Source organism: Methylomonas methanica, assembly GCF_001644035.1.
GTDB classification, from domain to species: Bacteria; Pseudomonadota; Gammaproteobacteria; order Methylococcales; family Methylomonadaceae; genus Methylomonas; species Methylomonas methanica_A.
In genome coordinates this window covers 57672-241230 of sequence record NZ_LUUG01000082.1, presented here as the reverse complement: position 1 = coordinate 241230, position 183559 = coordinate 57672, and the positions used below count along the sequence as shown (strand labels likewise).

The following is a 183559-nucleotide window of genomic DNA, read 5'->3' as shown; positions in this document are numbered from 1 at the left end:
GTCACGGATTCAGGTATTAGACAAACAATTTTTTCATGGAATAGTGAATCTGCGTAAGCTGGTAACTAAGTTCTCGAATTGTAGAGCGCTGTATCAGCGAGCCAAAAATATAGTTTTTATTTGCATTAAATTATATTTAACATTAATTCTAAAAATGCAGGGAGTAATTCATGAAAACATCGAATGTTATTTACCGCTTAATCCGAGTCTCGATCGCCATTGGCTCAATAGCTTTACTTTTTAATCCATTGACAGTTCAAGCGTCCGATCACGAGTCGGAATGCTTTAACTCGGTTCAAGGCAAAATCCCTTGGAACGACGATAAGAATATGAATTGGGAGCCAAAAAACGTTAAACAGCTCTGTGCCGGAACGACCAAGCCTGCCGAACCTGGTGCTTGCTTTCTAAGCGTACTCGACGGCCGGGTAAACTGGGGTAAGGGTATTACTTGGGATTGGCAGAATATCATTAACCTGTGTGCCGGTAGCAATAACGCCAAAAACACAGTCGGTTGCTTTGAGCAAGCGGTGGGAAAAGGTTTGGATTGGCGGGACGCGATATTGTTTTGTCAGCGTGCCGATAAGTAGTTAGCTCGTAGGGCGCAATAACCAACGGGCATTGCGCCGTCTGTGGATTCATTCGGCGCATTACGCTATCGCTAATGCGCCCTGCGACTACGGCCTGGATTAAGCAATTCATTTTGTTTAACGGCAAGCAATTAGACATGATGGAATCTAGGTTTAGTAGGGCAACTACTTTCATTTGCTGATATGGGATGGTGGTCGGTAAGCTGGCGTTCTCGATTCCGCTGATGCTGCATCGAGGCTAGGCGGGCTGCACGGCTCCCGGTGCTACGTCCACGTTTTCCACCAAAACCAGTTTTATTCCCCGTGTTCTCGTCAAGCCAATGCCCATTCGCCCGAGTTCACACAAATTCAGCCAGCCCTGCGATAATGATCGGCCTGTCAGTAATCCAGTTGTTTTCGTGTCCCCCAAACTCAACCCCCAACAACAAGCCGCCGTAAAAATCATCGATAGACCCTTACTGGTGCTGGCTGGCGCCGGTAGCGGCAAGACGCGGGTGATTACCGAGAAGATTGCGTATTTGGTGCAACAAGGCACCCCGGCGCGGCATATTGCGGCGGTGACCTTTACCAATAAGGCGGCGCGGGAAATGAAGAGCCGGGTCGGCCGTTTGCTGGATGACAAGCAGGGGCGTGGGCTGAGAGTCTCGACCTTTCATTCCCTTGGTTTGGATATTTTGCGCGCCGAACATAAAGCTCTGGGTTATAAGGCTGCGATTACCTTGTTCGACGAACAGGACCGGTTGACATTGTTGCGGAATCTGATCAGTCACGGCGTGGGCGGTTGCGACATCGATAATGTCGAGCAGTACAACTGGCAAATCGGCCAGTGGAAAAACGCATTTATTACGCCGCTGCAAGCTTTGAGCCAATCCGATGCCAACAGTCTGCCGGCTGCGCTGCTTTATGAAGCCTTCACCCGCAGCTTGAAGGCCTATAACGCCACCGATTTCGACGATTTGATTTTGCTGCCGGTGCTGCTGTTCCAACAACATCCCGAGGTGTTGGAGAAATGGCAGAACAAGATTCGCTATCTGCTGGTCGACGAGTACCAGGACACCAATATCACCCAGTATCAATTGGTCAAACTATTGGCCGGGAATCTAGGTCGTTTTACCGTGGTGGGCGATGACGATCAGTCGATTTACGCTTGGCGCGGCGCGCAGCCTGAAAATCTCGGCCAGTTGCAAAAAGATTACAGCCGCTTGCAGGTCATCAAGCTGGAACAAAATTACCGTTCCGCCGGGCGGATTTTGAAGGTGGCCAACCAGTTGATTGCCAACAATCCGCATGCCTTCGAGAAAAAGCTCTGGAGCGAACTGGGCTATGGCGACCCGCTGCGGGTGCTGAGCCATAAGAACGATATTGCCGAGGCCAAGCAAGTCACCGCCGAAATCGTGCATCACCGCTTCAAGACCGGCGGCAGTTACGGCGATTACGCAATTTTGTATCGCGGCAACCATCAGTCGCGGCTGTTCGAGAAAGAATTGCGCGAGAACAACGTGCCCTATTTCATTAGCGGCAGCGCCTCGTTTTTTTCCTATGCGGAGATTAAGGACGTATTGGCTTATTTGCGTCTGCTGGTTAATCGCGACGATGATGCGGCCTTCTTGCGGGTGATCAACACCCCGCGCCGGGAGATCGGCCCGACCACGCTGGAAAAACTCGGTGCCTACGCCAACGAACGGCATATCAGTTTGTTTGCGGCCTGTTCCGAATTTGGCTTACAGCAGCGGCTACCGGAAAAGTCGATGCAACGATTGAGTAAATTTTGCGATTGGCTGCAAGAGACAGCCGTCAAGACCGAGCGCGAGGATACTTTTGTCGTCATTAATAAGATGATCGACGAAATCAACTATTCAGCCTGGTTACAGGAAAACAGCAAAACCCCGGCCTCGGCGGAACGCAAACTGAAAAACGTTTACGAGTTGATCGAGTGGCTGCAACGCCTTGCTACCAAGGAGCAAGGCAGCGAACAATCATTGGCGGATGTAATCGCCAAGGTGATGTTGCTGGATATATTGGATCGCAATCAGGAAGATGAGGCCGGCGATCAGGTGAGCTTGATGACGCTACATGCCGCCAAGGGCCTGGAATTTCCGCATGTGTTTTTGATCGGCATGGAGGAAAATCTGTTGCCGCATCAAAACAGTATCGAGACCGATAATATCGAAGAAGAACGGCGGCTAGCTTATGTCGGTATCACCCGCGCCCAACAGACGTTAACCTTTAGTTATTGCACACACCGCAAGCGCTTCGGCGACATGACCGAGTGCGAACCCAGCCGGTTTTTAAACGAGTTGCCGGAAGAAGATTTGGAATGGGCCAACAAAAAGCAATTGCCGCCGGAAGAAATTAAACAGCGCGGCAAGGCTAGTCTGGCCGCGCTGAAAACCATGTTGAATTAGGCTTATTGCAGCACCACGAAGAACGCTTCGCCGCCGCGTTGCAGATTGACCAGCAAGGGCGCATTCGGGTTGACCACTTGCTTGATCTCATCCAGATTTCTGACCCGGTAGCGGTTGGCGGTGACGATGACGTCGCCCGGCCGTAAGCCGGTTTTCCAGGCTTTGGAGTTTTGCTCGACTTTTTCTATCATCACGCCTTCCACCTGATCTTTGGGTGTAACGCCGAGCACGGCACCGCTTAAAGTCGGATGCAGTTTATTACCGTCCAGCTCCGGCCGTTTCGGCTTGCCGATGGTGGCTTGCAGCGATTTGCGTTCCTCGCCGCGCATGACTTCCAGGTTGGCGGTGTCGCCGATTTGCAGCAAACCCACCGCATTACGAATTTGCGCGCTACCGCCTTTCACGTCCTGACCATTGATGGCCAGAATAATATCGCCCGGTTCCAGGCCGGCCTTTTCGGCAGGCGATCCGGCTTCTACCCGGCTAACGACCGCGCCGTGCTGGCTTTTCAAGGCAAAGGCTTTCACCAAATCCGGCGTCAAATCCTGCGTGGTCACGCCCAACAAACCGCGGCGCACTTCGCCATGCTGAACCAACGATTCCATCAGCCGAGTCGCCATATTCGAGGGAATCGCGAAGCCGATGCCGACGTTGCCGCCGGTAGGCGCCAGAATCGCGGTGTTCATGCCGACAAATTCGCCGCGTAAATTCACCAAGGCACCGCCGGAGTTGCCGGGGTTGATCGAGGCATCGGTCTGAATAAAGTCTTCATACCCTTCAATACCCAAATTGGAACGACCCAGTGCACTGACAATACCGGAGGTGACAGTTTGGCCCAAGCCGAACGGGTTACCGATGGCGACCACGAAGTCACCGACCTTCAATTGGCTGGAGTCGGCGATTTTCAGGGCGGTCAAATTGTCGGCCGGAATTTGAATTACCGCCACATCGGCTTCCGGATCGGTGCCCAGCAGTTTGGCGTTAAGCTGGCGGCCGTCGCTGAGCGTCACGGTAATCTTGTCGGCTTTGTCGATCACATGATTATTGGTCAACACATAGCCTTGATCCTTATCGATAATCACGCCGGAACCCAGGCTGTTTTTTTGCTGTTGCCGCTGGTTTTTGGGGATATTGAAAAAACGCCGAAGCGCCGGATCGATCATCAACGGATTTTCCTGCACCCGCACGTTGGTCGAGGTGGAAATGTTAACGACGGCGGGCATGCTTTGCTCAAGCATTGGCGCCAGAGAGGGCAATGGCAACCCTTCGACTTGTCCGGGTAGCACTGCGCCGGCCCGCCAACTGCTCAGGCCAAACAATATAATCAGGAATAGTTTGTTCATGTTCGTCATGGTTTTTGCATTCCAGGCAGTTAAGTTGCCAGCATGGACACGCTGGGTGGCAAAATGTTTCACTGAGAGTTTACTTAATAATCGACTATCATAGATTAAGTTTTCTTGTTGGTTTCCCTTCACTTTTTATTCGCGACGAGTACGTGGCTGTCGACATCCATTCCGCTGAAGGCCGTGTCATTCGGCAATTAATTCCGCTATCCACCTTGCCCTTCAGTAAATTTGAGGCGCTGTGCGCACAAATCAAGATAGAGGATGCGGAAGAAGGGCAATTTTTGTTCAAATGCGGTGACGAACGTAACGATCTGGTTTACTTGATCGACGGTAGCGTGACCTTGCAGACCGATCTGTTAAAGATCGAAACGATCAAGTCGGATAGCCCTTCGGCGCGCTTCGCCCTAGCGCATCAAATCCCCAGAAAAGTGCATGCGGTTGCGAGTTCCCGAATTCGTTTTTTGCGATTGAATGCTGATATGATGAAATCGGTTCAAGATGTCCCGTATGAAGAAGCAGAGAGTTTTATGGTAGTTGAAGAGGTGGAGGACAATGACGACTGGATGACGACTTTGTTGAAGTCGCCGGTATTTCGGGCGTTGCCTCCGGCTAATTTGCAAAAAATTTTGATGGGCATGCAGGAAGTGCGCGTGGATGCCGGCACTGTAATTGTCAATCAAGGTGAGCCGGGCGATTTTTACTACATTATCAAAAGAGGCCAGTGCCTGGTCAGCAGGAGGCCGGCACCCAACGCCAAAGAGATTAAGCTGGCGCAACTCAGCGATCAGGATACTTTTGGCGAGGATGCGCTGATTTCAGGTGAGCCCCGTAATGTTTCAGTCAGCGCGTTGACCGATGTCTGCCTGTTGCGTTTGGGTAAGGAACAGTTTCTGACCTTGATCAAGCAGCCGACGCTTAAATACATCAGCTACAAAGATGCCCAGGATTTAGTGGCCAAGGGTGCCGATCTGATTGATGTGCGCGAGCCCGACGAATACAAGCCCAAGCATCTGCCGTTCAGCATCAATCTGCCGTTTTTTTCCTTGCGCATGCAGCTAAAAACCTTGAACCGGCAGCATCCCATCGTAGTGGTTTGCCAGAACGGTAAGATTAGCGAAACGGCGGCTTTCATCTTGATGCGACATAAATTCAATGCGCTGATTTTAAGCGGCGGTATCGACAGCATTAACCCGGATGAGCTGAAAGCGCCCTCGTCATTTCCGATCGACGACGGTATTGAGACTAGTAATTTTAGAGGGACTGGCGGGGAGAGCGAGACGAATCACTCGTTCACCGAGCAATCCTCAATACAAGACGATATGGAACGTTTACGGCGTTTTCTGCAACAACTTAAAACCAAATACAATATTTTGGAAGCTGAGAAAAAGGCTTTGGAGATGAAATATTTGGCGCTTGCCAAGTTTACGGAATCGTTAAAAGCCGAACTGGAAGCGATCAAGAAAGCCGGTGGCGGTGGCTAGTCGGACAAAACCTTGGCTAGCCCGCCAACGCCTAAAAGCGGATCAATAAAACGCTGATTATTTGATTTTGGCTTCTTTGTACATCACATGCTTACGAACGACGGGATCAAATTTTTTGATCTCCATTTTTTCAGGCATGGTTTTTTTGTTTTTGGTGGTTGTATAGAAATGGCCGGTGCCTTCGCTAGATACCAATTTGATTTTGTCGCGCATGTTCAGTCTCCTTAAAATTGTTCGCCGCGTTTACGCATATCGGCCAAAACAGCATCAATGCCGTTTTTGTCGATGATACGCATACCTTTGGAAGATACTCTCAAACGAACCCAACGGTTTTCGCTCTCAACCCAGAATCTGTGGTGGTGCAGATTAGGTGTAAAACGTCTTTTGGTTCTGTTCATCGCGTGTGAAACGTTGTGCCCGCTTACTGGGCGTTTACCTGTTACTTGGCATACTCTGGACATGACTACCTCAATGCGAGCTTTTAATTCAAAATAGCCGCGCTTTATATCAAAAAAACTTTTGTTGGTAAACAACAGCCTGCAAAATAAATTTGATAAAATCGTTTTTATTTCCACTTGCTTCGGATAACACAGGACTTTAATGGCTATTAAACTCGGCATGGTCATGGACCCCATCGGCCAAATCAATATCAAAAAAGACACCAGTTTCGCGATGCTGCTGGAAGCCCAGTCGCGCGGTTGGGAGCTGCATTACATGGAGTTGTCCGACTTGTACATGCGCAACGGCGACGCTTATGCCCGTTCCCGCGTGCTGGAAGTAGAACGCGACGAAAAACAATGGCATCGGTTTCTCGGCGAACAGCAGATCGCGCTGTCCGAGTTGGACGCGATCATCATGCGCAAGGATCCCCCCTTCAACCAGGAATATATTTACGCCACCTACATGCTGGAACAGGCTGAGCGCCAAGGCGTTTATGTGGTCAACAAGCCGCAATCGCTACGCGACGCCAACGAAAAAATGTTCACCGCCTGGTTTCCGCAATGCTGCACCGACACCCTGGTGGCCAGAGACCCGCAAAAAATTCGCGATTTTCTGCTAGAGCATAAGGAAATCATCCTGAAGCCCTTGGACGGGATGGGCGGTGCGTCCATCTTTTATGTGCGGGAAAATGACCCTAATCTGAGTGTGATTCTGGAAACCATGACCCAGCACGGCAGCAGTTATATCATGGCGCAAAAATATCTACCGGCGGTGAAAGACGGCGACAAGCGCATCTTGGTGGTCAATGGCGAACCGGTCCCCTATTGTCTGGCGCGGATTCCGGCCAGCGGCGAGAGTCGTGGCAATCTGGCTGCCGGAGGCCGTGGCGAAGGCCGGCCTTTGAGTGCGCGCGACCGCTGGATTGCCGAACAGGTCGGGCCGACCTTACGCGAAAAAGGCCTGATATTTGTCGGCTTGGATGTCATCGGCGACTATCTGACTGAAGTGAATGTCACCAGCCCGACCTGCGTGCAGGAATTGGATAAGCAGTTCGGCATCAATATTAGCGCGCAATTAATGGATCACATCGCCGCCAAATGCCAGGCCTGATATGCACGCGCCGGAATTGACTCCCACGCCGCTGTCGCAAGGCGATTCGCTACTGACGGCTTTGTTTGTGGCGGCGGTGCTGCACGTAATCGTGTTGTTGGGGGTTAATTTCACCGCACCGCAACCGCCCAAGATCAACCGCTCGATTGAAATCACCGTCGCTCATGCGCCGGTGAAAAAAGCGCCCAAGGATGCCAAACACCTGGCAGCCGAACATCAAATCGGCGCCGGCGAGGAAACGCGGAAACCGGAGCCGCCGCAGCAAAAAATTGCGACTCAGGAACAAACGCTCAGCCCGCCGGTAAAGAAAGTCATTCCGCATCCTGTAGTTCCGCAAGTCAAGCCGGTCGCCGAGAAACTGCTTACCCAAGCTAAAGCTCCGGTTAAGGTGGTGACCGAACCCGAGCAACCGGTGGAATTACCGGAAGCAGTTGAAGTTCAGGAATCCGCCCCCAAATTATCGCCTGAAGCGCTTCAGCAACAAATCACCCAACTCGGTGAACGCATCAGAAACACCCAGCAAAGCGCGCAAGATACTAAAATTAAATTCGTCAACTCGATTAGCACGCATAAGTATCTGGCGGCGCAATATGTCAAGGATTGGGAGGACAAGGTTGAGCGCACCGGTAATCTGAATTATCCTGAGGCCGCGCGCAAAAAAGGCGTTTCGCAATCCTTGACCATGGATGTTGGGATCAATGCCGACGGCAGTATTTACAGCATGCGAATTGTCCGGTCTTCCGGCAATTCCGCACTGGATGACGCCGCGAAACGTATTGTGAAAATGAGCGCGCCCTTTGCCGCTTTACCCGATGATTTGTTAAGAGAAGTGAACGTTTTGGTGATTACCAGGGTCTGGAAATTCTCAGACGAAACCGGCATGACTGCCCGCTAGCCCATACAGCACTCCAATGACAGACGTTACTTATTTAAATAACCAGTTTTTGATTGCGATGCCCGGCCTGGCCGACCCGCATTTTTTTCACACGGTGACTTACCTGTGCCAGCACAATGAAGAAGGCGCGCTCGGCATAGTCATCAACCGACCGACCGGCATGAAGTTACGCGATATTTTCGAGCAAATGGGGATTAAGACCGAGCTGGAAAATGTGCTGGAAACCCCGGTGTTTGCTGGCGGTCCGGTACAGCAGGAACGCGGCTTCGTCATTCACGATGCCTGCGAACAGCGCTGGGATTCCAGCATCAGCACCGCCGAGAATATCACCCTGACCAGTTCCCGCGACATTCTCGAAGCGATCGCCGAAGGCAAAGGCCCCAGCCATTATTTGATCGCGCTGGGCTATGCCGGTTGGGGTAGCGGTCAACTGGAGAAGGAAATGGTCGAAAATGCCTGGCTGAATACGCCTTGCGGTGAAGCGATACTCTACGAAACCCCGATCAGTCAACGCTGGAATGCGGCGGCCGGACAATTAGGTATCGATATTAACCGCCTGACCACGCCAGCAGGCCATGGTTAAGATTGATCCGCTGGCGGCAAAATTCAGCAGCGACGCGTATTTAGGGTTTGATTTCGGCAATAAAAAAATCGGCGTTGCGGTGGGACATGCCGGCACCGGTATTGCCAGTCCGCTGCAAACCATACCGTCGCTTAATCAGGTTCCGGACTGGCATAAAATCGGTCAGCTGATTGCCGAATGGCGGCCCTTAGGCTTGGTGGTCGGCATTTCCCGGCAACAAGACGGCTCGGATAACGTGATTACCCCGCGCATGCAAAAGTTCTGCCGCCAGCTCAATGGTCGTTACAATTTGCCCGTGCATCAAATCGATGAAACGCTAACCACGTTTGCCGCCAAGCAGATGCTGTTCGACGACCTGAAAGTCAGTGCTGCTAAACTGTGGGCAGTGCAAGATCAGCTGGCCGCCCAGATAATTCTGCAAAGCTGGTTTGATAAGTAAAAAGACGAAAACGGTTTTACAGTCACACAGCCTGTTTATCCTGTTGCTTTCGCCTTTTTTTCCTAACTTTATAACAATAACAAGATTCCCTCTGTAGCCGTCATGCCAATCGCCACTCTCAACATCGATATCCTGCTCGACACTCTGGAAGCCGCGATTCGCCGGCAAATTAGCGAGCGTAAACTGAATAACCCCTTGCTGATCGGCATCCATAGCGGCGGAGCATGGATCGCGCGACATATGCATCAGCGCTTGGGTATGAGTGAACCCTTGGGCATGCTGGACATTACTTTTTATCGTGACGATTTTTCGCAGATCGGCATGCATCCCAAGGTCAAGACCAGTCAATTGCCACCGCATCTGGAAGGCCGCGACATCATCTTGATCGACGATGTGTTTTACACCGGCCGCACCATCCGCGCTGCCTTGAACGAAATTTTCGATTACGGCCGCCCCAACCAAGTGGTGCTGGCGGTATTGATCGAACGCAACGGCCGGCAGATTCCGCTACAACCGGATTGTCATGGCATCCGTATCGACCTGGCCGGCGATCAACGTATCAAACTGACCGGCCCCGATCCATTGGGCATTGAGATTCAATCCCCACAAGTGGTGGCGGCATGACCCGACATATTCAGCTTACCGAACAGGGTAAGCTCAAGCACTTTCTGACTATTGAAGGCCTGGATAAAGAGCTGCTGACCGAGATTCTGGATACCGCCGAATCGTTTGCCGGTATGTCCGAACATCAGGTCAAAAAGGTGCCCTTGCTGCGCGGCAAGACCATCGTCAACCTGTTTTTCGAAAACAGCACCCGCACCCGCACCACCTTCGAACTGGCGGCCACCCGACTGTCGGCGGACGTTCTAAGCATGAATATCGCCACCTCCGCGACCTCCAAGGGCGAGAGTTTGCTGGATACCATCCATAACCTGGAAGCGATGCATGTGGATATGTTTGTGGTTCGCCATGCCCTCAGTGGCGCCGCGCATTTCATCGCCCAACACACCGCGCCGCACATCAGCGTGATCAATGCCGGCGACGGTCAGCATGCCCATCCCACCCAGGCGATGCTGGATATGTTCACGATCCGGCAACATAAGAAGCAATTCGAGGGCCTGAAAGTCGCCATCGTTGGCGACATTTTGCATTCGCGGGTGGCGCGCTCGCAGATTCTGGCCTTAAACACCCTGGGCGTCGCCGAAGTGCGGGTGATTGCGCCAAAGACCTTGCTGCCGGCGCAAGTCAAAACCATGGGCGTGATACCCATGCACGACATGGACGAAGGCCTGAACGATGTGGATGTGGTCATCATGTTGCGTTTGCAAAAAGAACGCATGAACTCGGCCTTTCTGCCCAGCGAAAGTGAATTTTTCCGCTGCTTCGGCTTGACCGAAGCCAAGTTGAAGCGCGCCAAAGCCGATGCGATTGTGATGCATCCAGGCCCAATCAACCGGGGGGTGGAAATTGCGTCCAGCGTCGCCGACGGCCCGCAATCGGTGATCCTGCAACAAGTCAGCAATGGAGTCGCGGTCAGGATGGCAATTATGTCGATGGCCATGCATAGTCAGGGAGGTGCGGCATGACCAAAATACTGATTAAAAACGGCCATATCATCGATCCGGCCAACAATATCGACGCCAACGGTATTGTCTGCATCGCCGACGGCAATATTGTCTCGGTGCTGGAGCAAGCCGCCGATTTCACGGCCGAGCAGATTATCGATGCCAGCGGTCAAATCGTTTGCCCCGGTTTCGTCGATCTCAGCGTGCGCTTGCGCGAACCCGGTCAGACTCAAAAAGGCAATATTCTCAGCGAAACTCGTGCAGCGCTGAGCGCCGGCGTCACCTCCTTGTGTTTGCCCCCCGATACCAAGCCCTGTATCGATAGCCCGGCGGTGGTCGAATTCATCAAGGACAAAGCCGAAAAGGCCGACTACCCGCAAATCCACAGCATCGGTGCGTTGACACAGCGCCTGGCCGGCAGTGAACTGAGCGCGATGTTCGCGTTGAAGCAGGCCGGTTGTATCGCCGTCAGCAATGCCAGCGAGCCGCTCGGCAATCTGTTGATATTGCGGCGGGCGATGGAATATTCCAGCAGTCACGATTTGTTACTGATGTTCCGCGCCAATGAAGCGGCTTTGTCCGGTAAGGGCTGCGCTCATGAAGGCGCGGTGGCCAGCCGTTATGGTTTGCCGGGTATCCCGGAAGCCGCCGAGTCCATCGCGCTGGCCCAATGTCTGGAGTTGGCGGAGTTGACCGGTTGCCGCGTGCATATCAGTCAAATCAGTTGCAAACAATCGGTGATCAAATTGCAGCAGGCCAAGAAATACGGCTTGAATGTCACGGCCGACGTGGCGATTCACCAGTTGCATTTAACCGAAGACAACATTACCCCATTCGACAGCAATTACCACGTGCTGCCGCCGCTGCGCAGTGCTATAGACCGCCAATATTTACGCGAAGCGCTGGTTAACGGCACCATAGACGCGATTTGTTCGGATCACCAACCGCACGATCTGGATGCCAAACTCGGCGCATTTCCGGAAACCGAAGCGGGCGTGGCGGCACTGGAAACCCTGTTGCCGTTGACGCTGGCCTTGACCCAGCAACATCGCATCGGCTTGTCGCAAGCCATAGCCAGCCTGACCTGCAAGCCGGCACAAATTTTGGGTCTGGCAACCGGTGCATTAACGCCGGGTTATGCGGCCGATGTCTGTATTTTTGATCCGCAAGCCAGCTGGCAGGTTAACCGCGATAACTGGCACAGCGCCGGTTGCAATACGCCGTATTGGCAGCAAACTTTGACCGGGCGCGTGACGCACACGCTATTGGCCGGAAAAACGGTTTATCGTTTGGCGGAGTTGTCGTGAGTCAGTTTGGCTTCGCCGTTTCATCCCTATGCAAGGAGCACCGTGTGCTCGATAAGGAATAAATCATGAGTTGCATCAAAAACCGCCGTGCCGACGGCTCGATGTCGTCCAGCATCATCGACGACTTGAAAGGCGATCAATCCTGGCGGATTTTTCGCATCATCAGCGAATTTACCGAAGGCTTCGACGAGCTGTCCGGTTTGTGCGACGCGATTTCGATTTTCGGTTCCGCCCGTTTACCCCCCGAGCATTTTTATTATCAAAAAACCGTGGAACTGGCGGAAATGCTCAGCAAGGAAGGTTTTGCAGTGATCAGCGGCGGCGGCCCCGGTGTGATGGAAGCGGCCAACAAAGGTGCCATCCTGCACGATCAACCGTCTATCGGTTTGAACATCGAATTGCCGATGGAGCAAAAGCCCAACCCCTACCAAAATATTTCGCTGAATTTTCGCTATTTTTTCGTGCGCAAGGTGATGTTTGTACGCTACTCGATCGGCTACGTCTGCATGCCGGGCGGTTTCGGCACGCTGGACGAGTTCTTCGAAGCCTTGACCTTGATGCAAACCCACAAGATCTATCCTATCCCGCTGGTGTTGTTCGGCACCGACTTCTGGAGCGGCCTGATGGATTGGATGAAAGCCAAAATGATGGAATACGGCACCATTTCCGAGGAAGATTTGGCTCTGATCACCGTCACCGACGATCCGCAAAAAGTGGTGGATATCATGGTTGCGCATCGCGAGTGGAAAGATTTGCAGCGCAAAAATTAAGCGCGGCGCAACTTTCAGGACTCAACTCGGTCACATTTTTGTTAAACATAAGGATTTTTTATACACATGACTGCGACAAGTCTCAGCCCCAGCCAAGCCGCCTTACAGAATCTGAAAACCCACATCAATACCCAGATCATCGGCCAGGAAGTGCTGGTCGAGAGGATGCTGATCGCGCTGCTGGCCGATGGGCATTTGTTGGTGGAAGGTGCCCCGGGTCTGGCGAAAACTCGCGCCATTAACGTCCTTAGCCAAGGCATAGAAGCCGATTTTCACCGGGTGCAATTTACCCCGGATCTGTTGCCGGCCGACTTGACCGGCACCGAAATTTACCGGCCGCAGCAGGGTAGTTTCGAGTTTCAGAAAGGTCCGCTGTTTCATAACCTAATTTTGGCCGACGAAATCAACCGGGCGCCGGCCAAAGTCCAGGCCGCTTTGCTGGAAGCGATGGCGGAACGACAGATCACGGTCGGCAAAGCCACGTATCCATTGCCGCCCTTGTTCATGGTGATGGCTACGCAAAACCCTATCGAACAGGAAGGCACTTACCCCTTGCCGGAAGCGCAACTGGATAGATTTTTGCTGCATGTGAAAATTGATTATCCCAATGCCGAACACGAGCAGGCCATCCTGCATCTGGCCCGCGCAGAGGCTAAGGGCGCTTTGCAAAATCAGGGCAACGCGCAGCCTAAAGTGAGTCAGCAAGCTTTGTTCGCGGCGCGCGGTGAGGTGCTGGATTTATATCTGGCCGAAAGCTTGGAGCAATATCTGCTGCAAATCGTGCTGGCTACCCGAAATCCCGGCGTTTACGGTCAGGATTTGGCCGGCTGGATTCAATACGGCGCCAGTCCGCGCGCCAGCATCGCGCTGGACCGCTGTGCGCGGGCCAAGGCCTGGTTGCAACAGCGTGATTTCGTCGATCCGGGCGATATTCAGGATATGGCTTACGATGTGTTGCGCCACCGCCTGATTCTGTCTTACGAGGCGGAAGCCGAAGGCATTACCAGCGATTATGTGATCAAAGAACTGATAGCCAGAATTGCCGTACCCTGATGAATACGTCGCCAGCGGCCGATAATCCCAGGGTTACGGTCACTCTTAAAGCCTTGGTAGACCTGGCCAAACCGGCCGGCATGCTCAGTCTGGGCCATGCCAACATCCGCGCGGCGCAAAGCGGTAATTATCTGTCGCATCTGAAGGGGCGCGGCATGGCTTTCGACGAAACGCGGCTCTATCAACCGGGCGATGATGTGCGGCGTATCGATTGGCGCGTCACGGCCCGCACCGACAAACCGCACAGCAAGATTTTCAAGGAAGAACGGGAAAGGCCGATGTTCATCGCGGTGGATTACCGGGCCACCATGGCGTTTGCCACGCGCGGTGTGTTCAAATCCGTGCAGGCCGCCCGTTTGGCCGGTTTGTTGGCTTGGGCGGCGCTGAAGCAAGGCGACCGGATCGGCGGGCAGATTTTTAGCGACGCCGGTTGCCAGGAACTAAAACCGCAAACCGGTAAGCCGGCTTTGTTACGGTTTTTGAACGCCCTGGTTAATCCGGACTACAACGGCGCGGCCGTGGTCAATCTGGCGCAACCTTTGGCCAGGCTGCTGCATCATGCCCGACCCGGCAGCCGGGTGTATATTCTCAGCGATTTTCGCGGCATGAATAGCGCGGCCGAAAATCATCTGGCCAACCTGGCCCGGCATTGCGAAGTGGTATTGGTGCATATCGCCGATCCGCTGGAAAGCAGTTTACCGACTCAAGGCCGTTACCGTTTTACCGACGGCTGGCGCGAGGTATTGATCGACAGCGGCGATAAACAGCGGCTGCAAGCCTATCGGCAGCGCTTCCAGGACAGGCGGGAGTACTTGCAAAAGCTCGGCAATAAACTGCGTCTGACCTTGATACCCTGCACCACCCAGCAAGCACCTTTGGATGCGTTGAACGGCACCCGCGCGCGTCCGGCTGCCTAACCGGTTCCCGATCAATCCATGCAAACCCCCAATTCACCCAATTCTGTAGATTTGTCGTCACCGGAGCCGGAGGCGCAAAAAATCACGCCTGTCAGACCTATGGTATTGCTACTAAATATCGGTGCACTGAGCCTGCTGATGTTTGCCGGCGGCTGGGTGGGCGTCAAAATGATGATTCCGCCCGGCTATGCCAGTCCGCTATGGCCGCCGGCGGGAATTGCGCTGGCGGCACTGTTCCTGGGTGGGCGGTATCTATGGCCGGGCATATGGTTAGGCGCCACGCTGAGTAATTTTCTGGTCAATATCGATTTTTCCGGCCAATTGACGACCGAGACAGTGGTTTCCTCTTTGGTCATTGGTACCGGCAGCACCTTGCAAGCCTTGGTTGCCATCGCCCTTGTCAAAAACCATGTACAGCCGGGTTTGCCCAAGCTGGACAGCCCGGGCACTATCCTCAAGTTTTTTGGGCTGGTGGGTCCGGTTGCCTGTTTGATAGCGCCCAGTGTCGGTATTGGAGTGCTGTATTTATTGGAGCTGATGACCTCGTCGCAGCTATGGTTGTCCTGGCGCAACTGGTGGATTGGCGATAGCTTGGGCGTAATGATTATTACGCCGCTGTTATTTTGTTATTTCGGACGGCCCCGTGCGCTTTGGCAGGCACGGCGGCTGAGTGTGGCGCTACCCCTACTGGGTACGCTGTTGGCATTGATACTGGTGTTCCTGCAAGTATTCCAAGCCGAACGTGCCCGCATTCAGCAGGCTTTCGATAGTCGAGCCGGCGAAATAGACCGTCTGCTGGTGGAATATGCGGTTGATGTGATCGACAGCGCTTTGGCTTTAAGAGACGTATTTTTGGCATCCAGCGATGTGGATAGAGCCGAATTTAGCGTGTTTTCGCAGGGCATCCTGCAACGCCACCCGGAAATTCAGGCCCTGGAATGGCTGCCTCGTATCGCTCAAGCCGATTTGCCGGCCTTTGAGCAGGCTATTCGTGCCGAAGGATTTCCTAATTTCCAGGTTACCGAACGCGATAGCGCCGGCCAAGTGGTTAAGGCAACAGCCAGGCCCGAATATTTTCCTATCATGTTTGTGGAGCCGATGGCCGGCAACGAAAAAGCCTTCGGCTTCGACTCCCTGTCAAACCCGCTTAGCCGCCAAGCAAAAAACTTGGCGCGTGCCAGCGGTAAACCCACTGCCTCGCAAAAGCTGACACTCATGCAACGTAGCGATACGGATCCCGGCATTTTGGTTTCGATTCCGGTTAACCGGCAGGGCGCTGATGGTGACGCATTGGATATTGCCGGATTTGTATCTGCCATCATTTTGCCTGCCAGAATGGTGGAGATTGTCACCAGGGGCCTGAACATCGATGACCTGGGCATCGCCATCGATGATCTAGGCGCACCCGCAGGGCAAACCGGCTTGTTTGCAAAACCGGTACGCAACCCGGTGTCGTTGAATTATGAATTACGAAAATGGCAGCGCAGTTTTACATTTGTCGATCGCACCTGGCAAATCACCATTTCTCCCGATAGCCAATTTATCGGCGAACAGGGTTCATCACTGCCCCTGATTACCCTGATCGGAGGTCTTTGTTTTACCAGCCTGTTGAGCATTTTACTTCTTATCATCAGCGGTAGAACCGCCTCCGTGCAAGCCTTGGTGGAAGAACGTACTCGGGCGTTAGCCAATGCCATTGCTGAGTTGGAAATCTCGGCAAATATCGCCAGGGAATCGGAATTGAAATTGCGCACCGTCGTCGAATCGGAACCGGAGTGCGTGAAATTGCTGGCTCACGATGGCAGCTTGTTGCATATGAATCGCGCTGGTCTGGATATGATAGAGGCCGATACGCTGGAACAAGCTCAAAAAGGACGCCTGGTGGATTTGGTGTTGCCCAAGTATCGTGAGGCATTTTTAAAGCTGGCCCGGCGAGTCTTTGCTGGTGCATCCGGAACCCTGGAATTCGAAATCGTCGGTCTGAAAGGTCGGCAGCGCTGGTTCGATACCCATGCGGTGCCAATGCGTGATGCCGAAGGCAAGATCACCGCCCTATTGGGTTTAACCCGCGATATTACCGAACGCAAGCAAGCCGAAGAGCACCTGAAACTGGCCGCGCGGGTGTTCAGCGAGGCGCACGAAGGCATTCTGATTACCGACGCCGTCGGGATTATCATTGACGTGAATCCAACCTTTTGCGAGATTACCGGCTACAGCCGCGCGGAAGTCATCGGCCAAAACCCCAGCATGTTGCAGTCCGGCAAATACGGTGCGGATTTTTACCGGGATATGTGGCAAGCCTTACATGAAGCGCAGCACTGGCAAGGCGAATTATGGAATCGCAAAAAAAACGGCGAATTGTATGCGGAATGGCTGACGGTCTCGGCCTTGTGCGATGCCGACGGTAAGATCACTCACTATGTCGGGCTATTTTCCGATGTCACGCAGGCCAAGCAGCAGCAACAGCTGTTGGAATTATTTGCCCATTACGATCCGCTCACCCGCCTGCCGAATCGGATTTTATTCGCCGATCGCTTGAATCAGGCCATCGCCCACAGCAAGCGGGAAAACACCTTGTTGGCGATTTGTTTTCTGGACCTGGACGGGTTCAAGCCGGTCAACGACCAATTCGGCCACGATATTGGCGACCGGGTGCTGGTTGAAGTGGCGGAAAGAATCAAAAACGCGATTCGCGCGGAAGACAGCGTGTCCCGGCACGGCGGCGACGAATTTGCGCTGTTGTTGGGCAATGTAGACTCGATTGCGCAATGCGAACAAGCCATCATGCGGATTCATCGGGCGATTGCCCTGCCGTATGTCATCGACGATCAGCCGATTTCGGTTGGCGCCAGTAGCGGTTTTACCGTGTATCCTCTGGATGATGCCGGCGCCGACGCCTTATTGCGGCATGCCGACTATGCCATGTACCAGGCCAAATTGGCCGGCAAAAACCGTTGTCAGTTGTTCGATGCCAGCCACGACCAACAAGTCATGCATCGGCACCAACAATTGCGCGACATCGAAGCGGCGTTTTTAAACAACGAATTGTGCATGTATTACCAGCCCAAGGTCGACATTAAAACCGGCCAGGTTAAAGGCGTGGAAGCCTTGATCCGTTGGCAGCATCCGCAGCGCGGTATGGTGCCGCCGTTGGAGTTTCTGCCGGTGATTGCCTCCACCGATCTGGAAATCCGCATCGGCAATTGGGTAATCGCTCAAGCCTGCGAGCAGTTGGCGGGCTGGCATGCACGCGGCTTGCATTTGGAGGTTAGCGTCAATATCTCCTCCTATCATTTGCTGTGGTCCGGCATTGGCGCTTATATCGAAGAGACCTTGCGCCTTCATCCGGAAATGGATGCCCGCTATCTGCAATTGGAAATTCTGGAAAGCACCGCATTGGATGATTTGTCGGCGGTGAATCGGATTATCAAAAGCTGCCGGGAACAACTGGGCATCAGTGTGGCCTTGGACGATTTCGGTACCGGCTATTCGTCATTGACGCATTTGCGGCATTTGTCGGTGGATACCGTGAAAATCGATCAGACCTTTGTCCGCGACATGCTCGACGATCCCGACGACTACGCCATCATCGAGAGCGTCATTGCGCTCAGTCAGGCTTTTAACCGGGAAGTCGTGGCGGAAGGCGTGGAAAGTCAGGAGCAAGGTATCGTGCTGTTGTTGTTGGGTTGCCATCTGCTGCAAGGTTACGCGATTGCCCGTCCCATGCCCGCTGCGGCGATTGCCGACTGGGTGATTGCTTACCGGCCGTTCAGCGACTGGCAGATTTATGCGAATGCCGAGCTGTCGGCGGAACAGATCGAAATTGCGATTCGCCGCTTCGACACCCGGCAGTGGTTGCAGCGGGTGCACACCGGTCTGTTCGCAGAACCGCGCGACACTTTAAAAAGCTGGCCGATTATGGAGCAACGCCGTACCCATCTGGGACGCTGGTTAAAGCAAATACAACACGACAGACAGTATGCCCAGGATTGGTTGGAGCATATCGAACAATTACAACGGCAATTGCACGTGCTGGCCGAGAGTTTGCTCAGACGCTGCGAGGCCGGCCAGCGCGACGCCGCGCAGGCCGGTTTTAAGGAGCTGCGGGCTATTCAGCAGCAAATCGACGATCTGCTGATTTTGTATACCCCACTCCCCAATTTGGACGAGATGTAGATATTCAACATGGAACCATTGCCTTTAAAAGATATACATTTGCCCGATTCGGTGGCTTTTTGGCCGCCGGCGCCGGGCTGGTGGTTGTTGGCGGTGTTGCTGCCGTTACTGATTTTTTTGTGCCGTTATTTTTATAAGCGCATCCGCCGCCAGACAGCGGCCAAAACTGCCGCCAAATTGTTGTCCGCCATTCGCCGGGATAGCGGCGCCGATGCCAGGCAGACCTTGGCGGCTTTGTCTGCCTTGTTGCGGCGTGTAGCCATCAGTACCGCGCCGCGCAGCGATGTTGCCAGCTTGCGTGGCGAGGCTTGGTTAAGCTATCTGGACCAATTCCTGCCGGATGCGCCTTTTAGTCAAGGTCCCGGCCGCTGTCTGGCCGACGGTCATTACCGGCAAACGCCGCCGGCCGATGCTGAGCTGGAGGCGCTGTTCGAGCTGTGCGAACGCTGGTTGAAACAGCAGGCGAAAAAACCATGATCGAATTGCACTGGCCCTGGTTGTTATGGTTGTTGCCGCTACCGCTATTATTGCGTTGGCTGTTACCGGCGCGTGCCGTCGCTCAACAAGCGGCATTGAAAGTCCCGTTTCTGGACGATTTCGGTCCCAGCGCCAGCCGGGTGGTCAGCAGCGAGCGGCGCTGGCCTTTATGGCTGGCGGCTCTGGCCTGGTTGTGTTTGCTGATAGCGGCCGCTCGCCCGCAATGGCTGGGCGAACCCATCGAGCAAGCTGTCAGCGGCCGCGATTTGATGCTGGCGGTGGACGTGTCCGGCAGTATGCAGGAAGAAGATTTTATCCTCGGCAAGCAGCGCGTAGATCGGTTAACCGCCATCAAACAAGTGGCCGGCGAGTTTATTCAACGCCGGGTCGGCGACCGCCTGGGTTTGATCCTGTTCGGCACACAAGCTTACTTGCATGTGCCGTTAACCTTTGACCGCAAGACTGTGCAAACCTTGTTGCACGAGGCTTTTATCGGCATTACCGAGGACGACCCGAAAACCTCGATCGGCGACGCTATTGGTTTGGCTGTCAAACGTCTGCAACAGCAGCAAGATGCCAGCCGGGTGTTGATTTTGTTGACCGATGGCGCTAACACCGCCGGCGAATTGATGCCGTTAAAAGCCGCCGAACTGGCCGCCGACCATCACCTGAAAATTTATACGATAGGCATAGGCGCCGACGAAGTGTTGGTGCGCAGCCTGTTCGGCACCCGCCGGGTCAACCCGTCTGCCGATCTCGATGAAAAAACCCTGACCGCGATTGCCAATGCTACCGGCGGCCATTATTTCCGCGCCCGCAACACCGAAGAGCTGGAAAAAATCTACCGTATGCTGGATCAACTGGAACCGGTTGAAAAGGACAAACAATACTTCCGGCCGCGCAGCGAGCTGTTTTATTGGCCGCTGGGCCTGGCCTTGTTATTAACGGGCTGGTTAACTTTGGCTCGATTGAGGTGGTCGTGAATTTTGCCGATTTTCATTTCTTGCGGCCCTGGTGGTTGCTGGCTGTATTGCCGGCCGCACTGTTTTTGATCTTGCTGGTGCGGCATCGGCAAGGACGGGGTAATTGGAGCGAGGTGTGCGATGCCGAGTTGCTACCCTTTATTTTGCAAGACAAGCCATTGCAACAAGCGCGCGGCAATTTATTGGGTGCCGGTTTTGCCGTGTTGCTGACCATCATCGCGCTGGCCGGTCCGACCTGGCAGCGCTTGCCCGGCCCGGCTTTTAGAAACGATGCCGCGCTGGTGATTGCCTTGGATTTGTCCAAATCCATGGATGCCGCCGATATTAAACCCAGCCGCATCGGCAAGGCTCGCTACAAAATCGCCGATTTATTGAAGCAACGCAAGGACGGCCAAACCGCGCTACTGGTCTACGGCGGCGATGCCTTTACCGTCACACCGTTGACCAATGATACCGCTACCATCGACAGCCAATTGACCGCGCTGACCACCGACATCATGCCCAGTCCCGGCAGTAATACCGGCGTGGCGCTGAATGCCGCGGTGGCTTTGTTGCGCCAGGCCGGCCTAGTCAAGGGACATATCCTGCTGGTCACCGACGGCGTCGATGCCGATGTGGCCGAGCAGGCAGAACATTGGCTGGGCGATTACCGGCTCTCGGTGTTGGCGGTGGGGACGCCGGAAGGCGCGCCTATCCAGTTACAGGGTGCCGGGTTCTTAAAGGATAGTAACGGTGCCATCGTGGTTGCCAAGCTGGACGAAGCCGCGTTGAGCACATTGGCCCAGCATGGTCGCGGCATTTATCAGCCTGTAACCGCAAACGACGCGGATGTCGAAAATCTGGGGCGTTTGTTCAATAGCGCCGATACCGACAGCAAAAATCTGGATAGCAATTTGTTGTTGCAGCAATGGGATGAAAAAGGCCCTTGGCTGTTGCTGTTGGTCATACCCTGGGCGGCTTTGCAATTTAGAAAGGGCTTGTTATTGGCACTGCTGTGTTTATTGCCGTTGCCCAAAAATAGCTACGCGCTGGATTGGCAAAGCCTGTGGCAAACGCCCGATCAACGCGCCAAGCAGGCTTTCGAGCAGCAGCAATATCAACAAGCTGCCGAGCAGTTTGCCAATCCGGACTGGCGCGCTGCCGCTCAATACAAGGCCGGTCAATTCCAAGAAGCTGCCGAGACCTTGAAAAACACTCAAAGCGCGGAAGGCCATTACAATCGCGGCAATGCCTTGGCCCAGGCCGGCCAGTTGCAGGAAGCCGTGCAAGCCTATCAACAGGCGCTGCAACTCGATCCTAACCATCAGGATGCGAAATACAATAAGGAACTGGTCGAGAAGAAGCTGAAAGAACAGGAACAACAAAAGCAGCAGGACCATAACCAGCAGAACGATCAAAAGCAGGACAAACAGGATTCGTCCGATCAACAGCAGAAACAGCAGCAGGATAGCGAATCCGATCAAGCCGACAAAGATTCGCAGCAGGAGCAAAAGCCGCAGGACAAACAGCAATCTGAAACCAAGCAGGATGCCGAGCAGAACCAGGCGAAGGAAGACCAACAACAGTCCGAAGCCGAGGCCAAACAGTCAGAGCCGCCGCCCAAGCAAGAACCCTCCGACGCGGAAAAAGCCGCGCAAGCCACGGAAAAAAATGAAACTGAGCGCGCCAACGAGCAATTATTGAAGCGCATACCGGATGAGCCGACCGGCTTGTTGAAGCGTAAATTCAAATATCAATACGGACAGCGCAACCGAGCTAACCAGTCCGGTCCGGCATGGTAAATCCGCAGGCATGATGCACAAACCGAAATCCTAAGTGCGGCTTTGGCCCCGTGCAAACGCGGCACTCTTTTAACTTTCGATGCGATGAAATAATGGATATTGGCCTAATACTGATTTTGATCCTGATCAACGGCGTGTTTGCGATGTCGGAAATGTCTTTGGTTTCTTCCGGTCTGGCGCGCTTGCAGAAACTGGTCGGCGAAAAACGCGCGGGTGCGCGTACCGCATTGAAGTTGCACAAAGACCCGTCGCGGTTTTTGTCCACCGTGCAGGTCGGCATCACGTCTGTCGGTATTCTCAGTGGCGCGTTGGGTGAGGAGGCTTTGACCGAGCCCTTGCATAGTCAACTGCTGAACATTCCCCTGCTGGCGCCCTATGCGCAGAGCATTGCACTGATCGCAACGGTATTTCTGATTACTTATTGTTCGGTAGTGATCGGCGAACTGGTGCCCAAGCGTCTGGCCTTGCTGCATCCGGAGCGGATTGCGGTGTTTATCGCCCGGCCTATGCATACGCTGTCGCTGGTTGCCAGTCCGGTCGTCTGGCTGCTGTCGTCGTCCAGTACGCTGATCCTGCGGATATTCGGCGCGCATCGGCCGCCGCAGACCAGTGTTACCAACGAGGAAATCAAACTGCTGATGGAAATCGGCGCGGAAACCGGGGTGTTTCACGCCAGCGAAAGCCATTTGGTCGGCAACGTTTTGCAACTGGACGAACAAATGCTCGGCGCGGCCATGACGCCGAGACAGCAAATATATGCCATCGATTTGAGCGACGCCGAAGCGGAGATACGCGAGAAAATCGCCGACTGTCCGTATGCCCGGGCGGTCATTTGCCGGGACGGTCTGGAAAATGTGGTAGGAATATTGCAAAGAAGCGATCTGCTGAAGCTGGCGATGGCCGGCGCAGCCTTGGATATAGTGCCGCTACTGCATATGCCGCTGTACGTGCCGGAAGCGATGACCCTGAGCCAGTTGCTGGCGTTCTTTCAGGAAAAGCGGGCCGATCTGGCGTTGGTCGTCGACGAATATGGCGACATCGAGGGTTTGGTGACGCTTAGCGACGTGCTGAAAGCCATCGTCGGCCATCTACCCAGTCGCACCAATCTGGACGTCGATGTGGTGCAACGTAGCGATGGTTCGTGGTTGGTGGATGGCGGCTTATCGATTCAGCGCTTGAAATCGGTGATTGGTATGGACGGCAATTTACCCGGCGAGACCGACAATGCCTATCACACCGTCGGCGGCTTCATTCTGTTTTACCTGGAAAAAATTCCCCAAGTAACGGATAACTTTGAGTTTCGGCAATGGCGTTTCGAGATCGTCGATATCGACGGCACCCGCATCGACAAGGTGTTGGTCAGTCAAAAGCCGCCCGAGGCTGCAATTTAGCGGTTCGTTAAGCTGCGTTTGTGGGCCTAAAGCGCAATAGGCGCCAACCAAACTATCCGCTAACGTGGCTTGCATCGGGCATAGTCCGTTATTAGTTAATTGTTTGAAAAAGATTATTTTGCTTAAAGGAAAGACCATGACACCCACGCTCCAGACTCCATTTCGCTATTCGCCGTTTATGGCAGCGCTGTTTTTGCTGAGTTTTGCCTTACCCGCCCTTGGCGCCGATTTGAAACCGGTCCTGGAAGCCTCCCCCGCCTTATTAAAGCTGCTGAGCATCGCCGAGGTTAAACCCGGCGAAGTCGGCGAATCGCTGAATCTTTCGGCCAGGGTGGAATTGGATCAGCATAGGGTCGCGCGGATAGGCGCCTCGGTTACCGGGCGGATTACCGAAATCGATGCCATGCTCGGCCAAGCCGTGAAAAAGGGCGAACGCCTGGCGCTATTGAACAGCACCGAGCTGGGTAAAGCGCAGTCGGACTATTTAAAAGCCGCGTCGCAAGTCAATTTACGCCGGATTACCGTCAAGCGCGCCGAGCGCTTGCTGGAAAGCGGCGTGATCGCGGAGGCCGAGTTTCAGGAGCGGCAGAGCGTGTTGACCGAAGCGGATGTGGATTTACGCGCCGCCAGCGATCAGTTGCGGGTGATGGGCATGAGCGAAGCCGATTTAAAGCGCCTGGACAAACAACGCAGCATTCATTCTTTCTCGCCGGTCACAGCCAGCATCGATGGGGTAGTGATCGAGCGCAACGTCGCCATCGGCCAGGTGGTGCAGCCGGCGGACAGCTTGTATACCGTTGCGGACTTGTCGCAGCTGTGGCTGGTGGCGGAAATTCCCGAGCAACAAGCGCATTGGGCGCGGCAAGGCGATCAAGCTTTCGCCGAGGTGCCGGCGCTGCCGGGGCAGGAAGTTAGCGGCAAGCTGATTTATGTTGCCGATATGGTCGATTCAGACACCCGCACGGTGACGGTGCGGATGGCCTTGGCCAATCCGCATCGCCTGTTCAAGCCGCAAATGCTGGCCACCTTGAAAATCAGCAAGCCCGGTTCGCAGACCTTGATCGTGCCCAGTCAGGCAGTGGTTAGGGAAAATGATAGGGATTTTGTGTTTGTCGACACCGGGTCAGCACGTTTTGAATTGCGTCCGGTGCGGCTGGGTCGCGAAGAAGCCCAGAAACGGCCGTTGCTGGAAGGTTTGAAAGCCGGTGAAAAAATTGTCGTGGGCGGCGCGTTTCATTTGAATAACGAACGCCTGCGCAGCACCTTGGAGTAGAGCATGATTAATAGCCTTATAGCCGCCGCTCTGCATCAGCGCGTTCTGGTGGCAGTGCTGGCGGTGGCGGTCACGCTCTTTGGTGTGCGTGCCGTACAGCAGTTGTCGGTGGATGCCTTCCCGGATGTCACCAATATCCAGGTACAAATCGCCACCGAAGCCACCGGCCGCTCGCCGGACGAAGTCGAACGTCTGGTCACCGTGCCCTTGGAAATAGCGATGGCCGGCCTGCCCGGCCTGGAAGAAATGCGCTCCATGAACAAAAACGGCCTGTCCTTGATTACCTTGATTTTCACCGACAGCACCGAAGTGTATTTTGCCCGGCAATTGGTGATGGAACGGCTGATCGAGGTGAAACAGCAGATGCCGGAAGGCGTCAATCCGGTATTGGGGCCGGTCTCCACCGGCTTGGGTGAGGTCTATCAATACACCTTGGAACGCGACGACGACGGCCAGCGGGCCTTGACCCAGGAAGAATTGCAGCAACGCCGCGAAGCGCAGGATTGGGTAGTGCGGCCGCTGCTGCGCGGGATTCCCGGCGTTGCGGAAATCAATTCCCAGGGCGGCTATGTCAAGCAATACCAGGTGTTGGTCAATCCCAACCGCTTGCATCATTATCGGATTTCCTTGAATGAGGTATTCGAAGCCCTGGCCAGAAATAACGCCAACAGCGGCGGCGGCGTGCTGCCGCATTATGCCGAGCAGTATCTGATTCGCGGCGTTGGCTTGATTAACGACGTCAAAGACATCGGCAATATCGTCTTGAAGGAAGAAAACGCCGTGCCGGTGCATATGCACGATGTTGCCGAAGTCAAAATCGGCCATGAAGTTCGGGCGGGTGCAGTGCTGAAGAACGGCTATACCGAGGCGGTCGGGGGTATTGTGATGATGCTGCGCGGCGGTAATGCCAAGGAAGTGGTGGGCCGCATCAAGGCACGAGTGGCGGAAATCAACGCGAAAGGCATGCTGCCGCATGGCCTGAAAATTATCTCCTATTACGACCGTAGCGACCTGGTCGATGCGGCCTTGCATACCGTGACCAAGGTTCTGCTGGAAGGCATCGTATTGGTGGTGATCGTCTTGTTTCTGTTTCTGGGCGATGTGCGCTCCAGCTTGATCGTGGTCAGTACCTTGATCGTGACGCCCTTGGTGACGTTTATCGCAATGAATCAGCTCGGTCTTTCCGCCAATTTGATGTCACTGGGCGGCTTGGCGATTGCGATTGGTTTAATGGTGGACGGCTCGGTGGTGGTAGTGGAAAACGCGTTTCGACTGCTCGGCGAACGCAAGGGCCGCGCCACCAGCCGGGTGAAAGTAGTGATGACTGCCGCCCAGGAAGTGGCGACGCCGGTGTTGTTTGGCGTCGGCATTATCGTGCTGGTGTTTTTACCGCTGATGACTCTGCAAGGCATGGAAGGCAAGATGTTCGCACCGCTGGCGTATACCATCGCGATTGCCTTATTGGTTTCGCTGGTGCTGTCGCTGACTTTGTCGCCGGTATTGTGCGCCTTTTTACTGGAGGGACACGACGGCGAACACGACACTAAGCTGATTGCCTTCATTAAACGGATTTATCTACGTATGCTGGATTGGGCGATGGCCAATCGGCTGAAGGTGGTGGGTGGCGCGGTCGGCGTGTTCGCAGCGACACTAGCCTTGTTGCCTTTGCTGGGCACGTCGTTCATTCCGGAAATGAAGGAAGGTTCTATCGTGCCGGGCATCAACCGGATGCCGAACATTTCGCTTGAGGAAAGTATCAATGTGGAAATGCAGGCGATGAAAATGGTGATGGAAATTCCCGGCGTGAAAACCGTGGTCAGCGGCGTGGGTCGCGGCGAAAGTCCGGCCGATCCGCAAGCGCAAAACGAATCGACCCCCATCGTTACGTTGAAGCCGCGGGAAGAATGGCCGAAAGGCTGGAATCAAGACGACATCGCCGATGCGATGAGCGCGAAACTCACCGAAAACCTGCCCGGCATGCAGGTGGTGATGGCCCAGCCGATTTCCGACCGGGTGGACGAAATGGTAACCGGTGTGCGCTCCGACGTAGCGGTGAAAGTCTTCGGTGACGATTTGGCTGAACTGAAACGGCTGGCGGACGATATTGCCGGCGTTGCCAACAGCGTAAACGGTGCCCGCGATATTCGGGTCGAGCGCCTGACCGGTCAGCAATATTTGAATATCACCGTCGATAGGCAAGCCATCGCCCGCCACGGTTTGAATGCAGCGGACATTCACGATGTCATAGAAACCGCGATAGCCGGCAAGGTAGCGACCGAGATTTATCAGGGCGAACGGCGCTTTTCGGCGGCGGTGCGTTTGCCCGAGCAATTTCGGAACAATATCGGCGCCATCGATGCGTTGATGCTGACGTCCGCGAACGGCGCGCGCGTGCCGCTGGGCGATGTCAGCAACATCACCTTAAACGACGGTCCGGCCTTGATCAGCAGGGAAATGGGTAAACGCCGCATCGTGGTGGGTATTAATGTTCGCGACCGGGATTTGGGCGGTTTCGTGGCCGAATTGCAAAAAGCCGTGGCAGACAAGGTGCAATTGCCGGAAGGCTATTATTTGCAATGGGGCGGCCAATTCCAGAATATGGAACGGGCTTTGGGGCATTTGCAGATGATCATCCCGGTTACTATTGCGGCGATTTTCTTTTTGCTGTTTATGTTGTTTAAATCGCTACGCTTCGCCGCGTTGATTATTCTGGTACTGCCGTTTGCGTCCATTGGCGGCATCATCACGCTGTTTCTCAGCGGCGAATACCTGTCGGTACCGGCTTCGGTGGGATTCATCGCCTTGTGGGGCATAGCGGTGCTGAATGGCGTGGTGTTGGTATCGTATATCCGTTCCCAGCGGGAAAGCGGCCTGAGCCTGGAATATGCGATTCGGCGTGGCTGCGAACAGCGCTTCCGGCCGGTGATGATGACCGCCACGGTGGCCTTGCTGGGTCTGGTGCCGTTCTTATTTGCTATCGGTCCCGGTTCCGAAGTGCAAAAGCCCCTGGCTATCGTGGTGATAGGCGGCTTGATCAGTTCCACGCTGCTGACGCTGGTGGTATTGCCGGTGTTATACGGTTGGTTCGACGATCGCCGCGATATACATAAACCTTTCTCGATGAAGTAAATGAGCAATTGTATGCATAGACATTATTGCGCGTGGCTGTTGTATGGCCTGTTAATGCTGTTGAGCACCGCGATACAGGCGGCGGAGATTCAAGTGGCGGTTGATCGCAATCCGGTCGGCCTTAACGAATCGTTTCAGATTACCTTCACGGCCAGTGAAGATCCGGATGGCAACCCCGATTTCGCGCCCTTGCAGGAGAATTTCGAAATTCTCAGTCAGCAGCGCAGCAGCAACTCCTCGTGGGTGAACGGCAAAAGCAGCCGCAGCGAACAATGGATAGTCCGGGCAATGGCCAAACAAGCCGGAGAGTTGTTCATTCCGCCGATTGCCTTCGGTGCCGATAGCAGTAAGCCCTTGAAACTGGTCGTGAATGAAAATACCGCCGCTCCGCAAGGCAACGACGACATATTTCTGGAAGTGGCTGCCACGCCTGAGCAACCATACGTGCAGTCGCAGGTGCTGTACACGCTGAAGTTGTTCCGCAAGGTACAGATTACTCAGGCCAGTCTTAGCGAGCCGGAGATCAAGGATGCGCTGGTCGAAAAGCTGGGCGAGGACAGTACTTACGCCACCCAGATCAAGGGCGTGGATTATTGGGTGACCGAACGCAAATATGCGATTTTTCCGCAGCAAAGCGGCGTGTTTACCATTGCGCCGTTGATCTTGAACGCCGAATACATGAGCAATCAACGCCAGCCGCGTTTTAACGGTTTTTTCAACCGGCCCGATACAGAAACCCGCCGGGTGGCCTCCAAAGCCATCACCTTAAACGTGCAAGCGGTGCCGGCCAGCTTTAAAGGCCCGAACTGGTTGAGTGCTGAATCTGTAACGCTCAGCGAAACCTGGTCCGATGCGGGCTTGCAGACCAAAGTCGGCGAGCCTTTGACGCGCACCCTCACGCTGAGCGCAAAAGGTGCTACGGTTGGCCAGTTGCCGGAACTGCTCGATAAAACCGCTATCGACGGCATCAAAACCTATCCCGACCAACCGGTGCTGAAGGAAGATAAGGAAAGCGACGGCTTAACCGCACTACGCGAGGAAAAAATCGCCTTCATTCCCTCCAAGCCCGGCGAATACACCTTGCCGGCGCTGGATATTGCCTGGTTCAACACCAAAACGCAGAAAATGGAAACCGCCCACCTGCCCAGCGTCAAGCTAAAAGCTTTGGCCAGCGCTGAAGATGTGCACGCGTCCGCGCCCCCCGCTGCGGCGACCGTGCCGCAAGAGCCGGCAACCAGCCAAGTGCCCACATCGCCGATTACTGTTACCAGCAGCAGCGACACCCGCTTTTGGCAAGCTGTATCGGCGACTTTGGCACTGTGCTGGTTGCTGACTATCGTCGTCTGGTATCGCCGCCCGTCCGCCAAAGTGTCAACGGGCAAGCGCGTTGAGCAGGTGCCGGAAACCGCCATGGAAAAGACGCTGAAACGCGCTTGTTGGGAAAATAACCCGCAGGCCGCCAAGCAGGCCTTGCTGCAATGGGGTAAGGCCGAGTTCGGCGCGGAGAGTTTGGGCGCAATTGCAGCCTATTGTGCCGAGGCGCTCCGCGAAGAGATTTTGGCATTGAATCGCTTGTTATATTCCGGGCAGAATCGGGATTGGCAGGGGCAAAATCTGTGGCAGGCGTTTTCCGCTAAACCAACAGCGGTCAGCAGCGATGGGAAAAACGGCGATGGTTTGGAGCCCTTGTTCAAGATCTAAGGTTAGAAGCTGAGACAGACTCAGTCGCGGCCGTTCAGATGCGCCAAGGCCATATATAACGCGGCAATCGAGCGGGCTTCACTGCATTCGCCGCTGGCTAACAAGGTATCGATACTATTCAGCGGCCAAGGCACCACTTGCAGCTCTTCCGGTTCGTCGCCGACCAGTTTTTCCGGATACAGTTCTTCGGCGAGAATAATATCTATCGTGTGTTCCAAATAGGCCGGCGCCAGGGATACGCGGTGCAAATGGCGTAATTTGGCGGCGCCGTAACCGATTTCTTCTTTCAATTCCCGATTGGCGGCGTCCAGCATGTCCTCGCCGGCATCCAGCTTGCCTTTGGGTAAGCCCAGTTCGTAACGATGGATGCCGGCGGCGTATTCCCGAACCAGCAGCACGGTGTCGGGGTCCAGCATCGGCACAATCAGCACCGCGCCATGCGAGGCGCTGCGGGCCAGGCGCTCGTATTGGCGGCGCTCGCCGTTACTAAATTCCAGGTCCAGGGCTTCGATGCAGAATTGCCGGGTTTGGGCGATGACGGTTTGTTTCAGGATTTTCGGTCTGTTGGGCATCGGCTCAGGTTCTACAACTTGGTTGCTGATTGGTTGCTGAAGTGGATTTGCTTTCAATGCCAAGATCGGCGCGAAAGCAATTCTAACTGTTGGCTAACTTGAAAAATCCAACCACGTTTTGCAGTTGTTCGGCTTGCCCGTTCAATTCTTCGGCGGTTGCCGCCATTTCTTCCGAGGCGGCCGCGTTTTGTTGGGTTACTCTGTCCAGCTGACGCATGGCCTCGCTGATTTGTTTGATACCGCTGGCTTGTTCTGCTGACGCTGCATTGATCTCTTGCACCAGGTCTGCGGTTTTAACGATATCCGGCAACACATGGCCGATCAATACGCCGGCTTTTTCCGCAATCGATACGCTGTTGGACGCCAGTTCGTTGATTTCCGCCGCCGTGGTGCGGCTGCTTTCCGCCAGTTTACGGACTTCCGCCGCCACTACGGCAAAGCCTTTACCGTGTTCGCCGGCGGAAGCGGCTTCGATTGCCGCGTTTAAAGACAGCAAATTGGTTTTGTAGGCGATGTCTTCGATCAGCCCGATTTTTTTGGCGATGTGTTTCATAGCATTGACGGTTTCGATCACCGCTTCCCCGCCTTGTTTGGCCTCGCTGGCGGATTTGCCGGCCATCTGTTCGGTAACGTGAGCGTTTTCGGTATTTTGTTGCACCGAAGCGCTGAGTTGTTCGATGGAGCTGGTGGTTTCTTCGACACTGGCCGCTTGCTCGGTGGTGGCCTGACTGATCGATTGCGCGGTAGCGCTGACTTCCTTGGACGCCGAGCTTAATACGTCGGCGTTGCCGAGAACTTGCTGAACGACGTTACTGAGCTGGTCGCGCATGCTTTTTAAATCGTACAGCAAACTGCTGCTGTCGCCTTCCCGCAGTTCTATCGCCACGGAAAGGTCGCCGGCGGCCATGGTATTGACCGCTTCGGCGGCATAGCTGGGTTCTCCGCCAAGCTGCGTCATTAAGCTTTTAGTGATCAGATAGCCGGCAACGCCTCCAATCACCACGGAAATTAGCGCCAGTGCGGTAATCAAGTTCACGCTTTGGTTAACCGTTTCCTTGGCTTCTACTCCGGATTGTTTCATTAGCTTGGTTTGAAACTCGATTAGTAAATTGACCGCATCGATATAACTAGTTTGCAATTTTCTAACTTGGGACAGCAGGAAATCCGCAGCTTCCGCCTGCTTGCCTGCGCCGGCGAGTTTGATGAACTGATCCTGGGCAGCAATGTAAGGTGTACGGGCATCCAGCACTTTTTTGAGTACGGATTTACCTTCCGCGCTGGTAATGCTCTCGTCGAGTTTATCCAGGTTTTCCTTAATAGCTCGACGCGCGTCTTGGATACGGCTAAGTTCCTTGTCGATGGTGGCTTGGTCTTTGACAATCAGGGTGTTGCGCATCGAGCGCGCGATAATATTGATATTGTCGATGACATTATTGGCCCAGACCGTTTTCGGAAATTTATCGTTGACCATATTGTCGATGTTGGACAGCAGGTCGTTCATACCGTTGATGCTGATGCCGGCAATCATGGCCAATAACAGTAGGACACCACTGAATCCCAATCCTAAACGGGTTCGCACTTTCATTGTACTCATGAATTTAACTCCTTTCGACGGCTGAAGCCGGAACAAAACAGATATAAAAGCTTTTAATCCTTTTTCTTATAGACATCAAGCCTAGCTGAACTTGGCGATTTTCCGGTTAGAATAAAAAACTAATTTAGGCTGTGTTCGGGAACGACAAGAGCTATTGAATGATAAGGATAAATTGAAATGCTCGACTGGAAACAAATCGATACCGTACTGTTGGATATGGACGGCACTTTGCTGGATTTGAATTTCGATAATCATTTTTGGCAGGAGTTTGTACCCTTGCGCTTTGCCGAACTGCACAGCCTATCGCTTGAGGACGCCAAACAGCAGTTGGCGCCGCGTTTCAAGGCGATGGAAGGCAAACTGGAATGGTATTGCCTGGATTATTGGACTCAGGAATTAGCCTTGAATATCGCCGGGCTGAAGCAGGAGTTGGCAGGCTTGATTGCCGTGCATCCACATGTCACCGAGTTTTTGGATGCGGTGCGAGCCAGTGGCAAGCGTTTATTGCTGGTGACGAACGCGCACCGCGACAGCTTGAATCTGAAAATGGAAAAAACCTGTCTGCATGGGTTTTTCGACGAAATCGTTTCGTCGCACGATTTTGGTTTTGCCAAGGAGCAGCAAGGTTTTTGGCAAATCCTGCAAGACAAACATCTGTTTGAAAAGGACAGAACGCTGCTGGTAGACGATAGTGTTGCGGTGCTGACGTCCGCCCGGACTTTCGGCATTGCTCATCTGGTGTCGATCAGCAAGCCGGATAGTCGACGCCCGGTTAAGCAGGTTGCTGAGTTTGCGGCGGTGGAGGATTTTCGGGCGTTGATGCCTGGTTTGTAGCAGTTGCGGGGCGCGGTGGCCGGTGCTCCCTGGGTTTGTGCTCTGAACGCGGCGGGCGTTTGTCGCGCTGCATCATGACCCGTTCGCGCGGTTCGCGGCGTTCGGGTTTGATCACGTCTTCTACCATCAATTCCGGCGTAATGGTTTGCACCGGCACTTTCTCGCCGATGTAATCCTCGATGTCCGGCATCGAATACGCGTATTCTTCGCAAATAAAACTGATAGCCTCGCCGCTGGCACCGAATCGCGCGGTACGGCCAATCCGGTGCACGTAATCTTCAACGTCCTGCGGCAAGTCGTAATTGAACACATGCGAGACATCGGGAATATGCAGGCCGCGCGCCGCGACGTCGGTAGCAATCAACAGCGTCACCCGATTTTCCTGGAAGTCGTTGAGCAGACGCTGGCGCTTTTCCTGCGGCACGTCGCCGCTGAGCATCGCGGTTTTGTGGCCGTTGGCTTGCAGATAATCGTCCAGCTGTTCGGCGCAACGTTTGGTATTGACGAAGACAATGCTGCGCTGCGGTTGATGCTGTTTTAGCAAGCCCAGCAATAGCGGGATTTTTTGTTCGTTGGCCGGACAGTAAGCCACCTGGTTGATGGCTTTGGATGTCACTTCCTCGGATTCGATGCGAATCAGCACCGGGTTGTTCATGTGCTCGTAAGCTAGTTCGGTCACTTTATAAGACAGTGTGGCCGAGAACAGCATATTCAGGCGCTTTTCCGCCGGCGGCATGCGGCGCAGCAAGAAGCGGATGTCCTTGATAAAGCCCAGATCGAACATGCGGTCGGCTTCGTCCATCACGGTGACTTGAATGTTATCCAGCGTGAAGGCGCCCTGCCGGTAAAAATCGATAATCCGGCCCGGTGTGCCGATAATGATGTCGACATTGCCTTTGATTTTATCCAGCTGCTTTTGGTAGTCCGTGCCGCCGTAGATCAAGGCAAACTTCAGGTTCAGATACTTGCTCAAGGCCAGTGCATCTTTATGAATCTGAATCGCCAGCTCTCGAGTTGGTGCCAGAATCAGCGCGCGCGGGTTTTTGATTTTTTCGCTTTCGTCGTTGATCAGATGCTGAAAGGTCGCTAGTAGGAACGTGGCGGTTTTGCCGGTGCCGGTTTGGGCTTGGCCGGCAATGTCTTTGCCCCGCAATGACAAGGGCAAGGACTTATCCTGAATGGGCGTGCAGTTGATGAATCCTGCTTCTTTCAGACCTTTAATGATGGAGTCGGACAGCTCCAAATTGCTAAAACGCGTTTCCGTTAAATGTGTTTTCTTCATAGCCCGATAGAATAAACTAAAAAGCCGCGCGGTTGAAATCGATTGACAATTAAAGCGCCGCGAAACTATAGTCTTGACTTTGTAAACTAATGGAGAATGGCGTGAGCGACCTAGTCCTTCATGTATCAGACGCTGATTTTAATGAAACTGTGTTGAAAGCCGGTACGCCGGTATTGGTCGATTATTGGGCAGAATGGTGTGGTCCGTGCAAAATGATTGCCCCGGTTTTGGATGAAATTGCATCCGAGTATCAAGGCAAACTCACTGTTGCCAAGCTGAATATCGACGAAAACCCCAAAACGCCTCAGCACTACGGTGTGCGTGGCATTCCGACTTTGATGCTTTTCAAGGGCGGCGAAGTGGAAGCGACTAAAGTTGGCGCCTTAACCAAATCCCAATTGGCTGCGTTTATCGATAGCAACATCTAAATCAAGCCGAATCACCGGATTTATTAAAAATGTTTTTGATAAGTCCGGTTATTGCGCTAGAATTTTCTCCGCTTGCTTCTTCGCATCTGAACGTCCTTAATTAATCCAACAACTACCTTCCGCTGTAAACAGCACTCTGCTGTTTTGCATTTCTTTCATTTCCCTTAATCAACATGAATCTTACCGAGTTAAAACTTAAACAAGTCACTGAAATCATTGCAATTGCCGAGTCTTTGGGCCTGGAAAATATCGACAGAGCCCGAAAGCAGGAATTGATTTTTGCGATTTTGAAGAAACAGGCGAAGAGCGGTGAAGATATTTTTGGCGATGGGGTTTTGGAGATACTGGCGGACGGATTCGGTTTTTTAAGAACCCCCGGTTGTTCTTATTTGGCGGGACCGGACGACATTTATGTATCGCCCAGTCAGATCAGACGCTTTGGATTACGCACCGGCGACACAGTCAGCGGCAAAATCCGCCCACCCAAGGAAGGCGAACGTTATTTCGCGATGTTGAAGGTGGAAAGCATCAACTTCGAATCCCCCGAGCAATCCAAAAACAAGATTTCCTTTTCCAACCTGACGCCGCTGTTTGCCAACAAACGTTTTCGTTTGGAACAAGGCAACGGTACCAGCGAAGATTTAACCGCCCGCATCATCGATTTGATTGCCCCTATAGGTAAGGGCCAGCGCGGCCTGATCGTTTCGCCGCCGAAAGCCGGTAAAACCATGATCATGCAAAGCATCGCCCACGCAATTGCAGAGAATAATCCCGAATGTTATCTGATCGTGTTGCTGATCGACGAGCGTCCGGAAGAGGTGACCGAGATGGAGCGTTGCGTGCGCGGCGAAGTGGTTTCCAGTACCTTCGACGAACCGGCCACCCGCCACGTGCAAGTAGCCGATATGGTGATCGAAAAAGCCCGCAGAATGGTGGAGCACAAGCACGACGTGGTTATCCTGTTAGACTCGATTACCCGTCTGGCCCGCGCGTACAACATGGTAGTGCCGTCTTCCGGCAAATTGTTGTCCGGCGGTGTTGACGCCAATGCGCTGGAAAAACCCAAACGCTTTTTCGGTGCGGCGCGGAATATCGAAGAAGGCGGCAGTTTGACCATCATCGCCACCGCACTGGTGGAAACCGGCTCACGGATGGACGAGGTGATCTTCGAAGAGTTCAAAGGTACCGGTAACATGGAACTGCATCTGGAGCGGAAAATCGCTGAAAAACGGATCTATCCGGCCATTAATATCAATCGCTCCGGCACCCGCCGCGAAGAATATCTGGTTGATCCTGACGAACTGCAAAAAACCTGGATTTTGCGCAAAATCCTGCAACCGATGGACGAATTGGCCGCATCCGAGTTTTTGTTAGGCAAACTCAAAGACTTTAAAACCAACGCCGCGTTCTTCGAGTCTATGAAACGATAAGTACCAAACTCCGGCCGACGAGCGATACGCATCGCTCGTCGCAAGTTAGCCAAACAATCTCCAATCCTGTTTTACTTCCCCAGTTTTATCCATAAAACACAAAAGCCTATCCTCAGTCTGAGGCGCAGGTAGCCGCGCAGCAACACATTTGATGGTTATCGATGCGATTAATTTTGTTATATTGCGCGACGACCTTAAACGAGGAGTACGGCCTTGCGAACAACCAGCAAATTTTTTATGCAATTCGTCCGATTGGCGGGCCCTTTCTGGTGCTCCGAAAATAAGACTACCATCCGCACCTTATCGGCGTTTTTGGTCGCGTTGACAGTGGCGCAAATTGCGGTCTCGGTGATTATTACCGAGTGGAGCGCGGATTTATTCGATGCCCTGGAACAGCGCTCGATGTCGAGGCTGTTTACCCAAGTTGGATTGATCGTCTTGATTTTTATCGCGAATATGGCGATTACGGCCACCCATTTGGTCGTCAAACGTCGTTTGCAATTGAGCTGGCGGGGCTGGCTAACCGACAAATTGATCGGTCAATGGATGCGTGACGGCCGGCATTATCTGGTGACGCACTTGCCGGGCCAGCATGATAATCCCGATGGTCGGATCGCTGAAGATGTTCGTATTTCCACTGAATATGCAATAGATCTGTTGCACACTTTCTTCTACTGCGTACTGTTGCTGACCAGTTTTACCGAGATACTCTGGACCTTGTCGGGGACAGTAACGGTAAATCTGGGTTTGGTCGAAATTCCCATCCAAGGGCATTTGGTGTGGTTGGCGCTGATTTACGCCGCTAGCGCATCCACGCTGGGTTGGTGGATCGGTAAGCCGCTCACCATGGCTACCGATAATAGACAGACCGTCGAAGCCAATTTCCGCTTCGCGTTGGTCAAAGCCCGCGAGAATGCGCAAGCCATTGCCTTGATCCACGGCGAGCGCCATGAGAATCCGCATTTTCACCGCTTATTCGGAAATATTGTCGATGCCTGGAATCAGCAAACCCATGCCTGGCAGCGTATCACCATGTTCAGCTCTGGTTATTCCATATTGTCTATGGCATTCCCTATTCTGGTGTCCGCACCGCGCTTCATCCTGGGTACTATCAGTCTGGGTGCGTTGATGCAATCCGCGCAGGCTTTCCAACAAATGGTCGCGGCTTTATCATGGCCGGTGGACAACATGGGCAAGGTTGCGGAATGGCGCGCTTCAGTTGAGCGGGTATTAGGATTGAGCAAGGCTTTAGAACAATTGGAGCGGGAAATCGCCAAACCCGATCCCTATCGGATTCGGTTGGTTAAAAGTGACAAATCCGTATTGGCGTTTCGCGATTTATGCATTTCGCGTTTGGACCGAATCGTTTGCGTGTCCACCCTCAACGAAGAAATCAGGGCCGGAGAGCGGGTGTTGATTGCCGGTAATGCGTTTTCCGGTAATAAGCTGTTCAAGGCGATTGCCGGGCTCTGGCCATGGGGCGAGGGTTCTGTAGAATTGCCGGACGATGAAACCATGTTCTTTATGCCGCCGCGTCCGTATCTACCGACCGGCACTCTGCGCGCGTCAATTTGCTACCCTTCCGACGCATCCGTTTTCGATCAGCAGGTCTTGGAAAATACTCTCGAGCTGGCTGGGGTTAAAGAGTTGAAAGAGCAGCTCGATCAGGTCGCCGATTGGGAAAAGAATCTCGAGCGCGAACAGAAACAACGCTTGGGCCTAGTTAGACTGTTGTTGCACAAACCTAAATGGATATTGATGCAGGAAGCCTTCGATTCGCTCGACCCTGAAGGTGAAGTGGATATGGTTAATCTGATTCATAAAAGGCTCTCAGATTCAGCTGTGCTGACCATCACCAAACAGCCCAATATACAGGCCTTGTACAAACGGCGGATTACCCTCTGTTAACGGGTAACGTGCTCTAGGGCGTCGTTGTCGGGAGTTGTCATGATGTCTGCTAACAAGCTGCGCGGGGTCAATTTGGGCGGTTGGTTGGTTTTAGAAAAATGGATGACTCCCAGTTTGTTTGCCGGGCTGAATGCCAGGGACGAAACCAGTTGGTGCGTCGAATTGGGCCGCGACGCCGAAACGCGTTTGCAGCAGCATTGGCAAACATTCATCACCCGCGCCGACTTTGCCTGGTTGGCGCAAGTCGGGATCAACGCGGTGCGCATCCCGGTTGGCTACTGGCTGTTCGCGGCCGATTACCCTTATCATCATAGTTTCGGCACGGTGCGGCACCCCTTTGTCGATGGCGGCGTTGAGGTGCTTGATCGTGCGTTCGATTGGGCCGAAGAGTTTGGTTTAAAGGTAGTTGTCGACCTGCATGCCGCGCCCGGCTGTCAGAACGGTTTCGATAATGGCGGCATCCAGGATGTCTGCGAGTGGCATACCCAAGACACCTATATCGACTATTCCCTGGAAACTCTGGAGCGATTGGCGCGGCGCTACGGCGAGCGCCGGGCCTTGCATGGGATTGAGGTCTTAAACGAGCCGCGCTGGGATGTGGATACGGAATTGTTGAAACGTTACACCAGCGCCGCGTATTGGCGTATACGCCGCCATTGTCCGGCCGAACGGGTGGCGGTAGTATTTCATGATGGCTTCCGGTCATTTCGCGAATACGCGGGCTTTTTACAGTCGCCCGAGCATGGCAATGTGATCTTCGATATACACCGGTATCAATGTTTTGTGCAGGACGATATCGACAGGGATATTTATCGGCATCTGCAAAAAGTTGTTTGCGACTGGAAGACCGAAGCCGATGAGATCATCGGCGGCCTGGGTTTGCCGACCTACGTCGGCGAATGGAGCTTGGGTTTGGATGCAAAACTGGCGACGCTTTGGGCCGACGGGCCTTTCGATCACGTCCAGAAGCAGATGGACGACTTTCAATTCGATATCGTTTGTCGCGGCTACGCGGCCGCCCAGTTGACCGTGTTCGAAAAGTATTTGGGCTGGTTTTTCTGGAGCTATAAAACTGAGAATATGCCGCAATGGAATTTTCGGGAATGTGTCGAGCGTGGCTGGTTGCCGGGCAAGTTTGCTTGACGCTTGGAGCGCTTGCGAAAATATTTAGTATTTTAAGTGGGGGATTTGCGTTCTGGAACGTCTTACTATTAACAGCATCATAGCAATCATGCCGGATGGGTATGTTTTAGCCGAGAATGATGATTAGGTGTAATATGAAAACAAGACGATCTCGAACCAAATTGGACAAAATGTCGCCGGAAGCCTTGGATGCCTGCTTCCCGTCGGCCCGCTATTTTCAAGTTCACTTCGAATATCTGCATGAAACCATAAGTGAATTGAAACAGCAGGTTACTCAAGCCAATCAGCAAATTGCCGAACTGCAACAGCAGCTGCAAGCCCATTCATTGGGTGAAATGCCGACGGTAAATTATGCTGCGGACACAAATTCCACCGGTAATTTGCGCCAGTCTTAACAGCATCACGGTTTCTTTAGATAGCCGTTACTGTTTTTTTCCACCCAGCGGATTTGCCCGGATTCCAAGGTTTCCCGTTTCCAAAACGGCGCCTGACTTTTCAAGTTTTCCATAATGAAGCGGCTGGCGTCGAAAGCGTCGCCGCGATGCGCGGACCACACCGCCACCAGCACTAGCGTATCGTTGGGCGATATCTGACCGATGCGATGGATCAGCAACACGTCTAACAACTGCCAACGGCCTTGCGCTTGTTCGACAATGCGCTGCAATTGCTTTTCGGTCATACCCGGATAATGTTCCAGGTACATGCCGCGCACCTCGTCGCCTTGATTAAAGTCGCGCATGGTGCCGACAAAGATGCCGGTGGCCCCGTATTTGCCTGCCATGTCGGCAGCTTGGGCTTGAAAATCGGCCAGCTCCTGCCAGGGGTCGAAAATCTCGGCGCAGAGTTTGATGGTCATAATTTCAACCTCCGGTGACCGGTGGGAAAAACGCTACGTCGTCGCCGTCGTTAACTTCGGCCTCCAGCCCGACATACTCCATATTGACCGCCGCCAACAGCGTATCGGGTATGTTCATGTTTGGATTGACCCGTTGCCAAACCTCGAGTACCGACAGCGGGGCCTCTATATTTAGTTCGTCGCCGCTACGGCCAACGCGGTCCTTCAAGCTTGCAAAGTAAAGCACTTTAATCGACATCTTTATTCACCCGGTAATACAATGCTTGGCTGATTCTACTTGCCTAGTATGCCATGTCCAATTCGCCGCTCACTCATTTTAATGCCGCCGGAGAAGCCCATATGGTGGATGTCGGGGATAAGGCCATCACCCAACGTCAGGCGGTTTGCGAGGGGTACATCGAGATGCAGCCGGAAACCTTGGCGCTGATTGCGGCCGGCAGCCACAAGAAGGGCGACGTGCTGGGAATTGCCCGCATAGCCGGTATCATGGCCAGTAAAAAAACCGCCGAGTTGATTCCCTTATGCCACCCTTTGCCGATCAGTCATGTCGAGCTTAGCCTGCAAGCCCAAACCGACTTGAGTCGTGTCTATTGTCAAACGACCGTGAAGACCACCGGCCAAACCGGCGTGGAAATGGAAGCCCTCACCGCGACCCAGATTGCCTTGCTGACTATTTATGACATGTGCAAGGCGGTTGATCGCGGCATGACGATTCAAGGGGTGCGCTTGCTGGAAAAAAGCGGCGGTAAGTCCGGGCATTGGCAACGGGACGAGGCTTAATTTGGTCCTTCCCGCTTAATCGTCGGCTTTCTTGTCAGGCTCGCGGTTGATGATTTTTTCGTCTATGGCTTTGTGCAGCAGTCGTATCAGCTCTGCCGAGCCATCTTCTCCAAACTCCAAGTCGTCCGATTTTGTCAGGCTGGCGTTGACGGTTAAGCCGCGGCGCTCTTCTTTCAGCTTGATTGTGTACTCGGCTTCGTCGTAATTATTATTGAATAAAGAGCGTAACAAGCCGACATCCTTGCCGCTGGTGTCGGGGTCATAACGCACCTGAAAGCGTTGATCTTCCTGGCTTTTATCCAGTACTTCGATATTGCTGATTTTCAGTGCAGTGGCGACCATTTCCCAAGCCCGGTCGGGGCGGGTTTTCAAGGTAAGCACGGGCTTGCCGCCGTCGTCGGTAAACGCCATCAAATCGGCCAGAGCCGATTTGGGTTTCAAATCGTCGACGGCTACCGCAGGCTGCGGATTGGTGTGTTCTATCGGCAAAACCGGCGGCAGTTCCAGGTGATGGGTGTCGCGGTATTTGTCCGGTGCATCCGCGCAAGCCGTCAGCAACAGGCAAGGCAGGCCGTAAGTCAGCGTTCTCAACAGCATAAGGCTCACTCGCAAAAAAAGCGTCTATGTTCCAGCACCGGGAAAGACAGGCGGGTTTTTTCCAGGCGGCTTTTATCGATTTCGGCGCTGACGAAGCCAGGGCCGGTTTTATAACAATCCAGCACCACGCCCCAAGGATCGATCACCATGCTGTGGCCGTAGGTTTGCCGGCCGTTCATATGAAAGCCGCCTTGATTGGGTGCAATGACGTAGCAGAGGTTTTCGATCGCGCGGGCTCGCAATAACACTTCCCAGTGCGCGGCGCCGGTTTTGGCGGTAAATGCGGAAGGAATGACCAATATATCCAGGCCTTGCCGGGTCATCGGCCGGAAAAATTCCGGGAAACGCAAATCGTAGCAAACCGCTACGCCGAGACGGCCGAATGGGGTATCGATCACGCAAGACGCGTCGCCGGCTTCCACCGAGTCGGATTCGCGGTATTCCTCGGCGGTATCCGGCACGCTGACGTCGAATAAATGCACCTTGTCGTAGCGGGCGACCCGGTCGCCTTGCTCGTTGTAAATCAAACAGGCCGCGCGGACTTTGTTGGGGGCGGTGGCCTGCATCGGCATCGTGCCGCCTATCACCCAGACGCCGTATTTTTTCGCGGTGGCGGCCAGAAAATCCTGGATGGGGCCGGTGCCATCCTGTTCGCTGACTTTAACTTTGTCGTATTCGTTCATGCCCATGATGGCGAAATTTTCCGGTAACGCCACCAGTTTCGCGCCGGCTTTCACGGCTTCGGCGATCTGCTTCTCGGCTTCTAGCAAATTGGCGCTGACTTGCGGTCCGGAGGCCATCTGGATGGCGGCACATATGGTCATGAGGTGTCCCTGATTTTAATTGTTTTCGATAGTTTTAACTGCTGGGGGAAGTTCGCTCGGCAGAGCCGCTCATTTGCTCAGTGACTCCAGCCAGCCGCCGGTTAAGCCGCGCCAGGCTTTTTGCACCAAGCCGTCTTGATCGTGTAGCGGCGTCACTTCGACATTGCCCCAAGGCCCGGCAAGTTTGTATTGCGAGCCGAAAAAATAACCTTCTTTGTAATCGTCCGTCACCACTTGGGTAATGACGGCAGCGATACCGCCAACGATTGTACCAGCAATCGGTACAGCCCCGGAACTCTTGGGCACGACCGCAACGCGGTGATCCATGGTCTTTTTCACGAGGTCTGCGGTGCCGGCTATGCTGAGTTTCGCCGATACTGCGTCGATCAATAAATTGTCGGTATAGGCCAAGCCGTTGCTGATTTTGAAGTCGCCGGTAATCTGATCAAAGGCTAGGCCCTGTCGGTAGACGTCGGTAAAGTCCAGACTCAAGCGTTTGGCCCATTGTTCCATGGCGATCAAGCCCAGCAAGCGGCCGAAGCCCGGCTCGATGCTGGAAATGCGGCCGTCGCTGAATTTGAGCTGCATTTGCCCGGTCAGGTTGGCTGTTGCGAACTGTTGCGGGGCGCCGCGCCAACCGCCGTTGAAATTGATTTCGGCATGCGTGCCTCTTAAATCGTCGGTAAAACCCAGCTGCGACAAGAATAAGCCGAAACCGTTCATGTTCAGCTTGCCGGTCAATTGTGTGGAGCTGCCGCCGACCAGTTTGATCCAGTCCGCGCTGAAATCGATGGTGCCGGCAACGCTGGCCAGTTGCACATGTTTGAAGTGAATGCCGTTGATCAGCCGCTCGGTATTCAGTTTTAAGCTGCCCAAATCCACGCCGCGCCATAGCAGCTGTTTGCTGTCGATGTCGATTAAGGGCAAGTCGGTGACCACTTCTTCCGCGGCGTCGAAATTCAGGCCGTCCATCGCCGATAAATTCAGGTAATCCATTTGTAGCTTGATAATATTGGCGCCGCCGCGTTGATCGGGCAAGGTCAACTTGCCGCGTGCCATCGGGCTGTCCAACGTGGCTTGCCAAGCCTGATTCAGATGCTGGAGCCGGCATTTCAGCGCGCCGATGTTCTGGCCCTGCCAAATCAATTGCTCGGTATCCAGAATAACTTCTTTTAACGCCGGCAAGCGTTGCTGAGTTTCGGTATCGGAGAATGCGGCGAGCGCATCGGATAATTTGAACTGCGGCTGCCGAATTTGCAATTTCAAACCCGCCGGTTCGAAAAACTCGGCCTGTTCCTGACCGAAGACGATATGCCCGGAATGCAGCTGATCTTGTTTGCCGTCGATCAACAATGCAGCGTTCAGCTCTTTGCCGTAAGCAACTTTTAATGGCAAATATGCGCTGCTGTTTTCGAGGGTAAATTGCAGATTCAACGCCTGTTCTTGATCGGCCGATTTGGCCAGTGCGTCTTGCGTGTTGATCGTTACGCCCTGCAAATTGCTGTTTATGCTCAGGGTAGACGGCAGGCCTGCGTCGTAAGGCAGCGTCAATACGGTTTGATAGTTGAAGCTACCGTCGGCAACCTGGTTTTTCAGGAAGCTGAATTGCTTTTCCAGGCGCTTGATGTCGGTCGTGCCGTCTATCAGGATTTGCGTGGCACTGGTATCGCTTTGTAGCACTGCGTGTATCGGATAACCCAGGGTACTGCCTTCCAGGCGGGTGCTGCTGACCCTGTCTTCAGTAAAGCGCAGTACGCCGCTGATGTCGTTAACGGCAAGATCGACCGGCTTGACCAGCACTCGGGCCTTATCCAAATGGGCGTCAACTTTGACGGTAGTCGGCAGCGTTTCGTAGTAAGCGATTTTCAGATCAAGATCGACCTGGGTATTGCCATCCGGGGCCAACACTTTGGCTAGCGGATCGATTTTGGCGCGTAACGGGGTTTTTTGCAGATACTGCAAACTGTGCGGTAGCTTGCTTTGCACCTGGCCCAGCACGTAAACATAATCGCTATTGGCCAGATCCGGAATCGAAACAACGGCTTGATTGATATCGACGTTTTCGCTGTGGCCACCATTGATGGCCACTTTCAGATCCGCGCCGAGGAATTGTACGTCGGCATGCACCGCGCGCAAATGCGGCCATAAGGCGTTGAACTGGATTTCGCCGTCGTCTATCGCAAATACCACTTCAAACCGGCCGGGACCGTTGCTGAACGGAAAGTCCGCCAATTTGCCGTTCAACAGCATTTCGCCCTTGTCGATATGCCCGCCGATAAAGGCATCGTCCAGCCAGGCGACCGCATCCTTACCCATGATTTTGGCCGGCAGGTATTGCGGCACTTTACTGATGTCTTTGAAATTGCCGAAGCGGGTGCGCATATCGATAACCGCACTGTCGTTATTCTTTGGGATGCTGAGTTGCAGCTTGGTTTGTGTCTGGAAGGCCACGCTGTCCAGTTGCAGATTTTCGCTGGAGATTTGCCAGTCGGTGTCGGTTTGCCGCCAGTCGACTCGGCCTTGTAAGCGCGGGACGTCCAGGCTACTCCTAAACATTTGCGGCGCGTTGAACTTGGCGTTTGCGCTATCGAATATCAATTGCCCGCCCTGGTCGCCGGCAATAATAGAGCCGCTCAGTTCCTGTATTTGCGGCAGGTCGCCTTGGGCATCGTTACCAAGCTGGCTGAAATGTCCATTAAGCGCATAGCGTTGCCTGTTGCCGTCAGCGTAAAACGACAGGTCTCGCAAATTGCCGCGCGGATTGAGTTGCAGCCATTTACCCAAATCAGCTTGCTCGGCTGGCAGAAACGGCGGTATCACATGCATCAAGGCTTGCAAATTCAATTGCTTGATCACGCCGCTCAGATTGCCTTGCGCGTCCTGCTGTAGATAGACCTCACCATCCCGCCAGCGCTGATGATTTGCGAAGACATTGACGTCGTAAGCGCTCCAACGTTGCCGGCCATCGTGCTCGGTCCAACCCAGATTGCCTTCGAAGGTGTCCAATTGCAGGGTTTTACCTTGCTGTCTGGCGAGTTTAATCTGTTGGCCTTGCAGATAACCGCTGACTTGGTAAGGCATGGAGTCGCGCCATTGGCTCCAGATCCGCATATCGCCGGAGCCGGATTCCAAATGCAAGCCCAGCGGTAAATCCTCGATCAGCCAAGCCGGCCCTTGCAGATTGCTGCCTTCCACGTAAATTTGGCCGTTAATCGCGTTGGCCTGAAAGATGTTGCCGTTAAGCCGTGCGGAAATGCGCAAGCTATCGCCATATTGCTCCGGCAAGCTGCTGAGCAGATGGATCTCGTGGCTTTGATCCAGATAGTGGTTTTTGATCAGCAAATCGAAGTGTTCGACCGTCACCGGCGGGCGATGCCGCTTCAGATCCTGCCACGTCACCTGGCTTTGCAGAATCTCGTATTTGCCGCCCTGTAACAGCCATAGCGGTTGCTCGTCGCTGCTTTGCAGGCCTTTGATGCTGAGGCTGCCGTCCTCGTTACGCAGAATGTCCAGTTTGGCGCCCACCAGAGTCACCCAACTGGCGGCCATGGGGTCCTGGGTTAATAACCATTCCAGTAAATCGATGCCGATCCGCACTTCTTGCAGGCGGATAGCCGGCTTCGCTCCGGCTTCGGTGCCTTCGATAGCGATTTCCCGCAGTAATAATTCCGGGCTGAAGCCGCGCATATTCGCGCCCAGTTTGCCGATATGCAGCGGAATGCCGGTGGTCTCGCGGACTTTTTGTTCCAGTGCTATGCGGTAATCGGCAATATCGATCAAAAAAACCCGTACCGCGCTCAAGACGAGGGCTATCGCGATCAGCGACCAGAACAGCAGGTGTCGGGTGGCCCGGGTGACGTGGTGAATAACCAAAATAGCCGCCTATAACAACACCACGTCGTAGTGCTCCTGATTGTATTCGGCTTCGGCGCGGATTTTGATGCCGACTTTCAAGAACATTTCCAGCTCCGCCAACATATCGGCTTCTTCGTCGAGCAGCATTTCCACGACTTGCTCGGACGCCAATACCAAGATTTGTTGGACATTGTATTGCCTGACCACCCGAATAATTTCCCGAAAAACTTCCAGACAAATCGATTCCGGGGTTTTCAGGACGCCACGTCCGCCGCAGGTCGAGCAAGGTTCGCAGAGGATGTGTTCCAGACTTTCCCGCGTGCGTTTGCGGGTCATTTCCACCAGGCCCAGCGCGGATACTTCGGTAATTTTGGTTTTGGCGTGGTCTTTATCCAAGTTGCGCTGCAAGGCGGTCAGCACTTGTTTTTTGTGATCCTCGCTTTGCATATCGATGAAATCGATAATGATGATGCCGCCCAGATTCCGCAGCCGCAGCTGGCGGGAAATGGTCTGCGCCGCTTCCAGATTGGTCTTGAAGATGGTTTCTTCCAGATTGCGGCCGCCGACGTAACCGCCGGTGTTGACGTCCACCGTGGTCATCGATTCGGTCTGGTCGAACACCAGATGGCCGCCGGATTTGAGTTTGACCTTGCGGTCCAGCGCCTTGCTGATCTCGTCCTCGACGTTGTAAATGTCGAACACTGGCCGCTCGCCGGAGTAATGCTCGATCACCGAGACGATTTCCGGGACGAAGGTTTCGGCAAATTCAACCAGTTTCAGGAATGTTTCTTTGGAATCGACGCGGATTTTTTCAATGCCGTCTTTGTACAAATCCCGTAAGGTACGGATGCTGAGCGGCAGGTCTTCATGGATCAAGGTTTTGACCTTGGTTTTACTGCTTTTTTCCAGGATGGATTCCCAGAGTTTGTGCAGAAAAGTCATGTCGGAATACAGAATCACGTCTTCCACGCACTCAGCTGCGGTGCGGGCAATGAAGCCGCCCGGTACTTGGTGTTTTTGCTGATAAGCTTCGATGCAGGCCCGCAAGCGGGTGCGCTCGGATTCGCATTCGATGCGTTGCGACACGCCGGAGTTGCCGGCATAAGGCATATAAACCTGATAGCGGGAGGGAATGGAAATGTCGGTGGTCAGTCGCGCGCCCTTGTTGCCGAGCGGATCTTTGGTGACTTGTACCACCAGTTTTTGGCCTTCCTTTAGATAGTGCTCGATATTTTCCGAGGCTTTTTCGGCCAGCTCCTTGCTGCTGAAATCGGATAAATGTAAAAACGCCGCTTTTTCCAAACCAATATCGACAAAGGCCGCCTGCATGCCCGGCAACACCCGGCACACCTCGCCTTTGTAAATGTTGCCGACCAAGCCTTTTTGCCGCACCCGCTCGATAATCAGTTCTTGCAGTACGCCGTTTTCGATCACCGCTACTCTCGTTTCCGGCGGCGTGACGTTGATTAATATTTCTTCGCTCATGGGATGATGTCTATGCCTGCTAGGCTTAATAATTGCGCGGTTTCGAATAGCGGTAAGCCCATCACGCCGGAAAAGCTGCCGGTGATCGATTCGATAAACACGCTGGCCAAGCCTTGAATTGCATAGGCTCCAGCCTTGTCGTGAGGTTCCCCGGTTTGCCAATAAGCGACGATTTCCTGATGGCTCAAGGGCCGGAAGCGCACTTCGCTGACGCTAAGCGCCTGCCAGTGTTGCTCACCACGTAAGGATACCGCGCTATACACTTGATGCTTGCGTCCCGACAAATGACTGAGCATTTCAATCGCATGCTGCAAATCGTCGGGTTTACCCAGGATGCGGCCGTCGCAAATCACGCTGGTATCTGCGGCCAGTACCGGTAAATCGGTAGCGGTCGATGCCAGACAGAGCGCGGATTTTTCCGCAGCTACCCGCTCGACGTAAGCGGCGGGTGCTTCGCCCGGCCACGGTGTTTCGTCGATATCGACCGCCATGATACTGTGACGGATGCCGATTTGCTTGAGCAATTCGCTGCGGCGCGGCGAGGCGGATGCCAGGATTAGTTGTGGGTGCATGCGCTTAACGATGATAAGGGTGGTTATTCAGCAGACTCCAAGCCCGGTAGATTTGTTCAGCGACAATCACTCGAACCAAGGGATGCGGAAAAGTCAGCGGCGATAAACTCCAGGATTCCTGGGCCAGGTCGCGTACTTGCTGGGATAAGCCTTCCGGCCCGCCTATCATCAACGCGACCGGCTGACCGTTGCCTAGCCAACGTTGCAGCGCTTGCGCCAGATTCGGCGTGGTCCAGGGCTTGCCGGGAATGTCCAGCGTCACCACGTGCGCCCGGCTGGGCAATGCCGCTATCATGCGTTCTCCTTCGTCCTTGGTTATCCGGGCAATGTCGCCGCTACGGCGCTTGTCCGGGGCGATTTCCTTTAACAGCAATTCGCATTCACGCGGCAGCCGCTTGGTGTATTCATTATAACCTTGCTGTACCCAGTCCGGCATTTTGTTGCCAACGGCGATCATGTGTATTTGCATGGTGTTTACAGGAAACGCGCTCTAGGCAAGCCCAAATGAAAGCCCTGGACATAATCGACGCCCATCGCCCTTAGGCGGGTCAGGATTTCTTCCGATTCGACAAATTCCGCCAGGGTCTTCATGCCCAATTGCTGACAGAGCCGATTCAGATTTTCGATCAGCACGCTATCGACCTCGGATTCGACTATGTTGGCAATAAACGCGCCGTCGATCTTGACGTATTCGAAATGTAGGTCGCGCAGATAATGGAAGGAATTGTAACCGCTGCCGAAATCGTCCAGCGCAAAGGCAAAGCCCTTCTCCCGCAAATTGCTTAAAAATTTGCGCATATTGGATAAATCGCCGATGGCTTCGCGCTCGGTGACTTCGAATACCAGTTTTTTCGGCGGGATGTGGTATTGCCGGCAGAGGTCTTCGGCATATTGCAAAATGTCGCGGCGCTGAATTTCCTGCGGCGTCAGATTAACGAATACGGTGGGCATTTGGCCGGTGGCGGCACGCTGCTCGGCCATGAACGCGGTGACCTTGCGCAGCATCACATGATCCAGATTCAAGCTGATACCGTATTTGTCGGCGGCATCGATAAACACCCCGGCCGGGATAATCTCGCCGTCTTCGGTAGTCAGCCGCGCCAGCGCTTCGTAAGCGTGCAATTCGCCGCTAGCGCACGCCATGATTGGCTGGAAATACGGTACGATGCGCTCCTCCTTTAAGGCCTTTTTCAACACTTCCGACAGGCCCAGTAACTTTTTGTTTTGGGCAATTCCGGTTTCCAGGCTGTGTAAGGGGCAAACGAAATTTTTGCCGGCGGCTTTGGCTTGATACAAGGCCAAGTCCACACCCGCCAGCAAATCGGCAATGACCGGCGCGTCTCTCGGAAAGGTAGCCACGCCGACCGACATTGTCAGGCTGATATGTTCCTGATAAGGTCCATCGACCTGGTATTCGAAATCATGCACTGCCTGCCTTAACGATTCGGCAATGATCAGCGCACTGTGGCCGTCGGTACCGGGCAGCAAGGCGGCAAATTCATCTCCGCCCAAACGTACTAATACATCGCCCTTACGAAGCTGTTTTTTCAACAGTTGCCCCAGGTGCACCAGCACCTGATCGCCGATCATGTGTCCGAAGCCGTCGTTGACACCTTTAAAGTTGTCCAAATCCATGGATAACAGCGCGAATTGATCGTTATGGCGGGCGGCGCGACCGAATTCGTATTCGAGGATTTCATTAAAATAGCGGCGATTGTGCAGACCGGTAAGCGGATCGTGTTCGGCGTAATACGCCAGTTCCTGTAGCGTGCGCGACAAGGTCTTGCTGGAGCCGACCACCATCACCATTACCGCCAGCAACGAGCGGATGATGCTTTGTTCTTGAGCCGTCAAGCGTAGCCCGGAGGCGTAACTGACGCCGAGGATACCGCCGACGCCAATTTTTTCGTCCGGTACGCCGACTGTGATCGTTTCGATTTCCTCGAAGTCGCGTTGCTGTTTAATGCCGGTGATGAAAAACTCTTCCAGCTCAATCAGGGTGTCGGCTGGAATTTTCAGTTCGGCCAGCAGATTGTCTGCCAGGCGTTTACGAACGAAATTCTTGGTTTCTTCGCTGTATTGGCCCAGGTAATACAAATAAATGCTGATCCCGGATTCGTTGGTGAAAGCGATAGAGAAAAAGTTAAACGGGAAAAAGCCGTGAAATTCCAGCAAGATATCTTGGATGAACTCTTTCCACTGCGTGACTTTTTCGTGGGAGAGGATGATGTTCTCCAATACCGCGGATTGCCGTTCGAACAGGCTTTTGTCGATCAGCGTCAGCTCCATCCTCTGCAACAGCTCGTGGGTTTCGGTGATCAGCGAGGAAATCATCCGGCAGTTTCGCTGCGCGTCTTTGTCCTGCTGCTGGTTAAGCAGCGTCAGGCTGGCGGCAATGGTCTTGCAGCGCTGGGCGTGCCCGGCTACCTCTGCTTTCGCAGCTTCGTTGTCGGCCAGCACCGGCAGGCGCGCCGCCAACTTGCCGACCTCGCGTATCGCCAGATCGATGATGCCGTGCTCGAAGGTTTGCGTACGGTTTTGCGCTTCCAGTAATTCGGTCAGGGTGCGGATGCTATGAATATGCAGCGATTTGAGCTGCGAAGGTTTTTTGTGCGGATAGTCCATTTATTCGAGATCCAACAAATCGCTGCCGCACTGTAAATCGTACAACCAGTTTAGAAAGTCGGTCTTGGCTTGGCCGCGATAGATCGGGCCATGTTGCGGTGCAATGAGCTCCACGTCCAGTTTGCGCACCTGCTGCACCCAATAGCGCAAGGCGCGGTTGGAGGCCATGTAGCGTTTATGAAAGCCCTCGGCAAACGGCAAGTGTTTTTGGAAATCGTCAACGAAAATATCGCAATTATTGTTCGGCACCATTGACGCGCCGACGTCGCCGGAAAACAGAATTTTCGAAATCGGGTCGTAAACATTGATCTGGCCGGGCGAGTGCAGGAAATGCGCCGGGACAAATTGCAATTGCAGGCCGGAGTGTAAGCTTACCGTTTCGCCCTGATCGGCCACGCCGACAAAACGGCGCATGCCGGAAATGCCGTAATGCGGCAGGAAACGCAGCCAAATGCGGGAGGCGTATATGCGTGCCGGCGTCAGTTTCATCCAGCTGCTCAGGCCGCCGACGATATCCGGATCCTGATGAGAGAGCGCAATGGCTTCGATGTCGTCGGGATTCAGGTATTGCAGCATTTCGTTGAGCACTTGCGGCATCACGCCGAAGCCGCCCGGATCCATTAATGTGCCCTTACCGTTATGCACTATCAGATATTGGTTGGAGGGGATGCCGTCTTCTTCGCCCGGCTCGCTTTCGTTTAATAAAACGTAGCGGTGATTACTGCTATTGAATAGTGTGACATTGTTGCGCATGGTAAGGATTCCCCCTAAATCCCGTTGCTTTTTGGTTGGCGTAGGGTACACGAAGCCCGTGGGTTTGCGAAATCGGTTCCGTCGCCTAAGTTATGAGCCGTTGGATACGGCGTGGTTTATTTCAACCGATTTTTTGTCGGATTGGCTTTTTTCAACCAAATGTCGTTAGAATGTTTGCTGTATTGGACTTTGACGACAACGATGGTGATGCTAAGCGCGCTGTTATGGACCCCGGCGCTGGGGGCAATATTGCTGGTACTGGTCTCCGGCCGGAACAGTCGATTGATCAGAATTGTAGCTAATCTATTCAGTTTGGCGGCTTTGTTGCTGGCCTGTTTGCTATTGGTCCAGTTCGATGCCAACGACACCGCACTGCAATTTAGCGAGTTCTATCCCCTCAACCCCAAGCTGGGTAGTGCATACGCACTGGGTGTGGACGGCCTTTCGATGCCGATGCTGGTACTGGCTACTCTTTTGACTTGTATTTCTCTGCTGGCTTCATTCTCCTTGTCCGATAGCATTAAGGGCTATCACATCTCCGTTTTGTTGTTGGAATTCGGCATGCTCGGCGTCTTCATGGCGCAAGACTGGGCGCTGTTTTACATCTTCTGGGAAGTAACCTTGATCCCGCTGTTTTTCCTGATCGACCGTTGGGGCGGCAAACGCCGGCATGCCGCCAGTTTGAATTTTGTGTTGTACACGATGGGCGGCTCGGTGTTCATGTTGCTGAGTCTGCTGGCGATTAGTCAATACGATTTGGAAAACCAGGGTTCCTTGATGGCCTCGATGGGCCAAGCCGCGCAAAACATGCCGGAGGTCGAACAAGTGCTGGTGCTGCTGGGGTTTCTGATTGGGTTCGGTGTGAAAATGCCGATCTTTCCCTTGCATGGCTGGCTGCCGCTGGCTCACGTCGAAGCGCCCAGTCCCATTAGTATCCTGCTATCCGGCATTCTTTTGAAAATGGGTGCCTACGGCTTGTTGCGCTGCGTGGTGATGCTGCCGGTCGCCGCCAAATTGATTCAACCATTGTTGGTGTTTCTGGCCCTGTTCGGCATGATCTACGGCGGCTTGCTGGCCTGGCGGCAGCGCGATCTGAAAGCCATGGTGGCTTACTCGTCCTTGAGTCATATGGGCGTGGTGTTGCTGGGTATCGCCTCGCTGAATGAAACCGGCTTTACCGGCGCGATACTACAAATGACTGCGCACGGGCTGATCGCCGGCGCTTTGTTCCTGTTGGTGGGCCTGCTCTACGAGCGCACCCATACCCGCAATATCCAGGATTACAGTTCGCTGGTGCAGGTTATGCCGCGCTTCGCCACTTTGACCACCTTGACCTTGCTGGCAGCCATGGGCCTACCCGGTTCCGTGGGTTTTATCGCCGAACTGCACACTTTGATCGGCGGCTTTCAGCAATGGGGCGGTCTGATGGTGTTTTTTAGTTTAAGCATTTTGATCAGCGCGGCTTATGCGATGCGCACCATCGGTTTGCTGTTCACCGGGCCGGTCAAACCGCAGATGCGTGACATCGCCGATTTGAAATCGCTGGAATTGATGGCATCCGGAGTGTTGGTGGGCGGGATTGTGTTGTTTGGTTTATTGCCGGCGCCTTTGATTGAGTTGTCTACGGCGACGGTGGGGAAGATGTTACTGGTGATGGGGGAGAGGAGGTTGCCGTGAATACAACCCTTGCCGCTGGAAGGGCTTCGTTCCCGTATGCCGCGCCGAGCACCGAAGCTTTTGCCGAGAACAGCCCGTTAGGGGAGCGGCAGGGATGCCGCTCGTTTTCGGAGGGGCTGGGAAGCCCCTTCCGAAAACCCTCGGCAAAAGCTTTGGCGCGCAGGAGTCAAGCGGCATTCGGGTCGCCTTTTCTTTGGATACTTTCTTTTGGCGATGCAAAAGAAAGTATCTCGGCTGTCGGTCCCAGAACCGACATTAAAACAGCCGTCGCGCTAGCGACACCGTTCAAAGGCTGAAAGTATTATGGCATCCGCTACAAACGCTCTATCCCCCCGGCAAATCATCATAGACGCAATCCACCACCTGGATCATGTCCTGCCGGGACAGGGGCCGATTAACGATTTCGTGCATCACAATACCTTGCATGGCTTTCAGCATTTGCCGTTCGAGCAAGCGCTGGCGGAATTTACCCAGTTAACCGGTATCCGTTGTTATTTGTCTGCCGCACAGTTCCGAGAATTTTACGCGCAGGGCCGGATCGATGACGGCGATATTGATGCTGCTTTGGCGCAGCAGTATGGGGCGGCGTTGGAAGCCGCGGTTTGCAGCGTCAATGGTAAGACCATCACTCGCCATATGCTTTACCGACTGAGCCTGTTAAACGATTTGCAGGCCCTGACGCCGGCACAATTTGACTGGCAGGTGCGAGAACTGGGTGTGTTGGATAAACCCTCCGCCACGGGCGAAACCACTCGAGCTTTGTGGCATGGCTTACTGGGCAAATTGGGATTGCAGATGCTTGATTTGCATCCGGAAGACTTACTCGATCTGTCCGCTGAGCAAATCCAGCAATGGCTGCCGGATTCGACGGATGCCGGGGCTGAACAGCAAATGCGCCGCAACGAACTGGAAAACCTAAACAAGCTGTTTTCGGACGTGGGCGATAGCTTGACTTTACGCGGCTTGTTGCTGGCTTTGACCGGCAAGGATCTTCTCGACACGGTACGCCCGCAATTGATTCGTTTGTGCGCGTCCTTGCTGGACGAAGGGCTCGCGGCCTGGCGTTTACCCAAGCGGGAAGAGCTGGGTTTGTACGAAGCCTGGCGCGAGAGTTTGATCTACGATGCGCAGCCGGTGTTTCAGGAACTGAATGATTGGCAAGGGGTTACATCGGCATTGCCCGCTGACGCTATCGACGCCATTGCCCAACAGCTGGCGGCTCTGGCTATCCCCGAACCACACTGGGCCGGGTATTTGCAAAGACTGGCCTTGGAACTGCCGGGTTGGTCGGGTTTGATCAACTGGCGAGAAACTCATCCGAATTATCAAGCGGATGACGAAACCAAGCCCTTATTGGCCGATTATCTGGCGATACGCTTAACCCTGGATCGGCTTTACGCGCAGCAAGTATGTTGGCAACAGTGGCATTGCGAGGCGCAACTGGACAAACTGCGCGGCTATTTTTCGAAAAACCTGGCGGAGTTTTCGGTCAGGCAGGCCTTGTTTCAGGGCCATTTGCCGGAGTATCTGGCCCTAGCCGCGCAAGCTTTATTAGACAACGTGCCGCGAGACAAGCAGGCCTGGCAGACCTTAGCGGAGCGAGTTTGGACTTGGCAACTGAGCCCGTTGGCTGCCTCGGCCCTAAGTGTTTATAACCAGGGGTGGCGGCTGTATCGCGTCTGCCAACTGCTGGATTTCAGAGCCAGCGATATGCAGAATTTACCCAAAGCGCAGCTATTGGCCTGTTTGGACACTATCGATGCCTTAAGCGATCACGAGCGCAACACGATTTGGCTGACCGCCTACGAACGTCATTATCAACAAGCGCTGCTGCAAGCGCTGCACGCCAACCATGGCCGAGGACGCTGGGCCAAACGTGACAGCCGGCCCGCGGCGCAAGTTTTTTTCTGTATGGATGAGCGCGAGGAGAGCTTTCGCCGGCATTTGGAAGAACTCAACCCCCACATCGAGACCCTCGGTGCCGCTGGATTTTTTGGTGTGGCGATGAATTACAAAGCGCTGGATGATCACCACGTCACGCCTTTATGCCCAGTGGTTGTCACGCCGGTGCATCAAGTCGATGAAGTCGCGATTCCCGGCCATGAACAGCAGTTGATCGGACATAAGCGCGGCCTGAGGTTGGCTAACCAATTGTCTTATTTGCTCTACCAAGGCATGCGCGTCAGTCTGCTGAGAGCATATCCGCTGACTTATATTTTAGCGCCAGTGAAATTATGGCGTTTGCTGGCCAAAAGCTTGTTGCCGAGTTGGCAGCGCCGATTGGAGCATGGCTGGCAAGCCCTAATGGTGCCGGCGGTGCCGACACATTTACATTTTACTGCGACAGATAATGAACACGCCGCGTCTGCCGGACTGACGCTAGGCTTCACAGACCAGGAGCAGGCCGATCGGGTGGCGCAGTTCCTGAGAACCACCGGTTTGACTTACGGCTTTGCCCGAGTCGTGGCGATTCTAGGGCACGGCTCCACCAGCCAGAATAATCCTCACGAAGCCGCTCATGATTGCGGCGCATGCGGTGGACGCCGCGGAGGTCCGAATGCGCGGGTGTTTGCGGCGATGGCGAATCGCCGGGAAGTGCGCGATCTGTTAAGAGCCGCCGGCATCGAAATTCCCGAAGACACCTGGTTTATCGGTGCGCAGCACGATACCTGCAGCGATTTGATCAGCTGGTACGATCTGGATCAAGTGCCGGAGCACATGCAGTCGTCTTTACAGCAGGTTCAGAATGCCTTAGCCGAGGCTGACCGCAGCGCTGCTGCCGAACGGTGTCGCCGCTTTGCTTCGTCCGGTTATCCGCGCACAGCGCAGGCGGCCTTATTGCATGTGGAAAATCGCGCCGTCGATTTGAGCCAAGTACGACCCGAATTCGGCCATGCTACCAATGCCGCTGCCTTTATCGGTCGGCGCTCCGCGACTCAGGGCGTGTTTTTCGATCGGCGCTTGTTCCTGATTTCCTACGATCCGACCCAAGACGCCGATGGCACCATTTTGGAAAATATTCTGCTTACTGCCGGTCCGGTCGGTGCCGGGATTAACCTGGAATATTATTTTTCCACAGTGAATAACGATCGGCTCGGTTGCGGCACTAAAATTCCGCACAACGTGACCGGCTTGTTTGGGGTAATGGAAGGCGCGGGTAGCGACTTGCGCACAGGTTTGCCTTTGCAGATGGTGGAGATTCACGAAGCAATGCGCTTACAAATCATCGTCGAGGCCAAAACCGCGGTGCTGGAGCAAATTTATGGCCGGCAGGAAAGCCTGCGAGAACTGATAGGCGGCGGCTGGGTGCATCTCAGCGCCAAAGATCCTGACAGCGGCGAGATATTTGTATTTCAGCGCGGCGTCGGCTTTGTGCGTTGGCAGCCCGGCGACATCGAGCTGCCGCTAAGGGACAACTCCCCGGATTGTTACCGCGACGAAACCCAGCCGGTGGCGCCGATGCTGATTAAGCAGCCTGAATTAATGGGAGTTGCGTGATTATGGCAGCCTACGCAACTTTGATTCCCTTGTTTCCGTTATTGGCCGCGCTGCTGATAGGTGGCCTGCATTTTTGCAGGATTATCGACGGCGAGGCCGGCGAGAAAACCACCGCCCGGCTGGCCTTGACCGCCATCGGCCTGTCAGTGCTGACGGCCTTAGGTTTATTGATAGCCGATTTATCCGGCCTGCTTCCCGACTCTGTGTCTTACGGTGCCTGGCTGCGCAGCGGCACGCTGACCGTAGACTACACACTAGCCACCGGAGGCTTCAATCTGGTTTTGGCGAGTTTGTTTTCCTTGCTGCTGCTGGTGGCGATACGTTTCTCGGTGAATTACCTGCACCGCGAGGCCGGTTTCCACCGCTTCTTTTTCATCCTGAATCTATTTGCGGCGGCGATGCTGCTGTTGGTGTTATCCGGCAATGCGGTGTTTACCTTTATTGCCTGGGAGATCGCCGGGGTTTGTTCTTACTGGCTGATTGCCTATGCCTACGACCGCCCCATTGCCGCGCATAATGCCACGCGGGTGTTTGTGACCAATCGCATCGGCGACGGCGGTTTTATTCTGGCCATTTGCTTGGCTTTGGCCTGGCTGGAAAATGCCGACTGGCAGACTATTAACCTTAGCGCGGCGGATCTGGAGCCTGGCGACGCCACTTTGCTGGCCTTGAGTTTTGCCGTAGCGGCATTTGCCAAGTCCGCGCAAATTCCGTTCACGCCCTGGCTGGCGCGGGCGATGGAAGGGCCGACGCCGTCCAGCGCCATTTTCTACGGCGGGGCCATGATCCATGCCGGCGTGTTTTTGATTATCCAGTTAGAGCCCCTGTTTATGCAGGCACCGCTGGCGATGTCTTTGTTGACTGTGATCGGCGCGTTGACGGCGATTTATAGCTATTGGGTAGGCTTGAGCCAGACCGATATTAAAAGCTCGCAAATCTTTGCCACCTCCGCGCAACTGGGTTTGATGTTTGCTGAATGCGGCTTGGGCTTTTGGACTTTGGCGGCTTGGCATCTGTGCGCGCATGCCGTGGTGCGTTGCTATTTGCTACTAACCGCCCCGTCTATTCTGCACAATACCCACGGTCAACCGATCCAACCAGTGGCACCGGCGCTGGCGAATTGCCGTTGGGCATTTATTGCTTCCTTGCAGCGCGGCTGGCTGGAGCCGGCCATGGATTGGCTGTTGGTGAAACCGGTTCTGCGCTTGGCCAAGGATGTAAGGTATATCGACGAACACATAGTCGATAAGGCCTTGGGCGCGCCGGCACCGGCGATCAGGGCAGTGTCGTCCTTAGCGCAATGGGAAGAACAAAAAATGGGCGCCAACCTCGACAGCCAGGAAGACAGTTTCGCGCAAGGCAGCGGTCTGGCCGGCAAACTGGCGCAGTGGACGGCAGCCCTACTTAATTGGTTTGAATATCACTTTATTCTGCGCGGCATCGGCCGCGATTCGATTCGATTCGGCCGGCGTCTGGGCCAGGCTGCCAACCGTTTCGAGCAATTATTGTTACAGCCGCGCTATCTGGCGTTGTTTGTGTTGATCACCTTGATGGTAGCGCTGGGATACCGATGAATACCCCTATTGTTTTCTGGCACGTAGTGGCGGCGGTGCCGCTATTGACGGTGTTGACCCTGGTGCCGCTGTTGGCCATGTTGGCGGTGGTGTTCGCTAAGCCCATTTACAGTGTGCGGTTGGCCTTCGGCGGCGCGCTGCTGAACGTGGTGCTCAGCATTTATTTATTGCTGATATTCGATGCGGAAACGCCCGGCATCCACCTTGCCGAACATTTCCAGCTGTTTGGGATGAATTATCGGGTCGGGGTGGACGGTACCAATATTCTGTTTATTCCCTTAACGGCGATTTTAGGCTTGCTGGCCTTGGTCTACACCATGATCACCCGGCATCGCCAAGACCGTTTGTTCATTGCCTGCCTGTTGGCCTATCAAGGCATTTTAATCGGCGCGTTTGCCGCGCTAAACACCCTGCAATTCTGGTTCTGGTGTTTGCTGGAGCTGGTGCCGGTGGTGTTATTGACGGTATTTGCCGGTACCGGTAAGCAGCGTAACCAGGTGGTGAAATCGGTATTGCAATACTGGCTGTCCGGTCTGGCGATGAGCCTGGCCGGTTTTGTGTTGTTGAGCTTTGGACTGGCGCAAAACGGCATGGATCTGAGTTTCGATTGGCTGACCTTGAAGCACCACAATCTGGCAATTCCTAACGAAACCCTGATATTTATCCTGCTGTTTTTCGGCTTTGCGGTACGCATGCCCTTGTTTCCGTTTCATGCCTGGCTGCCCTTGCTGGCCGAACACGGCACCGCCGCCAGCGCGGCGATTTTTTTGACCGGCTTGAAGCTGGGCATTTACGCCTTGATTCGTTTCATCTTGCCGTTGGTGCCGGGCGCCGCCGAGCAATGGGTGCATTTTGTCGTCGATTTGGGCTTGATCGGCATTTTTTACGGTGCCCTGCTGGCGTTGATGCAAATCAATATGCGGCGATTGCTGGCGTTTGCGGTGATTAGTCATACCGGCATGTTGGCGATAGGTGTGTTCTCCTTCAACGATTTTGCCCTGGAAGGCAGCATTCTGCTGTCGATAGCGTATGGTCTGGCGACGGCCGGCATGCTGTTCAGTATCGGTTTGATTTACGAGCGCACCCGCACCGCCTTCCTGCCGCGCTTGGGCGGTTTGTTCGAAACCAATTCGACTATCGCCTTACTGTTTTTGATTTCCGCGCTCAGCACCATGGTCATGCCCGGCACACCGGGTTTCGACGCGGCGCATTTGCTGATCGAAGGTACCATCGAGGAACACGGCTGGTATATTGCAATCGCGATTTTGCTGGGCAACGTGCTGGGCGCGGCTTTTCTGCTTTGGGCGTTTCAGAGACTATTCATCGCCCACCCCAAGCGCTTCGTCGAGCCTTACGGCAGCATTCACCATCCGGTGGTTAAGGAGCGCATTATCGCCGTGACCATCTGCGGCCTGCTGATAGGCACCGGTTTTTACACCACGCCCTGGCTGAAGTATATCGATCAGGAAGCCAAGGAAATCGGCGAACATTATCCGGAACACCATAGCCACCACATGAACGGCCCGCACCATGACTGATAGTTTGCCATTGCTGTCCTTGTGTCTGGCCTGGCCGTTATTGGGGGCGTTGTCGCTGGCGTTTATCCAGGATAGCGAATTAGCTAAGCGCGGGGCATTGCTGGTTGCCGCCGTGGAATTGCTGTTTACCGTTGCCGCGGCTTGGGTTTTCGATACCGCGCGCGACGATTTTCAGTTACTGGAAGACTATCCCTGGATACCCGGACTTAATATCCATTATCAACTCGGCGTAGACGGTATTTCGATATTGTTTTTACCGATGACAGCCCTGCTGACCCTGATGGCTCTGCTGGCAAGCTGGAATAGCGTGCGGCATTTAAACCGCTTTCAGTTGGCGCTGATGCTGGCCCTGGAAAGCGTGACTATCGGCGTGTTCACCGCGTTGGATTTGGCCTTGTTTTTCCTGTTTTGGGAGCTGACCTTGCCGCCGATTTTCTTTTTGATCGGCTTATGGGGCATCGGTGCCGAACGGCGGTACGCGGCGATGAAATATACCTTGTATATGTTATTCGGCGGTGTGCCCATATTGTTCGGGATCATTTTGCTGGCGATTAATCACGCGCACTATACCGGGGGAGCAATTCCGCAGGATTTGGCTTTCAGTTTGCCGGTTTTACTCAATACGCCGATACCCGACTCAGCGCAGGGCCTGATCTTTCTGTTACTCTTTTTGGGGTTTGCCGTAAAAGCGCCGTTGCTACCGTTTCACACCTGGCTGCCGACTACGGCCATTGAGGCGCCGGCGTTTCTAAGCGCCTTGCTGGTTGGTTTGAAGCTGGGTGTTTACGGGATTATCCGTTTTGCGATACCGCTGGCGCCGCAAGCGGCCTTGGAGCATCGCTGGCTGTTGGCGATACTGGGTGCGGTGACACTGATTTACGGGGCTTTGATTGCGTTGCAGCAAACCAATCTGCGCCGCTTGCTGGCCTATTCCAGCATCAGCCATGTCGGTCTGGTCATTGTCGGCATCGCCGCTTTTAATCTGCAAGGTTTGCAAGGCGCGGTGATGCAGTTGCTGAATTTCGGCATCGTCGCCGGTAGCTTGATGCTGCTCGCCGGTATGATCCAGCAACGCTTGGGTAGTACCGACCTGGTTCATCTCGGCGGCTTGGCCAAACCCATGCCGCGCCTGACCGTATTATTTTTTGTATTTGTGCTGTCCAGCATCGGCGTACCCGGCACCAATGGCTTCCCGGCGGAATTACTGATGATTCTCGGCGCTTTGCAGGCTTATCCGGCACTGGCGATGGTGGCATTATTCGGCGCGGTATTGGGTGCGGCGTATCTGTTGGGTTTTGTCAGACGAGCATTCTTCGGTCCGGTTGTGCACGACAGCGTAGCCAAAGCCCAGGATCTGCGTCCCCGCGAGTTGGCGCTGCTGGTCGTGCCGGTGCTGCTGGTATTGATGATAGGCCTTTATCCGCAATGGCTGTTGTCCTGGCAAGAAACCAGTTTGCAGTCCTGGTGGCAGCGATTAAGCATGGCGGTTCCTCAGGTGACAACGGAATCGAAACACACGCAGAAAACCGCAATTTTAGGTGTACCGAGCGATGGGTCGATATAACTTTCGCTTTAGCCTAGATTTAGATCGCAAAGCAATTGCTATATAGTTTCGATTCGATATAGTATTGCCGGTAAAGACATACTTTTTTGAACAATCAATTCCGGACACGCCCTAGAACGCATAGTTATAAAAAATAAGGACACCCATTATGATTACACCTACGAAATTACTGCTCGAGAACAAAGCCTGGTCGGAAGAGATCAGTAGAAAAGACCCGGAGTTTTTTATCCAGCTGGCCAAAGAGCAAAAGCCCGATTTTTTATGGATAGGCTGCTCGGATAGCCGAGTGCCGGCGGAGACAGTTGTCAACGCCAAACCCGGCGAAATTTTTGTACATCGCAATATTGCCAATCAGGTTATTACCACCGATTTCAATTGCCTGAGCGTCGTGCAATATGCCATCTCGGTCTTAAAAGTTAAGCACGTTATCGTTTGCGGCCATTACGGCTGCGGCGGTGTGAAAGCGGCCTTGCAGCCGCAAAAGTCCGATCTGGTTATCACCAATAAATGGTTGCTGCACATTAAAGATGTATACCGTTTTCATCAGGAAGAGCTTGAGTCTATTCCTCCGGAGAAAAAAACTGATCGTCTGATCGAGCTGAATATCGTCGAGCAAGTTTATCGCCTAGCTCATACCTCGATCATTCAGTCCGCCTGGAAACATGGGCACAAACCCACCCTTCATGGCTGGGTATACGGTCTGAACGACGGCTTGATTAGCGAATTGATCAAACTCGACCACAACACGCAAATCAATCCGATTTACCGCTATGCCGACTAGCATCCGGATTTTCGTAACGACTGGGTAAACCAATGACATCTCAATTGAATTCTTACATGAAACATCTGCACCAGGACTTACCGGCCGGCATCGTGGTCTTTCTGGTGGCTTTACCGTTATGCCTAGGGGTTGCGTTAGCGTCCGGCGCGCCGTTGTTTTCAGGGATTATTGCCGGCTTGGTTGGCGGTATTCTGGTTTCCTGGGCCAGCGGCTCGCAATTAAGCGTTTCGGGACCGGCGGCCGGATTGACGGTTATTGTCTTTGAAGCCATCGAAACCTTGGGTGGCTTCGGCGGTTTTTTGCTGAGTGTAGTGCTGGCCGGCGGCTTGCAAATAGTGCTGGGCTTTTTGAAAGCCGGCGTGATTGGCGCATTTTTTCCGGCTTCGGTGATTAAAGGCATGCTGGCAGCGATTGGCTTGATTTTGATTATCAAGCAAACGCCGCACGCCACTGGTTACGATACTAGTTTCGAAGGCGATGAAAGTTATATGCAAGAGAGCGCCGAATCGAGCTTCTTTGAATTGTCGGAGGCCTTGGAAGCATTTACCCCCGGCGTTACCATTGTCAGCGCCGTGGCACTATTGATCTTGATCGTCTGGGACTCCGGATTTATCAAGCAATTCAAACTTTTAAAGCTGATTCCCGGTCCGTTGCTGGCCGTTATTTGGGGTGTCAGTTTCAACGCCCTGGCACTGCATTTTGCGCCCGATATGATCATTGGCGAAAAGCACTTGGTATCGCTTCCCGAGTTGGGGAGTACCGCCAACTTTATCAATCAATTGCGTCTGCCGGATTTCAGTTATTTCAGCAATCCGAAAATTTACAGCGTGGCGGTGACCATTGCGATTATCGCCAGTCTGGAAACGCTGCTGAGTATAGAGGCGGTCGATAAATTGGACCCGCACAAACGCGTTGCGCCGACCAATCGGGAACTAAAGGCTCAGGGCCTGGGCAATATGGTCAGCGGATTGATGGGCGGCCTACCGATTACCGCAGTGATCGTGCGTAGTTCCGCCAATATCAATGCCGGCGGCCAAACCAGAATCGCGTCGTTTTTCCACGGTGTCTTGCTGTTGGTCAGCGTGCTGTTTTTCGCGAAATACTTGAATATGATTCCGCTGGCCTGTTTGGCGGCGATTCTGCTGCAAACGGGCTACAAACTAGCCAAGCCGGCATTGTTCGTGGAGTTTTATCGGAAGGGCTGGAATCAGTTCGCGCCGTTTGCGATTACCGTTGTGGCGATTTTATTCACTGACTTGTTGCTGGGTATTGCCATTGGGATGGCTTGCGGTTTCTTCTTTGTATTGAAAGCCAATTTCCATGCAGCAATCACTTTGACCCAGCACGGTCCGCATTACCTGTTGCGTTTGCATAAGGACGTTTCGTTTTTGAACAAGGCTTTGCTGCGTAAGTATCTGGATCAAGTACCCGATGACAGCGACTTATTGATCGACGGTACCAAAGCGCAATTTATCGATCTGGATATTATGGAAACCATAGCCGATTTCTTGCAGGCTGCGACGGATCGTAATGTCGCGGTAGAAATTCAGGGCTTTAGCGTTTCCTGTCCGACATCCTCTTCCGGACATTAAGTCTCTTTGTCGGGCCAGGCAGCGAGCGTTGCCTGACGGTCATCTTCGGCTTGTTCTGGAACACGGAGTAAGCCGGGGAGGAATGAGACAGTACACTATTCGGTAGGCGAAGCCTGAGCGCGTATCACAATTTCCTTGGCGGAACACTTTTCATCGCATTTCAATCCCTTGCTGGTTCGCACCGATTGGTAGGCGGAATTTAGCCGGCCGGTGACCTCACGATAAGTCCAATAGCAACAATAATTTCTTAACGCAACAGCCAGGGTTTTGCCGGAAGGTGATAGCCCAGATTAATCTTTTCCCGTTGCCAGCCCTTGTCGTTCCTCTTCGCAAAGCAGCGGAGATCCTTTTTCAGTCGCCGAATCTTCGATTGCCTGAGCGTCGAGTTGTTGCTTGGCTTTGGCGTCGCTGGGTTTTAGTAACTGCTAAACTTCTTAAAATGACGAAGATGATTGAGGTGGTGAATATGCGCGAACTCATTGGCAAACAAGATTTTATCGCTTCTCGTGAGGAGGATAGCCGGGTAATAGAATACCGTTTATGAAAACCAAGTATGAGGATATAGTCGGCTTACGTAACCATTTGCTGAATGCAATCCTGTTGGTTGCTGCAACATTAGGTATTCCAAGTTTGGGAATATCCTTATCGCGAGCGATGTTCATGGGCTGGCAACCGGTCATGACCGTCCAGATCTTGATTTTGATAGCGCTTTGGTTGCTATGGTTAGGCCGCAAACGGATTTCCTACATCGCCCGGGCAATTTCCTTGATGGTTATATTCTGGGTGGTTACCTACGGTGGACTGTTGCAATTCGGTCTGATTGCCGGCAGTAAACTATTCGCACCGCTGTACACTTTATTGTGCGTGTTTCTATTCGATTTTCCGCTTGCCGGCTGGCTGATGGTTATCAATATTCTGAGTATGGCTTTGCTCGGTTTTGCGGCTACTCAACATTGGGTCAAATTCGATGTCGATTACCAAGTGTATGCCTATCATCCGTTGCCCTGGCTGAACGTTATTTGGAATCTTTTCGCCTTCAATAGCATCATTGCTTTTTTGAGCTGGCGAATGCTTGAGAGATTGCGAAACAACGAAGAACAGGCCCGCGCTAACGCCGATTATCTGCAAAAGATTACCGCCAATGTACCTGGAGTGATTTACCAATATTTGCTGCGCGCCGATGGTAGTTCTTGTTTGCCTTATGCCAGCAGTAAACTCCTCGATTTGCTGGGGGTGGCGCCGGATCAGGTGGTGGACGATGCCGAGCCGTTATTTGCCATTACGCATAGCGACGATTTGCCGACCATCAAACATCTGATTGCCAAATCGGCGCGCCAATGCGAGGCGTTCAGGGCTGAGTTTCGCGTGCTGCATCCCGAACACGGTAGCCGGTGGATAAGCTGCCACGCCACGCCGGAACGCGTTGACAACGGCGCTACCCTCTGGCACGGTTTTTTTACCGACATTTCCCGGCAAAAAGCCAACGAAGCCGAGCTGGAAGAAAACAAGGTTTTGTTCCAGCGTTTGTTCGAACGGCTACCCATGCCGTTGGGTGTGGTGAATCGGCATGGGCGTATCGTCGAGCTCAATAGCCGTTTCATCCAAACTTTTGGTTACACCAATGCAGAAGTGGTTACCCTCGACGATTGGTGGCCATTGGCTTTTCCGGAACCGCTGTATCGGCAACATGCTATGGCTATTTGGGAGGATGCCTTACGCGATGCCCAGGAAAATGGCAGCGACATTCAGGGCTTGGAATATCGGATAACTGACAAGCGCGGCAAAATTCGCACGATGGTCGTCTCCGGCATCACCCTTGACGACGGGTTTTTAGCCACTTTCTTCGATGTTACCGAACGTAAGGAAGCCGAACAAACGCTACAGGCCAGCGAAAGTCGCTTCCGGCAATTGGTGGAAAATTCGCCGGTCGCTTATTTGGCTTTGGATATTAGCGGTTATATTCTGGATGCCAACGATAAGCTCTGCCAAATGCTCGGCTACCGCTACGAGGATTTATTGGATAGGCATTTTAACGAACTCAGCGACCCGAATTATCCTATCGACTTTATCGATCATTTTATCGATTTACAACAGATGGGATCATTACCCACGGGGCAGGAGTTACACCTGCGGCATCACGACGGCGGCACGCTCATCGCCTTGTTGGAATGGGGCATTCAGTTGGACGTCGATGGCCAGTTCGTGCAATGCCACTGTGTATTGCATGACATCAGCGAACGCAAGCGGATGGAGAACGCATTACTGGAAGCCAAAATGGCAGCCGAAAGCGCCAATTCGGCGAAATCGATGTTTCTGACCAGTATGAGTCACGAATTGCGTACCCCGTTGAATGTGATCATCGGCTTTGCGGAGCGGCTAAATATTGGCGAACCCGAACCTTTGCTGGCGCTACAGAAAGAGCCGGTGGCCTATATCTTGAAGGCCGGTCGGCAATTATTGACGCTGGTGGACGATGTGCTGGATTTGGCGCGTATCGAGTCGGGTAACTTGGAGTTGCTTATCGAGCCTGTGCGCTTACAAGTTGTCCTGGACGATGTCATGACATATTTTAAAGGGTTGGCCGCGCAGCGGCATATCGAGTTGCTGATTGTGGATGGCGCCCAGCTCTCGGTAAGGGCCGACGCATCCCGGCTGCGACAAATCATCCAAAACTTGGTGTCCAATGCCATTAAGTACAATCGTGAAAACGGCCGAGTGACGATTTTATGCCAAAAAACGGACGGCAAAGTGCGGATATGCGTCGAGGACACGGGCTTGGGTATCCCCGAAAATTTGCAATCCGAGCTGTTTCAACCGTTCCAGCGTTTGGGTGCGGAAACTACTCATATCGAAGGCACCGGTATCGGTCTGGTGCTTTGCCGATATTTGCTGGAAGCCATGCACGGCAGCATCGGCTTTAACAGCGAGCCGGGCGTCGGTAGTCAATTTTGGCTGGAGTTACCCAGCGCCGAGGCGGCGGAGGCTTTTCCTGCATCAGCCGATACGTATTTCATTTAAGTCTTCTTAAATAATATTGCTGAGGTTCTAAGCGATGTGGGCGATGACGTGCATCAATTCGGTTTCTTGCCGCGCGATGCTCTCGCATAAGGCAAATTGCTCGATAGCGCGTTGTAGATTCTCTCGCGGCTGATTGACCTTGAAGTAGCGGTCACCTTGCAGATAATCGCTAAAAAAGCGCAGCCCGAGCTCGAACGGAATCACCAGGATGGCCGCATACAGATAGTTGTAATCGGCCGGTTCGAAAAACTGCCCGGCCTCGGCCAAATAGCTGGTCAAAATGGTTTTGCAGCGGGCGATGTCGAATTGGTTGCTGGGCCGAATATGACAACAGGAGCGCAGGCAGTCGCCGATGTCGTAATGCACCAAGCCCGGTTTGACGGTATCCAGATCGATCAGACTGACGATCCGGTCGCTGCCCGGCTCGAATAAAAAGTTGTTCAATTTCGGATCGCCGTGTATCACGCGCTCCCGCAATTCACCCCGCTGTTTGGCTTGTTCCAGCACTGCGATTCGGTCTTGAAAGCGCTCGATAAACAGCTGGCATTGCCGAAACTCGGCATCTATAGCCACCGGCAGCGGTCGGTCCAGAATAGCCAAATAATTTTGATAATAAGCGGGGGCGATGTGGAAGCCGGGTAGCGTGTCATGCAGCGATTCCGGCGCTAGTGTGCCGCAGAGGCGGTGAAAATGCGCCAGCGCAAAGCCGACTTGGCTGGCTTCCGCCTGATTGCCAAGTTGCTCGCGGCTCTCGGCCGGACTGATCAGCTCTAAAGCCCGCCAAGTTTGGCCGTCGTCATCACGGTAAAACGCCTCTCCATCGTTGGCTGGCAGTAGCGCCGGAATCCGTAGCTGCACGTTCGCCGGGTCTTGCTGCGCGATATGGCGGTTTAGCTGTTGCAGGTTGGCGATGACTCGTTCCGGCTGCGGAAACACCCGGCTATTGATGCCTTGCAGCACAAATTGGGCGTCGCCGGAATTCACCAGGAAAGTGTCGTTGATTAAGCCGTTGCCGAGCGGGCTGATGTTGCCAACGTCATGCCCGCCGGCAAAATGTCCGGCGATTCCTTGCAGTCTGTTCACAAGCCGGCGAGTTGCTGGCTAAGCGCCCGCAGGGCCTGACCTCTGTGACTGAGGGCGTTTTTTATCTCCGGCGCCAGTTGCGCGGAAGAGCATTGATATTGTTCCACCCAAAACACCGGATCGTAGCCAAAGCCATTTTCACCGACTGCTTCCCGCAGAATCCGGCCTTCCCAGACACCTTGGGCGACGATGGGGGTGGGGTCCAAAGCATGACGCAGATAGACCATCACGCAAATAAAGCGCGCCGAGCGTTGCGCATCCGGCACCTCGCGCATGTCAGCCAGCAACTTGTCCAGATTGGCTTGATCCGAAGCGCCGACGCCGGCATAACGGGCGGAAATTACGCCGGGTGCGCCGCCCAACGCATCCACCGCCAAGCCGGAGTCGTCGGCAATGGCCGGCAAGTTGCAATGCGCCGCAGCGTTGCGGGCCTTAATGATGGCGTTTTCGATAAAAGTCGCGCCGGTTTCTTCCGGCTCGACCACGTTAAATTGCGATTGCGGCAGGATATTATCGTTTTGCAGGATGGCTTGAATCTCGCGGATTTTGCCGGGATTGCCGCTGGCTAAAACTATCGAACTCATTCCAGCTTACAGTACGACTCTGAGCGGGGCAGGCTTTTTGGCGTCTCTCAACGCGGCCTGTTGTTTCTCCAGCAGCTGATTGATACCGAACTCGGCCAGTTCCAGCATGGCGTTCAATTCGTCTTTTCTAAACGCATGGCCTTCGGCGGTGCCTTGCACTTCGATGAAGTGACCGGCTTCATTCATAACCACGTTCATGTCGGTTTCGGCTTGATGATCTTCGGCATAGTCCAGATCCAGCACCGGCACACCGTTATAAATCCCCACCGATACCGAAGCGACTTGGCCATGCAGCGGGTTTTTTTTGATTTTGTGAGTTTTTAACAAATGTTCGATGGCAATCGACAGAGCCACAAAGCCGCCGGTGATAGACGCTGTGCGGGTGCCGCCGTCAGCTTGAATCACGTCACAATCGATGGTGATGGTGTTTTCGCCCAAGGCTTTCAAATCGATGGCAGCACGCAAAGAGCGACCAATCAAGCGTTGAATTTCCAAAGTGCGGCCGCCTTGTTTGCCCCGGCCAGCTTCACGGTCCATCCGGCTATGAGTAGAACGCGGCAGCATGCCGTATTCCGCGGTAATCCAGCCTTCACCTTTACCTTTTAAAAAGCGCGGGACGCTGTTATCGACGCTGGCGGTGCATAAAACCCGGGTATCGCCAAACTCGACTAACACCGATCCTTCGGCGTGTTTGGTGTAATTACAGGTAAAGCGTATTTCTCGTAATTGATCGGGGTTGCGTCCGCTTGGTCTCATATTCATCTCTTTGGTATATAAATTGCCGGCATTATACTGGCTTTACCTGGCGGATTTTTAACTATTGCCGGTGTTTAGGGCTTGCTGCAACTCCGCGACACTTTGCGGTCTATTCTCCGGAAAAACCGCCATGGCCCAGTCGATGGCTTTTAATAAATATTCCGGAAAATGCCGTTTATGCGCCTTCACAGCTGGGGCTAAATCGTCCTGTTTGATGCGGTCCGGCGAGGGCTGAGGGATTTTATAATCCAGGCAGGCACGCATGCTGGCGCCCACCGCATAAATGTCCGACCACGGCCCGAGATTGCCGTTATTGTCGTATTGCTCTATCGGCGAATAACCGTTGGTCAGCACTTTGGCGCGATTGCGTTGTGGGTCCAGGGTGATTTTGCGGATGGCGCCGAAATCCAGCAGCAAGGGGTCGTTTTCGCTGCGGATCAGAATATTGGCAGGCTTGATGTCCAGATGCACCAAGCCTTTTTGATGCACCGCTTCAACGCCGGTCAGCAACAGCTTGAATACGGTCAGCAAGAAGGCTTCGTTAATCGGCAGGCTGCGTTTGTGCAGGATTTTGTCCAGGGTGATGCCGTAGTCGTAAGTCATCACCATGTAAACGGTGTCGTTTGCTTGGAAGAAATTGATGACATCGACGATGTTATGGTGCTTCAGCATCGCCAACACTTTGGCTTCTTCAAAAAATAAAGAGCGGCCGCGCATGAACAAAACCTTGGCCTCCTCGTTGTTGGGGACCACCAGATTATTCCAGGTACGGTGCGCCAACTTGCGGGGTAGATATTCCTTAATCGCCACCTGAACCTGATCGGCCAGCTGTCTGGCCAGATATACAGAACTAAAGCCGCCGTGCGCCAATTCCCGCTCGATCATGTACTGATCTATAATGGTTCCCGATTGAAGGTAATTCCATTCCTTGGGATAAGTTTCTGGATCGTAGTATTCGGCCATGTGCAAAGCTGGGCGGGTTAAGCGTAACGATTATAGGTGAAAAATGATAAGAAGCATGACCGCTTTCGCGGACGGCGAAATAAGCGCCGACAATCTGACCATCCTTTGCGAGTTACGTTCGGTCAACCATCGTTACAGCGATCTTAGCGTCAAGTTGCCCGAGCGACTGCGCTTTGTCGAAGCCGACGCCCGACGCCTGATTGCCGACAAATTGAAGCGAGGCAAAATTGAATGCGCCTTGAGTTACAAAAAACAAGCCAGCGATAACAGTTTCAATATCAATCAGGAAATAGTCGAAAAATTGTTGACGGCTACCTCGGGTATCGAAGCGTTGATGAGCAATCCGCAGCCGTTTTCCGCATTAGAGGTGCTGGCGTTTCCGGGGGTGCAGCAAGAAACCGAAACCGACAAGGAGGCGCTACGCGAAAAAATCGTCCAGTTGCTGGACTTAACGCTGGATAAAATGCTGGAAACCCGCGCCCGTGAAGGCGCGCAACTGGCGCAATTATTAGAAGACCGCTGTCATAAGATCAATTTGCTGGTCGAAGCGGCCCACAAACGCATGCCGGATGTGTTGCACAACCTGCGGAGCAAGCTAACCAGCCGGGTGCTGGAGATGGTCGCCGAACCTAATTTTGATCGTTTGGAACAGGAGTTGGTGTTGTTGGCGCAAAAACTTGATGTGGCCGAAGAACTGGATCGCTTGGAAACCCACGTCGCTGAAGTGTTACGCACCTTGAAACAACCGGAACCCACCGGACGTCGTCTGGACTTTTTAATGCAGGAAATGAACCGCGAAGCCAATACCCTAGGCTCCAAATCCGCCGACCGGGAAATGACGCAAATTTCCATCGATCTGAAAGTATTGATCGAACAGATGCGTGAGCAGATCCAGAACATTGAATGATGTTTCAGGCTGTCCCGGTCAATCCCGCGAATTAAACGAAGCCCAGTAATTCTGGGCTTTTTTATGCCTTAACCTTCCCAAATAATCCCATAGCAGCGCATAATATGTGGGCACCAAGCCGGGCACCAAGTGCCAGAAAACAAGAATTTTGTTGGTGCCCAACTACTGGAGGCCAAAATGAGCGAATTAACTGATATTCAGATCAAAGCTTGGATAAGAAATGATGAGCGTTTTGAACAACGGGGCGACGGTGGCGGCTTGTTTTTGAGTTATAGAAAGGAGTTTTCAACGCCGATTTGGCGCTTCAGGTATCGGTTCGCCGGACAGCGAAAAGTTATGTTGCTGGGCAGTTACAGTGATCTATCCCTTGCCGAAGCCCGCAGACAGGCTAAAGAGTTTCGCGCTAGGGTGGCGCTAGGTTATGACGTGGCCGCCGAAAAGCAGGAGCGCAAAGCCGAAGCCCTGGAAAAGATCGAGGCCGCTAAAAATGCCTACACTGTTGGTCAGTTGGCGGATGAATACTTCACCAAAACCATTTTAGGCCGCTGGAAGCACCCAAACATCGTTAGATCAAGGATCGAAAAAGACATTAAGCCAAATATCGGCAAGATACCGGTCGAGAATGTAAAGCCGATGGACATTTCCAGAATGTTGGAAGCCATCGTCGAGCGAGGCGCACCTACCATAGCTAACGACGTGTTGCGCTGGACTAAACGCATGTTCGATTTTGCTATTAAGCGCCACATCATCCAGTTCAACCCGGCATCAGCGTTTGATTTGTCCGACGCCGGCGGCAAGGAAGAAGCCAGGGATCGGGCGCTGTCCCGTGATGAACTGGTAACGCTGTTTGAGGCCATGCGCAAAACCAAGGGCTTTTCATCCTTGAATGAATACGCATTTAAGCTGTTGTTGATGCTGTGCGTAAGAAAAGGCGAGCTGGTGACGGCCAAGGTTGAGCAATTCGACCTGGATAACGCCACTTGGCGACTAACCACCAGCGACACGAAAACCAGAGCCGAAATCATCATCCCATTACCCAAGCAGGCAGTTGAGTTGCTGCGGGATATTATCCGGCTGTCCGATGGTGAATATCTGTTCCCGGCCCGTAAATATCAGGAGCAGCGTTTACCGTACATTCACGAAAATACTTTGAATGTGGCGCTGTCCAAAGTGAAAGCCAACATGCCCGGCGTCGAACCTTTCACGATCCATGACTTTAGACGCACTGCCCGTACCCACCTGGCCGCACTTGGCGTCGATTCTCATATTGCCGAGCGTTGCCTTAACCATAAAATCAAAGGCGTGGAGGGTATCTACAACCGCCATGATTACTTTGACGAACGCAAGGCGGCATTGCAAAAGCTGGCGAATTTTTTGGAGGCTTGCGACAAAGGCAAAAACTGGAACGTAACGCCACTGAGAAAAGCGGCGGTATAAAAGAATTTAACCGGATAGCCCGGCCAGGCAACAAGCGGGATTCGTCCCCCGCTTCCGGTTAACCCTTTTGGATGAATCAACACTTTGACGAGGTGTTATGCAAGACACGTTTCCCAGAGCAAGATTAGAGTTCGCCAAAGACACCAAGGCACGCTTAGAGCGGCTGGCACTTGAAGCAATAAACAAAACGAAACCACAGATAAAAAACCCAGGTCTCACTAAAGACGACATAAATGATTTCGTAGAGGCGTTTGTTGGAACTTTAGAGGCATTTGCCGACGGAATACCAGGCATGCTAGAACTTTACCCCCCCAAACAGCAAAAACGGCGCGAGACTGTAAGGTCTTTGGGAACTGCCTTACAAAGGTCTATAGATGCTTATCTCGAACTTGATTCTGGAGTTAAACGATATGTATTTTCCAAAGCTATGGATGACCTATCTAAAACTCATGGCGCTGAAAACCCTTTCCCCAACAACTACCAGACAGGCCGGGAGCTTTATGAAAACGAAGCTGGATTTATTTTTGACCTTCAAATAATCGCAAAATCTATTCAATCATCAGCCGATGAAATGCCAAACAGAAAAGATGAGCCAATTGAGTCAATGATAGCGCGTGCGCTGGAAGGGCTTTTTTTTGACTACGGCATTCCTTTCACAACTAGCGAAACCAGCTTTACCGCCGAGTGTATGCGAGCCGTTCTGGCGTTAGGGGGAATAGAAAAAGATCGTGTTGATTATTGGCTAACCCAAGCTAAAAAACACCCTGATTCAATAACAGGCTTGGTAAACAAATACCGAAAATCGAACGATAAAACCAGTTAGTTTTTCGGAATTCAACCCACTGCAAAATACATAAAGTTCCCAGCCAATCCGCAGCAATCCGCAGCGGTCTCTAGCCTTACGAGGATAGTTAATGGCTAAAACCAATATTTTACCCACCCTAAACCCCATGCTTCGCCGCCCTGTCGTTGAACAGGCTATCGGTGAAAAACGATCAACCATCTACCGCAAAATAAAACTAGGCCTGTTTCCGAAACCGGTGCAAATCGGCGGCGAGCGTGTCGCCTGGCCAGCCAACGAAGTGCAAGCCATTATCGATGCCCGCATTGCCGGCGAATCCGACGACAATATCAAAGCGTTGGTTTCCCGACTTCACGCGGCGCGTACTCAGAAACAAGGTTCTGTTTGTGTAATCTGCCAGGAGCCAACACCGGCGGATAAATTGGAAACGCGAGGCCTGTGTCCAACCTGTGCCGCTTACAATTACGCCGGCCAAGGCGACAAGCATCTACTGTCTTTGAATGGCTCTACTGATAGCAGAACCAGCGGCAAAGGCGGCTTGTAATGAGCTGGCAAAACATCGAAGACGCCGCCCGAGCCGCGCTGGCTGAGCTGGGTTTGTTGGCACCTAAGTTTTTCAAGCGTGACACATTCCAAGTGGTTGACGCGGAGGACGGCAGGCGCGGCAATGGCGCTGGTCGTGTAAAGATATTTGCCGATGGTAAAGGCGGGATAGTGCAAAACTGGAAAACAGGCGCTAAAGGTTCGTTTTTCTTGAATGCTGAAGGCCAAACCGCTGCCCTGTCGGATGCCGAGCGCCTGCGGATCGAGCGTGAACGTAAGCGCCGGCAAGCCGAGGAGGCCGCGAGAATGGATCGAGCCGCCAAGCGGGCCTTGGCCACCTGGCAGGCAGCCGAGCCAGCACCAGCAAATCATCCCTACTTGTTGGTAAAGCAAATCAAGCCACATGCCGCCCGCGTCGGCACCTGGAAGCGCACCGTTACCGATGCCGCCGGCACTAAGCAAACGGTATCTATCGAGAATAGCTTGCTGATACCGTTATTCGACCGCACCGGCGCACTCCGCAGTCTGCAAGCGATTTTTCCCGATAAACATCCGATGTTCACACGAAATAAAGACTTTTTGCCAGGCGGCGGCCTGGCTGGCCTGTTCTGGTGGATCGGGGCGAAAACTGACGTTGTGCTGATTTGCGAAGGCTTCGCCACCGCTGCCACGTTGTATGAGAAAACCCGCATCAAGACCTATATGGCGTTCACGGCCAACAATCTGTTGGCGGTCGGTCGTATCGTGCGAGAGAAATTGCCGGATGCCAAGATTGTGTTTGCCGCAGATAACGATTCAGAAACAGCCCAAAATCCAGGGTTGACCAAAGCCACCGAGGCCGCCGCAGCGGTGGGCGGTTCGGTGATTGTGCCGCCGAGACCGGATAGCGATTTCAATGATTATCAGATTTTTTTGAACGGTGGCGGCTATGTCGGATAAGCCCAAAACCCCGCCGATTCTGGAAGTTGTTAAGGGCGCTAAGAAACCGCCACCCGCCAAAAAAGCCAGCACACAAAATCCCCCCGGTAACGGTGGCGGCGGCAGTAGTGGCGGATCGAATGAACCTCTGCGTTTCGGAGATTATTTGATTAAATCCGGCTCGATTCACCAGGTCCGCGCTGTTAAGGCTGGGCCGGATGGTTCTGGCCTTGTGGAGTTTCCGCTGTGCGATTTTGTGTGCTCGATCAAGGAAGAAGTCACGGCGGAAGACGGGCTGAATGACGCATCATTCCTGCGGATCGAAGGGCGCCGGGCTGATGGTTTGCCGCTGCCGGCGGTTGATGTGCCTGCTAAGTCGTTCTATTCCTCGCAAGCTTGCTGGCCTAACGAGGCTTGGGGTTCTCGGGTGTTTGTTTATCCCGGCACGGCTAAGCGCGACAACCTACGCGCGGCTGTCCATCAATACAGCCGCTTGTCGGGTGATATACCGCGCCGCGTGGTCTACCGTTTTACGGGGTGGAAAAAGATCGATGGCTCGTGGCACTACTTGACCGGCTCGGGGGCTATCACTGAAGAAGGTCTGATCGATGGCGTTCAAGTGGATCTAGGGCCGGGCAATATGGGCCGCTATGCGCTGCCGGCACCGTTGGCGGGCGATGACTTGAAACAGGCGGTGGCCGATGCCTTGCTGTTGTTAGACGTGGCGCCAAGTAGACCGCATATCGGCGCGGCCTTGTTGGCAGCGGTGGCGAGGGCGCCGCTGGGCGAGTGCCAGCAAACCGACTTTGCTATCTGGTTGCATGGTCTGACCGGTTCCCGTAAGTCAGCCTTGGCCGCTATTGCCCAGGCTTTTTATGGCGACTTCACCGCCCGCAGCTTTCCGGCAAACTGGTCGGATTCCGCCAACGACGCGGAAGCCAAAGCCCACCAGGCCAAAGATGGCGTGTACACGATTGACGACTTTAAGCCGAGCGTTAACCGTGTCGAGGCTGAGAAACAGCACGCTATGGCTGAGAGGATTATTCGCGGCACGGGCAACGGGGCCGGACGTGGCCGCCGCACCGCCAATATGCAGGCACAAGCCGCGCCGTTCAATCGCTCCATGCTACTGGTCACCGCCGAAGATTTGCCACGGGGTGTGTCGTTGCTGGGCCGTCTGCTGGTGCTGGAATTAGGCCGCGCCGACGTTGATAACGCCACGCTCAGCAAACTACAGCATGCCGCACAGGCCGGACGGTTTGCCGGCCTTATGTCTGCTTATACACAGTGGTTATCGGCGCGCATGGATCGGTTAAAGGCGGAATTTCCCAAGGCGGTTGAACAGCTTCGCAATGCCGCCATTCGCGACGGCTTCGCCAGCAGTCACCCGCGCGCACCGGAGATTTATAGCAACCTGCTGGCCGGCGCTGAAACCTTTCTCGAGTTCCTGGAGGACGCCGAAACGCTAACCAGCGAACAGGCCAACATCGTGTTGGCCGAGCTTGAGAGCTGCTTAAAGCAGGCATTCAGTGAACAAGGCGGGTACCTTTCAGAACAAGACGAAGTAGAGAAATTTTTGCAACTGTTGCGGGCTGCGTTCAGCTCTGGCAATGGTCACATTGCCACCGTTATCAAGCAAGGGCCACCCATCACCCGGCCATTCAGTTGGGGCTGGCGCAGCTCCGGTAAAGATTTGAACGGCGAGGATATGTATAAACCGATGGGCGATTGTTGCGGCTGGTATGCCGAGCCTAGAGACGGACAGCCCGCCGAGGTATGGCTAGAGCCCAACACCGCCTTCAAGATCATCCAAGAATTTGCCCGCCATCAAGGTGATAGTTTTCTGATTTCTGCCGGCTCTCTATGGCGCCGAATGGCTGAGCGGGGCTTGTTGTTGAAGGTTGAGCAGGATGGCAAAAACGGCAAGCCGCGTACAACGGTTAAGCGCATAGTTGCGGGCCGGTCTGTGCGGGTGCTGGTTCTGGATGCTGGCCTTGTTGAATCCGGTTAAGCCCCTTCCCGCAAACGATGAAGGTTTAGCCAAATTTTAAAATTGATATTCGCCGATGATTTCGGCATTAACCGTGAAGGAGAATTCACATGAAGACAGTAAGACTCACTGGAGATTTGGAGAAATACAAAGCTGAATGGACCTTGGACGTTAAAACCGTAGCCGAGGCCTTGCGGGCGATAGCTGTGCAACGCGATGGCTTCCTGGCCGAGTGCGACGCCGGGCATTACGCTGCGGTGCTGGTGGATCCGGAAAACCATGATATGTGCCGGTGCGTATCCAAAGACACCGCCCTTGACCCGTGGGCGGATGAGATTTTATTTATCGTGCCTACGGCTGGCGGCGAGGTTCCGGCATTAATTATTGCGCCGTTGATGGCGCTGGGTGTTAGTGCAACCGCAGCCATGGTTATATCGACTTTCGTTATGCAGATAGCGTTTTCCATGGCGTTCTCAGCTGTGGCCAACCTAATGACTAGCAAAAAACCCAACACAACGGCGCCACAGCAAGAACACCCGGAAAACAAACCTTCATTCATCGCGGATGGCGTGGTCAATCTCACCGCTGCCGGTCATCCGCACCCGATTCTAGTGGGCGAAGTGCCGGATTGCGGCTGCATTATTCTGTCGTCGGATTATTGGGTTGAGGATGTACCCGTATAAGTAAGCCGCCCTTTCATATGTTCCCCGCTCCCCATTATTGGTTCGCCATAGGGTAGCGGGTGCGAAGTCGGCTGATTATTTAGCCGCTGCCGCTGCTGAACAAAATATAAGGGTATGTATAAAAAATCTGGGGAATCTGGGGAGATAAGCCTGTAAGCCTTGATACATAAGGCTTTCAAGCTCCCCAGGTGCTTTTTACTGAGCGTGGAGTTCCACAAATTATCCGGGGATGGAATTAACCGCGATCAAAATAATGCACCAATCTAAATGGGTCTATTAGCGGCTTGTTTACCCGGATTTTGCTTGTTCTACGTGGGGAGATCCCCGTTTTATTAAATGGCGTGGGGAGCCTGAAAGCCTCGCGGCACATGGTCTTGAGGGGTATCTACCCAGATTCCCCAGATTTTTTGCATAGGGTATAGAGAGAAATATTTTTAGTACCCACTGTCGTTGGCTACATGGTCGGGTGGAAGCCGCCCAATTTATCCGCAGTCATGCCCCCCAGGGGCGGGTCAAAAGTCTAGGGGTTGCCCCGTCCTTTGCGTCGCCCTAGCTAAATTTTCGCTGGGCGAATTTTACAAATAGAAAAAGCCACTGTGGATAAAGCAGGCCATGACCTTGGACTTACTCACACCACTACCAAACACCCCGCCAAAGACCGCCGCCGCCCCTATGGCGTATGGACTCGGGGCTAGGGGGAGAGAAAGCCTTAGTTCTTGCCTGATTTAGCCGCGGCCACCCGCATGGCGGCACGATTACGGGCACGGGGGAAGGATAAAGCATTGACACCGCCGACGAATCCGGATCAGAATGTAGTCGTCAGTCCGCAGACTGGCCGGGCGTAGGAACCCGTTTTGCAATGGCGATAAATCGCCACTTTAGCCAGTGGCTTTTTTATGCCTGTTATTCGGCGCGGCTTGTTGTCGTGCCTGTCATTATGGCGGGTTTGTTTGGGCAGCTTTCGGGCTGGCCGCCTACCATTGCGCGGTATTCCTACCCCATCCAAGCCCGTCGCCCATGCTGTAGGAAGCTGGGCGGCGGTTTTACTCTAAGCAATGGAGAAACCACCATGAACACGCAAACCAACCCGAACGAAATTCAACCCGAACTTTCTCATCGCATCCCTTACACGCTTTCAACTGGTGGACCCCTTGGCGGCATTGAGGATACCGTTGGACCGTCGATCAAACGCGCCGGTGCTATTGCGGATTTACTCGAAATTGCAGCGGAAGTAGATGACGGTGCGTGTCTTCATGGCGAATTGTTACGCATGATCGGTCAAGCCATACGACTGGAGTTGGAAGACGCTACAGACCTGCTGAGTTGCTATGTCAAACGAGAATTCCAAGAGAACCGGAGCAAACAGTCATGAGCAACCAAGAAGCCAACGACACTAACAACGCTATCGATTTTTCCCACCGTATCAATAGCGACTTTTACGAAAGTCTGCGGGATGTATTGAACCGCATTGCCGGCCTTGCCGATGTTGTCGAGGTGGCAAGCCGTTTGGACGATGGTGGATTGTCGCCGGAAAGCTTACCCGCCGCCGCCCAAGCGATTCAGATGGAAGCAAGCGACGCTAAAAAGATGCTGGAAGCTTGGCAAAATGGGCGATTCGAATAAGAAACGGGTGCGCTACTGACAATAAAAAAGCCGGCTGCCCGATAGGCTTGCCGGCTTTTTTGTGTCCTGATCGGTCAAAAATTCAGGCTGCAATCAGCTTGTAAAGCGTTGGCCGGCTGATACCGTATTCTTTAGCCAGTTTGCTTTTATCGTCGCCCTGTTCAACCCGCGCTTTGATTTCGGCGGTTTGTGCCGCTGTCAATTTGGCCGGTGCGCCTAGTTTTTTGCCTTGGGCCTTGGCTGCCTCAATGCCTTCCCTTTGGCGTTCCTTAATCAAAGTCCGTTCGAACTCGGCGAACGCGCCAAGCATTTGCAGCATAAGGGTTTGCATGGGCGATGTATTGGCCGCTTCGAAGGTCAAATGCTCTTTGTAGAATTTAACCGTGACGCCATTTTTGGTTAGGTTCTCGATGATGGTTTGCAGGTCTTTCAGGTTCCGCGCCAGGCGGTCGATAGAATGGACGTGTAACACGTCGCCTTCTCTCAAATGCTCCAGGCAGTTGGACAACTCCGGGCGGTTGGCATCTTTGCCGCTGGCCTTGTCGGTAAAGACTCGATCAAGCGCCACGTCTGCCAACTGGCGTTCGGTGTTTTGCGATGTTGAACTAACTCTGATGTATCCGACGTTTTGACCTTTCATGACCGCCACCCTTGTGTAAATTAATCTCTTAGAGTCAGATTAACATGTGTAAATAAAATGTCAAATTGACTTTAATTTACATGGTGGAATGCGGGTTTGCGGGCATGGTTGGAAGTGTAAAAAAATGTATACTTTATTTACTCAATTGATAAAGGTTGTTCGAATTTGTCGTCTAATTAAAATGAACCGATAGCGCTGGCACAGATGCAAGTCGCGGTAAATCCCATTTAAGCCCGCAAAAAGCGGGCACCAATACGGGCACCAGAAAGGAAAATAATTTAAAATAATGCATATAAAACAATTACTTATTTATCTTATATGGGGTCAGATCCAGAACATTGAATGATGTTCTGGCTGTTCCGGACAGTCCAGCAACCCGTCGCAGGCCACGTAAATCGCGGCTTTTTTGTGTCTGGCATATCTAGCAATGCTGAAAGATAGGCAATCAGACCACTTATCCATCGATCAATAGGCTGATTTACTTGTGCAGCGTGTGTTGTCGCGTTTACGCGTACAAATATCTGAAAATTAAATATACATATGCAATTTAATCATTAATAAGGTGGGCGACTGCGCTGGCATAATGAGTTCACTTATCGAATATTATGAAGTTTGAGGTGATTGTCTATGAATTTAATGTATACGGCTTCCGGATTTGTCGTGGGTATGCTGGTGGGCGTTACCGGTGTTGGCGGCGGTTCGTTGATGACGCCGCTTCTGGTTTTTTTGTTTGGCTTTAAACCCGCAGTCGCGGTAGGCACCGATTTACTCTATGCGTCGATTACGAAAACCGCCGGGGTGTTTGTTCATCACGGTAAGCACGGTTCGGTGGACTGGAAAATCGTCGGTTGGTTGGCGCTGGGTAGTTTGCCTTTCGCCGGTATAACCTTGTATGTATTGAAAAATCTGATGGCCGTTGGCAAGGAAGTGACCGGCGCAATTACCTTTACTTTGGGCGTGGCGTTGTTACTGACGGCTTTGGCCTTGCTGGTACGCAGTATTCTGTTGCGTAAAGCGGCCAAGACTGCGGCAATCGACGACGAGCATAGTAATCAGGAAAACAGCGGCCGTTTTTCGCCGCGCTGGGAAAAAGTTGCTACGGTGTTTACCGGTGCGGTGCTGGGAGTGTTAGTCACATTATCCTCGGTGGGTGCTGGGGCTTTAGGGACTGTGGCTTTGTTATTTCTATATCCGCGAATGACCACGTTGAAAATTGTCGGTACCGACTTGGCGCATGCGATTCCTTTGACCGCAGTGGCCGGTTTGGGGCATTTGAGTCTGGGAAATTTCGATCTGGATTTGTTGATCAGCTTGTTGCTGGGGTCGGTGCCGGGGATCTGGATCGGCAGTCATTTGAGCGCCAAGATTCCGGAATATTTTTTACGTCCGGTGTTGGCAACCTTGCTGCTGGTGATAGGCGTTAAGTTTGTATTGCAGTAGAACCGTATTTAGCTGCTTGGCTTGAAGAAACCGTTCTCGGCAATGACGAGAACGGTTTTTTTAGTTTGACTATTTCGGCGCGCGTTTGCGTTCGTTTTCAGTCAATAAGATTTTACGTAGACGAATTGATTTCGGTGTCACTTCGACCAGTTCATCATCGCTGATAAACTCCAAAGCTTGTTCCAAGGTCATTTTTTGAATTTTGGCACAGGTCAAGCTGTCGTCGGTACCCGCAGCACGAATGTTGGTTAAAGGTTTTGGTTTGGTTGGGTTAACCACTAAATCGCTGCTGCGTGAATGGATGCCGACTAATTGCCCTTCGTAGATTTCATCACCATTAACCACCAGTAACTCACCACGAGCTTGCAGCGGATACAGCGAATAATCGACCGCTTTACCTTTAGCCATGGAAATCAACACGCCACGCACGCGACTACCAACCGCGCCTTCTTTCACGGGGCCATAATGGTCGAAGACGTGATAAAACAAGCCTGATCCGGAGGTTGCGGTCAGGAACTCGGTCTGGAAGCCCAATAAGCCGCGCGAAGGCACCACATATTCCAAGCGAATGCGACCTTTACCATCGGGCACCATGTCTTTCAGGTCGCCTTTACGCTCGCCCAATTTTTCCATGATGGTGCCTTGGTGTTGTTCTTCTACTTCAATCGTGACGTTTTCAAACGGTTCCGATTTGACGCCATCAATTTCTCTGATGATAACTTGCGGGCGCGATACGCCCAACTCGAAGCCTTCGCGGCGCATGTTTTCGATCAACACCGATAAATGCAATTCGCCACGTCCGGACACTTTAAATTTGTCCGGATCATCAGTGGTTTCAACACGTAGGGCGACGTTGTGCTGCAACTCTTTTTGTAAACGATCGTAAATTTGGCGGGTGGTAATGAATTTACCCTCTCTGCCGGCAAAGGGTGAGTTATTGACCTGGAAGGTCATGCTCACGGTCGGCTCATCGACCGATAGCGGCGGTAGTGCCACTACGTTATTCGGGTCGCATAAGGTTTCCGAGATTTTCAGATTTTCAATGCCACAGAAAGCAATGATGTCGCCCGCTTGCGCGCTTTCCACTTCGACGCGTTCCAAGCCATGGAAACCATACAATTTCAGCATCCGACCGCTACGATTTTTTCCTTCGTTGTCCACGATGGTTAACGGCATATTGCGCGTCACTTTGCCATGCTGAATACGACCGATGCCGATAACACCGACATAAGAGTTGTAATCCAGGCTGATGACCTGCATTTGGAAAGGTGCATCGACCTCAACCGGCGGCGGCGCTACTTTATCAACGATGGTTTGAAACAGCGGTGTCATATCGCCGCCCGATACATCGGCTTCCAAACCGGCAAAACCATTTAATGCCGACGCATACACAATAGGAAAATCCAATTGCTCATCGGTTGCGCCTAGGTTATCGAACAAATCAAAGGTTTGATCAACCACCCAATCCGGACGGGCGCCGGGGCGATCCACTTTGTTAATCACGACGATGGGTTTTAAACCCAAGGCAAACGCTTTTTTGGTGACGAAACGGGTTTGCGGCATTGGGCCGTCGACGGCGTCTACTAACAATAAAACCGAATCCACCATCGATAGAACCCGTTCGACCTCGCCGCCGAAGTCGGCGTGGCCAGGGGTGTCGACGATGTTGATGTGATAGCCGTTCCAGTCAATCGCAGTGTTTTTCGCCAAGATGGTAATGCCGCGTTCTTTTTCCAGCGCGTTGGAGTCCATCACCCGTTCGTCGACTTTGGTGTGCGCGTCGAAGGTGCCGGATTGCTGTAAAAGTTGGTCAACTAACGTGGTTTTGCCGTGGTCGACGTGGGCGATGATCGCGATGTTTCTGAGTTTTTCTATCACAATAATTTACTAGATGATTTTTAAGGAACAGATAGGCCGAACGGACAAGCCGCCCAGCGGGATTTAGTTTTGGTTTCCGCGCTGGCGCGGACCGATTGGCTGAGGGATTAACTTTGTTGCCAAGGCAAGCCGTGAAAACGCCAGCCGCCAGTATTGCCGCGGTGCTTGTTTTCATCCAGGGGGCCTTCGAAGCCTTCCAGAATGTTGATCAGATGCTCGTAGCCCGCCGCTTCCAGGGCTTTGGCAGCGTCTACAGAACGTTGTCCGCTGCGGCACAGCAGCAGAATCGGCGCGGCTTTATCCTGGGCATGCTGCTGCACTTGGTCTACGAAACCCGTGTTCAATTGCATGCCGGGAAATTCTTTCCAGGCCACATGAATCGCTTGCGGCGGGTGGCCGACAAAGCTGTGCTCGATGGCTGTTCTGACATCGATCAGTACCGCTGCCGGATTAGTTTGTAATACAGCCCAGGATTGTTTGGGGTCGAGATTTTCTATCATTAATTTACCGCTTCATTTTTGCCCGATAAAACAGGCTTCGTTTCTATTGCCGAATCGCAAATCGCCGAGTTTTGCGTATTCCTGGTAAAAAATCACGCTTAAGGGACTGAATAGCCGCAATAATTCGTTGTTTGCCAGTAAATACTCGGGATTGCTGGGGCCTTGTTGGTCAAGTTTGTTGCGGGTAAATGTTTGATAAAACAGCAGGCCGCCCGGTTTCAAGGCTGCCATTATCGCATTACACAGGGTTCGGTCAAGAAAACGACAGATGACAATCACATCGTAAGTCTGCTTTGTTAGTGTTTCGGCGCTGATATTGCATTGCCGAGTGGCGATTGATAGGCCTTTTTCGGCAGCCTGTTGTTGCAATAGTTGTAAAGCGACCGAGGATATATCCCAGGCATCGACAGTCAGTCTTGATTCGGCTAGCAACATCGCATTGCCGCCCAGGCCGCAGGCCAAATCCAGCGCGTTGCCGTGCTTGGGTAGCAGGTATTGGTGCAGGCTTAGCACCTCGGCAGGCGATGCAGGAGCGGAAGTGTTTCGATACACAGCATCCCACTTGTCTTGCAGATCGCTCATGGATTCATGCCGATTCGATGCGGTAGCCAAGCTTGAATAAACTCCAAAAACGACCGGACTTTGGCCGACAAATATTTGCGGTGTGGGTACACGGCATAAATTTCCAGCGGCGAGATACCGTACTGCTCCATGACCACTTGCAGCCGGCCTTGCTCGATGTCACGGCCGACGATGTAACGCGGCAACATGATCAGGCCCAAGCCGTTCACCGCGGCGTTGCGGATCGGATCGGCCATATTGGCCTGCATCCTGCCCGTGACGGTGACGGTGCGTTCCCCTAGTATGCCCTTGAAGCGCCATTTGTTACGCGGCGGGATCGCCCAATTGATCAGGCAGCTGTGATCTTCCAAGTCTTCCGGGTCTTGCGGAGTGCCATGCGCCTTGAGATATTCCGGGGAGGCGCACACAACCAGTGATGAGCTGGCCAATTTTCGGGCCACCAAGCTGGTATCGTTCAACTGGCCTAAGTAAATAGCCAAGTCGACACCTTCATCGATTAAATCGACTTGTCCGCCTTTCAGCACCATCTCTACTGAAAGATCCGGGTAGTTTTTTAAGTATTCGGTCAAGCCCGGCGAAATATGGCTGGCGCCGATGACTGGCGGCGCCAGAATTTTCAGGGTGCCACGCGGCTCTGTTTGCAAATGCGTGATCGCCGATTCCATCTCCGCCACGTCTAGTAGAACTTGCTGACAGCGTTCCAGGTAGGCTTCGCCAGCCTCGGTTAGGCTTAAGCTTCGGGTTGTGCGATTGAACAAGCGTGTGTTCAGTTCGCTTTCCAATTGCATGATGTGTTTGGTAGCCATTGCCCTGGAAATATCGAGATCTTTGGCGGCTCCGGCAAAGCTACCGGCTTTGGCGACGCGGACAAAGACATTCATGCTGGTTAGTTTATCCATGGTATCTCCTGGAAAGTAAAAAATTCACCAAAAAGCGTTGACATTTTTATTGTTTCGAAATTGTATACAATTTATTTAGTAAAAGCCTAATTGTAAACTTTTTTCTATCCTGTATAGTGCGCTGCAACTGAAAAGCAAACGCATGAAGTCTTGTCAAGCACAAGATTTAAAAACAGAGAATTTGAGCACAATGAACGAATTTAAAAAAGACATCTTAATCGGCGCCCTCTTTATTGCCGGTATTTGGAACTTTATTTCAGGTTTGTTCGTAATCTCCACTGTGTTGTTCGCTGCCACGTCCATGTTTAGCAATATGTCGACCAAGGCGCAGCTGAATAGCTGATCCAAGAATTTGTAACTACCTCCTGGTGTTGTAATAACGAGCGGAACCTCCTTCTAAGCACTCCGCTGGTTTTTTTGCCTTCCTCTGCGCAAGCATAGGGAGGCTTTTTTTTGCCGATAGATTTTTTTGGGCTGTTTCGGCAACGTGCTATGATTTTGCAGTTCCCAATCCACACAAAACTAATGAGCGAAGTTTTACAGCAATTGGCCCTGGTTCTTGAGCAGCGTAAGCTGCAAACCGCCGATCAGTCCTACGTGGCCAGTTTATACGCCAAGGGCTTGGATCATATTCTGAAAAAAATCGGCGAGGAGGCCACTGAAACGGTGATTGCCGCCAAAGACGGCGACAAGGATAAAATAGTGTATGAAACCGCCGATCTATGGTTTCACTGCATGGTTATGTTGGCGCATCAGGAACTCGGACCGGAACATGTGATCAATGAGTTGCAAAGGCGCTTTGGATTGTCCGGTTTACAGGAAAAAGCGCAGCGCGATGTTTCCTGATGGTTAAATTAAGGAGTAAAAAATGGGCTTAAGCATTCCTCATCTATTAGTAGTGTTAGTTATCGTGATCCTGGTGTTTGGCACCAAGCGCCTGAAAAATATCGGCTCCGATCTCGGCGAGGCGATCAGGGGATTTCGCTCAGCTGTTAAGGAAGGCAGCGAAGATAAAACGATTGCTCGCAAGGAAGAGGAGCCTTTGGAAGGCGAAGTCACTAATAAAGAAAAAGATCGGGCTTAGTCTGCGCTATGTTTGATGTCGGCTTTTCAGAGTTGTTGATGGTTGGGTTGGTGGCGCTATTAGTGCTTGGCCCGGAAAAATTGCCGAAAGCGGCCCGCTTAGCTGGATTTTGGGTAGGAAAAGCCCGTACTGTACTGGCCACCGCGAAGGCGGAAATTAAACAGGAATTGCATGCTGAGGAAATGCGCCAGTTAATCCAGCAACAGTCCATAGCCGGCGAATTGCAGAAAGTGGTGCAGGATACTCAGTCGGCCCTTGACGATATTAACTTCAATGCCCAGGCAGCGACCGAGATCAATCAGGACGATGACAAGCCAAGCACCGCAGGATAACGAGCAGTCTTTTTTTAGCCATTTAGTCGAACTGCGCGACCGCCTGTTAAAGGTGGTGCTATGTGTGTTACTGGTGTTTGTCGGTACCGCAAGCTACGCGAACGAGATTTACGCCTATCTGGCAGAGCCGCTGTTGCAGCACATGCCGAAAAACAGCACGATGATAGCCATCGATGTCGCATCGCCGTTTTTCACCCCGTTCAAACTCGCATTCGTAGTCGCGGTGTTTGTTTCCATTCCCTTCATTCTTTACCAGTTCTGGGGCTTTGTGGCGCCTGGCTTATACCGTCATGAAAAGCTGATGGTGGCCCCGTTGCTATTGGCTAGCACCTTGTTGTTTTACAGTGGCGCAGCCTTCGCCTATTTTCTGGTATTTCCGCTGGTGTTCGGCTATCTCACTTCGGCGGCGCCTGCCGGCGTGGCGGTGATGACCGATATAGCCACTTATCTGGATTTTGTGTTGGCGATGTTTTTTGCCTTCGGTTTGTCGTTCGAAATTCCGATTTTCACTATTGTATTGGTCTGGACCGGGATCATTACGCCGGAAACGCTGTCCGAAAAAAGGCCGTATGTCATCGTCGGGGTGTTCGTCATCGCTATGTTTTTGACGCCGCCCGACGCCCTTTCGCAAACCCTGTTGGCAGTGCCGATGTGGTTGTTGTTTGAATCCGGATTGCTGTTTTCGCGCTTATTTGTCAAAAAAGAATCGGCGGCTGAGGATCGTGAATAGTATCGCCCAGCGTTTCGCCAAGGTACGCAAGCAACTCCGTCAGGCCGAAATTGATTCACAACGCCCGCTGGGCAGTGTGCAGCTATTGGCCGTCAGTAAGACCAAGCCTGCTGCCGATATTGCCGCAGCCTACCGTTTCGGTCAGCGCCATTTCGGCGAAAACTATTTGCAGGAAGCGCTAAAAAAACAGCAAGAATTGGCGGCGTTCAATATCAGCTGGCATTTCATCGGACCGATTCAGTCCAATAAGACCAAGCCTATCGCTCAGCAATTTGCCTGGGTACACAGTGTTGATCGCTTGAAAATTGCCGAGCGCCTCAGCGAGCAACGTCCCGACTATTTGCCGCCTCTGAATGTTTGTTTGCAAGTCAACATCAGCGACGAAGCCAGCAAGTCCGGCATTCAGTTGGCTGATTTGCCGGCGCTGATCGAGCAAGTTAGCAAATTGCCGAATTTGCGTTTGCGCGGCGTGATGGCGATTCCGGAGCCTCAACAGGATTATCAGGCGCAATGCCTGCCCTATCGGCGACTTTATCAAGCGGTGCGGCAACTTGAGCGTAACGATCTTGATACCTTTTCGTTCGGGATGAGCGGCGATTTGCAGGCGGCGGTCGCCGAAGGCTCGACGCTGGTGCGGATAGGCACGGCGCTGTTCGGCGAGCGTCCTAGCCAATAATTTGTTTTTAATGGATAATGGCGGCTATTTTCCGATAAATCCCCATTTTTCAACGCGATGAAACAAAAGCTGGAAGCCCTTTTACAACAAGCCGTTACAGCCCTTAAAACTCAAGGTATTCTCGAAAACGATTTTATTGCGCAAATCAATTTAGAGCGCACCCGCGATGCGCAACACGGCGATTTCGCCACCAATCTGGCAATGTTGCTGGCTAAGCCGGCCAAACTTAATCCTAGACAATTGGCCGAAAAAATCGTCGCGGCTTTGCCCAGCGATGCGCTGATCAGCAAGGTTGATATCGCCGGCCCGGGATTTATCAATTTCTTCATCAATCCCGACAGCCAGTTTCAGATTGTCAAACAGGTACTCGATGCCGGAGCTGAGTTCGGTTTAAGTCAGATCGGTGTAGGCAAGCGGGTGCAAGTCGAATTCGTTTCCGCCAATCCTACCGGGCCTTTACATGTCGGCCACGGCCGTGGTGCTGCTTATGGTTCGGCTGTAGCCGATCTATTGGCCGCCGCCGGCTTTCAAGTCGAGCGCGAATACTACGTCAACGATGCCGGCCGGCAGATGGACATTCTCGCTACCAGCGTCTGGTTGCGTTATCTGGAAGCCTGCGACGAGGTTCTGCCTTTCCCCTGCAACGGTTATCGCGGCGAATATGTCCGAGAAATTTCCGCGAATCTGCATAAAAAAGCGGGCGATACATACCGCCGGGCCGCCGCGCAAGTGATGGCGGATTTACCAGCCGATGAACCGCAGGGCGGCGACAAGGAAAAACATATCGACGCGTTGATCGACCGAGCGAAAACCTTGCTCGGCGAGGCCTATAAGGAAGTATTTCAAGCCGGTCTGGACGAGATTCTGGACGACATCAAAGACGACTTGGCCGAATTTGGCGTCAGTTATCAACAGTGGTTTTCCGAGCGCTCGCTGATGGACGATCATTCCGTGGAGCAAGCCCTGCAACGTCTGGATGCCGCCGGCTATCTTTACCAGCAGGAAGGTGCCACCTGGTTTGCCTCCAGCCGCTTGGGCGACGAAAAAGATCGAGTCGTGGTGCGCGACAACGGCCAGACCACCTATTTTGCGTCCGATATCGCCTACCATATGCACAAGCTGGATCGCGGCTTCGATCAGATCGTCAATATTTGGGGTGCTGATCACCACGGCTATATCCCACGCGTAAAAGCAGCGATGCAAGCCTTGGGCGCCGACGAATCCAAGTTGAAAGTATTGTTGGTGCAATTTGCGATCCTGTATCGCGGCGATGAAAAAGTACAGATGTCCACCCGCTCCGGCGAGTTTGTCACTTTAAGACAGCTGCGTAACGAAGTCGGTAGAGATGCTTGCCGCTTCTTTTATGTGATGCGTAAATCCGAGCAACACATGGATTTCGATTTGAAGCTGGCCACCTCCAGAAGTAACGAAAACCCAGTTTATTATGTGCAGTATGCTCATGCCAGGGTGTGTAGCGTGTTGCGCCAGCTCGACGAAAAAGGCCGGCAACGCAATTCGCATTTGGGTATGGAACATCTGAGTCTGTTGACCGAAGAGCAGGAAACCGCGTTACTGACTACACTTTCCAAGTACCCGGAAGCTTTGGAACGTGCTGCTGTGAATTACGAACCACATCAATTGATTCATTATTTGCGTGAACTGGCCAATCAGTTCCACAGTTACTACAACGCACACCAGTTCCTGGTAGACGACGACAAACTTTGTAATGCCCGCATCAATTTGATTTGCGCCGTGAAGCAGGTATTGGTCAACGCCCTATCCCTATTGAAAATCAATGCACCCGAAGCGATGTAATGGCCAGAGACTATAAGCACCGCGTTCAAAGCCCCAGTTACACCAACAGTCGCAGAAAGCCGAAAAAGTCTTCGGTAGCACTTTGGCGTTGGTTGCTGGTCATCGCGCTGATTGTAGCTTTTGGGGTGTTTTTGAACATGATCCGCAAAATGGTGCCGGAGCTGGTGGCAGGCAAGCCGGAAGCGGAAACCCCGCAAGTAGTGGAAAAATTAAAACAGGAATTACCGGTCAAACCGCAAACTCAAGCGGCCGCTGAGCCAGAAAAACCGGCAGAGCCGTCACAACCTGCAGAACCGGAAGAGCCGCGTTACGATTTTTATACCATACTGCCACAGGCGGAAGTGGTGGTGCCCGATTACGAAATTAAGACTCGGGTGCGTGAGCAACTGGTCGGCAAAACCAAGGTTGCTAAATACATTATGCAGGCCGGCTCGTTTCGGGAAGCCCCGGAAGCCGAGCGCCACAAAGCTAAGCTGGCATCTCTTGGCATAGAGTCCAGGGTTGAGAAAGCTAAAGTCGGCAATGTCATCTGGCATCGCGTTAAAGTCGGTCCCTACGATAATCCCGCCAGCGTTTCCACGATTAAGGAATTGCTGCAGAAAAACGGCATAGGTGTGATTGTTACCGAAAGCGGTCAATAAGCGTTCAACAAGTCCAGGGTTTTGTCTGGTGTCGCTCAAGCAATTCCCCAGCGCAATGCTGTGTGCGGTACGGTAGTAAATTAGATTGACTCGCTTGCTGTTTTAAGCTCTGATAACTTAAATAATTACGAGAGGAGAGGCCTTATGGTTAACAAAAAGACGATGGTGCTGATGCTGTTGGCGCTGATCATGTTGAGCGGTTGCAGCCGGGTGTTTCGCGCTAGCGACACCAAAGACGACGATTTGATCGAGGTAAGCTACGAGGCGGTAGACCAACTGATTCTCGATTTACGCGAACCCTTACCCAAGGGCAGCTTGGTGGTTATCAATTCGCTGGTTAATGTCGGCGAACTAGAACAAACTTTGGCGTTTGGCCGAATTGTCTCCGATCAAATCTCCTCGGCCTTTCACCGCTCAGGTTACCGGGTGATGGGTATGGAGCTGCCTACCGAAATTTTTGCTAAAAACGATTCGGGCATCCTGCAACTTCCTGATAAAACCAAGGAAGCTTTAAATAATGTCGGCGCTAAAGCCGTCGTTATTGGTTCGTTTGCGCCAGGCTACAATAACGTCTACGTTTCGCTAAGGGTTGTAGACATCGCCAGCCAGAACGTGATTTCTTCCACCGACTATTCTGTGTCGATGGGGCCGGATGCCAAAGTTTTGGTTAAAAAACCGCAACCCCCCACACCTGCCAAGCCATAGCATTCAAACCTTAAGCGGATTGCCTTTCGGCAATCCGCTCCACGCTAACACCCTGGTTGTCAGACTTGCTTGGATTCTGCGATTGCAGAGCATCGACCTTTTGTAAAAATCTAGCCGTATTACAGTTGTTCGTGAGCCAAGTTCCGTACTAAAAATGCGGAGATTGCCTGCGGCGTGTCGAAATTGCCGTAAGCCAATAATAATTTAGCGTAAGCCGCTTCCAGCGAAGTATTCCAGATCATTTCCGCACCACAATCCAACAGTTCCCGAGTGGAGGCATAGGCGCTTTCCGAATACAGCGCCGGCGCTAGATAAATTTTGATGCCCCGCCTGGCGCAGCGTTTGATGAACTCGACCAGGCTGTATTGCTTTCCTAGCGCACCGGAGGCACAGGCCGTCCCGGAATGGTAAAGGTCGTGTAGCACCGCGTCGACGGTGTCGAGATTGTAAGCAGAGTAATCCAGGCCGGGATAAGGTCTGATCAACAAAATTCGTTTGGAAAAATCGGGTTTAAGCGCAATTGATGAGGGCTCGCTTAGCGCCGGATTTTGCAGGGATTGGAACCGTCCGTTCTCGAAGCGCATCCAGGCCTGTGACTGGATGCTGATGAAATCGCTACTTAAGGGCAGGCAGGACGACAGGCGGGCGCCGAGATGAATCTGCATGACTTGCCCCGGATTTCGATACGGCACAAACACGCCGGCCAGATAGAGTTGGCGTATAAATTCTACCGCACAGAGAAAGTTCGCCACGCCGTTGGCTTGCGGGTTATCCAGCGGCAGATCGCTGGAAACCAGCAGCAGCGGAATCGACAAAGCATTGAAATACAGGCTGAGCGCAGCAGCGCTGAAGGCCAGGCTGTCGGTGCCGTGGGCGACGATGATGCCGTCGAATTGGTGCAAATCCTCGCCTTCAATCGCTGCGATGATTTGCGGCCAGTGGCTGGGATGCAGGTTTTCGCTGAGAATCTGCAAGGGCTGTAAGGTTTTGAAGCTTACCGAATTCGGCTTGGGGTCTTGTTCGGTAAAGCGTTGTAATAACTTAAAACCGGCATTGCCGTCGGTATTGATGGTGTTGCCGCTAAGCTGCGAACCTATGGTGCCGCCGGTAAATACCAGCAGGATGTTTTTCTTCATAAACGATGGTTTCTAGTATGATGTTTTGCTTACAAAGCCCATCTTAAACACTCCGCATGAAAATATCACTGATCGTGGCGATGGCCAGCAACCGGGCTATTGGCCTGAACGGCCAAATGCCCTGGCATCTCTCGGCCGACTTGAAACGCTTCAAACAAATCACCATGGGTGCGCCGATCTTGATGGGCCGTAAAACGTTTGAGGCTATCGGTCGGCCTTTGCCGGGACGGGAGAACATCATTATCAGCCGCGACCCGATTTATCAACAGCCTGGTTGCCGGGTGTTTACCGGCATCGATAGCGTATTGCAAAACTATGCCGATAGCCCGGAATTATTCGTGATTGGCGGCGCCACCTTGTATGAAGCAATGCTGTCGTATGCCGATTATTTGTACCTGACCGAAATCCACAAAACTTTCGTGGGCGACACCTTTTTCCCGGATATCGATATCGGTCAATGGCGGGAAGTTGCCAGGGACGATGTTAAAAACGATCAAACCGTTGATTTTACCTACAGTTTTTTAAAGCTGGAAAACATCCGGATTGATTCTAGCGGGCGCTAGATTTTGGCGGCCGGCCAGAATTGGGTGTTTTTGTCATAAAACTGTCACATTTGCTTCATACTATTGTCACGCTAGGTTGGCAATATGAATCTTAAGTTTTAAACATTTCGAGAAAATATATGAAAAATACATTCAAGCTGAAATCGCTGGTTTTAGGATTTGGTTTTGCATCGGCTGCTTTGGTCGGCGGTGAAGCAGTGGCGGCTCCCGCGACATTGGATCCGGCTTTGCCTGAATATGCGGCAGCCAGCGGCGTGTCCGGCAACATCTCCAGCGTTGGCTCGGATACTTTAGCTAACTTGATGACTTTGTGGGCCGAAGAGTTCGGCAAGATTTATCCCAACGTCAACATTCAGATTCAAGCAGCCGGTTCTTCGACCGCGCCGCCGGCTTTGACCGAAGGCACCTCTAATCTGGGGCCGATGAGCCGGAAAATGAAAGACAATGAAATCGACGATTTTGAAAGCAAATACGGTTACAAACCGACCGCGATCCCGGTTGCTATTGACGCGCTGGCAGTTTTCGTCAACAAGGACAACCCGGTTAAAGGCTTAAGCATTCCGCAAGTGGATGCGATTTTGTCCTCAACCCGTAAATGCGGTTTTGCTACCGATATTACCACTTGGGGCCAAGCCGGCCTGACTGGCGGTTGGGCAAGCAAACCTATTCAGCTGTATGGCCGTAACTCGGTGTCCGGTACTTACGGTTTCTTCAAAGACGAAGCGCTGTGCAAGGGCGATTTCAAAAGCAACGTCAACGAGCAACCTGGTTCCGCATCCGTGGTGCAATCGGTTACTACATCTGCAAACGGTATTGGTTATTCCGGTATCGGTTATTCCACCTCTGGTGTAAAAGCCGTACCTTTGGCCCTGAAAGACGGCCAGCCATTTGTTGAAGCTTCTCCTGAGAACGCTACATCAGGTGCCTACCCGCTGTCTCGTTTCTTGTACGTTTACGTCAACAAAAAACCTAACGAGCCTCTGGCCCCCATGGAAAAAGAGTTCATCAAAATGGTGTTGTCTAAAACCGGCCAACAAGTCGTGATCAAGGACGGCTACATTCCACTGCCAGCCAAGGCAGTCGAAAAAGCCTTGACGCTGATTCAGTAATTACATCAGCCAAGGATGTCTGATAAAGGGACAATTCTGCATGGACGCAGCAAGGGATTGGCTAATGGACACAATGTCATTACCTCCTCTCGCCAAGTAATGGCGGATGATCTTGTATAATATCAAGCCGATAATTCCTAAGTTTTATCGGCTTTTTTGTCTCTGAATGCGTTGCGATTGTCCGGCGCCGCTTTGTTAACCAACGATACCTTGTTATGACTGAAGCCCATTCTACTCAAACGAAAGCCACGCTGTTTCAGACAGCGACCAGCGACCGTTACCAGCGCTGGCGGCTGCTCAAAGACAAGATGGTCGCTCGCGGCGTGGTAGCCGGCGGCTTGAGTATTATCCTCGCCGTGGTGTTGATCTTTTTTTACCTGTTGTATGTGGTGTTTCCGATATTGCTGCCATCCCACGCGGAAGCGGTCGCTCGTTACGACGTGCCCGAGCAGGCGCTGGGCAATACCGTATTTCTGTCCATGGAAGAGCAGAACGAAGTGGCGGTGCGTTTTACCGACACCGGCAAAGCGATATTTTTTAGCGTCGCCACCGGTCAGCTGATTCGCACCGAAGCATTACCTGTCCCTGAGCAAGTGCAAATCACCAGTTACGCCCATGGCGGCGTCGATAAAGGTGTCATCGCCTTTGGTTTGTCGGATGGTCGTGCCGTGGTGGTTAAACACGATTACAAACTGTCATATCCCAATGGCAAGCGGGTAATTACCCCCGCTATCCAATATCCGCTAGGCACCGAACCGCTGGTGGTGGATAAGCAAGGTCAGGCGCTAACCAAACTGGCGGTGAAGTTAGGCGATAAAAACAGCACTTTGCTGGCAAAAACTGCCGATAACCGCATGGTATTGAGCAGTCTGAGTAAAAAAGAATCGCTGTTCGACGACGAAGCCACTTGGGAAGCCACCGATTCGGTGATCGAGATGGCTGCGGATGAAGTGGATTTCATCTTGCTGGATAAAGAACTGCGCAATCTGTATCTGGCCAGCCGTGCCGGGGATTTAACCGTGGTCGACATTCTCGATAAGAGCAAGCCCGAGATCAAACATAAACTGAATGTGCTGAACCAAGGTGTGCAAATCAGCAGTATGGAGTTTTTGAACGGCGACATTTCGCTGTTGATCGGCGATACCAGCGGAGTGATGGCGCAATGGTCCATGGTCCGCGATCAGCAAAACCATTTCAGCATTGAAAAACTGCGTGCGTTTAAGGTGTCCGACGCACCGATTATTACCATCAATCCGGAACAGCGCCGCAAAGGTATGCTGGCAGCCGACGCCAACGGTGAGATCGGGATCTACAGTTCCACCGCCGAACGGGAATTGATCAAGGAAAAAATCGCCGGCGGGAAACCCGTATCTGTGACCTTGTCGCCGCGGGCCAATGCCATGCTGTTGCAGTCTGAAGATGGCAAAATCAATCATTGGACTATTGAAAACGAACATCCGGAAGTATCGTGGAGTTCGTTATGGAACAAGGTCTGGTACGAAAGTTATCCAAAACCCGATTACATCTGGCAATCCTCGGCGGCCAGCAACGATTTCGAACCGAAAATGAGTTTGACGCCGCTGGTGTTCGGTACCTTAAAAGCCTCGTTCTACGCGATGTTGATGGGCGTGCCGCTGGCCTTGTTCGGCGCGATTTATACCGGTTATTTCATGGCGCCGAGCGTGCGTCAGTATGTGAAGCCGGGGGTGGAAATCATGGGCGCATTGCCGACCGTGATTTTGGGCTTTTTGGCCGGTTTGTGGCTGGCGCCTTTCGTGGAAGCCAATCTCACCGGGATTTTTGCGTTATTGATGATCGTGCCGCTGTCCGTGATGGTTTTTGCCTATTTTTGGCAATTCTTACCGGAACAAGCTCGCCACAAAATTCCCGACGGCTGGGATGCGGTGGTGCTTATCCCGGTGGTGATATTCGGCGCCTGGCTGTCTTTTCAGCTAAGCCCGTCCATCGAAGCCTTGTGCTTTAACGGCGATTTACGGACCTGGATGCGCGAGGAATTCGGCATTGGTTACGATCAGCGCAACACGCTGGTAGTCGGTTTAGCCATGGGTTTTGCGGTAATTCCGATGATTTTCTCCATTGCCGAAGACGCGATTTTCAGCGTGCCCAAGCATTTAACCACCGGCTCGCTGGCGCTGGGCGCCACGCCCTGGCAAACCATGACTAAGGTGGTGTTGCTGACTGCCAGCCCCGGCATTTTCTCGGCGATCATGATCGGTTTCGGCCGTGCAGTTGGCGAGACGATGATCGTGTTGATGGCCACCGGCAATACCGCGGTAATGGATTTGAGTATTTTCCAGGGTCTGCGCACACTGTCGGCTAATATCGCGGTGGAAATGCCGGAATCGGAAGTGAACAGCACCCACTACCGGGTGTTGTTCCTGGCGGCCTTGGTGCTGTTCATGTTCACTTTTGTAGTCAACACGCTGGCTGAAGTTATTCGGCAGAATCTAAGACAAAAATACAGCTCATTATGATGAAAGCATGGTTTAAGAGCGGTTCACCCTGGATATGGATGACCGCCGGCGCGGTCAGTTTGAATCTGATATTGGTGGTAGGCTTGCTGCTGTTGATTGCAGTGCGGGGCTTAGGGCATTTCTGGCCGGCCGACATCATCGAATATCGCTACCAAGATCGCGATGGCCCGGAGAGCGCCATTATCGGCGAAGCGGTGGCCACGTCGCTATTGCCCGCCGCGCAAGCCAGGGCCGCGGGGCATGAGCTATTGGATAACGGCGAATACTTGGTGCAGCATCTGGTAAAAACCGGTAATCGCGATATTCTCGGTAGCGATTTTCGCTGGATCCAACAGCAATATATCCATGCCCAATCCACACCTGACGATTTGATCATGGTCGAACGCCGCGAGTGGGGTAATTTCTATGGCCGATTGCTGGCGGTTAAGGAAGACGGCGCGGTAATCGCCCAAGGCGAGCAAGCCTGGCAGATTGCGCAACAGAAATTGGCGACAGTGCTGGAGCAGCACGACGAAATCGATAGTTTGCAGGATCACGAAGTCGGTGCGATCAACTATGAATTGGAGCGTCTGCGGTTGAAGCAGCGTGGGCTGGAACTGAAAAACGCCTGGAACGATGCGGCCAAGCAGGAGTTTACCGCGCAAAAACAGACTTACGAAAAGCAATACCAAGTCATCCAGCAACAAATCAGCAAGCTGAGCAAGGAAAGCAAACGCTATAGCCTGGTGGTTGCGGAAGCCGGGCAAAAAGAAATTAGCCTGCCCTTGAATCGGGTGGTAAAAATGACGCGCCCCAATACGATGAGCGTGTTGGACAAATGTATCGAATATGTCGGTAACTTCGCCACGTTTGTCAGCGACGAACCGCGTGAAGCCAATACCGAAGGCGGTATCTTTCCGGCGATTTTCGGTACCGTGTTGATGGTAATGCTGATGGCGGTCGTCGTCACGCCGTTCGGGGTAATCGCGGCGGTTTATCTGCGCGAATATGCCAAGCAGGGTTTTATCACCCGCGTGATCCGAATTGCCGTTAACAATCTGGCCGGCGTGCCGTCCATCGTTTACGGTGTGTTTGGTTTGGGCTTTTTCGTGTATATCATCGGCGGCAATATCGACCGCTTGTTTTTCCCGGAAGCGGCGCCGGCGCCGGTTTTCGGTACGCCCGGATTGTTGTGGGCCTCGTTGACGCTGGCTCTGATGACTTTGCCGGTGGTAATCGTGGCTACCGAGGAGGGTTTGTCGCGGATTCCCAAATCGATTCGGGAAGGTAGCTTGGCGCTGGGCGCAACCAAAGCCGAAACCCTGTGGCGCACGGTATTGCCGATGGCTAGTCCGGCGATCATGACCGGCTTGATTTTAGCGGTGGCACGTGCGGCTGGCGAAGTAGCGCCGTTGATGCTGGTCGGCGTAGTGAAACTGGCGCCGACCTTGCCTTTGGACGGCAATTTCCCTTATTTGCATTTGGATAGAAAGTTTATGCATTTAGGGTTTCATATTTACGACGTCGGCTTTCAGAGCCCTAATGTCGAAGCAGCCAGACCCCTGGTCTACGCCACGTCCCTGCTACTGGTGATGGTGATTATCGGTCTGAATATGTTCGCTATCTCGATACGTAACAATTTGCGGGAAAAATACCGCGCCCTGGAAAATTAAATTCGCATATCCATCCGGAAGACTGGACCCTATACCATGACAACAGCCCAAAAGAATACCCACGCCATTGACATTAGCGCGTTGAAAAGGGAAGACAGAAAAAGCGTTGAGCAGTTGGAAACCTGCATCAAAGTCGAAAATCTGGATTTGTTCTACGGCCAGAAGCAGGCCTTGCACAGCGTGAATATGGAGATGCCGCACAAGAAGGTGACCGCCTATATCGGCCCCAGCGGCTGCGGTAAATCGACGCTGTTACGCTGTATCAACCGGATGAACGATCTGGTCGACGGCGTCACCATCAAAGGCAAGATTCTGCTGGATGGCGATGATATTTACGATAAATCGGTCAACGTTGCGGCTCTGCGCCGGCGAGTGGGGATGGTGTTTCAAAAACCCAATCCGTTTCCGAAAACCATTTACGAAAACGTCGCCTATGGCCTAAGGATTCAGGGCATCAATGACCGGCGCATTCTCGACGAAGTGGTCGAAAAATCCTTGCGTGGCGCCGCGTTATGGGATGAGATGAAAGACCGTTTGAACGACAATGCCTTAGGTATGTCCGGCGGTCAGCAGCAAAGGTTGGTGATTGCCCGGGCGATTGCCATCGAGCCGGAAGTAATCTTGCTGGACGAGCCGGCCTCGGCACTGGATCCAATCTCGACCTTGAAAATCGAAGAATTAATTAACGAATTGAAAGAAAAATATACGATAGTGATCGTCACCCACAATATGCAGCAGGCGGCGCGGGTATCCGATTTCACCGCATTTATGTACATGGGCGAATTAATCGAATTTGGTGAAACCAGCGAGTTGTTTACCAATCCGGCGAAAAAACAAACAGAAGATTACATTACCGGCAGGTACGGCTAGGAGGTAGACAATGGATAACAGCAAAATTAAACAGCACATTTCCCGTCAATTCAACGAGGAGATGGAAGACATTCGCAACAAAGTGCTGACCATGGGCGGTCTGGTGGAGCAGCAAGTTGATCTGGCGACCAAGGCTTTCATGGGTAACGACATGGAAAATGCCGAGAAAGTGGTGCAGCAGGATCAATATGTCAACGAGATGGAAAAAGACATCGACCACGAATGCACCGAAATCATGGCCAAGCGCCAGCCGGCGGCTTTTGATTTACGCATGTTGATTGCCACCATCAAAATCATCACCGACCTGGAACGCATCGGCGACGAAGCTGCGCGTATCGCCAAAATGACCATGCGTCTGGAAGGTGCCGATTATTATCAGGACAAGTATTACGAAATCGAACATCTGCTGAACTTGGTCAAGGACATGCTGAACGGCGCCTTGGACGCCTACGCCAGAAACGATGTCGAGGAAGTAATTGCCATCACCGAGCAGGACGCCAAGGTAGACCGGGAATACACCAGCATCACCCGGCAGTTGATCACGCAAATGATGGAAAATCCGCGTAACATCACCAGGGCCCTGGATATGTTGTGGGCTGCCCGCGCCCTGGAGCGGATTGGCGATCACTCCTGCAATGTCTGCGAGCAGGTGATATACATGGTGAAAGGCAAGGATGTGCGCCATCTCAGCCGGGAAGAACTGGAACGTACCGTTAATTCGGTTCGCTAGTTAATAGTGCCAGCTTGATTCAGGGTAACGGTCAATCCTCTACCCTGATTTGCTTGGCTAGACACTTGGGTGCGCCGCCCATCAGTTCCAAAATCATGCGCCGGCATTCGTCCGCATCGATATAAATCAGGCAACAAGCCACTTTTTACGGTGGCGAAATTCAGTCAAACGTTGAGCGATGACCATAATTGTTCAGAGAATTGCCGTTTACCGGCAGCTATTCAATCAGCCGCGAACTGCGCAACAGTTTGGAGCTAATCGCCAGCCCGGTTCGCGTCACATTTTTTAGTTGTATAACCGGTTGAACACGAAGGCCGTCGTTAGCCAGGCGGATCATGCCGCCACGATGCTCGAAATCGGCGATGTCGCTGACCGTCAACACCGGAAAAGGTCTGACAAATTCCAGGGTCGCCGCGAGAATTCTTTCTTGTTGCGCCGGGATATAAATCACTTGGCACTCGTGTAATTGATCGGGTATTGGGTCGATAATCAGCCGAATCGGTAAATCGTTTACCCGCTCACCTTCGATCAGCTTTGCCAGTACGCCGGTGACCGGCGAATTGGCGTAACTGCAAAACAGAAACGCCTTATTGGTCGTCGGCCAGGTAATGAAGTAAGCAAAGTTATACAGGTAGGCTGCTTTAAGTTCCGTCTCGTTAAAGCGCGGCTCGTCTGCTCTGCCCGATTGCAGCGGCGGTAAACAGCCCAACAATAGTAGCAATAGACACCGCCGCACAACTGCACGTGTGTTTGCCAAGACCGTGTGCAGGCTCGGATACCGCATCTAGTAGCGCACCGTGGCTTTAAGATAGTAATTGCGTTCGAATTCGCTACTGATCACGGCGTTGTCTATATAGGGGCTGAACTCCAGGTGTCGGTTGTCCAGCAAATTCTGTGCACCGACAGCCAGTTCGAAATGCAGATTCGGCTGCCAGCCCAAACGCAAATCCAGACGATGATAGGCCGGTACTTGATTGATCAAGTGGTCGGTGTAATACCAATGCGCATCGAATTCCAATTGATACGGCAGATTGAAGTAGGAGCTGAGATTGAAACGGTTGCGGGCGCTATTGCCTTCAGCGACTGTTGCGGCACTATCCAGGCTGCCGTCGCGTTGGTGCAAGGCAATCGCAAACAGGCTGTAACTACCTTGTAATCGCCAGCGTTCAGAAACCCGCCAATTCAGTGCTGTTTCCCAACCATAGGCTTCACCGTTTGCCTTGTTGGCGATCAGAAACGGGATAGTGATGTTATCCCCGTTTACAAGCGGCGTTTGCGGTTCGGTGGTGCTGAGCCGGCCGTAATCGCTATAAAACAGCGTGGTATCCAGGTTAAACGCGTCGCTGGGGAAAAATCGGTAACCCAGCTCGTAACTAATCGCGCTTTCCGAGTCGAAATTATCGTCTCCCATCACGTTGGCTGTGGTGCCGGGCCCTACATTGAACAAAACATTCACATCGTGATCGACCCGTGCCGGTACCCTCACCGCTCGAGACACTGCACCCCACAGGCTGTGCTGCCGATTGGGCAGCCACAATAACCGGGCGGAAGGCTGGATTTCAAAACCGGTGAAATCGTTGTGTTCAACTTTACTGCCGTATATCAAGCGCAGTTCGTCAGCAAGAAATCGCCATTCGTCTTGGGCAAAGACGTTGAACAAATGTACATCGCGTTGGGACGGGTCGAAACGCAGCAAGGCCTGTTTTTGTGACAGTTGATCGCTATTGAATCGATAACCGGCGCCCCAAGTGACGTTGTGAGCTCGCCAACTGAAATCATGCTGTAGATCCAGATCGAAGGTGCTGCGTCTATAGTCCAATCGGCTATTGTTGCGAACGGCATGATCGACATAACTGCGGATTTGTAAGCGGCTATCGTTTTCCAGGGTTTGCTGCCAGCGTAACAGCAGGTTACCGCCATGTTTTTTGGTATTGTCGGCACTAATTGGCGATACCGGGTCGAGGCTATTTAGCGATTGCTGCATGTCGCCATTGAAATAGTCGCCTTGTACGATCAGGTTTTTGCGGGCGTCCGGGGTCCAGTCGCTGCGAAAACCGGCGCGGCCCATGTCCAGGCTGTCGTTGGCTTTTTCGCCGTTGCCGAAATGAAAATCCTCGCGATGATTGTATTTACCGTAGACTCGGTAATTAAAATCCGGATTGAGCCGGCCGCCATAACGAAAGGTGCCGAATCCGGGTTCTTCCCTGCTGGTGCCGCCTGACAGCAATACGCCTTGCGATTCCTGAGCGGAACGAGTGACGATATTGATGACACCGTTGACGGCGTTGGAGCCCCACAGCGTGGCGCCAGGGCCGCGAATCACCTCGATACGGTCTATGTCTTCCAGCGGGTAGTCCTGCTCGTTCCAGTAAACGCCGGAGTTCAGCGGATCGTAAACGGTACGTCCATCCATCATCACCAACAGCTTGTTGGCATTGATACCGTTAAAGCCGCGACTACTAACCGCCCATTGATTGGCATCCACCCGAGCGACTTCCAGGCCAGGCACTTTGCGCAGCAGTTCCGGAATCGACTGCATCCCGGAACGTCTGATTTCTTCATGACTGATAACAAATACTGCCGATGGGGTTTCGCTGATAGGTTGTTGGTTTTTCGCGGCGATGGAAACGGTCGTCGCACTCAACTCCTGCAGAGATAAGGCTTTTAGATGGGATAGGTTATCGTCCGCCCCGACTGGGGCGGCGGTCCGCAGGGCAATACAGAAAAGCGCTAAGCGCTGAATTTTGCTCGTCAATTTTAACTTATTTGCCATAGTTACCGTCATTTACGCCCGATTAAGCACGCGTTCATTGTAGACGGCGGCGATAAAATAGTAAAAACCGCCCTATTTAGTGGGTTTGTGACGGAGATTTACTTGATGGCGCGAATCAGCTTGATCATGTCGCTACTGGCGGGGTCGACAAATATTTTTTGGAACGGGCAGGCCTGCACGCTTTTTAGAGTTTGTCGATTGATATTGGCGCCCAAGATGTTCACAACCAGCGGATTGAACAAATTCATCAGCATAGCCACCACTTTGTTTGAGCTTAATACGTGTTCCAACAACAGCACTTGACCACCGGGTTTGCAAACGCGATAGAGCTCCTTCAGGCCTTTTCTGGGTTTCGGTACCGAACAGAACACAAAACTGGCTATGACCGTATCGAAACTGTTATCGGCATAATCCAGAGCCTGCACATCCATCAAAGCCAGATCGACAGCAATCTGTTTGCGTTGTTGTTTACGGCGGGCCATTTCCAGCATTTTCGGGCTGAAGTCGACACCGGTGATCCGGGCGTCATCAGGGTAGAACGGGAAATTTTTCCCCGTTCCCACCCCTACTTCCAAAACGTGGGCGCCGCTAACCTGCGACCAGAGCTTTTTACGTAAACGGCGAAACAGCAAACCTTCCAGAAAGCCTTCCAAGCCATCGAAATAAGGCGCCAGCCTATCGTAGCGTTGTCTTACTTTACTGCTGTCCACCGCCATGCCGGCTTATTCCCCTAATTGCTGAATGCCGTCCAGGAACCACCGGGTTTGTTTGCTGTTTATGGGTTTGACGAAATGCCATACTTCCTTGATGGGTTCGGCCTTACCGCCGTCTTCGCAGATCAGCGCGTCGAACATGACCACCGCTTCCAGTTCTGTGCCGGCTTCGCGTACGTCAATTAATTCGGCGTTGAGTTTCAGCACGTCGGTTTTGTTGCTGGCACTGGATGCTTGCAATTGTTCTTGAATTTCCACAAATACCTTGTCTGTCGTCAGGCCGCGGATTTCCGCCAAGTCGCGACTATCCCAAGCTGCTTGCAAGTGACGGTACGCGCTTTCGGCACCGCTTAAAAAGGCGCGCTGATCGAATCCAGCCGGTAGGTTGTTCGCGTCGAAGCCAGCGGGCTGTTGATAGTCGCTGCTATTTGATCCTGCCGTTCTGCCTTTTTTGAACAGCACGTCGGTATCGAAACCGGAGCCGCCGCCTGCCGGCTGCTGGTTCTCGCGATAATAAGTTTGCGATTCCGCTGGTTGTGAGTGAGTTGGTCCGTAACCGGTCGGCGCGGCGGGTTGCTGACGTGATCTGGCCGCAAACAAGCGATACAGCAGATAGGCGACGCCGGCAAATAGCAGCATGTCCATCAGATTGATGTTTTCGAATGCGCCGCCGAAGAACAAGGAGCCCAATAGACCGCCCAACGCCAAGCCACCCAGCATGCCCATCAGTCCACCGCGACCAGCCCAGTTTTGTCTGGCTGTTTGATTTTGTGCGGCGGCTTGTTGCTGGCTAGCCGAACGAGTCGGCTGGCTGCTGGCTCCGCCGGGCGAGGTGGAGCGTTGAAAAGGCGTGCTATAGCTCGGCTTGCTACCGAAAGACTTACCGCCGCCCATGCGTTTCGCCTGAGCTTCCTGGACACTGCCTAGCAGTAAGGCCAGCGCAATGAATAATGTTGCCAAGGTACCGATCTTTCTGTTCATAGGAATGTTTGCCTAAAGTGAATAAATGTATGCCGATAATCGGGGTAAAATCGTGTAATTCAAGTAGAATAGCCTTTCGCATTGCCCTATACAACCGCCGTTTACTGATTAACGACACCTCACAGACATTCTGAAAACATAAATGGTTGCATATTTGCGTCAATTTCTAGTTATGTTTTTGCTGCTTTTGCAAGTGGCGGCACCCTTGGTGCATGCCCACGTGGGTAGAGATGCCATGCAGGGAGGTCTGCATTTGCACGAATTCGAGGCGCTGCATATCGATCATGATGACGACCCCGCATTTATGGCTGTCGATCACGATCTGCAAATTCAAAATAGTATTGTCAATCTAGGCGCCGCTATCAAACAGCAGCAATGGCTGGACAGGTTGACGCCGGTTTTCTATCTGATGGTTAGCTTAGTTCCCGATTTGGCAATTATGCGCCAAATCGATACCGTTAATTTTTCTCCGCATATTCCGCTGTTCGCGCCCGACCCCTTACTCAGTCACAATCCATCCCGCGCGCCGCCGCTCTGAAAGGGGTAGGCTCCGCTGTCGCAGCGGGCTTAGTTAATACGTAGCAGCCCCCTAGTCCCACAATTTTAGCTAAAGCCCCTCAGGCCTTTGGCTGCACAGCCTTATTCAATTATTGCTTTGGAGTGCTCCATGAATGGATACCGTTACTTAAAACGCGGTTTACCTGTTTTACTGCTGGTTACGGCGCCTTGCCTTGCCGAAATAAACGCTGTCGGAGAGAGCTTAGCGGCGACCCACGGCGAAAAGTTTTCGGAAAATTTGATCGTCGAGCATATGGATCCGATAGAGACCGATCATTCGCTGAGCTTGTCGCAATTAATAGAAATAACCTTGGAAAAATACCCGGATCGCTTAGTTGGCGAAGCCTTGGTCCAGGAAGCCAACGCCTTGGCCGAACGCAGCGATGCTTGGGTGGCTGGCTCCACGGCTGTTGGCTTGAATTACATGGATGACAGAATTGCCGACGACCTGGGTTCGCGCGAGGCATCCGCTCAAGTCGAAATCACTACCTGGAAATGGGGACAGCGCGATGCCGGTCGGGCCGTTGCGGAACGGGCTGACGTTTCCGCGCAAAAGCAATCGGCAGCGGTTAAGTTGGAAGTCACACGCTTGATCAGGGACGCTTTATGGAATATGGAAATCGCCAACATCGGTTTGCAACAGGCGCAAAATGCCTTGTCGATTGCCGAGCAATTGATGAAAAAAGTCGAGCGCCGGGTCGAACTGGGCGATTTGCCGCGCGCGGATTTGTTGCTGGCCAAGGGTGAATATCTACAAAATCGCGCACTGGTAACCCAAGCCGAGGCGGAGGTAATGCATAGCCGTAAAGCTTATGCCAGCTTGACTACTTTATCGCGGGTGCCTGGTAATTATCAGGAAAAACAAAGCGATATTGCCGAAGTGAACGGTCATCATCCGATGCTGGAAGCTATAAATGCCATCATCGACCGCAAACAAGCGGAAATCGAATGGACCAAAACCACCGATCCGATCAATCAACCGAAGCTCAGTGTAGGCGCGAAAAGCCAGCGGGATGGCCGCAGCGGGCAAGACATCGAGAGTGTCGGCGTCGGCGTGGTGATGCTATTCGGCGGCGAGGCCTATAACGCGCCGGAAATCGCGAAGGTGAATCTGGAACTGAACAATGCTAAGGCTCAACGCGAGCATCTTTACCGGCAATTGGAGAAAAATCTGCACGAAGCCGAGCACTCGCTGGAAGTGACGCGGGCGGAGCTGGTGATCGCCAACGAACTGAAACAAATCGCCGAAACCCATCTGAAAATGACTGAAATCAGCTTTTCGGCGGGCGAAATCAATTTATTGGACTTATTGAAAATCCAGGCCCGCAGCCTGGAAGCGATACGCAACGCCAAACTGCAAGAGGTTAAATTGCAGCGCAATATCGCGTTCTACAATCAAGCGGTAGGCGTGCAACCATGAGGAGGCTAATCTTCGGCTTGTTATTGGCGCAGGCGTTAAGCGCGTTTGCTCAAGATTCCCAGATTAAGATTACCCAGCAGCAAATCGACAACTTAGATATAAAAGTTGCGCAGCTAACTGCCAGTCGACAAATTCCGTTGTTTTACGCACCCGGTAAAGTGGTGGTGCCTGCGGATCGGGAGGTATTGGTCAGCAGCAGTCAGCCCGGATTGGTCACCCAATTGCCGGTCAATATTGGCGACAGGGTACACAAGGGCCAACTGTTGGCGCAGTTGAACAGCCCGGAACTTGTTGGATTACAACAAGCATTTTTAACCGCCGCTAGCGAACTGAATTTATCAGGCCAGGAACGCAGCCGCGATCAAAAATTATTACAAGAAGGCGTAATTGCCGAACGGCGCTGGCAGGAAACGCAAATGCTGCACAGCAGCAAATCGGCCAAGGCTGACGAAGCCAGGCAACTGCTGGCGTTGGCAGGAATGTCGGCCGCCGAGATTAAAAGCTTGGGGCAAAATCATAAGCTGGACAATCGTTTGTGTATCCGCGCGCCCATCGACGGTGTGGTGCTGGAGCGTCTGACCAGTCTAGGCGCGCGCCTGGATATACAGGCGCCGCTGTATCGGATTGCCGATTTGTCCGAGCTGTGGCTGGAAATCAATATTCCACAAGAGCGCTTGAGCGGTATTCGGCTCGGCGATTCGGTGCGTCTGGAAGGCAGCGAGATCACGGCCAAAATTAGCTTGTTGGGTCAAAGCGTCAATAGCGACAATCAAACGGTGTTGGCTAGAGCGGTAATCGATGGTGCAGCCGAGGGTTTGCGCGTGGGACAAAACGTCAATGTGCAGATCATGCAAAACAGCGTACAAACCGGATTTATCGTGCCCAATACAGCAATTGCGCAAAACGAAGGTCACGCCTATGTGTTCGTGCGTAATCAAGACGGTTTTGCAGTGGCCGAAGTGACGGTTACCGGTAAGCAGGATGCCAATTCCCTGATCAGCGGGCCGTTGTCCGGCAGCGAGCAAATTGCCACAAAAGGCGCGGTGGCCTTGAAAGCCAATTGGTTAGGTCTGGGAGGCGGCAAATAATGGCCGGGTTAATTCGCTTTGCGTTGACCCAACGGCTGTTGATTTTACTGGGTGTGCTGCTGCTTATGGGCGGCGGCTATTATGCGGTTAAACATATTCCTATCGACGCATTTCCGGAGGTGTCACCGACGCAGGTCAAGATTATCGTGAAAGCCAACGGCATGACGCCGGAAGAAGTGGAAGCAAGAATTACCGCGCCGATTGAAGTTGAATTGCTGGGCATTCCGCATCAAACCATGCTGCGCTCGCTGGCTAAATATGCCATTACCGATATTACGCTGGACTTTGAAGAAGGCACCGACATTTACTGGGCCAGACAACAAGTCGCGGAGCGGCTGAACGCCTTGTGGGGTAACTTACCGGAAGGTGTGCAAGGCGGCATCGCGCCGATGACCACGCCGCTTGGAGAGATGTTCATGTTCGCTATTGAGGGTGGCGATTTAACTCTGATGCAACGGCGAGAATTACTGGATTGGACCATCCGCCCCGCTCTGCGTACCGTAAGCGGAGTGGCGGATGTGAATGCGCTGGGCGGGCTGGTGCGCAGCTTTGAAGTGGTGCCTGACAATATTCGCATGGCGTCTCGAAATATCGATACCCAGCAATTAAAAGCGGCTTTGCAAAATAATAATCGCAACGACGGCGCCGGACGTCTGACCGAGGGCGAAGAAGCGCTGATTGTGCGCGCCGAAGGCCGTATCAAGAACGAGCAGGATGTGAAGGCCATTGTGGTGGCGCAACACGAGGGCTTGCCGACTCGAGTGGAAGATATTGCCGAGGTAAAAATCGGTGCGTTGACCCGATATGGTGCGGTTAGTAAGGACGGCAACGGCGAAGCCGTGACGGCGGTCGTGCTTAGTTTACGCGGTGCCAATGCCCGGAAGACCATTGAACAACTGGAAAGCAAGTTGGCGGAATTGCAACCGAGCTTGCCGGAAGGTGTGCATATCAATGTGTTTTATAACCGTGGCGTACTGGTGGGTAAGGCGGTAAACACCGTATCCAAAGCCTTGTTGGAAGCCATCGTTTTGGTAGTGGTGTTGCTGATTCTGTTTTTAGGCGATTTGCGCGCCGCGTTGACCGTGGCATTGGCCTTGCCATTGGCGGCGTTGGTGACCTTCATCCTGATGCACGCGTTTGGCATGTCGGCGAATCTGATGAGCCTAGGTGGTTTGGCCATAGCTATCGGGATGTTGGTGGACGGCGCGGTGGTGGTCGTGGAAAACGTGATTACTCAACTGGCCGATCATCAAAAGGCCGAAAGGTTACCGCGATTGCACCTGATTTATCGCGCCACCCGCGAAGTGGCGGTGCCGGTTACTTCGGGCATATTGATCATCATCATCGTGTTCTTGCCGCTGTTGACCTTGCAGGGGCTGGAAGGCAAGCTGTTCGGGCCGGTGGCGATGACTATCGTATTTGCGTTAAGCGGTTCGCTGATTTTGTCATTAACCGTGATTCCGGTGCTGGCTTCGTTGTTGCTGAAACAGGTGTCGCATGAGGAGCCCTGGTTGCCGCGCAAACTGTTGCAGTGGTATCAGCCCGTTCTGGCCTGGTGTTTGGCTAACAGCAAAAAAGTCTTTATCGGCGCCGGCGCCATGTTGGTGGCAAGCGTATTGGTATTCACCCAAATCGGCAGTACATTCATGCCGACGATGGACGAAGGCGACATCATTGTGCAGCTGGAAAAACTGCCGTCAATTACCTTGCTGGATTCGGTGGCCTTGGACGGCCGGGTGCAGAAAAACATTCTCGAGCATATTCCGGAAGTACAGACCGTAGTTTCCAGGGTCGGCACCGACGAGCTGGGTTTGGACCCAATGAGCTTGAACGATACCGACACTTTTCTGATCTTGAAGCCCAAAGCGGAATGGCGGATGGAAACCAAGGAAGAGCTGATCGAGCAAATCCGGAAAATTATGGATCATACGCCGGGGATTGCATTCGGTTTTACACAGCCTATCGAAATGCGGGTTTCGGAGATGTTGACCGGCACTCGCGGTGATGTGGCGATCAAATTGTTCGGCGCCGATCTGGATACTTTGAATCATAAAGCGGAGCAAATTGAAACGGTGCTGAAGACCATCCCCGGCGCCAGCGACGTGTTTACTCGTAAAAATGAGGGCATGCAGTTTCTCCAGCTTAGTATTGATCGAGAAGCTGCCGGCCGTTTCGGGCTAGACAGTAATAGCATCGAAGATATGTTGCGTGCGCAGATTGAAGGCGTGCAACTGGGTATTGTGCAGGAAGGCAACAAGCGCACGCCTTTGCTGCTGCGCGGGGATAGCAACACCGCCAACTTCGATAATTTACAAATCAGCTTGCCGAACGGTGACCATGTGCCGATTACCGCCGTGGCCAAGATTCAAGCGGTGGAAGGTGTCGTCTCGATAGACCGGGAAAAAGGCCAGCGTTTCGTGGTGATTCGCAGCAATGTAGAAGGTCGCGATTTGGTCGGGTTTGTTGAGGAGGCGCGGAAGGCGGTTGCTGAACGCGTCAAATTACCCAGTGGTTTTCACGTTGAATTTGGCGGGCAGTTTGAAAATCAGCAACGCGCTTCCGCGCGTCTTTCTCTGGTGATTCCATTATCGTTAGGCTTGATATTTTTGTTGCTGTTTTCCACGTTCGGCTCGGTGCGGCAGGCGGTGTTGGTGCTGTCCAATATTCCGTTGGCAATGATAGGCGGCGTGTTCGCGCTGTGGTTGTCCGGTGAATATCTGTCGGTGCCGGCTTCGGTGGGATTCATTGCCCTGCTCGGCATCGCGGTATTAAACGGGGTGGTGATGGTCAGCTATTTTAATCAACTGTGCGCGACCGGTATGGAATTGTCGCGGGTGGTGATTATCGGCTCCGGGCGGCGGTTGCGGCCGGTACTGATGACGGCTAGCATCGCCGCGTTCGGTTTGATTCCACTGCTGTTTGCGTCGGGACCAGGCTCGGAAATTCAGCGGCCGCTGGCTATCGTGGTCACCGGTGGTTTGCTATCTTCGACTTTGTTAACCCTAATCTTGTTGCCGATACTTTATCAACTATTCGGCCGCCATCCGGAGCATTGCAAATGAGTCATGAAGCATTTTTACTGACCATGAGCGTGCCGCCCAGCCTGGAAGAAGTCATTGTGGATTGCCTGTTGTCATTGGAATGGCGACAGGGCTTCACCAGTTTTCCGGCCAATGTTCACGATCACAATCAGCAGGGTTTGTCGCTAGCAGAGCAGGTCGCAGGGCATCAACGCAAAATTCGTTTTCAAATGTATGTCGAAAGACAAAACATTTCCGCATTATTGACTAAGCTAAAGGCGGATTTTGCCGGTTCCGGACTTCATTATTGGCTGGTACCGGCTATCGAACAAGGCATCATCTAAGCATAAAGCATGCAGAAATGTACTGGGGATGCTACAGTTCAGGCAAACAGCGGTTAAACATTTTTGAATGAGCTATTTTTCTTGCCACACATAGCCCTATGAACATTTTTTTGCGACGAATTCCTGCTAATACCAGGCATACTGAAATTTCCGAATTTGTGGCCCCTGCTTTGAAAAGTGGCTTGTTCAGAAAATCCGGCCGTATAGTCGATGTGGAGATTCTGGCCTTACAGGATACCCGCATAGGCACTATCGAATACCACGGGGTGGTAACGCTGGATTCCGAACTATCCGTGCAAAGAGTTATTAAAGGTTTAAAAAATCGGCGCTTTAACGGCAGAATGGTGGTGGTTAGGCCTTATTACCATCGTAGTTGGTACAACGATCCGCGCCAAAATCAGACCCCGGTGTCTGCCGATATTATCGAAAAGCGCAAGGGCGACCGCAGGCGCGGTAAATATCTGCAAGTGATCAAAAATGCGTCTGATCGTTTTAACAGCGAAGACGATTTTTTCAGAACTGTCCATCATCAACAATTCTCCATTTCATTTATCGTACCGCCCGTCATGGAAGGGCCGATGATGGAGTGCCTGATCAGTTTTGAGGAAGAGCTGCTTAATAGCGATACAGGCGAGCACAAAATCACCAAATTTCTTACCGAAGCCGACGATGCCGATCAGCAAACCGCGCGCTTTCAGATTTATGCCGAGAAAATGGCTATTTCCGCCTTGCTTGAAAAATTGAAGTCCGAATTTGCCGGATCCGGTATCCATTACTGGATCATGCCGGTGGTCGAAAAGGGTGAAATCTAGTTCTAAGCGGGTGCTTTAACGATGGGTTGAACCCATACCCTTTCGGTTAGGAAGGGTATGGGTTCGGTATTGCATTAGATAATGACAGTTCTTACTTTTCCAATAACGCAAGTTTACCGGGTTTGCCGTTCCATTCGTCGGCGTCCGGCAGAGAGTCTTTCACTTCCGTAATGATAGGCCACTGTTTGGCCAGTTCCGCGTTCAGTGCCGCGAAGTGCTCTTGACCTTCGGGTAGCTCGTCTTCCGCGTGGATGGCGTTGGCTGGGCATTCGGGTTCACACAGTGTGCAATCGATACATTCGTCAGGGTCTATGACCAGAAAATTGGGACCTTCATGAAAGCAATCGACGGGGCATACGTCAACACAGTCGGTAAATTTGCATTTGATGCAGTTTTCGGTGATTACAAAAGCCATATTGTTCTTCCAAGGTTAGGTAAATGAACAAGTTTCCGTACATGGCGGAAACTGTATGGTTAAAAATGCACCTGCCGCTTAACGCGGCAGGTGACTGATCGGCAATATTAAGCAGAGTAAGGGCCGAACAAGGTCGGCCCATATGATGCTTATTTGTCTTTGTTACGTTCTTTAACTTCTTTGATCACTTCTTCCGCGACGTTGCGAGGGCAAGCCGTGTAGTGCGAGAACTCCATGGAGAACTGGCCGCGACCTGACGTCATGGTGCGCAAATCGCCGATGTAACCAAACATGTCGCTCAATGGTACGTCGGCTTTGATACGTACACCGGTAATGCCTGCATCTTGGGATTTGATCATGCCACGGCGACGGTTCAAGTCACCGATCACGTCACCGACGTGTGCATCCGGTGTGAATACGTCAACTTTCATGATCGGTTCCAGCAATTGCGGATTACCTTTCGGGATCGATTGACGATACGCGGCGCGAGCAGCGATTTCGAATGCGATAGATGACGAGTCAACCGCGTGGAAGCCACCGTCGGTCAGGATTACTTTGAAGTCCAAGCATGGGAAGCCTGCCAACACACCTTTGTCGATACTGGCTTTAAAGCCTTTTTCAACAGCTGGCCAGTATTCGCGAGGTACGTTACCGCCGGTAACCTGTGATTCAAAAACAAAACCGCTGCCTGGCTCGCCTGGCTCGATCACATAATCGATTTTCGCGTATTGACCGGAACCACCCGATTGCTTTTTGTGGGTGTAGCTGTCTTCGATGCGTTGGGTAATGGTTTCGCGGTAAGCCACCTGTGGTTTACCCACGTTGACATCTACACCATGGGTACGGCGCAAAATGTCGACTTTGATGTCCAGATGCAACTCGCCCATCCCTTTGATGATGGTTTCGCCGGATTCTTGGTCGGTTTCGACGCGGAATGACGGATCTTCTTGAACCATCTTGCCGATCGCGATACCCATTTTCTCGTTGCTGCCTTTGTCTTTAGGCGAAATCGCAATCGAGATAACGGGATCTGGGAATACCATCGGTTCCAGAGTAGCTGGTTGGTCCGGGTCGCACAAGGTATGACCGGTTTGTACGTTTTTCAGACCAATCAAGGCTACGATGTCGCCGGCTTGCGCGGTTTCGATCTCGTTGCGGTCGTCGGCGTGCATTTCCACCATCCGGCCGATACGCTCGGTTTTACCGGTAAAGGTGTTTAACAGGGTGTCGCCTTTTTTGATGCGGCCTGAGTAAATGCGGACAAAGTTCAAGGCGCCGAAACGGTCGTCCATGATTTTGAAAACCAGTGCGCGCAATGGGCGGTCGGCATCGACAATCGCGTGTTCGCCAGTAGGTACGCCTTCCAGGTCGGTCTCGGGTTGCGGGTTGACTTCGGTTGGGTTCGGCAAATACTCGATAACGCCGTCCAGTACCAATTGCACACCTTTATTTTTGAAAGACGAGCCGCAGAAAGTCGGGAAGAAATCCATTGCGATGGTGCCTTTGCGGATGCAATGTTTGATTTCTTCGACGGTAGGCTCTTCACCTTCCAGATATTTTTCCATGATGTCGTCGTCTTGATCAGCCACTTGGTCGATCAATTTCGCGCGCCATTCTTCGACTTGCTCTGCCATATCCGCAGGGACGTCTTTAATTTCGTATTTCAATGGGTCGCCGGAGTTATCCCACACCCAGGCTTTGCGAGTCAGCAAATCGACCACGCCGACAAAATTTTCTTCTTCGCCGATAGGCAGAGTCATTACAACCGGTTTCGCGCCCAATACTTGTTCGACCTGTTTAACGACGCGGTAGAAGTCGGCACCCATTCTGTCCAGTTTGTTGACGTAGATGACGCGAGAGACTTTGGAGTCGTTCGCATAACGCCAGTTGGTTTCGGATTGTGGCTCTACACCGCCGGAACCGCAGAATACACCTACGCCGCCGTCCAGCACTTTCAAGGAACGATAAACTTCGATAGTAAAGTCAACGTGCCCAGGGGTGTCGATGATATTGAAACGATGCGGTTGAAATTGGTTGGTGCTGCCCGGCCAAAAACAGGTGGTTGCGGCCGATTGAATGGTGATGCCGCGTTCTTGCTCCTGCACCATGAAGTCTGTAGTCGCCGCGCCATCGTGCACTTCGCCGATTTTGTGGATTTTTCCGGTCAGCTTCAAAATCCGCTCGGTGGTAGTGGTTTTACCGGCATCGACGTGAGCGAAGATGCCGATGTTTCTGTAAAGCGATAGATCAGTCATGGTTATACTCTAAAAATGGACATAAAAACTTTTAAACCCCAGCACCATTGCCACGGTTGGTTGTGGATCACATAGCTGCTAGTCTAGCGAAATATGCGGCCGGTCTTCGCTTTGCAAGGGTCTGAGGCGAAATTCACACGGCTTCTTCAAAGACAAGGTCAATGAAAATCTTCACATTCTAACCGAAAAATAACAAAAAGCAGAATGTCAATTGTGTGAATTAGTTAAGTAGGCTATTGGAACGGATTTGCAACTCCCGGAGTTGCATCAGTACGTAAAGCGATTGCAGGCAGGGACAGTCTACACCTTGCCGCTGGGCGGCGCGCACCGCGTTGCCGAGAATGGCCTCGGTTTCCATTGTGTGTCCACGTTCGAAATCCAGCAGCATGCTGGTTTTGTAGGGTGGCATATCACGGGTCAGGGCAATATGATTTTCGACAATATTGGCCGGTAGCGGATGGCCGCAAGCCTCGGCAATACTAAAGACTTCCTGCATAACCCGGCGAACAAAATTTTCCTGATTCTGCAATATCGCCTGAGTTGCCAGTCCACCAGACAGTACCGATAGCGGATTGAACGGCGCATTCCAGACGCACTTTTGCCAGCGGCTGGCAATTATGTCATCACTGATCTCGCATTCGATGCCGGCTCTCAGGAACAAGTCGCGCAAATACAGCGCTTTAGGTTCATGGCCATCAGACAGATTACCCAGGATCAACTTGCCGTAAGCCAGGTGGCTAATCTCGCCGGGAGCAAGTCGGTTGCAGCAGATAAACGCCAAGCCGCTGATTAACAGGTTGTTCGGAAACGCCTGTTGCAGCTCTTGTTCGATTTCGACGCCATTCTGAATCAGCACAATCGCCGTGTGCGGCGCTACAGCATCACGAATCAGCGCAACTCGATCGATGTCTGCGGTGACCTTGGTACATAGAATCAAGTAATCCGGTTGACCTTGATACTCAGATGCGTGGCGTAAAACCTGGTTTGGCATGAATTGCCAATTGCCCAAGGCGCAACTGTCGATGCGGTAGCCGTAGTGTTTGACTGCATCATAATCGGAGCGGCACACTACCGATACATCGGCGCCGGCCTTGGCTAACAATCCGCCATAAAACCCGCCGATGGCGCCGGCACCCACGATCAATACCTTGTTGTTCATGTTTCGTCAGCCAGAATCTGCTTTAAAAACGGAATGGTTAATTTGCGTTGCGCGGCCAGGGTGGCGCGGTCGATTTTGTCTAGGAGCAGCCATAGCGCCGCTAAATCGTGAACGTAATGATTCAACAAAAACCGCCCTACCGCCGGCGGAATGTCGAAGCCCAGAAAATGGGCTTTATAAGTCAGTGCCTCGATTAACTGATCATCGCGCAAGGGCTGAATTTTTAAGGTCAGCCCCCACGCCATCCGGGTTTTCAGGTCGGGCAAGGCAAAACTTAAAAACTTCGGTGGACAATCGGCGGTCAGCAGCAATTTATGATTGTTCTGCCGATGGGTATTATAAAAAGCGAACAGCGCGTGTTCCCAGTCGCTGTGGTCGGCAAGCGTTTGAATATTGTCGAAACAGACCAGCTCTAGGTCTTCCAGACCTTCCAACAAGGTCGGCGCCGGCAAGTTGTCGGCGTCAAATGCCAGATAAAACGGATCTTTACCCACCAGCTTGGCTTGCTGACAACAGGCCTGCAATAAATGGCTCTTACCGCTACCGGCATCGCCCCAGATAAAAATCTGTTGCTCCTGGCCGTTTGTGGCTAAGGCCTGCAACTGAGTGACGATTTCGGCGTTATTGCCTGGAAAAAAACTGGCAAAGGTCTGATCGTTCTGAAACTCGAATTGTAAGGGAACTTGCATGCCGATTATGCTCAGGCTTTTTCCGCTTTGTAGACATACAGGCCAGCGCCGAAGCACAGCAGTAGACTGAACAATACTTCCAGCAGCGCATAAGGCCGTTCTATTTGATTGACATAGGCTTCGGCGGCGCCATGCGCAAAATACGGCAGGCTCAAATAACTCATCCAGGTGCAGCTTTTCAGGTTGCGGTTCAATAAGCCTTTAAACGGCAGTAATAACGGTCCGGCCGAGATTAACAATAGCAATGCGGTTGGCAATTTGTTCGATGGCGACAATAGCGTATGCCAAGCCATCATTAACAAAAACAGGCCGAAAAAGCCGATCAAGGCCGCGTAATAGTAATAGATTCGTTGCATGAGAGCGGCAAATGGCCAGAGTGATAGAGTTAAAGCTGATCTATTATCACAAAGTCTCTGCAATAATGCAGTGCCGCTCGCTTTTTAACCCGCAAAGGAGATGATCATGATTAGAAAACTGAGTACCGCAACCGCCGCCTGTCTCTTAAGTTTTAGCGTGCTGGCCGCCGATAGTTATACCATCGATAGCCATCACACCTTCCCCAGCTTTGAAATCAGCCATTTGGGTTTTTCCACGCAACGCGGCCGTTTTAACGAAACCAGCGGTAAAGTGACATTGGATGCCGCGGCGGGTAAAGGCAGCATAGACATCAGCGTCAACACTGCGTCTATCAGTACCGGTTTGGCGGAGTTGGAAGAGCATTTACGTGGCAAAGACTTTTTCGATAGCACGCAGTATCCGGCGATGACCTTCAAATCCGACAAACTCAGTTTTCAAGGTGAGAAACTGGTCGGTGCTGATGGCATTTTGACCTTGCATGGGATCAGCAAGCCCGTACACTTGAATGTCGAACGCTTTTACTGCGGGATGAATGTCATCAGATTAAAGTACACCTGCGGCGCCGATGCGGTTGGCACGATAAAACGTTCGGAGTTTGGCATCGACAAATATGTGCCGGCGGTGGGCGACGAGGTAAAGGTACTCATTCAGGTTGAAGCAGTTAAGGATTAAGTTGCCAAGTGGTTTGAGCTATGCGGAAACAACTCTTTACCAATGTGCTGAACAGTGCACTTTAAACCCTTGGTCGGATACGGGAGATAGAAGTGGAAATAAGCCTGGCTAGCCCTGCCGACATCCCGGCGCTTTGCCATCTGTTGAGCGAACTATTCAGTCAAGAAGCAGAGTTTCGGCCGGATTATGAGGCGCAGAGTCGGGGATTGACGCGCATCATTACCGACCCGAACATCGGTCATATTTTTGTAGCGCGCCATGACAGCCAAATTGTGGGTATGGTTAATCTGCTCTACACAGTCTCCACCGCGCTGGGCGAGCGGGTGGCCTGGCTGGAAGACATGATCGTGTTAAGTGATGTCCGCGGGCAAGGCGTGGGTAGCCTGTTGCTGGAGCACGCGGTGGAGTTTGCCCGGCAAAATGGTTGTCGCCGGCTTAGCTTGTTGACCGACGCCGATAACCTGCATGCTCAGCACTTTTACCGGCGACAGGGCTTCAGGGCGTCGGAGATGTTGCCCATGCGCTTGGTTTTTTGAATGTCAGTGCCACATTGCCCAAAAAAAGTACGCCCTGATGGTCGAGGCCAAAGTGCGGATGGGCAAGGATTATATTTATCCCGAGTATCCGTGGATTGCAGGAAAACGGCGGGCTATGATGTTTTTTTGGGCGATGCGGTGACTTTTGAGTCCATCGTCGGCGAGGGAATGATGAAGGCGGGTTAGCGCGATAGCGCGTAACCCAATCCTAAGAGACTCGCGTTTTAGAACTCGTATTTCAACGAACCCAGTACATTGATCGGATAGCCGGGGATGGCGCCAAGGCTGCCGCCGTCCGTATTCGCGTAATATTCCTTGTCTAACAGATTATTGATGTTTAACTGGGCGGTCAGTTTGTGCTGCCCTATGCGATGCGTATAGGCCGCCATCGCATCCAATCGCGCATAACCGGGCAGGGTGAAGGTATTGTTTGAGTCCCCTGGACGGCTGCCAATAGCCACCACCCCCAAACCGGCCTTAAACGCTTCATTAAATTGCCAAGTACCCCACAAACTACCTTGATGCCTGGGCACATTCTCCAGGCGATTGCCTCGCAAACCACTGAATTCCTCGATGTAATTGACCTGGGTATACGCATAGGTCGCCAGCAGATGGAATTGATCGGTGACTTGCCCGGCCAGATCCAGTTCTATGCCTTTGCTTCTGATTTTTCCGGCTAGAATCTGGAATTGAGGGTCGGCTTGGTTCGGGTCGTCGGTGAGCAGATTGCTTTTGGTCAAATGGAAAAATGCCAAGGTCGAAGAAAACCGCTTGTCTTGCGATTGCGTTTTGATGCCGACTTCGTGTTGCTGGCCCTCCTGCGGGTCGAAGCTTGCGCCGCTGGCGCTCACGCCGTTGTTGGCACTAAAGGACTCGGTGTAACTACCGTAGACCGACAACCAATCTTGTGCTTGGTAAAGCACGCCGGCTCGGGGACTAAACGCATCGTCTTCTTTCTCAACGCGTCCCGCTTTCGCCGCAGCCAAGGACTCTGGGGTGAATTTCTCGCCTGTCGTCACATTGTCGTAGCGGCCGCCCAGCAAGATATGCAGCTTATCGAACAAGGTGATCTGGTCTTGAATATAGGCGCCCACCCAAGATTCTTTGCGATAGAAAAACGCATTTTCGTTCGTCAACGCCGCAAAATCGACTTGTCCGTAAATAGGGTTATAAATATCGATGGCAGGTGCTGGACCATCTGCATCATGTGATTCTGTTGTGGCGTAAAAGCCGTCTACCCCGATCAATAGATTGTGTTTGCTGCCCAGGAATTCGAACTTACCGTTCAAATCGATGTTGCCGGAATGGGTCATCACATCTTGCACGCCGGTGGTGGCGATACGATTCAGGCTGCGCTGGTCGTCCTGTAAGCCTAAATAATTGTAGAGCGTCGGACCGCTCAGCGACCAATCTTTAAACAAATAGCGTTGGGTGATTTTCCAATCGTCGTTGAAACGGTAGGTCCAGTCGTAACCGACTAGCGTACTTTCCATCAATTGCCGCTGCGGGCCGTCCTTCAGCGTGCGGGTGATCGGGATTGGGGCCGGGCGTCCGTTAACGGCGGGAATGCCGTAATCAGCGTTCAAGCGATCATGTTTATATTCCAGTTCGAGATTGGTCTCGAATTTTTCGTTCGGTCGCCAAGTAACCACCGGCGCCACGAAAAACCGCTCATTGCCGACAAATTCCCGGAACGATTGATTGTCCGTGTAGGAACCATTAAGCCGATACAGTAGCGTCTTGTCGTCATTAATCGGGCCGGTTGCATCAATCAAGGTACGGTATTGGTCGTAAGAGCCAAACTGCTGTTGCAGAGAATAATAGGGTGTATCGCGCGGTTTCTTGGTGACATAGTTAACCAAGCCGCCGGGCTCGATGCGACCATACAATACCGCCGCCGGGCCTTTTAGCACTTCAATCTGCTCGATGTTGGCGATGTCGTAAATATCCTGACGATTGAACAAACCGTTGCGGTAGGCATCGCCAAAGCCGGAGCCGGCCAAGCCACGAATGATAAAGTTGTCATACAAGAATCCTCCACCCGTGCGCCCCAATACGCCGCTGACATGGCCGTTGACCGCATCCGGTAAGGTCATCGCCTGTTTGTCCGCCAGCACGGCTTTGGGAACAACTTGTATGGAAATCGGCGTTTCCATGATCGGGGTATCGGTCTTGGTGGCGGTCGTGGCGTTGGGGCGGTTGTAATCGGTATTGTAGGGATCGGTGGCGTCGTAAACCGTCTGACCGATGACGTTCACCGGTTGCAACATCGTCGCGTCCTTGCCCGCCGCCTTGATCGATACCGAACCGTCGCCGGCAATCGCAAAGCTCAGGCCGCTGGCCGACAGCAGTTTACTCAGCGCCTCGTTTAGCGTCATCGTGCCTCGTAACGCCGGTCCGCTGTGGCCGGCCACGCTATCGTGAGCGTAAAAAATTTGTATGCCGGATTGCGCTGCCAGTTTCGGCAGCGCCGCCGCCAATTCCTGGGCCGGGATGTCAAAGCTGTAGGTGGTTTCGGTTGCCCGCACTTCGCAGGCTGAGGCCAACAAGGCGCCGAACAATAGCGGTTGTGTTAAAAACTTCATCCATCTTCTCCTTTTGCGTGGGTTTTCAGAATGAAACGCACCAAGCCGAAAAAGACGCCAAAATTTATTCGGGAAGACGAGCGGGGGGCTATCGGAGGTCAGCGTCTGACCAATAGCGCCTGCCCCGGCGCTGGCCGCTGAATATTGACCGGCAAAGTCATCGCGATAATATTCAACGCGCCGTCGAGATTACCGATATGGAAGGTACCGCTGACCTTCAGCTTGGCCAGGCTTGGGTCGGCCAAGGTCAAACGCGTGTCGTGAAAGCGTTCCAGTTCGCTTAACACTTCGCCCAACCGGCGGTTTTCGAACACCAGTTGACCGCGCAGCCAGGCAGTGAGGTTGGCCGGTTTGTCCGGGTTTTCCAAAAAATTGCCTTGTGAATCGTAGCTGAGTACTTGATTGGCGTTGATGTCTCGACTGCCCTTGGTTTCTACTTTAACGGCGCCTTCCACCACCGCAACGGCTACCTGCCGGTTTTGCACCTTTACGTCGAATTGCGTGCCGATGTCGACAATAGTGCCGTTACCGGCCTTGACCTCGAAGGGTTGTTGCGGATTATGAGTCACACTAAAAAATGCCTCGCCCTTGACCAGCTCCACCGAGCGCCGCCAACGGTTGATCCGCAAATTCAACTCGGTATCGCCACTCAGGTCCAGGCGCGAGCCATCGGCCAGTTGTACAGTCTGGCGGTCGCCGCGTTCGGTCACGTAACGGCTGCGATGACCGTACCAGCCCTGTTCCGAGAAAGTGCCCACGCCCAAACCCAGCAACAAACAAGCGGCCAGCGCCAGTTCGGTAAAACGGCGCAGACGCTTGCGCGGGGGGCGGTAACTTAAGGCTTGTTGGCGCACCGGAAAATCCCCGCCCTTGAAACGATCCAATTTGCGCCATTTATCGGCCAATTGCCGGTAAATGCGTTGCCGGTCCTCGCCTTGCGCTAGCCATTCCTGGAAGGCCTGGCGCTCCGCTGACGTGCAGGCAGCCGAATCCAGCCGCAGAATCCACTCTATGGCTTGCTGTTGCAGATCGGACGAGGCTTCGGTCTTGGGCATGTTAAAAAGGGGGCGATGGGTTGCGCTAAGCACAGGCATTCTATCCTTTAAGCCACCCGACATTTAAAATCCGGCATAAGAAACGATGAAAAAAACCACAAGCCATGAACTTAGTCATGCGCAGAGTCGAAGCGCAACAGCACATGCTGCGCGGCAATGCCGACCAGCCTGACGGAATTGCGTTCGGAAATCCCCAGCCGATGGCCGATTTCCTTGTGCGACAGCCCTTCCAGCCGGAACAGCACGAAGGCGTTGCGGGTAGTCTCCGGCAGTTCCAATAAAATGCGGTTCAAGGATTGCAGTTCCTGTTCCGAGGCCAAGCGATCCTCGGGCAGCGGCTCGGCTGCCGTTATGTCATGCAGCGTCTGGTCGTCGCCGGTTTCCACATGAAAACGGTCCCGAACACTCTGGCGGCGGTGTTGATCGACACTGAGATTGGCAATCGTGCGGTACAGAAAGGCTCTGGCATTGTCGATCGACTCCGGTTCGGGATGTTGCATCAAGCGCAAATACGCTTCCTGCACCAAATCCTCGGCAAACTCATTGCCGCCGCGCAGGCCGGCAAAGGCCCGGAGCTCATGGCTATGCCGTTGAAACAGCCGATCAAACAGCGATGGTTTGGATTTAGGCACTAACAAGTCTCGATGACGAAAGAGTTAAAGGTCTAGCAAGGCATGAACCCTTGCCGGACCAATCCCGGTTTGGTGGTGTTGAACGAACGCAATACCGCGCAAAAAGCATTCCATCCGGTCGAACTCAAATTGATAGATAGGTTTTGAATGCGATTACATCTTTTGAAAACAATTGCTTGAACTGCCCGTAAAGGTGCGACTTATGTTTGGAGGGCGAGGATTTTCGCGAAACCCGGTGCGGCAAATCACGCAAAATCGCTTGTAGACACGCCAAATCACACAGCCCTGGCCGCATTCTCGATTTCAGAATATTGCTGAGCGCGGCATAATAAAAACCCAAGTAAGCAGCTAGCCATCCCGGTACCGTTAGCCGAGAACTCCCCTTGTATTCCCAAGCCGGGCCCCAACAACATCGCGAAGGTAGAAAAGTAATCGACGAGATTGAGAGATGGCGTTACAACTAGAGCACGAGGGTTTTTATCTGTGCGAGGAGGAATATCGGCAACGGAACCATGCGCTGACGTGAAACGCGACTATATCGATGGGCGAATTTAGAAATCATCTGAAAGGCACGCCTTGCGCGACTTTCACGACCGACATCCAGGAGCGGATGGGTAAGGACTTTGTTCATCCTGATGTGTCGGTGGATTACAGTAAAATGGCCCGCGACGAAATTTTTTCCACCTCGCCGGTGATTTTCGCGGAAGTGCTGTCGCGCTTCAGTCGAAAATCTGACGCCACTACCAAATTGTTACGCTAAATATCAATCTGCCGTCCGTGCAGGAGTAAGTGTTGATCGAGCAGGACATCATCTCGGTACAGGTTCTGCGCCGCAGCAAGCACTGGCTGTCGGAATACTATTTTCTCGGCGACCAAGTGACCTTCGAATCAATAGGCTTGACTCTGTCGGTGGAAGATATTTACGACCGGGTCGATAACCGGGATATGAATGGGTTTAGGGTAGAGCAGGTTTAGGCTCTAGAAATCTTACAGGCGAATCACTTGGATTTTGAGTATCCGAAAGAATTGCAAAAAGTACTGATTTTATCTGTTGAACCCCAGTGAATACGATATCGACTTAGACTAGAGAGCCTAGCTAGCCTCTCCGGCGATAAACGACGGGAAAACCCCGCCATCTACCGCCTCCTAGCTCCGCTTCGCGGCATTGTTAGATTAATCAGTGAAGTAGACTAGGATTTTGCGATTAAAACTCTACTTTAATCGAACCAACAAATGTCCGAGGCATGCCATACAAGCCCATACCATAAGCGTACACTCCGCCGAGGTATGTCTTGTCTAGCAGATTATCGGCGTTCAATTGCGCAGTAACATGGGTTTGCCCCACTTTCCACATTTGGCTGACCATAAGATTTAACGTGGCGTAACCTGGGGTTTTTATGGCTTCACTGTAGCCAATATACCGACGACCAACTGCCTGAATCCCTGCTCCGACTTTAAGACCTTGCAGTTCGGACTGTTGAAAGTCATAAGTTAGCCACAAGTTACCGCTGTTCTCAGGCACGTTATGCAGACGCTTACCAATTTTGTCACTACCGACGCTGTCTTTGATGGTTTGCGCGAAGGGCATATAGGAGTACGCGCCGATCAATTTCAAGCCCGGCCAGACTTCGCCGCTAATATCTAACTCCAGACCGCGAGTTTCGGCTTCGCCAATTGCTTGTGAGGGACAGCCCTGACACGGCTGCATAGGTAAATTTTGCTTTTTCAGATCGTAATAGGTCAGGGAGCCGGTAAAGTGACCATCAAACAATTCCGTCTTTATCCCGGTTTCCCATTGATCTGCGGTTTGCGGTGGCAACGCGATTCCGTTGTCTTTATAGGAATTGGCTGCGCCGAAGTTTTCGGTATAGCTACCGTACAACGAAAGCTCACGCAGTGGATGCCACAGCACACCAGCACGCGGAGAAACTTTATCTTCGTTGACCAGCAGATCCTTGCTTTTGCTACCGCCAAAAACCGCGTAATGGGTATCGCCGCTGGTTTCTGCATAGTCGTAGCGCAGGCCGCCCAGTATATGAATGTGATAAGGCAACTCAGCCTGATCTTGCGCGTAAACCCCGAACCACGGCTGTTCGTATCTGAAGGTGTTATACGATGGAATCGCCGGGATTTCCGCTAAATGCGCGGGGTTGTAAATATTGCTGCCGCCAAGGCCGAAAACCGGCCCCATGGTTGCTCTGGCATCGGTTCTCTGGTAATCACCACCGATGACCAAGGTATGTTTGACCGCGCCAGTTTGAAATTTGCCGGTCAACTCCAAGGAGTTATAGAAATTATTCATATAGTCTCGACCATCGGCATTTTGCTGGAAGAAAAACCGTCCGACGTCACCGGTTAGTGGGTCCACCGCGCCGCTGGCGGTAATATTGCGAATGGTCTCCTGCATGAAGCTGGCATTGAAACGATGGCGCAACCTCCAGTTGTCGTTAAAGTCATGTTCGGTATTCATCGAAAACATCAAGTATTCGTCTTCCGTGTAGCCCCAAGGATCATTGAGGTTTTGCCGGCGGGTTGTAAAACCTTGTTGGGAGCCATCCGGGTTCAGTAATAGCGGATTGGTTGCATTAGTTTTAATGTCACTATATTCCAGCTTCACCGTGGAGGTGGTTTTGTCCGAAATGCGCCAGCGCAGCATCGGAGCAGCGAAAACGCGCTCGCCACCTGAAAATTCGGTGATCGAGTCATTGGCTTGGTAAGCAAAATTGACGCGATACGCCAAATCCTTGTTCTCGGTTAAAGGTCCAGTGGCGTCAATGTCAGTCCGATAATGGCTGTACGAGCCGAATTGCTGGCGTACGCTGTAATAAGGAGTGTCTAACGGCTGCTTGGTGACAAAGTTAATGATGCCACCCGGTTCAGCTCGGCCATAAAGGATGGAGCCGGGACCTTTCAAGACTTCGACGCGATCAATGTTGGCTAAGTCCTCAGTATGAAACCAGTTGCTAATGAACGGAAAACCATCGCGGTAGTAATTGTAGGTGCTGAAACCGCGCACAAAAAACTCACGATTTGCGTCAGAGCCACCAATCACACCACTGACATTGCGCAACGCCTGGTCGATTGAAATGACTTGCTGATCCTTCAAAACTTGCTGCGGCACCACTTTGATCGACATGGGAGTTTGCATTATCGGAGTGTCGGTTTTTGTCGCAGTTGAGGAGCTCAATCGTTGGTAATCGGAGCTATATGGATCAGTCTCATATAAAGCTTTACCCACCACTGTCACCGCCCCCAATGTAGTAGCGCTGCTACCATCGCCAGGTTTCAATGTCACCGTGCCGTCGGCATTGATGCTGTGAATCAAACCGCTGCCGATCAGTAGTCTGCGGATCGCGTCCTCTAGCGTGTACTCGCCTTGCAGGGCCGGGCTGGTTTTGCCGGCGGCGGATTGTTCCGCATACAACATCGCAGTGCCCGATTGTGCGGATAGCTGTTGCAGGGCGGTCGCCAAGGACTGGGCCGGGATATCGAAGTGGCGTTTGCCGTCCTCGGCGTAGGCTGGCGCCGAGATCAGCGCGATGGCTACGGCGAGGGGTTTGATGGTCAGTGTCATACTCCATGTCTCCATTGTTGTAGGGTTCATGGGCATAGACGCGGAGGTTTAAAAAAGCCGCCAGCCTTTGAATATTTTTTGCCTGACGCCGTTAGCGTCAGCCTTCCGTAACGGAGTAGATGCGAATTGGAGCGTGCGAATAAATCCGCACCTACATTAGCGCTTGCCCGCCGCTTCCAAGACGATTTCCCGCTCGCCGATGCGTTTGACGCTGATCGGCAACAGCGTAGCCACGGCGTTCAACATCCCGTCCAGTTGCTCGGTGCGGAAGCTGCCGTTGACGCGTAGCTCGGCCAGTTTCGGATCGGGCAGGCGGATTTGTACTTCGTGATAACGGCCGATTTCCGCCAACACTTCGGCCAGCCGCCGACCGTTAAAAATCAACTTCCCTTGGCGCCAGGCCGTCGCTGTCGCAATATCGTTTGTAGTGGCCGGCACGAAACGTTCATCGTCGCCATACGCCAATTGCTGTCCGGCTTTTAGCTCGCGGCTTTCGCCCTGACCGGCCATTTCCACCACGCCTTCTTGCACTGCGACACTGACCCGATCCGCTTGTTTATACACATCAAAAGCTGTGCCGATATCGCGCACCCTGAGATTGCCGGCCTGCACACTAAACGGCCTTTCGTTATCGTGAATGACTTTAAAGAACGCTTCGCCGCGTATCAACTCAACCTGGCGTTGACCATGATTGAAATGCACCCGCACTTCCGTATCGGTATTCAATTCCAGCTCGCTACCGTCGGATAAGGCCACCACTTGTCTTTGACCCTTAGCCGTGTTGTAGCTGTGCGGCAGGCCGTACCAGCCTTGCGGCGAGAATATCGCAAAACCAACGCCCAATAACACGGTTGCGGCTGCGCCGTAAATCAGCCATTTCCGTCTGGAGGAGGCATGAGGAGGTGGGCGGTAAAGCAATGCCGCGTCGCGCGCTTGAAAGTTTTGTTGCTTTAATGGTTCCATCCAGTCCCATTGTGCCTGCACCTGCCGATACGCCGTTTGATGAGCGGGATCGACCGCCAGCCACGCCGCGAATGCACGCCGGCTTTGCGCGTCTGCGGGGGCATCGCGTAGGCGTAGCAGCCAGGCAATTGCTTGGTCGCGCGCGGATGGGCTGATGGATTCAATGTCGGACACGCTGAGTGACTTAAATGTGTTTATCAAAAGGACAGTTTACCGGACTTTGTAATAGACGGGACAGAGGGTAATTACCACCAATCCTGGTCCGGTTCGGCAGTGAGTTTGGTACTGATGTGTTGCATAGCCAGCATCACGTAACGCTCGGAGCAACGTACCGAAATACCCAAGCGCTTAGCAATTTCGGCATGCGAACAACCTTCGATCCGGTAAAGAACAAACGCATGACGGCGCAATTCCGGCAATTCGTCCAGCCAAGCGGCAAATTTCTCCAGTTGTTGATGGGTTTGCCAATAATGCTCCGGCGACAGGCGCTGGTCGGCAACATGCTCGATGTCCGCGTCAGGCTCATCGAAACGTTCGCGAGTTTCGCGGCGGCGATGGCGGTCAACCGTTAGATTGGCGGCGGTCTGAAATAAAAACGCCCTGGGATTTTGAATGGTTTGCGGCTCCGGATATTGCGATAGGCGCAGAAAAGCTTCCTGCACAATATCGTTTACATCGGGTTCTCGCGGCCAGCGGCCGCGTACAAAAGCACCCATTTCATGCGCGTGTTGCAGAAACAGTGTGTGCAGAAATCCCGGCGAAGTTTTAGACATTGAAGACTATGGCGACTGAGGCAGGTAGATATGGCTTTCAGCAATAAGCAAGCCAAGCAACCAGCTGGTGGCTGTAGGCCTTGGGCGCCCGAGGCTTGTTGCAGGAGGCAACGGGTTCAGCGCTGAATCAAACTGCGCGATATGCCCTGTTAACGCCGGGCAATACGGCATATCACGCAGTCTCGACCAAATGGCGGGTCCTAGTCGATGTCTAATGTTTTCTGTAGCGGATTGGTTCAAGCCACAAACGCTTGTTTACCGATGCGCGCTACTTACTGGGCCATTTTGCAAAGCTGCCGAGAGACACTGCGGTTCGTTGATAGACTTTGCCGTCACGACGCCGCTGGATAACGGATTCGTCCTGCCTACGCAAATATACTCCGCAAGCCGATGATATGCAGTACGTCTAAAACCGCATAGTCCGGTTCGGGTTTGTATGGCCTGATCTTCAATAACTGCCAACTATCGACTACGCTTAAGCCAATCCGCAGATGTGCATAGCGGTGACACGTGGCTTCTGATTCCAACGCTAAGTCAGGTTCCGTGCGCCAGACTGTCTGGATGATGACGAAGCTTCCAAGGGCAATCACCATACGTGTTCACTCATTCTTATATTATACCCACTGGAAATACCAGCATGGATAAGCCGGAAACGGTCATTGAAAATTGCACCGCAACATTATGAAATTGTTGCCAAGTCGAGCTGTTTTATCGTTGGGTATCTTGTTGTTGATCTGGACCGGAACCGTTTTGCCGGACGAAATGCACGAAGATGCAATCGATATGGACATGGCCGACTTGCTCAATGCCCATGTCATTTCTAACGCAAAAAAAACGCGGGTAACATCGGCATCCAAAAAAGCAGAAACGGTGGCAAATGTGCCGACTGCCGTCTATGTCATCAGTAACGACGACATTAAGCGTTCTGGAGCCACTAGCGTGCCGGAAGTGCTGCGTCTCGCGCCAGGAGTGGACGTCGCCAGAGCGAATGCGAGTAAATGGGGGGTGAGCATCCGCGGTTTTAATGGTGTGTTTGCCAACAAATTGCTGGTCTTAGTCGACGGGCGCAGCGTCTACAATCCCGGCTTTTCCGGCGTGTATTGGGATGCTCAGGATGTGATGCTGGAAGACGTTGATCGGATAGAGGTGATTCGCGGGCCAGCGGCAACATTGTGGGGCGCAAATGCTGTGAATGGTGTTATCAACATTATCAGCAAAGATGCCAGCAAAACTCAGGGCGGGCTCTTAGTAGCGGGTGGCGGCAGCCAAGAGAATGGTTTTGGTGCACTACGATACGGTCAGCAGTTAAATCAAGACACTTACGCTCGAGCATACGTCAAAGGGTTTTACCGCGATAATTTTAAACCTGCCTACAACGACAACAGCACCCGCGACGGTTGGGATAAACAACAGGGAGGTTTTCGGCTCGACACCCGCTTCTCCCGCCAGGATGAACTGACCCTACAGGGCGATTTATACCGTAGTGGCGTCGAACAGACGCTAACTACGCCCACATTGAGTGCGCCTTTTAGGGAATCTATTCAAAATAGCCCGAACAATCTCTCAGGTTGGAATCTTAATTCTCGTTATACCCACACTTTTTCCACCACGGCAGAATACAGCTTGCAGTTTTATTACGATCACAGTGAACGAGACGAATATCTGATTTCCAAACAACAGTTGGACACGTTTAATGTGGACTTTCAAAATAGTTTTAGGCTACACCCGGACCATACGACAATTTGGGGGTTAGGCTATCGCGCCAATCTGGATGATTTTGCAAGCAGTCAAGTAATTCAGGTGGAGCCAAACCGGCGAAACACACAATTGGTCACCACTTTTTTGCAGGATGAAACCACGCTGATCGATGACGCTCTGTGGCTCACCATCGGCTCAAAGTTCGAACATAACGATTATTCCGGATTTGAGGGGCAGCCAACCGCCAAGCTGATGTGGGCGCCTTCGTTTCAGCAACGATTTTGGGCGTCCTTTTCCAGGGCGGTCAGGACGCCATCCCGGATTGAACATAACATACATGCGCTGCAAGATGTTACGCTGAGTCCGCCCATCCCCCTACTCGGCGGGCAGTCGTTACCAGTCGCGATTATCAATAACGGCAACCCAAACTATAAAGCCGAAGTAGAATTGTCTTACGAACTTGGCTACCGTTACACACTATCTAATCACCTATCGCTGGATATCACGGCTTTTTATAACGACTACGCCAATATGCGCAGCGTTTCATTGGGCAATCCGTACCTGTCTAATTCTGGTGGGCTGCATCTGGTTCAACCTGTTGATTTCATAAACCTGGGCAAGGCAAGTACTTACGGTTTTGAAACAGCAACCACTTGGCAAATGACGGATTGGTGGCGCTGGGATATGAATTACAGTTTCCTCAGTACCTCGGTAAACAGTGCCATCCAGAGCGCAACGGCTATGAGCCCTGAGCATAAACTTTCGCTCCGTGCCGTTGTTGACCCATTTGATCATGTAACAATTGATTTTTGGCTGCGTTACGCCAGCTCTTCCAGCACCTTGGGTTTAGATCGTGCTTCCAGGTCTCTGAGTCTACAACGGATTGATTCTTTGGTCACTTTCGATACCCGCTTGGCATGGAAACCCTTTCCATCATTGGAAATTTCCTTAGTCGGGCAAAACTTGCTGGATGATAGGCGCTTGGAATTTACAGATGAATCTGGATTCGTGGTACCTAGCGCTATTTCTCGTGGCGTGTACGGCAAATTTTCATTGGAATTCTGACGAGAGCCAGCGATCGTTCCCCATTAAGTCCGACTTTAATCGCTAATCACACCTAAGCAGCTAAGACAATTACCAATTTCATTAGTGCGTTGCAAAAAAAGCAGGTGTAGAAATCCCGGGAATTTAATGGGCATTGAAAACGCCAATGGCTACAGCAGGCATTTGACCCCCTCAGTTCGGTAATAGTCAGGTCAGGCCGGATATTCTTGTGATCCGCCGCCCGTCGCGACCGCTGACCACCGTAGCCGCGATGCCCCGTCTACGGCAATCGCGCGTCAGTCGATGGTCAAGGAAACCAGGCGGACTTTTTTCTGCACCGGATCGGTCCAGGCGACAAAAGCTTGCTTGCCGACGCGGGCCATCGCAAGGTATTTGCTGGGCCATTTCGGGAAGCTACCGCGATACAGTGTGGTTTCCCGGCTGACTCTGCCGTCAGTTGTCACTTTCGCAACTCGTAACTCATCTTCGGGTCCATTGCGGCCGCGCCAACTCACCAAGGCCGAGCCGTCGTCCAGTAGCAAGGCATTGGCATAGCCGCTGGCGTCCGCATCCAGCTCGATAGGTTGGTTAAACTGTGCGCCCTTGTCGCTGGAAAATGCCACCTTCACCCGGCCTTTACCATCGGCGGCCGTGAACCAGGCCGCCACGCCAGCGGTTGGCGTTAGATCGATGGATGGTCCGTTACTGGGGCAGCCGCCTATCACCCAACCGTCCGCATGCACATTAGTGATTTGCGGATTGCCGCCGGGTTGCCAGCGCACCGCGCTGATGTCGCGAATTTCGCCGACGGCATGATCACGGTAGACCGTGGCCAATTGCTCGCCCTGCGCGTCGGTATAGCTGCGGCAGCAGGAGCAGACATCGTCATCCAGCACCAGCTCGGGGCCGGCGCGCCAGTTTTTATCGATTACGCTCGCCATCAATTGATAGCGGTTGGTTTTCTTATCGGCCGCCGGATCGTGGCCGGCGTTGCGCATGTCGGTCCAGACCAGCGCCAGCCGTGCATCGGGTAGCGCGGCCAAAGACATTTGCGCGTCGTAGATACGCGCATCATCGCCGTAAGGTTTTAGCGGTGTGCTCCAGCTTAAACCGCCGTCTATCGATCTGGCCAGGTAGATGTCCGCCGCGTAGCGGTCCGGGGAGTCCTTCACATACGGCATCCAGGCCGCGGCCAGGCTGCCGTCGCTTAGCCCAAGCACTACCGGCGGGTCGGCCAATTTACCCTCGACCTTGGCCACCGTTAACGGCATGCTCCAGCCCTGTTGTTCCAGAACGGCAAATTTAGCGGTGCTGCTCCCGCCATCGGTTTGCACCCAGCTGAGGATTAACTCGCCCGCGGCGGTCTGCGCCAGATGGTGCTGCTGGCTGACACCATTGGCCGGGATTTGCAGTTCGCTCATCGGCAGCGTATGCGGCGGTTTGGCAAATGCGGTGTGTGCGTTTAGAAAAAGCAACAGCAGTCCGCCGACTATGGTGAAAAAGTCCTTGATAGTTTGCATTTGGCGACCATGGGTAGAAGGAAATAAATCATCTTTTTAACTTGAGAGGAATTGATTTGTAAACTTGCGCGGCGTAAGGCTTGTCAGCCTTTAGCTGGCTGCTTTGAAGTAATCCGTTTGCCGGCAGCTCGGGGTTGGCAGAAACGCGATTGCCAGTTGCGCCCGCTGCTTTCGACAATGCACCAAGCCTTTGACAATGTGTTTTTCCACCGCGCTTTCGGAAATATCCAGCACGCCGGCCACTTCCCGGTAACTTAGGCCGCGAATTTTATGCAGGATAAACGCATCTCGGCAACGCGGCGGCAGTTCGGCGATGGTTTGGTACAACAAGGTCCGGCATTGCTGGCTGGCAATTTCGCTTTCCGCGCCGGACTGTTGCGGTTCTTCCGCGAGTAGAGCGGCTTCCTGATGGCGTTCGACGATTTTATTGTGGCGCAGATGATCAAGAGCCAGATTACTAGCGGTGCGATATAAAAAACTGCGCGGGTTTTCGATTGCCGTGGCATTGGCGGTGCGGGCCAAAATCAGATAACTTTCTTGCACCAGATCTTCAGCAGTTTCCTGGCATTTGACTATGCGCAGCAGGTGATGCAACAGCTCCTTGCAATGCTGGCGATAAAGCGCGCTTATGTCCAAGTTCATGTTGTGGGATTTGCCCGATGTGGTGATTTTTTAATCAAAATGCCAAGCCAGATTTATGCCAAACAACAATCGTAAACGCCGCAAGTGCGTGAGAGCCAGGGTATCCACGGGTTAAGTACCGATTGGTTTGCTCTTCGCCGAGTTTGGCGGTAAAGCTTACGGGTAATAAGTCAGGCGATATGCCGTATTTGCTGTGGCATATCACCTATTTATTGTCTGCATGGTTGTCGTGCTCATTTTGCAAGTTGCGTCAGCTGGATGCTTCGAATAGCCGCAAAATTGCCGGGGCCTGGTGTTCCCCCGTGCGTCTCCTGGTGGGCGCATCTTAATGGTCTGAAAGAATTTTCACCTCTCACCTCCTGTTTTATGTCTGTCGCGCGTCAAAACAACGATAGTCACAATTTAACAACATCGAGGGAAATTCATGACGTTGAAAATAACACTTAGCGGCGAGCTGTTTGGACAGGCTTCGGCACTGGTTTTAGGGGCTGTGTTGGCGTTATCCGGGGCTGCGGTTGCAGATAGCGCCAATCGAGCTTTCAGTATCCCCGCAGGCTCTTTATCTACCGCGCTAAATCGCTTGGCGGAATCCGGCGGCTTGCAACTGGTCTACGACGCGGCAATTACGGAGGGCTTGCAAAGCAAGGGCCTCAGTGGCAATTACACCCCGGAAGCCGCGTTGCAACGCCTGTTGGGTGACAGCGGTTTGAGTTACCGCGTCGCAGAAAACGGCAATATTTTGATCGAAAGACCGGCTTTGAATTACAAGCAGGATCCGACGGCACTGCCGGCGGTGAATGTGGTTGGCAAAAAGCTATATGACCCTAACGATCCTTTCAGCCAAATCTATGCGGTGCCGAACGCATCAACGGCTACCAAAACCGATATTGCGATTATGGACACCCCGGTATCCATCCAGGTCGTCCCCAAATCGATTATGAACGATCAGCAAGCGATTCGCATCGAGGACGCCTTGACGCAAAACGTCAGCGGCGTGCAGCGGGCTTACGGTACGGCGGATATGTACGAAAGCTTCATCATTCGGGGCTTTGCTTCCGACGACCAAATGTATCGCAATGGTTTCCGACGCTCGATGGGAAAGTTCGATCCAGCGAATATCGAACAGCTCGAGGTATTGAAAGGTCCGGCATCCGTGCTCTATGGGCGCTTGCAACCCGGCGGTATGGTCAATTACGTGACCAAAAAGGCGCTGGATGTGCCTTACTATTCCTTGCAGCAACAATTCGGCTCTTTCAGCGAATTTCGTACTACGGTCGATGCAACCGGGCCGCTGGATAAGGATAAAACCCTGCTGTATCGGTTTAATGCCGCTTACGACGAAGGCAATTCGTTCAGAGATTTTGTTGATCATGAACGGGTATTTATTGCGCCGAAATTGACTTGGCGGCCCAACGACCGTTTCGAGGCTAATGTCGAAATAGAGAAACGGCATGAAAATTACACGGAAGATTATGGCGTGCCGGTATTGGGCAATAGGCCTGTCACAAACCGCAGATCCTTATTTACCGGCGATCCGGCCATCAAGCCCAGCCAGGACACTACGCTGATTTATGCGGATTGGAGCTTCAAATTTAATGATGACTGGGGGCTAAGGCATAAATTTCAGTGGGACGAGACCGACATCGTATTCGGCGGCGTTGCGCCCAACAGCAAAATAAACGCGGATGGACATACTCTGGATAGATTTGGCATTCTCGGTACCAGCAACCGCCGCTCTTACTCTACCAGTCTCGATCTAACCGGAAAGTTTCAGACCTTCGGCGTTAAGCATGATGTTTTAGTAGGAGGGGATTGGTTCTTTTTTAACCAGGATGCGCCGGACAACAACTTTAGTTACGGTACCATCCCGACATTCGATATCAATAATCCCCAATACGGCAATTTCGATTTAGCGGCCCTGCGCGCCGAGCCCGCCAATTGGTTTTGGCGCTCGCGCGACGATTGGTATGGTGTGTATTTTCAAGACCAAATTACCTTGTGGGATAAACTGCACATCATGGGCGGCGGGCGTTACGACATGGCCGGTTACGGCGGCTACGGCGGTACATCCTGGGATGAAACCAAGGCTGGATTCAGCATGCAGCACGAGGATAAATTCAGTCCGCGCGTAGGTATCGTTTACCAGCCTTGGGATTGGTTGTCCTTGTACGGCAACTACGTCGAATCGTTCGGCACCAACAATGGCCGTTCCGCTACCGGCGGCAATTTTGCACCGCAAGCGGCCGAGCAGTACGAAATCGGATTTAAAACCGAGTTTTTCGATAAACGGCTATCGTCGACCGTGGCGTATTATCATTTAACCAAAAATAATCTGATGACCTTCGACTTGAGTACGCCGGATCCCACCGATCAAAAAACGATCGGCGAAGCGCGCAGCCAGGGCATTGAAGTGGATATTAAAGGTCAGATAACCGACGCATTCAGTCTGGTGACGACCTATGCCTATACCGACGCCAGATATAACAGGGATTACAGTGGTTTGCAGGGCAATCGTTTGTTGAATGTGCCTGAGCATCAAGCCAGTCTTTGGGGCACCTACCAATTCACCGAGCAATTTAAGGCCGGTTTGGGCGGGGTGGTTGTCGGTAAGCGCGAAGGCGACAATACCAACACCTATCAATTGCCTGGGTACACTCGTCTGGATGCGATGCTGGCTTATGTACAACCCATCGGCAAAACGCGTCTGACGGCGCAAGTCAATGTCTATAATCTGCTGGATAAGGAATACTACACCGGCTCAACGTCTTGGTTGCCTACAGCCAATGTCGGCGCGCCTATTTCCGCAATGGGATCTTTGAAATTGGAGTATTAATTCAATATTGGTTGATGGCGCTGCCGATAGCGTAGTGCCATTAGCCCCTTTTGAATACCTTCATGCGAGAGCTTTATAAGGAATGGAGGACGGGCATATCGATACTTCAGCTCTGCGGCTCACCGCCAGTTGATTTGGATTTTTACTGATCATTGGAATAGGCAGGTGGCGTAGCGGGCGTCGAATCGTCCCTGCCTGGATAAAAGCGTTTTTCCGCGCTTTTATCCAGGTATCCCTGGCGTCTTGTTTTCCATGTTCACGGGGGAGAGAACTTAAACATCCCTGACACCGGTCTTTATATAACAATATCCATGCCAAGCTCTGTAGGCCTTATGGTTCAACGGGTTTTCGATAAGGTTGATGGCTGCCATTTTAATTTCTATGTTATTTGCCGCAGTTAACGGTTCACTTTACGCCATTTCCCACAAAAACCGCAGTTGATCAATTCCGCGTTCAATCGTGGATAATAAACGTCCCAGTCACAACGCTCGAATCGCCCGTGAAGCATTTCCGCCATCCGGCCCGTTATCGCCAATTCTGGCGCCAACCCAAAACGGCTCTTTCTTTGCTGCAACGTTGCAAGCGTGGACTGGTTTATGCGTTGCTGTTTTTTGTGCTCAGTTCGCTGGTACTGGTAGGCGTATTGCGGTACCTGCCCGCGCCGACGTCGGCATTCATGCTGCATCAGCATGTTGACGATCTGGCCGAAGGCCGGCGCTATAAAGGTATTGATCAACGCTGGGTCAGTCGCCGGCACATTTCGCCGCACGCCTTTGCTGCGGTGATCGCATCCGAAGATCAATTGTTCTATCAGCATAACGGCTTCGATGTCGATGCTATCGCCAAAGCTTTTAACCAATATTTGCGCGGCGGCAAACTGCGTGGGGCCAGTACGATTAGTCAGCAAGTGGCGAAGAATTTGTTTTTGAGCCCAGCCAAAAACTTCGGCCGCAAGGCCTTGGAGATTTGGTTTACGTTGTTAATAGAGGCTGTTTGGGACAAACAGCGCATTCTGGAAATGTATTTGAATATTGCCGAATTCGGCGATCATTTATTTGGCATAGAAGCGGCCAGTCGCCGCTATTTCGGCATTTCCGCCCAGCAACTATCTGCCAGTCAGGCGGCGCTGTTGGCCGCTACGTTGCCGAATCCGATTTTGCTAAAAGCCGATCAGCCCAGCGCTTATTTACATAAACGCCAAAGCTGGATATTGGGTCAGATGCGGGTTTTGGGGAATTGATCTCGTGCTGCTGGTAAGCTAATCCTCTGCGTCATCATTATCGCGCTCATCCTCTTCATCGGGCGGCAGGCCGGATGCATCGGCAATCAGTTCTTTCAGATACTTGTATAACAAGCGCGCCGACTTCGGCGGTTTGGCTTCCTTGGCCTCTTTCTGCGCGTTGCGCTGCAACTGGCGTAGGTGCTGACTATCCGCGGCAGGAAATTCTTGGATAAACAGGGTCAATTGCTGATTACCATTGGCCGCCAGCAGCAGATCGCGCCAGCGCTCGGCCTGGTGATGTTCTCTGACTGCATGGGCGCTGCGATTTTTCATCCGCGCCAATTTTTCATGAATCGCGGCGGTATCCAGCTTTCTGAGTTGTGCAGTGATGTATTTCAACAAGCGCTTTCTGGCGGAGTTATGCCCCATCTTGCCGGCATCGCGCATGGCTTGTTCTATGCTCTCGGGCAATTCGAATTCGGCGATATGCGCAGGGGATAGCGCGCAAATTTCCTCCGCCATCGCAAAAACTTCGGCTATTTCTTTTTTGATGCGGGTCTTGTTGGGGCGTACCGCATAATGATCGGCTTCCTCATCTTCGTTCTCGTCGTCGTCCTCATCCTCGGGTTCGTCGTAATAATCTTCTTCGTATTCTTCTTGGTAATCTTCGTCGTTCATGTCAAACCATTGCTATTAAGAAAAGCACGAACATCACCACCATCAATAACGGCACGATAACGCTGGGCCAGTCGGACGGTGTTTGTTTGCTACGCGCCAGTGCGGCTTTGATGCCGGGCTGCATCCAGAACAAAAGCAGCAGCGCCAGGGCGCCGAGTATCAGGTTTTCCCAGGTTGACAGCATGATGTGACCGCTTTGTTGTGAGTGAGGGAAGTCGCTGGGGACTTTGCCATGCGGCATTCTAACAAACCTTGCCATGCAATAAGACATTGCTTGCTGTGATAAATTAAAAGTTATTTCTCGGGATTTATCGCTAAGCGACTATTGCGAAAGGGTAAATTCAGTTATTCACAGAAGCTGTGGATAACTCTGTGTATTAATTGTCGAAAGCCTTTGCTATTCCCCGGCAGCCCTGGGTTGCGGTCAAATTGTACAACATTAACTCACTAGTATTAATGCATAATAATCAATGCGTTATAAATGATTCGTTGTATTTCAACAAGTTATTTTGTCAAGCGTTTTTATGGTCTTGCTGTAAACGGCTTAATGTGTATAACTCGGTTACATGCCAGACAAATTTGCTGCCAAACTGTATTTTTTGGCTAGGCTTTAAGCGGGCCAGCTTATATGGTCTGCGCAAATTTGCGATAATGGCCGGTTTTTAAAAAAGAGTTATTTCATGTGGTTTAAAAATCTTGCCGTCTACCGTTTCACCGAGCCGTTTACCTTGGATGCCGCTTTCCTGGAGCAAAAGCTGCAACAACAGCCGTTCCGTTCCTGCGGCAGTCACGACGAGTTCAGTTTCGGCTGGACTGCGCCGCTAGGCAGGGCTTCGGACGCGCTGGTGCATGCCAATAACGGTTTCATGATGCTATGCGGCAAAAAGGAAGAAAAAGTTGTACCGGCATCGGTAATCAACGAAATGCTGCAAGAGCGAATCAACGAAATCGAGGAGCGCGAGGCCCGCAAATTACCTGCGAAAGAGCGTAGTCGGATCAAGGATGAGTTGATCTTTGAGCTATTGCCGCGTGCGTTTTCGTTTTCCCGCAAAACCTATGCATATATCGACAGTCAGGGCGGCTGGTTGGTCGTGGATGCGGCATCGGCTAAAAAGGCTGAAGACATGCTCAGCCAGTTGCGCAAGTGCCTGGGTTCTCTGCCGATAGTGCCGCTCACCGCCACCGCGAAGCCGGCTAGTGTGATGACGCAGTGGCTGATTGACAACACCTCGCCGAAAGATATTTTGATCGAAGACGAATGCGAGTTGCGTTCGCCGGAAGAAGAAGGCTCGATTATTCGTTGCAAACGCCACGACTTGGCCTTGCCGGAAATCAAGAATCATCTGGATAGCGGCAAACAAGTGATTAAGCTGGCTATGAGCTGGGCCGAACGTATTTCGTTTGTGTTGGACGAGAACTTGGCAGTCAAACGGCTAAAGTTTCTTGATCTTATTCAGGAGCAAGCTGCCGATATCGAAGCATTCGACGAAGTCGAACAGTTCGATGCCGATTTTTCCATTATGACTGCGGAACTTGCTCTGTTTTTGCCGCGTCTGCTTGAATTATTTACTGCTGAAGGTAACGCCTAATGAAAACCCGTTTGTTATCCAGTCTGCTGCTGACAGCCAGTGCTGCCGCGTCGGCGCTGACACTACCGCCGCCGGATAGGCCGGGCGACAGCCTGATAGGCAATCCGCCGCATGAGGTCAAATATGTCGCGGCCAAACATGAAGACACCCTGATCGACATCGCAGTAAACTTTCGGCTTGGGCAAGATCATATAGTATTGGCTAACCCTTATGTGGACCGCTGGTTGCCTCGCGAAGGCACTCAGGTGCGAATCCCTAGCAGTTTTTTGCTGCCGAATGCGCCGCGACAGGGCATTGTGGTGAATTTGCCGGAAATGCGTATTTATTATTTTCCAGACGCCACCAAAGTGGTGACTTATGCAATAGGCATAGGCCGGGAAGACAATTGGAAAACACCGTTGGGTAAAACTCAGATTGCCGCGAAAACGCCCAATCCATCCTGGAGTCCGCCACCATCCATCATCGCCGAGCATTTGGCTGACGGTGACGTGCTGGAGCCATATTATCCGCCAGGGCCGGATAATCCGCTAGGTTTGTATGCCTTTCGACTAGGTATACCGGGTTATTTGATTCACAGCACCAACAAAGTAAATGGTGTGGGTATGCGGGTCAGTCACGGTTGTATTCGGATGTACCCTGCCGATATTGAACAGTTTTTTCCGATGGTTAAGGTCGGTACGCAGGTTAACATTGTTAATCAGCCTATTAAGGTCGGCTGGTATCACGATACTTTGTACATGGAAGTGTATCCAGAAATGGAAGAGACGCCGGCAACCTACGAGCAACGCTTACATTCCGCGTTGACGTTGATTGAGCAGGCCAATGGCGGGCAAATGCCTGTCATCAAAGGCTCAGTGCTGAAAGCCGCGGTTGAAAAGGCTAGCGGTATTCCTGTCGCTATTTACGAACGTCCTGCGCAAACGCCACCTGTTGTACAAACTCAGGTCGCACCGCGCTGAAGACATTAAAAAAGCCCGTGGCCTTGCGGCTCACGGGCTTTTTAAAATCAACAACAGCAATAAAGCTTATTTGTGCTGTGATTTTTTGAACATACGGTCCAATTTGCTGTTTGTATCTTGAGCATATTGGGCAGCACGGTTAGCAGCAGCTTCAGCAGCAGCGGCTTTAGCAGCAGCTTCAGCAGCAGCAGCTTTTGCAGAAGCAGCGTCAGCAGATGCAGTAGAAACTTTGCCTTCCAAAGTGCCTACTCTTGCGTCCAAAGCTTCCAGGTCTGAAGTGCTTGCGCAACCGGTTGCCAAAGCTGCAATTGCAACAACTGCTGATAATTTAATAGCTCTCATCATGGTTTTCCCCTTGATTGTGGTTTCAAAAAATAATAAATGAAAAACGGTGGTAATTGTCCAACATTTTTTTGGATTATACCAACATTATTTCACGGTTACGAGTGTCCCTTTTTCTACCCATTGACTTAACTGATCGATTTGATCGTTAGTCAACGCGATACATCCGTGTGTCCAATTCATGGATCTGTGGATGGACAGACTACCGCTGCCCAAGCCATGAATACCGATTTGCCCACCGAGATCGGTATTTTGCGGCGGAATTTGTCCGGCAGAATGCGCTCTGGCAATAGCTTCGTAAGTGTCGAGATCGATTTTGCCTTTTTTTAAGGCATTGTCGGCATTGTCTACATTGGGATAGGTCAAGCCAAAGAATTTACGGAAGGCGCTTCTTTCGTTGATCCAGCCGATCCGATAGTTACCGAGCGGCGTAATGTCATCGCCGCGATGATTCTTTTCGCCCGCGCCGTTACGGCCGATGGCGATATTTTCCAGCACAGCAACCGTCTTGTCGCCTTTCCTGACTTCCATGCTTTGCGTCTGCGTATCGACCAGCAACCAAACATCCTCTCCGGCGAAACTGCGTGCCGTTACGGTACAACCCATCACAATCAAAACACCTAATAATTTTTTCTTTATCATGGCAATCTGTAAATAATCAAAGTTTTGGTGTAATTTAACCCTTTCGAAACGAGGTATTACAAAGGGTAGCATATGACAACAACAATCACCAAAACGACTCCCTACGATGATCAAAAACCCGGCACATCGGGCTTACGCAAAAAAGTCAAAGTCTTCCAACAACCCAAATATCTGGAGAATTTCGTCCAATCCATCTTCGACAGCCTGGAAGATTTTCAGGGCAAAACCCTGGTGATTGGCGGCGATGGCCGCTACTTTAACCGTAAAGCCATCCAGATCATCATAAAAATGGCGGCAGCCAACGGTTTCGGTGAGCTCATTATAGGCCAAGGCGGCTTGTTGTCTACTCCTGCTGCATCGAATATTATCAGGAAATACAATGCGTTCGGAGGTATTGTTCTATCAGCTAGTCACAATCCCGGCGGTCCGGACGAAGATTTCGGGATTAAATACAACGTCAGCAACGGCGGCCCGGCTCCGGAAAAGTTCACCGACAAGCTGTACGAGAATACCAAAAACATCACCGGCTACAAAAAAGCCCGTTTCGGCGACATAGATTTAGACGTTATCGGCGAAGTCGAGAAAGGCGGCGTGAAAATTCGGATTATCGATTCGGTAGCCGATTATGCCGAATTAATGGCAAAAATATTCGATTTCGATTTGCTCAAACAAAGCATCCATAACGGCTTTATCACGCTGCGTTTCGATGCGATGCATGCCATCACCGGTCCTTACGCCAAGCATATTCTGGAAGATACGCTAGGCGCGGCACCTGGCTCGGTATTTAACGCCGTGCCGCTGGAAGATTTCGGTGGCGGCCATCCCGATCCGAATATGGCTCATGCCCATGAGTTGTGCGAGATCATGTTCGGGCCTAATGCCCCCACTTTCGGCGCTGCCTCGGACGGCGACGGCGACCGCAATATGGTCATGGGTGCAAACATCTTCGTTACTCCCAGCGATAGCTTGGCGATTATGGCCGCCAACGCCAAACTAATTCCGGCTTACGCCAAAGGCATTAGCGGCGTGGCCCGCTCGATGCCGACCAGTCAGGCGGTTGACCGCGTTGCCGACAAACTAAGCCTGCCTTGCTACGAAACCCCAACCGGCTGGAAATTCTTCGGTAACTTGCTGGATGCCGATAAAATCACCATTTGCGGCGAAGAGAGCTTTGGCTCCGGTTCCAATCATGTCAGGGAAAAAGACGGCCTGTGGGCCGTGTTGTTCTGGTTGAATTTAATCGCGCGCAAACGCGAATCAGTGGAAGACATTGTCCATGAACACTGGCAAAAATACGGCCGCGACATTTACTGCCGTCACGATTATGAAGCGATCGATTCCGACATCGCCAACGGCATTGTCGAACATCTGCGTAGCCAATTAAACAGCCTGCCCGGTAAAAGCTGGGGTGATTACGAAGTTAAATTTGCCGACGAATTCAGTTACACCGATCCGGTCGATGGCAGTGTCAGCAGCAACCAGGGTATTCGCATTGGTTTTGTGAACGGCTCGCGTATTGTGTTCCGTCTGTCCGGCACCGGCACGGTCGGCGCGACTTTGCGTATTTATTTAGAGCGTTACGAGCGTGATGTCAGCAAGCACGATCAAGACGCGCAAGTGGCGTTGGCGGAATTGATAACCGTCGCCGAGCAGTTGTGCGAAGTGAAAAAACGTACCGGTAGAAGCGAACCTGACGTGATCACTTGATCGGCATTGAGCGCATAAGGCGTTAGGGCTGGCTTAACAAGCCAATCCTAACGCCCCTTTCCATAAGCATCTCGCAAAATCTGCTCCGCATTGCGGCCTGCCTCCGCCAAAGCCTGAGCTCTGCCGATGGATAAGCCCAGACCGTGTCCGGCGCCTATGCCGACAAATTGCCAGGTCTGACTCTCGGCAGCTGTTATTGAATCAGGACAAGAAGGCAGCTTCAGCGTGTTACGAAAAATTTCGCAACTGAGCAGCTCTTCGCTGGTCGGATAAAATAATCTGATAAACAACTCGCCGTCCTTGCGCCGTTCGCGGCGAATATCCAGAATTTGATTTTCCGCAAACACCCGGCGTAATGCCTCGCTTGAGAGTTGCCGTTGCCAGTGCTGATCACCGCCGTTGGCAAACGGTAACCAATTCAATCCGGATTCGGCTGCCAGCTTGTCCAAAAGCTGCATTAACGCCATATCGATATGGCTGCTACGACGTGGTTTGTCCTCAGGCAACTCGCCGAGATAGACCATGCAATGCGTGGTATCGCAAAGCGAGCTTGATTCATTATGCCTATGGCTGCCGTGAACACCGTTCCAGGCGATCACTGCCCGCATTGCTTCGCGGGCACTGCCTACCAAATTTTGTGCCTCGGCAGCCAATACGCCATCGACATAGCTATCGACATCGGTTTCAAGCACCGTTGGCCCATGTTCATCTGTTTGTCGCAGAACGCCTTTCACAATCCGCTCTGATCGGCTAGCGCGTGCAGTCGAAACGATTCTAAATTGCCCGCAAACTGTAAAACGCTGGTAATGGTCCGTCACTAGCGGACAGTCCGCTTCCGCTTCCCAGCTACCATGGCTGGTAGAAGTTAACAAGCTCACGCTAACCGCAGCAAAACGGCTTGGATATTCGCGTTGCCAAGTTCTAAGCAAGGCCGCGGCTTTGCTTAATATTGCTGCGCCACTGACGCCGCGTTGCCGAAATATCGCCAGAAATACCGGATGCGCAGCTGGCCAGGCCAGCAGTAAATGACCAGCCAAGGGGCGGCCGTCAGCAGTCGAAACCGTGCCGGTTTTTGCTAGAATTTGAAGTTGACGCAACAAATTTTTATCTGGCTCGCTTTGCCCCGCCAAGGTGGAGTTGGGCAGGATGCCGTTTTGACTCAGGCCGCGAAAATAATCGGGTTTGGATAGCAAGGCTGCCCGCATCGCCAGTGCCAATTCGGGTAAATTGGCCTGTAACGCAAAATCGCCGTCGGCGTTGCGTTCGCCCAGATAAGAGCGCCAGGTTTGCGGGTCCGATGGCGTAGCTTGAGCCGGAAGTTTTTGCTCTTTAATCGGCGACAATAACAGACGATAGCGTTCGAATTGAAATTGCTCGCGACGCTGCAATAGTTTTTCGGTATCGCTCGCTGACAACTCTGCTCCCAGCGAATCCGGATCGGCTTGAGCCAATGCCGCAGCATACGGAATTTTCAACAACGACCCAGGAGGCAAGCGACTAGATTGATCCCCGCCGCTGGCCAATATCCGCCCGGACAGTAGGCTCATCAACAGAAAAGAGCTATCTCCGGCACCGTCGAACGCCACACCGAGCATTTCATTTAATTTTGCCGATACGGCGCACGGTTCGCTGGGCCAGCCGGTATTAACCACCAATCGTGCCAATACCGCCCGGTCATTGCCATCTAATTCGGCATCCTGTCTAACCCGGTTTTTGATGCGTTGCAGCTCAAGCGAACTGGGCCAGTCTCCAGGTGTTAGACCTGCCAGCTCTCCGCTGAAATACATAGCTCCAGCTTCTTCAGCCCAAACCGGTAAGCGTCCGCCACAGCTGCGATGACAGGCTTCGTGGAACAGCTCGTGACGCAAATATACCGCTTCGCTCAGCCCACCTTGCGGTCGTTGCCGCAGATAAATACTGCCCGGACGCCAGCCGCCGGCATGACTGCCGCTAAACGTCCCGCTAGTCAACGCAGGAAACACCCGCACCGGATCATCCTCGATGGGTACCCGGTAGCCTTGCGCGGCTAGTTCGCTAACGGCAACAGTAGCGGTTTGCCGTAATTCAGCTTGTTGCGTTAGCGCCCCGAAAAATAAAATCGCCGCGCTAACGTCAAACAAATATCGCCGCCTGATGAATCGTTTCAATGAAGCATTCATTGGTGTTAGAGGTTTATGCTGAGCATGGTCAATCCTGCAAATTGCCGAACAGCGAAGATACACTCGGAAGTGCTAAATAGTGGATTTTACGATTTAAATTGACAATCAGTCGAATCAGCCTAGAATGCAACCCAGCTAGAAAATACGATTTACCCTTTGTTTACCAGCTCGATGTCTCTTCAGTAGTCCTTCGTCCTTGTTTTTCATTAAGTAATTTCCACATTTACCAGCGTTACCCGCCTTACTTTAGCTAAGGCTTTATCTAAAATTTTTAATAGGACTTATTATGTCTACAATGACAACTGGCGTCGTGAAATGGTTTAACTCTGACAAAGGCTTCGGCTTTATCGAACAAAAACAAGGCCCTGACGTTTTCGTACATTTCAAAAACATTCTGAACCCAAACAACAGCTATAGAACGCTGGACGAAGGTCAGCATGTACAATTCAAATTGGGCCGCGGCCCTAAAGGCCCGCAAGCCGAAGAAGTAACCATCGTTTAAAGATTAAGCCGTAGTTGCCAATAGGCACCTACGGCTTTTTTGTTAGATAGAGTGGAAATCAATCGCGGTTTCCACTTTCGTCCTCCCCGTTTTATTCCAATACACTGGACAGCTTTTAAAAGCTTCTACCAAAGCATTCAGCAGACTAAACTTTAATTGTCCGCAATGGTCCAAGAGCCATTACAAATTTCAATCAAGCAAAGAGGTGAGTCATGTCGTTAAAAAACGAATTTGAAAGTTTGCTCGTCAATCTGGATTCGGTTCGCGAGGAATTGCAACTGAAGCTGCACCTGGCCTCAATGGATGCCAGGGATGAATTTGCAGAAGCGGAAAAACAGTGGTTGCAGGTTAAAAATAAAGCCGCTGAAATTGCCGACGAATCGATAGAGACTTCCGAAGAGTATATCGCCAAGGCCAAAATTGTTGGAGAGGAGTTGAAGGAAGCTTATCAAAGAGTCGCTAAACGCCTTTCCGAGTGACTTCAGTAAACGCAAAAAGCTCGCAGCTATTAATTTGGTATAAGTATTGCGGTTAGTGTAGGCTGGTCGATAAGGTTATTGCCTTTGGCTCAGGTGTACAAGGCGTTGGAACAGGTGGTCGGCAATTTTGCTGACCCCTGCGCCTTGGGACCGATGAATTCAACACCGGTTTTTGCAGTGTGCCTAAGCCATAGGATGGGCATCTCGATTGCAGCTGTATACATATCTTTTCCTCAACTGCCCGAGACTGCCGTCTTTCCAAGCGTCGATCCGCAATTCTGGCAATATTGTTGATCAACCGAAACAGCCGTCCCGCATGCGGGACAAGTATTGGATGATTGGGTCTTATGTCCGCATGCATTACAAAAATGAGTATTTGCGCTAATTTCTGCGCCACACTGCTGACAGGCCAGTTTTTGCTGGGGTAGAAACCCCGATAACATTTCAGCCAGTTTGGCAAAGGTATCGACCAAGTAACTAGCATGGCGATATGCCCTGACCACAAACCAAATACTGACGCTTACGATCAAGATGATCGCGCTACTATGGTAAATCGTTCTACCCAAGCTATCGACGAACGGCGCCAATAATTCCCAAAACAATGCCTGCACTGTAATCACAATCAACAGAGCGGTTAACGGCTCCGCTATACCTTTGGCAAATGACAACGCACCGCCGCTGTTGGGAATGGCCTCTATGACGTAGCTGGCAAAAAAATAAAATAAGATTAACGCCGCCAGCCTGGCGAGAAACCAGACCACGGCCGCAGCCTTAAATACCCCCGCGACTTCCAATTCCGTCATTACCGGTACTAGCGTAATTAGTTTGCCAATTATCAGGATGCTGGCAATGGTGATGAATAGCTGAGCCGCCCGCTGCCATGCGTTGCTCGATGAGGAAATCAAAGAAAACATAAGCGTTCCAACTCCTGTTTATGGGGGACTGAATTTGAATCAATTAGTGGCTCATTGAGCTGGGCGTGATTACATAAGTAGAGAATATCACAGAAAAAGCGGATAACCCGCGCAGACAAAATAGCCTTTTAAAATTGCCGGTCAAGCTTATTGATGCGGCACATTGATTTGTTGGTAAGCAACCTGAAGCAATGTTCAAACACTTTCTTGCTATTTCCGGTTCGGCGCTACAGTCGAAAAACGGCTTTTTACCTTATCTAAATCCTTTGCGGTACTATTCAGTGACGATGCCTAATTGATTTTCCTTTCTCCCAACCTATATGTCCCCCGAACAATTCCAACAAAAACTCTTTATCTGGTTTGATAGGCATGGCCGCAAGGATTTGCCATGGCAACTGGACATCAATCCTTATCGCGTTTGGGTTTCGGAGATTATGTTGCAGCAAACGCAAGTAGTCAGCGTGATTGGTTATTTCAATCGCTTCGTCGCCAGATTTCCAACAGTGCAAAGCCTGGCAAGCGCGGAACTGGACGAAGTACTGCAACACTGGTCCGGGCTTGGCTATTATGTACGCGCCAGAAACTTGCACAAAACCGCGCAAATCGTTGTGGACAATGCCGGCATATTTCCACAAACCGTGGCAGAACTCAGTGCCTTGCCCGGCATCGGCCGCTCCACGGCGGGGGCGATTCTCAGCATCGCCTGCGGACAAAGCCAGCCTATCCTGGACGGCAACGTCAAGCGAGTGCTGGCGCGGTTTCAGGCCGTGCATGGCTGGCCTGGCGACAACAAGGTTGCGGCGCAGCTTTGGCAAATTAGTCAGCGCTATACGCCGAGGCAAAGAGCCGGAGACTATACGCAGGCGATGATGGACTTGGGGGCCACGCTCTGCACCCGTAGTAAGCCGCTATGCGACATCTGCCCGGTCGCTGAGGGCTGTCAGGCTAGGAAGCAGGGTTTGGTAAAACAATTGCCTGGTTCCAAGCCCCGCAAGGATTTACCGGTCAAACAATTGTATTTTTTGCTGTTACTAGACAAGGAAAACCGGATATTGCTGGAAAAGCGGCCGCCGACCGGCATTTGGGGCGGGCTATGGAGCGTGCCGGAATTTGCCGATCCGCAGGCTTTGCAAGACTGGTGTCTACAACGCAATTACCGAATCCATGCCTCGCAAACCTTGCCTGGCCAGCGTCACAGTTTTTCTCATTATCATCTGGATTACACCCCGTTACTGGCAAAATTGGAAAACCCTATAAACAATGTGATGGAAGGCGAGCGGGCGGTTTGGTATAAAACCGCCGAGATTACTACTTTAGGTCTGTCGGCGCCGGTCAAGCGTCTGCTGCAACAACATTTCACAGAGGATCAAAATGACGAGAATGATTAAATGCGTAAAACTGGGCGTTGAGGCTGAAGGTCTTGATTCGCCGCCGTTTCCCGGTGCCAACGGCCAACGCATTTTCGATCATGTATCGAAACAGGCCTGGAAGGACTGGTTAGCGATGCAAACCATGATAATTAACGAGCAGCGGCTGTCCAGTTTCGACCCGGCCGCCAAAAAGATATTGGAAGCGGAACGCGAGAAATTTTTATTTGCCGGTGGTTTTGAGTTGCCGGAAGGCTACGTGCCTAAGAAATAGTATCGAATTGGATTGGCGCGTGCTCCGATGGGTAGTATTTGCAGAGTTATTTGTATAGGTTTTGTATAATTTTAATGTGGCCTAAAGATTGACAAAAAGACGGTGACTGGAAAGCTTCGGATGTATATTGAAAACTATCGTTCGGAGAAAAGTTATGAATGCAACTGTAGCACCTCAGATCCAAGCCTTGCGAGCCACTCTCAGCGACCACGTCCTGATCGGTAAAATAGCCGATGTGTTTTATGCAAAAATGCTGGACGACTATCGGATTAACCGCTTCTTTTTCACCCGCCCCGCTGCTGAACAGGCCGATGCCCTAAAAGCCTTTTTGAAAGCTTACTTCAATACTTTCAATAGCGCCGATGAGAAAGTATTAGACGCATTGGATGGGTATTTTACGACAGCGTTTGCCCGTACCAACGCCAAACCAAGTTTGGTTACCGGCAATGATTTTGCGTTCCTGCTGGATATCGTGGGTGGGCAAGAGATAAGAACCATCACTTTGTTAACCCCGGCCCATTGTTTTTTGATCAAGCTCGGTCCTGATGACTTCCATTACGATATAGTGATGGAGCATTTGGCCGACTCTTTAAAGCAACTGAATATCACCGAAGATCTGACTTATCAAATACTCGCTTTGGCGGAAAAAGGTAGAGACGGTTTGTTAGCTAGAGGAGTAGAAGTTAAGAAGGCTGCTTGAACAGCGTTTTAGCCGCTCTGGGTTCTCGCTTAGGAAGTGCCTAAGCGAGATGAGCTAGCTATTCAAATTAGCTGTCGTCCTTGATCATCGACACAAGAAAATCGATGAAGCTTTGAATGGCTAAGCCGGTGCTAACTGCGGCTGCCATGTTAGCCAGTAATTTGCTGACAACGCGTAAAAGTTTTTCAAGCAGCTTGTGACCGCCGATAATTTCTATCCCGTACAGCAAAAATTCGCCTAAAAAATGGTTCACAACGGCCAGTTTTAGATTGAGCTGGGTTCCCAATAAGCCTTGCGCCAACAAAGTGTGGGTTTCGGCACGCTGCAAAGCGTCTTTCAACGCCGAAAAGTTAGGGTTCAGTTCCATCCAGGCTTTTTTATAATCTTCGCGAAATTTCGGCTGAAAATATTCGCCGTTATCTATTACCTTCTCTAAAAACTGCTGCAGAGTATCAACGAAATTCAGCAATCTTTTTCTGTCATCCTCGCCGGCCCCAAAGACAAATTTTTCCATTCGCTGTTCCTTCTATATGATGTCGGCGTTTTCACCGAAAAAAATTCGCACGCCGACTTTTAACCCACTCACGAATGTTGCGCTTCGCAAAATAACGACTATTTCTTCACATACAGGTCGGTAATCGTCCCCTCTATCATTTCCGCTGCAAACGCAAAGGTTTCCGATAAAGTGGGGTGTGGGTGAATGCTCAGGCTGATGTCCGTAGCGTCAGCACCCATTTCCAATGCCAGCACCGCTTCTGCGACTAATTCGCCGGCGCCTGGTCCGGTAAAGCCGGCACCGAGAATGCGGCCCGTGGTTTTGTCGGTGAGGATTTTGGTTATACCTTCGCTGCGGCCCAATGCCAATGATCTGCCGCTAGCAGCCCATGGGAATACGGCTTTGTCGAACTCGACGCCTTGTTGCTGCGCCTGAGTTTCGGTCAAGCCCATCCACGCGACTTCCGGATCGGTATACGCCACAGATGGGATGGTCAGTGCATCGAAACCAGCTTTATGGCCGGCAATTACTTCAGCGGCAATTTTACCTTCGTGCGTGGCTTTGTGAGCGAGCATCGGGTTGCCGACGATATCGCCGATTGCGAAAATATTGGTGACGTTGGTGCGGCCTTGTTTGTCCACAGGAATAAAGCCGCGCTCGTCAACATTGACACCTGCTTTGTCGGCGTCGATCAATTTGCCGTTGGGACGGCGGCCCACAGCAACCAACACCGCGTCGAACACTTCGGATTCCGGTGCGCCCTTGCCTTCCATCGCGACTTTGATACCGGCATCGGTAGCTTCCATCGCCTTGACACTGGTTTGCAGCCACAAATTTTCATACTGCTTTTTGATCTTGCGTTGCAGCGGTGTAACCAAATCTTTGTCACAGCCTGGGATAATCTGATCCATCAATTCCACGACACTGATTTTCGAACCCAGCGCATGGTAAACGGTTGCCATTTCCAAACCGATAATGCCGCCGCCGACAATCAATAACTTTTCCGGTATCGATTTCAACTCCAGCGCATCGGTCGAATCCCAAACCCGCGGATCGTCATGCGGAAAGCTGGGGATTTTGGTTGGCTGCGAGCCGGCAGCAATGATGGCGTTGTCGAAAGTGATGGTTTGTACGCCGGATTCGCCGGTAACGATCAAGCTATTGGCGGTGGCAAATTTACCCACGCCATTGACTACTGTTACTTTGCGCTGCTTGGCCAATTTGCCCAGGCCTTGATTCAGGCTTTGACTGACACTTTGTTTCCAGGAGCGGATCTGGTCCAGATCGATGTTCGGCTTGCCGAAACTGACACCGTGTTCGGCCATGGCTTCGGCTTCGTGTATCACTTGCGCGGCGTGAAGCAAGGCTTTGGACGGAATACAGCCGACATTCAGGCAAACCCCACCCAACACCGGATAGCGCTCAATCAATACCACTTGTTTGCCCAAATCGGCAGCGCGGAAAGCAGCGGTATAACCACCGGGGCCGCCGCCCAAAACTAATACTTCAGCATGGCTGACAGAATCGCTCATATCCCTACTCCTACAATAACAGCCGGCGAATATCGCCCAGATAAGATTTCAATGCTTCCATAAAACGTGCGCCTTCGGCACCGTCTATGACGCGATGGTCGTAAGTAATATCCAGCGGCAACATCAATTTTGGTTCGAAGCTAGAACCGTTCCAAACCGGCTGCATCTTGGAGCGGGTTACGCCCAAAATCGCTACTTCAGGCGCGTTGACGATAGGTGTAAACGCGGTGCCGCCGATGCCGCCCAAGCTGGAGATGGTCATACAGCCGCCTTGCATGTCGGCCGGTTTCAATTTGCCGGTTCTGGCCAATTCGCTTTTCTCGGCCAGCTCGTTGGACAATTGGAAAATACCTTTTTTATCGACATCGCGAATCACCGGCACGACTAAGCCGTTCGGGGTATCCACGGCAATACCGATATGGAAGTAATGTTTGAAGATCAGTTTTTCGCCGTCCGGCGACAATGAGCTGTTGAAGGACGGGTATTTTTGCATAGCCGCCACCAGCGCCTTCATGATGAAGATCAGACCGGTGACTTTAACAGCATCCTTTGCCAAGCCGGCGTTGACCGACTTGCGGAAGTCTTCCATCGCATCGATGGCGACTTCGTCGTGATATGTGACAAGAGGCAGGTTTAGCCATACACGAGTCAGGTTTTGGCCGGTCAGACGTTTGATTTTGCTGAGCGGTTTTTCTTCGATTTCGCCAAATTGGGTGAAATCGACGGCTGGAATGGAAGGTATGCCCGCACCGCCGCCGCTCGAACCGCCGTAGGCCATGACTTGCTTGACGAAGTTTTTTACATCGTCTTGCAGGATACGGCCCTTGCGACCACTGCCGGTTTGGATCTTGCTCAGGTCCACACCCAGTTCGCGGGCAAAGAGTCTGACGCTGGGTGTTGCGTGCGCTTTAAAACCTTCACTACTAACCGCGACCGGTGCGGCAGGAACAGCAGCAGATTTGGCGGGTTCAGCTTTTGGGGCTTCCGCAATCGGAGCGGGGGGCGGTTCGACTGGGGCAGGCGTCGCAGTGGGCGCCGATTCGGCAGGTGCCGTAGCGGCTGCTTCGCCTACTTCAAGCGTGGCGATCAGTGTACCCTCGGAGACTTTATCGCCTGGTTTGATATGTACGGTTTTGATGGTGCCGGCCGCGCTGGACGGTAAATCCATCGTCGCTTTGTCGGTTTCCATCACCGCCAGGGTTTGCTCCACCGCGACCACGTCGCCGGGCTTGATCAGCACTTCGACGATGTCGATTTCAGGAACATTGCCGACGTCGGGGACCTTTATTTCAATTACAGAACTCATATGTCGCTTTCCGTTAAATCAACCAAGGAGCGGTTGCGTCAGGGTTGATGTTGTATTTAGCAATTGCTACCTCGACCTTGGCGGCATCGAATTCGCCAGCTTGCGCCAGGCTGTGCAATGCTGCGACGGTAACGTGGTATCTGTCCACTTCGAAGAAACTCCGCAGCTTGGCGCGAGTATCGGAGCGGCCAAAACCATCGGTTCCCAGTACCGTGTAAGACGCTTTTACCCAAGGCCGGATTTGTTCGGCAAACGCCCGCATGTAATCGGTAGCGGCAATAATTGGACCTTTGCTGTTGTCCAGGCAATGCGCGACATGCGTGGTACGTGGCTTTTCGGTCGGATGTAAGCGGTTCCAACGTTCGCAGGTTTGGCCGTCGCGAGCTAGCTCGGTAAAGCTGGGGCAGCTCCAAATATCGGCGTCCACACCCCAATCATCGTGCAGCAATTTGGCGGCTTCGATCACTTCGATAAAAATGGTGCCGGAACCCAATAACTGCACTCTCGGTTTTTTGCTGTTCGGGCCTTTTTTGAACAAATACATACCTTTCAAAATGTCGGCTTCCGCACCTTCCGGCATGGCCGGCTGGTCGTAGTTTTCGTTCATTAAGGTGATGTAGTAAAAGATGTCTTCCTGCTCAACATACATCCGGCGCAGGCCATCCTGAATGATCACCGCCAATTCGCAAGCGAAGGTTGGGTCGTAAGAATAGCAGTTGGGTACGGTGGCGGACATCAAGTGGCTGTGGCCATCTTCATGCTGCAAGCCTTCGCCGTTCAAGGTGGTTCTGCCGGCAGTGCCGCCCAGTAGGAAACCGCGGGTACGCTGGTCGGCTGCGGCCCAGATCAAGTCGCCTACCCGTTGGAAACCGAACATCGAGTAATAGATAAAGAATGGAATCATCGGTACGCCGTGGGTCGAATAGGCAGTACCTGCCGCGATCCAGTCGCACAGGCCGCCCGCTTCGTTGATACCTTCCTGCAACACTTGACCGTGCTTGTCTTCCTTATAAAACATCAATTGCTCAGCGTCTTGCGGGGTGTAGAGCTGACCAACCTGTGACCAAATGCCCAACTGGCGGAACATGCCTTCCATACCGAAGGTGCGCGACTCGTCAGGGACGATAGGCACGACGCGTTTGCCGATTTGTTTGTCCTTGACCAGAATATTCAGGATACGGACAAAAGCCATGGTGGTGGAAATTTCGTGCCCTTCGCCGGTGCCGTCCAATAGCGTTTTGAACGCCGATAAAGCGGGGATTTCCAAAGGGTAAGATTTGGCGCGGCGAGCCGGTAGGAAACCACCCAGATCGACGCGGCGCTGGCGGAGGTAAGTCAGTTCGGCGGAGTCTTCCGCGAAACGTAGGTAAGGCAGATTGATTAATTCTTCATCGCTGACCGGCAATTGATAGCGGTCACGGATGTATTTGATCGACTCCATGCTCATCTTTTTCTGCTGATGGCTGGTATTTTGCGCCTGTCCGGAGTCGCCCATGCCATAGCCCTTGATGGTTTTCGCCAGCACAACGGTCGGTTGACCGGTGTGATTGACTGCCGAATTGAAGGCCGCAAAGACTTTAATAGGGTCGTGGCCGCCGCGATTCAATTCCCAAATATCACGGTCGGTGTAATCCTTCACCAATTCCTGCAATTCCGGGGTGTTGAAGAATTTTTCGCGGACGTAAGCGCCGTCCTTGGATTTGAAGGTTTGATAATCACCATCGACGCATTCCATCATGCGTTTAACGATCAAGCCATCTTTGTCGCGGGACAAAATGGCATCCCAACGCCGGCCCCAGATAACTTTGATTACGTTCCAGTTCGCGCCGCGGAAGTTGCCTTCCAGTTCTTGAATGATCTTGCCGTTGCCGCGCACCGGGCCGTCCAGGCGCTGCAAGTTACAGTTCACGACGAAAATCAGGTTGTCCAGTTTTTCACGGCCGGCCATGCCGATGGCGCCCAAGGTTTCCGGTTCGTCAGTTTCGCCGTCGCCCAAGAAGGCCCAGACCTTACGGCCGTCGGTGTTGGCAAAGCCGCGATTTTGCATATAACGCATGAAGCGGGCTTGGTAAATCGCCATGATCGGACCTAGGCCCATCGATACGGTGGGGAATTGCCAGAAGTCCGGCATCAACCAAGGATGCGGATAAGACGACAAGCCGTTGCCGCCGACTTCCTGTCTAAAACTGTCCATTTGCTCTTCGCTCAAACGGCCCAGTAAGAAGGCGTGAGCATAAGTTCCAGGGGCGGAATGGCCTTGCGAGAAAATCAGGTCTCCGCCGTGTTTGTCCGAAGGGGCGTTCCAGAAATGATTTTGACCGACGTCGTATAAGGTGACGGCTGAAGCAAAACTGGCGATATGACCGCCGACATTGGTGTATTTGTTGGCGCGTAACACCATCATCATCGCATTCCAGCGTACATAAGAGCGGATGGTGCGTTCGATGTCGGTATTGCCGGGGAATTTGGGTTGTCTATCTATCGGGATGGTGTTGATGTAGGGCGTGTTGGCCGAGAACGGAATGTCCATGCCGGCTTGTCTGGCGGTACTGAGCAGGGTTTCAATCAAAAAGCTGGCGCGTTCGCCGCCTTCTTTTTCTATCACCGCTTGCAGTGCCTCCATCCATTCTAGGGTTTCAGCAGGATCAATATCGTGTTTGGCGGCAATATCGGTATTGTTGGTCATTACGGGCCCTTGGAAAACGTTGGATTAGCTTAAAAAGGATACCCGAAATGACCGGTTTGAGCATACTTTTTTAGCAATCCGCCGCCAGCTAATCTGGCTGGAATCCAGGTAAAACCTGGATGTGGACAAAAACCGCAACGGTTTGGTTTTTCGAAACCGGCAAAAGGCTGTGGCATGGGTAGAATCGAATTGGATTTATTGAGTTTCAGCCCTTAAGTACAGGTGGCTTTGCAAGGCGACATGACGTAAAATTTGTGCCAGTACTCATTTTTAAGGGAATCCCGATGCGTAATCAACTAGTTAAATCCTTAGTTGCGTTGTTTCTTTCTACTGCAAGCTTAGAAGCTAGCGCTGGGCTGGTAAGCTTTACCTCGACTGAATTCCAGCAAACCGAAAGCGGACAGACTTTTACTTTCACTATAAACGATGCCCCCTTGGCTGATTTGATCGACGGTACATTCTTGATCCATGCGCGCGGGGACTATACTATCAACAGTCAGCCTCCCGAAGTTATTTCGGTGAAAATCGAGGACGGAAATTATTTCGACCAGGATGTCGGAGCCACTAATGCTAACAGTACTGTTACTAATCCAGATTTGGTCGAGTGGTCGGAAAGTTTCTTGTTGCCCGGCGATGAGTTATTTAGTTGGACGCAGGACCATAAAATTATTATCACGCTGGCCTTATCCCCCGATGTGACATTTGATTTGAACGCTATTCAGGGTGGCAATCCTTTTGTCCAGGCCACAATATCCTATACAACCTCGGCAGTTCCTTTGCCTGCTGCAACTTGGCTGTTTTTGAGTGGTTTGATTGGCATGTTGGGTTACGGCAAACAGCGTAAAACAAGTTAATCCTAAATTCCTATCTGCAAATAAAAAAGCCGGCAGAAGCCGGCTTTTTTATGACATTTACGTTTGCGTTTAATGAACAACGCTATCTGGATGCTGTAAATCCGGCAATACGCTGCTAATGCCGGTGTTCAGCAATACGCCGGTATCTACAGTAAAAGAACCAGTGCCGCTGCTATCGCCGTCGCCGTCCGTCGCGTTAAAGCCAAAGTTTAATTGCAAGCTTTGTGGGTTGGATAAGCTGGTGTATTGAAGACCGCTGACGGCGAATTTACCGGCAGTAACTTGTATCTTCAACTCGTCGTAACCGCCGCTGACGTTGATAGCTGGTGCGTAACCACCGCCAGCAGGTGCGACAAAGTTAATGGTTCTGCTGGCTACTTCGACTCCGCCCCTATAAGCGGTCCACCTGAAGCCGTCCGCACCGCTTCCGATATCGGTTTCATTGAGTTGTACCGAGTTTACTAATTCCCTGGTGGTGATGTCGTAGTTGTTAACTGTGCCAAACTTATAGGTGATCACTTCTCCTCGATCCAATACGCTATCGTTGTTAACGCCGATATGGTTCTGATTGATCGCCAGGTCGCTGCCTTCCACAAGCAGCGAGTTTCCTACAGCAACTTTTCCACTGATAGGGTCCTTCGTGGCATTGGTGAAAGCCAAGTTAGTTGGAGATGCAGCAGGCATATCCAGCAGGTCGTGTAATACCAGTTTATATGCACCATCCACGGCACCGTCCACTGTAGGCAACAGCGAAAACACCATGCGGTCGGCACTGAGGTCGGCAAATGTAGTCGTTAAGGCGCCGTTATCGACAAAAGCATAAAGCTCTTGCAAATTATCGCCGTTGCTGTCGAGAATCAGGTAAGAAATACCGTCCGCTCGGGACATTAATGTGCCATTGTTGTTAATCAAGGTCACGCCTCCGGAACGTCCAAAGCCGTCAAAACCTAAATCGTAATCGATCAAGCCGGTCAATGTTTGACCAGCGACATCTTGTAAATTTCCGTTGCTGTTAATCACGACGGGGCCATCATCAAAAACGTTTGCGGTAAACGTAGTATTGGCGACGCCACCATTCTGATCGGTTAACGCTGCTGAAAATGTAAAGCCAATAGCCGGTGACTCCGGGGCGGCCGTGTTTATGTGGGGCAAAGCATTCAGCAAGGTAAAGGTGTAGCTGTCATTGTTCACAACTACTTGATAAGAGCCGTCGTTGGCAGTCAGGGTTTGCGTAGCAGCGTCCCACGTTGCCCCGCTGGCCGACAAGACAACCGATGTTGGTGCTTGACCATTAATACGCAGTGTGCCGGTGTCGGCAGGGGGCAAGCTAGTGTCACTTTCGTCCACGATGACATCGCTGACAGTGATAGTAGTTACGTAATCTATGCTCACCTGAGCGGGGTTGGACACCAAGCCCAAATTATCCGCCACAGTGTAGGTAATCGGCGTTGGATTGCCGGTAAAATCTGGCGTTGGCGTAAACGTAATGCCGCCAGTAGTGATATTGACAGTCCAAATGCCCTGGCCCGGCACCGCTAAAGGTTGGCCGGGGCCGGTGCTGCCGACGATCTGCACGCTGGCGGGATTTAGCGTGCCGTCGGGGTCGTTGTCATTGCCTAGTACATTGATTGTAACGCTGCTGCCGGGAGTTAAACCTGTAACGCTGTCATTGCCTGCGATAGGCGGTAGGTTGCCGGAGGTAACAGCGGCCTGGTCCGGATTCAATATCAAAACTTCCTGCACAATAGGCGGAAATGCCACCTCAGGACCCGTGGTATCGAAACCGTTGGTGACGGGTGCTACGGGGTTGAGGTATTCGACAGTAACCGGCACATGGCCTTCGTTACCTGCCCCCGGTGCGCCTCCGGCCCCTGGTGCTCCGCCGGCGGCGGTAGCTTCGGCTATTGCGGTTGGATCGGCGCCGGCCAGTAAGGCGGCTTGGATTTCCTCAGCGCTTAGTCCTTGTGATTGCGGGTTTTGCCCGATCTGAGCGGGTTCGCCCTGTTCCAGCAAAGCGGCGCTCAGTGGCATGCTGTCATTGCCGCCCATGTCAACGAAGGAGCCGTTGGCAAGTTGTATCATCACCGTGCTGCCATCGGCAGTGGTCAAGATATCGGTTGGGTAAACGCGGTCGCCCACCTGTAAAATTCGTTTACTGCCGTCGGCGGCAATGGCGGTAACGGTGCCAGTTGCGATTTTAACGATGCCGATTTCTTGGGCCATGCTCTGCTCCGGAGATTATTCCAAATAAATAACGCAATTTATTGGCCGAATAATAAGCTAATTTCAACAAGTTGACATAGTACCTTGGTTGCAAATTTGCGGACAGGAGCCATTAAGAGCTGCAAGACAGCATGGAACAGCCGGCGCGTTGCTTCGCCCAGTCTGGGCGTTTGGCGGCAAAACTCTGTTTATCCGGTTGTTCGGCGTAAGGCTGACGCAGTACTTCGAGCAATTCCCCAACTAAAGAATAATCGCCTTGTTCGGCCTGGTCGATTGCCAATTGCGCCAGATAGTTACGTAGTACATATTTGGGATTGACCGTGTTCATCGCTGCACTGCGTTCCAGCGGTGGTCGGTCATCGCGTTGGCTGCGCAGGCGGTAGATTGCGAACCAGCGGGTAGCTTGCTCCATGATTTCGTCGGTCAATGGCTCGTAGCTGGTGCGCTGCAACAGCGCTAAAAATTGCGCCGGCGAATTGGATTCCGCGCTGACATCGACATCGGCCAGCTGCCGATAAAACAAGGTCATATCGGTTTCAGCGGCTTGCATTAGCTGCGTTAGTTCGTTAACCAAGCCATCGTCTTCGCTGGGTTCGAACGTTGTTAGACCCAGTTTGGCAGCCATCATCGCCTGCCAGCCGGCGTCGAAGGTTTCGGTGTAAGCCAATAAGGCTTGCTGCAAACTTTCGGCACGCATAATCAAGGGATATAAGGCGTTGGCGAGTTGTACCAAATTCCAATAGGCGATTTTCGCCTGGTTGCCGAACCGGTAGCGCCGGCCCTGAGCATCGGTGGTGTTAGGCGTCCAGTCCGGATCGTAATTTTCCAGCCAGCCGTAAGGACCGTAATCGATGGTTAAACCCAAAATCGACATATTGTCGGTGTTCATCACCCCGTGCACAAAGCCGACGCGTTGCCAGTGCACGATCATCTCGGCGGTCTTGCGGCATACTTGTTTGAACCAATCCAGGTAGACAGGAACTGAAGGTTCGCCCAGTTCCGGAAAATCGGTACGGATGGTGTAATCCACCAGTTTTTTCAGCGAATCGACGTCATCGCGTGCGGTGAATATTTGAAAACTGCCGAAGCGGGTAAACGACTGCGCGACCCTGCACACCACCGCGCCGGGTTCCATTTGCGGATTACCGTCGTAAAACATGTCGCGCACCACTTGCTTACCGGTCAGGATTACGCTTAGTGCGCGGGTGGTCGGCACGCCGAGATGATGCATGGCTTCGCTGCACAAAAATTCACGTATTGACGAACGCAGTACCGCCAGTCCGTCGGCGCTGCGCGAGTAAGGTGTCACGCCGGCACCTTTCAGTTGTAAGGTATAGCGTTGATTACACTGATTAACGACTTCGCCCAAGTTAATGGCCCGGCCATCACCGAGCTGACCGGCCCAATGGCCGAATTGATGGCCGCCGTAACACATCGCATAAGCGTCCATGCCTTTTGCCAGCCGGCTGCCGGCGAATACCCGGGCAAAGTCTTCTGATTCGCAGGTCTGCACAGATATGCCCAAATCCTCAGCCACCTCCCTGGAATAAGCGACCAGCCGGGGCTGCTGCGCCGGTGTCGGGTTTGCCCGGGAATAACAGGCTGCATAAACCTGGCGCCGAAAATTGTCCGGTTCGGGGTCACCAGGCAACTCGCGAATAAAACGATTGTCGAAGTTCAGATTATCGAGGGCTGAATTGTGGTTTTCGGTAGGCATGATGACATCTTATCGGTGGCTAAAAAATTTTCGAATCGCGGCTGGAACCGGCTAAGATAAGCCACTAACAGCTAGTTTATATCAATCAACTTTTCAATCAGGGAATACAAATGAAGAATTTTCTTGCAAAACGCGGACCACGCGCTTTTGGCTTTAGTTCACTTCTGTTAGTCGCCAGCCTTGCGACTACGCAATTGACCGGTTGCTTTACTGTTGGCCAAGAGTTTTCGCCGGTTAGAGTACCGGAAATTAAGGTCGGCCAAACCCGTAAGCAAGACATTACCGAAATGTTCGGCACGCCTTGGCGCACCGGCATGGAAGATGGTAAGCCTACCTGGACTTACGGGATCTACAAATATGCTTTGTTTGGCGGCAACGACTCTCAGGATTTGCTGATTCGCTTCGATGCGCAAGGTGTGGTGCGGTCTTACACCTTTAGCTCTACCCGCAAATAATCGCGGTGGCCGGTGTTTGCCCGCGGCATTTTAGCGATTTTGCTGTTGCTGGCGTCCAGTAGCGGCGTAGCTAAAAAGCTTTATAAATATCAGGATGCCGAGGGCAACTGGTATTTTACCGATCAGGCCCCCGCGTCGAATCAGCCGGTAGAAGTCAGGCAATTAAAAGCCGCCAGTCCGAAACGCGTTTGGCTGGAAAAAACCGCCGATGGTTTGCAACCGAGTTTTTTTGCGCTAAATGCGTATCCGGGGCCTATCGAATTGGCCGTCGATTGGCGTGAGCGGGAAAATGTCAGCGCCAATCCGGATTTACCGCGCCGCTTTGTCGTCGAATCCGGGCAGTCCGGCAGCTTGTTTTCGCTTATTCCCAACGAGCGTGCCGGGTCTTATAGCGTCAATCTGCAATACAGCTATGTGGTTGGGAGGCCGTTATCGGGCTATGTTAGTCAGACACTTTATAAGCCACCCTTGCCGACCGGCGCGCAGTTTCAAATTACCCAAGCCTTTAACGGTCCTTACAGTCATCACGATCAACAAAATCGTTATGCGGTCGATATCATGATGCCGGTTGATACGCCAATTTACGCGGCTCGCGCGGGTGTCGTGCTGGAAGTGGAAAACGATTACACCGGCAATGGCACCAGCCAGGCTTACGCCGGCAAGGCCAACAGCATCAGGATTCTGCATGAGGACGGTTCCATGGCGGTTTATGCGCATCTGGCTCTGGAAAAGGCCCAAGTCAATCCGGGAGTGCGGGTGGCAACCGGACAGTTGATCGGCTACTCCGGCAATACCGGGTTGACGACCGGGCCGCATTTGCATTTTGCGGTGCAGATCAATCGCGGCATGGAACTGATTTCCGTACCGTTTCAATTCGCCGACGCGGAGGGGCTGGCAGTGGAGCCGCAGCTTGGTCTGTGGTTATCCGGGGCTGCGCCGGCAATCGGCAATTAGCTATCCGCTGAAGAACTAAAAAACCGGAAGCAGCCGCGACCGGCGCATTTGGCTTGGTACATGGCATTATCGGCGTTTTTCATCAGGGTATTCGCCTCCAGGCCGTCATCGGGATAAACGGCAATACCTACGCTGGAAGAAATATCCAGCGTGTGTTGTTGAATCAAAAACGGCACATTCAAACTAGCCAAGATGTTTTCCGCTACCAATCCGGCTGCTGTTTGCCTGTCCAATTGACCGAGCAAAATCACAAACTCGTCGCCGCCCAAGCGTGACACAGTATCCGTTTCGCGCCTCACGCACGCTTCCAGGCGATTCGCGACTTCCTTCAATAACAGGTCGCCGACATCGTGGCCGAAACTGTCGTTGACGGGCTTGAATTTATCCAGATCCAGATAGAGCAAGGCCAGCAAGTTGTGTTCGCGTCTAGCCTGAGCGATGGCCTGATGCAGGCGGTCGATCAGCAAGGTGCGATTGGGTAGGTCGGTCAGTGCGTCATAGTGGGCGAGGTGATGAATGTGTTGCTCTATGGCTTTACGCGCCGTTATGTCCATCATCGTGCCGACATAATGGGTGATTTTGTCATCCGCGCCTTTCACGGCGCTGATGGTGAGCCATTCCGGAAATATATTGCCGTTCTTGCGCCGATTCCAGATTTCGCCTTGCCAGACGCCCTTGCAATCGATCGATTGCCACATCTCCGCAAAAAACAGCGCATCGTGAATGCCGGAATTGAGTAAATTCATTTTTTGACCGATGGCTTCGTCGCTGGAGTAGCCGGTAATTTCGGTAAACGATTTATTAACCTTTAAAATCAAGGCATCGGCATCGGTAATCATCATGCCCTCCTGCGATTCGAAAGCGCTTGCGGCAATCCGCAGTTCGGTGTCCAGGCGTTTACGTTCGCTAATGTTTTGCGCAAAGGTAAAACTCAGTTCCAAGCCATTGTGAGCGATGTAGTGGCAGGTGAGCTCGACTGGGAAAATCGTGCCGTCCTTACGCCGATGCCGGCTTTCGTGGCTGACGATTTCGCAGTCGCGCAAACGCCCCCAAATGCTCGACCAGGCACTGGCCGGAAAGTCCGGATCGAATTCCCAAGGGCTCATACCCACCAATTCGTCCCGCGAATAGCCCAAGGACTGACACGCGTAATCATTGACGTACGTCACCATGCCCCTAGGATCAAGACAGAAGAAAGCGGTCTTGCTTTTATCGACCATGGTTTTGGTCAGCCACAACTCGTTTTCGATCTTCTTTAGTTCGGTGATGTCATCGTATACCCCCAATACCCCGATGGTCTCGCCCAGACTGTTCCGTAGCGGCGCTTTGGAGGTTCGCAGCAGAATCTCCCGGCCATCGGGAGTGGTTTGCGGTTCTTCATACGCCAGCTTGGGCACATTGGATTGCATTACCAGATGGTCATCGGCGCGGTAGAGCTCCGCCTGATCATGCCAGGACATTTGCTGATCGACTTTGCCGAGGATGTCTTCGGCGCCAGTTAAGCCGCCATCTCGAGCAAACTGCGAGTTGCAACCAAGGTAGCGCGATTGCAGGTCTTTCCAAAATACCCGCATGGGTATGGTTTCGATCACCGATTGCAGTAAGCTACGCGACTCGGCGAGCGCGTTCATCGCTTCAATGCGTTTGGAAATATCGTAGAGCAACACCAACTGCATTTTATGATCGGCTCCACCTATACGTGTGGCGGTGGCCATTACGTGTTTGGTCAGACCGTTTTTGCAGCGGATTTTGATTTCCAGGGGCTGAAATTCAAGGTCGTAATTGTCAAAGCGTTTTTGCCATTCCGCGCTAATTATTTCGCGATAGACCGGGTCAGGGAAGGCTTGCTGGTGCCACTCGGATAGGTTGGGAATATCCCTGATCTGGTAACCGAAGACCTTGGTAAACTCCGGATTCAGCATTTGCAGATTGCGCTTGTCGTCGAATAGCGCCAGCGGAATGGGCAGTGCGGTGACGATAGTGCTCAACTGGATATTATCGTCGTTCAAGCTGCTCAGTTGGTCTAAAAAGACAATGATCATCGCGCAGATCAACGAGGCCACAATCAGTGAAGCGACTAAGCCGGTGAGTAGATAGTCGACGCTGATTTCGCCATTCAGCAACAAATCCATCATCGCCACAATCGATTCGGTGAGCACTGTCGCCAGAACCACCGAAATCAGCCAAAGCTGGTATTTATTGATACGCTGTAAACGGCTGAGAAGGATATATTTCAAACTAGGCTTTAGGTACTTATTCGGCTGAAAAGCTCGGCCATTTACGAGATTATTTGTACGCTAAAGCTTACATGCTTGTAAGCTTGTTGCAAAATTTTTCGGGAATTTTTCCTTTTTTTAGTCTATGGCTATGCAAATGGCGGTCAATGATCAGCTTTACCTCTACGCTGAGTGACGAGGATGAATAAGGCAATCAAGCAAAATCCGGCCCCGGCATAAAACGTAAATTCGGCGCCGTAGCTATCCCACAGTAAACCCGCCATGACGCTGGCCAACAGCATGGCGATGCCGCCCACCAAATTGAAAAACCCGTAAGCGGTGCCGCGCAGGTCGGCGGGCGACGTGTCCGCGACCATTTTTGCCAGCAAGCCTTGAGTCATGCCCATGTGTACCCCCCAGAGTCCCACGCCGGCCAACACGATTCGCCAATCGGCGCTACTGGCCAGCACCAGGTCCGCAGCGATCAGTACGACCAGTCCCCAGCCCAGCAATTTGCGATGCGATACGCTGTCGGACAGGCGGCCGAACGGATAGGCCGTGGCCGAATAAACGATGTTCATCGCCACCATCGCCAAGGGCAACAGCGCAATCGGAATGGCGCTTTGTTGCGCACGCAATACCAAAAATGCCTCGCTGAAACGCGCCAGCGTGAACGCCGCGCCGATAATCACTACCCGCCAATAGCCGGCATGCAAGCGTTGCAGATTGGCGCGTTTGATCGGATTACCGTGTTGCGAACGCTGTATATGCTTGGGTTCCCGCACGCCAAACAGTAACATCATGACCGATAACAGGCCGGGAATAACCGCCACCCAAAATACCGCCCGAAAATCGTTAGCCCAAAGCAGCATCAGTGCCACCGCCAGCAATGGACCCAGAAAAGAGCCGACTGTGTCCAGCGATTGCCGCAGACCAAAGGCAGCGCCGCGAATTTCCGGCGGGGTGATGTCGGCTACCAGCGCGTCGCGTGGGGCACCGCGTATGCCCTTGCCGACCCGGTCCAGCAAGCGCGCGGTCAGGACCATGCCGTTGCTGCCGGCGATGGCAAACAAGGGTTTGGTCAAGGCTCCCAGGCTATAGCCGATCAAGGCCAGGCTTTTGCGCTTACCCAGGTAATCGCTGAGCACGCCGGAAAACACCTTCACGATCAGCGCGGTCGCTTCCGCGGCGCCTTCGATTAAACCTATGCTCAAACTGCTGGCATGCAAGGTGGTGAGCATGAATATCGGCAGCAGGCTGTGGATCATTTCCGAGGAAATATCCATCAACATACTGACAAAGCCCAATGCCCAAACACTTTTGGGGATTTGTCGCCAGATAGGTTTTGCGCCGGAGCGTGTCATGGGGTCTCTGTTTTGCTGTTCGTTTAAAGGAAATCACAGCGTCTAGTTTGCTGTAAAACACGCCGCTAAGGTGGAATTTTATCGTCTTAAGGTCAGAGAGATTGACAATGCCCGTTAGCGATGTAAACGTAAGGCCATTTTTTGAACGGGAGGTTTTCATGATGCGCGGTTTATTCTTTTTGGCATTATTGTTCAGTTCCGGTTTGCAGGCGGCATTGCAGGAGCAAACCGTCAGTTATACCGCCGGCGATACCACGCTAAAGGGCTATCTGGTATGGGACGACGCAAAGGGCGACAAACAGCCCGGCGTGCTGGTGGTTCACGAATGGTGGGGCTTGAACGACTATGCCCGGCAGCGTGCCAAGATGTTGGCGGAGCTGGGTTATACCGCGCTGGCGGTCGATATGTACGGTGACGGCAAATCCAGCGAGCATGCCGCCGATGCGTCGGCATTCATGAATAGCGTAGTGGAGCGGGCCGGCGTTTCGCAACTGCGTTTTACGGCGGCTTTGGCCTTTTTACAAAAACAAGCCAGCGTTAATAAGGGCAAGCTTGCGGCGATAGGCTATTGCTTCGGCGGCGCGACAGTATTGAATATGGCGCGCCTGGGTACCGATCTGGCGGCGGTGGTGAGTTTTCACGGTAATCTGGCAACGCAAACCCCGGCGCGGGCCGGGCAAGTGAAGGCGCGGATATTGGTGTTGAACGGCGCGGCCGACGAATTCGTCAGCGCTGATAGCATTGCGGCTTTTGAACAAGAAATGACCCAAGCGGGTGTGGACTATCGTTTTGTCAACTATCCCGGCGTGCGCCACGGTTTCAGCAATCCCGATGCCGACAGATTGGGCAAAGCCAACAATCTACCTATCGCTTATGATGCCGACGCGGATAAACAATCCTGGGAAGCCATGCAGCAGCTGTTTCGCGAAGTTTTCAAGCAATAGTTAATCTTGATTCAAATCGGCGGCAGTCGGCGCATAGGCTCTGATAAACACACTGACGGCGCGTTCGACTGCCGCTTTAACTTCTTTGGGTTTCAATTCCCGCCGGGCGTTGAACAAGCCCGATTCGTAAACTTCCGATTCCAGCAGGCCGCGAAAATGCGCGGCCGCCACATTAGGGTCGGCACGCCGCAACTGGCCGGCATTCATTGCTTGTTCGAAAAATTGCGCGGTAAATTGCATACCTTTGGCGGGGCCGTTTTCGAAAAACAGGCGGCCGGCTTCCGGCTGATTGGCGGCTGCGGCGATCAACATGCGCCGGGCCGCCAAGCTTTTCAAGGTCAGAAAATTACTCATCACACCTTCACCGAAACGCTGCAAGGTTGCCGCCAAGTCGTCGGAAGGTTGCAATAGCGCCAGGACCTGGTTGACCTGGTCAGGCAGCGTGTTCAGTGACGCGCTGCCGCAGTTTGGCATCAGCAGCGAAAATAATTGCTCACTGTGGCGATCAGCGGAACGGCGTGCCAATTCCAGGAACAGCTGTTCCTTGGAGCTGAAATAGTTGTAAAGCGTGGCCTTGGAGTGGCCGGCTGTCGCGGCGATTTCCGCCATGGTTGCTTGTTCGAAACCGACTTTTTCAAACATGGTTTTGGCCGCATCCAGAATGGCTTGGCAACGTTCTCCACTTTTCTTTCTCATGGAACCTCTCTTATTCAAACGTGTCGGCTGAGTTTCGAGCGATAGGCCATTGTTTGGCTTATTCTAAACCCGATGGTTCAGTTTTAAATTGTCGTATAGACTTGGAGCTGAGTAATGTTTGCCGAGATTTTTCGTCATGATGACACACCTAACGCGTTCTATTAGCTTTTATAACCTTCGTTCCCAGCGTGGTATGGTTCGCGGCTCATTGCTTATCGGGATTTTTACCGTACTGGTATTCTGTGCTGCGCTTATAGTTTGGTTGTTAAGGCCGGAAAGTCCAGACGCTTCCGCTTTGGGGAAAGCGTCGCCGGCGCTAACTGTGACAAGGGCAGTGCCGCAATGGCGGCAATGGCCGACGACCATAGAAGCTTCCGGGGCGATAGCCGCCTGGCAAGAGGCTGTAATCGGTGCCCAGCAGACCGGATTACGGTTAATCGAAGTCAATGTCAATGTCGGCGACCAGGTAAAACGCGGTCAACTACTGGCCCGCTTCGATGCCGATATGCTGCGTGCCGATTTGGCGCAATTGAAAGCGAATCTGGCTCAGGCTCAGGCCAACGCCGTCCAAGCCGAAACCAACAAACAGCGGGTTCAAAAATTAAAAAATGCCGCGACGCTCAGTCAACAGGAGTTGTTGCGTTATGAAACCGAAGCGGAAACCTCCCGCACGCAGGTCGATGCGATCAAGGCCCAGCTGGCAGCCAAACAATTGCAACTGGGCTATGCCGAGGTGCGGGCACCAGACGATGGTGCGATCAGCGCGCGAATGGCGACACTTGGCGCGGTGGCGGGCAGTGGGCAAGAGTTGTTTCGGTTAATTCGGCAAAATCGGCTGGAATGGCGCGGTGAATTGACCGCCGGGCAAATCGCGCAAATTCAGGCGGGGCAGGCGATTCAACTCAGTCTGCCGGACGGCAGCGTTGCCCAAGCCAGAGTGCGGCAACTGGCGCCGGCCTTGGACGAGCAGTCGCGGCTGGGCATCATGTACGCCGATATCCTGCCCGGCAGCCACGCTCGGGCCGGTATGTATGCCAATGGCCGTATCGAGTTAAGTCAACGTCCGGCACTGGTTGTGCCGGCCGCCGGCGTGGTGATCCGCGACGGACGTAGCTATGTGCTGAAGCTGCACAGCGACGCCGATACCTCGCCGGTTAGTTTACAGGCGGTCGATACCGGCCGTCGGTATGGCGTGGAAATTGAAATTGTCCAAGGTTTGAGCGAAACAGACCGCGTGGTGATAGAGGGTGCCGGCTTTCTCAATGATGGCGATCTAGTGCACATCGCGCCGACGGTAAGGGTTGATTGATGAGTTTTGCCTCTTGGTCGATCCGCAACCCCATCCCATCGATTTTACTGTTTATCTTACTGTCATTAGCCGGGCTGCGCGGCTTACAGCAGTTGTCGATACAGAGTTTGCCGGATCTGGATTTACCCAGTGTCATCGTTAAGCTTAATCAACCGGGCGCGGCACCGGCACAGCTGGAGACCGAAGTGGCGCGCAAAGTCGAGGATTCGATTGCCACTTTGTCCGGTTTGAGACATATCCGCACCTCGATTACCGATGGTTTGGTGCAAATCAATGTCGAATTTATCCTGGAGAAAAAACTTTCCGATGCCTTGATCGAAACCAAGGATGCGGTGGATCGGGTGCGCTCGGATTTGCCCACCAGCGTACTGCAACCCAGCATCAGTGCGGTAACGGTGGGCGGAGCACCGATTTTGACCTACGCGATTGCCTCGACCAAGCTGGACGAGGAAGCCTTGTCCTGGCGGGTGGACGATAACGTCAGCAAAATCATGTTGGGCGTGGCCGGCGTCGGTCGTTTCGAACGCCTGGGCGGCGTGCAGCGTGAAATACAACTGGAAGTCGATCCGGTGCGGCTGGCGTCGCTGGGGGTCACCGCGACCGATGTATCGCGAGCCTTGAAGCAGGTGCAGCAGGAGTCCTCCGGCGGCCGGGGTAATTTAGGCTTGGCGGAGCAATCCGTGCGCACATTGGCTACGGTGCGGCAGGCCAACGAATTGGCGGCATTGCCGGTGGCGATAGCCAGCGGCCGCGAGGTGCGGTTGGATCAAATCGCCACGGTCCGCGACACTGTTGCCGAACGCACGCAATTGGCAGCGTTGGACGGCAAACCGCTGATCGGTTTCAACATCTACAGGGCCAAGGGTTTTGACGAAACCCGCATCGCTGCGGATGTGGAACAGGCCTTGGCGCGGATGCAGGAAGCTGATCCGTCCTTGAGCTTCACCTTGATTTCCGGTTCGGTAGCGTATTCGCAAGAGCAGTATGAAGGCTCGATGATGATGCTCTACGAAGGCGCGCTGTTGGCGGTGCTGGTGGTGTGGTGGTTCTTGCGCGATTGGCGGGCGACTTTGGTGTCGGCTTCTGCCTTGCCTTTGTCGATTCTGCCGACCTTTGCGGTGATGCATTGGCTGGGGTTTTCCTTGAACATGCTGACCATGCTGGCCTTGGCTATCGTGGTCGGGATCTTGGTGGATGACGCGATCGTGGAAATCGAAAACATCGCCAGGCACGTGCGGATGGGCAAGAGCATCCGCCAGGCCGCCGCCGAGGCGGTCGATGAAATCGCGCTGGCGGTGATCGCCACCACCTTGACGCTGGTGGTGGTGTTTATGCCTACCGCGCTGATGAACGGCGTGTCAGGACTGTTTTTTAGACAATTCGGCTGGACGGCGGTGGTCGCGGTGCTGGCGTCCTTGCTGGTAGCGCGCTTGCTGACGCCGATGCTGGCGGCTTATTTACTCACTGAGGGGCATCATCCGGCCAGCGTCGATGGTAGATTGATGCCCATTTACTTAAAAGCCGTGCGGTGGACATTATGTCATCGCAAGACCACGATGCTGCTATCCACGCTGTTTTTTATCGGCGCTTGCTTATTGCTGCCCTTGATTCCGGCGGGCTTCGTGCCGCCCGCCGATCGCGGCTACACCACGGTGCAACTCGAGTTGCCGCCGGGCAGTTCGATAAACGATGCCGGTCGCGTGGCCGAAGCGGCGAGAACCGTGCTGCAACCGCTGGCAGGTGTCGAGCACATTTTTACCGCGGTCGGCAGCAGTCAAATAGTCGGTGGCGGGGTGACCAGACCCGGTGAACAACGCAAGGGGGCGCTGACTTTAACTTTGAGCGAGCGGGGGCAGCGGCCGCATCAATCGCAGATTGAACAGGCGGTGCGAACGGTATTGCGTGATGTACCCGGCGCCCGCTTTTCCATTGGTATGGGTGGCCCTGGCGAGAAAATGTCTTTGATACTGTCCAGCGATAATGCGGCGGCTTTAAAAGCCAGTGCGCAGGCTTTGGAGCGCGATTTACGTAAGGTGGGTACTTTGAGCAGCATCAGCTCCACGGCGAGTCTGGAACGGCCGGAAATTGCGATTCGGCCGGACTGGCAGCGCGCTGCCGAACTAGGCGTGACGGCCGAACTGATCGGTGAAACGGTGCGCATTGCCACCAGCGGCGATTTCGATGCCCAACTGGCCAAGCTGAATCTGGATAACCGTCAACTCGCGATACGGGTAAGGATAGCCGATGCCGCGCGGCAGGATTTACAGGTACTGGCCAATCTGAGGGTTAGGGCCGGTGATAAGCTGGTGCCGCTATCCAGCGTGGCTGAGTTGTCGCTGGCTAGCGGCTCCGCGCAGGTTGATAGGTACGACAGGCGCCGCTATGTCACGGTCAACGCCGAATTGGGGGGCATGTCCCTGGGTGAGGCGCTGGCTGCCGCCAAGACTTTGCCGGCCGTGGCGAATATGCCGTCCAGCGTTAAATTGATTCGTACCGGCGACGCGGAAATTATGGCAGAACTGGTTAGCAGTTTCGGTATGGCGATGCTGACCGGCTTGCTGTGCGTGTTTTGCGTGTTGGTGCTGCTGTTCAAGGATTTCTTTCAACCCTTGACCATCCTGTCGGCGATCCCCTTGTCGATGGGTGGCGCGTTTATCGCCTTGTTGCTGACCGGCGGCGAGTTGAATATTCCGTCGATGATAGGCTTGATCATGTTGATGGGCATTGTCACCAAAAACTCGATCTTGTTGGTGGAATATGCTTTGCTGGCGATGCGCGAACACGGTCTAAGTCGGCACGAGGCTTTATTGGATGCCTGTCATAAACGCGCCAGGCCGATTGTCATGACCACGGTGGCAATGATTGCCGGTATGTTGCCGATTGCCTTGGGTTGGGGCGCCGACGCCAGTTTTCGTCAGCCGATGGCGGTGGCGGTGATCGGCGGCTTGATCAGCTCTACTTTGCTAAGTCTGCTGGTGGTGCCGGTGGTGTTTACCTATGTCGACGGTACTCGGCAAAGTCTGGTAAAGCAGTTGGGCGGTAACATGCCAAAGGGCGAATGAATTCGCCCCGCCAAATGGCTTTAACGAGTGCCGAATACCACGATGGTTTTACCGTGCGCGGTGATTAAGCCCTTGTCTTCCAGCTCTTTCAATACGCGTCCAGCCATTTCCCGGGAACAACCGACGATGCGGCCGATTTCCTGGCGGGTGATGTGCAACTGCATGCCGTCCGGATGAGTAATCGCGTCCGGCTCCTTGGCCAGATCCAACAGCGTGCGGGCGATACGGCCTTCCACGTCCATGAAGGCCAGGTCGCGGTATTTGCGGCTGGTAATCAGCAAACGCGTCGAGAGCTGTTCACCGAGCACGGTCAAAATCTCCACCGCTTGATCGCGTAGTTCGGCGTTCAGCAGCAATTTGAAACGCTCATAACCGATTTCCGCCATCTGGCATTTTGTGCGGGTTTTCACCAGTACGCTACGAGTTTCGGCGTTTTTGAACACGCCGATCTCACCAACGAAATCGTGTTTGTTCAAATACGCCAATATTAATTCGCGGCCTTCCTCGTCTTCGACGCTGACGCTGACCGAGCCATCGACCACAAACAATAGTTTGTCGCCAACATCGCCTGGGCGCACGATAGTGATTTTGGCTGGATAGCTCCTAACATGGCAGAAGCGTAAAAAGGCGTCCAGGGCGGATGGAGAAATCTTGTTTTGTTTAACGAAGCTCATAATTTGTAATAATTCTGTGAACTAGATTGGTTACCCTATCAAGGTGCAGTAGTTTTACAAAAAAATCAAGACATTTGACGGGTTCGTTGTAAAATTCCCGACAATTTTGATTCTGGTTGGGATATGTCATGCAGGCAACGATTAAATGGGTCGACGGCAGATTGTTCGTCGGCGAGTCCGGCAGCGGGCACACGGTAGTGATGGATGGACCGCCTGATCACGGCGGTCGCAACCTGGGTCTACGGCCCATGGAAATGCTGTTAATGGGCGTGGGTGGCTGTTCGTCGTTTGATGTGGTGGATATTTTGCAAAAAGGCCGCCACGAGATTGTGCATTGCACTGCCGAGTTGACTGCGGAACGCGTGGACACCGTGCCGGCCGTATTCAGCAAAATTCATTTGCATTTCAAGATTACCGGTAAAAATCTACCGGTTGCGGCAGTGGAACGGGCGGTGAAATTATCCGCCGAAAAATATTGCTCGGCGTCCATCATGTTGGGCAAAGCGGGCGTGGAAATAAGTCATGATTTTGAAGTTATAGAGGGTTGATAGGTTGAGCAAATTACAGTTACACGGGTTTAACAACCTGACCAAATCGTTGAGTTTCAATATTTACGACGTTTGCTATGCACCGAAAGAGCAAGAGAAAGCCTACATCGAATATATCGACGAAGCCTATAACGCCAAACGCTTGACCCAAATTTTAAAAGACGTGGCCAACATCATTGGCGCGCAAATTTTGAATATCGCCCACCAGGATTACGATCCGCAAGGCGCCAGCGTGACGATGTTGATTTCGGAAGGCGCGGTGATTCCGGCCGGAATGAACTCAGAATCCCCCGGCCCCTTGCCCGATACCATCCTGGCGCATTTGGATAAAAGCCACATCACCGTGCATACCTATCCGGAAAGCCATCCGGATACCGACATTTGTACGTTCCGGGCCGACATCGACGTGTCGACTTGCGGGCAAATTTCACCGCTGAAAGCCTTGAATTATCTGATTCACAGCTTCGAGTCCGACATCGTGATCATGGACTACCGGGTGCGCGGCTTTACCCGCGACGTGTCCGGGCAAAAGCACTACATCGATCATAAAATCAATTCGATCCAGAACTACATCGCGGAAAGCACGAAAGAGCTCTACCAGATGATCGATGTTAACGTGTATCAGGAAAACATCTTCCACACCAAGATGATGCTGAAAGAAACCGAACTGGAAAATTACTTGTTCGAGAAGGAAAGTAATTTCAGCGACGAAGAGCAGGAGGAAATCCAAGGCATGCTGCAGGAAGAAATGGCCGAGATTTTTTACGGCCGGAATTTCTCTTAAAAAATTGCTAGCTCAATCAACAGCCTCAGCGGTAACCGTTACCGCTGAGGCTGTTTTGTTTATGGGGCTGGCTTACGAGGGGCCTGTTCGCGCATCTGTTCCTGATGTTGTTTGCGCAAGTCGTCCATTTTCTGCATTTGTTCCGGGCTTAACACCTCTTTCATCCGGCTGTGCGACTCTTCGTGGATGGCGCGGAATTTTTCGTGCTGTTCTTTAAAAATCGCTTCCAGTTTGGTTTTTTGCTCAGGGCTGAGTTGCAGCAGTTTGTTCAAATGTTCTAGTTTGTGATCTACCGGCTGGCCGTAGTCGTTTTCGCTTGGATAGGCGAAGGCGGTTAAGGGCAAAGCCAGGATGATGGCGAGGAACAGGTTTTTTCGCATGGGCTAATCTCGAGTTAAGTTGAGGTGGTGCTTGATGTGCGAGCAAATTGATGCCGGAATGCCGGCAAAAGTTCACTACGCTGAAAAAGCCTTGGGATTGTGTGAGGCCGCGCAGTCAATGCTGAAGCGTTTGGGTTGTTCAGACAGTTCCAGTGCAGTCAATTGTCCGCCCCACAAACAGCCGGTGTCTATCGAATAACAGTTATAGCCGTCGAAATAGCCCAGCGTGGACCAGTGGCCAAAGATGATGCGCATATCGATGCTTTTGCGGCCCGGCACTTCAAACCAGGGTAGTAAATGCTCGGGCTGGCTGCCGGGCGCGCCTTTCGGCCCAAAATCCATTACGCCGTCTACGGTGCAATACCGCAGTCGGCTGAAGCAATTGATCGCAAAGCGCAGTTTTTCGGTTTTCAGCAAATCGTCGCGCCACACTACGGGTTTGTTACCGTACATGGAGCGGAAAAAACGTTCGTGGTCCTGGCTTTGCATAGCCTGCTCGGTTTCGCGCGCCATGCGTAGTGTGGTTTCAAAATCCCACTGCGGCGGTAGGCCGGCGTGTAACATGCAAAAATCGTCGTTGTGATGGAACAGCTTTTGATGGCGTAGCCAGGCTATAAGCTCTTCACAATCCTCGGCTCGTAAAATCTCGCCTAGTGTGTCTTTTTTACCGGCCTTGCCTAGCGACACCACGGTCGCAATCAAATGCAGATCGTGATTGCCTAGCACGGTAACCGCCGCCGGGCCCAAGCCCTTCACAAAACGCAGTGTTTCCAACGATTTTGGGCCACGGTTAACCAGATCGCCGGCCAGCCAGAGTTGATCCCGGCCGGGATCGAAGCCTATATGGTCCAGTAAGCGGCGGAACTCGTCGTAACAGCCCTGAATGTCACCAATTGCATAAATCGCCATTAGTGCAGGGTTCTAGGTATCGACAGGGTGAATTTGGGAATGGCTGCGTTAAAATTTTCGCCTGCGTCCGACTGCATTTGATACTTACCCTGCATTACGCCGACCGGAGTTTCTATCATCGCCGCGCTGGTATAGCGGAACGAATCACCGGGGCTGAGATGCGGGTTTTCTCCCACCACGCCGTCGCCGTTTACTTCCTGCACCTTGCCGTTGGCATCGGTGATTAACCAGTGCCGGGTCAGCAATTTAGCCGGCGTGGAGCCAACGTTGGTGATGGTGATGGTGTAGGCGAACACATAGCGGTTCTGTTCGGGGGACGATTGGGCCTCGATGTAGTAGGGTTGGGCTTCAACTAAAACTTTGTTTTTTTCGCTCATTGATAGATGATGTAAATCAGTATTTGCCTTATTTCAACCCAACTCATACCCAAACGCAAGCAAGCAATCCGATGAATATCCGCAGATTTCTAAGTGTCGGGCTAATCGCCTTGTCAGTGCAGGCGCTTGCCGAAGACAATAAGGATTTATTTGCCGCCGCCGCCACCGGCAAGCTGGATCGTGTCGAGGCTCTACTGGCGCAAGGACTGGACGTCAACGGTAAGCTGGAAACGGAGCGCACAGCACTGATGGCAGCCAGTTTTAACGGCAATTTACGGATTGTCAAGGCGCTACTGGCTTATGGTGCCGACGTTAATCTGGCGGATAAGCTGGGCTCCACCGCGCTAACGGATGCAGTAATGTTCGGCAGCGCCGACATTGTTGGCGTGTTAATCGCAGCCGGCGCCAACGTCAATGCCGCGGATAGCCAGAGCGTGAAAATTCTCGACAAGGCCAAAAAGCTTGGCCGTGAAAACATCGTAAAACTTTTAGAAGCTGCCGGTGCCAAGGGCTCGGAAGCCAAAGTCGAAGAAAAAATCGAAGGCGAGCCCAAACCCGCCGAAGAAAAAAAACCTGAAGAACCCAAAAAATGATGACACAAAGTCACGTCCCTGTTTTCCAGACTTGCATCTAATCAAACCCCGCTAAAATTATCAGAATGACAGACTTACAAAAGCCATTACACATTCATATCCTCGGCATTTGCGGTACCTTCATGGGTGGCCTGGCCTTAATCGCTCGCGAATTGGGCTACACCGTCAGTGGCTCGGACCAGAACGTCTATCCGCCTATGAGCACGCAACTGGAAGAACAAGGTATCCGGCTGATGAACGGCTATAAAGCCGAAAACCTGAACTGCAAACCCGATTTAGTGGTGGTGGGTAATGCTATGTCGCGCGGCAATCCGGAAGTGGAAGCGGTTTTGAACCTAGGTTTGCCGTATATTTCCGGCCCGCAATGGCTTGCGGAACACGTGTTGCAGCACAAATGGGTGCTGGCGGTAGCCGGGACCCACGGCAAGACTACTACCAGCAGCATGTTGGCTTGGGTGCTGGAATACAATGGTTTCAAGCCCGGTTTTCTGATCGGCGGCATTCCACTGAATTTCGGCATCTCCGCGCGTTTGGGCGAGTCGGACTTTTTCGTGATCGAAGCCGACGAATACGACTGCGCCTTCTTCGATAAGCGCTCCAAATTTGTCCATTATCGGCCCAGAACCGCGATATTGAACAACCTGGAATACGATCACGCCGACATCTTCGAAAACCTGGACGCGATCAAAAAGCAGTTTCATCATTTGGTGCGCACCATCCCTAGCGAAGGGTTGATCATCGCGCCGGCTAGCGAACAACATGTTACCGAAGTGCTTGAAATGGGCTGCTGGACGCCGGTTGTGAAGACGGCAATTGACGACGACGGCGACTGGCAGGCGCAATTGTTAAAAGCTGACGGCAGTCGTTTTAGCGTTAGTTTTGACGGTCAAGAGCAAGGCGTAGTCGATTGGGCATTAACCGGTCGCCACAGCGTCTATAACGCTTTGTCAGCCGCCGCCGCCGCCCGGCATATCGGCATTCTGGCAAAAGATGCGATAGCTGCGTTACAACAATTTCAAAGCGTGAAACGGCGGATGGAAGTCATCGTCAAAAAAGGCGGCGTCACGGTCTACGACGACTTTGCTCACCACCCAACCGCGATAAAGACCACGCTGGATGGCTTGCGTAAACAAGTTGGGAGCGAAAAAATTCTGGCCATCGTCGAGCCGCGCTCCAACACCATGCGCCTGGGCGTGCACACTCAATCGTTGGCTGAATCCTTGGGTCAGGCTGATGAGGCCATCGTTTATCAGCCCGATAACCTAGGCTGGGATTTGAGCCAACTGCTGAAATACGCCAACAACATCGAGATTTGTAACAATCTGGAAACCATCATCGCCACCATCAAAGCCCAAGCAGGCGGCGTTTGCCATGTACTGCTAATGAGTAACGGCAGTTTCGGCGGCATTTATAAACGTTTGCGGGATGAGTTGTAAGCCATGAATCGCGTGGAAATCCGCTATTGCACCCAATGCCGCTGGCTGCTGCGGGCGGCCTGGATGGCGCAGGAATTGTTGAGTACCTTCGAACAGGAGTTGACCGAACTGGTATTGCAGCCGGATACCGGCGGCATCTTTGAAGTACGCGCCAACGGCGAACTAGTCTGGTCCCGCAAACAGCAAGGCAGATTTCCGGAGATTACCGAGTTAAAGCAATTGGTGCGCGACCAAATTGCCCCGGAGCGCGACCTGGGGCATGTCGACCGCAAGCCCGCGCCGCAGTCTTGAGTCGGCTGCGCTGACATCAAACAAGGCCAAGCTGTCTGAGATTATGCTCCCGGAAGACGACGCCACCATCATCAAACCAAAAGACGACGATCTAACCCGGATCAAACCGCGACCCTATCCGCAGGTGTTGGACTTGGGCGGCAAGCCCGCGCTGGACAGTAAGTTCAACGACGACTATTCCTTGCGCGGCGCCGTGGGGGTGGGCGGCGGCGGTCAGGTTTTGCTGGGGTTTGACGAGCGCATCGGCCGAGAAGTGGCGATTAAGGAATTATTGGATCAGGCTGCGAATGAGGATATTGAGCTAAGCGCACGTTTTCTGCGTGAAGCCCGCATTACCGGCCGTCTGGAACATCCGGGCATTGTACCGGTTTACGATTTGGGCACGAAGCAGAGCGGCGCGCCTTACTACGTGATGCGTTTGGTGCGTGGCGATACGCTGGCCAAAGCGTTAAAAGCCTGTAATGACGAGGTGTTGGCCGAGCATGCGCTGTCGCGGCGCCTGAGCTTGTTGGACAGATTAATCGACGTTTGCGAAGCCGTGGCTTATGCCCACTCCAAAGGCGTGATTCATCGCGATATCAAGCCCGGCAATATCGTGCTGGGCCCGTTCGGTGAAACAATTGTTTTGGACTGGGGCTTGGCCAAGGTCGAGAACGAAGCCGATCTGGCGCCGCTGATGTCTGCCGCATCCAGCCAGACGGCAGACGATGCGGATTTGACCCGGATGGGCGATATTCTAGGCACCCCGGCTTATATGGCGCCGGAACAAGCCAATCCCGATTTTGGCGTCGTAGATACGCGCTCCGACGTATTTGCGCTGGGTTGCATGCTCTATTATTTATTGGCCGGCCATCCGCCGCTGCGCGGCAGCGCCGATGAGATTTTGGAACAACTCAGTTCGCTAGCGCCGATGCCCTCGGCACGCGATCCGAAATTGCCCATGCCGCCGGAATTGATCGCCATATGCGATAAGGCCTTGGCCAAGGATAAATCCCTGCGTTTTCCGAATGCCGCGGCGCTGGCCGACGAATTGCGCGCCTATCGCGACGGCCGCTTGGTGAGTGCCTACGCCTACTCGCGCGGCGAACTGCTGCGCCGTTTCATCGCCCGCAACAAGGTCGCGCTGGTTGCCAGTCTGGCGGTATTACTGGCGATTTTGATCGGCGCCGGGCTGGCATTCAAATTTGGGGTGGAGGCGCATAAAGCTCGAAATTTGGCGGTGGCCGAAGGCGAAATCGTCAAGCAGGAAAAACAGCAAGTCGAGCGTGCGCTGGCCGATGTCACCCGTATTTCCAACCAGAACCTGACGGCCGCCAACCAAATCGCGGACAGCATCTTGGGCAACCTAAACGAAATGCGCATGGGTATGCAGCAAGCGGCTGCGTCCCTACGAACCAATGCCGATTTAGCAGCATCCAGTGGTGTACTGGATGGCTTGCTGCAACGTTATCCGCGCGGTGAAAGTTTTGCCACGACGCGCGCGCCCGGCACTATCGTTGCGGTGGCTCCGGCCAAATATCGACAGGCGCTGGGTGCCGATACCTCGCAACTCGAGCACAACAGGATGACTTTGGAACGGGGCGTGCCGATTCTGAGCAGGATTTATCAAGCCCCGGAAGGCTTCGCCGCCGTTACTATGGTAGTGCCGATCAAACAGGGTAAAACCATCCCGGGATTTATTTCCATGCGTATCAAACCGGTCGATTTTCTCGGTGGTTTACTGGCGGAGGATACTCAGAGTAAAAAACGCACAGTGTGGGTCGTGCAGGATGATGGCCTGCTGCTTTTCGATACCGATCCGCAGGAGATTGGCCTTAATTTGTTCCGTGAGGAACGCTTCAACCAGATACCGCAACTGCGCCAGCTCGCTGCTGAAATCGACGATCAAGATGCCGGAGTGGGCTATTACCAAAGCCAGTCAGCCGGTCAATCCGAGCCTTCGCGGCAGATTGCGGCCTGGGTGAGCTTGCGGCCGGCGGAGAATAGGGGGTGGAAGGTGGTGGTGGTGGAGGCCTGGTGATATTGTGCCGCCTTAGCTCTGCGTTTTTGTCGTGGGTCGACAAAGTCCGGTGCTCACTGCGGCAGTCGGGGTGAAAGCCGGATTGTCCCGAAAATGACTCGATAAATTGCTTATGAATTAAAGCGCCAATAAGCGGTAAGCAAAAAATTTGCGTGTGTTTTCAGCCAAATTCTATGTCATCAATAGCCTGTTAAAGTTCATTGAGGGATAAATCCTCTATGAGACAGTCGTTCTTATTTGGTCGACCATTGCACGACCGTCTGGCTTGCGAATTGCGGCGGTAGATTTATTGAGCACGCTCTGTCTAGGTTTCTTCAGCGTACTTCGTTCGGCAAGACAAAGTGTTAGGCAAAAAAAAGGCGCATTGCCTAGGCAATGCGCCTTATCTCAAATTAAAGCTAATGCTTACAGTTTGTCAGCATTTTTACTCAGATATTCAGCTACACCGGCAGGGTTGGCGTTCATGCCGGCGTCGCCTTTAGTCCAGCCAGCAGGGCAAACTTCGCCGTGCTCTTCATGGAATTGTAGTGCATCAACCATGCGCAACATTTCGTCAAAGTTGCGGCCCAGAGGTAAGTCGTTAACGACTTGGTGACGGACAACACCTGCTTTGTCGATCAAGAAACTGCCGCGGAAAGCTACGCCACCAGCGGATTCAACATCATAGTCTTTGCAGATGCTGTGTGTCATGTCGGCTGCCAGGGTGTAACGGACTGGACCAATGCCGCCTTGATTGACGGGGGTGTTGCGCCAAGCGTTATGGGTAAAGTGTGAGTCAATTGACACGCCGACCACTTCAACGCCGCGGCTCTTGAATTCGTCGATACGATGATCCAGAGCAATTAATTCGCTTGGGCAAACGAAGGTAAAATCCAATGGATAAAAGAAAAGTACTGCATATTTACCGCTAGTCGCACCCGAAAAACTGTACGAGTCAACAATTTGACCGTCGCCTAATACCGCAGGAACTGTAAAGTCAGGGGCTTGCTTACCTACTAAAACGCTCATCAATTTTCTCCAAAATTATTTACAAAACAAAAGGTTAAGAGGATGTTTGCGCCTCTGCGAGAAGGCTGAGTCTTATTCTACACCAATTTAGTTGGTATTCACCTAATAATCCCGGCAAATTCCGCTTGCAAGACGGTCGATTTCGCGCTAATTTGTAATCCATGGCTTACACAATTAACAGGCGGTCTGCGTGCTTCGCGCTGCTTAAATTCACTATGCAGACCTTTGTGAATTTTTTAGGGTACGACAAATGGCAAAAGTAAAACACATTACAGAACCCGATACTTTCGGTTTTCAAGTTCGTATTGTTCGGCGCGGCAAGGAGAGCAGCCGTTATTTCTCTCACAAGCTTTGGGGCAGCAAAACCAAGTCGCTGAAAGCCGCGATCACTTGGCGCGACCAGATGCTGGTGGTATTAAAAGGCAGCAAGACCCGCTTCCTGAAACCGCCGAAAAACAAAACCACTACCGGCGTGACCGGCGTATCCAGAACCATTAAGTTCGATCACCGCAAAGATAAAAGCTATCTTTGCTATACAGTGTTTTGGGTAAAAGACGGAAAATCCCGGAATAAAACCTTCCAAGTGGGTAATGTGGATACGGTAACCGCTGACGATGAATTGCACGCTTTTCGGACTGCCCGCCTATTTCGCAGCTGCTACGAGCATGCCATCGACCACGATGCGCCGTTTGACGACAGCAAATTCGCGAACTGGAAAAAACTGCGCTTATACGAAAACGAGATGCTGAACGCAGTGAACTGAGCGCATCAGCATGATGATCAATCGATGCGCATCTCAACGCGCATCGACAGATCGACCGCAACAACGTTTTTGGTCAAAGCACCTATTGAGATAAAGTCCACGCCGGTCTCGGCAACAGTTCGGATATTATCCAAAGTAATATTCCCCGATGCTTCCAACTCCAGCACTCCCTGATTTCGAGCTACCGCTGTACGCATATCGGCCAGCGAAAAATTATCCAGCATGATCCTATCCGGTTGCGCGGCAAAAGCTTGGGCAAACTCGTCAAGGTCTTCCACCTCCACTTCGATCGGTACATTCGCATAGCCTCTAGCCAGCTTGACTGCATTGTCAATAGAACCGGCCGCGATGATGTGGTTTTCCTTGATCAAGATGGCATCGAATAAACCAATACGATGATTAAAACATCCACCGCATTTAACCGCGTATTTTTGCGCCAACCGTAAGCCGGGCAGGGTTTTACGGGTATCCAATACCTTACAGCCCGTCCCGGCCACGGCGTCTGCATAGCGGCGCGCAATAGTCGCCGTCGCGGATAAGGTTTGCAGCAGATTCAGCGCGGTGCGCTCGCCAGTCAGCAATGCCCGAGCAGGGCCATGCAACCGGCATAGCCGCGTATTCGCGGATACACCCTCGCCCTCATCGCATTGCCAATCGACGATGACCTGAGGACTCAATTGTCGAAATACCTCATCGAACCAGGCTCTACCGCAAAGCACCATGGGTTCGCGGGTCAATACTGTGGCGTTGGCTTGGGTCTCGGCCGAGACAATGCTGGCGGTAATATCGCCGCTACCGATATCTTCGGCGAGATAAAGCGCGATTTCTGCGGAATTTGGTTGCATGGAAGTGTATTGGACGATGAACAAGATTAGTGATTATAAACCGCATATTGGCGACAGCCGAACCAAACTCAGGCCAATTAGGTATTGTTAGATCGATTAAAAGCGTAGGGAAAAGGTTGGCAAAGCTTATAAAATAAGGCATCACCCCACAAAGCTTGAAAACCATGATAATTCGCGACCACTTTCTGAGTAGCGCCTGCCAGATCGCTTCGCCGAACTACGACGACAGACCGGACCCGGACGACGTTTCGTTGTTGGTCATCCATTGCATCAGCCTGCCTCCTGAGCAATTCGCGGGCGACTATATCGATCAATTGTTTTGCAACTGCCTGGATCCAAACGCAGATCCGTACTTCCAAGATATACACCAACTTAAAGTGTCAGCGCATTTACTAATTCGCCGGGATGGCAGTATTCGGCAATATGTGCCGTTCAATCGCAGAGCCTGGCATGCAGGCGTCTCAAAATATCAAGGCAGGGAGCGCTGTAACGACTTTTCTATTGGTATTGAGCTGGAAGGGGCCATCAGCGCGGCTTACACGGACGTTCAATATCGACGCCTTGCCGATGTGAGTAGAACGTTACTGGAAAATTATCCGACATTGTCGAGCCAACGTATTGTCGGTCATAGCGACATCGCCCCAGGCCGAAAAACCGACCCTGGCCCATTTTTCGAGTGGTCCCGCTTTCACGAACTGCTGAACTCTAACCCTGAAAGTCCCGCGGAATAGGCAACGAGTGCGCCGCCGTAACCAAGAGACAATAAAGCGAGAAAAGCCGCGTTAATCGGCTTTAATTTCCAAATGCACGGCCTTAAGTATCTCGAGCAACTCTTGATACTGGACTTGTAGGGGACCCAATTCGCTCTCTAACTGGGCAATACTTTCGTTGACATTGCCTTTGGATTCGTTGATTTTCCTGAGCATGATCAAGCGGCTTTCGATTTGTTTTTTGTGGTCCTTGATCTGGTGCATCAGCGGCGATAGCACGCTATTACTCCAGGTAACCGCATCTCTCTGGGCTTGCTGCAAAATGTTTCGGGCCTTGGCTATCAGGGTGCCGTATAGCTTATTGACCACTATGCTTTGCTCGGTCATCGTGGTTTTAGCACTATTGCGAAATGCTTCGCCTTCTTCAAAAATCTGCTCTAGCTCGAACTGATGTTGTTTGATCGAAAACAACTGCGGCTCGATTTCCTTAAAGCCGTATTCGTCCTGAAATTTTTTGTGAATGGCTTTAATCAGGCGCCGGGTTTCTTCAGTCATATCCACCGAGTCTTGCAGCAGATCGCGCAACTCGTCGAACAACCTACGCATATTCTGTTTCATCCCGTAAGTGGTCAGGCTTTTGCTCATATCGTCCTTGGTACGGCGAATGATGTCATCGATTTTTTCTTTGGCAAACGAATCGATCAACATCTTGGCTTGTACCGCAAACACTTTCCGGCTGGCCTGAAAGTTTTCGATATTAGCCATATAAGCGTTTTGCCGGTCGCGGGTTTCGGCCATCAATTTGCCGGTCAATTCCTGATTCTCGAAATCGACCTGCTTGAATTCGTCGAGCTGCTTTTGGGCGTTAGTGATTTTTGAGTCCATCAACTTCACTGACTCGCTGACCAAAAACCCAATTTCCTTATCGACCACGCCTTTCAAAATGTCGCGGCGTTGATCGAGAATATCGTCGGACAGATAGCTTTCCAGCAGATTGAGGCGGCTTTTTTGCAGCAAGGCGTCATCGCCTTTCACCTTCGCCAGCAAAGCCTGTTTCGCGGAAACCGGGAAGATTACTTCCTTTTCCAGATTCAGAATCATTGCCGAGGTTTCGATTTGCTTTTGTATCGAGGCTTCGTAACCGGTTTCGCCAGCTAAATCGTCCCACATGGAGTCGATTTTATTCATCACCACGGCTAAACCTTGGCGGCGATTGCCTCTGGAGCTACAGACGTGGCTTTTCCACATTTCCAGGTCGCTTTTGGTTACACCGGTATCGGCGGCCAACACGAAAATAATTGCTTGGGCGCTGGGCAGCATGCTCAAGGTTAACTCGGGCTCGGTACCCAAGGCATTTAGACCCGGCGTATCCAGAATGCACAAACCTTCTTTTAACAAAGGATGCGGAAAGCTGATCATGGCATGGCGCCAGCATGGCACTTCCACCGTTTCCGGATTGATAATACCTTGCTCGGCGGCTTCGCGTTCGTTCCACAAGCCCAGTTTATCGGCCATTTCCCGAGAAACCTTCTTCGTGGCGACCAGCTCTCTGAATGCTTCCTGCATTTGCGTGGGTGACTCGCAATTCAGCTCGATTTGCGTCCAGCGGTCGGGATTACGCTTGTAATCCATCAAGGAAATATCTTCCAAGCGGCTCTCGATGTTGAGCAGCCGAATGTAACTGCCGCCTTTTTCATCCCAGAACAACTCTGTTGGCGACATCGTGGTACGGCCAGGTGAGGACGGCAACAGGCGTACGCCCGTCTCCGCAAAAAACAGCGAGTTGATCAACTCGGTTTTACCTCTGGAAAATTCCGCCACAAACGCCAAGGTGACGCGATCATTTTGCAAGCCTTGCAATATATTCAGCAAGGTATCGGTGCTTTGTGGGTCACTGAAGCGGTAACGATTACGCCAGTCCCGATACAATTCGATACCCTGAATCAGTTGTTCGCGCCAATGCGTGTATTCGTGCAACTGTTCTTTAAATTCCAGATTTCTCATGGCTCGCCTTTGTTCCGACTGTACTCAATATAAGGGGCAAATTGTAACGGCTAAGTGTAGACCAATAATCCATAAGCAAAAGCCTAGGGCACGCATGGATACTCAAATTCCGTACTGTTGTCGATAGGCCTGAATAATAGCCAACTTATCCGCCGAACCGCTTTGTTGGGAAATAAATTCGATGATGTCCGCCAAGCAGATTATCGCCAGCACCGGAATGCCGAATTGTGCCGACACTTCCTGCACGGCCGACAATTCGTTCTGGCCTTTCTCTTGACGATCCAACGCAATCACCACACCGGCTACCGTGGCGCCGGCCGCATTGATAATTTCCACCGATTCACGCACCGAGGTACCGGCGGTAATCACATCGTCCAGAATCCAGACCTTGCCTTGCAAGGG

164 protein-coding genes (1 of these 164 running past the window's edge) are annotated in these 183559 nt (G+C 52.6%); 96 read left to right on the top strand and 68 right to left on the bottom strand.

All coding sequences use genetic code 11. The features are described from left to right. The first annotated feature begins 329 nt into the window (after window positions 1-329). Entirely contained in the window at window positions 330-587 is a 258-nt protein-coding gene (locus tag A1332_RS26045) for a hypothetical protein (RefSeq protein ID WP_231890310.1), read from the top strand. A gap of 398 nt (window positions 588-985) precedes the next feature. Beyond that, window positions 986-2992, top strand: coding sequence for a DNA helicase Rep (gene rep, locus A1332_RS15150; RefSeq protein WP_064009317.1), 2007 nt, complete (start codon window positions 986-988; stop codon window positions 2990-2992). Between the two features lie 2 nt (window positions 2993-2994). Here rep and A1332_RS15145 read toward each other — a convergent pair whose 3' ends face one another. Continuing rightward, the gene (locus A1332_RS15145) at window positions 2995-4335 is read right to left on the bottom strand and encodes a DegQ family serine endoprotease (protein WP_082879709.1); all 1341 of its coding nucleotides are present in this window, start codon (window positions 4333-4335) and stop codon (window positions 2995-2997) included. Window positions 4336-4487: 152 nt separating this feature from the next. Here A1332_RS15145 and A1332_RS15140 point away from each other — a divergent pair, with 152 nt between their 5' ends. Further along, window positions 4488-5819, top strand: coding sequence for a cyclic nucleotide-binding domain-containing protein (locus tag A1332_RS15140; protein WP_064009299.1), 1332 nt, complete (start codon window positions 4488-4490; stop codon window positions 5817-5819). A gap of 57 nt (window positions 5820-5876) precedes the next feature. Here the strand turns inward: A1332_RS15140 and rpmG are convergent, their stop codons facing one another. Both rpmG and rpmB read right to left on the bottom strand, forming a co-directional pair. Continuing rightward, entirely contained in the window at window positions 5877-6032 is a 156-nt protein-coding gene (gene rpmG, locus A1332_RS15135; protein WP_013816853.1) for a 50S ribosomal protein L33, read from the bottom strand. A gap of 11 nt (window positions 6033-6043) precedes the next feature. Further along, window positions 6044-6280, bottom strand: a complete 237-nt coding sequence (rpmB, locus tag A1332_RS15130; protein ID WP_064009315.1) for a 50S ribosomal protein L28 — start codon at window positions 6278-6280, stop codon at window positions 6044-6046. A gap of 139 nt (window positions 6281-6419) precedes the next feature. On the opposite strand from rpmB, the gene gshB reads away from it, so the two are divergent. The 18 genes from gshB (at window position 6420) to A1332_RS15040 (ending at window position 29810) form a co-directional block, all read left to right on the top strand. Next, window positions 6420-7370, top strand: coding sequence for a glutathione synthase (gshB, locus tag A1332_RS15125; protein WP_064009298.1), 951 nt, complete (start codon window positions 6420-6422; stop codon window positions 7368-7370). 1 nt (window position 7371) lies between these two features. Next, window positions 7372-8265, top strand: a complete 894-nt coding sequence (locus A1332_RS15120; RefSeq protein ID WP_064009297.1) for an energy transducer TonB — start codon at window positions 7372-7374, stop codon at window positions 8263-8265. Between the two features lie 16 nt (window positions 8266-8281). Beyond that, the gene (locus tag A1332_RS15115; RefSeq protein ID WP_064009296.1) at window positions 8282-8848 is read left to right on the top strand and encodes a YqgE/AlgH family protein; all 567 of its coding nucleotides are present in this window, start codon (window positions 8282-8284) and stop codon (window positions 8846-8848) included. Next, window positions 8841-9287, top strand: coding sequence for a Holliday junction resolvase RuvX (ruvX, locus tag A1332_RS15110; protein WP_064009295.1), 447 nt, complete (start codon window positions 8841-8843; stop codon window positions 9285-9287). The genes A1332_RS15115 and ruvX overlap by 8 nt, the downstream gene beginning before the upstream one ends. 102 nt (window positions 9288-9389) lie before the next feature. Then, window positions 9390-9911 (top strand): bifunctional pyr operon transcriptional regulator/uracil phosphoribosyltransferase PyrR, encoded by a 522-nt coding sequence (gene pyrR, locus A1332_RS15105; RefSeq protein WP_064009294.1) that lies wholly within the window; start codon window positions 9390-9392, stop codon window positions 9909-9911. Then, window positions 9908-10873 carry an aspartate carbamoyltransferase catalytic subunit gene (locus A1332_RS15100; RefSeq protein WP_064009293.1) on the top strand — a complete coding sequence of 322 codons (966 nt, stop codon included), beginning with the start codon at window positions 9908-9910 and terminating at the stop codon, window positions 10871-10873. The genes pyrR and A1332_RS15100 overlap by 4 nt, the downstream gene beginning before the upstream one ends. After that, on the top strand, window positions 10870-12159 hold the full coding sequence (locus A1332_RS15095) for a dihydroorotase (protein ID WP_064009292.1): 1290 nt from the start codon (window positions 10870-10872) through the stop codon (window positions 12157-12159). Before A1332_RS15100 ends, A1332_RS15095 begins: the two co-directional genes overlap by 4 nt. A gap of 65 nt (window positions 12160-12224) precedes the next feature. Next, window positions 12225-12929, top strand: coding sequence for a TIGR00730 family Rossman fold protein (locus A1332_RS15090; protein WP_064009291.1), 705 nt, complete (start codon window positions 12225-12227; stop codon window positions 12927-12929). A 66-nt stretch (window positions 12930-12995) separates the two neighbouring features. Further along, window positions 12996-13982 carry an AAA family ATPase gene (locus A1332_RS15085; protein ID WP_064009290.1) on the top strand — a complete coding sequence of 329 codons (987 nt, stop codon included), beginning with the start codon at window positions 12996-12998 and terminating at the stop codon, window positions 13980-13982. Beyond that, the gene (locus A1332_RS15080; protein WP_064009289.1) at window positions 13982-14899 is read left to right on the top strand and encodes a DUF58 domain-containing protein; all 918 of its coding nucleotides are present in this window, start codon (window positions 13982-13984) and stop codon (window positions 14897-14899) included. Before A1332_RS15085 ends, A1332_RS15080 begins: the two co-directional genes overlap by 1 nt. Window positions 14900-14917: 18 nt before the next feature. After that, window positions 14918-19075: an EAL domain-containing protein gene (locus A1332_RS15075; RefSeq protein WP_064009288.1), complete on the top strand. Its 4158-nt coding sequence runs from the start codon at window positions 14918-14920 to the stop codon at window positions 19073-19075. A 9-nt stretch (window positions 19076-19084) separates the two neighbouring features. Beyond that, window positions 19085-19552 (top strand): DUF4381 domain-containing protein, encoded by a 468-nt coding sequence (locus A1332_RS15070; protein WP_064009287.1) that lies wholly within the window; start codon window positions 19085-19087, stop codon window positions 19550-19552. Further along, window positions 19549-20535, top strand: coding sequence for a vWA domain-containing protein (locus tag A1332_RS15065; RefSeq protein ID WP_064009286.1), 987 nt, complete (start codon window positions 19549-19551; stop codon window positions 20533-20535). The genes A1332_RS15070 and A1332_RS15065 overlap by 4 nt, the downstream gene beginning before the upstream one ends. Next, window positions 20532-22316 (top strand): vWA domain-containing protein, encoded by a 1785-nt coding sequence (locus tag A1332_RS15060; protein WP_064009285.1) that lies wholly within the window; start codon window positions 20532-20534, stop codon window positions 22314-22316. Before A1332_RS15065 ends, A1332_RS15060 begins: the two co-directional genes overlap by 4 nt. 92 nt (window positions 22317-22408) lie before the next feature. Further along, a complete protein-coding gene (locus A1332_RS15055) occupies window positions 22409-23707 on the top strand; it encodes a hemolysin family protein (protein ID WP_064009284.1) in 1299 nt (432 codons plus the stop codon). A 136-nt stretch (window positions 23708-23843) separates the two neighbouring features. Next, complete coding sequence (locus A1332_RS15050) at window positions 23844-24980, top strand: efflux RND transporter periplasmic adaptor subunit (RefSeq protein WP_231890309.1); 1137 nt, start codon at window positions 23844-23846, stop codon at window positions 24978-24980. Window positions 24981-24983: 3 nt separating this feature from the next. Then, complete coding sequence (locus tag A1332_RS15045) at window positions 24984-28109, top strand: efflux RND transporter permease subunit (protein WP_064009282.1); 3126 nt, start codon at window positions 24984-24986, stop codon at window positions 28107-28109. Window positions 28110-28121: 12 nt separating this feature from the next. Next, the gene (locus A1332_RS15040; protein WP_231890308.1) at window positions 28122-29810 is read left to right on the top strand and encodes a BatD family protein; all 1689 of its coding nucleotides are present in this window, start codon (window positions 28122-28124) and stop codon (window positions 29808-29810) included. Between the two features lie 20 nt (window positions 29811-29830). On the opposite strand, the gene nudE is transcribed toward A1332_RS15040, so the two are convergent. Together nudE and A1332_RS15030 are read right to left on the bottom strand one after the other, a co-directional pair. Next, the gene (gene nudE, locus A1332_RS15035; protein WP_064009314.1) at window positions 29831-30382 is read right to left on the bottom strand and encodes an ADP compounds hydrolase NudE; all 552 of its coding nucleotides are present in this window, start codon (window positions 30380-30382) and stop codon (window positions 29831-29833) included. A gap of 82 nt (window positions 30383-30464) precedes the next feature. After that, window positions 30465-31976, bottom strand: a complete 1512-nt coding sequence (locus A1332_RS15030; RefSeq protein WP_064009280.1) for a methyl-accepting chemotaxis protein — start codon at window positions 31974-31976, stop codon at window positions 30465-30467. Window positions 31977-32153: 177 nt separating this feature from the next. On the opposite strand from A1332_RS15030, the gene yrfG reads away from it, so the two are divergent. Further along, a complete protein-coding gene (gene yrfG, locus A1332_RS15025; RefSeq protein ID WP_064009279.1) occupies window positions 32154-32810 on the top strand; it encodes a GMP/IMP nucleotidase in 657 nt (218 codons plus the stop codon). Here the strand turns inward: yrfG and rhlB are convergent. Continuing rightward, window positions 32749-34092 carry an ATP-dependent RNA helicase RhlB gene (gene rhlB, locus A1332_RS15020; RefSeq protein ID WP_064009278.1) on the bottom strand — a complete coding sequence of 448 codons (1344 nt, stop codon included), beginning with the start codon at window positions 34090-34092 and terminating at the stop codon, window positions 32749-32751. The two genes, yrfG and rhlB, sit on opposite strands and share 62 nt — an antisense overlap. A gap of 101 nt (window positions 34093-34193) precedes the next feature. On the opposite strand from rhlB, the gene trxA reads away from it, so the two are divergent. The 5 genes from trxA to A1332_RS14995 all read left to right on the top strand — a co-directional run bounded on the left by trxA (window position 34194) and on the right by A1332_RS14995 (window position 39396). Further along, entirely contained in the window at window positions 34194-34520 is a 327-nt protein-coding gene (trxA, locus tag A1332_RS15015) for a thioredoxin TrxA (RefSeq protein ID WP_064009313.1), read from the top strand. A gap of 173 nt (window positions 34521-34693) precedes the next feature. Further along, window positions 34694-35950, top strand: coding sequence for a transcription termination factor Rho (gene rho / locus A1332_RS15010; protein WP_020483996.1), 1257 nt, complete (start codon window positions 34694-34696; stop codon window positions 35948-35950). Window positions 35951-36187: 237 nt separating this feature from the next. After that, a complete protein-coding gene (locus tag A1332_RS15005; protein ID WP_064009277.1) occupies window positions 36188-37858 on the top strand; it encodes an ABC transporter ATP-binding protein/permease in 1671 nt (556 codons plus the stop codon). 39 nt (window positions 37859-37897) lie between these two features. Further along, window positions 37898-39001 (top strand): glycoside hydrolase family 5 protein, encoded by a 1104-nt coding sequence (locus tag A1332_RS15000; RefSeq protein WP_082879708.1) that lies wholly within the window; start codon window positions 37898-37900, stop codon window positions 38999-39001. A 134-nt stretch (window positions 39002-39135) separates the two neighbouring features. Then, entirely contained in the window at window positions 39136-39396 is a 261-nt protein-coding gene (locus A1332_RS14995; RefSeq protein ID WP_157204020.1) for a hypothetical protein, read from the top strand. Between the two features lie 5 nt (window positions 39397-39401). Here the strand turns inward: A1332_RS14995 and A1332_RS14990 are convergent, their stop codons facing one another. After that, complete coding sequence (locus A1332_RS14990) at window positions 39402-39857, bottom strand: molybdenum cofactor biosynthesis protein MoaE (protein ID WP_064009274.1); 456 nt, start codon at window positions 39855-39857, stop codon at window positions 39402-39404. Between the two features lie 4 nt (window positions 39858-39861). Beyond that, complete coding sequence (locus A1332_RS14985) at window positions 39862-40095, bottom strand: MoaD/ThiS family protein (protein WP_064009273.1); 234 nt, start codon at window positions 40093-40095, stop codon at window positions 39862-39864. A 53-nt stretch (window positions 40096-40148) separates the two neighbouring features. Here A1332_RS14985 and moaC point away from each other — a divergent pair, with 53 nt between their 5' ends. Further along, on the top strand, window positions 40149-40637 hold the full coding sequence (gene moaC, locus A1332_RS14980) for a cyclic pyranopterin monophosphate synthase MoaC (protein WP_064009272.1): 489 nt from the start codon (window positions 40149-40151) through the stop codon (window positions 40635-40637). Between the two features lie 15 nt (window positions 40638-40652). Here moaC and A1332_RS14975 read toward each other — a convergent pair whose 3' ends face one another. From A1332_RS14975 to A1332_RS14940, 8 genes are all read right to left on the bottom strand, one after another. Then, on the bottom strand, window positions 40653-41234 hold the full coding sequence (locus tag A1332_RS14975) for an outer membrane protein assembly factor BamC (protein WP_064009271.1): 582 nt from the start codon (window positions 41232-41234) through the stop codon (window positions 40653-40655). A 5-nt stretch (window positions 41235-41239) separates the two neighbouring features. Further along, window positions 41240-42058 (bottom strand): carbon-nitrogen hydrolase family protein, encoded by an 819-nt coding sequence (locus tag A1332_RS14970; RefSeq protein ID WP_064009270.1) that lies wholly within the window; start codon window positions 42056-42058, stop codon window positions 41240-41242. Between the two features lie 69 nt (window positions 42059-42127). Then, complete coding sequence (locus tag A1332_RS14965; RefSeq protein ID WP_064009269.1) at window positions 42128-45931, bottom strand: YhdP family protein; 3804 nt, start codon at window positions 45929-45931, stop codon at window positions 42128-42130. A 9-nt stretch (window positions 45932-45940) separates the two neighbouring features. Continuing rightward, window positions 45941-47398 carry a ribonuclease G gene (rng, locus tag A1332_RS14960; protein ID WP_064009268.1) on the bottom strand — a complete coding sequence of 486 codons (1458 nt, stop codon included), beginning with the start codon at window positions 47396-47398 and terminating at the stop codon, window positions 45941-45943. Then, complete coding sequence (locus tag A1332_RS14955; protein ID WP_064009267.1) at window positions 47395-47970, bottom strand: Maf family protein; 576 nt, start codon at window positions 47968-47970, stop codon at window positions 47395-47397. Before A1332_RS14955 ends, rng begins: the two co-directional genes overlap by 4 nt. A gap of 4 nt (window positions 47971-47974) precedes the next feature. Next, window positions 47975-48439 carry a 23S rRNA (pseudouridine(1915)-N(3))-methyltransferase RlmH gene (gene rlmH / locus A1332_RS14950; RefSeq protein WP_064009266.1) on the bottom strand — a complete coding sequence of 155 codons (465 nt, stop codon included), beginning with the start codon at window positions 48437-48439 and terminating at the stop codon, window positions 47975-47977. 5 nt (window positions 48440-48444) lie between these two features. Then, window positions 48445-50595 (bottom strand): putative bifunctional diguanylate cyclase/phosphodiesterase, encoded by a 2151-nt coding sequence (locus tag A1332_RS14945; protein WP_064009265.1) that lies wholly within the window; start codon window positions 50593-50595, stop codon window positions 48445-48447. Next, window positions 50596-51348 (bottom strand): MBL fold metallo-hydrolase, encoded by a 753-nt coding sequence (locus A1332_RS14940; RefSeq protein WP_064009264.1) that lies wholly within the window; start codon window positions 51346-51348, stop codon window positions 50596-50598. Between the two features lie 201 nt (window positions 51349-51549). Between A1332_RS14940 and A1332_RS14935 the strand changes: the two genes are divergently transcribed. The 9 genes from A1332_RS14935 to A1332_RS14890 all read left to right on the top strand — a co-directional run bounded on the left by A1332_RS14935 (window position 51550) and on the right by A1332_RS14890 (window position 66590). After that, on the top strand, window positions 51550-53025 hold the full coding sequence (locus A1332_RS14935) for a complex I subunit 4 family protein (protein WP_064009312.1): 1476 nt from the start codon (window positions 51550-51552) through the stop codon (window positions 53023-53025). 303 nt (window positions 53026-53328) lie between these two features. Next, window positions 53329-56523 carry a DUF2309 domain-containing protein gene (locus A1332_RS14925; protein WP_064009262.1) on the top strand — a complete coding sequence of 1065 codons (3195 nt, stop codon included), beginning with the start codon at window positions 53329-53331 and terminating at the stop codon, window positions 56521-56523. A 2-nt stretch (window positions 56524-56525) separates the two neighbouring features. Continuing rightward, window positions 56526-58097 carry a proton-conducting transporter membrane subunit gene (locus A1332_RS14920; RefSeq protein ID WP_064009261.1) on the top strand — a complete coding sequence of 524 codons (1572 nt, stop codon included), beginning with the start codon at window positions 56526-56528 and terminating at the stop codon, window positions 58095-58097. After that, the gene (locus A1332_RS14915; protein WP_064009260.1) at window positions 58094-59635 is read left to right on the top strand and encodes a complex I subunit 4 family protein; all 1542 of its coding nucleotides are present in this window, start codon (window positions 58094-58096) and stop codon (window positions 59633-59635) included. The genes A1332_RS14920 and A1332_RS14915 overlap by 4 nt, the downstream gene beginning before the upstream one ends. After that, window positions 59628-61199 carry a complex I subunit 4 family protein gene (locus A1332_RS14910; protein WP_064009259.1) on the top strand — a complete coding sequence of 524 codons (1572 nt, stop codon included), beginning with the start codon at window positions 59628-59630 and terminating at the stop codon, window positions 61197-61199. The genes A1332_RS14915 and A1332_RS14910 overlap by 8 nt, the downstream gene beginning before the upstream one ends. A 148-nt stretch (window positions 61200-61347) precedes the next feature. Continuing rightward, a complete protein-coding gene (gene can / locus A1332_RS14905) occupies window positions 61348-61980 on the top strand; it encodes a carbonate dehydratase (RefSeq protein ID WP_064009258.1) in 633 nt (210 codons plus the stop codon). 32 nt (window positions 61981-62012) lie between these two features. Further along, window positions 62013-63572: a SulP family inorganic anion transporter gene (locus A1332_RS14900; protein WP_064009257.1), complete on the top strand. Its 1560-nt coding sequence runs from the start codon at window positions 62013-62015 to the stop codon at window positions 63570-63572. A gap of 277 nt (window positions 63573-63849) precedes the next feature. Further along, complete coding sequence (locus A1332_RS14895; protein ID WP_064009256.1) at window positions 63850-64116, top strand: hypothetical protein; 267 nt, start codon at window positions 63850-63852, stop codon at window positions 64114-64116. Further along, window positions 64113-66590: a PAS domain-containing sensor histidine kinase gene (locus A1332_RS14890; protein ID WP_064009255.1), complete on the top strand. Its 2478-nt coding sequence runs from the start codon at window positions 64113-64115 to the stop codon at window positions 66588-66590. The genes A1332_RS14895 and A1332_RS14890 overlap by 4 nt, the downstream gene beginning before the upstream one ends. A gap of 27 nt (window positions 66591-66617) precedes the next feature. On the opposite strand, the gene A1332_RS14885 is transcribed toward A1332_RS14890, so the two are convergent. The 4 genes from A1332_RS14885 to A1332_RS14870 are packed head-to-tail and all read right to left on the bottom strand — an operon-like array spanning window position 66618 to window position 69976. Then, window positions 66618-67673, bottom strand: a complete 1056-nt coding sequence (locus tag A1332_RS14885; RefSeq protein ID WP_064009254.1) for a phosphotransferase enzyme family protein — start codon at window positions 67671-67673, stop codon at window positions 66618-66620. Next, window positions 67670-68257, bottom strand: coding sequence for an RdgB/HAM1 family non-canonical purine NTP pyrophosphatase (rdgB, locus tag A1332_RS14880; RefSeq protein ID WP_064009253.1), 588 nt, complete (start codon window positions 68255-68257; stop codon window positions 67670-67672). The genes A1332_RS14885 and rdgB overlap by 4 nt, the downstream gene beginning before the upstream one ends. Before the next feature lie 6 nt (window positions 68258-68263). Further along, a complete protein-coding gene (gene rph / locus A1332_RS14875; protein ID WP_064009252.1) occupies window positions 68264-69013 on the bottom strand; it encodes a ribonuclease PH in 750 nt (249 codons plus the stop codon). A 57-nt stretch (window positions 69014-69070) separates the two neighbouring features. Next, complete coding sequence (locus A1332_RS14870) at window positions 69071-69976, bottom strand: serine/threonine protein kinase (RefSeq protein ID WP_064009251.1); 906 nt, start codon at window positions 69974-69976, stop codon at window positions 69071-69073. Window positions 69977-70031: 55 nt separating this feature from the next. Here A1332_RS14870 and A1332_RS14865 point away from each other — a divergent pair, with 55 nt between their 5' ends. The 9 genes from A1332_RS14865 (at window position 70032) to A1332_RS14825 (ending at window position 78879) form a co-directional block, all read left to right on the top strand. Next, window positions 70032-70883, top strand: a complete 852-nt coding sequence (locus A1332_RS14865) for a YicC/YloC family endoribonuclease (protein WP_231890307.1) — start codon at window positions 70032-70034, stop codon at window positions 70881-70883. Window positions 70884-71060: 177 nt separating this feature from the next. Next, window positions 71061-72320, top strand: coding sequence for a tyrosine-type recombinase/integrase (locus tag A1332_RS14860; RefSeq protein ID WP_064009249.1), 1260 nt, complete (start codon window positions 71061-71063; stop codon window positions 72318-72320). Between the two features lie 97 nt (window positions 72321-72417). After that, window positions 72418-73143, top strand: coding sequence for a hypothetical protein (locus A1332_RS14855; RefSeq protein WP_064009248.1), 726 nt, complete (start codon window positions 72418-72420; stop codon window positions 73141-73143). Between the two features lie 91 nt (window positions 73144-73234). Next, window positions 73235-73666, top strand: coding sequence for a helix-turn-helix transcriptional regulator (locus A1332_RS24865; RefSeq protein ID WP_082879707.1), 432 nt, complete (start codon window positions 73235-73237; stop codon window positions 73664-73666). Further along, window positions 73666-74604, top strand: coding sequence for a toprim domain-containing protein (locus tag A1332_RS14845; protein ID WP_064009247.1), 939 nt, complete (start codon window positions 73666-73668; stop codon window positions 74602-74604). The genes A1332_RS24865 and A1332_RS14845 overlap by 1 nt, the downstream gene beginning before the upstream one ends. Next, window positions 74594-76594 carry a cell wall-binding protein gene (locus A1332_RS14840; RefSeq protein ID WP_064009246.1) on the top strand — a complete coding sequence of 667 codons (2001 nt, stop codon included), beginning with the start codon at window positions 74594-74596 and terminating at the stop codon, window positions 76592-76594. Before A1332_RS14845 ends, A1332_RS14840 begins: the two co-directional genes overlap by 11 nt. An 89-nt stretch (window positions 76595-76683) precedes the next feature. Beyond that, the gene (locus tag A1332_RS14835; RefSeq protein WP_157204019.1) at window positions 76684-77256 is read left to right on the top strand and encodes a hypothetical protein; all 573 of its coding nucleotides are present in this window, start codon (window positions 76684-76686) and stop codon (window positions 77254-77256) included. 1069 nt (window positions 77257-78325) lie between these two features. Further along, window positions 78326-78628: a hypothetical protein gene (locus A1332_RS25340; protein ID WP_157204018.1), complete on the top strand. Its 303-nt coding sequence runs from the start codon at window positions 78326-78328 to the stop codon at window positions 78626-78628. Then, complete coding sequence (locus tag A1332_RS14825; protein ID WP_064009243.1) at window positions 78625-78879, top strand: hypothetical protein; 255 nt, start codon at window positions 78625-78627, stop codon at window positions 78877-78879. The genes A1332_RS25340 and A1332_RS14825 overlap by 4 nt, the downstream gene beginning before the upstream one ends. A gap of 82 nt (window positions 78880-78961) precedes the next feature. Here A1332_RS14825 and A1332_RS14820 read toward each other — a convergent pair whose 3' ends face one another. Beyond that, entirely contained in the window at window positions 78962-79519 is a 558-nt protein-coding gene (locus A1332_RS14820) for a recombinase family protein (protein WP_064009242.1), read from the bottom strand. 627 nt (window positions 79520-80146) lie between these two features. Here A1332_RS14820 and A1332_RS14815 point away from each other — a divergent pair. After that, window positions 80147-80959, top strand: coding sequence for a sulfite exporter TauE/SafE family protein (locus A1332_RS14815; RefSeq protein ID WP_064009241.1), 813 nt, complete (start codon window positions 80147-80149; stop codon window positions 80957-80959). Between the two features lie 69 nt (window positions 80960-81028). On the opposite strand, the gene typA is transcribed toward A1332_RS14815, so the two are convergent. From typA to A1332_RS14795, 4 genes are all read right to left on the bottom strand, one after another. Continuing rightward, entirely contained in the window at window positions 81029-82837 is a 1809-nt protein-coding gene (gene typA, locus A1332_RS14810) for a translational GTPase TypA (protein WP_020484208.1), read from the bottom strand. 107 nt (window positions 82838-82944) lie between these two features. After that, window positions 82945-83337 (bottom strand): rhodanese-like domain-containing protein, encoded by a 393-nt coding sequence (locus tag A1332_RS14805; RefSeq protein ID WP_064009240.1) that lies wholly within the window; start codon window positions 83335-83337, stop codon window positions 82945-82947. Between the two features lie 12 nt (window positions 83338-83349). Further along, entirely contained in the window at window positions 83350-83919 is a 570-nt protein-coding gene (locus tag A1332_RS14800; RefSeq protein ID WP_064009239.1) for a class I SAM-dependent methyltransferase, read from the bottom strand. Further along, window positions 83916-84818, bottom strand: a complete 903-nt coding sequence (locus A1332_RS14795) for a LysR family transcriptional regulator (RefSeq protein WP_036272630.1) — start codon at window positions 84816-84818, stop codon at window positions 83916-83918. The genes A1332_RS14800 and A1332_RS14795 overlap by 4 nt, the downstream gene beginning before the upstream one ends. Window positions 84819-85343: 525 nt before the next feature. On the opposite strand from A1332_RS14795, the gene A1332_RS14790 reads away from it, so the two are divergent. From A1332_RS14790 to A1332_RS14755, 8 genes are all read left to right on the top strand, one after another. After that, the gene (locus A1332_RS14790) at window positions 85344-85664 is read left to right on the top strand and encodes a phosphoribosyl-ATP diphosphatase (protein ID WP_064009238.1); all 321 of its coding nucleotides are present in this window, start codon (window positions 85344-85346) and stop codon (window positions 85662-85664) included. A 22-nt stretch (window positions 85665-85686) separates the two neighbouring features. Beyond that, entirely contained in the window at window positions 85687-85902 is a 216-nt protein-coding gene (gene tatA, locus A1332_RS14785; protein WP_064009237.1) for a Sec-independent protein translocase subunit TatA, read from the top strand. Between the two features lie 8 nt (window positions 85903-85910). Beyond that, complete coding sequence (gene tatB / locus A1332_RS14780; protein ID WP_020484215.1) at window positions 85911-86234, top strand: Sec-independent protein translocase protein TatB; 324 nt, start codon at window positions 85911-85913, stop codon at window positions 86232-86234. Beyond that, window positions 86209-86964 (top strand): twin-arginine translocase subunit TatC, encoded by a 756-nt coding sequence (tatC, locus tag A1332_RS14775; protein WP_064009236.1) that lies wholly within the window; start codon window positions 86209-86211, stop codon window positions 86962-86964. Before tatB ends, tatC begins: the two co-directional genes overlap by 26 nt. Further along, window positions 86957-87640 carry a YggS family pyridoxal phosphate-dependent enzyme gene (locus A1332_RS14770; RefSeq protein WP_064009235.1) on the top strand — a complete coding sequence of 228 codons (684 nt, stop codon included), beginning with the start codon at window positions 86957-86959 and terminating at the stop codon, window positions 87638-87640. The genes tatC and A1332_RS14770 overlap by 8 nt, the downstream gene beginning before the upstream one ends. Before the next feature lie 57 nt (window positions 87641-87697). Then, window positions 87698-89455 carry an arginine--tRNA ligase gene (argS, locus tag A1332_RS14765; RefSeq protein ID WP_064009234.1) on the top strand — a complete coding sequence of 586 codons (1758 nt, stop codon included), beginning with the start codon at window positions 87698-87700 and terminating at the stop codon, window positions 89453-89455. Next, entirely contained in the window at window positions 89455-90096 is a 642-nt protein-coding gene (locus A1332_RS14760) for an SPOR domain-containing protein (protein WP_064009233.1), read from the top strand. The genes argS and A1332_RS14760 overlap by 1 nt, the downstream gene beginning before the upstream one ends. A gap of 144 nt (window positions 90097-90240) precedes the next feature. Continuing rightward, on the top strand, window positions 90241-90801 hold the full coding sequence (locus A1332_RS14755; protein WP_064009232.1) for a FlgO family outer membrane protein: 561 nt from the start codon (window positions 90241-90243) through the stop codon (window positions 90799-90801). Window positions 90802-90920: 119 nt separating this feature from the next. Here A1332_RS14755 and A1332_RS14750 read toward each other — a convergent pair whose 3' ends face one another. Further along, complete coding sequence (locus A1332_RS14750) at window positions 90921-91937, bottom strand: asparaginase (RefSeq protein WP_064009231.1); 1017 nt, start codon at window positions 91935-91937, stop codon at window positions 90921-90923. A gap of 56 nt (window positions 91938-91993) precedes the next feature. Between A1332_RS14750 and A1332_RS14745 the strand changes: the two genes are divergently transcribed. The 6 genes from A1332_RS14745 to phoU all read left to right on the top strand — a co-directional run bounded on the left by A1332_RS14745 (window position 91994) and on the right by phoU (window position 99356). Beyond that, window positions 91994-92500, top strand: coding sequence for a dihydrofolate reductase (locus A1332_RS14745; protein ID WP_064009230.1), 507 nt, complete (start codon window positions 91994-91996; stop codon window positions 92498-92500). Window positions 92501-92619: 119 nt separating this feature from the next. Then, window positions 92620-93609 carry a PstS family phosphate ABC transporter substrate-binding protein gene (locus tag A1332_RS14740; RefSeq protein WP_064009229.1) on the top strand — a complete coding sequence of 330 codons (990 nt, stop codon included), beginning with the start codon at window positions 92620-92622 and terminating at the stop codon, window positions 93607-93609. A gap of 215 nt (window positions 93610-93824) precedes the next feature. Next, the gene (locus A1332_RS14735) at window positions 93825-96104 is read left to right on the top strand and encodes an ABC transporter permease subunit (protein WP_064009228.1); all 2280 of its coding nucleotides are present in this window, start codon (window positions 93825-93827) and stop codon (window positions 96102-96104) included. After that, window positions 96101-97756: a phosphate ABC transporter permease PstA gene (gene pstA / locus A1332_RS14730; RefSeq protein WP_197491470.1), complete on the top strand. Its 1656-nt coding sequence runs from the start codon at window positions 96101-96103 to the stop codon at window positions 97754-97756. Before A1332_RS14735 ends, pstA begins: the two co-directional genes overlap by 4 nt. A gap of 36 nt (window positions 97757-97792) precedes the next feature. Beyond that, window positions 97793-98626, top strand: coding sequence for a phosphate ABC transporter ATP-binding protein PstB (pstB, locus tag A1332_RS14725; protein ID WP_064009226.1), 834 nt, complete (start codon window positions 97793-97795; stop codon window positions 98624-98626). Window positions 98627-98636: 10 nt separating this feature from the next. Continuing rightward, window positions 98637-99356, top strand: coding sequence for a phosphate signaling complex protein PhoU (gene phoU / locus A1332_RS14720; protein WP_036272619.1), 720 nt, complete (start codon window positions 98637-98639; stop codon window positions 99354-99356). A 217-nt stretch (window positions 99357-99573) separates the two neighbouring features. Here phoU and A1332_RS14715 read toward each other — a convergent pair whose 3' ends face one another. The 4 genes from A1332_RS14715 to A1332_RS14700 form a co-directional block, all read right to left on the bottom strand. Further along, the gene (locus A1332_RS14715) at window positions 99574-100077 is read right to left on the bottom strand and encodes a YfiR family protein (RefSeq protein WP_064009225.1); all 504 of its coding nucleotides are present in this window, start codon (window positions 100075-100077) and stop codon (window positions 99574-99576) included. A 63-nt stretch (window positions 100078-100140) separates the two neighbouring features. Further along, entirely contained in the window at window positions 100141-102129 is a 1989-nt protein-coding gene (locus A1332_RS14710; RefSeq protein ID WP_064009311.1) for a TonB-dependent receptor plug domain-containing protein, read from the bottom strand. A 98-nt stretch (window positions 102130-102227) separates the two neighbouring features. Beyond that, entirely contained in the window at window positions 102228-102845 is a 618-nt protein-coding gene (locus A1332_RS14705) for a class I SAM-dependent methyltransferase (RefSeq protein ID WP_064009224.1), read from the bottom strand. Window positions 102846-102851: 6 nt separating this feature from the next. Next, window positions 102852-103823 (bottom strand): Tim44 domain-containing protein, encoded by a 972-nt coding sequence (locus A1332_RS14700; protein ID WP_064009223.1) that lies wholly within the window; start codon window positions 103821-103823, stop codon window positions 102852-102854. Window positions 103824-103965: 142 nt separating this feature from the next. Between A1332_RS14700 and A1332_RS14695 the strand changes: the two genes are divergently transcribed. The 6 genes from A1332_RS14695 (at window position 103966) to A1332_RS14670 (ending at window position 111065) form a co-directional block, all read left to right on the top strand. Continuing rightward, window positions 103966-104361, top strand: a complete 396-nt coding sequence (locus tag A1332_RS14695) for a hypothetical protein (protein WP_064009222.1) — start codon at window positions 103966-103968, stop codon at window positions 104359-104361. 129 nt (window positions 104362-104490) lie between these two features. Further along, window positions 104491-105801: a TolC family protein gene (locus tag A1332_RS14690; protein ID WP_064009221.1), complete on the top strand. Its 1311-nt coding sequence runs from the start codon at window positions 104491-104493 to the stop codon at window positions 105799-105801. Next, window positions 105798-106889, top strand: a complete 1092-nt coding sequence (locus A1332_RS14685; RefSeq protein ID WP_064009220.1) for an efflux RND transporter periplasmic adaptor subunit — start codon at window positions 105798-105800, stop codon at window positions 106887-106889. Before A1332_RS14690 ends, A1332_RS14685 begins: the two co-directional genes overlap by 4 nt. Then, window positions 106889-109951: an efflux RND transporter permease subunit gene (locus A1332_RS14680; protein WP_064009219.1), complete on the top strand. Its 3063-nt coding sequence runs from the start codon at window positions 106889-106891 to the stop codon at window positions 109949-109951. The genes A1332_RS14685 and A1332_RS14680 overlap by 1 nt, the downstream gene beginning before the upstream one ends. After that, window positions 109948-110253 (top strand): DUF3240 family protein, encoded by a 306-nt coding sequence (locus A1332_RS14675; RefSeq protein ID WP_064009218.1) that lies wholly within the window; start codon window positions 109948-109950, stop codon window positions 110251-110253. Before A1332_RS14680 ends, A1332_RS14675 begins: the two co-directional genes overlap by 4 nt. A gap of 98 nt (window positions 110254-110351) precedes the next feature. After that, window positions 110352-111065, top strand: a complete 714-nt coding sequence (locus A1332_RS14670; RefSeq protein WP_064009217.1) for a DUF3240 family protein — start codon at window positions 110352-110354, stop codon at window positions 111063-111065. 91 nt (window positions 111066-111156) lie between these two features. On the opposite strand, the gene fdxA is transcribed toward A1332_RS14670, so the two are convergent. From fdxA to A1332_RS14645, 5 genes are all read right to left on the bottom strand, one after another. After that, entirely contained in the window at window positions 111157-111480 is a 324-nt protein-coding gene (fdxA, locus tag A1332_RS14665; RefSeq protein ID WP_020484239.1) for a ferredoxin FdxA, read from the bottom strand. Window positions 111481-111629: 149 nt separating this feature from the next. Next, window positions 111630-113735 carry an elongation factor G gene (gene fusA / locus A1332_RS14660; RefSeq protein WP_064009216.1) on the bottom strand — a complete coding sequence of 702 codons (2106 nt, stop codon included), beginning with the start codon at window positions 113733-113735 and terminating at the stop codon, window positions 111630-111632. Window positions 113736-113955: 220 nt separating this feature from the next. After that, window positions 113956-114894 (bottom strand): ketopantoate reductase family protein, encoded by a 939-nt coding sequence (locus tag A1332_RS14655; RefSeq protein ID WP_064009215.1) that lies wholly within the window; start codon window positions 114892-114894, stop codon window positions 113956-113958. Then, entirely contained in the window at window positions 114891-115583 is a 693-nt protein-coding gene (hda, locus tag A1332_RS14650; protein ID WP_064009214.1) for a DnaA regulatory inactivator Hda, read from the bottom strand. The genes A1332_RS14655 and hda overlap by 4 nt, the downstream gene beginning before the upstream one ends. An 11-nt stretch (window positions 115584-115594) precedes the next feature. Beyond that, on the bottom strand, window positions 115595-115939 hold the full coding sequence (locus tag A1332_RS14645; RefSeq protein ID WP_064009213.1) for a DUF2069 domain-containing protein: 345 nt from the start codon (window positions 115937-115939) through the stop codon (window positions 115595-115597). 106 nt (window positions 115940-116045) lie between these two features. Here A1332_RS14645 and A1332_RS14640 point away from each other — a divergent pair, with 106 nt between their 5' ends. Continuing rightward, entirely contained in the window at window positions 116046-116612 is a 567-nt protein-coding gene (locus tag A1332_RS14640) for a YceI family protein (protein ID WP_082879704.1), read from the top strand. 77 nt (window positions 116613-116689) lie between these two features. Next, window positions 116690-117148, top strand: coding sequence for a GNAT family N-acetyltransferase (locus A1332_RS14635; protein WP_419865997.1), 459 nt, complete (start codon window positions 116690-116692; stop codon window positions 117146-117148). A 224-nt stretch (window positions 117149-117372) separates the two neighbouring features. On the opposite strand, the gene A1332_RS14630 is transcribed toward A1332_RS14635, so the two are convergent. The 3 genes from A1332_RS14630 to A1332_RS14620 all read right to left on the bottom strand — a co-directional run bounded on the left by A1332_RS14630 (window position 117373) and on the right by A1332_RS14620 (window position 121420). Then, window positions 117373-119733 (bottom strand): TonB-dependent siderophore receptor, encoded by a 2361-nt coding sequence (locus tag A1332_RS14630; RefSeq protein WP_064009211.1) that lies wholly within the window; start codon window positions 119731-119733, stop codon window positions 117373-117375. A gap of 98 nt (window positions 119734-119831) precedes the next feature. After that, complete coding sequence (locus tag A1332_RS14625) at window positions 119832-120788, bottom strand: FecR family protein (RefSeq protein ID WP_064009210.1); 957 nt, start codon at window positions 120786-120788, stop codon at window positions 119832-119834. 110 nt (window positions 120789-120898) lie between these two features. Further along, window positions 120899-121420 (bottom strand): RNA polymerase sigma factor, encoded by a 522-nt coding sequence (locus A1332_RS14620; RefSeq protein ID WP_231890306.1) that lies wholly within the window; start codon window positions 121418-121420, stop codon window positions 120899-120901. A 541-nt stretch (window positions 121421-121961) separates the two neighbouring features. On the opposite strand from A1332_RS14620, the gene A1332_RS14615 reads away from it, so the two are divergent. Both A1332_RS14615 and A1332_RS14610 read left to right on the top strand, forming a co-directional pair. Next, complete coding sequence (locus A1332_RS14615; protein ID WP_064009208.1) at window positions 121962-122180, top strand: hypothetical protein; 219 nt, start codon at window positions 121962-121964, stop codon at window positions 122178-122180. A 29-nt stretch (window positions 122181-122209) separates the two neighbouring features. Then, the gene (locus A1332_RS14610) at window positions 122210-122395 is read left to right on the top strand and encodes a hypothetical protein (protein WP_064009207.1); all 186 of its coding nucleotides are present in this window, start codon (window positions 122210-122212) and stop codon (window positions 122393-122395) included. A 229-nt stretch (window positions 122396-122624) separates the two neighbouring features. On the opposite strand, the gene A1332_RS14605 is transcribed toward A1332_RS14610, so the two are convergent. From A1332_RS14605 to A1332_RS14590, 4 genes are all read right to left on the bottom strand, one after another. Then, the gene (locus A1332_RS14605) at window positions 122625-124994 is read right to left on the bottom strand and encodes a TonB-dependent receptor (RefSeq protein WP_064009206.1); all 2370 of its coding nucleotides are present in this window, start codon (window positions 124992-124994) and stop codon (window positions 122625-122627) included. Window positions 124995-125150: 156 nt separating this feature from the next. Beyond that, window positions 125151-126131: a FecR family protein gene (locus A1332_RS14600; protein WP_231890305.1), complete on the bottom strand. Its 981-nt coding sequence runs from the start codon at window positions 126129-126131 to the stop codon at window positions 125151-125153. Window positions 126132-126202: 71 nt separating this feature from the next. Beyond that, complete coding sequence (locus A1332_RS14595; protein ID WP_064009204.1) at window positions 126203-126730, bottom strand: RNA polymerase sigma factor; 528 nt, start codon at window positions 126728-126730, stop codon at window positions 126203-126205. Window positions 126731-127095: 365 nt separating this feature from the next. Next, window positions 127096-127323 (bottom strand): hypothetical protein, encoded by a 228-nt coding sequence (locus A1332_RS14590; RefSeq protein WP_064009203.1) that lies wholly within the window; start codon window positions 127321-127323, stop codon window positions 127096-127098. A 133-nt stretch (window positions 127324-127456) separates the two neighbouring features. Between A1332_RS14590 and A1332_RS14585 the strand changes: the two genes are divergently transcribed. Beyond that, the gene (locus A1332_RS14585; RefSeq protein WP_197491469.1) at window positions 127457-129493 is read left to right on the top strand and encodes a TonB-dependent receptor plug domain-containing protein; all 2037 of its coding nucleotides are present in this window, start codon (window positions 127457-127459) and stop codon (window positions 129491-129493) included. A 275-nt stretch (window positions 129494-129768) separates the two neighbouring features. Here A1332_RS14585 and A1332_RS14580 read toward each other — a convergent pair whose 3' ends face one another. Continuing rightward, window positions 129769-130992 carry a sialidase family protein gene (locus A1332_RS14580; protein WP_064009201.1) on the bottom strand — a complete coding sequence of 408 codons (1224 nt, stop codon included), beginning with the start codon at window positions 130990-130992 and terminating at the stop codon, window positions 129769-129771. Between the two features lie 90 nt (window positions 130993-131082). After that, the gene (locus A1332_RS14575; RefSeq protein ID WP_064009200.1) at window positions 131083-131634 is read right to left on the bottom strand and encodes an RNA polymerase sigma factor; all 552 of its coding nucleotides are present in this window, start codon (window positions 131632-131634) and stop codon (window positions 131083-131085) included. Between the two features lie 424 nt (window positions 131635-132058). Here A1332_RS14575 and A1332_RS14570 point away from each other — a divergent pair, with 424 nt between their 5' ends. Together A1332_RS14570 and mtgA are read left to right on the top strand one after the other, a co-directional pair. Next, the gene (locus A1332_RS14570; protein ID WP_064009199.1) at window positions 132059-134467 is read left to right on the top strand and encodes a TonB-dependent siderophore receptor; all 2409 of its coding nucleotides are present in this window, start codon (window positions 132059-132061) and stop codon (window positions 134465-134467) included. A gap of 499 nt (window positions 134468-134966) precedes the next feature. Beyond that, window positions 134967-135707 carry a monofunctional biosynthetic peptidoglycan transglycosylase gene (mtgA, locus tag A1332_RS14565; protein WP_064009198.1) on the top strand — a complete coding sequence of 247 codons (741 nt, stop codon included), beginning with the start codon at window positions 134967-134969 and terminating at the stop codon, window positions 135705-135707. A gap of 18 nt (window positions 135708-135725) precedes the next feature. Here mtgA and yjgA read toward each other — a convergent pair whose 3' ends face one another. Both yjgA and A1332_RS14555 read right to left on the bottom strand, forming a co-directional pair. Continuing rightward, a complete protein-coding gene (gene yjgA, locus A1332_RS14560) occupies window positions 135726-136367 on the bottom strand; it encodes a ribosome biogenesis factor YjgA (protein WP_064009197.1) in 642 nt (213 codons plus the stop codon). A 1-nt stretch (window position 136368) separates the two neighbouring features. Then, window positions 136369-136551: a hypothetical protein gene (locus A1332_RS14555; protein WP_052142351.1), complete on the bottom strand. Its 183-nt coding sequence runs from the start codon at window positions 136549-136551 to the stop codon at window positions 136369-136371. A 496-nt stretch (window positions 136552-137047) separates the two neighbouring features. On the opposite strand from A1332_RS14555, the gene rdgC reads away from it, so the two are divergent. Together rdgC and A1332_RS14545 are read left to right on the top strand one after the other, a co-directional pair. Further along, window positions 137048-137956, top strand: coding sequence for a recombination-associated protein RdgC (gene rdgC / locus A1332_RS14550; protein ID WP_064009196.1), 909 nt, complete (start codon window positions 137048-137050; stop codon window positions 137954-137956). After that, the gene (locus A1332_RS14545) at window positions 137956-138915 is read left to right on the top strand and encodes a L,D-transpeptidase family protein (protein WP_064009195.1); all 960 of its coding nucleotides are present in this window, start codon (window positions 137956-137958) and stop codon (window positions 138913-138915) included. The genes rdgC and A1332_RS14545 overlap by 1 nt, the downstream gene beginning before the upstream one ends. Window positions 138916-138981: 66 nt before the next feature. On the opposite strand, the gene A1332_RS14540 is transcribed toward A1332_RS14545, so the two are convergent. Together A1332_RS14540 and A1332_RS14535 are read right to left on the bottom strand one after the other, a co-directional pair. Beyond that, the gene (locus tag A1332_RS14540; protein ID WP_064009194.1) at window positions 138982-139260 is read right to left on the bottom strand and encodes an Lpp/OprI family alanine-zipper lipoprotein; all 279 of its coding nucleotides are present in this window, start codon (window positions 139258-139260) and stop codon (window positions 138982-138984) included. An 84-nt stretch (window positions 139261-139344) separates the two neighbouring features. Further along, on the bottom strand, window positions 139345-139899 hold the full coding sequence (locus A1332_RS14535) for a L,D-transpeptidase family protein (protein ID WP_064009309.1): 555 nt from the start codon (window positions 139897-139899) through the stop codon (window positions 139345-139347). 72 nt (window positions 139900-139971) lie between these two features. Between A1332_RS14535 and A1332_RS14530 the strand changes: the two genes are divergently transcribed. After that, window positions 139972-141606 carry an alpha-D-glucose phosphate-specific phosphoglucomutase gene (locus tag A1332_RS14530; protein WP_064009193.1) on the top strand — a complete coding sequence of 545 codons (1635 nt, stop codon included), beginning with the start codon at window positions 139972-139974 and terminating at the stop codon, window positions 141604-141606. A 47-nt stretch (window positions 141607-141653) separates the two neighbouring features. On the opposite strand, the gene A1332_RS14525 is transcribed toward A1332_RS14530, so the two are convergent. Then, window positions 141654-143726 carry a hypothetical protein gene (locus tag A1332_RS14525; protein WP_231890304.1) on the bottom strand — a complete coding sequence of 691 codons (2073 nt, stop codon included), beginning with the start codon at window positions 143724-143726 and terminating at the stop codon, window positions 141654-141656. A 334-nt stretch (window positions 143727-144060) separates the two neighbouring features. On the opposite strand from A1332_RS14525, the gene A1332_RS14520 reads away from it, so the two are divergent. Further along, on the top strand, window positions 144061-144267 hold the full coding sequence (locus tag A1332_RS14520) for a cold-shock protein (RefSeq protein ID WP_020484269.1): 207 nt from the start codon (window positions 144061-144063) through the stop codon (window positions 144265-144267). Between the two features lie 212 nt (window positions 144268-144479). Next, window positions 144480-144746, top strand: coding sequence for a hypothetical protein (locus A1332_RS14515; protein ID WP_064009191.1), 267 nt, complete (start codon window positions 144480-144482; stop codon window positions 144744-144746). Window positions 144747-144835: 89 nt separating this feature from the next. On the opposite strand, the gene A1332_RS26340 is transcribed toward A1332_RS14515, so the two are convergent. Next, the gene (locus tag A1332_RS26340; protein WP_269454661.1) at window positions 144836-144970 is read right to left on the bottom strand and encodes a hypothetical protein; all 135 of its coding nucleotides are present in this window, start codon (window positions 144968-144970) and stop codon (window positions 144836-144838) included. A gap of 9 nt (window positions 144971-144979) precedes the next feature. Next, complete coding sequence (locus tag A1332_RS14510) at window positions 144980-145660, bottom strand: zinc ribbon domain-containing protein (protein WP_064009190.1); 681 nt, start codon at window positions 145658-145660, stop codon at window positions 144980-144982. Between the two features lie 320 nt (window positions 145661-145980). On the opposite strand from A1332_RS14510, the gene mutY reads away from it, so the two are divergent. The 3 genes from mutY to A1332_RS14495 all read left to right on the top strand — a co-directional run bounded on the left by mutY (window position 145981) and on the right by A1332_RS14495 (window position 148001). After that, the gene (gene mutY, locus A1332_RS14505; RefSeq protein ID WP_064009189.1) at window positions 145981-147048 is read left to right on the top strand and encodes an A/G-specific adenine glycosylase; all 1068 of its coding nucleotides are present in this window, start codon (window positions 145981-145983) and stop codon (window positions 147046-147048) included. Beyond that, window positions 147032-147301, top strand: coding sequence for an oxidative damage protection protein (locus A1332_RS14500; protein ID WP_064009188.1), 270 nt, complete (start codon window positions 147032-147034; stop codon window positions 147299-147301). The genes mutY and A1332_RS14500 overlap by 17 nt, the downstream gene beginning before the upstream one ends. Before the next feature lie 154 nt (window positions 147302-147455). Then, on the top strand, window positions 147456-148001 hold the full coding sequence (locus tag A1332_RS14495; RefSeq protein WP_064009187.1) for a hypothetical protein: 546 nt from the start codon (window positions 147456-147458) through the stop codon (window positions 147999-148001). Window positions 148002-148068: 67 nt separating this feature from the next. Here A1332_RS14495 and A1332_RS14490 read toward each other — a convergent pair whose 3' ends face one another. The 4 genes from A1332_RS14490 to aceE all read right to left on the bottom strand — a co-directional run bounded on the left by A1332_RS14490 (window position 148069) and on the right by aceE (window position 154021). Further along, the gene (locus A1332_RS14490) at window positions 148069-148515 is read right to left on the bottom strand and encodes a hypothetical protein (protein ID WP_064009186.1); all 447 of its coding nucleotides are present in this window, start codon (window positions 148513-148515) and stop codon (window positions 148069-148071) included. Between the two features lie 98 nt (window positions 148516-148613). Further along, on the bottom strand, window positions 148614-150029 hold the full coding sequence (lpdA, locus tag A1332_RS14485) for a dihydrolipoyl dehydrogenase (RefSeq protein WP_064009185.1): 1416 nt from the start codon (window positions 150027-150029) through the stop codon (window positions 148614-148616). A 10-nt stretch (window positions 150030-150039) separates the two neighbouring features. Continuing rightward, window positions 150040-151335 carry a 2-oxo acid dehydrogenase subunit E2 gene (locus A1332_RS14480; RefSeq protein WP_064009184.1) on the bottom strand — a complete coding sequence of 432 codons (1296 nt, stop codon included), beginning with the start codon at window positions 151333-151335 and terminating at the stop codon, window positions 150040-150042. Window positions 151336-151348: 13 nt separating this feature from the next. After that, window positions 151349-154021: a pyruvate dehydrogenase (acetyl-transferring), homodimeric type gene (gene aceE, locus A1332_RS14475; RefSeq protein WP_064009183.1), complete on the bottom strand. Its 2673-nt coding sequence runs from the start codon at window positions 154019-154021 to the stop codon at window positions 151349-151351. Window positions 154022-154305: 284 nt separating this feature from the next. On the opposite strand from aceE, the gene A1332_RS14470 reads away from it, so the two are divergent. Beyond that, a complete protein-coding gene (locus tag A1332_RS14470) occupies window positions 154306-154875 on the top strand; it encodes a VPLPA-CTERM sorting domain-containing protein (RefSeq protein WP_064009182.1) in 570 nt (189 codons plus the stop codon). A gap of 69 nt (window positions 154876-154944) precedes the next feature. Here the strand turns inward: A1332_RS14470 and A1332_RS14465 are convergent, their stop codons facing one another. Together A1332_RS14465 and A1332_RS14460 are read right to left on the bottom strand one after the other, a co-directional pair. Beyond that, complete coding sequence (locus A1332_RS14465; protein WP_064009181.1) at window positions 154945-157098, bottom strand: retention module-containing protein; 2154 nt, start codon at window positions 157096-157098, stop codon at window positions 154945-154947. A gap of 112 nt (window positions 157099-157210) precedes the next feature. After that, window positions 157211-158815 (bottom strand): protein adenylyltransferase SelO, encoded by a 1605-nt coding sequence (locus A1332_RS14460; RefSeq protein WP_064009180.1) that lies wholly within the window; start codon window positions 158813-158815, stop codon window positions 157211-157213. A gap of 110 nt (window positions 158816-158925) precedes the next feature. On the opposite strand from A1332_RS14460, the gene bamE reads away from it, so the two are divergent. Together bamE and A1332_RS14450 are read left to right on the top strand one after the other, a co-directional pair. After that, window positions 158926-159270: an outer membrane protein assembly factor BamE domain-containing protein gene (gene bamE / locus A1332_RS14455; RefSeq protein WP_020484282.1), complete on the top strand. Its 345-nt coding sequence runs from the start codon at window positions 158926-158928 to the stop codon at window positions 159268-159270. A 12-nt stretch (window positions 159271-159282) separates the two neighbouring features. After that, the gene (locus A1332_RS14450) at window positions 159283-160224 is read left to right on the top strand and encodes a M23 family metallopeptidase (RefSeq protein ID WP_064009179.1); all 942 of its coding nucleotides are present in this window, start codon (window positions 159283-159285) and stop codon (window positions 160222-160224) included. On the opposite strand, the gene A1332_RS14445 is transcribed toward A1332_RS14450, so the two are convergent. Then, a complete protein-coding gene (locus A1332_RS14445; protein ID WP_064009178.1) occupies window positions 160221-162461 on the bottom strand; it encodes a sensor domain-containing diguanylate cyclase in 2241 nt (746 codons plus the stop codon). The two genes, A1332_RS14450 and A1332_RS14445, sit on opposite strands and share 4 nt — an antisense overlap. A gap of 143 nt (window positions 162462-162604) precedes the next feature. Next, on the bottom strand, window positions 162605-163804 hold the full coding sequence (locus A1332_RS14440; protein WP_064009177.1) for an MFS transporter: 1200 nt from the start codon (window positions 163802-163804) through the stop codon (window positions 162605-162607). Between the two features lie 158 nt (window positions 163805-163962). Here A1332_RS14440 and A1332_RS14435 point away from each other — a divergent pair, with 158 nt between their 5' ends. Then, entirely contained in the window at window positions 163963-164748 is a 786-nt protein-coding gene (locus tag A1332_RS14435; RefSeq protein WP_197491468.1) for a dienelactone hydrolase family protein, read from the top strand. On the opposite strand, the gene A1332_RS14430 is transcribed toward A1332_RS14435, so the two are convergent. Beyond that, window positions 164749-165444, bottom strand: a complete 696-nt coding sequence (locus tag A1332_RS14430; protein ID WP_064009176.1) for a TetR/AcrR family transcriptional regulator — start codon at window positions 165442-165444, stop codon at window positions 164749-164751. Between the two features lie 322 nt (window positions 165445-165766). Between A1332_RS14430 and A1332_RS14425 the strand changes: the two genes are divergently transcribed. After that, on the top strand, window positions 165767-166753 hold the full coding sequence (locus A1332_RS14425) for an efflux RND transporter periplasmic adaptor subunit (protein ID WP_231890303.1): 987 nt from the start codon (window positions 165767-165769) through the stop codon (window positions 166751-166753). Continuing rightward, a complete protein-coding gene (locus tag A1332_RS14420; protein WP_064009174.1) occupies window positions 166753-169815 on the top strand; it encodes an efflux RND transporter permease subunit in 3063 nt (1020 codons plus the stop codon). Before A1332_RS14425 ends, A1332_RS14420 begins: the two co-directional genes overlap by 1 nt. A gap of 20 nt (window positions 169816-169835) precedes the next feature. Here A1332_RS14420 and crp read toward each other — a convergent pair whose 3' ends face one another. Continuing rightward, complete coding sequence (gene crp / locus A1332_RS14415) at window positions 169836-170489, bottom strand: cAMP-activated global transcriptional regulator CRP (RefSeq protein WP_020484290.1); 654 nt, start codon at window positions 170487-170489, stop codon at window positions 169836-169838. A gap of 128 nt (window positions 170490-170617) precedes the next feature. Here crp and A1332_RS14410 point away from each other — a divergent pair, with 128 nt between their 5' ends. Beyond that, window positions 170618-171037: an OsmC family protein gene (locus tag A1332_RS14410; protein WP_064009173.1), complete on the top strand. Its 420-nt coding sequence runs from the start codon at window positions 170618-170620 to the stop codon at window positions 171035-171037. A 4-nt stretch (window positions 171038-171041) separates the two neighbouring features. Beyond that, window positions 171042-171821: an adenosylmethionine decarboxylase gene (gene speD, locus A1332_RS14405; protein ID WP_020484292.1), complete on the top strand. Its 780-nt coding sequence runs from the start codon at window positions 171042-171044 to the stop codon at window positions 171819-171821. Between the two features lie 59 nt (window positions 171822-171880). On the opposite strand, the gene A1332_RS14400 is transcribed toward speD, so the two are convergent. The 3 genes from A1332_RS14400 to apaG all read right to left on the bottom strand — a co-directional run bounded on the left by A1332_RS14400 (window position 171881) and on the right by apaG (window position 173487). Next, window positions 171881-172201 (bottom strand): periplasmic heavy metal sensor, encoded by a 321-nt coding sequence (locus A1332_RS14400; RefSeq protein ID WP_064009172.1) that lies wholly within the window; start codon window positions 172199-172201, stop codon window positions 171881-171883. 75 nt (window positions 172202-172276) lie between these two features. Next, window positions 172277-173110, bottom strand: a complete 834-nt coding sequence (locus tag A1332_RS14395; RefSeq protein ID WP_064009171.1) for a symmetrical bis(5'-nucleosyl)-tetraphosphatase — start codon at window positions 173108-173110, stop codon at window positions 172277-172279. Then, window positions 173110-173487: a Co2+/Mg2+ efflux protein ApaG gene (gene apaG / locus A1332_RS14390; protein ID WP_020484295.1), complete on the bottom strand. Its 378-nt coding sequence runs from the start codon at window positions 173485-173487 to the stop codon at window positions 173110-173112. The genes A1332_RS14395 and apaG overlap by 1 nt, the downstream gene beginning before the upstream one ends. A gap of 71 nt (window positions 173488-173558) precedes the next feature. Here apaG and A1332_RS14385 point away from each other — a divergent pair, with 71 nt between their 5' ends. The 4 genes from A1332_RS14385 (at window position 173559) to A1332_RS14370 (ending at window position 177827) form a co-directional block, all read left to right on the top strand. Then, entirely contained in the window at window positions 173559-174080 is a 522-nt protein-coding gene (locus A1332_RS14385; protein WP_064009170.1) for an ankyrin repeat domain-containing protein, read from the top strand. Between the two features lie 65 nt (window positions 174081-174145). Beyond that, the gene (mpl, locus tag A1332_RS14380) at window positions 174146-175516 is read left to right on the top strand and encodes a UDP-N-acetylmuramate:L-alanyl-gamma-D-glutamyl-meso-diaminopimelate ligase (RefSeq protein WP_064009169.1); all 1371 of its coding nucleotides are present in this window, start codon (window positions 174146-174148) and stop codon (window positions 175514-175516) included. A gap of 3 nt (window positions 175517-175519) precedes the next feature. Further along, the gene (locus tag A1332_RS14375) at window positions 175520-175807 is read left to right on the top strand and encodes a SelT/SelW/SelH family protein (protein WP_064009168.1); all 288 of its coding nucleotides are present in this window, start codon (window positions 175520-175522) and stop codon (window positions 175805-175807) included. Further along, a complete protein-coding gene (locus A1332_RS14370; protein WP_064009167.1) occupies window positions 175776-177827 on the top strand; it encodes a serine/threonine protein kinase in 2052 nt (683 codons plus the stop codon). The genes A1332_RS14375 and A1332_RS14370 overlap by 32 nt, the downstream gene beginning before the upstream one ends. A 405-nt stretch (window positions 177828-178232) precedes the next feature. Here A1332_RS14370 and A1332_RS14365 read toward each other — a convergent pair whose 3' ends face one another. Continuing rightward, entirely contained in the window at window positions 178233-178835 is a 603-nt protein-coding gene (locus A1332_RS14365) for a peroxiredoxin (protein ID WP_064009166.1), read from the bottom strand. A gap of 250 nt (window positions 178836-179085) precedes the next feature. On the opposite strand from A1332_RS14365, the gene A1332_RS14360 reads away from it, so the two are divergent. Continuing rightward, window positions 179086-179598 (top strand): hypothetical protein, encoded by a 513-nt coding sequence (locus A1332_RS14360; protein WP_020484362.1) that lies wholly within the window; start codon window positions 179086-179088, stop codon window positions 179596-179598. 17 nt (window positions 179599-179615) lie between these two features. Here the strand turns inward: A1332_RS14360 and nadC are convergent, their stop codons facing one another. Then, on the bottom strand, window positions 179616-180443 hold the full coding sequence (gene nadC / locus A1332_RS14355) for a carboxylating nicotinate-nucleotide diphosphorylase (RefSeq protein ID WP_064009165.1): 828 nt from the start codon (window positions 180441-180443) through the stop codon (window positions 179616-179618). A gap of 164 nt (window positions 180444-180607) precedes the next feature. On the opposite strand from nadC, the gene ampD reads away from it, so the two are divergent. Further along, a complete protein-coding gene (gene ampD / locus A1332_RS14350; RefSeq protein ID WP_064009307.1) occupies window positions 180608-181174 on the top strand; it encodes a 1,6-anhydro-N-acetylmuramyl-L-alanine amidase AmpD in 567 nt (188 codons plus the stop codon). 51 nt (window positions 181175-181225) lie between these two features. Here ampD and A1332_RS14345 read toward each other — a convergent pair whose 3' ends face one another. Together A1332_RS14345 and pyrE are read right to left on the bottom strand one after the other, a co-directional pair. Next, window positions 181226-183157 carry a dynamin family protein gene (locus A1332_RS14345; RefSeq protein WP_064009164.1) on the bottom strand — a complete coding sequence of 644 codons (1932 nt, stop codon included), beginning with the start codon at window positions 183155-183157 and terminating at the stop codon, window positions 181226-181228. Between the two features lie 102 nt (window positions 183158-183259). Beyond that, window positions 183260-183559, bottom strand: the end of a protein-coding gene (pyrE, locus tag A1332_RS14340) for an orotate phosphoribosyltransferase (protein WP_064009163.1). The gene runs 339 nt beyond the window's last position; the window shows 300 of its 639 coding nt (coding positions 340-639); its start codon lies off the right edge, out of view; the stop codon is at window positions 183260-183262.

Coding starts and splice junctions, on each gene's coding strand:
- A1332_RS14990 (WP_064009274.1), bottom strand. CDS start 39,857: ATGACCATCAAACTCTGCGCCGAGATTTTCGACCCCTGGCAGGAGCTG.
- A1332_RS14870 (WP_064009251.1), bottom strand. CDS start 69,976: ATGGCCGAATACTACGATCCAGAAACTTATCCCAAGGAATGGAATTAC.
- A1332_RS14495 (WP_064009187.1), top strand. CDS start 147,456: ATGAATGCAACTGTAGCACCTCAGATCCAAGCCTTGCGAGCCACTCTC.
- A1332_RS15115 (WP_064009296.1), top strand. CDS start 8,282: ATGACAGACGTTACTTATTTAAATAACCAGTTTTTGATTGCGATGCCC.
- A1332_RS14700 (WP_064009223.1), bottom strand. CDS start 103,823: ATGAACAGAAAGATCGGTACCTTGGCAACATTATTCATTGCGCTGGCC.
- aceE (WP_064009183.1), bottom strand. CDS start 154,021: ATGACCAACAATACCGATATTGCCGCCAAACACGATATTGATCCTGCT.
- A1332_RS14465 (WP_064009181.1), bottom strand. CDS start 157,098: ATGGCCCAAGAAATCGGCATCGTTAAAATCGCAACTGGCACCGTTACC.
- A1332_RS14840 (WP_064009246.1), top strand. CDS start 74,594: ATGTCGGATAAGCCCAAAACCCCGCCGATTCTGGAAGTTGTTAAGGGC.
- A1332_RS14915 (WP_064009260.1), top strand. CDS start 58,094: ATGAATACCCCTATTGTTTTCTGGCACGTAGTGGCGGCGGTGCCGCTA.
- phoU (WP_036272619.1), top strand. CDS start 98,637: ATGGATAACAGCAAAATTAAACAGCACATTTCCCGTCAATTCAACGAG.
- can (WP_064009258.1), top strand. CDS start 61,348: ATGATTACACCTACGAAATTACTGCTCGAGAACAAAGCCTGGTCGGAA.
- rpmG (WP_013816853.1), bottom strand. CDS start 6,032: ATGCGCGACAAAATCAAATTGGTATCTAGCGAAGGCACCGGCCATTTC.
- A1332_RS14800 (WP_064009239.1), bottom strand. CDS start 83,919: ATGAGCGATCTGCAAGACAAGTGGGATGCTGTGTATCGAAACACTTCC.
- A1332_RS14710 (WP_064009311.1), bottom strand. CDS start 102,129: ATGGCAAATAAGTTAAAATTGACGAGCAAAATTCAGCGCTTAGCGCTT.
- rng (WP_064009268.1), bottom strand. CDS start 47,398: ATGAGCGAAGAAATATTAATCAACGTCACGCCGCCGGAAACGAGAGTA.
- hda (WP_064009214.1), bottom strand. CDS start 115,583: ATGCAAGTTCCCTTACAATTCGAGTTTCAGAACGATCAGACCTTTGCC.
- A1332_RS14605 (WP_064009206.1), bottom strand. CDS start 124,994: ATGACACTGACCATCAAACCCCTCGCCGTAGCCATCGCGCTGATCTCG.
- A1332_RS14945 (WP_064009265.1), bottom strand. CDS start 50,595: ATGGACTATCCGCACAAAAAACCTTCGCAGCTCAAATCGCTGCATATT.
- rdgB (WP_064009253.1), bottom strand. CDS start 68,257: ATGAGTTCGATAGTTTTAGCCAGCGGCAATCCCGGCAAAATCCGCGAG.
- A1332_RS14440 (WP_064009177.1), bottom strand. CDS start 163,804: ATGACACGCTCCGGCGCAAAACCTATCTGGCGACAAATCCCCAAAAGT.
- A1332_RS14890 (WP_064009255.1), top strand. CDS start 64,113: ATGAAAACCAAGTATGAGGATATAGTCGGCTTACGTAACCATTTGCTG.
- ampD (WP_064009307.1), top strand. CDS start 180,608: ATGATAATTCGCGACCACTTTCTGAGTAGCGCCTGCCAGATCGCTTCG.
- A1332_RS14645 (WP_064009213.1), bottom strand. CDS start 115,939: ATGCAACGAATCTATTACTATTACGCGGCCTTGATCGGCTTTTTCGGC.
- rph (WP_064009252.1), bottom strand. CDS start 69,013: ATGAGACCAAGCGGACGCAACCCCGATCAATTACGAGAAATACGCTTT.
- A1332_RS15070 (WP_064009287.1), top strand. CDS start 19,085: ATGGAACCATTGCCTTTAAAAGATATACATTTGCCCGATTCGGTGGCT.
- A1332_RS15005 (WP_064009277.1), top strand. CDS start 36,188: ATGCAATTCGTCCGATTGGCGGGCCCTTTCTGGTGCTCCGAAAATAAG.
- tatC (WP_064009236.1), top strand. CDS start 86,209: ATGACAAGCCAAGCACCGCAGGATAACGAGCAGTCTTTTTTTAGCCAT.
- ruvX (WP_064009295.1), top strand. CDS start 8,841: ATGGTTAAGATTGATCCGCTGGCGGCAAAATTCAGCAGCGACGCGTAT.
- A1332_RS14375 (WP_064009168.1), top strand. CDS start 175,520: ATGAATCGCGTGGAAATCCGCTATTGCACCCAATGCCGCTGGCTGCTG.
- A1332_RS14395 (WP_064009171.1), bottom strand. CDS start 173,110: ATGGCGATTTATGCAATTGGTGACATTCAGGGCTGTTACGACGAGTTC.
- A1332_RS14755 (WP_064009232.1), top strand. CDS start 90,241: ATGGTTAACAAAAAGACGATGGTGCTGATGCTGTTGGCGCTGATCATG.
- A1332_RS14795 (WP_036272630.1), bottom strand. CDS start 84,818: ATGGATAAACTAACCAGCATGAATGTCTTTGTCCGCGTCGCCAAAGCC.
- yrfG (WP_064009279.1), top strand. CDS start 32,154: ATGCTCGACTGGAAACAAATCGATACCGTACTGTTGGATATGGACGGC.
- A1332_RS15065 (WP_064009286.1), top strand. CDS start 19,549: ATGATCGAATTGCACTGGCCCTGGTTGTTATGGTTGTTGCCGCTACCG.
- A1332_RS14410 (WP_064009173.1), top strand. CDS start 170,618: ATGCAGGCAACGATTAAATGGGTCGACGGCAGATTGTTCGTCGGCGAG.
- A1332_RS14685 (WP_064009220.1), top strand. CDS start 105,798: ATGAGGAGGCTAATCTTCGGCTTGTTATTGGCGCAGGCGTTAAGCGCG.
- A1332_RS15120 (WP_064009297.1), top strand. CDS start 7,372: ATGCACGCGCCGGAATTGACTCCCACGCCGCTGTCGCAAGGCGATTCG.
- A1332_RS14760 (WP_064009233.1), top strand. CDS start 89,455: ATGGCCAGAGACTATAAGCACCGCGTTCAAAGCCCCAGTTACACCAAC.
- A1332_RS26045 (WP_231890310.1), top strand. CDS start 330: ATGAATTGGGAGCCAAAAAACGTTAAACAGCTCTGTGCCGGAACGACC.
- A1332_RS15040 (WP_231890308.1), top strand. CDS start 28,122: ATGCATAGACATTATTGCGCGTGGCTGTTGTATGGCCTGTTAATGCTG.
- rlmH (WP_064009266.1), bottom strand. CDS start 48,439: ATGCAAATACACATGATCGCCGTTGGCAACAAAATGCCGGACTGGGTA.
- A1332_RS14490 (WP_064009186.1), bottom strand. CDS start 148,515: ATGGAAAAATTTGTCTTTGGGGCCGGCGAGGATGACAGAAAAAGATTG.
- A1332_RS14735 (WP_064009228.1), top strand. CDS start 93,825: ATGACTGAAGCCCATTCTACTCAAACGAAAGCCACGCTGTTTCAGACA.
- A1332_RS14500 (WP_064009188.1), top strand. CDS start 147,032: ATGACGAGAATGATTAAATGCGTAAAACTGGGCGTTGAGGCTGAAGGT.
- A1332_RS14515 (WP_064009191.1), top strand. CDS start 144,480: ATGTCGTTAAAAAACGAATTTGAAAGTTTGCTCGTCAATCTGGATTCG.
- A1332_RS14430 (WP_064009176.1), bottom strand. CDS start 165,444: ATGAGAAAGAAAAGTGGAGAACGTTGCCAAGCCATTCTGGATGCGGCC.
- A1332_RS14345 (WP_064009164.1), bottom strand. CDS start 183,157: ATGAGAAATCTGGAATTTAAAGAACAGTTGCACGAATACACGCATTGG.
- A1332_RS14835 (WP_157204019.1), top strand. CDS start 76,684: ATGAAGACAGTAAGACTCACTGGAGATTTGGAGAAATACAAAGCTGAA.
- A1332_RS14510 (WP_064009190.1), bottom strand. CDS start 145,660: ATGTTTTCTTTGATTTCCTCATCGAGCAACGCATGGCAGCGGGCGGCT.
- A1332_RS14420 (WP_064009174.1), top strand. CDS start 166,753: ATGAGTTTTGCCTCTTGGTCGATCCGCAACCCCATCCCATCGATTTTA.
- nadC (WP_064009165.1), bottom strand. CDS start 180,443: ATGCAACCAAATTCCGCAGAAATCGCGCTTTATCTCGCCGAAGATATC.
- bamE (WP_020484282.1), top strand. CDS start 158,926: ATGAAGAATTTTCTTGCAAAACGCGGACCACGCGCTTTTGGCTTTAGT.
- A1332_RS15080 (WP_064009289.1), top strand. CDS start 13,982: ATGAATACGTCGCCAGCGGCCGATAATCCCAGGGTTACGGTCACTCTT.
- A1332_RS14655 (WP_064009215.1), bottom strand. CDS start 114,894: ATGAACAACAAGGTATTGATCGTGGGTGCCGGCGCCATCGGCGGGTTT.
- pstB (WP_064009226.1), top strand. CDS start 97,793: ATGACAACAGCCCAAAAGAATACCCACGCCATTGACATTAGCGCGTTG.
- pstA (WP_197491470.1), top strand. CDS start 96,101: ATGATGAAAGCATGGTTTAAGAGCGGTTCACCCTGGATATGGATGACC.
- mutY (WP_064009189.1), top strand. CDS start 145,981: ATGTCCCCCGAACAATTCCAACAAAAACTCTTTATCTGGTTTGATAGG.
- A1332_RS15030 (WP_064009280.1), bottom strand. CDS start 31,976: ATGAGTACAATGAAAGTGCGAACCCGTTTAGGATTGGGATTCAGTGGT.
- lpdA (WP_064009185.1), bottom strand. CDS start 150,029: ATGAGCGATTCTGTCAGCCATGCTGAAGTATTAGTTTTGGGCGGCGGC.
- A1332_RS14625 (WP_064009210.1), bottom strand. CDS start 120,788: ATGCCCAAGACCGAAGCCTCGTCCGATCTGCAACAGCAAGCCATAGAG.
- A1332_RS14975 (WP_064009271.1), bottom strand. CDS start 41,234: ATGCTGTTGAGAACGCTGACTTACGGCCTGCCTTGCCTGTTGCTGACG.
- A1332_RS15045 (WP_064009282.1), top strand. CDS start 24,984: ATGATTAATAGCCTTATAGCCGCCGCTCTGCATCAGCGCGTTCTGGTG.
- A1332_RS14670 (WP_064009217.1), top strand. CDS start 110,352: ATGAACATTTTTTTGCGACGAATTCCTGCTAATACCAGGCATACTGAA.
- mpl (WP_064009169.1), top strand. CDS start 174,146: ATGACAGACTTACAAAAGCCATTACACATTCATATCCTCGGCATTTGC.
- A1332_RS14970 (WP_064009270.1), bottom strand. CDS start 42,058: ATGACCATATGTGCCGCCATCCAGATGGCCTCCGGACCGCAAGTCAGC.
- A1332_RS14935 (WP_064009312.1), top strand. CDS start 51,550: ATGGTGATGCTAAGCGCGCTGTTATGGACCCCGGCGCTGGGGGCAATA.
- tatB (WP_020484215.1), top strand. CDS start 85,911: ATGTTTGATGTCGGCTTTTCAGAGTTGTTGATGGTTGGGTTGGTGGCG.
- A1332_RS26340 (WP_269454661.1), bottom strand. CDS start 144,970: ATGTATACAGCTGCAATCGAGATGCCCATCCTATGGCTTAGGCACACT.
- A1332_RS15050 (WP_231890309.1), top strand. CDS start 23,844: ATGACACCCACGCTCCAGACTCCATTTCGCTATTCGCCGTTTATGGCA.
- rho (WP_020483996.1), top strand. CDS start 34,694: ATGAATCTTACCGAGTTAAAACTTAAACAAGTCACTGAAATCATTGCA.
- A1332_RS25340 (WP_157204018.1), top strand. CDS start 78,326: ATGAACACGCAAACCAACCCGAACGAAATTCAACCCGAACTTTCTCAT.
- A1332_RS14555 (WP_052142351.1), bottom strand. CDS start 136,551: ATGCTGTCAACCTGGGAAAACCTGATACTCGGCGCCCTGGCGCTGCTG.
- A1332_RS14940 (WP_064009264.1), bottom strand. CDS start 51,348: ATGCGCAACAATGTCACACTATTCAATAGCAGTAATCACCGCTACGTT.
- A1332_RS14520 (WP_020484269.1), top strand. CDS start 144,061: ATGACAACTGGCGTCGTGAAATGGTTTAACTCTGACAAAGGCTTCGGC.
- A1332_RS14805 (WP_064009240.1), bottom strand. CDS start 83,337: ATGATAGAAAATCTCGACCCCAAACAATCCTGGGCTGTATTACAAACT.
- A1332_RS14480 (WP_064009184.1), bottom strand. CDS start 151,335: ATGAGTTCTGTAATTGAAATAAAGGTCCCCGACGTCGGCAATGTTCCT.
- A1332_RS14925 (WP_064009262.1), top strand. CDS start 53,329: ATGGCATCCGCTACAAACGCTCTATCCCCCCGGCAAATCATCATAGAC.
- A1332_RS14855 (WP_064009248.1), top strand. CDS start 72,418: ATGCAAGACACGTTTCCCAGAGCAAGATTAGAGTTCGCCAAAGACACC.
- A1332_RS24865 (WP_082879707.1), top strand. CDS start 73,235: ATGGCTAAAACCAATATTTTACCCACCCTAAACCCCATGCTTCGCCGC.
- A1332_RS14910 (WP_064009259.1), top strand. CDS start 59,628: ATGACTGATAGTTTGCCATTGCTGTCCTTGTGTCTGGCCTGGCCGTTA.
- A1332_RS14575 (WP_064009200.1), bottom strand. CDS start 131,634: ATGAACTTGGACATAAGCGCGCTTTATCGCCAGCATTGCAAGGAGCTG.
- A1332_RS14920 (WP_064009261.1), top strand. CDS start 56,526: ATGGCAGCCTACGCAACTTTGATTCCCTTGTTTCCGTTATTGGCCGCG.
- tatA (WP_064009237.1), top strand. CDS start 85,687: ATGGGCTTAAGCATTCCTCATCTATTAGTAGTGTTAGTTATCGTGATC.
- A1332_RS14745 (WP_064009230.1), top strand. CDS start 91,994: ATGAAAATATCACTGATCGTGGCGATGGCCAGCAACCGGGCTATTGGC.
- A1332_RS14825 (WP_064009243.1), top strand. CDS start 78,625: ATGAGCAACCAAGAAGCCAACGACACTAACAACGCTATCGATTTTTCC.
- crp (WP_020484290.1), bottom strand. CDS start 170,489: ATGAGCTTCGTTAAACAAAACAAGATTTCTCCATCCGCCCTGGACGCC.
- A1332_RS14815 (WP_064009241.1), top strand. CDS start 80,147: ATGAATTTAATGTATACGGCTTCCGGATTTGTCGTGGGTATGCTGGTG.
- gshB (WP_064009298.1), top strand. CDS start 6,420: ATGGCTATTAAACTCGGCATGGTCATGGACCCCATCGGCCAAATCAAT.
- A1332_RS14545 (WP_064009195.1), top strand. CDS start 137,956: ATGAAAACCCGTTTGTTATCCAGTCTGCTGCTGACAGCCAGTGCTGCC.
- A1332_RS14630 (WP_064009211.1), bottom strand. CDS start 119,733: ATGAAGTTTTTAACACAACCGCTATTGTTCGGCGCCTTGTTGGCCTCA.
- A1332_RS15085 (WP_064009290.1), top strand. CDS start 12,996: ATGACTGCGACAAGTCTCAGCCCCAGCCAAGCCGCCTTACAGAATCTG.
- yjgA (WP_064009197.1), bottom strand. CDS start 136,367: ATGAACGACGAAGATTACCAAGAAGAATACGAAGAAGATTATTACGAC.
- A1332_RS14790 (WP_064009238.1), top strand. CDS start 85,344: ATGAGCGAAGTTTTACAGCAATTGGCCCTGGTTCTTGAGCAGCGTAAG.
- A1332_RS14590 (WP_064009203.1), bottom strand. CDS start 127,323: ATGGTGATTGCCCTTGGAAGCTTCGTCATCATCCAGACAGTCTGGCGC.
- rdgC (WP_064009196.1), top strand. CDS start 137,048: ATGTGGTTTAAAAATCTTGCCGTCTACCGTTTCACCGAGCCGTTTACC.
- A1332_RS14530 (WP_064009193.1), top strand. CDS start 139,972: ATGACAACAACAATCACCAAAACGACTCCCTACGATGATCAAAAACCC.
- A1332_RS14535 (WP_064009309.1), bottom strand. CDS start 139,899: ATGATAAAGAAAAAATTATTAGGTGTTTTGATTGTGATGGGTTGTACC.
- A1332_RS14370 (WP_064009167.1), top strand. CDS start 175,776: ATGTCGACCGCAAGCCCGCGCCGCAGTCTTGAGTCGGCTGCGCTGACA.
- pyrR (WP_064009294.1), top strand. CDS start 9,390: ATGCCAATCGCCACTCTCAACATCGATATCCTGCTCGACACTCTGGAA.
- A1332_RS14580 (WP_064009201.1), bottom strand. CDS start 130,992: ATGCAAACTATCAAGGACTTTTTCACCATAGTCGGCGGACTGCTGTTG.
- A1332_RS14740 (WP_064009229.1), top strand. CDS start 92,620: ATGAAAAATACATTCAAGCTGAAATCGCTGGTTTTAGGATTTGGTTTT.
- moaC (WP_064009272.1), top strand. CDS start 40,149: ATGTCCAATTCGCCGCTCACTCATTTTAATGCCGCCGGAGAAGCCCAT.
- A1332_RS14470 (WP_064009182.1), top strand. CDS start 154,306: ATGCGTAATCAACTAGTTAAATCCTTAGTTGCGTTGTTTCTTTCTACT.
- A1332_RS14460 (WP_064009180.1), bottom strand. CDS start 158,815: ATGCCTACCGAAAACCACAATTCAGCCCTCGATAATCTGAACTTCGAC.
- A1332_RS14435 (WP_197491468.1), top strand. CDS start 163,963: ATGATGCGCGGTTTATTCTTTTTGGCATTATTGTTCAGTTCCGGTTTG.
- fusA (WP_064009216.1), bottom strand. CDS start 113,735: ATGACTGATCTATCGCTTTACAGAAACATCGGCATCTTCGCTCACGTC.
- A1332_RS15000 (WP_082879708.1), top strand. CDS start 37,898: ATGATGTCTGCTAACAAGCTGCGCGGGGTCAATTTGGGCGGTTGGTTG.
- A1332_RS14690 (WP_064009221.1), top strand. CDS start 104,491: ATGAATGGATACCGTTACTTAAAACGCGGTTTACCTGTTTTACTGCTG.
- A1332_RS14640 (WP_082879704.1), top strand. CDS start 116,046: ATGATTAGAAAACTGAGTACCGCAACCGCCGCCTGTCTCTTAAGTTTT.
- A1332_RS14595 (WP_064009204.1), bottom strand. CDS start 126,730: ATGTCTAAAACTTCGCCGGGATTTCTGCACACACTGTTTCTGCAACAC.
- A1332_RS14845 (WP_064009247.1), top strand. CDS start 73,666: ATGAGCTGGCAAAACATCGAAGACGCCGCCCGAGCCGCGCTGGCTGAG.
- A1332_RS15075 (WP_064009288.1), top strand. CDS start 14,918: ATGCAAACCCCCAATTCACCCAATTCTGTAGATTTGTCGTCACCGGAG.
- A1332_RS14570 (WP_064009199.1), top strand. CDS start 132,059: ATGACGTTGAAAATAACACTTAGCGGCGAGCTGTTTGGACAGGCTTCG.
- A1332_RS14365 (WP_064009166.1), bottom strand. CDS start 178,835: ATGAGCGTTTTAGTAGGTAAGCAAGCCCCTGACTTTACAGTTCCTGCG.
- A1332_RS14900 (WP_064009257.1), top strand. CDS start 62,013: ATGACATCTCAATTGAATTCTTACATGAAACATCTGCACCAGGACTTA.
- A1332_RS14695 (WP_064009222.1), top strand. CDS start 103,966: ATGGTTGCATATTTGCGTCAATTTCTAGTTATGTTTTTGCTGCTTTTG.
- A1332_RS14705 (WP_064009224.1), bottom strand. CDS start 102,845: ATGGCGGTGGACAGCAGTAAAGTAAGACAACGCTACGATAGGCTGGCG.
- A1332_RS15055 (WP_064009284.1), top strand. CDS start 22,409: ATGGATATTGGCCTAATACTGATTTTGATCCTGATCAACGGCGTGTTT.
- fdxA (WP_020484239.1), bottom strand. CDS start 111,480: ATGGCTTTTGTAATCACCGAAAACTGCATCAAATGCAAATTTACCGAC.
- A1332_RS14985 (WP_064009273.1), bottom strand. CDS start 40,095: ATGTCGATTAAAGTGCTTTACTTTGCAAGCTTGAAGGACCGCGTTGGC.
- rhlB (WP_064009278.1), bottom strand. CDS start 34,092: ATGAAGAAAACACATTTAACGGAAACGCGTTTTAGCAATTTGGAGCTG.
- rpmB (WP_064009315.1), bottom strand. CDS start 6,280: ATGTCCAGAGTATGCCAAGTAACAGGTAAACGCCCAGTAAGCGGGCAC.
- A1332_RS14750 (WP_064009231.1), bottom strand. CDS start 91,937: ATGAAGAAAAACATCCTGCTGGTATTTACCGGCGGCACCATAGGTTCG.
- A1332_RS14860 (WP_064009249.1), top strand. CDS start 71,061: ATGAGCGAATTAACTGATATTCAGATCAAAGCTTGGATAAGAAATGAT.
- A1332_RS15145 (WP_082879709.1), bottom strand. CDS start 4,335: ATGAACAAACTATTCCTGATTATATTGTTTGGCCTGAGCAGTTGGCGG.
- nudE (WP_064009314.1), bottom strand. CDS start 30,382: ATGCCCAACAGACCGAAAATCCTGAAACAAACCGTCATCGCCCAAACC.
- A1332_RS14675 (WP_064009218.1), top strand. CDS start 109,948: ATGAGTCATGAAGCATTTTTACTGACCATGAGCGTGCCGCCCAGCCTG.
- argS (WP_064009234.1), top strand. CDS start 87,698: ATGAAACAAAAGCTGGAAGCCCTTTTACAACAAGCCGTTACAGCCCTT.
- A1332_RS14820 (WP_064009242.1), bottom strand. CDS start 79,519: ATGAAAGGTCAAAACGTCGGATACATCAGAGTTAGTTCAACATCGCAA.
- A1332_RS14615 (WP_064009208.1), top strand. CDS start 121,962: ATGGGCGAATTTAGAAATCATCTGAAAGGCACGCCTTGCGCGACTTTC.
- A1332_RS14680 (WP_064009219.1), top strand. CDS start 106,889: ATGGCCGGGTTAATTCGCTTTGCGTTGACCCAACGGCTGTTGATTTTA.
- A1332_RS14360 (WP_020484362.1), top strand. CDS start 179,086: ATGGCAAAAGTAAAACACATTACAGAACCCGATACTTTCGGTTTTCAA.
- A1332_RS14400 (WP_064009172.1), bottom strand. CDS start 172,201: ATGCGAAAAAACCTGTTCCTCGCCATCATCCTGGCTTTGCCCTTAACC.
- A1332_RS14540 (WP_064009194.1), bottom strand. CDS start 139,260: ATGATGAGAGCTATTAAATTATCAGCAGTTGTTGCAATTGCAGCTTTG.
- A1332_RS14955 (WP_064009267.1), bottom strand. CDS start 47,970: ATGCACCCACAACTAATCCTGGCATCCGCCTCGCCGCGCCGCAGCGAA.
- A1332_RS14865 (WP_231890307.1), top strand. CDS start 70,032: ATGACCGCTTTCGCGGACGGCGAAATAAGCGCCGACAATCTGACCATC.
- A1332_RS14995 (WP_157204020.1), top strand. CDS start 39,136: ATGAAAACAAGACGATCTCGAACCAAATTGGACAAAATGTCGCCGGAA.
- A1332_RS15100 (WP_064009293.1), top strand. CDS start 9,908: ATGACCCGACATATTCAGCTTACCGAACAGGGTAAGCTCAAGCACTTT.
- A1332_RS15090 (WP_064009291.1), top strand. CDS start 12,225: ATGAGTTGCATCAAAAACCGCCGTGCCGACGGCTCGATGTCGTCCAGC.
- apaG (WP_020484295.1), bottom strand. CDS start 173,487: ATGAGCGAAAAAAACAAAGTTTTAGTTGAAGCCCAACCCTACTACATC.
- A1332_RS15095 (WP_064009292.1), top strand. CDS start 10,870: ATGACCAAAATACTGATTAAAAACGGCCATATCATCGATCCGGCCAAC.
- A1332_RS14385 (WP_064009170.1), top strand. CDS start 173,559: ATGAATATCCGCAGATTTCTAAGTGTCGGGCTAATCGCCTTGTCAGTG.